This window comes from Corynebacterium sp. LaCa_205, assembly GCF_057458085.1.
Genome location: NZ_CP190931.1, coordinates 674116 through 900727 on the forward strand (window position 1 = coordinate 674116; position 226612 = coordinate 900727).

Annotated in this window: 217 protein-coding genes, 3 tRNA genes, 3 rRNA genes and 1 other RNA gene (2 of these 224 running past the window's edge); 122 read left to right on the top strand and 102 right to left on the bottom strand. The window is 58.3% G+C overall.

Features of this window, described 5'->3' with window-relative positions; genetic code table 11:
* The 5 genes in view from ACP8J1_RS03355 to ACP8J1_RS03375 are tightly spaced (at most 29 nt apart) and all read left to right on the top strand, a layout consistent with a single transcriptional unit that may run on beyond the window.
* On the top strand, window positions 1-745 hold the 3' portion of the coding sequence (locus tag ACP8J1_RS03355; RefSeq protein WP_023020815.1) for an ABC transporter substrate-binding protein. The gene continues 128 nt to the left of window position 1, outside the view; the window shows 745 of its 873 coding nt (coding positions 129-873); its start codon lies off the left edge, out of view; it ends in the stop codon at window positions 743-745.
* A 29-nt stretch (window positions 746-774) separates the two neighbouring features.
* Window positions 775-1707, top strand: coding sequence for a FecCD family ABC transporter permease (locus ACP8J1_RS03360; RefSeq protein ID WP_198010448.1), 933 nt, complete (start codon window positions 775-777; stop codon window positions 1705-1707).
* Window positions 1697-2680 (top strand): FecCD family ABC transporter permease, encoded by a 984-nt coding sequence (locus ACP8J1_RS03365; protein ID WP_023020817.1) that lies wholly within the window; start codon window positions 1697-1699, stop codon window positions 2678-2680. Before ACP8J1_RS03360 ends, ACP8J1_RS03365 begins: the two co-directional genes overlap by 11 nt.
* A gap of 2 nt (window positions 2681-2682) precedes the next feature.
* A complete protein-coding gene (locus ACP8J1_RS03370; RefSeq protein WP_023020818.1) occupies window positions 2683-3495 on the top strand; it encodes an ABC transporter ATP-binding protein in 813 nt (270 codons plus the stop codon).
* A 24-nt stretch (window positions 3496-3519) separates the two neighbouring features.
* Window positions 3520-4341 carry a hypothetical protein gene (locus tag ACP8J1_RS03375; RefSeq protein WP_023027628.1) on the top strand — a complete coding sequence of 274 codons (822 nt, stop codon included), beginning with the start codon at window positions 3520-3522 and terminating at the stop codon, window positions 4339-4341.
* A gap of 305 nt (window positions 4342-4646) precedes the next feature.
* Here the strand turns inward: ACP8J1_RS03375 and ACP8J1_RS03380 are convergent, their stop codons facing one another.
* Window positions 4647-5087, bottom strand: coding sequence for a DUF1990 domain-containing protein (locus ACP8J1_RS03380; protein WP_023020821.1), 441 nt, complete (start codon window positions 5085-5087; stop codon window positions 4647-4649).
* Between the two features lie 149 nt (window positions 5088-5236).
* On the opposite strand from ACP8J1_RS03380, the gene ACP8J1_RS03385 reads away from it, so the two are divergent.
* The 4 genes from ACP8J1_RS03385 (at window position 5237) to ACP8J1_RS03400 (ending at window position 9009) form a co-directional block, all read left to right on the top strand.
* Window positions 5237-6325, top strand: a complete 1089-nt coding sequence (locus tag ACP8J1_RS03385) for a S1 family peptidase (RefSeq protein WP_023020822.1) — start codon at window positions 5237-5239, stop codon at window positions 6323-6325.
* Between the two features lie 259 nt (window positions 6326-6584).
* Window positions 6585-6830 (top strand): FeoA domain-containing protein, encoded by a 246-nt coding sequence (locus ACP8J1_RS03390; protein WP_084279013.1) that lies wholly within the window; start codon window positions 6585-6587, stop codon window positions 6828-6830.
* Window positions 6830-8752 (top strand): ferrous iron transport protein B, encoded by a 1923-nt coding sequence (gene feoB / locus ACP8J1_RS03395; RefSeq protein ID WP_023020824.1) that lies wholly within the window; start codon window positions 6830-6832, stop codon window positions 8750-8752. The genes ACP8J1_RS03390 and feoB overlap by 1 nt, the downstream gene beginning before the upstream one ends.
* A complete protein-coding gene (locus tag ACP8J1_RS03400) occupies window positions 8749-9009 on the top strand; it encodes a hypothetical protein (protein ID WP_023020825.1) in 261 nt (86 codons plus the stop codon). Before feoB ends, ACP8J1_RS03400 begins: the two co-directional genes overlap by 4 nt.
* Here the strand turns inward: ACP8J1_RS03400 and hisN are convergent.
* Entirely contained in the window at window positions 9006-9788 is a 783-nt protein-coding gene (hisN, locus tag ACP8J1_RS03405; protein WP_023020826.1) for a histidinol-phosphatase, read from the bottom strand. The two genes, ACP8J1_RS03400 and hisN, sit on opposite strands and share 4 nt — an antisense overlap.
* Window positions 9781-10617 (bottom strand): inositol monophosphatase family protein, encoded by an 837-nt coding sequence (locus tag ACP8J1_RS03410; RefSeq protein WP_023020827.1) that lies wholly within the window; start codon window positions 10615-10617, stop codon window positions 9781-9783. The genes hisN and ACP8J1_RS03410 overlap by 8 nt, the downstream gene beginning before the upstream one ends.
* Window positions 10618-10677: 60 nt before the next feature.
* Here ACP8J1_RS03410 and prfB point away from each other — a divergent pair, with 60 nt between their 5' ends.
* Window positions 10678-11775 (top strand): peptide chain release factor 2, encoded by a 1098-nt coding sequence (gene prfB / locus ACP8J1_RS03415; RefSeq protein WP_023020828.1) that lies wholly within the window; start codon window positions 10678-10680, stop codon window positions 11773-11775.
* Between the two features lie 76 nt (window positions 11776-11851).
* Here prfB and ACP8J1_RS03420 read toward each other — a convergent pair whose 3' ends face one another.
* Complete coding sequence (locus ACP8J1_RS03420; RefSeq protein WP_023020829.1) at window positions 11852-13471, bottom strand: AbgT family transporter; 1620 nt, start codon at window positions 13469-13471, stop codon at window positions 11852-11854.
* 109 nt (window positions 13472-13580) lie between these two features.
* On the opposite strand from ACP8J1_RS03420, the gene ftsE reads away from it, so the two are divergent.
* The 12 genes from ftsE to ACP8J1_RS03480 all read left to right on the top strand — a co-directional run bounded on the left by ftsE (window position 13581) and on the right by ACP8J1_RS03480 (window position 26309).
* Complete coding sequence (ftsE, locus tag ACP8J1_RS03425; protein ID WP_034656286.1) at window positions 13581-14270, top strand: cell division ATP-binding protein FtsE; 690 nt, start codon at window positions 13581-13583, stop codon at window positions 14268-14270.
* Window positions 14267-15169 carry a permease-like cell division protein FtsX gene (gene ftsX, locus ACP8J1_RS03430; RefSeq protein ID WP_023020831.1) on the top strand — a complete coding sequence of 301 codons (903 nt, stop codon included), beginning with the start codon at window positions 14267-14269 and terminating at the stop codon, window positions 15167-15169. Before ftsE ends, ftsX begins: the two co-directional genes overlap by 4 nt.
* Window positions 15170-15213: 44 nt before the next feature.
* On the top strand, window positions 15214-15717 hold the full coding sequence (smpB, locus tag ACP8J1_RS03435) for an SsrA-binding protein SmpB (protein WP_005322310.1): 504 nt from the start codon (window positions 15214-15216) through the stop codon (window positions 15715-15717).
* Window positions 15710-16066 (top strand): DUF488 domain-containing protein, encoded by a 357-nt coding sequence (locus ACP8J1_RS03440; RefSeq protein ID WP_023020832.1) that lies wholly within the window; start codon window positions 15710-15712, stop codon window positions 16064-16066. The genes smpB and ACP8J1_RS03440 overlap by 8 nt, the downstream gene beginning before the upstream one ends.
* 62 nt (window positions 16067-16128) lie before the next feature.
* Window positions 16129-16509, top strand: a transfer-messenger RNA (tmRNA) gene (gene ssrA / locus ACP8J1_RS03445).
* 804 nt (window positions 16510-17313) lie between these two features.
* A 16S ribosomal RNA gene (locus ACP8J1_RS03450) occupies window positions 17314-18831 on the top strand.
* Window positions 18832-19299: 468 nt separating this feature from the next.
* Window positions 19300-22367 (top strand): 23S ribosomal RNA (locus tag ACP8J1_RS03455).
* 130 nt (window positions 22368-22497) lie between these two features.
* Window positions 22498-22615: ribosomal RNA gene (gene rrf / locus ACP8J1_RS03460) — 5S ribosomal RNA — on the top strand.
* The 16S, 23S and 5S rRNA genes sit together here, the layout of an rRNA operon.
* Before the next feature lie 89 nt (window positions 22616-22704).
* Window positions 22705-22932, top strand: coding sequence for a hypothetical protein (locus ACP8J1_RS03465; RefSeq protein WP_023022027.1), 228 nt, complete (start codon window positions 22705-22707; stop codon window positions 22930-22932).
* The gene (locus ACP8J1_RS03470; RefSeq protein WP_023022026.1) at window positions 22920-24059 is read left to right on the top strand and encodes a hypothetical protein; all 1140 of its coding nucleotides are present in this window, start codon (window positions 22920-22922) and stop codon (window positions 24057-24059) included. Before ACP8J1_RS03465 ends, ACP8J1_RS03470 begins: the two co-directional genes overlap by 13 nt.
* Window positions 24060-24238: 179 nt before the next feature.
* Window positions 24239-25498, top strand: a complete 1260-nt coding sequence (locus ACP8J1_RS03475; protein WP_023027826.1) for an HNH endonuclease signature motif containing protein — start codon at window positions 24239-24241, stop codon at window positions 25496-25498.
* A 127-nt stretch (window positions 25499-25625) separates the two neighbouring features.
* Entirely contained in the window at window positions 25626-26309 is a 684-nt protein-coding gene (locus ACP8J1_RS03480; RefSeq protein WP_034656462.1) for a hypothetical protein, read from the top strand.
* Here the strand turns inward: ACP8J1_RS03480 and ACP8J1_RS03485 are convergent.
* The 3 genes from ACP8J1_RS03485 to ACP8J1_RS03495 are packed head-to-tail and all read right to left on the bottom strand — an operon-like array spanning window position 26306 to window position 30563.
* Window positions 26306-26929: a DUF3239 domain-containing protein gene (locus ACP8J1_RS03485; RefSeq protein WP_023022023.1), complete on the bottom strand. Its 624-nt coding sequence runs from the start codon at window positions 26927-26929 to the stop codon at window positions 26306-26308. The two genes, ACP8J1_RS03480 and ACP8J1_RS03485, sit on opposite strands and share 4 nt — an antisense overlap.
* Window positions 26926-28551, bottom strand: a complete 1626-nt coding sequence (locus tag ACP8J1_RS03490; protein ID WP_023022022.1) for a DNA repair helicase XPB — start codon at window positions 28549-28551, stop codon at window positions 26926-26928. The genes ACP8J1_RS03485 and ACP8J1_RS03490 overlap by 4 nt, the downstream gene beginning before the upstream one ends.
* Window positions 28548-30563, bottom strand: coding sequence for a helicase-associated domain-containing protein (locus ACP8J1_RS03495; RefSeq protein ID WP_302517549.1), 2016 nt, complete (start codon window positions 30561-30563; stop codon window positions 28548-28550). Before ACP8J1_RS03495 ends, ACP8J1_RS03490 begins: the two co-directional genes overlap by 4 nt.
* 66 nt (window positions 30564-30629) lie before the next feature.
* On the opposite strand from ACP8J1_RS03495, the gene ACP8J1_RS03500 reads away from it, so the two are divergent.
* Window positions 30630-30815, top strand: coding sequence for a hypothetical protein (locus tag ACP8J1_RS03500; protein ID WP_023022020.1), 186 nt, complete (start codon window positions 30630-30632; stop codon window positions 30813-30815).
* 99 nt (window positions 30816-30914) lie between these two features.
* Here the strand turns inward: ACP8J1_RS03500 and ACP8J1_RS03505 are convergent, their stop codons facing one another.
* Complete coding sequence (locus ACP8J1_RS03505) at window positions 30915-31544, bottom strand: resuscitation-promoting factor Rpf1 domain-containing protein (RefSeq protein WP_023022019.1); 630 nt, start codon at window positions 31542-31544, stop codon at window positions 30915-30917.
* Between the two features lie 321 nt (window positions 31545-31865).
* Between ACP8J1_RS03505 and ACP8J1_RS03510 the strand changes: the two genes are divergently transcribed.
* Entirely contained in the window at window positions 31866-32246 is a 381-nt protein-coding gene (locus ACP8J1_RS03510) for a cold-shock protein (RefSeq protein ID WP_005323875.1), read from the top strand.
* On the opposite strand, the gene ACP8J1_RS03515 is transcribed toward ACP8J1_RS03510, so the two are convergent.
* Complete coding sequence (locus ACP8J1_RS03515; RefSeq protein WP_023022018.1) at window positions 32243-32821, bottom strand: DUF2771 domain-containing protein; 579 nt, start codon at window positions 32819-32821, stop codon at window positions 32243-32245. The genes ACP8J1_RS03510 and ACP8J1_RS03515 overlap by 4 nt on opposite strands.
* A gap of 6 nt (window positions 32822-32827) precedes the next feature.
* A complete protein-coding gene (locus ACP8J1_RS03520) occupies window positions 32828-33592 on the bottom strand; it encodes a glutaminyl-peptide cyclotransferase (protein WP_023022017.1) in 765 nt (254 codons plus the stop codon).
* Window positions 33593-33630: 38 nt separating this feature from the next.
* Between ACP8J1_RS03520 and ACP8J1_RS03525 the strand changes: the two genes are divergently transcribed.
* The 3 genes from ACP8J1_RS03525 to ACP8J1_RS03535 are packed head-to-tail and all read left to right on the top strand — an operon-like array spanning window position 33631 to window position 36568.
* Window positions 33631-34299 (top strand): DUF3027 domain-containing protein, encoded by a 669-nt coding sequence (locus ACP8J1_RS03525; RefSeq protein ID WP_023022016.1) that lies wholly within the window; start codon window positions 33631-33633, stop codon window positions 34297-34299.
* A 49-nt stretch (window positions 34300-34348) separates the two neighbouring features.
* Window positions 34349-35752: an NCS2 family permease gene (locus ACP8J1_RS03530; protein WP_023022015.1), complete on the top strand. Its 1404-nt coding sequence runs from the start codon at window positions 34349-34351 to the stop codon at window positions 35750-35752.
* Between the two features lie 9 nt (window positions 35753-35761).
* A complete protein-coding gene (locus tag ACP8J1_RS03535) occupies window positions 35762-36568 on the top strand; it encodes a TrmH family RNA methyltransferase (protein ID WP_023022014.1) in 807 nt (268 codons plus the stop codon).
* On the opposite strand, the gene ACP8J1_RS03540 is transcribed toward ACP8J1_RS03535, so the two are convergent.
* The 3 genes from ACP8J1_RS03540 to serC form a co-directional block, all read right to left on the bottom strand.
* On the bottom strand, window positions 36529-37359 hold the full coding sequence (locus tag ACP8J1_RS03540; RefSeq protein WP_023022013.1) for a DUF6928 family protein: 831 nt from the start codon (window positions 37357-37359) through the stop codon (window positions 36529-36531). The genes ACP8J1_RS03535 and ACP8J1_RS03540 overlap by 40 nt on opposite strands.
* A gap of 2 nt (window positions 37360-37361) precedes the next feature.
* Window positions 37362-38237 carry a septation protein SepH gene (gene sepH / locus ACP8J1_RS03545; protein WP_023022012.1) on the bottom strand — a complete coding sequence of 292 codons (876 nt, stop codon included), beginning with the start codon at window positions 38235-38237 and terminating at the stop codon, window positions 37362-37364.
* Between the two features lie 114 nt (window positions 38238-38351).
* On the bottom strand, window positions 38352-39470 hold the full coding sequence (gene serC / locus ACP8J1_RS03550; protein ID WP_023027827.1) for a phosphoserine transaminase: 1119 nt from the start codon (window positions 39468-39470) through the stop codon (window positions 38352-38354).
* A gap of 159 nt (window positions 39471-39629) precedes the next feature.
* Here serC and ACP8J1_RS03555 point away from each other — a divergent pair, with 159 nt between their 5' ends.
* The 6 genes from ACP8J1_RS03555 (at window position 39630) to ACP8J1_RS03580 (ending at window position 45705) form a co-directional block, all read left to right on the top strand.
* Window positions 39630-40922 (top strand): citrate synthase, encoded by a 1293-nt coding sequence (locus tag ACP8J1_RS03555; protein ID WP_023022010.1) that lies wholly within the window; start codon window positions 39630-39632, stop codon window positions 40920-40922.
* A 123-nt stretch (window positions 40923-41045) separates the two neighbouring features.
* Window positions 41046-41405 (top strand): FKBP-type peptidyl-prolyl cis-trans isomerase, encoded by a 360-nt coding sequence (locus tag ACP8J1_RS03560; RefSeq protein ID WP_005323855.1) that lies wholly within the window; start codon window positions 41046-41048, stop codon window positions 41403-41405.
* 69 nt (window positions 41406-41474) lie between these two features.
* Window positions 41475-42338 carry an aldo/keto reductase gene (locus tag ACP8J1_RS03565; protein ID WP_034656422.1) on the top strand — a complete coding sequence of 288 codons (864 nt, stop codon included), beginning with the start codon at window positions 41475-41477 and terminating at the stop codon, window positions 42336-42338.
* A gap of 290 nt (window positions 42339-42628) precedes the next feature.
* The gene (locus ACP8J1_RS03570; protein WP_486697092.1) at window positions 42629-42976 is read left to right on the top strand and encodes a DUF485 domain-containing protein; all 348 of its coding nucleotides are present in this window, start codon (window positions 42629-42631) and stop codon (window positions 42974-42976) included.
* Window positions 42976-44619, top strand: a complete 1644-nt coding sequence (locus ACP8J1_RS03575; RefSeq protein ID WP_023022007.1) for a solute symporter family protein — start codon at window positions 42976-42978, stop codon at window positions 44617-44619. Before ACP8J1_RS03570 ends, ACP8J1_RS03575 begins: the two co-directional genes overlap by 1 nt.
* 39 nt (window positions 44620-44658) lie before the next feature.
* Window positions 44659-45705 (top strand): hypothetical protein, encoded by a 1047-nt coding sequence (locus tag ACP8J1_RS03580; protein ID WP_023022006.1) that lies wholly within the window; start codon window positions 44659-44661, stop codon window positions 45703-45705.
* 2 nt (window positions 45706-45707) lie between these two features.
* Here ACP8J1_RS03580 and ACP8J1_RS03585 read toward each other — a convergent pair whose 3' ends face one another.
* The 5 genes from ACP8J1_RS03585 to ACP8J1_RS03605 form a co-directional block, all read right to left on the bottom strand.
* Entirely contained in the window at window positions 45708-46700 is a 993-nt protein-coding gene (locus ACP8J1_RS03585) for a DUF1906 domain-containing protein (RefSeq protein ID WP_023022005.1), read from the bottom strand.
* A 113-nt stretch (window positions 46701-46813) separates the two neighbouring features.
* On the bottom strand, window positions 46814-47242 hold the full coding sequence (locus tag ACP8J1_RS03590) for an OsmC family protein (RefSeq protein WP_023022004.1): 429 nt from the start codon (window positions 47240-47242) through the stop codon (window positions 46814-46816).
* A gap of 192 nt (window positions 47243-47434) precedes the next feature.
* A complete protein-coding gene (locus ACP8J1_RS03595) occupies window positions 47435-48463 on the bottom strand; it encodes an ABC transporter ATP-binding protein (RefSeq protein WP_023022003.1) in 1029 nt (342 codons plus the stop codon).
* A gap of 1 nt (window position 48464) precedes the next feature.
* Window positions 48465-50081, bottom strand: coding sequence for an ABC transporter permease (locus tag ACP8J1_RS03600; RefSeq protein WP_023027830.1), 1617 nt, complete (start codon window positions 50079-50081; stop codon window positions 48465-48467).
* Between the two features lie 32 nt (window positions 50082-50113).
* On the bottom strand, window positions 50114-51145 hold the full coding sequence (locus ACP8J1_RS03605) for an ABC transporter substrate-binding protein (protein ID WP_486697097.1): 1032 nt from the start codon (window positions 51143-51145) through the stop codon (window positions 50114-50116).
* 959 nt (window positions 51146-52104) lie between these two features.
* Here ACP8J1_RS03605 and ACP8J1_RS03610 point away from each other — a divergent pair.
* Together ACP8J1_RS03610 and ACP8J1_RS03615 are read left to right on the top strand one after the other, a co-directional pair.
* On the top strand, window positions 52105-52551 hold the full coding sequence (locus tag ACP8J1_RS03610) for a DUF2871 domain-containing protein (protein WP_023022000.1): 447 nt from the start codon (window positions 52105-52107) through the stop codon (window positions 52549-52551).
* 232 nt (window positions 52552-52783) lie between these two features.
* The gene (locus ACP8J1_RS03615; protein WP_023021999.1) at window positions 52784-53212 is read left to right on the top strand and encodes a hypothetical protein; all 429 of its coding nucleotides are present in this window, start codon (window positions 52784-52786) and stop codon (window positions 53210-53212) included.
* 46 nt (window positions 53213-53258) lie between these two features.
* On the opposite strand, the gene ACP8J1_RS03620 is transcribed toward ACP8J1_RS03615, so the two are convergent.
* From ACP8J1_RS03620 to ACP8J1_RS03645, 6 genes are all read right to left on the bottom strand, one after another.
* A complete protein-coding gene (locus tag ACP8J1_RS03620; RefSeq protein ID WP_023021998.1) occupies window positions 53259-53852 on the bottom strand; it encodes a Type 1 glutamine amidotransferase-like domain-containing protein in 594 nt (197 codons plus the stop codon).
* A gap of 112 nt (window positions 53853-53964) precedes the next feature.
* A tRNA-Arg gene (locus ACP8J1_RS03625) sits at window positions 53965-54037 on the bottom strand.
* A gap of 70 nt (window positions 54038-54107) precedes the next feature.
* Window positions 54108-54389 carry a glutaredoxin domain-containing protein gene (locus tag ACP8J1_RS03630; RefSeq protein WP_023021997.1) on the bottom strand — a complete coding sequence of 94 codons (282 nt, stop codon included), beginning with the start codon at window positions 54387-54389 and terminating at the stop codon, window positions 54108-54110.
* On the bottom strand, window positions 54389-54919 hold the full coding sequence (locus ACP8J1_RS03635; RefSeq protein ID WP_023021996.1) for a dihydrofolate reductase: 531 nt from the start codon (window positions 54917-54919) through the stop codon (window positions 54389-54391). Before ACP8J1_RS03635 ends, ACP8J1_RS03630 begins: the two co-directional genes overlap by 1 nt.
* Complete coding sequence (locus ACP8J1_RS03640; protein WP_023021995.1) at window positions 54919-55722, bottom strand: thymidylate synthase; 804 nt, start codon at window positions 55720-55722, stop codon at window positions 54919-54921. The genes ACP8J1_RS03635 and ACP8J1_RS03640 overlap by 1 nt, the downstream gene beginning before the upstream one ends.
* Window positions 55723-55726: 4 nt before the next feature.
* Window positions 55727-56485, bottom strand: coding sequence for a 3'(2'),5'-bisphosphate nucleotidase CysQ (locus tag ACP8J1_RS03645; RefSeq protein WP_023021994.1), 759 nt, complete (start codon window positions 56483-56485; stop codon window positions 55727-55729).
* Window positions 56486-56520: 35 nt separating this feature from the next.
* Here ACP8J1_RS03645 and ACP8J1_RS03650 point away from each other — a divergent pair, with 35 nt between their 5' ends.
* Genes ACP8J1_RS03650 through ACP8J1_RS03660 form a run of 3 tightly spaced genes read left to right on the top strand, consistent with a single transcriptional unit; the run spans window position 56521 to window position 62595 of the window.
* Window positions 56521-61320 (top strand): ATP-dependent helicase, encoded by a 4800-nt coding sequence (locus tag ACP8J1_RS03650; RefSeq protein WP_023021993.1) that lies wholly within the window; start codon window positions 56521-56523, stop codon window positions 61318-61320.
* Between the two features lie 18 nt (window positions 61321-61338).
* Complete coding sequence (locus tag ACP8J1_RS03655; protein WP_023021992.1) at window positions 61339-62157, top strand: DNA-formamidopyrimidine glycosylase family protein; 819 nt, start codon at window positions 61339-61341, stop codon at window positions 62155-62157.
* Window positions 62158-62181: 24 nt separating this feature from the next.
* Window positions 62182-62595 carry a YccF domain-containing protein gene (locus tag ACP8J1_RS03660; RefSeq protein WP_023021991.1) on the top strand — a complete coding sequence of 138 codons (414 nt, stop codon included), beginning with the start codon at window positions 62182-62184 and terminating at the stop codon, window positions 62593-62595.
* A gap of 163 nt (window positions 62596-62758) precedes the next feature.
* Here the strand turns inward: ACP8J1_RS03660 and pgi are convergent, their stop codons facing one another.
* The 3 genes from pgi to ACP8J1_RS03675 form a co-directional block, all read right to left on the bottom strand.
* Window positions 62759-64396, bottom strand: a complete 1638-nt coding sequence (gene pgi, locus ACP8J1_RS03665) for a glucose-6-phosphate isomerase (protein WP_023021990.1) — start codon at window positions 64394-64396, stop codon at window positions 62759-62761.
* An 86-nt stretch (window positions 64397-64482) separates the two neighbouring features.
* Window positions 64483-65829, bottom strand: a complete 1347-nt coding sequence (locus tag ACP8J1_RS03670) for a Na+/H+ antiporter family protein (RefSeq protein WP_023021989.1) — start codon at window positions 65827-65829, stop codon at window positions 64483-64485.
* 47 nt (window positions 65830-65876) lie between these two features.
* Entirely contained in the window at window positions 65877-66200 is a 324-nt protein-coding gene (locus ACP8J1_RS03675; RefSeq protein WP_023021988.1) for a chorismate mutase, read from the bottom strand.
* Between the two features lie 97 nt (window positions 66201-66297).
* Between ACP8J1_RS03675 and pcrA the strand changes: the two genes are divergently transcribed.
* The gene (gene pcrA, locus ACP8J1_RS03680; RefSeq protein WP_023021987.1) at window positions 66298-68811 is read left to right on the top strand and encodes a DNA helicase PcrA; all 2514 of its coding nucleotides are present in this window, start codon (window positions 66298-66300) and stop codon (window positions 68809-68811) included.
* Here the strand turns inward: pcrA and ACP8J1_RS03685 are convergent.
* The 3 genes from ACP8J1_RS03685 to ACP8J1_RS03695 all read right to left on the bottom strand — a co-directional run bounded on the left by ACP8J1_RS03685 (window position 68808) and on the right by ACP8J1_RS03695 (window position 71547).
* Entirely contained in the window at window positions 68808-69566 is a 759-nt protein-coding gene (locus tag ACP8J1_RS03685) for a M23 family metallopeptidase (protein ID WP_023021986.1), read from the bottom strand. The genes pcrA and ACP8J1_RS03685 overlap by 4 nt on opposite strands.
* A 633-nt stretch (window positions 69567-70199) precedes the next feature.
* Entirely contained in the window at window positions 70200-70949 is a 750-nt protein-coding gene (locus ACP8J1_RS03690) for a M23 family metallopeptidase (RefSeq protein WP_023021985.1), read from the bottom strand.
* Between the two features lie 373 nt (window positions 70950-71322).
* Window positions 71323-71547 carry a hypothetical protein gene (locus tag ACP8J1_RS03695; protein WP_167371308.1) on the bottom strand — a complete coding sequence of 75 codons (225 nt, stop codon included), beginning with the start codon at window positions 71545-71547 and terminating at the stop codon, window positions 71323-71325.
* A gap of 49 nt (window positions 71548-71596) precedes the next feature.
* Here ACP8J1_RS03695 and ACP8J1_RS03700 point away from each other — a divergent pair, with 49 nt between their 5' ends.
* From ACP8J1_RS03700 to ACP8J1_RS03720, 5 genes are read left to right on the top strand one after another with little or no spacing between them, the layout of a single operon-like run.
* Window positions 71597-73075: a cell division protein PerM gene (locus ACP8J1_RS03700; protein ID WP_023027763.1), complete on the top strand. Its 1479-nt coding sequence runs from the start codon at window positions 71597-71599 to the stop codon at window positions 73073-73075.
* A gap of 22 nt (window positions 73076-73097) precedes the next feature.
* A complete protein-coding gene (purN, locus tag ACP8J1_RS03705) occupies window positions 73098-73706 on the top strand; it encodes a phosphoribosylglycinamide formyltransferase (RefSeq protein ID WP_023021983.1) in 609 nt (202 codons plus the stop codon).
* Window positions 73707-73733: 27 nt separating this feature from the next.
* Window positions 73734-75266 carry a bifunctional phosphoribosylaminoimidazolecarboxamide formyltransferase/IMP cyclohydrolase gene (purH, locus tag ACP8J1_RS03710; protein ID WP_023021982.1) on the top strand — a complete coding sequence of 511 codons (1533 nt, stop codon included), beginning with the start codon at window positions 73734-73736 and terminating at the stop codon, window positions 75264-75266.
* A gap of 15 nt (window positions 75267-75281) precedes the next feature.
* Window positions 75282-76229: a hypothetical protein gene (locus tag ACP8J1_RS03715; RefSeq protein WP_023021981.1), complete on the top strand. Its 948-nt coding sequence runs from the start codon at window positions 75282-75284 to the stop codon at window positions 76227-76229.
* A 25-nt stretch (window positions 76230-76254) separates the two neighbouring features.
* Entirely contained in the window at window positions 76255-76887 is a 633-nt protein-coding gene (locus tag ACP8J1_RS03720) for a hypothetical protein (RefSeq protein WP_023021980.1), read from the top strand.
* A 7-nt stretch (window positions 76888-76894) separates the two neighbouring features.
* Here ACP8J1_RS03720 and ACP8J1_RS03725 read toward each other — a convergent pair whose 3' ends face one another.
* The 6 genes from ACP8J1_RS03725 to rpmB all read right to left on the bottom strand — a co-directional run bounded on the left by ACP8J1_RS03725 (window position 76895) and on the right by rpmB (window position 79717).
* Window positions 76895-77611: a TetR/AcrR family transcriptional regulator gene (locus ACP8J1_RS03725; RefSeq protein ID WP_023021979.1), complete on the bottom strand. Its 717-nt coding sequence runs from the start codon at window positions 77609-77611 to the stop codon at window positions 76895-76897.
* A 101-nt stretch (window positions 77612-77712) separates the two neighbouring features.
* The gene (locus ACP8J1_RS03730) at window positions 77713-78492 is read right to left on the bottom strand and encodes a putative nucleotidyltransferase substrate binding domain-containing protein (protein ID WP_023021978.1); all 780 of its coding nucleotides are present in this window, start codon (window positions 78490-78492) and stop codon (window positions 77713-77715) included.
* Between the two features lie 242 nt (window positions 78493-78734).
* Entirely contained in the window at window positions 78735-78989 is a 255-nt protein-coding gene (gene rpsR / locus ACP8J1_RS03735; protein WP_005279904.1) for a 30S ribosomal protein S18, read from the bottom strand.
* A gap of 15 nt (window positions 78990-79004) precedes the next feature.
* Complete coding sequence (gene rpsN, locus ACP8J1_RS03740) at window positions 79005-79310, bottom strand: 30S ribosomal protein S14 (RefSeq protein ID WP_005279906.1); 306 nt, start codon at window positions 79308-79310, stop codon at window positions 79005-79007.
* Between the two features lie 3 nt (window positions 79311-79313).
* Entirely contained in the window at window positions 79314-79478 is a 165-nt protein-coding gene (rpmG, locus tag ACP8J1_RS03745; protein WP_005279910.1) for a 50S ribosomal protein L33, read from the bottom strand.
* A gap of 2 nt (window positions 79479-79480) precedes the next feature.
* Window positions 79481-79717: a 50S ribosomal protein L28 gene (rpmB, locus tag ACP8J1_RS03750; protein ID WP_005279911.1), complete on the bottom strand. Its 237-nt coding sequence runs from the start codon at window positions 79715-79717 to the stop codon at window positions 79481-79483.
* 476 nt (window positions 79718-80193) lie between these two features.
* On the opposite strand from rpmB, the gene ACP8J1_RS03755 reads away from it, so the two are divergent.
* The 7 genes from ACP8J1_RS03755 to ACP8J1_RS03785 all read left to right on the top strand — a co-directional run bounded on the left by ACP8J1_RS03755 (window position 80194) and on the right by ACP8J1_RS03785 (window position 85541).
* Window positions 80194-80463, top strand: coding sequence for a type B 50S ribosomal protein L31 (locus ACP8J1_RS03755; protein WP_005323793.1), 270 nt, complete (start codon window positions 80194-80196; stop codon window positions 80461-80463).
* A gap of 15 nt (window positions 80464-80478) precedes the next feature.
* A complete protein-coding gene (gene rpmF, locus ACP8J1_RS03760) occupies window positions 80479-80652 on the top strand; it encodes a 50S ribosomal protein L32 (protein ID WP_005279913.1) in 174 nt (57 codons plus the stop codon).
* 144 nt (window positions 80653-80796) lie between these two features.
* A complete protein-coding gene (locus ACP8J1_RS03765) occupies window positions 80797-81495 on the top strand; it encodes a response regulator transcription factor (protein ID WP_023021977.1) in 699 nt (232 codons plus the stop codon).
* A complete protein-coding gene (locus tag ACP8J1_RS03770) occupies window positions 81492-83051 on the top strand; it encodes a HAMP domain-containing sensor histidine kinase (protein ID WP_023021976.1) in 1560 nt (519 codons plus the stop codon). Before ACP8J1_RS03765 ends, ACP8J1_RS03770 begins: the two co-directional genes overlap by 4 nt.
* A gap of 109 nt (window positions 83052-83160) precedes the next feature.
* On the top strand, window positions 83161-84609 hold the full coding sequence (locus ACP8J1_RS03775; protein WP_023021975.1) for a S1C family serine protease: 1449 nt from the start codon (window positions 83161-83163) through the stop codon (window positions 84607-84609).
* A gap of 85 nt (window positions 84610-84694) precedes the next feature.
* Window positions 84695-85303, top strand: coding sequence for a MogA/MoaB family molybdenum cofactor biosynthesis protein (locus tag ACP8J1_RS03780; RefSeq protein WP_023021974.1), 609 nt, complete (start codon window positions 84695-84697; stop codon window positions 85301-85303).
* Between the two features lie 16 nt (window positions 85304-85319).
* A complete protein-coding gene (locus ACP8J1_RS03785) occupies window positions 85320-85541 on the top strand; it encodes a hypothetical protein (RefSeq protein WP_023021973.1) in 222 nt (73 codons plus the stop codon).
* A 125-nt stretch (window positions 85542-85666) separates the two neighbouring features.
* Here the strand turns inward: ACP8J1_RS03785 and mscL are convergent, their stop codons facing one another.
* From mscL to ACP8J1_RS03800, 3 genes are all read right to left on the bottom strand, one after another.
* Window positions 85667-86161: a large-conductance mechanosensitive channel protein MscL gene (mscL, locus tag ACP8J1_RS03790; RefSeq protein ID WP_023021972.1), complete on the bottom strand. Its 495-nt coding sequence runs from the start codon at window positions 86159-86161 to the stop codon at window positions 85667-85669.
* 111 nt (window positions 86162-86272) lie between these two features.
* Window positions 86273-86953: an SAF domain-containing protein gene (locus tag ACP8J1_RS03795; RefSeq protein ID WP_023027832.1), complete on the bottom strand. Its 681-nt coding sequence runs from the start codon at window positions 86951-86953 to the stop codon at window positions 86273-86275.
* Between the two features lie 48 nt (window positions 86954-87001).
* Window positions 87002-87577, bottom strand: coding sequence for a 5-formyltetrahydrofolate cyclo-ligase (locus ACP8J1_RS03800; protein WP_023021970.1), 576 nt, complete (start codon window positions 87575-87577; stop codon window positions 87002-87004).
* A 67-nt stretch (window positions 87578-87644) separates the two neighbouring features.
* On the opposite strand from ACP8J1_RS03800, the gene ACP8J1_RS03805 reads away from it, so the two are divergent.
* The 4 genes from ACP8J1_RS03805 (at window position 87645) to sepX (ending at window position 92189) form a co-directional block, all read left to right on the top strand.
* Entirely contained in the window at window positions 87645-88571 is a 927-nt protein-coding gene (locus ACP8J1_RS03805; protein ID WP_034656428.1) for a UTP--glucose-1-phosphate uridylyltransferase, read from the top strand.
* Window positions 88572-88627: 56 nt separating this feature from the next.
* The gene (gene glp, locus ACP8J1_RS03810) at window positions 88628-89938 is read left to right on the top strand and encodes a molybdotransferase-like divisome protein Glp (protein WP_023021968.1); all 1311 of its coding nucleotides are present in this window, start codon (window positions 88628-88630) and stop codon (window positions 89936-89938) included.
* On the top strand, window positions 89938-90648 hold the full coding sequence (locus ACP8J1_RS03815) for a GNAT family N-acetyltransferase (protein WP_023021967.1): 711 nt from the start codon (window positions 89938-89940) through the stop codon (window positions 90646-90648). The genes glp and ACP8J1_RS03815 overlap by 1 nt, the downstream gene beginning before the upstream one ends.
* Before the next feature lie 143 nt (window positions 90649-90791).
* Window positions 90792-92189 (top strand): divisome protein SepX/GlpR, encoded by a 1398-nt coding sequence (sepX, locus tag ACP8J1_RS03820; protein ID WP_023021966.1) that lies wholly within the window; start codon window positions 90792-90794, stop codon window positions 92187-92189.
* 14 nt (window positions 92190-92203) lie between these two features.
* Here the strand turns inward: sepX and ACP8J1_RS03825 are convergent, their stop codons facing one another.
* Entirely contained in the window at window positions 92204-92920 is a 717-nt protein-coding gene (locus ACP8J1_RS03825) for a DNA-3-methyladenine glycosylase I (RefSeq protein ID WP_023021965.1), read from the bottom strand.
* Window positions 92921-93074: 154 nt separating this feature from the next.
* Here ACP8J1_RS03825 and ACP8J1_RS03830 point away from each other — a divergent pair, with 154 nt between their 5' ends.
* Entirely contained in the window at window positions 93075-93488 is a 414-nt protein-coding gene (locus ACP8J1_RS03830) for a DoxX family protein (RefSeq protein WP_023021964.1), read from the top strand.
* The gene (locus ACP8J1_RS03835) at window positions 93475-94176 is read left to right on the top strand and encodes a zf-HC2 domain-containing protein (RefSeq protein ID WP_023021963.1); all 702 of its coding nucleotides are present in this window, start codon (window positions 93475-93477) and stop codon (window positions 94174-94176) included. The genes ACP8J1_RS03830 and ACP8J1_RS03835 overlap by 14 nt, the downstream gene beginning before the upstream one ends.
* Window positions 94177-94193: 17 nt before the next feature.
* Here ACP8J1_RS03835 and ACP8J1_RS03840 read toward each other — a convergent pair whose 3' ends face one another.
* Window positions 94194-95813, bottom strand: coding sequence for a dolichyl-phosphate-mannose--protein mannosyltransferase (locus tag ACP8J1_RS03840; RefSeq protein ID WP_486697127.1), 1620 nt, complete (start codon window positions 95811-95813; stop codon window positions 94194-94196).
* 24 nt (window positions 95814-95837) lie between these two features.
* Here ACP8J1_RS03840 and rsmI point away from each other — a divergent pair, with 24 nt between their 5' ends.
* The 3 genes from rsmI to metG all read left to right on the top strand — a co-directional run bounded on the left by rsmI (window position 95838) and on the right by metG (window position 100780).
* Window positions 95838-96692, top strand: coding sequence for a 16S rRNA (cytidine(1402)-2'-O)-methyltransferase (rsmI, locus tag ACP8J1_RS03845; protein ID WP_023021961.1), 855 nt, complete (start codon window positions 95838-95840; stop codon window positions 96690-96692).
* Window positions 96693-96939: 247 nt separating this feature from the next.
* Window positions 96940-98796 carry a BCCT family transporter gene (locus ACP8J1_RS03850; protein ID WP_023021960.1) on the top strand — a complete coding sequence of 619 codons (1857 nt, stop codon included), beginning with the start codon at window positions 96940-96942 and terminating at the stop codon, window positions 98794-98796.
* Window positions 98797-98947: 151 nt separating this feature from the next.
* Window positions 98948-100780 (top strand): methionine--tRNA ligase, encoded by a 1833-nt coding sequence (gene metG, locus ACP8J1_RS03855; protein WP_084279147.1) that lies wholly within the window; start codon window positions 98948-98950, stop codon window positions 100778-100780.
* Window positions 100781-100893: 113 nt separating this feature from the next.
* Here metG and ACP8J1_RS03860 read toward each other — a convergent pair whose 3' ends face one another.
* Together ACP8J1_RS03860 and ACP8J1_RS03865 are read right to left on the bottom strand one after the other, a co-directional pair.
* Window positions 100894-101394: a GNAT family N-acetyltransferase gene (locus ACP8J1_RS03860; RefSeq protein ID WP_023021958.1), complete on the bottom strand. Its 501-nt coding sequence runs from the start codon at window positions 101392-101394 to the stop codon at window positions 100894-100896.
* 10 nt (window positions 101395-101404) lie between these two features.
* Window positions 101405-101899, bottom strand: a complete 495-nt coding sequence (locus tag ACP8J1_RS03865) for a GNAT family N-acetyltransferase (protein WP_023021957.1) — start codon at window positions 101897-101899, stop codon at window positions 101405-101407.
* A gap of 25 nt (window positions 101900-101924) precedes the next feature.
* On the opposite strand from ACP8J1_RS03865, the gene ACP8J1_RS03870 reads away from it, so the two are divergent.
* The 4 genes from ACP8J1_RS03870 (at window position 101925) to ACP8J1_RS03885 (ending at window position 106131) form a co-directional block, all read left to right on the top strand.
* Window positions 101925-102752 (top strand): TatD family hydrolase, encoded by an 828-nt coding sequence (locus ACP8J1_RS03870; protein ID WP_232212582.1) that lies wholly within the window; start codon window positions 101925-101927, stop codon window positions 102750-102752.
* Between the two features lie 285 nt (window positions 102753-103037).
* On the top strand, window positions 103038-104219 hold the full coding sequence (locus tag ACP8J1_RS03875; RefSeq protein WP_023021955.1) for a resuscitation-promoting factor: 1182 nt from the start codon (window positions 103038-103040) through the stop codon (window positions 104217-104219).
* 71 nt (window positions 104220-104290) lie between these two features.
* Window positions 104291-105151, top strand: coding sequence for a 16S rRNA (adenine(1518)-N(6)/adenine(1519)-N(6))-dimethyltransferase RsmA (gene rsmA / locus ACP8J1_RS03880; RefSeq protein WP_034656465.1), 861 nt, complete (start codon window positions 104291-104293; stop codon window positions 105149-105151).
* Window positions 105151-106131: a 4-(cytidine 5'-diphospho)-2-C-methyl-D-erythritol kinase gene (locus ACP8J1_RS03885; RefSeq protein ID WP_023021953.1), complete on the top strand. Its 981-nt coding sequence runs from the start codon at window positions 105151-105153 to the stop codon at window positions 106129-106131. The genes rsmA and ACP8J1_RS03885 overlap by 1 nt, the downstream gene beginning before the upstream one ends.
* Here the strand turns inward: ACP8J1_RS03885 and ACP8J1_RS03890 are convergent, their stop codons facing one another.
* A complete protein-coding gene (locus ACP8J1_RS03890) occupies window positions 106132-107475 on the bottom strand; it encodes a hypothetical protein (RefSeq protein WP_023021952.1) in 1344 nt (447 codons plus the stop codon).
* Window positions 107476-107567: 92 nt separating this feature from the next.
* Here ACP8J1_RS03890 and ACP8J1_RS03895 point away from each other — a divergent pair, with 92 nt between their 5' ends.
* Complete coding sequence (locus tag ACP8J1_RS03895) at window positions 107568-109376, top strand: ABC-F family ATP-binding cassette domain-containing protein (RefSeq protein WP_023021951.1); 1809 nt, start codon at window positions 107568-107570, stop codon at window positions 109374-109376.
* Complete coding sequence (locus ACP8J1_RS03900; protein ID WP_023021950.1) at window positions 109343-111076, top strand: alpha/beta-hydrolase family protein; 1734 nt, start codon at window positions 109343-109345, stop codon at window positions 111074-111076. Before ACP8J1_RS03895 ends, ACP8J1_RS03900 begins: the two co-directional genes overlap by 34 nt.
* Window positions 111077-111080: 4 nt before the next feature.
* Here ACP8J1_RS03900 and ACP8J1_RS03905 read toward each other — a convergent pair whose 3' ends face one another.
* Complete coding sequence (locus tag ACP8J1_RS03905) at window positions 111081-111995, bottom strand: AEC family transporter (protein ID WP_023021949.1); 915 nt, start codon at window positions 111993-111995, stop codon at window positions 111081-111083.
* Between the two features lie 168 nt (window positions 111996-112163).
* On the opposite strand from ACP8J1_RS03905, the gene ACP8J1_RS03910 reads away from it, so the two are divergent.
* Window positions 112164-112754, top strand: coding sequence for a hypothetical protein (locus tag ACP8J1_RS03910; protein ID WP_034656430.1), 591 nt, complete (start codon window positions 112164-112166; stop codon window positions 112752-112754).
* A gap of 86 nt (window positions 112755-112840) precedes the next feature.
* A complete protein-coding gene (locus tag ACP8J1_RS03915; protein ID WP_023021947.1) occupies window positions 112841-113164 on the top strand; it encodes a putative quinol monooxygenase in 324 nt (107 codons plus the stop codon).
* A 184-nt stretch (window positions 113165-113348) separates the two neighbouring features.
* Here the strand turns inward: ACP8J1_RS03915 and ACP8J1_RS03920 are convergent, their stop codons facing one another.
* Window positions 113349-117041 (bottom strand): acyltransferase family protein, encoded by a 3693-nt coding sequence (locus tag ACP8J1_RS03920; protein WP_023021946.1) that lies wholly within the window; start codon window positions 117039-117041, stop codon window positions 113349-113351.
* A 120-nt stretch (window positions 117042-117161) separates the two neighbouring features.
* Window positions 117162-117959: a Cof-type HAD-IIB family hydrolase gene (locus ACP8J1_RS03925; RefSeq protein ID WP_023021945.1), complete on the bottom strand. Its 798-nt coding sequence runs from the start codon at window positions 117957-117959 to the stop codon at window positions 117162-117164.
* Window positions 117960-118027: 68 nt separating this feature from the next.
* Here ACP8J1_RS03925 and ACP8J1_RS03930 point away from each other — a divergent pair, with 68 nt between their 5' ends.
* Entirely contained in the window at window positions 118028-119071 is a 1044-nt protein-coding gene (locus ACP8J1_RS03930; protein ID WP_023021944.1) for a 3-hydroxyisobutyryl-CoA hydrolase, read from the top strand.
* Here ACP8J1_RS03930 and ACP8J1_RS03935 read toward each other — a convergent pair.
* The 3 genes from ACP8J1_RS03935 to ACP8J1_RS03945 are packed head-to-tail and all read right to left on the bottom strand — an operon-like array spanning window position 119048 to window position 123236.
* A complete protein-coding gene (locus ACP8J1_RS03935; protein ID WP_023021943.1) occupies window positions 119048-120223 on the bottom strand; it encodes a DUF6882 domain-containing protein in 1176 nt (391 codons plus the stop codon). The genes ACP8J1_RS03930 and ACP8J1_RS03935 overlap by 24 nt on opposite strands.
* A gap of 42 nt (window positions 120224-120265) precedes the next feature.
* Entirely contained in the window at window positions 120266-120865 is a 600-nt protein-coding gene (locus ACP8J1_RS03940; protein WP_023021942.1) for a TetR/AcrR family transcriptional regulator, read from the bottom strand.
* Complete coding sequence (locus tag ACP8J1_RS03945) at window positions 120858-123236, bottom strand: MMPL family transporter (RefSeq protein WP_023021941.1); 2379 nt, start codon at window positions 123234-123236, stop codon at window positions 120858-120860. The genes ACP8J1_RS03940 and ACP8J1_RS03945 overlap by 8 nt, the downstream gene beginning before the upstream one ends.
* A 231-nt stretch (window positions 123237-123467) precedes the next feature.
* On the opposite strand from ACP8J1_RS03945, the gene ACP8J1_RS03950 reads away from it, so the two are divergent.
* Entirely contained in the window at window positions 123468-124121 is a 654-nt protein-coding gene (locus ACP8J1_RS03950) for a hypothetical protein (RefSeq protein ID WP_023021940.1), read from the top strand.
* On the opposite strand, the gene ACP8J1_RS03955 is transcribed toward ACP8J1_RS03950, so the two are convergent.
* Genes ACP8J1_RS03955 through ACP8J1_RS03965 form a run of 3 tightly spaced genes read right to left on the bottom strand, consistent with a single transcriptional unit; the run spans window position 124118 to window position 125408 of the window.
* Entirely contained in the window at window positions 124118-124657 is a 540-nt protein-coding gene (locus tag ACP8J1_RS03955; protein ID WP_023021939.1) for a gamma carbonic anhydrase family protein, read from the bottom strand. The genes ACP8J1_RS03950 and ACP8J1_RS03955 overlap by 4 nt on opposite strands.
* Window positions 124658-124677: 20 nt before the next feature.
* A complete protein-coding gene (locus ACP8J1_RS03960) occupies window positions 124678-125055 on the bottom strand; it encodes a hypothetical protein (protein ID WP_023021938.1) in 378 nt (125 codons plus the stop codon).
* An 11-nt stretch (window positions 125056-125066) separates the two neighbouring features.
* Window positions 125067-125408 carry a hypothetical protein gene (locus ACP8J1_RS03965; protein ID WP_023021937.1) on the bottom strand — a complete coding sequence of 114 codons (342 nt, stop codon included), beginning with the start codon at window positions 125406-125408 and terminating at the stop codon, window positions 125067-125069.
* A 25-nt stretch (window positions 125409-125433) separates the two neighbouring features.
* Between ACP8J1_RS03965 and ACP8J1_RS03970 the strand changes: the two genes are divergently transcribed.
* Window positions 125434-126303, top strand: coding sequence for a patatin-like phospholipase family protein (locus tag ACP8J1_RS03970; RefSeq protein ID WP_023021936.1), 870 nt, complete (start codon window positions 125434-125436; stop codon window positions 126301-126303).
* A 152-nt stretch (window positions 126304-126455) separates the two neighbouring features.
* Window positions 126456-128021, top strand: a complete 1566-nt coding sequence (locus ACP8J1_RS03975; RefSeq protein WP_302517513.1) for an aspartate-alanine antiporter-like transporter — start codon at window positions 126456-126458, stop codon at window positions 128019-128021.
* 82 nt (window positions 128022-128103) lie between these two features.
* Here the strand turns inward: ACP8J1_RS03975 and ACP8J1_RS03980 are convergent, their stop codons facing one another.
* Both ACP8J1_RS03980 and ACP8J1_RS03985 read right to left on the bottom strand, forming a co-directional pair.
* Entirely contained in the window at window positions 128104-129738 is a 1635-nt protein-coding gene (locus ACP8J1_RS03980) for a peptide chain release factor 3 (RefSeq protein ID WP_023021934.1), read from the bottom strand.
* Between the two features lie 24 nt (window positions 129739-129762).
* A complete protein-coding gene (locus tag ACP8J1_RS03985; protein WP_023021933.1) occupies window positions 129763-130599 on the bottom strand; it encodes an SDR family NAD(P)-dependent oxidoreductase in 837 nt (278 codons plus the stop codon).
* Between the two features lie 80 nt (window positions 130600-130679).
* Between ACP8J1_RS03985 and ACP8J1_RS03990 the strand changes: the two genes are divergently transcribed.
* Together ACP8J1_RS03990 and ACP8J1_RS03995 are read left to right on the top strand one after the other, a co-directional pair.
* Entirely contained in the window at window positions 130680-132032 is a 1353-nt protein-coding gene (locus tag ACP8J1_RS03990; RefSeq protein ID WP_023021932.1) for a TrkH family potassium uptake protein, read from the top strand.
* The gene (locus ACP8J1_RS03995) at window positions 132025-132717 is read left to right on the top strand and encodes a potassium channel family protein (RefSeq protein WP_023021931.1); all 693 of its coding nucleotides are present in this window, start codon (window positions 132025-132027) and stop codon (window positions 132715-132717) included. Before ACP8J1_RS03990 ends, ACP8J1_RS03995 begins: the two co-directional genes overlap by 8 nt.
* Here ACP8J1_RS03995 and pth (ACP8J1_RS04000) read toward each other — a convergent pair.
* On the bottom strand, window positions 132714-133361 hold the full coding sequence (gene pth, locus ACP8J1_RS04000; protein WP_023021930.1) for an aminoacyl-tRNA hydrolase: 648 nt from the start codon (window positions 133359-133361) through the stop codon (window positions 132714-132716). The two genes, ACP8J1_RS03995 and pth (ACP8J1_RS04000), sit on opposite strands and share 4 nt — an antisense overlap.
* Before the next feature lie 35 nt (window positions 133362-133396).
* Between pth (ACP8J1_RS04000) and ACP8J1_RS04005 the strand changes: the two genes are divergently transcribed.
* The gene (locus ACP8J1_RS04005) at window positions 133397-134380 is read left to right on the top strand and encodes a nitronate monooxygenase (RefSeq protein ID WP_023021929.1); all 984 of its coding nucleotides are present in this window, start codon (window positions 133397-133399) and stop codon (window positions 134378-134380) included.
* Between the two features lie 64 nt (window positions 134381-134444).
* Window positions 134445-135899 (top strand): glyceraldehyde-3-phosphate dehydrogenase, encoded by a 1455-nt coding sequence (locus ACP8J1_RS04010; RefSeq protein ID WP_023021928.1) that lies wholly within the window; start codon window positions 134445-134447, stop codon window positions 135897-135899.
* A gap of 101 nt (window positions 135900-136000) precedes the next feature.
* Here ACP8J1_RS04010 and ACP8J1_RS04015 read toward each other — a convergent pair whose 3' ends face one another.
* The 11 genes from ACP8J1_RS04015 to ACP8J1_RS04065 form a co-directional block, all read right to left on the bottom strand.
* Window positions 136001-137482, bottom strand: coding sequence for an ABC-2 family transporter permease (locus ACP8J1_RS04015; protein ID WP_023021927.1), 1482 nt, complete (start codon window positions 137480-137482; stop codon window positions 136001-136003).
* Complete coding sequence (locus tag ACP8J1_RS04020; RefSeq protein ID WP_023021926.1) at window positions 137475-138188, bottom strand: ATP-binding cassette domain-containing protein; 714 nt, start codon at window positions 138186-138188, stop codon at window positions 137475-137477. The genes ACP8J1_RS04015 and ACP8J1_RS04020 overlap by 8 nt, the downstream gene beginning before the upstream one ends.
* 87 nt (window positions 138189-138275) lie before the next feature.
* Complete coding sequence (locus tag ACP8J1_RS04025; protein WP_023021925.1) at window positions 138276-138935, bottom strand: response regulator; 660 nt, start codon at window positions 138933-138935, stop codon at window positions 138276-138278.
* Window positions 138928-140106, bottom strand: a complete 1179-nt coding sequence (locus tag ACP8J1_RS04030; RefSeq protein ID WP_023021924.1) for a sensor histidine kinase — start codon at window positions 140104-140106, stop codon at window positions 138928-138930. Before ACP8J1_RS04030 ends, ACP8J1_RS04025 begins: the two co-directional genes overlap by 8 nt.
* 29 nt (window positions 140107-140135) lie before the next feature.
* A complete protein-coding gene (gene ppk2, locus ACP8J1_RS04035; protein ID WP_023021923.1) occupies window positions 140136-141023 on the bottom strand; it encodes a polyphosphate kinase 2 in 888 nt (295 codons plus the stop codon).
* Between the two features lie 76 nt (window positions 141024-141099).
* Entirely contained in the window at window positions 141100-141960 is an 861-nt protein-coding gene (locus tag ACP8J1_RS04040; protein ID WP_023021922.1) for a fumarylacetoacetate hydrolase family protein, read from the bottom strand.
* A gap of 5 nt (window positions 141961-141965) precedes the next feature.
* On the bottom strand, window positions 141966-142496 hold the full coding sequence (gene pth / locus ACP8J1_RS04045; RefSeq protein ID WP_034656468.1) for an aminoacyl-tRNA hydrolase: 531 nt from the start codon (window positions 142494-142496) through the stop codon (window positions 141966-141968).
* Between the two features lie 92 nt (window positions 142497-142588).
* Complete coding sequence (locus ACP8J1_RS04050; protein WP_023021920.1) at window positions 142589-143242, bottom strand: 50S ribosomal protein L25/general stress protein Ctc; 654 nt, start codon at window positions 143240-143242, stop codon at window positions 142589-142591.
* A gap of 253 nt (window positions 143243-143495) precedes the next feature.
* Window positions 143496-144470, bottom strand: a complete 975-nt coding sequence (locus tag ACP8J1_RS04055) for a ribose-phosphate diphosphokinase (RefSeq protein WP_005323655.1) — start codon at window positions 144468-144470, stop codon at window positions 143496-143498.
* Between the two features lie 15 nt (window positions 144471-144485).
* Window positions 144486-145931, bottom strand: coding sequence for a bifunctional UDP-N-acetylglucosamine diphosphorylase/glucosamine-1-phosphate N-acetyltransferase GlmU (gene glmU, locus ACP8J1_RS04060; RefSeq protein ID WP_023021919.1), 1446 nt, complete (start codon window positions 145929-145931; stop codon window positions 144486-144488).
* A gap of 69 nt (window positions 145932-146000) precedes the next feature.
* Window positions 146001-147197 (bottom strand): MFS transporter, encoded by a 1197-nt coding sequence (locus tag ACP8J1_RS04065; protein ID WP_023021918.1) that lies wholly within the window; start codon window positions 147195-147197, stop codon window positions 146001-146003.
* Window positions 147198-147319: 122 nt separating this feature from the next.
* Here ACP8J1_RS04065 and ACP8J1_RS04070 point away from each other — a divergent pair, with 122 nt between their 5' ends.
* The 3 genes from ACP8J1_RS04070 (at window position 147320) to mfd (ending at window position 152443) form a co-directional block, all read left to right on the top strand.
* Window positions 147320-148036, top strand: coding sequence for a trimeric intracellular cation channel family protein (locus ACP8J1_RS04070; RefSeq protein ID WP_023021917.1), 717 nt, complete (start codon window positions 147320-147322; stop codon window positions 148034-148036).
* Window positions 148037-148195: 159 nt separating this feature from the next.
* Complete coding sequence (locus tag ACP8J1_RS04075; RefSeq protein ID WP_023021916.1) at window positions 148196-148801, top strand: TetR/AcrR family transcriptional regulator; 606 nt, start codon at window positions 148196-148198, stop codon at window positions 148799-148801.
* The gene (gene mfd, locus ACP8J1_RS04080) at window positions 148802-152443 is read left to right on the top strand and encodes a transcription-repair coupling factor (protein WP_023021915.1); all 3642 of its coding nucleotides are present in this window, start codon (window positions 148802-148804) and stop codon (window positions 152441-152443) included.
* Between the two features lie 59 nt (window positions 152444-152502).
* Here the strand turns inward: mfd and nadC are convergent, their stop codons facing one another.
* The 3 genes from nadC to ACP8J1_RS04095 form a co-directional block, all read right to left on the bottom strand.
* Window positions 152503-153438 carry a carboxylating nicotinate-nucleotide diphosphorylase gene (gene nadC / locus ACP8J1_RS04085; RefSeq protein WP_023021914.1) on the bottom strand — a complete coding sequence of 312 codons (936 nt, stop codon included), beginning with the start codon at window positions 153436-153438 and terminating at the stop codon, window positions 152503-152505.
* On the bottom strand, window positions 153439-154461 hold the full coding sequence (nadA, locus tag ACP8J1_RS04090) for a quinolinate synthase NadA (RefSeq protein WP_023021913.1): 1023 nt from the start codon (window positions 154459-154461) through the stop codon (window positions 153439-153441).
* Between the two features lie 130 nt (window positions 154462-154591).
* Window positions 154592-156067, bottom strand: coding sequence for an amino acid permease (locus tag ACP8J1_RS04095; RefSeq protein ID WP_023021912.1), 1476 nt, complete (start codon window positions 156065-156067; stop codon window positions 154592-154594).
* 57 nt (window positions 156068-156124) lie between these two features.
* Between ACP8J1_RS04095 and ACP8J1_RS04100 the strand changes: the two genes are divergently transcribed.
* The 3 genes from ACP8J1_RS04100 to eno all read left to right on the top strand — a co-directional run bounded on the left by ACP8J1_RS04100 (window position 156125) and on the right by eno (window position 158853).
* Window positions 156125-156712, top strand: a complete 588-nt coding sequence (locus tag ACP8J1_RS04100) for a MazG nucleotide pyrophosphohydrolase domain-containing protein (RefSeq protein WP_023027835.1) — start codon at window positions 156125-156127, stop codon at window positions 156710-156712.
* Window positions 156713-156723: 11 nt separating this feature from the next.
* The gene (locus ACP8J1_RS04105; protein ID WP_023021910.1) at window positions 156724-157485 is read left to right on the top strand and encodes a lytic transglycosylase domain-containing protein; all 762 of its coding nucleotides are present in this window, start codon (window positions 156724-156726) and stop codon (window positions 157483-157485) included.
* A 90-nt stretch (window positions 157486-157575) separates the two neighbouring features.
* Window positions 157576-158853 carry a phosphopyruvate hydratase gene (gene eno / locus ACP8J1_RS04110; protein WP_023021909.1) on the top strand — a complete coding sequence of 426 codons (1278 nt, stop codon included), beginning with the start codon at window positions 157576-157578 and terminating at the stop codon, window positions 158851-158853.
* Here eno and ACP8J1_RS04115 read toward each other — a convergent pair.
* From ACP8J1_RS04115 to ACP8J1_RS04125, 3 genes are all read right to left on the bottom strand, one after another.
* A complete protein-coding gene (locus tag ACP8J1_RS04115; RefSeq protein ID WP_023021908.1) occupies window positions 158843-159793 on the bottom strand; it encodes an HNH endonuclease signature motif containing protein in 951 nt (316 codons plus the stop codon). The two genes, eno and ACP8J1_RS04115, sit on opposite strands and share 11 nt — an antisense overlap.
* Window positions 159794-160068: 275 nt before the next feature.
* Complete coding sequence (locus tag ACP8J1_RS04120) at window positions 160069-160722, bottom strand: hypothetical protein (protein ID WP_023021907.1); 654 nt, start codon at window positions 160720-160722, stop codon at window positions 160069-160071.
* Between the two features lie 37 nt (window positions 160723-160759).
* Window positions 160760-161287 (bottom strand): hypothetical protein, encoded by a 528-nt coding sequence (locus ACP8J1_RS04125; RefSeq protein WP_023021906.1) that lies wholly within the window; start codon window positions 161285-161287, stop codon window positions 160760-160762.
* Window positions 161288-161385: 98 nt separating this feature from the next.
* Here ACP8J1_RS04125 and ACP8J1_RS04130 point away from each other — a divergent pair, with 98 nt between their 5' ends.
* The 7 genes from ACP8J1_RS04130 to ACP8J1_RS04160 all read left to right on the top strand — a co-directional run bounded on the left by ACP8J1_RS04130 (window position 161386) and on the right by ACP8J1_RS04160 (window position 167468).
* Window positions 161386-161946 carry a septum formation initiator family protein gene (locus tag ACP8J1_RS04130; RefSeq protein WP_023021905.1) on the top strand — a complete coding sequence of 187 codons (561 nt, stop codon included), beginning with the start codon at window positions 161386-161388 and terminating at the stop codon, window positions 161944-161946.
* 8 nt (window positions 161947-161954) lie between these two features.
* Window positions 161955-162503, top strand: a complete 549-nt coding sequence (locus tag ACP8J1_RS04135; RefSeq protein WP_023021904.1) for a DUF501 domain-containing protein — start codon at window positions 161955-161957, stop codon at window positions 162501-162503.
* 10 nt (window positions 162504-162513) lie between these two features.
* The gene (locus ACP8J1_RS04140; RefSeq protein ID WP_486697156.1) at window positions 162514-163479 is read left to right on the top strand and encodes a Ppx/GppA phosphatase family protein; all 966 of its coding nucleotides are present in this window, start codon (window positions 162514-162516) and stop codon (window positions 163477-163479) included.
* 39 nt (window positions 163480-163518) lie between these two features.
* A tRNA-Leu gene (locus ACP8J1_RS04145) sits at window positions 163519-163592 on the top strand.
* Between the two features lie 189 nt (window positions 163593-163781).
* Window positions 163782-164549: a Bax inhibitor-1/YccA family protein gene (locus ACP8J1_RS04150; protein WP_023021902.1), complete on the top strand. Its 768-nt coding sequence runs from the start codon at window positions 163782-163784 to the stop codon at window positions 164547-164549.
* A gap of 359 nt (window positions 164550-164908) precedes the next feature.
* A complete protein-coding gene (locus ACP8J1_RS04155; RefSeq protein WP_023021901.1) occupies window positions 164909-165619 on the top strand; it encodes a DUF3558 family protein in 711 nt (236 codons plus the stop codon).
* A gap of 19 nt (window positions 165620-165638) precedes the next feature.
* Window positions 165639-167468, top strand: a complete 1830-nt coding sequence (locus tag ACP8J1_RS04160) for a hypothetical protein (protein WP_023021900.1) — start codon at window positions 165639-165641, stop codon at window positions 167466-167468.
* A gap of 42 nt (window positions 167469-167510) precedes the next feature.
* On the opposite strand, the gene ACP8J1_RS04165 is transcribed toward ACP8J1_RS04160, so the two are convergent.
* The 3 genes from ACP8J1_RS04165 to ACP8J1_RS04175 all read right to left on the bottom strand — a co-directional run bounded on the left by ACP8J1_RS04165 (window position 167511) and on the right by ACP8J1_RS04175 (window position 168943).
* Window positions 167511-167789 (bottom strand): hypothetical protein, encoded by a 279-nt coding sequence (locus tag ACP8J1_RS04165; protein ID WP_023021899.1) that lies wholly within the window; start codon window positions 167787-167789, stop codon window positions 167511-167513.
* Between the two features lie 41 nt (window positions 167790-167830).
* Entirely contained in the window at window positions 167831-168352 is a 522-nt protein-coding gene (gene greA / locus ACP8J1_RS04170) for a transcription elongation factor GreA (protein ID WP_023021898.1), read from the bottom strand.
* A gap of 120 nt (window positions 168353-168472) precedes the next feature.
* Window positions 168473-168943, bottom strand: coding sequence for a DUF4307 domain-containing protein (locus ACP8J1_RS04175; RefSeq protein ID WP_023021897.1), 471 nt, complete (start codon window positions 168941-168943; stop codon window positions 168473-168475).
* 95 nt (window positions 168944-169038) lie between these two features.
* Here ACP8J1_RS04175 and mca point away from each other — a divergent pair, with 95 nt between their 5' ends.
* From mca to ACP8J1_RS04190, 3 genes are read left to right on the top strand one after another with little or no spacing between them, the layout of a single operon-like run.
* Window positions 169039-169929 carry a mycothiol conjugate amidase Mca gene (gene mca, locus ACP8J1_RS04180; RefSeq protein WP_023021896.1) on the top strand — a complete coding sequence of 297 codons (891 nt, stop codon included), beginning with the start codon at window positions 169039-169041 and terminating at the stop codon, window positions 169927-169929.
* 3 nt (window positions 169930-169932) lie between these two features.
* Window positions 169933-170244, top strand: a complete 312-nt coding sequence (locus ACP8J1_RS04185) for a hypothetical protein (RefSeq protein ID WP_023021895.1) — start codon at window positions 169933-169935, stop codon at window positions 170242-170244.
* Between the two features lie 12 nt (window positions 170245-170256).
* Window positions 170257-171033: an isoprenyl transferase gene (locus ACP8J1_RS04190; RefSeq protein WP_023021894.1), complete on the top strand. Its 777-nt coding sequence runs from the start codon at window positions 170257-170259 to the stop codon at window positions 171031-171033.
* A gap of 3 nt (window positions 171034-171036) precedes the next feature.
* Here the strand turns inward: ACP8J1_RS04190 and coaA are convergent, their stop codons facing one another.
* Window positions 171037-171963 carry a type I pantothenate kinase gene (gene coaA, locus ACP8J1_RS04195; protein ID WP_023021893.1) on the bottom strand — a complete coding sequence of 309 codons (927 nt, stop codon included), beginning with the start codon at window positions 171961-171963 and terminating at the stop codon, window positions 171037-171039.
* A gap of 117 nt (window positions 171964-172080) precedes the next feature.
* Between coaA and glyA the strand changes: the two genes are divergently transcribed.
* Entirely contained in the window at window positions 172081-173364 is a 1284-nt protein-coding gene (gene glyA, locus ACP8J1_RS04200) for a serine hydroxymethyltransferase (protein WP_023021892.1), read from the top strand.
* On the opposite strand, the gene ACP8J1_RS04205 is transcribed toward glyA, so the two are convergent.
* A complete protein-coding gene (locus ACP8J1_RS04205) occupies window positions 173361-173690 on the bottom strand; it encodes a DUF5997 family protein (protein WP_023021891.1) in 330 nt (109 codons plus the stop codon). The two genes, glyA and ACP8J1_RS04205, sit on opposite strands and share 4 nt — an antisense overlap.
* A 71-nt stretch (window positions 173691-173761) precedes the next feature.
* On the opposite strand from ACP8J1_RS04205, the gene ACP8J1_RS04210 reads away from it, so the two are divergent.
* From ACP8J1_RS04210 to ACP8J1_RS04235, 6 genes are all read left to right on the top strand, one after another.
* The gene (locus tag ACP8J1_RS04210) at window positions 173762-174436 is read left to right on the top strand and encodes a LysR family transcriptional regulator substrate-binding protein (protein ID WP_023021890.1); all 675 of its coding nucleotides are present in this window, start codon (window positions 173762-173764) and stop codon (window positions 174434-174436) included.
* A 144-nt stretch (window positions 174437-174580) separates the two neighbouring features.
* The gene (locus ACP8J1_RS04215) at window positions 174581-175207 is read left to right on the top strand and encodes an LGFP repeat-containing protein (RefSeq protein WP_023021889.1); all 627 of its coding nucleotides are present in this window, start codon (window positions 174581-174583) and stop codon (window positions 175205-175207) included.
* A 183-nt stretch (window positions 175208-175390) separates the two neighbouring features.
* Window positions 175391-176755, top strand: coding sequence for an RNA 5'-3' helicase PhoH2 (gene phoH2, locus ACP8J1_RS04220; RefSeq protein WP_023021888.1), 1365 nt, complete (start codon window positions 175391-175393; stop codon window positions 176753-176755).
* A gap of 69 nt (window positions 176756-176824) precedes the next feature.
* Window positions 176825-177403: a GNAT family N-acetyltransferase gene (locus ACP8J1_RS04225; RefSeq protein ID WP_023021887.1), complete on the top strand. Its 579-nt coding sequence runs from the start codon at window positions 176825-176827 to the stop codon at window positions 177401-177403.
* A 71-nt stretch (window positions 177404-177474) separates the two neighbouring features.
* Complete coding sequence (locus ACP8J1_RS04230) at window positions 177475-177945, top strand: hypothetical protein (RefSeq protein ID WP_023021886.1); 471 nt, start codon at window positions 177475-177477, stop codon at window positions 177943-177945.
* Complete coding sequence (locus ACP8J1_RS04235) at window positions 177926-178276, top strand: hypothetical protein (RefSeq protein ID WP_023031180.1); 351 nt, start codon at window positions 177926-177928, stop codon at window positions 178274-178276. The genes ACP8J1_RS04230 and ACP8J1_RS04235 overlap by 20 nt, the downstream gene beginning before the upstream one ends.
* Here the strand turns inward: ACP8J1_RS04235 and ACP8J1_RS04240 are convergent.
* From ACP8J1_RS04240 to glpX, 6 genes are all read right to left on the bottom strand, one after another.
* Entirely contained in the window at window positions 178273-178554 is a 282-nt protein-coding gene (locus ACP8J1_RS04240; RefSeq protein WP_232218748.1) for a hypothetical protein, read from the bottom strand. The two genes, ACP8J1_RS04235 and ACP8J1_RS04240, sit on opposite strands and share 4 nt — an antisense overlap.
* Window positions 178555-178591: 37 nt before the next feature.
* Window positions 178592-178885, bottom strand: coding sequence for a DUF2316 family protein (locus ACP8J1_RS04245; protein WP_023021885.1), 294 nt, complete (start codon window positions 178883-178885; stop codon window positions 178592-178594).
* Window positions 178885-180453, bottom strand: coding sequence for an MDR family MFS transporter (locus tag ACP8J1_RS04250; RefSeq protein ID WP_023021884.1), 1569 nt, complete (start codon window positions 180451-180453; stop codon window positions 178885-178887). Before ACP8J1_RS04250 ends, ACP8J1_RS04245 begins: the two co-directional genes overlap by 1 nt.
* Window positions 180447-181070 (bottom strand): TetR/AcrR family transcriptional regulator, encoded by a 624-nt coding sequence (locus ACP8J1_RS04255; protein ID WP_023021883.1) that lies wholly within the window; start codon window positions 181068-181070, stop codon window positions 180447-180449. The genes ACP8J1_RS04250 and ACP8J1_RS04255 overlap by 7 nt, the downstream gene beginning before the upstream one ends.
* A 174-nt stretch (window positions 181071-181244) precedes the next feature.
* Window positions 181245-182645: a class II fumarate hydratase gene (locus ACP8J1_RS04260; RefSeq protein ID WP_023021882.1), complete on the bottom strand. Its 1401-nt coding sequence runs from the start codon at window positions 182643-182645 to the stop codon at window positions 181245-181247.
* A gap of 85 nt (window positions 182646-182730) precedes the next feature.
* Complete coding sequence (gene glpX / locus ACP8J1_RS04265) at window positions 182731-183744, bottom strand: class II fructose-bisphosphatase (RefSeq protein WP_023021881.1); 1014 nt, start codon at window positions 183742-183744, stop codon at window positions 182731-182733.
* 188 nt (window positions 183745-183932) lie between these two features.
* Here glpX and ACP8J1_RS04270 point away from each other — a divergent pair, with 188 nt between their 5' ends.
* Window positions 183933-184502, top strand: a complete 570-nt coding sequence (locus ACP8J1_RS04270) for a DUF4245 domain-containing protein (protein WP_034656435.1) — start codon at window positions 183933-183935, stop codon at window positions 184500-184502.
* Here ACP8J1_RS04270 and ACP8J1_RS04275 read toward each other — a convergent pair.
* From ACP8J1_RS04275 to xseA, 3 genes are read right to left on the bottom strand one after another with little or no spacing between them, the layout of a single operon-like run.
* Complete coding sequence (locus ACP8J1_RS04275; protein ID WP_023021879.1) at window positions 184486-184854, bottom strand: hypothetical protein; 369 nt, start codon at window positions 184852-184854, stop codon at window positions 184486-184488. The two genes, ACP8J1_RS04270 and ACP8J1_RS04275, sit on opposite strands and share 17 nt — an antisense overlap.
* Window positions 184854-185123 carry an exodeoxyribonuclease VII small subunit gene (locus tag ACP8J1_RS04280; RefSeq protein ID WP_023021878.1) on the bottom strand — a complete coding sequence of 90 codons (270 nt, stop codon included), beginning with the start codon at window positions 185121-185123 and terminating at the stop codon, window positions 184854-184856. Before ACP8J1_RS04280 ends, ACP8J1_RS04275 begins: the two co-directional genes overlap by 1 nt.
* Window positions 185124-185144: 21 nt before the next feature.
* A complete protein-coding gene (gene xseA / locus ACP8J1_RS04285; protein ID WP_023021877.1) occupies window positions 185145-186386 on the bottom strand; it encodes an exodeoxyribonuclease VII large subunit in 1242 nt (413 codons plus the stop codon).
* 141 nt (window positions 186387-186527) lie between these two features.
* Between xseA and ACP8J1_RS04290 the strand changes: the two genes are divergently transcribed.
* The gene (locus ACP8J1_RS04290; protein WP_023021876.1) at window positions 186528-187478 is read left to right on the top strand and encodes a 4-hydroxy-3-methylbut-2-enyl diphosphate reductase; all 951 of its coding nucleotides are present in this window, start codon (window positions 186528-186530) and stop codon (window positions 187476-187478) included.
* Between the two features lie 59 nt (window positions 187479-187537).
* Here the strand turns inward: ACP8J1_RS04290 and ACP8J1_RS04295 are convergent, their stop codons facing one another.
* From ACP8J1_RS04295 to ACP8J1_RS04305, 3 genes are all read right to left on the bottom strand, one after another.
* Window positions 187538-188341 (bottom strand): Yip1 family protein, encoded by an 804-nt coding sequence (locus ACP8J1_RS04295; protein WP_051138352.1) that lies wholly within the window; start codon window positions 188339-188341, stop codon window positions 187538-187540.
* A 62-nt stretch (window positions 188342-188403) separates the two neighbouring features.
* Window positions 188404-189474, bottom strand: a complete 1071-nt coding sequence (locus ACP8J1_RS04300) for a DNA recombination protein RmuC (protein WP_034656472.1) — start codon at window positions 189472-189474, stop codon at window positions 188404-188406.
* A 36-nt stretch (window positions 189475-189510) separates the two neighbouring features.
* On the bottom strand, window positions 189511-190980 hold the full coding sequence (locus ACP8J1_RS04305) for an AI-2E family transporter (RefSeq protein WP_023021873.1): 1470 nt from the start codon (window positions 190978-190980) through the stop codon (window positions 189511-189513).
* A gap of 47 nt (window positions 190981-191027) precedes the next feature.
* Between ACP8J1_RS04305 and ychF the strand changes: the two genes are divergently transcribed.
* The 4 genes from ychF to ACP8J1_RS04325 all read left to right on the top strand — a co-directional run bounded on the left by ychF (window position 191028) and on the right by ACP8J1_RS04325 (window position 195355).
* Complete coding sequence (gene ychF / locus ACP8J1_RS04310) at window positions 191028-192113, top strand: redox-regulated ATPase YchF (RefSeq protein ID WP_023021872.1); 1086 nt, start codon at window positions 191028-191030, stop codon at window positions 192111-192113.
* Between the two features lie 128 nt (window positions 192114-192241).
* Complete coding sequence (locus tag ACP8J1_RS04315; RefSeq protein WP_023021871.1) at window positions 192242-192775, top strand: type 1 glutamine amidotransferase domain-containing protein; 534 nt, start codon at window positions 192242-192244, stop codon at window positions 192773-192775.
* 225 nt (window positions 192776-193000) lie between these two features.
* Entirely contained in the window at window positions 193001-193912 is a 912-nt protein-coding gene (locus ACP8J1_RS04320; RefSeq protein ID WP_023021870.1) for a cation diffusion facilitator family transporter, read from the top strand.
* A 513-nt stretch (window positions 193913-194425) separates the two neighbouring features.
* Window positions 194426-195355, top strand: a complete 930-nt coding sequence (locus ACP8J1_RS04325) for a PRC and DUF2382 domain-containing protein (protein ID WP_023021869.1) — start codon at window positions 194426-194428, stop codon at window positions 195353-195355.
* A gap of 63 nt (window positions 195356-195418) precedes the next feature.
* Here ACP8J1_RS04325 and ACP8J1_RS04330 read toward each other — a convergent pair whose 3' ends face one another.
* On the bottom strand, window positions 195419-196780 hold the full coding sequence (locus ACP8J1_RS04330) for a dicarboxylate/amino acid:cation symporter (protein ID WP_023021868.1): 1362 nt from the start codon (window positions 196778-196780) through the stop codon (window positions 195419-195421).
* Between the two features lie 469 nt (window positions 196781-197249).
* Here ACP8J1_RS04330 and ACP8J1_RS04335 point away from each other — a divergent pair, with 469 nt between their 5' ends.
* Genes ACP8J1_RS04335 through nrfD form a run of 4 tightly spaced genes read left to right on the top strand, consistent with a single transcriptional unit; the run spans window position 197250 to window position 203208 of the window.
* A complete protein-coding gene (locus ACP8J1_RS04335) occupies window positions 197250-197723 on the top strand; it encodes a pyroglutamyl-peptidase I (protein WP_023021867.1) in 474 nt (157 codons plus the stop codon).
* A gap of 47 nt (window positions 197724-197770) precedes the next feature.
* Window positions 197771-201037: a formate dehydrogenase-N subunit alpha gene (fdnG, locus tag ACP8J1_RS04340; protein WP_232212583.1), complete on the top strand. Its 3267-nt coding sequence runs from the start codon at window positions 197771-197773 to the stop codon at window positions 201035-201037.
* A complete protein-coding gene (locus tag ACP8J1_RS04345) occupies window positions 201038-202096 on the top strand; it encodes a 4Fe-4S dicluster domain-containing protein (RefSeq protein WP_023021864.1) in 1059 nt (352 codons plus the stop codon). It abuts the gene before it with no gap.
* Window positions 202093-203208 (top strand): NrfD/PsrC family molybdoenzyme membrane anchor subunit, encoded by a 1116-nt coding sequence (gene nrfD, locus ACP8J1_RS04350; RefSeq protein WP_486697178.1) that lies wholly within the window; start codon window positions 202093-202095, stop codon window positions 203206-203208. Before ACP8J1_RS04345 ends, nrfD begins: the two co-directional genes overlap by 4 nt.
* A 186-nt stretch (window positions 203209-203394) precedes the next feature.
* On the opposite strand, the gene selD is transcribed toward nrfD, so the two are convergent.
* Entirely contained in the window at window positions 203395-204378 is a 984-nt protein-coding gene (gene selD, locus ACP8J1_RS04355; protein WP_023021862.1) for a selenide, water dikinase SelD, read from the bottom strand.
* A gap of 178 nt (window positions 204379-204556) precedes the next feature.
* On the opposite strand from selD, the gene ACP8J1_RS04360 reads away from it, so the two are divergent.
* The 3 genes from ACP8J1_RS04360 (at window position 204557) to selB (ending at window position 207766) form a co-directional block, all read left to right on the top strand.
* Window positions 204557-204651, top strand: a tRNA-Sec gene (locus ACP8J1_RS04360).
* Between the two features lie 79 nt (window positions 204652-204730).
* The gene (gene selA / locus ACP8J1_RS04365) at window positions 204731-205993 is read left to right on the top strand and encodes an L-seryl-tRNA(Sec) selenium transferase (protein WP_051138347.1); all 1263 of its coding nucleotides are present in this window, start codon (window positions 204731-204733) and stop codon (window positions 205991-205993) included.
* Entirely contained in the window at window positions 205994-207766 is a 1773-nt protein-coding gene (selB, locus tag ACP8J1_RS04370) for a selenocysteine-specific translation elongation factor (RefSeq protein ID WP_023021860.1), read from the top strand.
* 26 nt (window positions 207767-207792) lie between these two features.
* Here selB and ACP8J1_RS04375 read toward each other — a convergent pair whose 3' ends face one another.
* Window positions 207793-208884: a hypothetical protein gene (locus ACP8J1_RS04375; protein ID WP_023021859.1), complete on the bottom strand. Its 1092-nt coding sequence runs from the start codon at window positions 208882-208884 to the stop codon at window positions 207793-207795.
* 191 nt (window positions 208885-209075) lie between these two features.
* On the opposite strand from ACP8J1_RS04375, the gene ACP8J1_RS04380 reads away from it, so the two are divergent.
* Complete coding sequence (locus ACP8J1_RS04380) at window positions 209076-211013, top strand: BCCT family transporter (RefSeq protein ID WP_023021858.1); 1938 nt, start codon at window positions 209076-209078, stop codon at window positions 211011-211013.
* 34 nt (window positions 211014-211047) lie between these two features.
* Window positions 211048-211845 carry a zinc transporter ZupT gene (gene zupT, locus ACP8J1_RS04385; protein ID WP_023021857.1) on the top strand — a complete coding sequence of 266 codons (798 nt, stop codon included), beginning with the start codon at window positions 211048-211050 and terminating at the stop codon, window positions 211843-211845.
* A 21-nt stretch (window positions 211846-211866) separates the two neighbouring features.
* Here the strand turns inward: zupT and ACP8J1_RS04390 are convergent, their stop codons facing one another.
* The 3 genes from ACP8J1_RS04390 to ACP8J1_RS04400 are packed head-to-tail and all read right to left on the bottom strand — an operon-like array spanning window position 211867 to window position 214131.
* Window positions 211867-212814: a DUF808 domain-containing protein gene (locus ACP8J1_RS04390; RefSeq protein ID WP_023021856.1), complete on the bottom strand. Its 948-nt coding sequence runs from the start codon at window positions 212812-212814 to the stop codon at window positions 211867-211869.
* A 3-nt stretch (window positions 212815-212817) separates the two neighbouring features.
* Window positions 212818-213354 carry a ribonuclease FAU-1 family protein gene (locus ACP8J1_RS04395; RefSeq protein WP_023021855.1) on the bottom strand — a complete coding sequence of 179 codons (537 nt, stop codon included), beginning with the start codon at window positions 213352-213354 and terminating at the stop codon, window positions 212818-212820.
* Window positions 213355-214131 carry an Rv1157c family protein gene (locus tag ACP8J1_RS04400; protein ID WP_034656437.1) on the bottom strand — a complete coding sequence of 259 codons (777 nt, stop codon included), beginning with the start codon at window positions 214129-214131 and terminating at the stop codon, window positions 213355-213357.
* 227 nt (window positions 214132-214358) lie between these two features.
* Here ACP8J1_RS04400 and typA point away from each other — a divergent pair, with 227 nt between their 5' ends.
* Window positions 214359-216269 carry a translational GTPase TypA gene (gene typA / locus ACP8J1_RS04405; protein WP_023021853.1) on the top strand — a complete coding sequence of 637 codons (1911 nt, stop codon included), beginning with the start codon at window positions 214359-214361 and terminating at the stop codon, window positions 216267-216269.
* 11 nt (window positions 216270-216280) lie between these two features.
* Here the strand turns inward: typA and ACP8J1_RS04410 are convergent, their stop codons facing one another.
* On the bottom strand, window positions 216281-216943 hold the full coding sequence (locus ACP8J1_RS04410) for a GOLPH3/VPS74 family protein (RefSeq protein WP_023021852.1): 663 nt from the start codon (window positions 216941-216943) through the stop codon (window positions 216281-216283).
* Between the two features lie 88 nt (window positions 216944-217031).
* Here ACP8J1_RS04410 and ACP8J1_RS04415 point away from each other — a divergent pair, with 88 nt between their 5' ends.
* The 7 genes from ACP8J1_RS04415 to ACP8J1_RS04445 are packed head-to-tail and all read left to right on the top strand — an operon-like array spanning window position 217032 to window position 222794.
* Entirely contained in the window at window positions 217032-218663 is a 1632-nt protein-coding gene (locus ACP8J1_RS04415; RefSeq protein ID WP_034656438.1) for an ABC transporter family substrate-binding protein, read from the top strand.
* A complete protein-coding gene (locus ACP8J1_RS04420) occupies window positions 218653-219522 on the top strand; it encodes a PIG-L family deacetylase (RefSeq protein WP_023021850.1) in 870 nt (289 codons plus the stop codon). Before ACP8J1_RS04415 ends, ACP8J1_RS04420 begins: the two co-directional genes overlap by 11 nt.
* The gene (locus ACP8J1_RS04425; RefSeq protein WP_023021849.1) at window positions 219522-219899 is read left to right on the top strand and encodes a hypothetical protein; all 378 of its coding nucleotides are present in this window, start codon (window positions 219522-219524) and stop codon (window positions 219897-219899) included. Before ACP8J1_RS04420 ends, ACP8J1_RS04425 begins: the two co-directional genes overlap by 1 nt.
* Window positions 219900-219952: 53 nt before the next feature.
* Window positions 219953-220276 carry a ferredoxin gene (gene fdxA / locus ACP8J1_RS04430; RefSeq protein ID WP_005327491.1) on the top strand — a complete coding sequence of 108 codons (324 nt, stop codon included), beginning with the start codon at window positions 219953-219955 and terminating at the stop codon, window positions 220274-220276.
* A gap of 3 nt (window positions 220277-220279) precedes the next feature.
* Window positions 220280-221368, top strand: a complete 1089-nt coding sequence (gene dapC / locus ACP8J1_RS04435; RefSeq protein ID WP_023021848.1) for a succinyldiaminopimelate transaminase — start codon at window positions 220280-220282, stop codon at window positions 221366-221368.
* Window positions 221361-222200, top strand: coding sequence for a pseudouridine synthase (locus ACP8J1_RS04440; protein ID WP_023021847.1), 840 nt, complete (start codon window positions 221361-221363; stop codon window positions 222198-222200). The genes dapC and ACP8J1_RS04440 overlap by 8 nt, the downstream gene beginning before the upstream one ends.
* 30 nt (window positions 222201-222230) lie before the next feature.
* A complete protein-coding gene (locus ACP8J1_RS04445; protein WP_302517465.1) occupies window positions 222231-222794 on the top strand; it encodes a GtrA family protein in 564 nt (187 codons plus the stop codon).
* 183 nt (window positions 222795-222977) lie between these two features.
* Here ACP8J1_RS04445 and ACP8J1_RS04450 read toward each other — a convergent pair whose 3' ends face one another.
* From ACP8J1_RS04450 to dapD, 5 genes are all read right to left on the bottom strand, one after another.
* On the bottom strand, window positions 222978-223460 hold the full coding sequence (locus ACP8J1_RS04450) for a SoxR reducing system RseC family protein (protein WP_023021846.1): 483 nt from the start codon (window positions 223458-223460) through the stop codon (window positions 222978-222980).
* Complete coding sequence (locus ACP8J1_RS04455) at window positions 223453-223662, bottom strand: helix-turn-helix transcriptional regulator (RefSeq protein WP_023021845.1); 210 nt, start codon at window positions 223660-223662, stop codon at window positions 223453-223455. The genes ACP8J1_RS04450 and ACP8J1_RS04455 overlap by 8 nt, the downstream gene beginning before the upstream one ends.
* A 69-nt stretch (window positions 223663-223731) precedes the next feature.
* Entirely contained in the window at window positions 223732-224577 is an 846-nt protein-coding gene (locus ACP8J1_RS04460) for a type IV toxin-antitoxin system AbiEi family antitoxin domain-containing protein (protein ID WP_034656439.1), read from the bottom strand.
* Between the two features lie 376 nt (window positions 224578-224953).
* The gene (locus ACP8J1_RS04465) at window positions 224954-226285 is read right to left on the bottom strand and encodes an amino acid permease (RefSeq protein WP_232212617.1); all 1332 of its coding nucleotides are present in this window, start codon (window positions 226283-226285) and stop codon (window positions 224954-224956) included.
* 99 nt (window positions 226286-226384) lie between these two features.
* Window positions 226385-226612, bottom strand: partial view of a 2,3,4,5-tetrahydropyridine-2,6-dicarboxylate N-succinyltransferase gene (gene dapD, locus ACP8J1_RS04470; RefSeq protein ID WP_023021842.1) — the final stretch only. It continues 744 nt past the right edge of the window; the window shows 228 of its 972 coding nt (coding positions 745-972); its start codon lies off the right edge, out of view; its stop codon occupies window positions 226385-226387.

Sequence of the window (226612 nt, forward strand, 5' to 3'; positions counted from 1 at the left end):
GCGAGTTGTGGCGCTCGATTGGCGCTATGAGGAAATTCTCAAGGCCCTCGATGTGGACCCAGTGGGAATCGTGGAAATCGGCAAGTCGGAGGCACCAACTACGTTGAAGGGACAGTTAGGTCAGGCGACCTCCGTGGGCCAAGCCAAGCAGCCGAACCTAGAAGTTATCCAGTCTTTGGAACCAGATCTGATTTTGGCTAGCCCTACCCGTCAAGCTGATATCATGCCGCAACTGGAAGAGATTGCGCAGACGGAATCCTACCCAGATGAAACTTACTCGGACGTGCTGGACTCGATGGATGAGATCGCGGCCAAACTCGGCAAAGAGGAAAAGGCTAAAGATGTCCGTCAGCGCATCGAGGACAAGATTGCTCAGACCAAGGACACGGTAAAGCCGGGTAGTCGTGCTGTCGTGGCTGGCTGGTCCAGCGAGATGCTCTATACCTGGGTCAACCCCTCTTTCTCTCAGTCGCTACTGAGTAAAGTGGGCTATGACTATGCCTTCGAAGGCGAGAAGTCTTCTATCGAATCTAAGACTGATGTAGCGGAACTGACCGGCGATAAGCTCCCTGGAATGAAGGCTGACCGAGTCTTTATGTACAAGGACGTCGAAGCGTTTAAAAAGACGCCCTATGCCAAGGGCAGCGGTGACATCGTAGAGGTAGACCAAGATATCTGGTCGCGCGCCCGCGGGCCATTATCTGCCGAGCATATGCTCGATGACATTATCGCCGCTGAAAAGTAGTGGCACCTCGAACTAAAGCCAGCGTCTGCTTGGTCCTTGCAACCGCTGCCGCTGCCTTTGTGTGGTGGTGGCGGCTCCGCCATGTTCAGGTGCCAGTTGATACCCCGTGGTTAGAAGAAGAGCTGCATAGCGTGGCTTTTGACCGTCTCCTTGCTACCACGGTGGTCGGTATTGCACTAGGTGTAGGTGGGTTATTGCTGCGCACGGCAACCGCGAATCCGCTCGCCGATCCGTCCATCACTGGTGTGAACTCCGGTGCGGCACTCGGTGCAGTCGCAACCGCAATGTTTTTAGGAAGCGAAACCTCGAGCGTTGACCAGCTGCCCGGTGCGCTGCTGGGTGCGGGGATTGCTGTGGGGGTGACGGTGGGCGTCGGCAAGAGCGGTGCGATCCAGCGCATGGTTCTGGTTGGCGTTGCCGTTTCCTCGCTGTGTAGCGCCTTGACCTCCATTTTCCTGGTGGTGGATGAAGCTCAACTGGCGACGGTGATGTCGTGGCTTTCTGGCCGGCTTGCCGGTGTACGCCTAAGCGATATTATGCCCGCGCTGATCGCTGTGCTGGTCGTGGTTCCCTTGACTTTAGTCGGTGCGAAAACGCTGGACTTGCTCGTAGCTGGCGATGCCGTGGCCGGTGCTGTGGGGGCGAAGCCGGAGCGCATTCGGTTGGCCGCCATTGTGGCGGCGGTAGTGCTCGTTGCTCCTTCGGTAGCCGCAACCGGGCCGATTGGATTTTTGGGGCTGATGGCCGCGACCGTAGCGTGGCGGGTGTGCGGCCCGCACCATCGCATGGGGCTATGTGTGGCTGGAATTGTAGGAGCAGCGGTGCTTCTGGTGGCCGACTCGGTTGGGCAGGCAATCTGGGCGCCAGCCGAGACCCCAGTGGGCATCGTGACTTCTTTGGCTGGCATGCCCTTAGTGCTGTGGTCCGTCCATGCGCTAGGGAGGAGGAGACATGCGGCATAAGAGAATTGTAGGGGTTCTAGTAGGACTCATCCTGGCGTTGATATTGAGCGCAGTTATCGGCATGGGCGTCGGTGCGGTGATGAAATCGCCGGGCGAGGTGACCACTGGCTTCTTTACCGGAGATCCGCTCATATGGAAGTACCGCGCACCGCGGATCTTGGTGGGTATTTGCGCGGGCAGTGCCATGGCTGTTTCTGGCTGTATATTGCAATCCGCGCTACGCAATCCCTTGGCCGCACCAGATACGGTGGGTATTACCTCCGGCGGTGGGCTCGCGGCCGTTGCGGTACTTATGGGAGCAGGCGCCCTGCCGGCCCACCTGCTGACCTTTATCGCCTTTATCGGCGCGTTGGCTGGAACTGGGTTGGTTCTCCTTCTCGCCGGACGCGGGGCAAGCGATCCGGTGCGCCTGCCCCTTACCGGGGTGGCGGTATCTTTTGGGCTGGGTGCCATCACCGAATTGCTCCTGGTGCGCGCCGCGCCAGAGGCAGGAGCGGCCATGACATGGCTGAAAGGTTCGCTTTACGCCCGCTCGCTTGGCGACGCCACTATTGTCGCCCCCTTTATCCTTCTCGCCCTAACCGCCGCGATGGTGGTGGCAAAACACCTGGATATGCTCGCACTGGATGATTCCACCATGGCCGGCATTGGAGTGAACGCCAAGATGTGGCGCCTAATAGCAATAGCTTTGGCCGTTATCCTCGGCGCAGCGGGAGTCGCCGCGGCTGGGGTCTTGGGCTTCGCCGGGCTCATCGTCCCACATGCTGCCCGCTTGATGGTTGGTTCGAACCTGCGCCGGCAAATGCCCGTGGCGGCCCTAGGCGGCGCGACCCTCGTGACTGTATGCGATACGTTCGGTCGCTGGGCCTTCGCCCCCACGGAAATCCCCGTTGGCGCGCTCATCGCGCTGATTGGCGCACCCTATTTCATTTTCCTATTGACTGGGCTAACCCGAGTGCGAAATGGAGGCTAGACATGACATTGACATGTAGCGGATTGACCGTGGGTTACGGTGGTCCCGATGTGGTCAAAGATGTAAATCTCCGCTTATCTAGCGGTCAAGTAACGGCTCTGATCGGGCCGAATGGCTGCGGCAAATCGACGCTTCTCAAAACATTGGGGCGCCAACTTACGCCCAGCGCAGGCGCGGTGTACCTCGCGGACCAAAAAATTAGTGAGTATTCCTCGCGTGCCTTTGCCCGTGAAGTTTCTTTTCTGCCACAACACCCTGCGGCTCCGGAAGGGGTACTAGTGCGCGACGTTATCGGCTACGGCCGCTATCCCTATACAGGGGCGCTAGCGACGATGCGGGCCGGAGATCATGCAGCGGTTGAGCGTGCTGCCTCGCGTGCTGGGGTGAGCGACCTTCTCGACGTCCCTGCTGCAGACCTTTCCGGCGGTCAACGCCAGCGTGTTTTCCTCGCCATGACCTTGGCCCAAGAAACACCAATTACCTTGCTTGACGAGCCGACTACTTACCTCGACCCTGCGCACCAACTGTCCATCTTGGAGCTCATCCGAGACCTCAATGGTGCCGGGACCACAGTGGTCATGGTGGTCCACGATATGGTCCATGCTGCGCGTTACGCCGATCGAATCGTAGCCATGCGTGAGGGGCACATTGTGGCCGAAGGGCCTACCGAGGAGGTGATGACCGCTGAACTCGTACGCGAAACCTTCCAAGTTGAGTGTTTAGAGATGACTGATCCAACCACCGGTAGACGCTTTCCTATCCCCATTTCCGTGCACGCTCCTGAACTTTCTGGAACCCTAGAAGGAAGAAGATAAATCTATTAAAAGGAGTAAGTAGCAATGGCAAACGATCTAGGCCACGAGGTCGACTTGGACCGTAACGAATACAAGTACTTAGCTTCTGAGGATTCTGTGTCTTCAGCTGCTAAGTCTGACAAGTCCTCCGGGGCGGCTACGGGTGTCGCTGCTGGTGCAGCTGCTGCGGGCGCCGCAGGTGCTGCCGGCCTGTCCAAGCCGGTCGGTAAGCCATCTGCGGACGGAGATGAGCCCACCGCAAGCAAGTATGAGCCGCAGAACCACGTTGTCGCTGGTGCGGAGGAAGAACATGTTGGCAAGGCCGCAGAGCAGCCGGACCTGCAGGAAGCGCTGGATGAGAACAACGCGGACTATGCACCGAGCCAGCACATCGTAGGTGAGGCAAAGGAAGAGCACATTGGTTCTGCCCCACAGCAGCCGGACCTGCAGGAAGCGCTGGATGAGAACAACGCGGACTATGCACCGAGCCAGCACATCGTAGGTGAGGCGAAGGAAGAACACATTGGTTCTGCCCCACAGCAGCCAAACATTGATCTGGAAGCCTCGGGCGAGACCCCAACCTCTGTCAATGATCTGGATGTAGATCCAGAGATGTCTGGCGATGACCGAGACGAAGCAGATGACGTCACCGGCGAGGCTGGCAATGAGCGTTTGGACCAGCTGAAGGGGAAGGCATCGGAGGCAGGTAGCGCCGTAGGTGATGCCTTCCAGCGTGCTAAGGGCTTTGTGGAAGATAAGGCTCACGAGTACCAAGAAGAGACCACGAAGAAGGGCGGATTCTTCGATCGCGTCAAGGGCGCTGTTCGTGACGCACGCGAATCCATCGAAGATAAACGCAAGAATTAGATCCACGTTTTCTTCGGATTAAAGGGCCGTCTCCTTACAGGGAGGCGGCTTTATTTGATCGAAATATACTCGGCAATCATCCGATCTTTTGTGGATACCGTAGAGGAAAAAGTTCTCTTAACGTGATGGGGGAGAAGAGGTTGCACCCTTAGTAGAGGATCCACAGGTGCTGCTTGTCAACGAACCCACGGCTGTCCTAAGCTGCTGCCGCTCCCAGCATGACCTGATGTTCAATTCCTGGTGAGCACCACAAAAAGGTAGAACGGACAGCTTAAAGGCGAGATGAATGCGGCTATCGTTGCCGCTTAGTCCAGCGCGTGGAGATATAGCCTGCTGATAAGCAGGCGCCTCGGCACGTCCACAAGGGGGCGCAGGAAGGGTAGGAAGGGCTCTGAGGCGGCGTCGATAAGCAATACCGTGCGACCATCGCGCAGACGCTCTAGGGTGAAGGTCTCTTCGCCGCGCTCGAGGTGTCCAGGGAGGGTGCCATAGGTGAATCCGCAGCGGCCATCCTCATGGAAGACATCGACTACGCGGCAGTGAAAATCCCATGGACCCAAGCCGAGGGTGACCTCCGCGCCGAGCTCCACAACCTCATGGGTCGGGCGGACACGGAAAAGGCCGCTGCGTTGTACTGACCAGCGGAAAAGTCGGTGTGCGGCGGCGTCAAAGTCAGCATCGATAACCCGCGACATATGCAGCTGTGGAAAGTCGGAGACATCAGAATAGGACAGCGGTGTGGGCATGTTCTCCATGATAGGGGAGGGGTGATCACCCCCGAAGTCTGGAAGAAATATAACGGCTTGGACACAGTCACAAGAGTTTGCTGTTTCCACAATTTTTTCGTGCCACTATCGAGTTTGCACGATGTTGACAACTGAAAGTAGGTACCTTGATGCTTCGCATTCCGCACCTCAAGAAAGTCCTAGTGGGCTCGGCTTTCGCTGGTGCGTTTTTCCTGGGTTCCCCGGCCGCAGGCGCCCAGGAATTGCCCCAACCGGATTTCGACTCCGCAGGGATTATTAACCAGGTCCGCGATAACCTAGCGGGGGTCGGCATCCAGACCCCGCAGGTGGATAAGAATGTTACCGATGCCGTGGATTCCTCTGTGCGCAACGCGCAGCAAGCCGTGCAGCAGAACCTGCAGCAAGGACAGTACGCGGAGCCGATGACTAATCCGAATCCCATCGGTCTAGCGGAGCAGGCTACCCAGCCGGAGTTTAAACCGAAGGGAACCAATCCGAACTATAAGTGGAAAAACGATGGATTTTCCAAGGTAGCCGCCGGAAAGCCACAGGCTGATTACGTCCTGCACCGTGTGCCGGGTTCCATGTTTGATGCCCCACGCATTCCAGAAGAGTCTGTTGCAGCCATGAATCAGGGTGACTCCCTCTATGGTCCAGGCACCCCGCTCTACGTCAATGACAAGACGATGTGTACTCTGACCGCGGCAGGCAACGATAATGGTGGCCGCAAGGTGGGGCTGACCGCTGGCCACTGCGGCAATGTGGGCGATTCAGTTACCTCCGCTGATTCGGAGCAAATCGGCCCGACGGGCACCGTGGTGTCTAAGAACGAGGACTTGGACTACGCCGTCATTGAGTTCGGCTCCAAGGCTAAGGTGTCCCGTTCCTACAATGGCGTAACTGTCAATGAACTAGGCGGTGGCGTCAAACCGGGCCAGCAGGTGTGCAAGCAGGGCGTTGCCACCGGCAAGACCTGCGGTATTACCTATCAGCAGGCAAAGAAGATTCAGGTAAACCAAGTCTGCGCCATGATGGGTGATTCTGGTGCGCCGTTGCTCGTCAATGGCCGCCTCATTGGTTCCATTTCCGGTGGATTCCTGCCGGTGAATTTCCCGTGCCGTACCCCATTGCAGGGGCCGGTTCATAACCCGACTGCTGCCACCAATATGGATGCGGTCTTGGCGGATATGAACCGCCGCGGTGGCGTAGGTGCCGGTTTCACGCTGCCTGAAGACTAGCTGTACTGAGGCATTCGCCCGCTCCCCAGCTCGGGGAGCGGGCTTTTTGCGTCCCTGCCCGGTGCCGATAATCACAACTAATCGGAGCTTGTGTGAAAAGCTTAGGCGGACTAAGGTTAGCCTTATCTAGTAGCTACTTAGGTGTGGCTAATATCACCGGCATGGTCCGGTCAGAGAGAACTGAGGTAACCGCGCGATGTTGCAGCTGTCCTTATTGTCCCGCACCCGGCGCAAACCGGGGTGCGAAAAATCCGAGTGTATGCGCGCCGATCAGGCACCGGTAGACGCTTTGGTGGAACTTCCTGAGTGCTGCTTGCAGCACGCCATCGACGAGCGGCCGGCGTTGGCGCTGCGCTTGCGGGAATTAGGTTTCCGCCCAGGTGTGCGCGTACAGATCGGCCGCAAGGTAGCCGGCGGCGCGCGCCTAGTTACCGTAGGCACCGCCCACTATGCGGTGGATGCGGCTACTCTTCGCCAGCTCGAAGTCATCCCGGTGGCAGCATAATGGCACGGAAAACCGCTGCGCCGAGCTGCCATTCCACCTCCTCGATGCGCATTGCGAAGGAGGGAACGCCGGTCCTCGCATTGGTCGGGGCTCCAAATTCCGGCAAATCTACCTTGTTCAATGCGCTAACCGGAGCGAAGGTGCAGACCGGAAACTGGCCAGGTACCTCCGTTGAGATAAGCCGTGGCTTGTGGAATGCGCAGCCAGAGGCCTTTGACATCATTGATCTTCCTGGTGCTTATTCATTGGATCCAATGAGCCCAGACGAGGAATTTACCCGCGATATGCTCGTGGAGGCTCCGCCGTGTGAGCGCCCCGATGTGGTTGTGGTGCTCGTGGACGCCACTGCGCCGGCGCGCGGACTGAACCTCGCTTTCCAGATTGCGGAGCACCCATACCGGGTAGTGATTGGGGTGACCAAGGAGGACATCGCCAAGCAGCAGGGCATAAGCATCGATACGTCCGCGCTTTCACACGAGGTGGGCATCCCGGTGGTCAGCGTTAACGGTCGGCGGCGTGAAAACTTGGATGCGCTCGAGCGCGAGGTTGCCCGTGCAATGCACACTGATCCGCGGACCATCCGGCCCAATGCTGACCTAGACCAGCGCTTTGTGGATTTGGACGCGGCGGAAAAAGCTGCCGTTTCACGGACGGATACTGGCGAACCGCTCAGCCACCGCGCGGACCGCCTAGTCTTGCACCCAGTGCTCGGGCCGATTCTGTTTCTGGCGGTGATGTGGGCGGTCTTCTTCATCACCACTACTGTCGCGGGTCCGCTACAGGACGGATTAGAAGCATTCATCACCGGCCCGGTCTCCGCCGCTGCGCGCAGCATCCTCCCGGATAACTGGCTGCTCACAGGCTTGTTGGTGGATGGTCTCATCGGTGGTGTAGGCATGGTGCTCACCTTCGCGCCGCTTCTTGCGCTGATGTTTTTGTGCTTGGCGGTGCTGGAGGATTCCGGCTATATGGCGCGCGCGGCCGTGGTCACTGACCGCGTGATGCGCGCCATCGGCCTGCCGGGTAAGGCTTTTATCCCCATCGTGGTGGGCTATGGCTGCAATGTACCGGCTATCTCAGCCACGCGCGTGCTTGGCGACGTCCGCCACCGCATCCTCACCTGCCTGCTTATTCCCTTTACTTCATGCTCTGCGCGTCTCATCGTATTTATGATGCTGGCACAGGTATTTTTCCCTGCTCATGCCGGTTCCGCGGTATTTGCCATGTACGTGCTGTCCATCGCTTTGGTGGTGTTGGTAGGCCTGGCGCTGCGCCGCACGGTGTGGCGGGCCATGCCGGCCGAAGCCCTCGTTATCGACCTTCCGGCCTATCAGCTGCCCACCTTTAGACTCACCATCTCAGTAATGTGGGTGCGCCTCAAGGGCTTCTTACATACCGCCGGCGGCATCATCGTGGCCACGGTGGTAGTCATCTGGCTGCTCATGTCCATCCCGGTCACCGGCGGGCACTCCTTTAACGAAGAGGCAGTGCCGCCACAGGATTCCGCCTATGGTGCCGTTGCTCAGGCAATGTCTCCCGTCTTTGCCCCGGCAGGCTTTGGTTCTTGGTCGCTGACCGGACCCTTGGTCACCGGATTCGTGGCGAAGGAAACCCTCATTTCCACGTGGGCACAGACGTACGCAGTCGAAGACGTCACTGACGATGCACCGGAAGAGCAAGCAGAATCCCCACTGGCCAGCCATATCCGCGCTGATTTTGATGCGGCCTCTGGCGGGCACGGGCTCGCGGCAGTATGGGCGTACATGGTATTCCTGCTGGCCTACACCCCGTGCGTAGCCACGGTAGCCGCGCAGCGGCGAGAAATAGGCTGGAAGTGGACACTCATCGGCTTCGCCCTACAACTCGGCTCCGCCTGGATCCTGGCGGTGGGAGTTTTCCAAGTCCTCAAGGTCTTCCTATGAGCCCCACGGAGCAGGTCAAGGAGGCCATTAAACAGGGAAAATCCAACCCGGCTGACATTGCAAAAGCTACTGGGTTAGGGCAGGGGACCGTGGAAATCATCCTCGCCCACCTCGAACGCACGGCGGAGCTGGTGCGTGAATCGCTCACTTCGTGCCCCACCGGCGGCTGCGGCAGTTGCGCGCAGGCGGGTGGTTGTTCCGCTGCAGCTACCGAGCACCGCGGTCCGGTGCTGCTCCAGCTGCGGAGAAGACCCTAGCCCTGTAGCGCGGCGAGGGCGTGCTTATGCAGCAGTCCGTTGGAGGCTACGCCGGATCCGCCATGCGGGCCGGGGTTTCCTTCAAGGTCAGTGAAGGTACCGCCGGCCTCGGTCACGATGAGCGAGGGCGCAGCGAGGTCCCACAGGGAAACCTCCGGTTCGGCGGCGATATCTACTGCGCCTTCGGCGACGAGGCAATAGGACCAGAAGTCTCCGTAGCCGCGCAGGCGCCACGTTTTATCCGTTAGCGCGAGGAATTTATCGCGCAATCCGCGCTCAGCCCATCCGGTAAGCGAGCTCATCGCCAGCGAAGAATCGGAGAGCTTTTCTACGTGGGAAACGCTCAAACGCTTCGGCTCGCCGCCGAACACGCGGAAGGCACCCGCGCCCTTGGCCGCGTACCAGCGGCGGCGCAGGGCGGGAGCGGAGACGACGGATACCACCGGTTCGCCGTCTTCCAAGAGGGAAATGAGCGTGGCCCATACGGGCACGCCACGCACGAAGTTCTTGGTGCCGTCGATGGGATCGATGACCCACTGGCGGCCTTTATAACAGGCCTCGCCGCCGTATTCCTCGCCCAGCACCTCATCGCGCGGGCGGGAGCGCTTGAGGGATTCGCGGATTTGCTTCTCACAGGTGAGGTCCGCATCCGATACGGGAGACATATCCGGCTTTTCCTTAACGGAAAGATCCGAGGCCTCGAAACGATGCATGGTTACCACATCGGCATGGCCCGCCAGCTCGAGCGCGAGGCCCAAGTCTTCTTTGAACTTACCCACGGAGCCAATCCTCCATCTGATCCACTACCAATTTATTGCCGGCGAGGCACCATTCGACACCGCCGGCTTCTACCTTGCGGGCGGCACCACCGGCTGCTTCAACGAGAGCTTTGCCGGGGAACCAATCCCAATCCGCTACCGAATGCTGCATCCATGCGCCCCACGTGCCATCGGCTACGGAGGACAGGTCAACAGAACCGGCACCGAGCATACGGACTGTAGCAAAGTTTTCCGCCACGCGCTGCCATGCCCCGCGGATATCCGCATCCATCAGCGAGGTCGGGTGCAAATAGGTAGATAGCGAAATCTGCTTGGCTGGCTGAGCCGCAAGGCGGGAAACTTCTTTGCCGTCCAGAGAAGTGGGGTAGTCGCGGCCACCGAACCACGTATAACCCATGGCGGGGCGGTGGACGGCGCCGAGGGTGATCCCGGTGGCGTCGGCAAGCGCGAGGGCAGAGCACCAATAATCGGAGCCGGAAGAGAAATTGTAGGTGCCATCGACTGGGTCAATGACCCAGGTGCGGCCGGACTGGGATTCGCGGGCGGCGCCCTCCTCACCCAGGATGCCGTCCTCCGGGCGCACGGCCTCGAGCACGCCCGCGACGAAGCGCTCGGCCGCGCGGTCTGCATCCGTGACAACGTCCGAGATGGAAGTCTTTTGCTCCACGTCAACGCCCATCTCGCGCAGGCGCCACGCCAAGCGTCCGGCGTTATAGACGAGGGCCTGCGCAAGGTGCGCATCCCCGTCATCCGCATGCGCGACAATAAAGGTCTTGATGACCGCGTCGATCATCTCCTGCAAGCTCGGCTTTTGATCCATGCCCACCATTGTCACCCTAAACGCGGCCGATGGCTAATTGTGATGGCCGGGTGGGTAGGATTGGGGCCTATGCGTCCCGAAGTAACAGCACGGCTCAAGCAACTAGAATCCACCCTGACCACCATTGAGAAGGTCATGGACCCAGAGGCTTTGGCTGCCCGCATTCGGGAACTAGAGGCCCAGGCCGGGGATCCATCCCTGTGGGACGACCCCGAACATGCCCAAAAAGTCACCTCTGAGCTTTCCGCAGCGCAGGCGAAGGTTCGCAAGCTAGAAGCGCTGCGCGGGCGTCTCGAGGACATGCCCGTCATGTACGAACTTGCGGAAGAGGAAGGGGATTCTTCCCTGGCAGACGAGGAGCTCGATTCCCTGGAGTCCGCCATCGAATCCCTAGAGGTCACCACCATGCTTTCCGGTGAGTATGACCCGCGTGAGGCGGTTATCAATATTCGTTCTGGTGCCGGCGGTGTGGATGCGGCGGACTGGGCTGAAATGCTTATGCGCATGTATACCCGCTGGGCAGAAAAGCACGGCCACAAGGTGGATGTCTATGACATCTCTTACGCGGAAGAAGCGGGCATCAAGTCAGCCACGTTCGTAGTCCATGGTGAGTACATGTACGGCCAGCTTTCCGTGGAACAAGGCGCGCATCGCTTGGTGCGCATCTCGCCTTTTGATAATCAAGGCCGACGCCAGACCTCCTTCGCCGAGGTGGAAGTCCTGCCGGTGGTGGAACAGACCGACCACATCGATATCCCGGACAATGATGTGCGCGTCGATGTTTATCGTTCTTCGGGCCCTGGCGGACAGTCCGTCAACACCACCGACTCCGCGGTGCGCCTGACCCACATTCCCACCGGAATCGTGGTCACCTGCCAGAACGAAAAATCGCAGATTCAAAATAAGGCCTCGGCTATGCGCGTGCTGCAGGCAAAGCTCTTGGAGCGCAAGCGCCAAGAGGAGCAGGCCGAGCTTGACGCGCTGGGCGCTGGTGGTAACGCCTCCTGGGGCAATCAGATGCGCTCCTATGTGTTGCACCCGTACCAGATGGTCAAAGACCTGCGCACCAACTTTGAGGTGGGTGATCCCTCCAAGGTGCTTGATGGCGATATCGATGGCTTTCTTGAATCCGGCATCCGCTGGCGCATGCAGCAAGAGCAGGACTAGTTAGGAAAACAACGAAGGCCGAACTGAGAGGATTGTCTCTGCAGTTCGGCCTTTGTCTTGAGCTCGCGGCGAAATCTTATGCGGGGAAGTGCATCGGTGCACCTGGTCCCAGCGGGAGACCGATGAGGTACCAGATGACAAAGAAGATGAACCAGCCCACCAGCATGCATAGCGAGTAAGGAAGGGCGAGCGACATCAAGGTACCCACACCCGCGTGCTTGTAGTAGCGCTGCAGGAAGGTCAACGCCAGCGCGAAGTAGGGCGACATTGGGGTGATGATATTCGTCGGTGAGTCACCGATACGGAAGAGCATCTGGGAGACCTCGGGTGAGACGCCAACATACATCATCATCGGTACGATGACCGGGGCCATAAGCGCCCATTGGGCAGAGCCGGAGGTAATGAATAGGTTGAGCAGTGCCACCATGGCGACCAGCGCGGCGAACATGAGCAACGGCGGCAGGGACCAGTGCTGGAGTAGCTCGGAGCCCTTAATAGCGGTCCATACGCCGAGGTTGGACCACTCGAACCAAGCGAGGAACTGGGCGACGGCGAAAAAGAGGACCAGCATGGGAACGAGAGTCTCGATGCCCTTGGCCATAAACGTCGGCACATCAGCAAAGGACTTCACGGTGCCAGCCGCCAAGCCATAGGCAATGCCGCATACCAAGAAGGCCAAGGCAATGGGCACCGCGATGGCGCTGATGAGCGGCGACTCCATAAAGCTGTCTTCTTGGCTCGCCAGCGGGGAACCAGGGATAAACAGCAGGGCGAAGAAGGCGGCGAGGAAGATCGCCAGGGTGACGCCGGACGCTATCAAACCACGCTGTTCATTGGGTTTGATGCGCATGGCCTCTTCATCATCCGTGAAGTCGTATTCTTCCTTTTCCCCTTCCGCGTTGGAAGGGCCGCCAGCGGCTTTGGAAAAGGAGACTTCTTCGTAATTGATGTGGTCATGGTCTACCAATTCGCGGGCCTTTTTCACCATGAGGAATTCCGTGACCGCGGTAATGATGAGCGAAAGCACCACGGCGGAAGGGATGACGAAGAAGATATTCGCCAGCGGGCTGACCTCATACTCGGCATCGACGAACTGCGCGGCTGGAGTAGAAATACCAGCCAGCAGGAGGTCGGTGATATTGAGAATCAGCGAGGCATTAAATCCGGCTGACGAGGCGGCAAAGGCCACCATTGCACCCACGATGGGGGAGCGGCCCACCGCGTGGAAGGCCATGGCTCCCAGCGGAATGAGGATGACGTAGATGGCATCGGAGGCCACAGAGCCGGTCACACCGGCCAACGCCACGACGAAGGTAAGCATCTTGGCACTGACCTTGGTGACCATGCCGCGCACCAAAGCGGAAAGCAGACCAGACTGCTCGGCCACGGCCACGCCGAGCATCACGGCAAGGATGACGCCGAGCGGTGGGAAACTGGTGAAGTTTTCCACCGCGTCCGTAACCATTCGCGAGATATTCTCGGTGGTCAGTAGCGATTGCACCTCAATGGTCTCGCCTGTCTTAGGATCCTCGGCGCTCATACCGATGAGGTGTCCCAGCCAGGAGGTCACAGCAACGATTGCCGCGAGGATGACGAAGAGCCAGAACGGATCCGGCAGCTTATTGCCAATCTTTTCTACAGTGCCCAGGAAGCCGCTTGCAGAACGTGGTTTTTCTTTAGTTTCGGTTTCGGCCATAGTATCGGCACTTTCTGTCGATTGGGTCGGAACAAATTAGTGTCTTAGACCACATTACTTAAATATAGTTCACAGCGCGGTGTCAACTTTGGTTGCTACAGTGATTCACGTGATTAGATTCGACAACGTGACTAAGGCCTACTCCGCCGAGTCCCGCCCAGCGCTCGATGGGGTGTCTTTCGAGATTGCGGATGGTGAATTCGCTTTCCTGATCGGTCCATCCGGCTCCGGTAAGTCCACCTTCTTGGAGCTTATGGTGTGCTACAGCAACGTAACTGAAGGCGATATTTACTTTGATGATTTCCACGTCAATGAGCTTTCCGGCAAGCAGATCAACGCATTGCGTCAGTCCATCGGCTACGTCTTCCAGGATTTCCGCCTGCTGCCCAAGCTGACGGTGTATCAAAACGTGGCCTTTGCACTGGAGGTCATTGGCAAGAGTAAGTACCGCATTTCCACTGCGGTCCCGCAGGTATTGGAGCTGGTGGGACTCCACGATCGCCACAACGCCTATCCGCATGAGCTCTCCGGTGGTGAGCAGCAGCGTGTGGCCATCGCCCGCGCGGTGGTTAATCGGCCGAAGCTTCTGCTTGCCGACGAACCCACGGGCAACCTCGATCCCGCCACCGCTGACGAGATCATGGACTTACTGCTGGGCATCAACCGCCGCGGCACCACCGTGGTCATGTCCACCCATAACGCCCGCGCCGTCAATAAGGCGCGCAAGCGCGTGCTGGAGCTGCGCAATGGAGTACTCGTGCGCGATGAGCACGAGGCAACCTATGAGGGGGAAGCATGAAGCTAGGATTTATTTTCCGCGAAGCCACCAAGGGGCTTGGCCGCAACCTGACTATGACCATTGCCATGATTATCACCACCGCGATTGCGGTCGGGCTCGTTGTCGCCGGCATTATGGTGACCAACCTGACCAAGGACACCAAGGATATCTACCTCGACCGCGTCGAGGTCATGGTTCAGCTCAATGAGGATATTTCTGCCGGGGATCCAGACTGCACGAGTCCGGCCTGTGCGGATATCAAGGAACAGTTGGAGGCGGATGATTCCGTCGAGTCCGTGGAATACCGCAACCGCGCAGATTCTTATGAGCGGTTCAAAGAACTTTTCCAAGACACCGACCCTGTGATGGTGGAGCAAACTTCCCCTGATGCGCTGCCGGCTGCATTCCACGTGCGGCTTGTAGACCCAGAAGACGCCTCCGCAATCGATGCGATTCGGGATAACCCAGCGGTAGAGGACGTCGTCGACCAGCAGCAAGAGGTGCGCAATGCCGCCAGCAACCTCGACTCCATCCGCAATGCCACCTTCATCCTGGCCATCGTGATGTCTGTGGCGGCCATCTTCTTGGTGGCTAATATGGTGCAAATTGCTGCGTTCCACCGCACTCGCGAAACAGAGATCATGCGCATGGTGGGCGCAAGCCGGTGGATGACGCAGGCGCCATTCGTCATGGAAGCAGTCTTGGCTTCCCTCATCGGTGTACTCCTCGGCGGGGCCGGCATCTTCTTGGGCAAGTCCCAAGTGGTAGACCCGTCCCTGCAGGGACTTTATGAATCCCAGCTGCTGGCTCCTATGAAATCCGGCGACCTCTGGATTGCCCTCCCGCTCGTCGGCCTGCTAGCGCTGGTGGTTACCGCCGTCACGGCCCATATCACCCTGCGGTCATATGTACGCAAATAGTCTGTTTGCCGGGCCAGTCAAAAGGGCACTACACTGGCATAACTATGGCTAAGAAGGGCAAGAAAAACAAGAAGGCGGCATCCGGCGAGGCTACGCTTGCGACCAACCGCCGGGCCCGGCACGACTACAAGATCCTCGAGGAATACGAGTGTGGCATCGTCCTGCTCGGCACCGAGATTAAATCACTGCGCGAGGGAAAAATCTCGCTCAACGATGCCTTCGCCACCATTGACGATGGCGAAGTGTACTTGCGGAACCTCCACATTCCGGAGTACTCCATGGGCTCGTGGACGAACCACAGCCCGAGGCGCACCCGCAAGCTTTTATTGCACCGCCGCGAGATCGACAAACTTTATGGCCAGGTGCGCAATGGCAATAAGACCCTGGTTCCGCTCAAGGTTTATCTCAAAAATGGTTACGCCAAGCTTTCGCTTGCGCTGGCCCAAGGCAAGCAGGACTATGACAAGCGAGAGGATATTAAGCGCCGCGACCAGGATCGCGAAATCTCCCGCGAGCTCGGTCGCCGCGTGAAGGGCATCAATGTTTAAGACAGCGAAAGTCCACGACGTCATCAAGGGTGAGGACACCATCGAAGGCGTCGGGGTGCTGGTGGATCGGATGTGGCCCCGGGGCGTCGCCAAGAGCGATGTGGACTACGAGAAATGGTTCAAGGAAGTCGCGCCGAGTCCGGAGCTGCGCAAATGGTGGAACCACGACGAGGATCGTTTCGACGAGTTTGCCCGCCGCTACAAGGCTGAGCTGGATGACAATGACTCCGAAGAGCTCACCCAGCTGCTTGCGCTTGCCGACGCCACCCTTCTCTTTGCCGCCGCCAACCGCAAGGTCAACCACGCAGTGGTCCTCAAAGAGTGGCTGAAGGAGCACTTGAGGAAATAAAAGTGGGTGGGGTAGTGTTATACGAACCGTAGGGAAGATGCACTATCCCGTCCCTACCGCATGGGGTTGATTTGGTTTCGACTTCGTGCACTGAGCCAGGGGAAGCGTGCCGGTGCAGGCTAACGACCACCGTATAAGCGTCGTAGCAACCAATAAACGCAGAGAAGAACTCTCAGCGTGACTACGCCCTCGCTGCCTAATTACAGCGACGCGTGTCTGTCAGCCTAGGTTTCGTTCCTGACCTAGAACCTGGCATCGACTAAGGAACTAGCCGACTGGCCGGGTCATCAGGACCAGTCGGGACTCTTACTGGTGACTGGGCCCATCATCCGGACGTGTTCGCCCGATCCGGAGGGCCGAGGAGAGATCCTGTGCGAACTGCGCACGGAGAAGCCCTGGCAAGGTGACGAAGGACCCGGGTTCAATTCCCGGCAGCTCCACCGATAGGCCCCCGAGAAATCGGGGGCCTTTTTCCATCCAAGGAGCCCGGTGGTCATCTTGCTGTTAATTGTCCGCCCTCCCCAATCCATTTTTGGGATCGCCCACCTAAAGGGGAGCGGTCCACCAGAGAGGCCTTTCAAATATGGGAGAAAGCATCTCGATTGCAGGCTTCCTTGAGGCATTAGTAGCTATGGGGCCACTTAGCCAGGTAAGACTCTGTCATAGTGCCCGTTATGCTGGGGATTTGTGTTGTTTGGTTGTGGTGGGCTAGATTAATCCAAGTCGCCGAGAGGTAGCCGGGAGGTTACTTGATGGTGACATTTTGTACGGACTTGGTTCGATGATTTGACTTTGTTCTTTGAGTTGAGTAAGTTTGTACGGGCTGCCGATGAGAGGTTAACGGGAAGTTAATTTTTTGTTGGTTGGTGGTGATGTTTGAGAACTCAATAGTGTGCCAATGTACTTTTTATTTTTTGTGTGCATGGTTGTGTGTTGATTGGTTTGTCTGCCAGCAGGCTTAGTGGTTTGTTGGTTGGTGTGTGCCGGTTGGGTATGTGGAACACGTACCTTTTTGAATGCTGTTTGGTGTTTCGGCTGCATTGAGATGGATTGGTTGGCATGTGATTGTGTTTACCTTTTTTGGTTTCCTCTTTTTGACCCCGTCGGGTTGAGGGGACTGTTTATTTTTTCTTTGTAGTAATTTTTTGGACGCCAGCATGAGCTGCATTTTGTGTGGTTTGTGGTGGTTTGTTCTTTTGTTGGGTTTCGGGCTTTTCACGGCCTGTTTCGGATTTGTTCTGAAATTTTTTGTGGAGAGTTTGATCCTGGCTCAGGACGAACGCTGGCGGCGTGCTTAACACATGCAAGTCGAACGGAAAGGCCCTGCTTGCAGGGTACTCGAGTGGCGAACGGGTGAGTAACACGTGGGTGATCTGCCCTGCACTTCGGGATAAGCCTGGGAAACTGGGTCTAATACCGGATAGGAGCCATTTTTAGTGTGATGGTTGGAAAGTTTTTTCGGTGTAGGATGAGCTCGCGGCCTATCAGCTTGTTGGTGGGGTAATGGCCTACCAAGGCGGCGACGGGTAGCCGGCCTGAGAGGGTGGACGGCCACATTGGGACTGAGATACGGCCCAGACTCCTACGGGAGGCAGCAGTGGGGAATATTGCACAATGGGCGCAAGCCTGATGCAGCGACGCCGCGTGGGGGATGACGGCCTTCGGGTTGTAAACTCCTTTCGCTAGGGACGAAGCTTTTTGTGACGGTACCTAGATAAGAAGCACCGGCTAACTACGTGCCAGCAGCCGCGGTAATACGTAGGGTGCGAGCGTTGTCCGGAATTACTGGGCGTAAAGGGCTCGTAGGTGGTTTGTCGCGTCGTCTGTGAAATTCCGGGGCTTAACTCCGGGCGTGCAGGCGATACGGGCATAACTTGAGTACTGTAGGGGTAACTGGAATTCCTGGTGTAGCGGTGAAATGCGCAGATATCAGGAGGAACACCGATGGCGAAGGCAGGTTACTGGGCAGTTACTGACGCTGAGGAGCGAAAGCATGGGTAGCGAACAGGATTAGATACCCTGGTAGTCCATGCCGTAAACGGTGGGCGCTAGGTGTGAGGGTCTTTTCACGACTTTCGTGCCGTAGCTAACGCATTAAGCGCCCCGCCTGGGGAGTACGGCCGCAAGGCTAAAACTCAAAGGAATTGACGGGGGCCCGCACAAGCGGCGGAGCATGTGGATTAATTCGATGCAACGCGAAGAACCTTACCTGGGCTTGACATACACCGGATCGGGCTAGAGATAGTCTTTCCCTTTGTGGCTGGTGTACAGGTGGTGCATGGTTGTCGTCAGCTCGTGTCGTGAGATGTTGGGTTAAGTCCCGCAACGAGCGCAACCCTTGTCTTATGTTGCCAGCATTTGGTTGGGGACTCATGAGAGACTGCCGGGGTCAACTCGGAGGAAGGTGGGGATGACGTCAAATCATCATGCCCCTTATGTCCAGGGCTTCACACATGCTACAATGGTCGGTACAACGCGCAGCGACACTGTGAGGTGGAGCGAATCGCTGAAAGCCGGCCTTAGTTCGGATTGGGGTCTGCAACTCGACCCCATGAAGTCGGAGTCGCTAGTAATCGCAGATCAGCAACGCTGCGGTGAATACGTTCCCGGGCCTTGTACACACCGCCCGTCACGTCATGAAAGTTGGTAACACCCGAAGCCGGTGGCCCAAACTTGTTAGGGAGCCGTCGAAGGTGGGATCGGCGATTGGGACGAAGTCGTAACAAGGTACCCGTACCGGAAGGTGCGGGTGGATCACCTCCTTTCTAAGGAGCTTTATTATTTGGGCACAGTTGTGCCTTGTCCTGCCACTTTGTGGTGGGTGTTGGTTGAGTGTGCGAGTGTCATGCTGCCAACGTTGTTTGTTTGAAAATTTCCGGGTGGAAGATACACCTTTAAGACAAAGACCGAGTGTTTGAATGGCGCTTTGTGACACACAGTGTCGTGCACAGTTTGAAAAAAGTATTTGTTTGTATGTTGGTGCATTGTTGGGTGTCTGGGGCATTATCCCCTTTTTGTGGTGCCTGACCATATGACTGGTGGACACAGTGTGTGTGCTGGTTTGTGGTTGGGGTGTTGTGTGAGAACTGTATAGTGGACGCGAGCATTAAACACGTATGGCAGGCTGCGCTTTTGTGTGGTGTGTTGTGTGTGTTTGTGTGATTTCTTTTTTGTGTTTATTTTGTCAAGTTCACTTGTGTGGCCGCCCGCGCTTTTTGTGTGTGGTGGTTTGTGTGTTCGTTATTAAGGGCGCATGGTGGATGCCTTGGCATGCTGAGCCGATGAAGGACGTGAAAGGCTGCGTTAAGCCTCGGGGAGTTGTCAATTAAGCGTTGATCCGAGGATGTCCGAATGGGGAAACCTGGCCCTGGTTATGTGGGGTTACCCTTCAGTGAATTCATAGCTGTTGTGGGGGTTTACGCGGGGAAGTGAAACATCTCAGTACCCGTAGGAGAAGAAAATAATAATGATTCTGCTAGTAGTGGCGAACGAACGTGGATGAGGCTAAACCGTGTGCATGTGATACCTGGTAGGGGTTGTGTGTGCGGTGTTGTGGGCCCTGATGTGCGGTGACTACCATTGCCGCGCCCTCGCATTGTTGTTAGGTGAAGTGGTTTGGAATGGCCTGCCGGAGTAGGTGAGAGTCCTGTAGCTGAAGATGATGATGTGTGGGTTGTTGGGTTGCCCGAGTAGCAGCGGGCTCGTGGAATCTGCTGTGAATCTGCCGGGACCACCCGGTAAGCCTAAATACTCAGTGTGACCGATAGTGTATGAGTACCGTGAGGGAATGGTGAAAAGTACCCCGGGAGGGGAGTGAAATAGTTCCTGAAACCATGTGCTTACAATCCGTCAGAGCACCGTGTGTGTGTGATGGCGTGCCTTTTGAAGAATGAGCCTGCGAGTCAGCGGCATGTCGCGAGGTTAACCCGTGTGGGGTAGCCGTAGGGAAACCGAATCCTAATGGGGTGTCAAGTGGCATGTCCTGGACCCGAAGCGGGGTGATCTACCCATGGCCAGTGTGAAGCAGCTGTAAGAGGTTGTGGAGGCGCGAACCCACGTAGGTTGAAAACTGCGGGGATGAGCTGTGGGTAGGGGTGAAAGGCCAATCAAACTCCGTGATAGCTGGTTCTCCCCGAAATGCATTTAGGTGCAGCGTCGTATTATAGCTTGGTGGAGGTAGAGCGACTGGTTGGTTGAGCGGGACTACAATCTTAGCAATGTCAGCCAAACTCCGAATGCCACTAATTGTGTTGTACGGCAGTGAGACTGTGGGGGATAAGCTTCATAGTCGAGAGGGAAACAGCCCAGATCGCCGGTTAAGGCCCCTAAGGGTGTACTAAGTGGAAAAGGATGTGGGATCGCGAAGACAGCCAGGAGGTTGGCTTAGAAGCAGCCATCCTTGAAAGAGTGCGTAATAGCTCACTGGTCGAGTGGTTCTGCGCCGACAATGTAGTGGGGCTCAAGTACACCGCCGAAGCCGCGGCAACAATTTTTTGTTGGGTAGGGGAGCGTCGTGCATGGGTTGAAGCGTTACCGTAAGGAGGCGTGGACTGTGTGCGAGTGAGAATGCAGGCATGAGTAACGAATTGATAGGTGAGAATCCTATCCGCCGGATGACTAAGGGTTCCTGGGTCAAGTTCGTCTTCCCAGGGTGAGTCGGGACCTAAGGCGAGGCCGACAGGCGTAGTCGATGGATAACCAGTTGATATTCTGGTACCCGTACATGCGCGCCCATGATAAAGCACTGATACTAACCACCGCGGATGCATTGCTGGTCTTCTTTGAAGTCTGGTGGTGTTGATGTCGTGGGGCCTGATGTGTGGTTCAAGTGATGGGGTGACGCAGTGAGGTAGCCACGCCACTTATTGGATTGGTGGTGTAAGCGTGCAGACCGTGTGGTAGGTAAATCCGCCGCACATTTTGGTTGAGGCGTGATGCGTAGACCCATTGGGGTTGATGGTGGTGATCCTGTACTGTCGAGAAAAGCCTCTAGCGATGTGTGTGTATGGCCCGTACCCTAAACCGACACAGGTGGTCAGGTTGAAAATACTAAGGCGTTCGGGTGAACTGTGGTTAAGGAATTCGGCAAAATGCCCCCGTAACTTCGGGAGAAGGGGGGCCCTACGATGTGAGCATCCTTGCGGTGTTAAGCGTTGTGGGGTCGCAGAGAATAGAGGGAAGCGACTGTTTATCAAAAACACAGGTCCATGCGAAGACGTTAAGTTGATGTATATGGACTGACGCCTGCCCGGTGCTGGAAGGTTAAGAGGACCGGTTAGTCAACGTTGTTGGCGAAGCTGAGAATTTAAGCCCCAGTAAACGGCGGTGGTAACTATAACCATCCTAAGGTAGCGAAATTCCTTGTCGGGTAAGTTCCGACCTGCACGAATGGCGTAACGACTTCTCTGCTGTCTCAACCACAGGCCCGGTGAAATTGCACTACGAGTAAAGATGCTCGTTACGCGCGGCAGGACGAAAAGACCCCGGGACCTTCACTATAGCTTGGTATTGGTGTTTGGTTCGGTTTGTGTAGGATAGGTGGGAGACTTGGAAGCTATCACGCTAGTGGTGGTGGAGTCGTTGTTGAAATACCACTCTGATCGGATTGAGCATCTAACCTTGGCCCATGATCTGGGTTGGGGACAGTGCCTGGTGGGTAGTTTAACTGGGGCGGTTGCCTCCCAAAATGTAACGGAGGCGCCCAAAGGTTCCCTCAGCCTGGTTGGCAATCAGGTGGTGAGTGTAAGTGCACAAGGGAGCTTGACTGTGAGACAGACATGTCGAGCAGGGACGAAAGTCGGGACTAGTGATCCGGCACCTACTTGTGGATGTGGTGTCGCTCAACGGATAAAAGGTACCCCGGGGATAACAGGCTGATCTTCCCCAAGAGTCCATATCGACGGGATGGTTTGGCACCTCGATGTCGGCTCGTCGCATCCTGGGGCTGGAGTAGGTCCCAAGGGTTGGGCTGTTCGCCCATTAAAGCGGCACGCGAGCTGGGTTCAGAACGTCGTGAGACAGTTCGGTCTCTATCCGCCGCGCGCGTTGAAACTTGAAGAAAGCTGTCCCTAGTACGAGAGGACCGGGACGGACGTACCTCTAGTGTGCCAGTTATCCCGCCAGGGGTATCGCTGGTTGGCTACGTACGGAAGGGATAACCGCTGAAAGCATCTAAGCGGGAAGCCTGTTTTAAGATGAGGTTTCGTTAAGGTCCCCTAAAGACGATAGGGTAGATAGGCCAGACCTGGACGCACTGTAAGGTGTGAAGGCTACTGGTACTAATTGACCACAACAAACACCAACACACACTATGTGTGCTGGCAAAAAACAACAAAAACAAGAAACAGTCACTGTCGTGACCGCGTCCACTATGCAGTATCTGACACAACACCCAGACACCTATTAAAGAGAGGGTATTGTTCTGAAGGTTTGTCGGTGGTCAATAGCTGCAGGGAAACGCCCGGTCCCATTCCGAACCCGGAAGCTAAGCCTGCACACGCTGATGGTACTGCAACCGGGAGGTTGTGGGAGAGTAAGTCACCGCCGACACCAAACAACAAAAACACAACAAAATACAACAAAGAAGAGGACGGTATACCACCGCCCTCTTCTTTCGTCGTTTTGCTAGTCTCAAACGCATGGACCAAAGGCAGATTTCTACTGTGGTGGAACAAGTAGAGCAAGGAATTCAAGGCTTGCAAGACATCGATAAGCTTCTGGCCTATTTAGACAGCTTGCATCCGGATGATCTGGGCGGTGTAGAGTTCCTCGTTGATCGCATGTTTGAAGACGAGCGTAACCAAATATGGGATCTGACGGAATCTCTCAAGGAATTCCTCGCGGATTTAAAGGAATGCCAGAAGTAAGGCAGACGCTTGCCGAAGCAACCATTAACTTTGTAAAGCCCACCGGACTAAACTTGGCTGACCCCGACGATTCTAGCCAGTACGCCGACCAGGTGTGGAAGGTCGGCGAGCTGCTCCAGACCGCCATGTTTGAACCTCATCTTCTAGCCGGCTATGGAATTGAGCCAATAGAGGTTCACGATATCTTCCTAGTGGCACAACGCGCAGTTGACGAAGTTCTGCAACTGTTGCCGCATATTGAGGATTTCAACGACGCCGTGCGTTGGAGTGCCGAGCGTTTGGCAGAGGAACTACCTCATGCAGCTCATCTATCAAAGATTGACGCGCTGTACTTGGCCCAGTGGCTCTTGGGCATTCTTGAGTCGCCGTATGCGGAACTAATAGATATTGACCCGTTGCAGTACGAGGAATCTTTAGGCGTAGAGGGCGTGAAGGAACTTCGCGAGCGGGTGCATGGCGCGTATGCGAGGCGTCGGCTCGCGGTGCTTTCTGGCTCTGTCGAGGACGTATATCGTACTCATACGGACGGATACGAGCAGCTGATTCGCGGCCTTTCGGAGATAGGTCAGTTTGACCTCGCCTATAGGTACTCAGAGAAGGCCATGCTGGCGTTGCCCACGGAGGATACTTTCCATATCGTTACTTTTTGGGCCGCGCTTTGCGACGCCCACTTTCCCCACCGCAGCCCCGCCGTGCACCGGATAGCCTTCGATAGTTTTCCAATGCTATCGACTGCGCGTGGGCTTTTTGCGGCCGTAGGGGACACCGCGTCAGTACTCATCCAGACTCGCCTGCGGGATAAACCATGGGACCTAGCGATGTTCCAGTACGTGTGCCTAAATGATCCGGAGCGTGCTTGGGCAACAGCCTCGGACGCCGCAATTGAATGGAGCTTGGCAGAGCAGCTTCTTCCGGACTTGCCGGACGAGACCATTCCCATTCTGATGCGAAAAGTCGAGGAGCAGTTGGAAAACAAGTACGGTTGCGACCAAGCGTATGAGTTGCTCGGGAAAATCCAAAAGGTTGCGGAACCAACTTCCTTTGAAGAATTCTTGGGTCGGCTAAAGCGGAAGTTTGCTAACTGCCCCGAAATTCGCTCCCTGCTTGCCGGCGTCGACGAACTCTAAACCTTTCCTTTTACCCCCGTTGCCCATTGGCGCTCGACTCTGGGGATCCCTGCGGGTTTAGGTCACCCTATTCGAACAAAAACACCCCCATCGCGCGCATATGTCCGGAAGCCGGGATACTATAAGACCACTGGTTAGAAACCACGTACGAACCACTGCTTCCTGTTGGAGTACACCCCGTGACTGCCACACTATCCCCACCCGAACCTGATACTGCCCTCGACTATCCCGACACCCTCCTCATTTCCAGCCACCCCGATACTGATCTTCTAGGCGAAGATGATGTACCGGAAGCGTTCTACACCACCAACGCACCCGGAAACCACATCGGTAAAGCCGGTACCTATACGCGTAAAACCTCCTGGTTCCTCTACCGCGCAATCCTGCCCCAACTAGACGACGACGTCGACTTAAGCCTCACCAGCCTGGCTAAAGACCTCGGCATCTCTTATAGCAAACTCCTCGGGTATATCCGTGCCCACTATCGCATGCGACAACTACCTCTAGTCACCGAAATACAAGGCCAGCACTGGATACTCGATCTGACCAAATTGCGCATCATCGACCGTGAACTACACCGCCTAGATAGCAACCCCGACCATCTCGAAGCTATCGACGCAGCACTCGCAGACTTCCTCACCCCCACCGCACCGAATCAAACAGTCCCCACTGATGCTGAACTACGCCGCTTCATCCGCGGCTTCATCGACACCCACTTGCGCCCCGGAGACAAAGAAGAAAAGCCGCAACCCACACTCCGCATAAACTACAACCCCGATAACACCACTACACTATCTTTGACCTGCGATAGTGCTACCGCCACAATCATCGCCCGCCATATCGATGTGTACACCAACAAGGCACACACCACCGCAGCGCAGGGCCTTATCGATCTCATCCTCGAAGACACCCACACCAGCGTGGCTATCAACACCTTTACCACCAACCCAGAAACAAACAGCGTCTATGTTCCTGGTGCCGGATGGATAAACATCAACCATGCCCCCACAGACAACACCTTCATCCGCCGGCTTAACGCCGACGAAGTAGACTCCTACATCCCTAACGCCGACATCCGCGCCTACACCCAAGGCAGAGACGCCACCTGCCGCTGGCCCGGCTGCACCATCCCCGCCACACAGTGCCAACTAGACCACCGCATTGAATACCACCAAGGCGGACCGACCAGTCCAGACAATCTAGTAAACCTGTGCCAGCATCACCACAACATCAAAACTGACCGCCGCGTCCACTACATCCTCGACCACATCACCGGCACCATCGCCTGGCTCCACCGAGACGGCACCTACCAACTAGACCACGCCACCGGGCCCCTAGCCACACACCAAACACACTGGAACCACACCTGGGCACAATACCTCGCACTACAACACCAAAGAACAAAAAGAAGAGTGCTGGAGGGCAGAGAGTCTCGTTAAAGTGGACTAATAGCGTAGCGAGGAGGCTGCACACATGAGCTCATTGGCTGATATCGTCTTGCCATCTTTTCGGAGTCGGACCCGATCCTTTCTCGATGAGGATCGGGCAGCTAGGCGCGCGCTGAAGATGCAAGATGGAATTTGCGTGCTCGATTTTGCCGTAGAGGACTCATCGGAGGACTCAGCCGAAGTATTCTCGATTGTGCAAGAGGCGCTGGAGATTGCCGTCGGTGTGATCGCTAACGCGGATGACTCACTTGGCATGCTGAGTGAGGTGGTTGAAGAGCTCATTGAGCTGCACGCTAAGAGCGCACAGCGAGCGAAGCCTGATCCGCTCGTGCTGGCGGAATGGTTTATCGCTTTCCATGAGACCACTGAGGTTGATTATTTCGAGCTCGACCCCGTTGCTTATTCAAAGGTCCTCGGAGAAGATGGACTGGCTCGGGTGCGAGCTTGGGTGGAAAGCGCAGATGCTTTCCGACGCAAGTATATGGAGAAGCGTTTTGCGGTTTTAGATCAGAACGTCGAAGCAATCGTCCGTACACACTTGGCTGAGGACGGCTACGTGGTCTTTTTCGAAGAGTTAGCTAGAGCCTTGGAAGAAATCGGTGAGTATGATGCCGCGTGGGAGTACGCGAAGCGTGGAACCGAATCTGGTTCAGACTGGCAAGCGCGGTCCTGCGGACAATACTGGGTGGATTTAGCGAGGAAATGGTATCCCGAGCGTGAGGAGGACGTCGCAAAGCAGGTGCTTAGTACGTGGCCATTCCTTGAAGCAGTGCTGTATCCAGAAAGGTTTTTGGAGCTCTAGAGAACCAGCAGGTCGAACTTAGTAGCCTTGACGTCGGAAAGGCGCTTGCGGGCGCGCTCGAGGCGCTGCCACTGGTCTTGGGGGATGGATTTGCGAGCGATGGTGACGGTCTCGGCGTCGGGGGTGCCCCAAGCGATGGGCATCGGGGTGATTTGCTGCCAGTGGTTATTGTCTGCGCGGCCGGAAACAGCCGCAACGGGAACCTTGGTGCCTACGGTCCGTTGGGTGCCGGGGATGGCGGTCACGGTGCGCAGACATGCAGCCCAGCGGGGAGGAAGGGAAGGATCCACATTGGTATTCACCAATGCGAGCAAGACCATATCGCGTTCATTTACTTCAGCGATGACGGCCGGCGCAAGGGGATAGGAATCATAGAGTTGCTGGGCGGTGCCAACTTTACGAGCGGCGGCAAAGCCGACGATGGCCACCATGATTCCGAATAGAATCATGCCCAGGCCGATAGTGATGCCCCAGGAAAATCCCCACCAGATGGCCGCGCCGCCGATGATGAGCAGGATGCCCAGTACGAGGCCGGAAAGGCGAAGGCGGTTGGAATCGCGCAAGAGCTCGTTATTGGCCTTGGCAAAGGACTCGTCTACGTCGAACTTGAAGATTTTCATTGTTCTAAGTCTAGTGCGTCGATAAGCCGGTAGGCATATCCTTGTTCGGCGAGGAAACGCTGGCGGTGCACGGCGTAGTCAGCATCGAGGCTATCGCGGGTGACCAGCGAATAAAAGAGCGCCTCTTCTTCCTTGGGGCGGAGTAGCCGGCCAAGGCGCTGAGCCTCTTCCTGGCGGGAACCGAAGGTGCCGGAGACCTGGATGGCTAGGGCGGCCTCGGGGAGATCGATGGAGAAATTGGCGACCTTGGACACCACCAGAACGGGAAGGCTGCCATCCCGGAATTGCTGGAAGAGGCGTTCGCGCTTAGCAGTGGAGGTGGAGCCATCGATTACGGGGGCGTCGAGATGCGCGCCGAGTTCTTTGAGCTGGTCGACGTAGCCGCCGATGATAAGCGCCTGCTGCGGGTGGCGGGCCAAGATTTTGTCGACCGCGCGGAGCTTGGCGGCAGCCTGGGCAGCGATGCGGTAGCGGTCGCGAGGTTGGGCGGTGGCATAGAGCATGCGCTCCTCGGCGTCCATGTCTACGCGGACTTCGATGCACTCGGCGGTGGCGATATAGCCGGCCATCTCGAGCTCTTTCCACGGGGCGTCGTAGCGCTTGGGCCCGATGAGGGAAAAGACGTCGCCCTCGCGGCCGTCCTCGCGCACGAGGGTGGCGGTGAGCCCTAGCCGACGCCGCGACTGAAGATCCGAAGTCATACGGAATACCGGCGCGGGCAGGAGGTGGACCTCGTCGTAGATGATGAGGCCCCAATCGCGGGAATCGAAGAGCTCGAGGGCGCGGTATTCGCCTTTGGTTTTACGCGTGACCACCTGGTAGGTGGCAATGGTGATGGGCTTGATTTCCTTCTTCTCGCCGGAGTATTCGCCGATTTCATTTTCCGTCAGCGTGGTGCGGCGCAGGAGTTCGTCCCGCCATTGGCGGCCGGCGACGGTATTGGTGACCAAGATGAGCGTGGTGGATTCTGCTTTGGCCATGGCTGCCGCACCGACGATGGTTTTGCCAGCACCGCACGGCAGCACCACGACGCCAGAGCCGCCGGACCAAAAGGCCTCGGTGGCGTACTGCTGATAATCGCGCAGCTGCCATCCATCATGATTGAGGGCGATGGGGTGGGACTCGCCATCGACATAACCTGCGAGATCTTCTGCCGGCCAGCTCGCCTTGAGGAGGGCTTGCTTGAGGCGGCCGCGCTCGGAGGGCGGGACGGCGATGGAATGCTCGTCGATGCGAGCGCCAAGGAGCTTTCCGGTTGCGCCACGGGAGAGTTCTTCCAGGATAGGTGGCTCTTCGGACTCGAGAATGAGGCCGTGGGCTGGGTGGGCGTGCAGGCGGACGCGGCCGTAGCGGGACATGGTTTCGGCGACGTCGATAAGCAGGGCTTGGGGGACCGGAAAGCGCGAGTAGTTTTCGAGGACGTCGACGACCTGCTCGGCGTCGTGTCCGGCCGCGCGGGCATTCCACAGCGCGAGCGGAGTAATGCGGTAGGTGTGCACGTGCTCGGGAGCGCGCTCCAGCTCCGCAAAGGGAGCGAGCGCGGCGCGGGCCTCTGCGGCCTGGGCGTGATCCACCTCGAGCAAGACGGTCTTATCCGACTGCACAATTAATGGTCCATTCATGGCTCCAGCGTAACGGAGGTGATCCGGTGCAAGGGAAATCGGATAGTGGAGCCGTCGGAAGAGCGGGCGTCGATTTGCCCACCCGCGACCGTCAGCGGGGTAACGGTGCGGTGCTTTTCGTTGCCGTTCTTATCCGCATAGCCAATGGTGATCGGCCGGGCTGTGCGTGCGGCTGCGTGGACTATATCGAGGCTGGGAGTGGAAGGCGCGGAGTCATCGCGCAGATTGCGCATGGCCTTCGCAATGTCCGGGAAAGCGGTAGCCCGACGCGCGGTGGGGGTCGGTAGCGTTGCAGGTTCGGGTGCAACCGTGAGGCTCGCGCCGTTGTGGTCCTCGGCCGCGGGAGAAAGACCGTGATCGCGCAGCCGCTCCAGCAGGTCGTGTACCGGCAGTTGAGAAATAGCGACGGTGGGAGCAAGCAGACGCAAAGGCGCGGCCTTGAGCGCAATCTGGAGGAGGGCTGGGTCCTCGCTGCGCAGGTAGGACAGTGCCGGGCCGGAGCGCAGGGTGCCGTGGCGCTTGGCGACGTCCCCGATATGGAACTCCAGCGTCTGCGGCACCTCCCCGTGGGCTGCGAAAAAGGCGTGGATTTCCTCCCCAGTCATTCCGCGATCAAGGCCGCGGCGAAGGGAAGCGTCCGAGATGCGGTAGACACTGGCCAAGCCGGGGGATTCAAGGTCCGCGACGGATTCGAGCCGTTGGTGTGTTTCTGGATCGAGCGGTCCGGGAACCAATACGGTCATATCTGCCTGAATTAGAAAGTAGTCAACCGTATCTGGGGTCAGGCGGGCGGCGGCCTCGGGGCCCTCGATAAGCACGCTGGTGGGGCGCTCGAGGGCGATTGCGCCGATCCACTCGGCTTCCGCACGGAGCTCGGCGATAGTCTCGTCCGCGGTATGCGTGGCAAAGAGTGGGAAGTGGAAGCGGAGGGCTTCTTCGAAGGAGGGTTTCGCCCCACGCAGATAGACCTGCAGGACCTTATCCCTAAAGCTCGGCAGGCGGTCATTGGTGTGCGCTAGAGTACGGTCTTCGCTGGTCCACGTGGAGGTTGTCCATGATTCGAACAGGAGCTGCCACTTTTCGGCGAGGCTTGCATCGAGCCAGGTTTGGGCGAGCTCCGTTGGGGCGAGGAAATTGCCCTCCATGTTTTTCGGCTCGCCGCGGCTTAGTAGGCGGGCACTCATGCCGAGTTCGATGAGGCGGCGCAACTCCTCCTCGCCAATGTTAAGGGTCTTGCTTAATCCGGTGAGCTGGCGAACGCCGACGGTCTTGTCTTTGAGGAGTTCTATCGGCCGAGCGCCTAGGGAGTCAATGACACGCTGCATGCCGCGCACGACGGATAACCCGGCTGCAGTGCCAGCATCATCGGCCTTGGAATCGGGGGAGGGGGATTCAGTTATTCCCTCCACAGGGATAGGCGCGGTGGTTTTGCCGTTCAGCGCAAGGTGCACGGCGCGTGGCAGGCGGACGGTGGTTGAGTCAACGCGGTGGAGCAGCTGCTTGGCGATGAGCCGCGGGATTGGTCGGGCCGGATCCGCATCAACGGCTGCGTCCCGCGTGGTACCGAGGCCATTGGACCGGGACAGGGTCTCGAGGACCTTGCGCTCTTCAGCTGGCAGCTCGGCAATATCTTCTGGGCCGATTCGCAGCTGTTCGAGCAGAGACCAGCCCGTGGGCAAAGCAGGCATGACCTCAGGCGGAATAAGGACGTTGCCGTACGCTAGTCCGCGCTCCTTGAGCTGGCGGGTGGTCTCCGGATGCAGATCTTCTACCTCCTCGAGCTCTCCGCCACGGCGCGCGATGTCCTCGATTTCCGCGAGCAGCTCCGCGGAGCAGTCCATAAGGGCTCGTGCGATAGAGGTGCGCAGCAGGAGCCGAGTGGCGAGCGCGGCGATACTTGGGGGTAGTGGATTGAGCACATCTGGCCGGTTGCGGAGGACTGTTGCCAGCTCTTCTTCGTCAAGGGAGGCAAGCCACGTGCGGAAATGCGGAAGATGGGAAGACTGAGTCATGATGACTTCCCAGTTTAGCTATCGATTGAGTTACGTTTTTGCGCAAGGTTTGAAATAATAGGGACTATGTCGAATGAGAAGAAGGGTCACGTTTCCCCGGCTTGGCCGAAGAACGAAAATCGCGAGCACGCAATCACGGAAATCTCTGCGCCTTTTGCTGGTGCATCCAGCCCCTACGGCGATGATCTGATTTTGCCGATGCCGGCAGAGAAGCTGAACTACGTTCACCCTTATACTCGCATCAACCGCTAAAGCATTCCCCCGCCTCGGTGTGGGGGAAGATTTGTATCTAGCGTTCCCTCACGCAGAAAAGGCCCCCTGCATGAGCAAGGGGCCTTTCTTCGCTGTGTCTTAGCGGGTGATGTTCTCAATCATCTGCGCAATCGGGTCGATGACGTTGCGGTTGGCAGAGTAGAAGTTGTTGAAGTCGTGGCGGTTAGCCTTGTACAGCTCGGTGAACTGTGGAGGCAGAGCCAGGCCGTAGGAGTTAGCGGCATCCTTGATGGTGTTGTACAGGGCATCAACGGCCAGCTCATCGGACTTCTGGGCAGCAGCCTGCTTAACCGGAGCCGGTGCCTGGGCCGGAGCCTTAGGTGCAGCGGACGGAGCGGTGCGCTGGGTAGGAGCGGAGTTCAGGCCAAGGGAAGCGGAGCAAGCCGGCCATGCGCCCCAGCCCTGGGAAGCAAGTACGCGCTCAGCAACAACGATCTGCTGCTCGCGGGAAGCCTGGTCAGCGGTAGCTGCGAACTCGCCGCCGCCATTAGCCTGCCAGGTCTGCTGGTTGAACTGCAGTCCGCCGTAGAAGCCGTTGCCGGTGTTGATGTGCCAGTTGCCGCCGGCCTCGCACTGTGCCAGGCGGTCCCAGTCGGAATCTGGGGCAGCAGATGCGGTTGGTGCCATGATGGCAGCAGCGGCGCCGAAGGCGACGGTGCCGGCGGTGAACTTAGCGGCCATACGGTTCTTAGCGGAGTGGCGTCCCATGTAGTTAGTCCTCTCTGTGTGCCCGCATTAAGTGCAAAGAATATGTACCAAAAAGAAAGGGCGGGCGAGGGCAACTTTCTTAACGGCTCTTAAATGTCTGGGGGACAGCGTAGCGGTTTATAACGAAAGTGTCACGTTATGGACACTAAATGGGAAAGGAATGGGGCGAATGTGGCGCGTGCGAGGACATTTGTGCAGGTGAATGGCAATATGTGATCTGTGACACATAGTAGAGGTGTGTCGCGTTAGCGTGCGCGACTTCTGTTGTTTTGACCAGGCAGCTAAAATAAAGATTTTCCCCTAGAGAAGAGGTGGGTACCTATGCCTATTGGCAAAGTGAAGTGGTATGACGCCGAGAAAGGTTTCGGTTTCGTCAGCAACCCGGGCGATGAAGACGTCTATGTCGGCCGCAACGTGTTGCCTAAGGGAGTAGAGGAGCTGTTCCCAGGCCAGCGCATCGATTTCGATTTCGCGGCTGGCCGCCGTGGTCCGCAGGCGCTGCGGGTCAAGGTATTGGATAAGCCGCGTCGCCGCACGCCGGCCCGCAAGCCCGAGGAACTCGGCAGCATGGTCTCTGATGTAATGACTTTGCTGGAGTCACAGATTCAGCCGGTGCTCAATTCCGGCCGCTACCCGGAGCGCAAGACCGGCCGCCAGGTAGCAGAAATCCTTCGCGCAATTGCGAAGGATTTGGATAGCTAATCAGAAGCCTTCGTGGATTCCTCCGCGGAGGCTTCTCGTTCTTTATCGGTCATCGTGGTGAGCGACCACACGGTGGCCAAGGGGGTTTCGTCACCGTTGTCATCGGTGCCGATCATCATGGAGGAAATCTCTACCACCTTGAGGCGGGGGCGTTTGCCGGTGGAGGCCTTGATGGGCTCTACCGATCCGGGGATTGATACTTCAGTAGTCTCGTTCGCGCCGTGCGCGGTTTCATCATTGGCGGCGGGGTCATCGTAGATGGAGAGAATCTTCCATTCATGATCAGAAATCTCTTCGGGGATTTCCAGCTTGAGGGTGTCGTCTTCCCCTACGGTGAGGTTCGGGACCTCGCCCTCCGGGCAATCGGCGCCGGGCTCGCACGCGATATAAGGGGCGAAGTCGATGGAATTATCGCCCACGGAGGCGGTCACTTTGATTTCGCGCGGATCGGGACCCGGCCGCTGGTTCCACCAGTTCTGGAAGATCACTACGGCGGCGACGATGACTGCCACGACCACGATGAGGGCCAAGATCTGCAGCAGCGACTTTTTCCTTGCTTCCTTACGGGTTGCCATGGGCCTTTACCTTACTCGAACGTGGAAGAGTTCTTTCCACCGCTTGCCGGTAAGCCAGAACTCATCGTCTTTGATGTGCGCGATGCCGTTGAGGACGTCATCGGGGTCGGTATAGCGGGATTTATCTATGGCGTCGGTGGAAATGACGGCGGTCACGCGGCCGGTGGAAGGATCGATGCGGTAGATATTGTCATCCATCCACACATTGGCATAAACGGAATCGCCCACGCACTCCAGCTCATTGATGTCCTCGAGGGGTTTTCCTTCCAGGCTGACGTCGGTGGTCGAGCGCTCCGCAAAAGTTTCCGGATCCATATGCCGCAGGGTAGCGGAGCCATCGGACATGAGAAGATCTTCGCCGTTATTACACAGCCCCCACCCTTCACCGGTGTAGGAGGCGGTATCGACCTGGCGCAGGTCCTGGTCGTATTTCAGGGTCTGGCCGGATTTCCAGGTCAACTGCCAGATGGAATCTCCGGCCTGGGTGATGCCTTCGCCAAAGTAGCGGTTATCCAGGTGCGTTTCGGCTAAGGTTTCGCCGGTTTCGGGGGAGAAGCGCTCTAGGCGGGATTCGCCCCATTGGCCGGTGCCAAGGAGCAGGTTGCCGTCCGGATCGGTTTCGAGGCCTTGAGTAAAGGAATTGGCCGGCAGGGAAGCGGTGCCTAAGACCTCCACGGAGAGGTGCTCAACTTCGGGTTCTGCATGGGTAGAGGAACAGGCAACGAGGGTGCAGGGCAGGAGAATGCAGGCGGCGCGGGAAAGAAACGACATGCACCATATGTACCACCGTGTACGCCCCATAATGAATAATGAGGGGCGTGAGTAAGCGAAAAGCAAATCCGTTGATCGATTCCCGCGCCGTGCGCATTGCGCGCGAGGCGCTGGATGAGGTGGGGGAAGGGGGCGTCGGCAAGCATATCGGCGTCGCTGGGATAGGCCGAAACGTTGCTACCCACCGATTTGAAGCAGAGATGCCTGGCTACCCCGGCTGGGAATGGCAGGCGGTGCTCGCCTGTGCGGAGGGATCGCGCTACGTCACCGTCAATGAAGTGGCGCTGGTGCCAGGCGGGGAGGCTCTGCAGCCGCCGGAATGGGTGCCCTATGAGGATCGCGTGCGGCCGGGCGACCTTGGGCCGGGTGATTTGATGCCACCGGCCGTAGATGATTCCCGCCTGGACGGCGACAAACTTTCCAAGTCCGGCTTGGACGACGCCAAGAAGCGCTGGCGCACCGAGCGTGGCCCGAATACGGATATGGCGGCCAAGGCGCGCCTGCAATGCCGCACCTGTGCGTTTTATGTAGAGCTGATGGAAAACTACGGCGTCTGTGCCAATGAGTATTCCGCGGACGGACGGGTAGTGCACTCGCGTTATGGTTGTGGCGCGCATTCCCAGACACGGGTGCGGGAAGAAAAGAACCCCGAAGTTGCCTTCGATGATGAAAAACCCATCTTCCAGGATTTTGATTTCGAGGACTAAGACAGCACACTTATGGCGTAAGACTCGCTGTACGTGAAAGGCGCAGGCGTTGAAAGCCACTCTCGATCGCTACTTCCATATCTCTGAACGTGGTTCCTCCATTGGAACCGAGCTACGCGCGGGAACGGTCTCGTTCTTCGCCATGGCCTATATCATTCTCTTGAATCCGCTGATCCTCGGCACCACCGAAGATGCAGACGGCTACGCGCTGGGCGTGCCGCAGGTTGCTGCCGCCACCGCGCTGGTCGCGGGCGTAATGTCTATCCTCTTCGGCGCTATTGCCAAATACCCCTTCGCCATGGCCGCCGGCCTGGGCATGAATACCTTCGTGGGCGTGAGCATGGTTGCCACCAGTGGGCTGACCTGGCAGGAATCGATGGGTCTGGTGGTTATCGAGGGCATCATCATCGTTCTGCTGGCCATTTCCGGTTTCCGCACCGCCGTCTTCGACGCCATCCCGCAGTCCATGAAGGCGGCGATGGGCGTAGGCATCGGCATGTTCATCGCCATGATCGGCCTTGTGGACGGTGGTTTTGTCACCCGCGTGCCGGACGCTGCGCATACCACCGTGCCGGTGGGCTTGGGCATTAATGGATCGATTTCCACTTGGCCGGCGCTGGTCTTTGTCATCGGCCTTATTATCTGTTCCTTCATGGTTATCCGGAATGTGCCGGGCGGGCTTTTTATCGCCATCGTGCTCACCACCATCATCGCTTTTATCGTGCAGGCATTTACCGGCTCCGAGGACTGGGGCATGGCCGCGCCCGTCAAACCAGAAGCGCTGGGCGGGATTCCGGACTTGTCCATTGTGGGCGATGTGAACCTGGTAGGCGCCTTTACCAAGATCGGCGTGGTTTCCACCGTCTTGCTCATTTTCACCCTGTTGCTTACCAACTTCTTTGATGCGATGGGCACCATGACCGGCTTGGGCAAGCAAGGCAAGCTTGTCGACGCCGACGGCAACCTCCCCGATATGAAAAAGGCCCTCGTCGTAGAAGGCTTTGGCGCAGTGGCCGGTGGCCTGGGCTCTGCTTCTTCCAATACCGTCTTCGCGGATTCCTCCGCCGGCATTGCCGATGGCGCCCGCACCGGCCTGGCCAACCTCATGACCGGTGTTCTGTTCCTCGCCGCGATGTTTTTGACCCCGCTTTATGAAATCGTGCCCATCGAGGCCGCCTCCCCAGTGCTGGTCATCGTCGGCGTGATGATGGCCGCGCAGCTGACCGAGATCCGCTGGACCAAGATGGAAATCGCCATCCCCGCCTTCTTGACCATTGTGACCATGCCCTTTACCTATTCCATTGCCAACGGTATTGGCGTAGGCTTTATCTCCTTCGCGCTCATGTCCACCTTTGCCGGTAAGGCCAAGGAAGTGCACTGGATCATGTGGCTCTTGGCCGGCCTCTTCGTGATTTTCTTTGGCATGGATCCGATATCCAATGCCATCGGCTAGCCTAAAGGCATGCTGATTACTGACCCCGCAGACCCTCGCCTGGACGATATTCGGAATCTCAACAAATCCGATAAATCCGGCGAGGGTCTCGTCATTGCAGAGGGCCCGCTGGTGGTCTCCCGGCTGGCCGAATCCCGGTTCCCCATGCGTTGCTTGGTGGGCTTTCCTAAGAAGCTGGAAGCATACGTTTCCGAGTATGGCGAGCCTGAGTGCCCCATCTACGAGGTCTCCCGCGAGACCCTCGCAGAGGTAGCGGGCTTTGATATGCACCGCGGGCTTGTCGCCGCCGCGGACCGCGCCCCAGAGCCGGATCTGGGAGAGATTTTGAAGACCGCGAAAACCGTCGCAGTGCTTGAGGGCGTGGGCGATCACGAGAATATTGGCGCAATCTTCCGCCACGCCGCCGGCATGGGGGTGGACGCGGTGCTGCTCGGCTCAGGGGCGGCGGATCCGCTCTATCGACGCTCGGTGCGCGTATCCATGGGGCACGTGCTGCGCTTGCCCTTTGCCCATTTGGAAGGCGGGTTCACCACGTGGCAGCGTTCCTTGCAGGCGCTTGCCGACGCCTCCTTCACCCTCATTTCCTTAACCCCCAACCCCCAAGCGGTGCATTTGGCCGAGGCCATGCATGGCTTGGATAAGGTGGCCATGCTCGTCGGTGCGGAAGGCCCTGGCCTTACCGAACACGCAATGAAGGCCACCGACGTGCGCGCACGCATACCGATGGCCCCTGGTACGGATTCCCTCAATGTGGCGACGGCCGCCGCCATTTCCTTTTATGAACGCCAGCGCTCCTTGAGCGACCTAAACGTCTGAGCGCCCCAATTGCCGATGAGGGAACCCAGATGCTTCGCAGTGGAGATGATCTCCTCGCCCGTGGATTCCGGCTCGGCGCTGTGGTCCTCGTAGTCATCATAATCGTTCAGACCCAGCTTATTGGCCGACTGCGCAGCTAACTCGCCTACGGTCCGCTTCGGCTTCGGCGGGTCGATCTTCGGCTCTGGGCGGCCGTCAACCGCGTAGCCCACGACGTCCAGATCCGGGCCATCGTGTCCTACCTCGATGCCGAGCCAGTACTCCTGGGCCGCCTCCATGATGCCCTGCGGCTCGAAGGGCAGGGAAATGCCACCGATCGGTTCGTACTTTTCTCCTGCCCAGTAGGGCGCCTCGAAAGGCTCTGGCAGGCCGGTGTCTTCATAAAGGTGCTCGCGCGTAGCGCACAGGCAGCGCTTGAGCTGGCCGCCCTCCCACAGGGCGAAGCCGGCATAGCCTTCCTTTTCATTACTCGCCAGCGCAATGACGCGCTGGGCGGGGACCGCATTGAGTAGGGTTTCCGGCAGCTGAGAGAGGAGGACGGAGTCACCTTCGCACACCGTCTGTACCACGGTGATGCCGGGGTAGCCGCCGATATAGTACTCATGTGGATCCGTCTGCGCGGAGCGGTTAAGCGGGAATTGCCCAATCGGGGTGACCGGGAAGGTTGGGTCTAATTGGGCGAGGAATTTTCGCCCAAAGCCGCGATCCGCCTTGGGCTCGGTCTTTAGCACCTCTTCTGCGTTGGGCTTAGAGATGTACCAGAGAGTGAGTACTGCGTGAGAGATGTCCACGATTAGTCCCTAGGGCGCTTGGTATTGGAGCGAACGCCGAGGAGTACGTCCTCCCAATGCGGAGTGACGGCCTTGCGGCGGCGCTTGGCGGGCTTTTCTTCCGGGGAGGGGTTCTGTAGGAACTCCTCTTCCTCGGGCTCTTCCGGCGGGGTGGTTGGCGCAGTGAGGTCAGTGACGTTGCTGGGCTGATCGCCGTCGATAGCTTCGTCGTAGCGGCCACTGCCCAACGAGGTCAGCGAGCGCACCGGCTGTACGAAGTCCGGGTCCGTTAGGTCTGCGGCCACCGAGTTGCGGGCCTCCACCGTGGCGGGCGAGGACATGGACTGCTTGAAGTACCACTCGGCTTCGTTCTCGGACAGGCCGGCCTTCCACGTCACGCGCACGATCCAGGCCTCGCCCTGGTGGCGGTAGGCGTCCCAGGTGGACTCGGACAGTGAGTGTCCGCGAGCGGCAAAGGCGGTAGCAAGAACCTCCCACAGGGTGAGCTTGGCTGGGCCGTCCTCGCGTACCGGGTGAGCCTGCTTGGCAATCTCCGCGATGCGGTTGCGCTCCAGCATGACCGGGTAGGCGAAGGGTTCAATGCGGGACTCGGGCACGCCCATTTCTTCCGCCACTTCCGCCGCGGAGGCACCGGCGCGGATACGGTTTTGAATCTCCGCCGGGCGAATCTTTGCCTCTTCAACCGGCTCCGGTTTGGCGGGCTTGGCAAGGCTGATGGCGGGAGCCGCCGGCTCTTCTTCCGGGGTTTCCTGCTGCTCACCCTGCAGGACCTCGCGCAGTTCATCGGTGATGGAGAGGAAAAACTCTTCGCCGTCTTCGGTGCGCAGCACCAAAGAGGTTTCAGTCGATTCGCTGTCAACTGGGAACAGCTCGCGCATAATAGGGCGCTCCTTTTGCCTATCGACGGCGGACAATTCTGTGATGCATTCAACTATAACGTGAAAAAGCCCCACAGCCTGCGAGGTGGTGGGGCATGTTGAGAGAGTGATGCGTTACTTTGCATCCAAGACGTAGTCAATACACTGGGTGAGCCTAGCGATATCCTCCGGATCAATGGCCGGGAACATACCGATGCGCAGTTGGTTGCGGCCCAGCTTGCGGTACGGTTCCACGTCCACGATGCCGTTGGCGCGCAGGGTGGCGGCGAGCGCTGCGGCATCGACGGAGTCTGCAAAGTCGATAGTGCCCACCACGAGCGAACGAGAAGCAGGATGTGCGACGAATGGAGTGGCCTCCGGGCGAGATTCGGCCCAGCGATACAGGGTGGTAGAGGATTGCGTGGTGCGCTTTACCATGTCGTCCAAGCCTCCGTTCTCATTCATCCACTGGATTTGGTTATCCAGCATGAGCAGGGTGGCAATCGCCGGGGTGTTATAAGTCTGGTTCTTGCGCGAGTTATCCACTGCTGTTTGAAGGTTGAGGAAGTTAGGGATATAGCGCTCAGAGGCGTTGATCCTTTCAATCCGCTCTAGGGCGGCGGGGGACATGGCGGCTAGCCACAGGCCGCCGTCAGAGGCAAAGCATTTCTGCGGCGAGAAGTAGTAGACGTCCGTGTCGGCGATATTTACGGGCAGGCCGCCTGCACCAGAGGTGGCGTCTACAACCACTAATTGTTGGTCGTTGCGCGGGTGTGGGCGGGTGACCTCTGCCATCGCACCGGTGGAGGTCTCATTATGCGCCCAAGCAACCACGTCCGCCTCCGCGGAGAGATCGCCTACGTCGGGCACGGTGCCCGCGGGAGCCTCCACGATGGACGGGGCATCAAGCCAAGGGGCACCCGCGGCAGACTTTGCAAACTTAGTGGAAAACTCGCCAAAGGTAAGGTGCGCGGAGTGGCGTTCAATGAGTCCGAAAGTGGCGGCATCCCAGAAAGCGGTGGCGCCGCCCACAGAGAGGACAATTTCGTAGCCTTCTGGCAACGAGAAGAGAGCGCTTAATCCTTCCCGTACCGAACCTACGAGGTTTTTGACCGCAGGCTTGCGATGGGAGGTGCCCATAACCTCGGGGTCTATGGCCGCAAGTTGGTCGGGACGAATCTTGGAGGGGCCGCAACCAAAGCGGCCGTCGGCAGGCAGGAGATGGGCGGGCAGCGAAAGTTCTGGAGTGCTCATGAGTGTCAGTGTAGGACAGTTCCGGTCGAACGGCAGTTATTTTAGTCGACCGAAACTTGTAGGCGGCGTCACAAAGTTTGCTAAACTGTGAAGAGCTATCCAACTAGCTTCTTTAAGTTAGTGCCTAATAATGACTCTCACAAAGAGAAAGGAACTTCCGTGGCTTCTGAAGACAACAAAGTAGTGCTCCAGTACCCAGGCGGCGAGTACGAGATGGACATCAAGCAGTCCACCGAGGGTGACTCCGGCTTTGACATCTCCAAGCTCCGTAACGAAACCGGACTTGTTACCTTCGACCCTGGTTACACCTCCACCGGTTCCACCGAGTCCAAGATCACCTTCATTAATGGTGAAGAGGGCATCCTGCGCCACCGTGGCTACGACATTGCAGACCTTGCAGAAAATGCTTCCTTCAACGAAGTTTCTTACCTCCTGATCAAGGGTCACCTGCCCAACGAGGAAGAGCTCAGCCACTTTAATAAGGAAATTCGCCACCACACCCTGCTGGATGAGGATTTCAAGGCCGCGTTCAACATCTTCCCGCGCAACGCACACCCGATGGCGGTGCTAGCTTCCTCCCTTAACATTCTCTCCGCTTACTACCAGGACCAGCTCAACCCGCTGGACCCAGAGCAGCTGGATAAGGCAACCGTTCGCCTGCTGGCTAAGGTGCCAATGCTGGCCGCCTATGCCTACCGAGCTTCCCAGGGTAAGCCTTATATGTACCCGGATAATAGCCTGAACGCCCGCGAGAACTTCTTGCGCATGATGTTTGGCTACCCAACCGAGGAATACGAGGTTGACCCGGTCGTAGCTAAGGCCCTGGATAAGCTACTCATTCTGCACGCTGACCACGAGCAGAACTGCTCTACTTCCACCGTGCGCATGATTGGTTCCGCGCAGGCGAACATGTTCGTCTCTATTGCTGGCGGCATTAACGCTCTGTCCGGCCCACTGCACGGTGGTGCAAACCAAGCCGTTCTGGAGATGTTGGAAGATATCCAGAACAACCACGATGGTGACGCTACCGACTTCATGAACCGCGTGAAGAATAAGGAAAAGGGCGTTCGCCTCATGGGCTTCGGCCACCGCGTGTACAAGAACTACGACCCACGCGCTGCCATCGTCAAGGAGACCGCACACGAGATCATCGATCACTTGGGTGGCGACCCGATGCTGGATCTGGCCATGAAGCTGGAAGAGATTGCGCTGAACGATGACTACTTTGTCTCCCGCAAGCTCTACCCGAACGTGGACTTCTACACCGGCCTGATCTACCGCGCCATGGGCTTCCCGACGGACTTCTTCACCGTCCTCTTTGCTATCGGCCGCCTGCCGGGCTGGATTGCTCAGTACCGCGAGCAGCTGGAGATCAACACCAAGATCAACCGTCCGCGCCAGATCTACACCGGCGAGTCCCTGCGTAAGGTTACCCCACGTAACGAGCGCTAAAGCGCCCCGCGGGTTCGCCGAATTAAGCCGAATCGGGTGGTAGCACCTATAATAGGTGCAGCTCGGTTCGGTTTTTAATGCGACCGCACGAACAAACTAGATTTCCCAAGGAGAATAATCCCCATGGATAAGCCTGTTATTGAAGCCCAGTCTGGCCCAGCGCCGACGGACCTTGTCGTAGAAGACATCGTCGTCGGCGACGGTGCTGAGGCACAGCCTGGTGCCGTAGTGGAGGTCCACTACGTCGGCGCTGAATACGAGACCAACCAAGAATTCGATTCCTCGTGGGACCGTGGCCAGTCCATCGAGTTCCCGCTGACCGGTCTCATCGCCGGCTGGCAGGAGGGCATTCCGGGAATGAAGGTGGGCGGACGCCGCAAGCTCATTATTCCGCCGGAAAAGGCCTATGGTCCTGCCGGCGGTGCGCACCCGCTATCCGGCCGCACCTTGGTCTTTATCATTGACCTCATTCGCGCCGACTAGAAGCGCTCAACCCCAGGGTTTGCCCTGGGGTTTCGTCGTTTTCAGCGCGGCTTTAAAAACTGCGGCACAATGGAGGCCATGACTGTGCCAACCGTAACTTTCAATGATGACCGCGAAATGCCCCAGCTGGGCCTAGGTACGTACAAGCTCTATGACGAGGAATGCATCCGCGTTATCCGTGAGGCCATCGATTTAGGCTACCGCCACTTCGATACCGCTACGCTGTACAAAAACGAAGAGGCGGTAGGCACCGCCCTCAAACAGGCGATGGACGCTGGCGACGTCACCCGTGATGAGCTTTTCGTTACTTCCAAGGTCTGGCATTCCCACCACGGTGCGCATAAGGTAGAAGAGGCATTCCAGCAGTCGCTAAAGGATCTGCAGCTGGACTACCTTGACCTGTATCTCATCCACTGGCCGTGGCCGCAGGGTGGCCTATACAACGAGACCTTTGAGGCTATCGCTCGCTTGCAAGGTATGGGCCAGATTGCGTCTATCGGCGTGGCCAACTTCTACGAGGACGTGCTCAAGGACTTGATTTCCACCACCGGTATTTCTCCGGTGCTTAACCAGGTGGAGATTCACCCGGGCTTTACTCAGTCCGGTTTGCGCGCTTTCCATCACGATAATGACATCGTCACCGAGGCATGGGCCCCGTTGGCACGCGGGGTAGTGCTCAATAACCCAGTGATTGAGCAAGTTGCCGCTGACCACGAGGCCACCGAGGGCCAGGTAGTTCTGTCCTACCTCATGTCCAAGGGTATGTCCGTGATTCCGAAGTCCGCGCGCACCGAGCGGCTGAAGGAAAACCTCGCCGCCACCGAGCTGGAGCTTACGGCGGAGGAAGTATCCGCCATCGATGCTCTGGAAGGCCAGGAGGGCTTTGGTCGCATGTTTAATGACCCGCGCGAGTTCCCTGGCAACGAAGAGTAATCTCACCCGCAGTTTAAGCCCCCTCACCGGGGGCTTTTCTTTTGTCAAGCGACTGTTAACAATCTTCGCAAAAGGGGGTTGTTTCCACCGATGGGGGTAGTTGGCTAAAGACGTTGATCCAGCTCGGCGGAACCTATGAGCTTGAAAGGGTGGAGAGGTGAGGTGTTTTCTTGGCGGAGTTCACAACCTTGCAGAAAATGTTCGGTAACTTACACGACAACATGGATAGTGATTAATGACACATTATCTCGTGTGACCTAAGTTCCTCTCACCCAAGGAGACGAAGCTCTATGAGTGACGTAGCTGCAACTCCTGTCTCGCGCCGCGAACCCACCGGTAGCGAGTTCATCGCGATGCGCGACTCCGCCGAATTCGGCGAGCTGCGCCGTACCTACCGGAGTTTTACTTTTCCCATGACCGTGGCCTTCTTTGTGTGGTACGTGGTCTACGTTCTAGCTGCCGTGTTTGCCCCTGGCTTTATGGCAATCGAGCTTGGTGGCGGCTGGAATATCGGACTGGGTTTCGGCCTAGCCCAGTTCCTCACCACCTTCATTATCACGTGGATCTACGTGAAGTATGCCAATAAGAATATCGAGCCTAAGTCGGCCGCCATCCGTGAAGAGCTGGAGGGCATGTAATGATTACCACCACCCTCGCCGCCGAATCTTCCGCTGGCAATCCCATCTTGAATATCTCCATTTTCGGCATCTTCCTTTTCATCACCATGGCGGTGGTGCTGCGCGCCGGAAAGACCACGAAGAAAGCCTCGGACTTTTATACCGGCGGCGGCACCTTCTCCGGCCGACAAAACGGCCTAGCCATCTCTGGTGACTACCTTTCCGCGGCATCGTTCCTGGGCATCGTTGGTGCTGTGGCGCTCAATGGCTACGACGGCTTTTTGTACTCAGTCGGCTTCTTTGTTGCCTGGCTGGTAGCACTCATGCTCGTCGCTGAGCCCATGCGTAACGTGGGCCGCTTCACCATGGCGGATGTCTTGTCTTTCCGTTTGAAGCAGAAGCCCGTGCGCGTAGCGGCGTCCATCGCCACCCTCTTTGTCACGCTCTTCTATCTCATCGCACAGATGGCAGGCGCTGGTTCTCTAGTGGCCGTGCTGCTGGATATCCACGATTTTAAGTGGCAGGCGGTCGTCGTGGGCATCGTTGGTGTGCTCATGATTGTCTATGTATTGGTCGGTGGCATGAAAGGCACCACCTACGTTCAGATGATCAAGGCTGTGCTCCTAGTAGCCGGCGTAGTCATCATGTGCTTCTTGGTATTCATTGCACTGCGCGGTGGATTTAGCGCGCTGTTTAACAACGCCATTGATATGCACGCCGCCTCTGAACAGATTAAGGAGAAGGGCTATGAAGCTAAAGACATCATGGCCCCTGGCCTGAAATACGGCGCCACCACCGCCACCAAGCTGGATTTCATCTCCTTGGGCATTTCGCTGGTGCTTGGTGTGGGCGGCCTGCCGCACGTGTTGATGCGCTTCTACACCGTGCCTACCGCTACTGAAGCCCGCCGTTCTGTTACCTGGGCGATTGTCATCATCGGCGCCTTCTATCTGATGACCTTGGTCCTGGGATACGGCGCCGCCGCCTTGGTCGGTCCGGACCGCATCCTCGCCGCGCCGGGCGGGGCTAATGCCGCGGCACCACTGCTTGCGCTGGAGATTGGCGGCTCTATCTTCATGGCGGTTATTTCCGCAGTGGCCTTCGCCACCGTGCTTGCCGTGGTTGCTGGCCTGGCCATTACCGCCTCGGCATCCATCGCGCACGATATTTACCATGCGGTCATCCGCAATGGTAAGTCCACAGAAGCCGAGCAAGTTCGCGTTTCCCAGGCCACCGTGGTGGTCCTTGGCATCGTGGCTATCATCTTGGGCATTCTGGCCATGACCCAGAACGTGGCGTTTTTGGTCTCCTTGGCTTTCGCGGTTGCGGCTTCTGCCAACCTGCCGACTATCTTGTACTCCCTGTACTGGCGTCGCTTCAATACCGCAGGCGCGGTGGCCTCCATGTATACCGGCGTGGTGTCCTGCTTGGTGCTCATCTTCTTCTCCCCAGCAGTCTCCGGTTCTGAGACCTCCATGTTCTCGGGCGCGGACTGGGCTATCTTCTCGCTCTCCTCGCCGGGGCTGGTATCCATTCCGCTGTCCTTCTTTGTCGGCTGGTTGGTCTCCATCATGACCAAGCCAGACGACTTGGAGGAGCTTTCTGCAGAAATGGAAGTCCGCTCGCTTACCGGCGTAGGGGTGGAGGCACCCGTCCAGCATTAATTGCCTAGATAGTGCACTCAACCGGTAACATGTATCGACGTGTTTAGAACGTCGTTGACTCGCAAGGCGGCATCAGCCAAGGCTGGTGCCGCTTTAGCCGTATGTATGCTCGCCTTGACCGCCACCGCGTGCAGTAACAGCGAGAGTGATAGCGGCGCGCTTGCCGACGCCCCTTCGGGATTAACAGACACCAACCGCGACGTCCCACCAGAAATCAATGAGTTTCTAGAAGGCGATGAGGGGCGCTCTGTTACCTATATTCGGCTGCATGATGGCATGCATATGGGTTCTGCCTCGGAGCACGAGGCTCGCCCGGCGCTCAGCCTCATCAAGCTCTATATCGCCACCTACGTCATGGAAAAGGGCGAGTACGAAGATAAGTATGAGGCGCTGGATATGATCGCTAGCTCCTCCGATAAGTCTGCCGAAGACCTCTTTGAAAAATACCCAGAGTCCATCGACACCATTGCCGATGAATTCAAGTTGGAATCTACCAAAGCCGGCGAGAAATGGGGTTACTCGCAGACCTCTACGTATGACGTTGCCAGCTTCATTTCGCAGCTCATCGAGCGCGATGAAACCCACCCAGTGCTCGTAGCCATGGCTCATGCCGATCCCATCTCTGAGGATGGCTACCGCCAGGACTATGGCACCGCAAAGCTCTCTAACGTGGTGGGAAGCAAGTGGGGCTGGTCCAATGATAAGTCCATCAACTCTTCCGTCTCTTTTGGTGAGAACTTTGTAGCCGCTGCCTCGATCAATGGCTCGTCCGATGAGCTTACTGACTATGTAAAAGATGAGGTCACCGGAAAGAGCCTGGGCAAGGCCACCGAGCGCTTCCTCAAGTACAAAGACGGCGAGGACGTCCCACCGATTGAAACCACTACCTCGGAGACCTCCACGACTTCGTCTAGCAAGAAGGATAAGGACGAAAAACCCAGCACAGGGAAGAAGGATAAATCCGCGTCGAAGGAACCTACCAGCGAGTCCACCAAGTCCGAGAAGAAAGATAAAGGCAGCTCCGATAAGAAGTCCACAGATAAAAAGAAAGGCTCAGAGAAAACCTCCGAGCCCTTTAAAAAGTAGTACTACCTCGCCTTAGCAACCGTTTCTGCGACGATCTTCGCTAGCTGACGAATCTGGTCGTTGCTCAACGTTTTGCCATTGAAAGTTACGCCATCCGCAGTTACCTGCGGTAGCTCTGGCAGCTCTGGGTGCTTGCTCTGTAGCTGCGAGCTCAACTGATTTACCAGGTCGGACGAGCCATTGCTCGGCGCCGTGGCCTGCGGCTGAGTCTTTGGCTGTGGTTTCTTAGTGGCTGGCTTTTTCGCCGGTGCAGGTGCTGCGGACTTGCCCGGTGTCCACTGTCCCCAGTCATCGGCGTAGACCTCGTTAACGTCTACGATGACGCCGCCGATGGTCTGCTGTTTGCCGTGCGGCAGCTGGTGAATAGTGGTGCGCGGGTGAATCTTTCCGTTAGAGCCCCAGTCATGCATCCAGAAATACTTGCCGATGTCATCCTGGATTGCCCACTCGATGGTGTTGTAATTGCCGTAGACACCTGTCTGGTAGCCGGCCAGCTCCAGCGTCTTGGAAAACGCCTGCAGGTATGGGCGGATTTGGCGGGTGTACTGCTCGCGGGTGGGGTTATCGTCGATAGCAATGTAGATAGGGCGGTTGGTTGGGCCGCCTGCCTTCTTGTGCAGCGCAATCGCCTTCGGTGCGTGAATTGCAGCACCTGCTGCGCCCTGCTTCCAATCCGCGGTCTCCGCGCGGCCAAACTGGTAAACGGAAGCGGTAGGCAGGCCTGCTGCCGCATTGGCCTTGGTCTCTTTCAGGGTTACCGGCTTGCCGGCCATCCACGCTGCGTCTGGGCGTTTGTCGGAGACGTACCGAATCGCACCCATATGGCCGGCCTTTTTAATCGCCTGCGGGGAAGGGACACCGGCAGAGTAATCGATGATGGTGCCGCGTATCGGTCCGAGCGCCGCCGCATTAGGAACGGCAGCGCCGATAGCGCCCGCGGTCAAGGCGAGGGCACCGACCTTAAAGAGGCCGCGACGGGAGAAAGATGGTGACATGTTGAGCTCCTGCAGTAATCACATTTGTCACAGTAGTTAACAACTGCACCATAGCAGGAGGTCTAAAGCCCCAGAGGCAGCGAAAGCGCATGTCGCGCATTTACTTCGTAGTGCTATTTCGAGTCATTGCCAAACAACACTCGTGTGGGATTCTCAACCGTGCGCGACACCGTGCAGTCCTTCTCATGGGAGATGCGAATCAGATTGTCCACCAGCTCGCGTGCTTGGTTACCCTCGGACGTATCTGGGAAAGAAAGATTGAACCCCACGCGAACCTCCGACAGGCGCGATGCGCCATCCTCGTTTACGCGGTCGCCTTCTACATGCACATCAAAAGACTCCGGCTCAGCGCGCCGGGAGGTCACCACGTCCACGTCTACTGCGGAGCACCCCGCAACGGCCGCAAGCAAGAGTTCAACAGGGGAGAGGAGCCCCTCGCCACTGCCAAACTCAATGCTTGCTCCCGCGGAATTGGTAGCTCGGTATAGGGCGGTGTCGAGGCGGGTGAGGTCTACGGCGTAGTGTTTAGTACTTTCACTCATGACTTAGAGCTTAAGCAAGAAGCGAGAAACGCAGAAGGAAATGGCGGTGAGGATCGTTCGATGGTCAACGGTCCTCGCTTCTTGTGGTCAATATGAGCATAGGATCTTGTTCCAGAAAGCGGGGCAGCTGTCATGGAAAACGAGATCACAGTGAAACCGCCGAGTTGTTAAAAGTTCGCGGAACGTGACGAATTAAAAAATCAAGGGCGGCGAAAAGTGAATCCAAACCGATTGTCCCAATGCGGGTTTGTGGTCCGCAGTGGTGCGGAATATGGTTCCAGATTCATGAGTGGCGGTAACGGAGTAGTGGTCGCCTTCGAAAATTGCGGAGTCCACTATTGCTGGAACCGTGGTGCCTAGATAGTCTTCGTCCACAATCTTTGCGTGGTGCGGCAAGATAGCGGCTTTAGTACCTTCCTCTCGCACGGTTACTTGGCTCAGAGGCCATGAAACACCAAGCGTGGGACACTCGACGCAGCATCCTGTAGTGGTGGTTTGAACAATTGTCGCGTCCGAAATAAACGCCGCGACCGCCGGGCTAGCAGGATTTTCCAGCAGCTGTTGCGGGGTAGCGATTTGTTGGATTTCGCCGCCGTCTAGGACCACGACTCTATCTGCAATTGCCAGCGCTTCGGCGCGATCGTGGGTCACGTGCACCGTGGTTAGACGTTGTTTTTCCGTCAGCGCCACTAGTTCGCGACGCAAATTATCGCGCAATGGTTCGTCAAGAGCTGAAAGAGCCTCATCCAGTAACAAAAGTTTGGGACTTGCGACGATCGCTCTGGCAAGAGCCACGCGCTGGCGCTGTCCGCCAGAAAGACTGTTCGGAGACCGGTCTTCGAATCCCGGCAGCCCTACGAGGGCCAAAGTTTTAGAAATGTGCTCTTCGCGTTTAGTCTTAGATACTTTCGCTCGGCGTAGCGGATAGCCAACATTCTCTTTAACAGACATGTGTGGCCAAATCGCGTGCTGTTGGAAAACCATACCAATGCCGCGCTCTTCGGGAGGAGTTGAAGTCATCTGTCTGCCATCGATGTCGAGCTCGCCCGATGATGGGGAAATAAAACCAGCGATGGTGCGAAGGAGGGTGGATTTACCGGAGCCTGACGGTCCTACAAGTGCGATGAGTTCTCCTGGCTCGATGGAGAGGTTGATATCGCGTAGGCCAGTGGTGCCGTCCGGAAAAGTGACCGAGAGGTGTGAAGTTGCAATTTTCGCCATTTTAAGTCCTTACCTTAGGGGACTGAATAGTCAGCGCGAGGGCAACGATGCCGACGATCGCGAAGAGTAGGGATAGAGCCGATGCCTGGTTATAATTTCCCGCCTGCTGAAGATTGAACACTTGGACGCCCAGCGTTGTCGTCCCGGGAGCGACAAGTAGTACGGAAATAGTTAGCTCTCGAATCGCAGTCACCGCCACTAGAACTGCGCCGGAAATCGCCGCTGGAATGCTCATTGCACCGACGGTTGAAAAGAGCGCCTTGAGGGGCGTGGCACCAGAAATGCGCGCTGCTTCTTCTATTGTGGTCGGGGTACTTATTAAAGGAGCACGCACGGATTGAACAACGAGTGCGGTAAATGCGCAGACGTAGGCAATAAGTATTATCCAAATCGTGTTATACAACCCCGTATAACGTCCGGCGATAAGCCAGGCTACACCGATGATGAGTCCTGGCAGGGCGCTCGGTAACAGCGTAGAAAGCATTAGAAGCGTATTTCCCCGTGCATGGGTCCGGGAAACTAATATTCCGATGACCCAGCCAAGAATGCCGCAGATTAACGCTGCGGTTATTGAGAGAAGTGCGGAATTGGTTAGCCCGTCGATGACGCGCGGGTTGGACAAAGCATTGGTGAAGTTCGCCAGCGAAATGGTTTCTAATGTAAACGGAATCCCAGGGGCTGGTAGCAATGCGCGGTAGGCCAAACCGAGGATTGGGCCAATGGAAATGACTAGTCCGCACACCCACATGATGATTGTGACCGGCCAACGCGCTGAATGCAGCGAAAAGCGCGCCGGGCTACCGGAGTCATGGGAAGAAGGTGAGTTTCTTAATGAGGTGAGATAGTCCATGATGACGGCGCCGATTCCCAAGAACAAGAGAACAACTCCGATGGTGGAGACTACCTGCAGGGGGTTGGATACGGTGCCAGAATCGATGAACCGGTAAATCATCGTTGCCAGGGTTTCGAACCTAGCTGGCGAGCCGATAATCGCGGGAATCCCGAAATCGGCAAGATTAGCAATTGCCGTGAGGGTAAACGCTGACAACAACGCAGGGCGAAGGAGGGGAAGGGTGACCGTACGCAGAACCGTTATTACGGAAGCTCCTGATACACGGGCGGCGAGTTCAAAATCTGGTGAGATTGAGCGCAGGCCCGATGAAATGATTACGTATGCTGTGGGAAAAGAGTGGATAGTCATCAGCGCAATGACCCCATCTGCGCCGTAGATATTCCAAAGTTCGAACCCAATGAGTCTATTTAAACCTTGATTCGGACCGAAGAGCTGAGTCCAGGCAATCGCTCCGATAAAAGGGGGAACCAAGAGGGGCGAAAGTAGGAAGAGCCGCAGTACCGAAGAGCCATAGATATCTGTGCGGTCTATTGCGATGGCAATAACGGTTCCAATGATGACGGCAGCAAGCGCCGAAAGCGCCGTGGTGAAAAGCGAATTCCATGTAGCAATGCTGAGCCCTTGTTCCAGAAGGGTGGGAATTTGGTTTCCTCCCAGTGCGAGGGAGACAACCAGGACCAAAGGCGTAATGAACAGACCAACAGCGATGAACCACACACCAACGCGCAGCGCGGATACGGAGGGATTTTTCAACAAGTGAGCCATCAAGAACTAGGAGGGATTAGAACAGACGGGGACTAGGAAGAAACTGCTTTTTGAAAAGCTTCGACGGCGGCGTTTTTATCCTTGGTAATTTTCTCTAGGTCTTGGTCCATGAGTTCAATGTCTTCAAGTTCTGGGGTGGCTGCTGGAGTTCCCACGTCCTTGCGCACTGGAAGATACGACTGCTCGACTGCGATTTTTTGTGCCTTTTTCGAAAGTAGGAAGTTGATGTACTTTTGTGCTGCTTCTTGTTTTTTGGAATCTTTGAATACACCCGCAGGTTCAGAAATATACGGTGCTCCCTCGGAAGGGTAGGAAAGAGCGACAGGGGAACCCTTGTCCGCTAGGTCTCGCACTAGATAATCGACGACTACACCTACGGGCCGTGACCCGGAGGCGATTTCTTGGGAAGTGGGACCATTGGACTCTGCGATCATCGGGGAGTTCTGGCCGAGATCTTCGAGCCAAGTTTCGCCGAGATCTGAATTGTTCTTCCACGCCGAGGCATTGAATGCCGCCGCGCCAGAGACCGCCGGGTTCGGCATGATGAGTTTGTCCTTATATTTCGGATCAGTTAGATCTGCCCACGACCTCGGGGCTTCGCCTTCTGCAAGTTCGTCGGTGTTATAGGCAATTACCGTAGGGATAATGCGCGTACCGACATAAAAATTCTCGTCGTCCTTGGCTTCGTCGATGATGTTGTTGGAATCAACATCGTCAAGCTGGATGAGGTCACCATCGTCGGCATAGTTTTCAAAGGTAGGTGCATCGGCTGCCCAGAAAACATCCGCTTGGATGTCACCAGATTTTTTCTCTGAAGATATGCGTGCGTTCAAATCTCCGGTGCCCGCGCGGTACACCTTGACCTCGATATCAGGAAACTCTTCATTGAAGGCCGCATTGATCTCATCGACCTTTTCTTCCGGCTCTGAGGTGTAGACGGTGATCGAAGTTGAACCGCTTTCTGCCTGCGTATCTTCATTCTTGGATGTAGGCTCACCGCACGAGGTAAGAAGTACAGTTGAAGCAAGAACTACAGCAGTAAGAGAAGAGTGCCTAGGCTTCATTTGGGGAATTTCCTCCAGAGAGAGTAGTGATCAGGAGTCTTTATCTAACTGTTCCGAAGTTAAGGAAACTTGGGATCGACGTGAATTCGCAGTTAATTTTTGACTCCCTGAGCGGGTGATTTGGAGGGCGGCGCGGTTAAAAATCCTCATACAAGACTGAATGAAACTACTTTCGCGTTTTGATCCTGTAAATATGAGCATCACGGCGAATGGATTGGTGCACTTTCGGCACACGCGGTTGCGTCTGGAATCCACGCTGTACCGTCCAACGGCGCCGTTTTGAGGACAACTAGCAGTGCCGACGTTGGTACTGACGACCCCAGGGAATACCAGATCTCAGCAGTGGACCAAGCGCGAGCTGATGACCACAACCGTTCCGCGTTCACTTCGCTAATGCTGTGGGGCTTGGCGGCCCCCTTTAGATCGGCATGCTTCTCGCCGAGCTTTTCACCGTGGTATGGGATAGTGCGCTCTGAGGGCTACTCCCAAGTCAGTTATGGAGCAATTCCATTCAGAGGCGGGCAAGCGTTTGCTATTCCGCAGGTGTGATTGGAGAGCCATGGAGTTTAAAAGCTCTGCCAGAAGATTAAGGATTCAAAGAACTCGTTCAACTTTTTCCACGGGTCGTTTTGTCTGTAGACATTCTGAAATCGTCAATGTATTGCAGGCAATTGAAAAAGGCACGGTGCGTGGAGGTGGGTTTCGATAAAACTTATAACGGGAAAATCCCGAAACGATCTCTGTTCGAGGGTAAATTTGGCTTATTTGTTAATACTGGGCTTGGCGAGGGACTGGGGAATGCTTTCGTTTTCATTTGCGTCTGTGGTCAACCAACTGGTTGATTGCAGTTTCAACCAGCCCTGCGATTCAAAGCCGGAACAGATGTAGAAAGATGAGTCCTTGGAGTATTTGATTCGTCGCTAATCCGGCCGTGGCAGCGGTTGGGAAGGAGAATGACCATGAAAGCTTTGTATTGGGCATCTATTTTCTACCTTGTCTTGGGATTGGGGGCCGGGGTCTTCTACCGCGAATTCACGCGTGCCAATGACTTCCCCGAGGGTGAGTTCACTCAGCTGAGCGTGGCGCATACTCACTTGCTGGCGCTCGGTTTCATGATGAGCCTTATCTTCTTGCTATTGGAGAAGGTCTTTGGTCTGTCACGCAATCGTGGTCAGTTCAATGCGTTCTTTTGGCTGTATAACGTCGGCGTGGTCGTCACCGTCGGCGTCATGATCTGGCACGGGTGCTTGACCGTATTGGGGGAGGAGTCCACTGCAATGATCTCCGGGATTGCTGGTCTTGGTCATATCCTCATTACGATTGGCCTGATTGCATTCATTGCAGCACTAGGCAATGCCATCAACGAGGCTCAAGAGGCTGAGGCCCAACCCGTAGCAGGTGACTAATGATGAGCGAGATGGCTACTGAATAGGCACAGTGCCTCCACGGCGAGACTGAACCTAACTCATGCGCACTGGGGTAATAGTTTGTATGCGGTCCTGTATGCAGCGCTGTTGTGGGCCACAGGAATGATTGCCGATAGCTGGGGTCGCAAGCGTTCATTTCTGGCGTGGCTGCGGTTGGATCATTGACTTGCCATTGACGCTCTACGGCTTGGGCTTTGTGCCTGTGTAGTTGATGGGTACGCTGCTCAGCGAGATTCCGGTGAATAGTTTCGGTCAGGCTTCGGCTACCCAGAGTACGGTCCGCCAAGTCGGTTCCGCGCTGGGCACTGCGGTTTCTGGGTCGGTATTTTCCATGGCACTTGGGCTAACGCTGCCCAAGACGCTGGAGGCGGCCGGCATCATGGGGCCGGGTGCCGCTGGCATAGCAGAAGCAACGCGCCAATCAGCTGGTTCCGCTATTGCAGAACTGCGCGTTCAAGGCGGGCATAGTCCCTTTAGCGAGCAGACCAGCGTTGTGGTGCAGGCGCTTAGCTACGGCATGACCGGCGCCGCCCGCTACTCCCTTCTTGCTGCAACGGCATTCCTGGCGCTGGGCTTTGTTAGTGCGATGCGGGTTCGCCGTGCCGCGAACGAAAGCAGTTCCATGGAGCAATCGAACTGATTTATTGCCAGAAAGTTAGTGTAAGTCTGTTGTTTTCCTGGGCGGATTAGATGAGCAAAGTTTTTCTGCCTTCAACTAAGAGGGCTTGCCCATCCCTCAGCAGTAGGAGATTCCAATCTTGTCCGTACTGCGCAACAGTTTCACTGATGACGTTTATAGAATAAGGACCAGTCGTTCCTTGGGCGTGGGGAATAATGACATACGGAGTGAGATTTAGTCCTGTGCGGTCGGTGAGCTGCGGTGCCGTCCGCGGATCGTCCATGATTGATGCCGGTTCGATTGAAGGTCCTGCAACCATTGCGCCGGCAGAACTTCCAGCGTAAAGCGTGCCGTTCTGGACCGCTTCAACTAGCAGGTGGTCGGTACCAGTGAGTCTCAGCGCATCAAGGAGACGGAATGCCTCGCCGCTCGCAACATAGATACAGTCGGCTAAGTTGATTTCATTGCGTATGTCGCTCGGTTGCGCCTGCGCCACGGTTAAGGGGATTAGTTCCTCTGCCGCATTGCGAATGGTTGTCAACTCTGTTTGGGCGAACGGGGCTTGGCTCATTCCCGCGGCAGCATCATCGATGTACAGCACTCGACCCGAAATGTATTTGCTGATTTCTGGGTGTAGGTATGAGGCGAGGAGTAAGTGCATAGGCTTAGTCTACGTGAGCGCCTTATATGCTTGGGGCAGCTAGATCGGAGTATTGAATAATCGGAAAAGTCTCGAGACGCCGATCGGAACGATGTCTCGAGACTTCACATTGTGCCCCAGAGTGGATTCGAACCACCGACACCGGCTTTAGGAGAGCCGTGCTCTATCCCCTGAGCTACTGGGGCGGGGTTGCGTGTGCAACTTGGCTAATCATAGCAGTGGGGCAGGGGTGCCCCGAAATGGCTGGGGCTTGGCTTAGCTCTCGGCCAATTCCTTTTGCTTATTGCGCACAGAGGAGGCTGGTGGGTTGGTTTCGTGGGTGCCGTCGGAGTAGAGGACGGTGGGGATGATGCGGTTGCCGTCGTTGACGGATTCGATCCAGGCGTTGATGTCTTCGGTGTTGTCGGCCTCGACGTCGACAAGCTCGTACGGGGTTTCGGTGCGGTCCAGGTTTTTAATGAGCTTGGCGCAGAAGGGGCACCAGTCGGCGTAGAAGATGGTGACGTCGGAGTTAGTTTCTGGGGTAGTAACAGACATTAGGCTGCATCCTTTCGGTCGTAGGTTAAAAAGCGGTATTTCATGGGGAGATCGCTGGCGGATTGCTCCGGGAGCTCTAGGTGGCCCTTGTCGGAGGTGAGCCAGTCGGTGCTGTGGGCGAGGCCGAATTCCTCGGGGATTTCGGGGGCGTAGATGGATTTATCGCCGTAGGTGCTACCGATATTGACGCCCATGAGGGTGACCTCAATTCGGTCGACCTGATCCAAGGTGGCGGTATAAATTTGGCCGCCGCCGATAACCCAGGCGTCGGAAAGCGGGGGCATAGCGGTGATGACCTGGGCGCCGGCGGACCACTGGCCGGGTGTGCGGGAGGAGAGCACGTAATTCTCCCGGCCGGGAAGGGGGCGGAATTTAGGGTTGAGTGACTCCCAGGTTTTTCGGCCCATGATGACCGGCGCGCCCATGGTCACGTCCTTAAAGTGCTTGAGGTCTTCCGGCACGTGCCAGGGCATTTGCTCGCCATCGCCAATGATTCCGTCCAGGGACTGTGCCCAGATTGCGCCCAACATTAAACGGATACCTGTGCCTTGATGGTGGGGTGGGGGTCGTAGCCCTCAATCTCAAAGTCGGCGAAGTCATAGGAGAACATGTCTTCCGCCTTGTGTAGGTTGAGCTGCGGGTACGGGCGCGGTTCGCGGGAAAGCTGCTCTTTGACCTGCTCCACGTGGTCGTTATAGATATGGCAATCGCCGCCGGTCCAGATGAGCTCGCCCACCTTGAGGCCGGCCTGCTGCGCAAACATGTGGGTCAGCGCCGCGTAAGAGGCGATATTGAAGGGCACGCCGAGGAACATATCGGCCGAGCGCTGGTAGACCTGCATGGACAAGGTGCCATCGGCCACGTAGAGCTGGAAGAGCAGGTGGCAGGGCATCAGCGCCATTTGGTCTAGCTCCGCGACGTTCCACGCGGAGACCAGGTTGCGGCGCGAGTCCGGGTTGTTCTTGAGGGTATCCAGCGCCTGCTGGATCTGGTCGATGTGCTGGCCGTCCGGGGTAGGCCAGGAGCGCCACTGCACGCCGTAGACCGGCCCTAGCTCGCCATTGTCATCCGCCCACTCATTCCAGATGCGGACCTTGTTGTCCTGCAGGAACTTGATATTGGACTCGCCTTTGAGGAACCACAAAAGCTCGCCCAATACCGCGTGGAAATAGACCTTCTTGGTGGTCAGCAGCGGGAAGGACTCGGCCAGGTTATAGCGCAGCTGCGCACCAAAAATGGAGCGCGTGCCGGTGCCGGTGCGGTCGCCTTTGGGCGTGCCGGTCTCTAGGACCTTTTTCAGCAGATCCTCGTACGGGGTCTCAATCATGGGCATTAGTTTAGAAGCCGCCGTTCTCCTCGGCAAAGGCCTGGGCGTGCTCCAAGATTTCATCCTTGAGCTCGGGGCGGCAGATAAGGATATCCGGGATGAAGGTGTCCTCATTATTGAACCGGATTTCGGAGCCGTCGAGGCGGCAGCAGTGCAGACCGGAAGCTTGTGCGACGCCCACCGGGGCGGCCTGATCCCACTCGTACTGGCCACCGGCGTGGATATAACCGTCATAATCGCCGAGCAGCACGTGCATGGCCTTGGCACCCGCGGAGCCGACGCCCACGACTTCATAGCCCATTTTCTCCGCAATGTAGTCGGCTACCTTGGGCGGGCGATTGCGGGAGACGACGAACTTCTTAGACAGCGGGCCGGTGACCGCTCGAACGTCCGAGGACTTGAAGGTAACACCGAGATCCGGCAGGCCCACCGCCGCGTGGATAGGAATGCCGTTCTCTACCAGGGCGATGTGCACGGCCCAGTCCTGGCGGCCGGTGGCAAATTCCTTGGTGCCGTCGAGCGGATCCACGATCCACACGCGGTCCTTCTTCAAGCGGGCAAGGTCATCGGAGGCTTCCTCCGAGAGCATGCCGTCCTGGGGGCGGTGCTGTTCAAGCACGCGAGCGATCCATTCTTGGGCGGCTTCATCGCCGGCGTCGCCAAGCGAAAGGCCCCGTAGCAGGCCCCCGTTGCGCACGCCCTTAAGGATCTCACCGCAGCCCTGGGCGAGGGAATTGGTCAGGCGGGAATCAGAAATCTCGACGGTCATGGTGCCCACATTACAACGCGGACTAGAGTGTGGGCATGCCAGAAAACATCCTCGACCGCTTCCGGCCTCAAGTAGCGCAGTGGTTTCGGGATGTATTTGCCGCCCCCACCGCCGTGCAGGCGCAGGCCTGGGAGAAGATTTCCCGCGGTGAGCATGCCCTTGTGGTAGCTCCTACCGGTTCGGGTAAGACGCTCGCCGCGTTCTTGTGGGCGCTGAATAATTTGGTCGAGCGCGAAGGTCAGCTGGCGCTGCCGGTGGGCTCTGGCGCCTCGGGATCCGCCGCTGGGGCGAAGGTGCTGTATATCTCGCCGCTCAAGGCACTGGGGGTGGACGTGGAAAATAACCTGCGCGCCCCGCTGACCGGAATTGCCCGCACCGCAGAGAACCTTGGGCTCGATGTACCGGATATCTCGGTAGGCGTGCGCTCGGGCGATACGCCCTCCGTGGAGCGTGCGCGGCAGGTGCGCAAGCCGCCGGATATCTTGATTACCACCCCGGAGTCAGCCTATTTGATGCTGACCTCTAAGGCAGCGGGGATTTTAAAGACGGTGGATACCGTCATTATCGATGAGATTCATGCCCTGGCTGGCACCAAGCGCGGCGTGCACCTGGCGCTGACCTTGGAGCGCCTGCAGCAGGTGGCAGGAGACTTCCAGCGCATTGGGCTTTCTGCGACCGTGCGGCCGCTGTCTGCGGTATCGAATTTCTTAGGCGGCAACCGCCCAGTAGAAATTGTGGCACCGGCCGCGGAGAAGAAGTGGCAGCTGGACGTGCATGTGCCGGTAGAGGATATGTCCGATTTGCCCACACCGGAGCAAGGCTCCACCATCGGGGAGATGACGGTGGATGATGCGATTGGCATCAGCTCTCCTTCCGTGGATGAGTCCGCGCTGCCCACGGCCAAGTCCATCTGGCCGTTTATTGAAGATGACCTCTATGCGGAAATCATGGCGCATCGCTCCACACTGGTATTTGTCAACTCTCGGCGCACGGCCGAGCGGCTGACCAGCCGGCTCAATGAGCTCTATGCGCAAGAGCATGATCCGGATTCGCTGTCGCCCGAAACCCGCCGGGACCCAGCCCAGCTGATGAAGCAGGTCGACGTCGCCGGCAAGGCCCCGGCGGTTATCGCCCGCGCCCACCATGGCTCGGTGTCTAAGGATGAGCGCGCGATGACTGAAACCATGCTGAAAGAAGGAACGCTCAAGGCCGTGGTGGCCACAAGCTCGTTGGAGCTGGGCATCGACATGGGTGCAGTGGAGCTAGTCGTACAGGTGGAATCGCCGCCCTCCGTGGCCTCCGGCCTGCAGCGCGTGGGCCGCGCCGGCCACTTTGTGGGCGCGGTCTCGCATGGCTCCTTTTACCCCAAGCACCGCGCGGATCTAGTGCAGTCCACGCTGACGGTATCGCGCATGCGCGCCGGGCTCATTGAAGAGATGCATACCCCGCGCAACCCGTTGGATGTGCTGGCGCAGCAGACGGTGGCGGCGGTGTCCGCGGCTGGTGAGGACGGGCTTGATGCCGATGAGTGGTACGAGATGGTCCGCCGGGCCTGGCCCTACCGCGATCTGGCGCGCGAGGTCTATGACTCCGTGCTGGACCTGGTAAGCGGCGTCTACCCGTCCACGGACTTTGCAGAGCTTAAACCCCGCGTGGTCTATGACCGTGTGGCGGGAGTGATGACCGCGCGGCCTGGTGCCCAGCGGGTAGCTGTCACCAGCGGTGGCACGATTCCGGATCGGGGCATGTTTGGAGTATTCCTCTATACCGGCTCGGGCGAGGGCTCCGGTGGCGCTCCGCGCCGGGTGGGCGAGCTGGATGAGGAGATGGTTTATGAGTCCCGGGTGGGCGATGTATTCACCTTGGGCGCTACCAGTTGGCGCATCGAGGACATCACGCGCGACCAGGTGTTGGTCACACCCGCGCCGGGGCATACCGGCCGCCTGCCGTTTTGGAATGGCGATGGCGCGGGCCGCCCCTATGAGTTGGGCAAGGCGCTAGGTGAGTATCGCCGCGAGGTCTTTTCCTCGCCGGAGACAATCGCGGACGCCGACGATAATGCGCGCTCCAATATCGTGGCTTACCTGCAGGAACAGAACGAGGCCACGGGTGTCATCCCGGATGAAAAGACGTTGGTGCTGGAACGCTTCCGCGATGAGCTAGGCGATTGGCGGGTGGTGCTGCATACCCCGTTTGGCCGGCCGGTCAACTCCGCATGGGCGTTGGCGGTGGGGGCCAGGGTAGGCGAGCGCACCGGCATGGATCCGCAGGCAGTAGCCGGCGATGACGGCATCGTGCTGCGCCTGCCGGAAGCAGAATCCGAACCTGATGGGTCCATCTTCGCCTTCGACGCCGATGAGATTGCCGATATCGTGGCCGAGCAAGTGGGCAATTCCGCGCTCTTTGCCTCCCGCTTCCGCGAATGCGCGGCCCGCGCGCTGCTCTTGCCTCGCCGCAACCCGGGCAAGCGCGCGCCGTTGTGGCAGCAACGCCAGCGCGCCGAGCAGCTTTTGGACGTTGCCCGCAAGTACCCGTCCTTCCCCATCATCTTGGAGACGGTGCGCGAGTGCGTCCAGGACGTCTACGATGTCCCCGCGCTTACGGAAGTCATACGGGAGCTGGGCCACCGCCGCATCCGCATTGCGGAGGTCACCACCGAACAGCCCTCGCCTTTTGCCTCTTCGTTGCTGTTTAATTACACCGGCGCGTTTATGTACGAGGGCGATTCCCCGTTAGCAGAAAAGCGCGCGGCCGCCCTGGCCCTTGACCCTGCGCTTTTGGCCAAATTGCTCGGCACGGTGGAGCTGCGCGAGTTGCTCGATCCCGAGATTATCGCCGAGGTCCACGCCCAGCTCCAACGCACCGATCCCTCGCGCCGGGCCCGCACCACCGAGGAGGTAGCGGACCTGCTGCGCGTGCTCGGGCCGATTCCCACAGACGAGCTAGGCGAGCACACCGACGTGCCGCTTTCCGCCCTGGACCAGTTGGGCACGCGGATCATGCGCGTGCGGATCGGCGGACGCGAGCACTTAGCCCAGGCCCCGGATGCACCCCTGCTTCGCGACGCCCTCGGCATCCCCATTCCTCCCGGCATCCCCGCCCAAGTGGCCACCATTTCTGATGCCTTGCCGCAGCTGGTCTCGCGCTGGGCGCGCACCCGCGGGCCCTTCGTGCTGCGCGATCTCACCGCGGCTTTCGGCATTTCCGTCTCTGCCGCGCATACCGTCCTCGGCGCGCTTGATGGGGTAGTAGAAGGCCGCTACCGCCAGGGCGTCGATGAGCACGAATACTGCGCCGCAGCGGTGCTCAAGACTATCCGCTCGCGTTCGCTCGCCGCTGCGCGTGCCGCTACCGAGCCGGTTTCGGGTGCCACTTTTGCCCGCTTTTTGCCGGAGTGGCATAGCATCGCACCGGCCGGAAAGCGCCCGGCCCTGCGCGGGGCCGATGGCGTCTTTTCCGTCATCGAGCAGCTAGCCGGGGTGCGCCTGCCGGCCTCTGCGTGGGAATCGCTCATCTTGCCCGCGCGGGTGGGAGATTATTCGCCCACCATGCTCGATGAGCTCACTTCTAATGGCGAAGTGCTCATCTTCGGTGCCGGCAAGGCCGGTGCGGCAGACCCTTGGATCATGCTGTTGCCCTCGGACTATGCTGCTCAACTCGCCCCGGAAACGGACGCCGAGGGCGTGAGCATGCTGCAACGCGCCATCCTCGATGTTCTGGGCCGCGGCGGCGGCTTCCTCTTTGCCGATATCGCTGCCGAGGTCCCCGGCACTACCGAGGAGACCCGCGAGGCCCTCTGGGGTTTGGTGGAGATGGGCTTGGTAAGCCCCGATTCCTTCGCGCCGTTGCGTACCCGGTTGTCTTCCGGCGGTTCGCGCTCAGGCCGCACCGCGCACCGTTCGAAGCGGCGGCCCACCCGCTCTCGCCTGCGCATGGGGCGTACCTCCTTCGCCCAAGCTCAGAACGCCGCGGCCGCGCAGACCCCGCCCGATGTGATGGGCAGGTGGTCGCTGGCTGTGTCTGCCGCTACCGATGCCACCTCGCGGTCTGTGGCACACGGCGAGGCCTGGCTCGACCGCTACGGCGTGCTCACCCGCGGCTCCGTCGTGGCCGAAGACGTGCTCGGTGGCTTTGCGCTGGCCTATAAGGTGCTCTCCGGCTTCGAAGCATCCGGCAAGGCCATGCGCGGCTATGTCATCGATGGGCTGGGCGCCGCCCAATTTTCTACCCCCGCCATCATCGACCGCCTGCGCGGCCTGGCCGATTCCCCGGATGTTACCGGCTGGCCGTCTGGAACCACCGAGCCCGAAACCTTTGTCCTCGCCGCCTGCGACCCGGCCAATCCCTACGGTGCGGCCCTGCCGTGGCCGCAGCGCGACGATGCCGACGGCAAAGCCACCGGCGGGCACACCCGTTCGGCCGGCGCGCTGGTAGTGCTTATCGACGGACTACCCATCGCCCACCTCACCCGCGGCGGGAAAACCCTCACCACCTTCCTGGAATCGCTGCCGGGAGGCATCGACCCGGCGGAGGTATATCCCCGCCTGGTAGGCGCGCTCACGGATATGGTGGCAAGGGGAGTGCTGTCCCCGTTGGTTATCGAAAAATGCAATGGCAGCCCCATTCATAAGACGGATACCGCCGCCCACCTGCGCGAAGCTGGCGCCGGGATTACTCCCAAGGGAGTGCGCATCTCCGCGAGCGCCGCTGCTCCGCGCACCCCACGTGCAGGACGCCGCGCCAGCGAGGCCATCGAAGAACTCAGCTTTGATGACGCACCGCCTGCACCGCGCAATAATGGTGGCTTCCGCCCGCGCAGCGGGTACCGTCGCTAAAGATCCACTGGAGGTGTTATGCCCGAAGGCGATTCCGTCCTGCAGCTATCCAACCGCCTGCAGTTCATGGCCGGACGCGAGGTCACCGGCTGTTCCGTGCGCGTGCCGCGCTACGCCACCGTGCATCTAGACGGCATGGTATGCGAGCGCGTCTGGCCCTATGGCAAGCACCTCTTCATGCAATTCGACCAGACCATCGTGCACACTCACCTCAAGATGGAAGGTACCTGGGCCATCCATTACGCAGGCGACCGCTGGCGCAAGCCCGGACATACCGCGCGCATCGTCCTGCAGCTAGCCAACGCCCCGCGCGATATTGAGGTCGTTGGTCACCAGCTAGGCTTCGTGGAGATCTATCCCGCCGACCAGTACCATCAGCGCATCGCCCACCTCGGACCGGATATTCTCGATCCTGACTGGGATCGCGAAGAAGCCCTGCGGCGGCTAAATAACCGTCCCCAACGCGCCATCGGCGCGGCGCTGCTCGACCAAAAGGTCGTCGCCGGCATCGGCAATGAATACCGCGCCGAGGCCTGTTTCCTAGCAGGGGTGCACCCGGCCACACCAGTATCCGAGGTGGATACCGCCCGCATCCTCGACATCTCTCGGCGCATCATGTGGGCTAATCGCACCTCCCCGGTACGCGTGACCACCGGCGTGCGCCGCGCCGGGGAGACGACCTATGTCTTCGGGCGCAATCGCAAGCGCTGCCGCCGCTGCGGCACCTTCATTACCAAGGGCGCGCTCGGCGGTGTGGATGCCGGCGGCGATGAAGGCGAACTCGAGCGCATCATCTGGTGGTGCCCTCATTGCCAGCCGCTTCACCCCGCGAAATAAGATTCCCGCGCTAGTGTGGGGGACATGCGTACCTTTCTTAACATCGTTTGGTTTATCACCGGCGGGTTCCTCCTAGCCCTTGCCTATTTCCTCTTTGGCATCATTGCCTGCATCTTCATCGTTACTATCCCAGCGGGCGTGGCGTCGTTCCGCATGGCTAATTTCGCCCTGTGGCCATTTGGCCGCTCGGTAGTGCAGCCAGTCAAGGGTAGTGGCTCCATGTCCACCTTCTCCAATGTCGTCTGGTTCGTCGTCGCCGGCCTGTGGCTGGCCATTGGTCACGTAACCACCGCGGCGGCACAGGTAGTGACCATCGTGGGCATCCCAGCCGCGCTGGCCAACCTGAAGATGATCCCGGTTACCTGCTTCCCGTTTGGCCGCCGAATTGTGAACTCGGAAGAGATTCCCTTCGGCTGGGAGCCGATGGTCAAACTTTAAGCGCCGGACCGCAGACAAAACAAGCACGTTCTGCCCAATTTCGTGCTGATTATGGGCAGAACGTGCTTGTTTTATAACGCCTTGGGGAGAAAGACCATAAAGCAGCCGCGCTATCCGCCCGCGGAAGGTTCGAAAGCGGGTTAACGCGGCTAAAAGTGGGCGTTTAGCGGTTGGAGCGGTACCAACCGATGAGCTCGTCGGTGGATTGGTCGCCGGATGCGGCCTCCTCCTTACCGGAGACAGCCGGCGCCAGGTCATTAGCCTGCTGCTTGCCCAGCTCCACGCCCCACTGGTCGAAGGAGTTGATATCCCAGATAACGCCCTGGGTGAACACGATGTGCTCGTAGAGCGCGATGAGCGCGCCGAGGGTCTGCGGGGTGAGTTCCTCGGCCAGGATGGTGGTGGTCGGGCGGTTGCCTGGCATGACCTTGTGCGGCACGACGTCTGCGTCAACGCCTTCGGCGGCGATTTCTTCTGCGGTCTTGCCAAAGGCCAGGACCTTGGTCTGGGCAAAGAAATTGCCCATGAGCAGATCATGCATGGAGCCGGAGCCATCGGCGGTGGGGAAGTCCTGCTTCGGGCGGGCAAACCCAATAAAGTCCGCCGGGATGAGGCGGGTGCCTTGGTGCATGAGCTGGAAGAAAGCGTGCTGGCCGTTGGTGCCTGGCTCGCCCCAGTAGATTTCGCCGGTGGACGGGACGGTGACCGCGGTGCCGTCGCGACGCACGGACTTACCGTTGGATTCCATGGTCAGCTGTTGCAGGTAGGCCGGGAAGCGGCCGAGGTCCTGCGAATAGGGCAGAACGGCGTGAGTCTGGGCGCCGAAGAAGTTGGTGTACCAGACACCAAGGAGGCCCATGAGTGCGGGGACGTTTTCTTCCAGCGGGGCGGTGCGGAAGTGCTCGTCCATGGCGTGGAAGCCTTCGAGGAAGCGCATGAAGTCCATCGGTCCAATGGTGCACATAAGAGACAGGCCGATGGCACAATCCACGGAGTAGCGGCCGCCAACCCAATTCCAAAACGGGAACATATTCTCGGTATCGATGCCGAATTCGGCTACCTTTTCCGCATTGGTAGATACGGCGACAAAGTGCTTGGCCACGGCGGATTCATCGCCATCGAATTGCTCGATGAGCCAGCGGCGCGCGGCGTGTGCGTTGGTCAGCGTCTCTTGGGTGGTGAAGGTCTTGGAGGCGATGATAAATAGGGTGGATTCGGCATCCAGGCCATCGAGGGTGGCGGCCATATCGGCGGGGTCGATGTTGGAAACGAACTCTGCGGAGATGCCAGCGACCTCGTAGGAGCGCAATGCCTTAGCTGCCATGGCCGGACCAAGGTCGGAGCCGCCGATGCCGATATTGACTACCTTTTTGATGGTGTGGCCGGTGTGTCCCAGCCAGGAGCCGGAGCGCAGCGCGGTGGCGAAGTCACGCATGCGGCCTAAGACCTCGTGGACATCGGCGGCAACGTCCTGGCCGTCAACAGTCAAGTCATCTTCGACCGGGACGCGCAGCGCGGTATGCAGCACTGCGCGATCCTCGGTGTTATTGATGTGCTCGCCGGCGAACATGGCATCGCGGCGGGACTCTAGATCGGCAGCCTTGGCTACTTCCACCAGCTGCTTGATGACGTCCCCGTCGATCAAATTCTTCGATAGATCGACGTGCAAACCGGCGGCGTCGAAAGTGAAGTTGCGGGCGCGGTCTGCATCGGCGGCAAAAAGCTCGCGGAGGTTGAGATCCTTTTTGGTCTCATATGCCTTCGCGAGATCGCTCCACTGGGCAGATGCGGTGATATCCATGATGGTTGGCCTTTCTGGCAACTAGCGCATTGGCAACATTTACCTCTCCCACCGTAGTCCAGAAAGGGCAACCGCGTCGGGCCCTTCTAGAGGATGAGTGCGCCTGCCCAACCGGCGATGAGCAGCGGAATATTGAAGTGGATAAAGGTGGGAATGACCGAGTCGCGGATGTGGTCGTGCTGGCCATCCGCACCCAAGCCGGCAGTGGGGCCGAGGGTGGAATCGGAGGCGGGAGAGCCGGCGTCGCCAAGCGCGCCTGCAGTGCCAATGAGCGCAACGGTGGCCGCGGGGCTAAAGCCTAGCGACATGCACAGCGGCACGTAGATAACGGAAATGATGGGCAAGGTGGAAAAAGACGAGCCGATGCCCATGGTGACTACCAAGCCCACCACCAGCATGGCACCGGCGGAAAGGACCTTATTGGTGCCAAAGAGGTTAGCGGTGGCATCCACCAGTGGGCCGACCTCGTTGGTGGCCGTCATGACCGAGGCAAAGCCCTGGGCGGTGATCATGATGAAGCCGATGAGCGCCATCATCTTCATGCCATTGGTGAAAACGTCATCGGCATGCTTCCAATCCACCGCGCCGGTCAGCAGCAAAATACCCAGGCCGGTCAGTGCGCCGACCATGAGGCCATCGGATTCGAAGTCGAGCGCCTGCATGATAATCTGCACCGCAAAGGTGGCAATGATGGCCACGACGGAGACCCAGATCTTATAGGTAGAAGGGGTCTCTTGGTGCTCCTCAGCGGTGATGGGGAGGTCCTTATAATCACGCGGCTTGCGGTAGCTAAAGAAAATAGCGATGAGCAGGCCTGCGAGCATGCCGAGCGCCGGAACACCCATAACCTGCATGATATTTATATCCGAGGTATCCAACCCCGCCTGCTGGATATTAAATAACAGGATGTCGTTTAAGTAGATGGAGCCAAAGCCCACCGGGATGAACATGTAGGTGGTAATAAGGCCAAAGGTCAGGCAGGTGGTAATGAGCCGGCGGTCTAAGCGCAGCTTATTCATCACCTTAAGCAGCGGGGGAACGATTAGTGGAATGAAAGCAATGTGAACCGGGATGAGGTTTTGGCTCATCACGGACATGGCAATGAGCCCGAGGATGAGCATCCATTTAGTGGCCAGGGCCGCCTTGGGATTTGCTTCGCCGCTGCCGCCGAGCTTGCGGATGAGGAAATTAGCCAGGACCTGGGGCAGCCCGGCCGAGGCCACGCCCATCGCAAAAGCGCCCAAGAGGGCATAGCTCAGCGCAATCTTGGCGCCGCCGCCCAAGCCATCTTGGAAGGCAACCATGGTGGCATCGAGTCCCATGCCGGACATGAGCCCGCCGACGATGGCACCCAAGAAGAGAGCCACCACCACATGCACGCGCAAAAGGGCGAGCACGAGCATGACTATGACGGCGATGAGAACTGCATTCATGCTTAGCCAGGATACTGCATAGTATCGGCTGGCCAGTAATTATTCGGCTAGCCCAACCGGCCGCGGCCCATGCGCAGCAGCGCAGAGGCGATGGTGGGGCCTTCTTCGCCGAGTTCATCGCGGAACTGATTCAAAATTGCGATCTCGCGCGTGTGGACGAGGCGGGTGCCGCCGGAGCTCATGCGGGTGCGGCCAATAGCCTGAGAGACTTCCGTGCGGCGCTTGGCAGCATCCAGGATGATGCGGTCCATGCGGTTGATTTCTTCGCGATACTGCTGGATCTCCGCATCAGATAGGGGATCATCCGTGCCCGAAGGCGTGCGGATGTCCAGGCCGTTATCGACGATGTCCTTGTTATCTTCTGCGGTCATAAGACCATATTGTGCCACCCGCCCACGCAAAAGGAAATAGCAGCTCGCACGGCGGATACGGGGCGTGTCCGGTGGGGCTAGTAGGTTGGAAGGCACTATGAACGAAAACTCTCCTTTTAGTCCTTCCCCGTCTACCGGCGGCGCACCCACACCAAGCCCCTTTGGCGGCTTCGGCGCACCGCGCGCAGCGAGCCCGCAATCCGAATCCCCCGATGCCTTGACCGAGGGCCTCAACCCACAGCAGCTAGAGGCCGTTACCCACTCGGGCAGCCCGCTGCTCATTGTCGCCGGCGCTGGTTCCGGTAAGACCGCCGTGCTTACCCGGCGTATTGCTTATCTCATGCGCCATCGCGGGGTAAATCCGTGGGAGATCCTCGCCATTACCTTTACTAATAAGGCCGCCGCGGAAATGAAGGAGCGCGTGGGCGGGCTAGTTGGCCCTGTGGCCGAGCGCATGTGGGTATCTACCTTCCACTCCATCTGCGTGCGCATCCTGCGTCAAAATGCGCAGCTCGTGCCGGGGCTTAATACCAATTTCACCATTTATGATGGCGATGATGCCCGCCGGCTATTGTCCATGATTGCTAAAGATATGCAGCTGGATCTGAAGAAGTACACCCCGCGCGTGCTGGCTAATCAGATTTCTAATCACAAAAATGAGCTCATCGGCCCCGAATCCGCACTGGAAAAGGCGCAGCAGACCAAAAACCCGTTTGAGACCACCGTGGCCCAGGTCTATGCCGAATACCAGCGCCGCTTGCGCGCGGCCAATGCCGTGGACTTTGATGATCTCATCGGTGAGGTGGTGCGGATCTTCACCCAGCACCAGCAGGTGGTGGAATTTTATCGGCGGCGCTTTAAGCACGTGCTTATTGACGAGTACCAGGACACCAACCACGCCCAGTATGCGCTGGTTGCTGCGCTCGTGGGCAGGGGAGAGCTCGGCCCTGACGCGCCCGAGCTGTGCGTGGTGGGCGACTCCGACCAGTCCATTTATGCCTTCCGTGGTGCGACCATCCGCAATATCCAGGAATTCGAGCGCGACTACCCGCAAGCACATACCATCCTGTTGGAGCAGAATTATCGCTCTACCCAGACCATTCTCAATGCGGCCAACGCCGTTATTGCTAAAAATGAGAACCGACGCGAGAAGAACCTGTGGACGGCCCACGGTGAAGGCGAGCAGATCGTGGGCTACGTTGCCGATAACGAGCACGATGAGGCGCGGTTCATCGCCTCCGAGATTGATTCCTTGGCGGATAAGGAGCGCAGCTATTCCGATATCGCGGTCATGTACCGCACCAATAATGCCTCCCGTGCGCTGGAAGATATCTTCATCCGCTCCGGAATTCCCTACAAGGTGGTCGGTGGAACGCGCTTTTATGAGCGGCGTGAAATCCGCGATATGGTGGCCTACCTGCGCATCCTGGATAACCCGGACGATACGGTGAGCCTGCGCCGCATTATCAATGTGCCCAAGCGCGCCATTGGGGATAAAGCACAAGGGCACATTGCCCTCCATGCAGAAAACCACGGCATTAGCTTTGGCAAGGCGCTTGCCGATGTCCCTCGTGGCGAAGTGCCTGGCCTAGCCACCCGGGCCATTAACGCGGTCACCAAATTCAACGAGATGATGGAGGGCATCCGCAATCAGATCCCTTCCATGCGCGATGAGGTTACTGGCCAGCCGGATTTGGGTGAGCTGCTCACCGCCATTTTGGATGCCACGGGATACAAGGCGGAATTGGAAAACTCGAACGATCCGCAAGATGGCGCGCGCCTCGATAACTTGAATGAGTTGGTATCGGTGGCACGCGAATTTACCTCAGAGGCCGCGAACCAGCTGGCTGCTTCGGGTGCAGATGCAGTGGATCCTTCCGAGTTAGTGGAGGAGGGTGAGGCCGCGCCGGGCTCGCTGCAGGCCTTCTTGGAAAAGGTGTCGCTGGTGGCTGATGCTGATCAGATTCCTGACTCGGAGACTGGCGTGGTCACCATGATGACTCTGCACACCGCAAAGGGCCTCGAGTTCCCCGTGGTCTTTTTGACCGGCTGGGAGGATGGCCAATTCCCGCATATGCGCTCTCTCGGTGACCCGAAGGAGTTGAGCGAGGAGCGCCGCTTAGCCTATGTGGGCATTACTCGTGCCCGTGAACAGTTGTATCTCACCCGTGCCATCTTGCGCTCGGCTTGGGGCAACCCGGTGACTAATCCTGCCAGCCGCTTCCTCGGCGAGGTCCCTGCAGACCTCATCAACTGGCAGCGCGAAGACTCCGATAGTTCCCTAACCGGTGCGTGGGGTGAGGACGATTACCAATATGGTCGTTCCTACGGCCGCGACTGGTCTGGGTGGGGCAGAGGTGGGGCCCGCGGTGGCCAGTGCGCTGCGTCTTCCCCATCGCAACGCACTAGCAAGCCGGCGGCAACCTCAATGCCTAAGAACAATAACTTCAACCTGGCCGTGGGTGACCGTGTCAATCACGCTAAGTACGGGCTCGGTACCGTTATTGAGACGTCGGGCTCCGGTAAGCGTGCCACGGTCACCGTGGACTTTGGTTCTTCCGGTAAGGTCCGGCTGATGCTCATCGGCGGAGTGCCGATGGAAAAGCTCTAGACCGAAATGCCGCGCTCGTTGAACCAGGAGACTGGGTCAACGGGTGCTCCACCACCTGGGTGAATCTCAAAGTGGAGGTGCGGGCCCGTGGAGTGGCCCTCGTTGCCAATGCCGGCGATCTCTTGACCCGCGGTCACGTGGTCGCCCACATTTACCTTGAGCTGGTCTGCCGACATGTGGCCGTAGACGGAGATGGTGCCGTCATCGTGCTGGATGCGGATCCAGTTGCCAAAGCCCTGTGCTGGCCCGGAGTTGATGACGGTGCCGTCCATGACCGCCACAATCGGGGTGCCCACGGAGTTTGCTACGTCGATGCCGTTGTGCATGGTGCCCCAGCGCTGGCCGAAGCCGGAGGTAAGGGTGCCGGAGGTAGGAAAGACCACTGTATTGCCCGCGGAGTCCTTGCCGCGCTTCGTGGTGAGTCCAGAGTGATTTCCCTGGGGAGCGAATGCTTCTTTCAATCCCGGTACAGAACCCGGATCCAAGACGATATTTACTCCGCCGGATTCGTTTCCATCTACCTGCGGGGTAGCCTCGCCGTTGAGAACGCCTACGGTAGTGGTGGCCAAGCCCACGAGGGCGTCGACCACACCGGCGTCATCTACGTTCGTAGCGGTGGGCTCGGAAGAGCCGTCCGATACGTCCACGCTAGCCACTGGCTCTGCAGCAAAAGCGGTGGTGCCGGTAGCAAGTACGGTACCGAGCGTAACGATGCTCAGCGCCACGTTCTTGCGTGCGCGGTTCATGCGCTTCATATCTTAAGTCCTTTTCATGGCTTGCATGGTCTCGGGACGCTTGCGCCCTAGTGAGGGCGGCGTCTTGCAACTGCCAACCGCGACACGCCGAAAGCTGAAATGCTTGCGTTCGAAATCGCTCGTGGCAACGAGTTAAAAGTTAGCCCGCCTGAACGGCCCGCGCAATCTTAAAAAACGCTGGTAGCGGCGGAAAAAATTCGAAATTATTCGAACATGCCAGCTTGTTGCGCGTGTTACGAATGTGACTAGAGTGGCGTGTGTGAAGTGTTGGTTTAGGGACTGGGGGTAGACTTTGGGGGTGGGTATGCCGCTCTGGAAATGGCGTGTTGCGTTCAAACCCAGTGATTAGCGGAAAATGTGTATTTACCTGCGACAAGGCTGAGCGCTGGACTTGCCTGTGCGGCGCAATTTGTGTCTAGGTCCGGTGGTGGAGCGCTTGTCTCGACGGGGCTTGCCATTTGTTGGAGGCGCAATGGGAAGGCTGCGACGCACTTGAGTCGTCTTGGGGAAGGTTGGCTGCAGCCGCGGTGGTCGGGAGCCGGCGCTGGTGTCTTTAGGGGCAATTGTGGACATGAAAAAGCGCCGCAGGAAAGCCACTGCGGCGCTTAACAAGAAGGTGTTTGGGTGGGAGCCTTAGAGGTCGATGCCTCGCTCAGCCAGCCAAGGCTGCGGATCGATTGCCTCGCCACCGTTCGGGTGAACTTCGAAGTGGAGGTGGGAGCCGGTGGAAAAGCCCATCGAGCCCATGCCGGCGATCTTCTGGCCGGCATGCACGTGCTCGCCAACGGCCACGTCAAGGGTCTGCATGTGACCATAAACGGTCATGGTGCCGTCGTCGTGCATGATGCGGATCCACTGGCCAAAGCCGGAAGCTGGACCGGAGTCGATGACCGTACCATCCATGACGGCAAGGATGGGGGTGCCGGGAGAGTTGGCGATGTCGACGCCCTTGTGGAAGGTGCCCCAGCGCATAGCGAATGGGGATGTGAATGCACCCTCGGCTGGGCGGGCTACGGACGGTGCGCGAGCGGCTTCGTCAGCGGCGGCGCGCTCCTCGGAAGCCTGGATGGCCTTGTTGAGCTGATCGGATAGATCTGCAACCGGCTTTGCTTCAGCTACATTGAGGATCTGCGGAGTGGTATCAACGGGGGCCTCAGCAGCGTCCTCAACCTGGGTGGAATCAGAAGCGAGCTCGAAGTCAACGGACTGCGTCTTGGTAGTGGCCGCGTCATCAGACTGGATGTTTGCAGCGGCTGCGCCACCTACGCCGGCGGTGGATACGGCACCTGCCGCAACCGTCATTACGGCGATGCGGCCCTTCGCGGTCTGCGAGGTGACAATCTTGCGATGGCGACCGGCGCCACGCTGAACTTTGCTTCGCATTAGGTCTTCTTTCGTCTTTTTCACAATCTGCGCAATCTGAGTGTTACGTCCCCACCGAGTTAGTTACGAGATTGTGACCTTCTTGTTACCAACGAGATGTAACAGTAGCGTCTCGAAAAGATAACAGCAACCCAAATTAAGAAATTTTTAGGCGTTGCTCGAGGGAATTGCCCACGAGCAGGCAACATAATCCGAATGGCATATTATTACTGCGACCAAGATCCCACTCGGGCTGCGTGTGGGTCGTATAAAACCGATAACTTTCCATTCATGTTACTGTAGCCAGAGTTAAAGGTGTGAAACCGGGGTAGATTTTATACTCCTAATATATATGTGTGGTCAAGGTGCAGGGGTGTCGCCGGTGATTTTATGGCTACCTCGTCGCGCCACCCCAGATCTGCTGCCGGAAAGTGGCAAAGTGGACGCCGATGAACAAAAACACCAGCCCCCATTCTCGGTCAACGCCCCGCCCGCGTAGCCAGGCGCGGGGCAGGACGGTGCGCACGGAGCGCACCCCACGCGCGCCCCATCCCAGCGGGGCCCGCCAGCCCTCTGGATCGGCGCAACGTGTCGCCCGAAAGGCCGGATCTAAAGCCAAAGCGCGCCGTACTCCTGCGCCGCTGACTAGGGCCGGCCGCATCCGACGCATGCTTATCACGGCGGCAGTGCCCAACGTGGTCATTGTCCTTATCATTATGGCCATTGCCCTCGGTGGTCTTATGCTGGCCGGCTCACCCATGGCGTGGTGGTACACCATCGTGGCGGAGTCATGGATGGTCTTTAACCTCGCGCCAGTCTCGGCGGCCGAAGTGCACATGTCTTTCTTGCCCGCCTTACCCGCGCTCATCTTGGCTGCGGTCGTGGCAGTCCGCGTGCGTAACGCGGTTAAGCACAAGGTCAGCGTCAAAGACTTGCTTATTCTTCTTAGCTGCGTCCTTGGCGTGCCAGTGGTATTTACCATCATCGCCTGGCTGATGCTGTGGGACGCGGGCAAGGTCTATGATGTCTCCCCGCCAAACCTGGCACAGGCTTTGCTGCGGGTTATTGTTCTACATCTTGCTGCTATGGCAGCCGGCATGGGCTCGCGCTTGTGGCGGGCATTGGCCAAGCGTTATGGGGTGCCGCGCCAGATTGTCGACGCCACTCAGATCGCCCTTCGCTACCTCGGCTACCTAGCCATTGGTGCCGCCGTAGTCTTTGCGGTGGTTTTCCTCCTCAATATTTCTCGCCAGGGCGAGATGATGGATGAATATCCCACGGTCTCCGGTCTAGGTGTGGCCGGACTAGTGCTAGTGAGCCTGCTATACATTCCCAATGCCATCGTCAGCACCGCTGCGGTGGTGGTGGGCTCAGAGTTTTCCATCGGCGAAGGTTCGGTCAGCCTCTTTAGTGCCCACCTCGTGCCGTTGCCACCGCTGCCGATTACCGGTGGAATCCCGGCCTCCGCGCCTAGCTGGGCCGTAGTGCTTCTAGTTGTCCCGCTCGGCGCCGCAATCTACGCCCTATATAAAAAGCGGCCAAGCTTCCAGGACGTACTAGTAGCTACGGTGGCCTCCGCGGTAGTGATGTTTATTGCCTGCTACCTTGTCAGCGGCGACCTTGGCTACTACGGCGCCACCGGTCCGATTCTGTGGACCGCCGCAGGCCTAACCGCCCTGTGGATGGCCGTTGTCGGCAGCGCCGTTGCCGCAGGTTTTGCCTTTGTGGCATGGCGCGCGGCGCGCACGGCACGTGTCACGGCCCCTGATACTCCCGATTCGGATGCCGCTGAAGACGACGCCCCTGAGGCCGCCGCTGAAACCGACGAGACCCCAGTTGAACCGGAGCGCGAGCCCATCACCGATCCAGAGATCGTTGACGCCGAAGTAGTTGAGAACGAGCCCGATGACTCCGCCCCTGACGCAGCCGCGGATGGGGAAGAAGGCACCCCAGCTGAGGATGCGGCGAAGCAGCAGGAGGAACCGGAGGAATCTGAGAAACACGAGGAATCGGACGAACCTGAGGACGCTGAGGAGAAGAAAAGGGGCGTCGCCAAGCCGGTTAGCCAACAGCTCAAGGACCAAATGGGGGAGAGCGAGCAGGCTTCCTCGAGCGAAAATTCCTCCGCGGAAGGGGAGAGAGACTAGGCTATAGCGCGTGACTTCACCGATGCCTCCGCGCTATACCGCTGACCCTGAACGCCTCCGAGTGGTGGTGCTCGTTTCTGGAACGGGTTCACTGCTGCAAGCCATCGTGGATGCCCAAGCAGGGCACTACCAAGTGGTGAAGGTGGTGGCGGATAAGGAATGCCACGGTATTTCGCGCGCACAGGACCACGGGATCGATACCGAGGTCGTGGCGCTAGGTGCCGATCGCGCCGAATGGAATCAACGTCTGGTTGACGCAGTAGATGCTGCGCAGCCAGACGTTGTTGTTTCTGCGGGCTTTATGAAGATCCTGGGAAAGGAATTTCTTGACCGCTTCGAAGGCCGCACCATCAATACCCACCCGGCGCTGCTGCCAGCTTTCAAGGGAGCGCACGCCGTGCGCGACGCCCTAGACTATGGCGTGAAGATCACCGGCTCTACCGTCCATTTTGTGGATTCGGGAGTGGATACCGGACCCATCATCGCGCAGCGATCCGTAGCCATCATGGCGGACGATGATGAGTCCACTCTCCACGAGCGCATCAAACAAGTAGAGCGCGATCTCATCGTGGAGGTGCTGCGCGCAGCAGACGTCCACAATGAGGAACTTATTATTCAACTCGCAGACTAAGACTTTTCGAAAGGCTTAATCCTCCTCATGAGCGAAGACCGCAAGCAGGTAAAGCGCGCTCTTATCAGCGTGTACGACAAGACCGGGCTGGAGGATCTGGCCCGCGCCCTCGATAAGGCAGGCGTAGAAATCGTCTCCACCGGCTCCACCGCGAAGAAGATCGCGGACCTAGGCATCGAGGTCACTCCGGTAGAAAAGCTCACCGGCTTCCCAGAGTGCTTGGAAGGCCGCGTCAAGACGCTGCACCCGCGCGTTCACGCCGGCATCCTGGCCGATACCCGCAAGGAAGAACACCTCAACCAGCTCGCCGAGCTCGAGGTAGAGCCTTTCCAGCTCGTCGTGGTCAACCTGTACCCCTTCCGCGAGACCGTCGCTTCTGGCGCGGACTTCGATGGCTGCGTGGAACAGATCGATATCGGCGGCCCGTCTATGGTGCGCGCGGCCGCTAAGAATCACCCGTCTGTTGCCGTGGTAGTAGATCCCTCCCGTTATGACGAGGCTGTGGAGGCCATCAACAACGGGGGCTTTACTCTAGAGCAGCGCCGCGGCTTGGCCCGCGACGCCTTCCTGCATACCGCGGATTATGATGCGGCCGTCTCCGCCTGGTTTGTGGACCAGCTGAGCGAGGAAGGCCAAACCACCCCGCTGCGCTATGGCGAAAACTCCCACCAAAAGGCCACCATCACCCGCATCGGTTCTACGGGCCTTGCCAATGCCACCCAGTTCAACGGCAAGGAGATGAGCTACAACAACTACCAGGATGCGGATGCCGCCTGGCGCGCCGCTTGGGACCACGAGCGCCCCTGCGTTGCAATTATTAAGCACACCAATCCTTGTGGCATTGCCGTTTCTGAAGAGTCCATCGCCGCCGCCCACCGCGCGGCGCATGCGTGTGACCCGATGTCCGCCTTCGGCGGCGTCATCGCCGTCAACCGCGAGGTCACCGTGGAGATGGCCGAGCAGGTCAAGGAAATCTTTACCGAGGTCATCGTCGCTCCTTCCTACGAGGACGGCGCCATCGAAGTCCTCAAGGCCAAGAAGAACCTGCGCGTGCTGCAAGCAGAACACGAAGACCAGCACGAAGAGCGCAAGTACATCTCCGGCGGCGTGCTCACTCAAGAGCCAGATACCTACCAGGCCGAGGGCGATGACCCAGCAAACTGGACCCTGGCCGCAGGTGAGGCCCTCAACGAGTCCGATATGGCTGAGCTCGAGTTCGCCTGGCGCGCCGTGCGCGCGGTGAAATCTAATGCGATTTTGCTGGCTAAGGACAATGCCACTGTGGGCGTGGGCATGGGCCAGGTCAACCGCGTTGACTCTGCCAAGCTCGCCGTCGAGCGCGCCAATACCCTGGCCGATGGCGCCAACCGCACCAAGGGCTCTTTCGCAGCTTCCGACGCCTTCTTCCCATTCGCCGATGGCTTGCAGGTGCTTCTCGACGCCGGCGTGAAGGCCGTAGTCCAGCCCGGCGGCTCCATCCGTGACGAGGAAGTCATTGCAGCGGCCAAGGAAGCCGGCGTTACGCTGTACCTGACTGGCACCCGCCACTTCGCCCACTAGCCTAAGCTAGTTTTCATGACGTTCCCTATCCGCCGGGCCTGGGGCCCGGCAGCTGCCCTCAGCGCCTGCGCACTCTCCCTGGGCGCGTGCGCAAGCGCTGAGGATGCAGCGGATAATTCCCCTACTTTTGTCAATACCGAGGCACGCGGCACGGCCGATCCCTTGTACGGAGAGACCACGTCTGCAACGACTGCGTCCTCATCCGCAGCCCCTGCTGCCGAGCGCGCCCCGTCCGACTCCACGGAACCTCCGGTCGCAGCCCCTGCCGATGACGTTCAAGCCGTACTTGATCGCATTGTGGCAGAACACGGAAATGTGGGCATTGCGGTCTCCGATGGCACCTCTACCGTCGAGGCTGGGCGCACCGCTCCCGAAGCCGCGTGGTCAACCTCCAAGGTGCCCGTGCTTATTGCGGCGCATCGTACGGGTGTTGCCGATAGCCAGCTGGTGTCCTCTGCAATTACTTACTCCGATAACGAGGCCGCCAAGGCCGCGTGGGCAGCATTAGGGGAGCCGACCGTGGCCGCACACGCCGCCCAAAGCGTTATTGCGGAGGCAGGCGATACCGCCACCCAAGTCCAATCCCAGGTCACCCGCCCTGAATTTACGGCCTTTGGTCAAACCATGTGGAGCGTGGGCAACCAGGCTAAGTTTATGGCTGGGTTGCGCTGCGTGGACGGAGCTCAGCCGATTATAGACGCCATGGGAGTCGCCGATCCTGCACAAAGCTATGGCCTACGCACCCAGCCGGGCGCCTTGATGAAGGGCGGCTGGGGGCCGAACCCCGCTGGTGCTTACGATGTGCGCCAGATGGGTATCGTCCGGTTGGGCGGGCACGATGTCGCCGTAGCATTAATTGCCTCGTCTCCTGATGGGCAGTACGCCTCCACCCAGGCGGTCCTTACATCCATTGCCGAAGACCTCGCTCAAGCCAATACGCAGTGGCCCAGCTCGGCCTGCTAAGTCCTAGCACTAGAAAGGAAAGCTAATGTCTTATCGCTCTCGCCTCCGCCCGCTTATCGCCGCGGGGTTCGTCCCACTCGTGGCCGCCAGCCTCGCGCTCAGCGGCTGCAGCAACGCCAAGGATGAAGCTGCCCCTAGCTTTAAAGGCCAGGGTAGTGGAATGACCACGGTCGACAACGCCGATAAAGAAGAGAAGAGTGGCGAGGAAACCACGGCTGCGCAAGAGACCGCAACGAAAGATGAGGAAACCCCCGAGGAGCCACCGGTAGTTACGGTCACGCAGACAGAAAAGCAGGAGTTACCTTCCTCTTCCGGCGGGGGTCAGAAGAGTGGTGTGGGTAACTACATTTCCAACTTCAACGAGTACGGATGGCTGGATGGCGGCTACGCCGACTGTCAGCGCTTTGAGCGTGCCTTGTTCGCCGGCTCTGGTCCCGACGGCAGGGTCATCATTTGTGAAACCGGCGGTGGAGTCAAATTCTATCGCTCGTCGATGTTTGATGGTCAGTTCCAAACGGACGACGTTACCCAAGACGGGAATAACTACTACGTCAATGCGGATCCCTCGATTATCGTGGTGACCCCGAGCGGCGTCAGCGTGCGCGAGGGAGGCGGATTGGCTGCCACGGGAGAGTTCACGGAGTCGTGGCAGCGCTAGTGAGGGGTTAGCGCGACTTCTTCTTGCGGTCGGCTGCTGCGGCGGCGGCCGCAGAGATGGAGTCGTTGCGATTCTTCAATAGCTCGAGGGTGGTTTCCTCGGCGTTATCGGGAACGGAGGCGCCGAGGACGGCTAAGGCGGCGTCGGCAAGCATGGCTGCAGTCTCTGGTACCGACTGGGAAGCATCGAACGGAGGGGTGCCGTTATTGGGGCGCATTTCGATGACGGATAGCGCAATGTGGAAGGGAAGCTCCACTCGGGGATCCTCCTCGCCCACAATGGCGGCGGCGGTAGAGCGGAAATGATTCTGCAGGCGGTCGCGCGATTCGTGGTATTCGGAAAACTCCGGAGAATTAGCCACCGGCAGTTGATATAGGCGTCCCACGTTCCAGCCGCTGGTGAGCAGTAGACGTGATTCCGCGGCGACCAAAGACCACAGGCGTTGAGCCGGATCGGCATCAGTGCCGGCCAACTCATCGGCCAACTCCAAGGATGGTTCGATGGTGGAATTGAGCAGCGTAAGGAAAATCTCCGTCTTGGACGGGAAATGGTAATACAGCGAGGCCTGGCGGATGCCAACCGCATCTGCAATCTGGTGCGTGGATGTAGTAGCAAACCCTTGAGTAGTGAAAAGCTCGGAGGAGGCGTCCAAGATCTCCTCTCGGGCGCTGTTTCCCCTGCGCCGCGGGCTGTGTTTACGCGGCCTACCGACAGTGCCTGCCATGCGGTGGGACGCCTCCTTTCACAAGAAGAAATTGCTTTTAATTACCAACTGTACAATCTTATGCCCGACTAGGTACTGCTTCCGAATCCGCACCTTAGGGACTATTTATATTCTTCTGTCTGCTGGGTAATGGACTCAAATACGGCCGAGACAATACGGCACGCCGAGCCATAAGCAGTGCGGTCCAACGGCGGAAGATCCCGCAGCGTGGCTGGGCGGTCACTGACGCGCTCGTACCAACGGCGCAACTCTAATGCATAGCCGGTACGCCACGCTAGATCCAAAGACTCTGCGTCGGTGGCGGTGAGGACAGCGCGCTCAACGCCAATCGCCAGGCGATCTACCGTCGGGCGAGGCCCCGGCGCTGCCCAGCGAGCGATAGCTGCAATGGGGGAGAGCAGTGTCGCCTTGATGTCCACAGCTGCATCTCGGTCCGGCAGGCCGTCCACCATTTTCAGAGTAGGCGGGCGCTTGGTCAAAGCTTCTTCCAGGAGTGCTTGTTCGCCGCCGTTTCCTAGGGGGAGGCCGGCATCGACGCGCGAGGCAATCGAATCGGCGGCCTCGTGAGCCTGGAGGCCGACATCAGAAAAGACTTCCTGGAGATCGGAGTCCTGGCCAATCCACTCCACAGGCATAGATGGCAGCTGGTCGCCCCGAGCGGCAGCACCGGTAAGGCGTACCGGTGAGTTGACCCCAGGGGAGCGAACGATATCTACCAACAAGTGGGAATACCAGTGAGCCAATTCAATCTCATTATCTTGGTGAGCGACCGCATTGCGCAAGATATCTTGGGCCTCTGCGAGCAGCCCGCGGGCCGTAGCGCGGGACTGGCAGTGCGGGGCAAGCTCGGAGAGATCGAGTAGGGATTGGTGTAGGGCCATTGCTCACTGCCTTTCACTAGTGCGAAGCCGGTGCTTCCCCCAGCGGCTGCGGGGCGCACGAATGCTTTAAATCTAACACCTTGGCCGCGTGGGCTGAATATCTGGGTGCAAAGGCGGGAGTAAGAGGGAGAAAACGACTATCGCCGCCTGCCCTCGAGGAGGGAGGCGGCGATAGTCTATGGATCTTTTACCGTGTCACACTTGCCAGCGGCAAAAGTGCGCTGTTGATACCCAGCTACTGTTTAGCGGGTGGTGAACGGCAGGAGAGCCATTTCGCGTGCGTTCTTGACTGCGGTAGCAACCTGACGCTGCTGCTGCGGGGTCAGACCGGTGACGCGACGGGAACGAATCTTGTGACGATCCGAGATGAACAGACGCAGAGTCTTGGTGTCCTTGTAGTCCACCTTCTCGATGCCCTCAGCCTTCAAAGGGTTCTTCTTCGGGCGACGGCTCTGCTCCATACGGAACTTCTTTTGGTTATTGCGCTTATTAGCCATTGTGCAATTACCCCTTTACCAGCTGGACTTACGAACGCCCGGCAGCTCACCACGGTGAGCCATGCCGCGCATACGGACACGGGACAGGCCGAACTTGCGGAGGTAACCGCGTGGGCGGCCATCGGCAGCGTCACGGTTACGTACGCGGGCTGGGGAAGCGTCACGAGGCTGGCGGTTCAGCTCGAACTGAGCCTCCAGGCGCTCCTCATCCGGGGTGTTCGGGTTCTTGATGATCTTCTTGAGCTCAGCGCGACGCTCCGCATAGCGGGCGACGATTTCCTTGCGCTGCTCGTTCTTAGCGATCTTGGACTTCTTAGCCATTGATTATCGCTCCTCGCGGAATTCGACGTGCTTGCGGGCAATCGGATCGAACTTCTTCAAGGTGATGCGATCCGGGTTGTTGCGCTTGTTCTTACGGGTCACGTAGGTGTAACCGGTGCCCGCAGTGGACTTCAGCTTAATGATTGGGCGGATATCGTTACGTGCCATACTTAAATCTTCTCCCCACGTGCGCGAATCTTAGCCACAACGGACTCGATGCCATCGCGGTCGATGATCTTCATGCCCTTGGTGGAAACATTCAGGGTGATGGTACGGCCCTCAGAGGGCAGGTAGTAGCGACGACGCTGCACGTTGGGGTTCCAACGGCGCGAAGTGCGGCGGTGCGAGTGCGAGACCTGCTTGCCGAATTCCGGCTTGCGGCCCGTTACCTGGCAAATAGCCGACATGGGTCTTCTTTCTCCTAGCCGCCCACATCATGGCTATGGACAATGAAACGCCGACTGCCGAGTGAGGGTGGCAGTGCTCAAAAGTGAGGTGTGAGCGGGTGCGGCGCCATCGTCGAACGCCAGTAGACGGGGCGTAAAACGTATATTTTGACAACAGCAAGGGAAAATCTTACAGCCTTGGGCGCGAATTACCTAATCGCTACCTTGCTGTGGTTAGTGGGGCTGTTTGTGGTTTTGGGGTGGCATTTGGCTGTGGCGTGCCGCCATGCGTAATACAAGAAACTGGTGTGAAATGAGTGGTCGGAGCGGGAAGGGGATTTCGCATCTGGGGTAGTTGACTGTAGGATAATTCAGGTTGTTGACCCGTGCCGCACGGCACGCGGTTAGCAGAGTGAAATTTGTACGTCCCAACTCGGGCACGATCCGCTCCATAAGTGGGTGGAACCGACCTGTAGTCCAACCCTGAGGGAATATATATGAAGAAAGATATTCACCCGGATTACCACCCGGTAGTCTTCCGTGATGCTGGTACCGGTCACTCCTTTTTGACTAAGTCCACCGCTTCCTCCGACCGCACCGTGGAGTGGGAAGATGGCAACGAGTACCCACTGATCGTTGTTGACGTTACCGCTGAGTCCCACCCGTTCTGGACTGGTGCACAGCGCGTTATGGATACCGCCGGCCGCGTCGAGCGCTTCAACCAGCGCTTCGGTGGCATGGCTCGCCGTAAGAAGAAGAACGCGTAAGGAGGAGAATAGAAAATGGCAACTCCTAAGTTTAAGAAGTCCCGTGCGAACACCCACGCACGTCGTTCCCAGTGGAAGGCTGACAACGTGGCCCTCCAGGAAGTCACCATCGACGGACAGACCGTCCGCATCCCGCGCCGCTTGGTCAAGGCTGCCAAGCTGGGCCTGGTTGACGTAGAGCAGTTCTAAGCTCGTTTCGCACTTTCCCCGTTCGCTCTCTGTAGGAGGGTTGAGCGGGGATTTTTGCTACCTTAAGTATTATTTGGGGGGCTATGGGGGTAAATATTTCTCATAACTTCATGAAGTTGCGTTTCATCAGTAATAATTAGGATCATGAAAATCCTTGTGGTGGATGATGAACAACCCGTCCGTGAATCGCTACGCCGTTCCCTACGTTTCAACGGCTACGATGTGCTGACTGCTAGCGACGGCTTAGAGGCAGTGGAGGCGGTGCGCTCTGAGAATCCAGAATTGCTGATTCTGGACGTCATGATGCCAAACATGGATGGACTTGAGGTGTGCCGCACCCTGCGTAGCGAAGGCTGGGACCGTCCGATTCTCGTGCTGACCGCGCGCGATGGCGTATCGGACCGCGTAGCTGGTCTCGATGCTGGCGCCGATGATTACTTGCCAAAGCCATTCGCACTGGAAGAGCTCTTGGCGCGCGTGCGTTCCTTGGTTCGCCGCGCTTCCGCAGATTCCATCGCTGCTGAGGCTCCGGTGGAGAGCAAGCTTAGCTTCGAAGACCTAGAACTCGACGCTGATACTCGTGAAGTAAGCCGCGGTGGCCGCTCAATTTCTTTGACGCGTACCGAATTTTCCCTACTGCAGCTCCTTATGGAAAATCCCCGCAAGGTGCTTTCTCGTAGCAAGATTCTGGAGGAGGTATGGGGCTATGATTTCCCTACCTCTGGCAATGCGCTCGAGGTCTATATTGGCTACCTACGTAAGAAGACGGAGGGAGACGGCGACTCGCGTCTTATCCACACTGTCCGTGGCGTTGGTTATGTCTTGAGGGAGTCTCATCCGTGATCTTAAGGAAGCCCGCTTCCCCTGCAGTGGCTTCCGGGAAAGCACAGCCCACACCTCTTACTGAGTTCTCTGAAAGTCAAGGGAGCTGGGCTTCACGGGCGCCACTGCGGTGGCGCCTTGCTACTGTTACTGGCCTTGTGGTGGCCGTAGCCGTTGCCGTAATGACCTTGGCAACGTACTGGGTAGTATCTATGTCCCTGACTGCCTCCGTAGATGACCGCTTGGAGGCCAAAGCGGATGCCTTGTTGCGCAAGAGCCAGGACCCGCGGTTTATCGACAACGTGGATCAGGAAATTGAAGAATTTAAGTCCTATAACCCTGATACGCGCGTTTCCTTATCGCCGCCCTCAACGAGCTTGTCCTATGGCGATACTATTCCCCTCGGTGGAGACTTCCATCGGACGGAAGACTATACAGACACCTCCGTGCGTACGGTCGGCGGCGAACGTGTTCTGGCCAAACGCCACGATCTAGGCTCTACCGTTATCGTTGCGCAATCTCTGGCTCCGACCCAAGAATTCATCGCCATCCTCGGCACAGTTTTGCTGATTATTGTTGCGCTTGGCATTTTGCTCGCCATCTTTGCTGGTCTCATCGTGTCCAAAACCGGCATGCAACCCATTGCGCGCTTGAAACGCGCAGTGGATTACGTGACGCAGACCAATGATCTGCGCCCCATCGAAGTATCCAATAATGACGAGATGGCTCAGCTGACCACATCCTTTAACCAGATGCTGGAAGCTCTGCAAGAGTCTCGGTCGCAGCAGGCCCAGTTCGTCGCCGATGCCGGGCACGAGCTGAAGACGCCGTTGACCTCAATGCGTACCAATATTGAGCTTTTGATGATGCTTAATCGCGCCGGTGGCGGCTTTGGCATGAGCGATGAGGACCGCAAGGACCTTGAAGATGACGTCATGTCCCAGATGAACGAACTCTCCACCTTGATTGGTGACCTCGTTGACTTGGCGCGTGAGGATGGCAACGAACGAGAACCGGAACCGGTGGACCTGTGCGAGGTCATGATGTCTTCCTTAGAGCGTGCCCGTCGCCGCCGCCCGGACGTGGAATTTCTGGTGCGCTTTATCCCGTGGGAGCTGGATGGTGACCCCTTCGCATTGGGCCGCGCTACGTTGAATCTGATGGACAATGCGGCTAAGTGGTCGCCGGCTACTGGCACGGTACGCGTGTCCATGGAACAGCTATCTTCCCACGAGGTGCGCTTGCGCTTTGATGACTCCGGTCCGGGCATTGCGCCGGAGGAGCGGGAGAAGGTTTTCGAGCGCTTCTACCGTTCGGCAGAGGCGCGTTCTATGCCTGGCTCTGGTTTGGGCCTGGCTATCGTGAAATCGGTGATTGAGCGCCACGACGGCACGATTAAGATCCGTGAGTCTAATGATGGTGGCACGCGCATGGAAGTAGTCCTGCCGGGCAAGCCCGTGTCCGGAGAAATCTTTGTCGATGGTTTGGCAGAACCGCATGAGGGGCAGCCGGGCGGCAATGAAGATTCCAGCGATCGCGGTGAAATCTTTGCTCAACGCTGGTTTAACCAAGGGTAGGCTGCGGCCTTTTATACTGGTGATCGCATACAGCTACCTTTCAGGAATTCCTAGTAGGTTGGCAGATCAGTAACAGTCTTGACTAAGCGAAGTGAGGCATAGTTTTCTCATGAACATGAGGAATGACGATTACCGCGGCTTTGATGGTTCCTTCCCGGAGGGAGCGTCCCAAGAAGGGCCGGGTAAGGCCGAGCCGGTACACGGTGGTCCGAACTTTGGAGACATCGGGCAGCCAAACCCAAACGCTGGCACCGCCGGCCCCTATAGCAGCGACGCCGACGCGCAGGAATATGGGACTGGCTCGTATTCACAAGGCTGGAATCAACCACGCGGCGGTGCAGAAGGAGCTGATCCCAGCGCGCTAGGTTCACAGGCGCCGTACCCGCAGGGCCCGCAGACCCAAAGCTTTAATACTCAGGGCCAGGAAGGTCCGATGGTCGCCCCGCTGCCCCCGCAACCGGAACAAAAGAAAAAGATTGGCCTCGGCGCCGCAACTGCCTTGGCTGCCGTAGCCGCAATCGCCGCGGGTTCAATCGCTGGAGCCGTGGTCGGTATGAATTCTGGGGGAGGCAACAACGATACGTCAGTGGTCAATGAGGCGCTCAAGGCCCAGCCGGCCAATAACAGCACCGGCAAAGAACCAGAAAAGGGCTCCGTTGAAGAGGTAGCCTCCAAGGTTTTGCCGGCGGTGGTTTCTATCCAGACGATGACCCGGACGGGCGGGGCAGAAGGCTCCGGTTCCGTTATCTCCCCGGACGGCTACGTGCTGACCAATTACCACGTGGTTGCAGGCGCTGAGCACGGCGGCATGATGCAGGTGACCATGAACGACGGCAGCAAGCATGATGCTGACGTGGTGGCTTCCGATGCGAATACTGACGTGGCCATTGTGAAGATAAAGGATGTCAAAGACCTGCCGTTCTTGCAGTTCGGTGATTCTGATTCCGTCGCCGTGGGACAGGAGGTTGTGGCCGTGGGCTCTCCTCTGGGCCTTAATGCGACCGTGACTTCCGGTATCGTTTCTGCCAAAAACCGCCCAGTGCGCGCCTCCCAAGAAGGCGGCGAGTCTTCCTTGATTGACGCCATTCAGACTGATGCCGCGGTCAACCCGGGCAACTCCGGCGGTCCACTGGTGGACCGGGACGGAAATATCGTGGGCATGAACTCCATGATTGCTTCGCTGTCCAGTAATTCCACCGGGGAGGGCGGATCCATCGGACTGGGCTTCGCCATCCCGTCGAACTTTGCCAAGCGCATGGCGGACGAGCTCATTAATGATGGCAAGGTCACTCACCCGACCCTAGGCGTGAAGGTGCTGGCGCGTGACGACGGCAATGGTGCCCGTATCGCCGGGGTTGAGCCAGGTGGCCCAGCAGATAAGGCGGGCCTGAAGGAAGGTGACATCGTCACCCGCGTCAATGATCGCTTGATCGAGAATGCCGATGCCCTGATTGCGGCGGCGCGGTCGCAAGATTTTGGCGCGACAGTGACCTTGGAGGTTACACGCGAAGACTCGGATGAGTCTCGTCAGGTAGAGGTAACCCTCTCAGGCGAGTAAATTACTGTGCAAGACCTCATTAGGTGCTGAATGCACCGTACCTCACACCGCCGAAAGGCCCTACTGCCTTAAATTAAGGAGAATAATGCCAGATTTGCAGCAGGACTTGACCGACTCCGCGCAACCGGAAGGCGAAGGCAAGCACGATTCCTTGATGGATGTTGCCGAACCCGATGATGCCTTCCTGCTAGCGAGCGAGCAGGAGGATAGCCTAGCCGCGCCACGCCGTGCTCTCATCGTTATTGTCACTGATCACCCTGGGGAGCAATCCGATAGCACCTCTCAGTTGGTCAGTGAGTTGCTCGCGGAAGCTAACTTCCGTGTCGATGGCGCCATCGTGGTGCGTTCCAAGAAGTCCAAGATTCGCCAGGCCATTGAGACCGCCGTGGTCGGTGGCGTGGATTTGGTGCTGACCGTAGGCGGCACCGGTGTAGGCCCGCGCGACAAGACCCCGGAGGCTACCCGCTCCGTCATTGACAAGATGGTTCCGGGCGTGGCCCAGGCGCTGCGTTCTTCCGGTCAAGCCTGTGGCGCGGTGGATGCTTGCACGTCCCGCGGCTTGTCGGGCGTTTCTGGTTCGACTGTAGTGGTCAACCTTGCCTCGTCGCGCGCTGCGGTTCGCGATGGCATGGCTACCTTGGCACCGCTGGTGCACCACCTCATTGAGCAGCTGCAACAATCCAGCGTTCAGTAATCACAAGGCATAGTCTATGACGTTCCGGAAAAATCGTCGGAGAGTCTTCCGTCAATCGGAAGCTGCCGATTATGACCGTAGTGCTGATAAGCCCGGCACATCGGCTGCCCACGGGGTCGATGAGGATCGAATTGTTAACGTTGATGACGCGGAATCGGCCACCGCAGCAGAAGGGGAGTCTGGTCAGCGCGATGAGCAGTTCTACCGCGAGAACCAGCCCCCACACTATGGCGGCTAGTGCGAAGGAGAAGAGTGCAATCACGCACTCAGTAAAGGGATAGATAAAAGCCCGCGGTTCCTACTTCCTCGGAAGCGAAACCGCGGGCTTTGTGCTGCGAACAGCGACAGGCGTATAGCGAAAGGCTACTTGGCCTGGTGGCGGCCGCCGCCGGTGGAACCGTAGTCTGCGTCCTCTGCGGCGTGGGAGGAACGGCTAGTGCCGGTTCCCGGGATGTCCGTATCGGAGACATTCTGGGCTTCGAGCAGATCGCGGATTTCTGCCAGGAGCTCCTCGGAGGTTGGGGCGGGAGCCTCAGGGTCGACACCGTGGCGGCGCTTAGCGGCCTCGGTGAGCTTATTAATCGGCATCACGATGAGGAAGTAGACTACTGCGGCGATAATGAGGAAGTTGATCGCCGCGGAGATGACGGCGCCGAAGTCCACAAAGGTGTTTTTCGCCTCCGTGATCTGGAAGCCAACGGCCCCAACCTCGGCGGAGCCGAGGGAGTTAATGATCGGCTGGATAATAGAATCCGTAATGGATTTGACGATTGCGGTAAAGGCAGAACCGATGATGACTGCGGTGGCAAGTTCGATGACGTTGCCACGCATGATGAAGTCTTTGAAGCCCTTGAGCATGGTGATAAGCACCAACCTTTCTGGGAATAACTAACGGTAGGTAAAAACCATGGACACTGCGAAACCTTAATGGAGCCGGTAACCGACCACAACTGTTGTGGCTGAAAAGGTCTAGTGTTGCTGCGGGTGAGCGCGATCACCAACTATGACCACCGTGAGCGGCTGGCTTAACGACGCCGCGGCAACATCATTAGCGTGATCTTGGGGCAATGCGAGTAAAACGGTCGACGAGGAAGCCTCGCCTTCCGGGCTGGAGGTAGACACCACGCGTCCGCCTGAGGCGATAACGCGTGCGGTAGGGGTTGCGGCGGCCGCCCCCGCCTCAACTGCGGTCACCACGTCCACGGTGTCGCCGTGATGCAAATGGGGGATGATATCGGGCTCGGCAAGTTTGACCGGAATCATCCGCCCGGCCTCGGCCCCTGTGCCACCCACCAAGCTGGAGACAAGATCTTCTCCTAGAAGGCGAGCACCGGTAATCACTTCGCCCTTGTTGGCGGCGGCGGTAATAACGCGGCCACTTAGTTCTTCTGGCTTTTCCGTTAGCGTAGAATCGGGGATAGAGGAGGCAGGAAGCCGGGCTAGGTCGACGTCGGCAAGCGCAAGCTCTGCTCCCGCCGGCAGATCGCGGCTAAAAACGGGAACGCGCGGTAGCTCCTTGGCCGCCGAAAGGGCCGAGGCTAGCGCGGCAATAAGGAGGGCCACCGCAATGGCGCGGCGCACTAGTACGCCGCGGCGGTGGCCAGGGGTGCGGAGGGTATCAACGAGGCGGGGAAAATGAGAAGTGGGCATACTTTTTTAGACTGTCCAAAACCGCTCATGGTTCCCGTACCCCGGAAACTAGAAGCGAGTGATGCCGTGGGCGGTGACGACGGCATCGACCTTGCGGTCGTGGTCCTCGGTAGGTAGCTCATCTAGCAGCTCGGTGGGGTAGACCATGGCGAAGACCGGTGGCTTGCCGTGGGGAAGTGGCTCTAGTGCGCGGTCATAGTATCCGCCGCCTTTGCCCATGCGGTTGCCCTTGGCGTCTACGGCCATGGCTGGGGCGAGTACCAGATCGCACTCGGCCAGGACGCTGCTATCAAAGCTTGGGCCTTGGGGCTCATTCAAACCCATCGCGCTTTCGTGCATTGCTTCTTTGCCGCGGTATTCAGCAAAGGTCAACGTGCCATTCTCGCCGGAAATTGGCAAGAGGACGCGGGAGACATGCTCCTTGAGCCACGGCACAAAATCGGCGCCGCCCGGCTCCGAACCCAAAGGCCAGTAGGCAGCCACGGTCATGGACTCGGTGAGTTCGGACTCGAGATGCTTACGCACGCCAGCAGTAAAGGCGTCGTGGTCTTCGGCGGAAAGTTCGCGGCGGGCCTGGACCAAGCGGGCCCGCAGCTCGTTTTTAGCAGTCATGGAAGAGGTCATAAATTAATCATAACCCCGCGGCGTAGCGGTGCACGGGAAAATAATGTGGCGTTGTACGCTATTACGCATGGCTATAGAACGCGAAGATTCCGCCCGCGGAATCACCACGGTTGTAGTTCCAGCGGCAGGTATGGGCACCCGATTTTTGCCCGCCACCAAGACGGTTCCCAAAGAACTGCTTCCCGTTGTTGATACTCCCGGCATTGAACTCATCGCAGAGGAGGCGGCCTCTGTAGGCGCCCGCCGCCTTGCGGTGATTACCGCGCCCGATAAGCAAGAAGTCATGCGCCACTTCGAAGCTTTCCCAGAACTGGTAGACACCCTTGAATCCCGCGGCAAGGACGAGCAGGTTGCCAAGGTTAAGCGCGCTAATCAGCTCATTCACCCTGTTGCGGTGGAGCAGGAAAAGCCACTGGGCTTGGGCCACGCGGTGGGCCTGGCAGAAGAGGTACTCGGCGAAGATGAGGATTCTTTTGCCGTCATGCTTCCAGATGACATCGTGCTGCCTGCCACCGTCATGGCAGACATGGCTCGCGTGCGCGCGGCTTTGGGCGGTAGCGTGCTGTGCGCCTTCGAGGTCCCGCGCGAGCAGACCTATAACTACGGCGTCTTCGACGTAGAAGATACCAATGCCCCCGGCGTTAAGAAGGTCGTGGGCATGGTGGAAAAGCCGGCGGTGGAAGATGCCCCGTCTAATCTCGTGGCCACCGGTCGCTACCTATTGGATCGCAAGATTTTTGATGCCCTCCGCCGTATTAAGCCAGGCAAGGGCGGCGAGCTGCAGCTTACCGACGCCATCGAGCTCCTCATCGAGGAAGGCGAGCCCGTGCACGTGGTAGTCCACCAAGGAAAGCGTCATGATTTGGGAAATCCCGGTGGGTATATCCCCGCCAATGTGGATTTTGGTCTGCGCGATGAAAAGTATGGCCCCACGCTGTATAAAGCGATTAAGCAGATTGTGGCCGAGTATGAGGATGAGCACGGCCTAAACTAGGGAGATTTCCCAAGGGCAGAGGACATGAAAGCGAAGAAAGGGCTGGCATAGACCTTATGCGTTCAGTTGATGACCAGTTGGCGCTGGTAACGGATGCGGCGAACACGCCGGAGCCGGTGCGCATCGGTATTTCCAACGCGTTGGGGTTAATGTGCGCCGAGGAGGTGCAAGCAAACCAGCCCCTGCCGGGCTTTCCGCAGGCAGCCATCGACGGCTATGCGGTGCGCGCCGTTGATATTGGAGGCGAGCGCGGCCTAAGGCTCCGCCGTCCCAAGGAGCAGGAGGAGCAGGCTGCGGAGGGGGAAGAAGAGAAGGCACCCCAGCAACCGGAGGTCGAGCGTTCCTTGCCTGTGGTGGGCGAGGTTCCGGCCGGCTCCAAGCAGCCGTTGCGCCTGCAGCCCAAGCAAGCCGTGCGTGTGTATACGGGTGCGCCTTTGCCCACGCTTGCCGACGCCGTCCTTCCCCTCGAGTGGACCGACCGCGGCCGCAAGCGCGTCACCGCCCATCGCCCGGTGCGCTCCGGTGACTTTGTTCGCCGGGTAGGCGACGATATCCAACCTGGCGATGTGGCTGTATCTTCCGGCACGGTTTTGGGCCCCGCCCAGATCGGCCTGCTGGCCGCAGTTGGCCGCTCTAAGGTATTGGTCTATCCGCGCCCGCGCATCACCATCATCTCCTTTGGCCGCGAACTGGTTGATTTGGACCAAGAACCGGCACTGGGCCAAGTCTTTGACGTCAACTCTTATTCCCTCGCCGCCGCGGCTCGCGAGGCTGGGGCAGAGGTGCATCGCGTTGGCATTGCCGAGGGGGAGCCGCGCCGCATCCGCGAAGCGCTGGAAAAGCACATCGCTCGCAGCGAGGTCCTGGTCATCTCCGGTGCGGTTGGTGGAGCCGGCGCCGAGGCCATCCGTGAGATTCTTGATGACCTCGGTGATATCGATACCTCTCGTGTTGCCATGCATCCCGGCTCCGTCCAGGGGTTTGGTCTGGTGGGCGAGGAACGCATTCCTACCTTCTTGCTGCCGTCTAATCCAGTATCCGCGCTCGTGGTCTTCGAGGTATATATCCGCCCGCTCATTCGCTTGGCACTGGGTAAACGCAATGCGCACCGCCGTGTGGTGCGTGCCCGCGCGCTGAACCACATCGATTCCCGCCCCGGCCGGCGCGGCTTCATCCGCGCTCGTTTGATGCGCGATGCGGAAACCGCGGATTATCTGGTGGAAGGGCTGGGCGGTGCCGCGGGTGCCCCAGCGCACCTATTGGCCGGTCTTTCGGAGGCCAATGCCATGATTCGCGTGCCGGAAGAGGTAACGGAAATCCGCCCGGGCGATGTGGTCGATGTGTTGTTTTTGACCCAGCGTAGCTAATGCTCGATCCCTTCGGCACTGCGGCGGATAGGTTCCGCCTTCCCGCTACCGGCCCCACGGATGACATGCATCCGGGATGGCCGGAATCTACTCCTTTTGTTAGGCTTCCCGCTTCCGCTGTCTTCCCTTCGGGGGCGCGGATGCGCCTGCGGCCGCTGCTGCGATCTGATGGGCATGAGTGGCGGCGCCAACGTATCGAAGATGAAAGCTTCCTCCGCTCGGTCGAGCCGACCCAAGCGGCACCTTGGGCGGCGGCGCATAGCCAGCAGGCGTGGTGGAATCATCTGATGTACCTGCGTACCGCCGCCCGTGAGGCACTGGTGGTCCCACTTGTCATTGAAGTGGAGGGCCAATTCGTAGGCCAAATCACCTTGGGGAATATTCAGCATGGCAGCATTCGCGATTGCTGGATTGGTTACTGGGTTTATTCCGCTATCCACGGCGCCGGGGTGGCTACGGCTGCCACCGCCTTAGGCGTGGACCACGCCTTTGGACGGGTGGGCCTACACCGGGTGACCGCTACCTATCTAGAGAGCAATCCTGCCTCTGGTCGCGTCTTAGCCGCCAATGGCTTTCGACACGAGGGATACTTGCGTCGCAATTTGCATATAGACGGTGCCTGGCAGGACCACCATTACGTGGCTTTAGTTAAAGAAGACTATGCCTCCACGGCTGTCGAGCGCCTGCGCCAGGCTGGCCGGTTGGCGTGAAATAGCTCCACAGTTGCTGGGATTTCGACCTCAATTTTCACAGAAGTCACAACATTGTAATTTGTGGGAATTTGGGGTGCTATGGTGCGGTTTCACCGTTTAGAGTGGAGTAATCATCTGTATTCAAGGGGAAGGTCCTTTTCGTGTCGACAGCTGTGCCGGTTATCGCGATCATCGTGGTGTGGCTCTTCGTCCTCGCACCATGGATTCTGGGTAGGAATAACCGCCCAATGAGCCATACTGGTGAGGCCTTTGAAGATACTCGCGTCCTTTTTGAAGGAGATTCTGGCAAGGTCGCTGGCCGCCGGCGTCCACGCCTGCGTGCCGATGATGTGCACCGCCGCGAGGACCAGGACGAGGCGGACTATGAAGTAGTAGAGGCCGCAGACACCGGCGTGGATGAGTCGGATGCCGAGGCTACTAAGCCCTCTTCGCGCTCCGTGACTATTGCCGGTGCTGCCCGCCGCGCTAAGTCCCAGCCTTTCGGTACCGGCAGCCGTGCGTTTTCTGCGGCGTCTTCCTCCGCAGCTGGTGAGGACACTCAGCCAGAAGCAGATACTATCGACGGCGAACTGGTCGAGGAAGCGACTGTAGAAGGCGACGATTCTGCAGTTCAGCCCCAAGCAGTCGCGGTCCCAGCCTCCCAGCAGGCTGATACGGCGGCAGTTGGTGACGACACCGAATTCGATGATGCCGATGACGTACTTCTTGAGGACGAGGAAGACGCCGCAGACCAGGCCGCAAAAGATGACTCTACCGATATTGCTGCCGCCGAGTCAGAGGTCTTTAGCGCTCCCGCAGTCTCTACCGTGGCGAGTGATGCCTATGACTACGACGAGACTTATACCTCGCCGGTGGACCTTATGTACCCCGGTGCCGTAGATAAGGCCGAGGTCGCTGAGAAGGATTCTGCCGATTCGGAAGGCACGGCTGACGCTGAGCCGGTATCCGTGGACAAGGCAGAGGCCGAGGACTCTGGGGAACTCATGGAAACCGCTGCAGCAGACGACGCCGGTATGGATACCAACCTGTCCGAGGATGAGGTGGAATTCGCGCAGCGTCGCATGGGCCGTGGCGGCTGGGACCCGGTAGCAGAAAAGGAAAAGTCTGTTACTCGTTACCAGCGCCGTCAGCGCACCCTGCTGGGCCTAGCCGTGGCCGTGGTACTCACGGTGGCCCTGGGGATCGTGGCCGGCGGCTGGACCTGGTGGTTGGCTGCGGTGGCCGGTGCGCTCACCGTTGTCTATCTGATGGCTCTTCGCGCTCAGGTCCGTCAGGAGCGAGCCCTGATGCGCCGCCGTGTGCGCCACTTGCGCCGCGCCCGTTTGGGCGTGCGCAACGCAGAGGATGAAGCTTTGAAGATTCCGCGCAACTTGCGCCGCCCAGGCGCTGTGATCGTGGAGATCGATGACGAAAGCCCTGACTTTGTGCACCTTCCGCTGCGCTATAACGATGGGGAAGACGGCGATTTTGATGGCCCCCACGCCGGGCCCGACGGCTATAGCCGGCGCGATGACCTAGCAGCCCGTCGCGCTGGATAGGAACTGGTGCCGACTTAGCAGGCCGCGTTCCGGAGTTCAGTGGAAGGCGCTGACCGCGGGTTCGTGAGCGCGTTGTATTCCTGCGCTAGGCCATAATGCGGCACACCGCTGTCGTGCCATACCCCGGAGGTTCCGCGGCGGTGAGAGCCGATGAGATGGGTATCAATCATGCCGATCGCCTCCATGAGTGCGAAACAGGTGACGGGGCCGACAAAGCGGAAGCCCTTCTTCTTGAGTTCGCGTGACATCAACTTGGATTCGTAGCTCTTTTTCGGAATATCTTCCATTGCGGTGGGGTAGAGGTTCTCCGGCGGTTGGAAGGACCAAATGAACTCCGCCAGCCCGCCCTCTTCGCGTAGGGCGATGGTGGCTTTGGCGTTTGTGATGGCGGCGCGGATTTTGGTCTCGTTGCGAATAATGGAGGCGTCGCCAAGCAATCGCTCAACATCCGGTTCGGTAAATTGAGCGACTTTTTCAGGATCGAAGTCGCAAAAAGCCGCACGGAAGGCCTCGCGCTTTTTCAAAACCACCGCCCAGGAAAGCCCGGACTGGAAAGACTCGAGGCTCAAACGCTCGTAAAGAGCTGCTTCATCAAAAATAGGCAGGCCCCATTCGGTGTCGTAATACTCCTTCAACATCGGCGAGGACATTGCCCAAGGCGGGCGGCCAAGTCCATCATCGTCATAGACTAAGGCGGTGCGCTCTGCGGACTGCGTAGCTGGTTTGCTCATGGTGTTCTCCTTTAATCTTTCTGCCTGGTTCCCATTGAAACAGTCCGCGTGACTATATGCCGTTCCTTCCCCGGCAAAGGGCGAAATTCCCAGCAGTATGGGCGTAGGCCATTGCCTTCGCATCGGGTGAGGGGTTCAGGGTAATCTGTTCAGCATGAATAGACCTGCCGTACGCGATGCCGCTTTGCTTATTTTTCGAGCGGTCCTCGGATTAATCTTTATCGCACACGGCGTGGACAAGATGTTTATGACCGGCATGGACGAAACCGTGGGGCAATTTTCCGCCCTTGGGGTGCCGCAGCCACAGCTTTCCGGCTATATCGCCGCCATCGGGGAGATGGTTGGGGGCGCCTTCCTCGTCGTCGGTTTGCTCACCACTTTTGTGGCCGGCGCGCTTGCCCTGCTGATGGGGTGCGCACTGTACTTTGTGCATTTGGGACATGGTCTTTTTGCTGCCGAAGGCGGAATCGAATACCCACTGGTATTGCTGATGTCCTTATTGATGATCGTGATTTTTGGCTCCGGTCGAGCCAGCATGGACGGGGTGCTCAGCAATGTTGACGCATAGCCAAGTCCAAGCGGCGATTTCTGCGCAGCTGGACGGTGAGCACTCAGATCTGGCAGAGGACGTAATCGATGCACACTTGGAAAGCTGCGCCGAATGCCGCGCCTTTCGCGATAAGGCGGCCGCGCTTTCGCGATCATTGCGTTTTGTGGAGCCTGCGGAATCCGGTATGGCGCCGCCAACGGATCTCTCCGAAGTCATTTTGGCCGGTGTGGAGCCGGAATGGCGGCGCACCTCGAGCGCTCGCCAGGCCAACCTGACGGTTGCGCGTGCCGCCATGGTGCTCATGGGCGCCATCTTTGCACTCTGGGCAGTAGCGCTCATCGTCCATTCCTCCGGGCTCGTACCGTTGGGTGAGGAAGGAAAGGTTTTAGATCCCACGGCGGATCCGGAACGAGCCAACCTGTTGATGGAAGGCGCAGCCGTACGCTTTGGCATGGCCTGTGGCCTATTTTTTAGTGCCTGGCGCCCCGCAGCGCTTACCGGCCTGCTCCCGGTCTCGGCCACGATGTTTGCTTTCCTCTTCGGGTTCGGCATGCGCGATATTGCGCTGGGCACCGTAACCATCGAACAGGTATATTTTCTTATCGCTACCGCGCTGGCGACCTTCAGCTTGGCGTGGGCTTGGGCGGCAGAAAAGGGCTACTTGGTGCGCGCCTGGTGGAAGTCCCTCAACGCACAACCTCAATAAGCCCCGCTTTCGTGCGGCTAGGTCCAGCTAGGCAGCCACATCATGGAGTGGTACCAAGAATCTGGAATCTTGTAGCCGTACAAAATGGGAGAGAAATAGAAGAACATCGCCACTACCAGGGCTAGGTAGAACACGGCGGCGATTGTTCCCCAGCGTACAGGGCCGCCTGCCAAACTCTTGAGCCATCCCCACTGCACTGGCCTGCCATGGCCGATGAGCTGGCCGAGTGCTAAGGCAATGAGCACGATGACAAAGGGGATAAACGCAGTGGCATAAAAGAAGTACATCTGGCGGTCAAAGGCTGCAAGCCAGGGCAAGAAACCTGCCCCAAAGCCCACCAAGGGGATGAGGAAGCTGCGATTGCGACGAATGATAAGTGACCACAGTCCCCACAGGACGGCCGGGATGACCAGCCACCAGATAGCCGGCGTGCCAAAAAGGTAGAGCATCTTGCGGCACTCGTTGCTGCCATCACCGCATTGCAGGTCGGTGGAGGAGTAGTACAAGATGGGGCGGGCGGCTACCAGCCACGCCCAAGGCTTAGAATCCCACGGGTGGTGGTGGCCACCGGAGGAAGTCAGGCTGGCGTGGAATTCTAGGACAGAGGAATGGTAGTAGAACCAGCCTGCCAGGGATTCAGGCAGGTGCATCAGCCACGATCCATCCTCGATCGTTCCATCTACTTTGGCGTGGCGGTACACGGCGGTTTCGGAGGAAAACCACGCTCGCCAGGTCCAGGCGTAGAGCAGCACCGGCACCAGTACGAGGGAGGCTAGGGCAGCAGGAGTATCGCGCACGAGGGTGCCCACTATGTAGCGGCGTACGCCATAGCGCTTGCGCAGGGCAAGATCGCTAAAGACGGACATGAGGCCAAAGAACATGATGAAGTACAGGCCGGACCACTTCACCCCCAGGGAAAGGCCAAGACAGACGCCCGCGAGGAGTCGCCACCAGCGGAATCCAAAGCGTGGTCCGAAGGCGGAGGAGCCCAAACGATTTTTAAGGAAAGCGCTGTGGAGGCGCTCGCGCATCTGATTATGATCGCGAGCAAGTGCCCAGGCGGCCGAGACAACAAAGAAGACCTGGAAAATGTCCAACATGCCGAACTTGGAAGAGACCAAAAGCACACCATCAAAGACGGCGATGAGGCCAGCCAGGGTTGCTACCTGCCAGGATAAAGAGACGCGGCGGGCCAGGGACATCGTCAAGAGCACGGTGGCTGCGCCGAAGAGGGCAGTCATAAAACGCCAGCCCAGTGGGGAATAGCCAGCGACCCATTCGGACAGCGCCACAATCTGCTTGCCCAGCGGTGGGTGAACCACCAGGCCATAACCGGGGTTGGATTCTATACCTCCGATGAAGAGGTTATCCCAGCTTCGCACCATGTCCCAGGCTTGCGGAACGTAGTGCTTTTCATCAAAGACAGGAGTGCCCTTTGATACGGGCGCGGTCAATCCGGCAAAGCGGGTAATGAGCGCGAGTACGCCAACGACGCTAGTGCTTATCCAGTCAGCCTTGCCCCACTGATAGGCGCGGGGCGCTGGCGGGGCCACAGTGTCGTGCGTGGTGCGCGATGGGGCAGCGGTAGCAATAGTCACTTGGTTGAGTCTAGGCGACAAGGCACCGCGCCCGCGCATTAGAGAGTATGGAATGCTAGAGATATGTCTGTTTCAGGTCTGGATCCACTACCGCGCGGGGTCATCCTCGCCGCCACGCCGCTGGGAAACGTGGGAGATGCCTCCGCGCGTTTAATGCATGCCTTGCAGCATGCGGACGTCATTGCGGCCGAGGATACGCGGCGCGTGCGGAACTTGGCGCAAGCTTTGGGCATCGAGATTTCCGGGCGGGTGGTGTCCAATTTTGATCACAATGAAAAGGACCGAGCCCAGCAGCTTATCGACGCCGCCGCAGCCGGCACCGTCCTCGTCGTTACGGATGCCGGCATGCCCATCATTTCTGATCCAGGACTGTCTATTGTGGCTGCAGCAGCTGACCGGGATATTCCCGTGACTTGTTTTCCTGGCCCTTCTGCCGTCCCAACGGCCTTGGCGCTGTCCGGCCTCGGCGTGGGTCACTTCCTCTTCGACGCCTTTCCTCCCCGCAAGCCCGGACCTCGCAAGGCCTGGTTAGAGTCACTGCGTAACGAAAAGCGCGCCATCGTCTTTTTTGAATCCCCACACCGGGTAGCCGAAACTCTAGCCGAGGCCGCGGATATCCTCGGCGCCCAGCGCCCGGCAGCGGTGTGCAGGGAGCTTACTAAAACCTATGAGGAAGTCCGGCGCGGCAGTTTGGAAGAGTTGGCCGAGTGGGCGGCTGAAGGGGCACGGGGAGAAATCACTGTGGTGATCGAGGGCGGAACCGCCGCGGCCGCTACCGCCGCAGATTTGGTTCCCCAGGCGATGGAATTGGCGGCGGCGGGGATGCGGCTAAAGGATGCTTGTAAGCAGGTAGCGAAAGACACCGAGGTTTCCAACCGCGAGCTTTATGACGCCGCTTTAGCAGCTCGCAAGGACTAGCCCCTATCGACGTGCTGATTAAGTCACAACTTTTGGTACCCGCAGATGGCTTCACTAAAGCAAACTTTGTAACTGAATTGTTATAGTGCTCGGGCGTGTGGGTGGCTTAAAGCGCTATTTACATGGGGAAATGAAGCGTAAAAACTGTTCAAATTAGCGTGGAAAATTCCTGGGAAATGGCGCTGAGCAGCGAAGTTTCTTACTGCTTCGTTTGATAATTGAGTAGTTCCGCACCACTGTATAGTTCATGACAAACTCGGAAAATATGGGCACAGGCGTGCCAGAAGAAGGAAAGGAACCGGTCGGCGCACATGCGCAGCCGGCTTCGGCTTCTTCGAGCGAGCAGCCTATTGAGAATTATCAGACTGTAGACGAACAGCTGGACGCACAATCTGCCACCGGCCAGCTGCAGGATATGATTCACTCCGACGGTTTCCACCCGGAGCGCTACGACGATCCTGAGGTAGAAATTGCGGCCGATCGTGACAATATGCCAATCGATTGGTCCATCGTCGGCATCGCCGGCGTGCTTGTTGCCGCGATCGTCGTCTGGGGTTTGGCTGCCCCGGATAACTTTGCCAACTTCTCCGCTTCGGCCCTGACCTGGGTAGTCGACAACTTTGGTTGGGCATACATTCTCTTCGGCACCGTCTTTGTGGTGTTCGTTGTCTTCATTGCCGCCTCCAAGTTCGGCTCCATCAAGCTGGGCCGCATTAATGAGGAGCCGGAATTTTCCACGCCCTCATGGATCGCCATGATGTTTGCCGCCGGTATGGGCATCGGCCTGATGTTCTATGGTGCCTCCGAGCCGCTAGCTAACTACCGTGACGGCACCCCAGGTGAGGGCACCGGCAACGTTGGATCTTCCATGGCCTATGCAATGTTCCACTGGACGCTGCACCCTTGGGCGGTCTATGCCATCGTTGGCTTGGCCATTGCATACTCCACCTTCCGCATCGGCCGTAAGCAGTTGTTGAGCCAGGCTTTCGTGCCGCTGATTGGCGAGCGTAATGCTAATGGTGCAGTGGGCAAGCTCATTGACATCCTGTCTATCTTCGCCACCGTCTTCGGCACCGCCTGCTCCCTGGGCCTGGGTGCCCTGCAGATTCAGGCCGGACTGAAGGCATCCGGAATCATCGATAATCCCACCAACTCCGTGGTTATCGGCATTGTGTTGGTTCTGACCCTCGCGTTCATCCTGTCTGCGATGTCCGGCGTGGGCAAGGGCATTCAGTATATCTCCAATGCGAATATGGTCCTCGCCGCAGTGTTGGCGATCTTCGTGTTCATCTTGGGCCCGACCGTTACCATCCTGAACCAGATTCCTGGCTCCATTGGTAACTACCTCAACTACTTCACCGAGATGATCGGCCGCACCGCCGAGTCCGAAAACGGCGCCGCCGCTGAGTGGCTTTCCGGTTACACGATCTTCTACTGGGCTTGGTGGGTTTCCTGGTCCCCGTTCGTGGGCATGTTCCTGGCTCGTATTTCCCGCGGCCGTTCCGTCCGCGAATTCTGCTTGGGCGTCCTGCTCATCCCAGCCGGCGTATCCACCCTGTGGTTCGCTATCTTCGGTGGCACCGCCATCCACATGGAGCAAAACGGCGAATCCATCACCGGCGAATCTGCCGAGGAAGAGCTGTTTAACCTCCTGCAGTCCATGCCTGGCGGTTTCGTTGCCGGCATCGTTGCAGCAATCCTGTTGGCTACCTTCTTCGTTACCTCGGCAGACTCCGCGTCCACGGTGATGGGCTCCATGTCCCAAAATGGTGCCGCTACTGCTAAGCCGTGGCTTTCCGCCGCGTGGGGTGGATTGACTGCCTTGGTAGGCCTGACCCTGCTCTTGGCCAATGAGGATGCACTGTCTAACCTGCAGAACGTCACCATCGTTGCTGCACTGCCATTCCTGTTCATCGTGGTTGGACTGATGTTCGCCATCTACAAGGCGTTGAGCGAGGATGTTATCTACCTCGAATACCGCGAGGCACAGCAGTTCCAGCGCAAGATGGCCCGCGAGCGCCGCCTGCACCGCGAGTACCAGCGCACGCAGGTTCTGAAGAAGCGCCGCAACGAACGCCTGAAGCACCCGATGAAGCGGAAGTAAATCGCTTTCTTCGCGGCTGCTCTAAAGCGCCCATTGTTTCCTTAGTGGTAGGGAAGCGGTGGGCGCTTTCTGCTGAAAATGCAGTTCACCTGCGGGAGAAATGTCTGCCCTAATCGTGTGTATAGGAGTCGGCTTCGATAAAGTAGAACCCATGACTGAGTCTGTAGTAGTTAATGTTGCTTGGCCCTACGCCAACGGCCCGCGCCACATCGGACACGTGGCCGGTTTTGGTGTTCCTTCCGACGTCTTTGCACGTTTCCAGCGAATGCGTGGCCGCAACGTACTCATGGTCTCGGGTACGGATGAGCACGGCACTCCGCTATTGGTACAGGCGGATAAAGAGGGCGTTTCCGTTCGTGAGCTCGCAGACCGCTATAACCGTCAGATCGTTACTGACTTGTCCAACCTTGGCCTGTCCTATGATCTCTTTACTCGCACCACCACCCGTAACCACTACTCCGTGGTGCAGGAGCTGTTCAAAGGCCTGTATGCCAACGGTTACATGCTCAAAGAGACCACCAAGGGCGCTATTTCGCCGTCTACCGGACGTACCCTGCCGGACCGCTATATCGAGGGCACCTGCCCAATTTGCGGTGCGGATGGCGCCCGCGGTGACCAATGCGATGAGTGCGGCAATCAGCTCGACCCCGTGGACCTTATCAACCCCGTATCTAAGATCAACGGTGAGACCCCGAAATTCATCGAAACCGAACACTTCCTACTGGATCTGCCAGCCATCAAGGATGAGCTGCAAAAGTGGCTTTCTACCCGCGAAGATTGGCGCCCGAACGTACTGAAGTTTTCCCTGAACCTGCTTGAAGATATGCGCCCGCGCACCATGACGCGCGATATTGACTGGGGAATTCCTATCCCCGTCGAGGGCTGGCAGGACAATAACGCCAAGAAACTCTACGTGTGGTTCGATGCGGTCATCGGCTATCTGTCTTCCTCCATCGAATGGGCGTACCGCACCGGTCAGCCCGAGGCCTGGAAGGACTTTTGGCAGAACCCAGACGCCCGCCACTATTACTTCCAAGGCAAGGACAATATCACCTTCCACTCCCAGATCTGGCCGGCCGAGCTATTGGGCTATGCCGGTAAGGGCAACAAGGGCGGGGAACTCCACAAGTACGGCGAGCTCAACTTGCCTACGGAAATCGTCTCCTCCGAGTACTTGACCATGTCTGGATCCAAGTTCTCCTCGTCCAAGGGTGTTGTCATCTATGTCAAGGACTTCTTGGCGGAGTTCGGCCCTGACGCCCTGCGCTACTTCATTGCCGTGGCTGGCCCTGAAAACAATGACACGGACTTTACCTGGGATGAGTTCGTTCGCCGTATCAATAATGAGCTGGCAAATGGCTGGGGTAACTTGGTCAACCGCACCGTATCTATGGCCTTTAAGAACTTCGGAGAGGTTCCCGCACCAGCAGCATTAGAAGAAAAGGACAAAGAAATCCTGCAGCTGGCGGAGGAGACCTTCGACACTGCCGGTGGTTTGCTGGAGCAGTCCAAATTTAAGCAGGCGATTACCGCTATCATGCACGTCGTCGGCGAGGCCAATGCCTATATTGCAGACCAGGAGCCATGGAAACTAGCCAAGGATGAGTCTCAGCGCGAGCGTCTAGCCACCGTGCTGTGGACCGCCCTCCAAGTCGTTTCTGACTGCAATGTCATGCTCACGCCCTACCTGCCGTTTACCGCGCAGAAGGTGCACGAAACCTTGGGCCGCAGCGGCGTGTGGGCCGCCCAGCCGGAGGTACACGACGTCAAGGACGATATTCCGGTAGAACTCGTGGGCGCTGGTTTACCGCCAGAGGGCCACGAATATCCGATTATCATGGGTGACTACACCCAGCAGCAGGCGAAGTGGGAGCGCATCCAAGTAGAGCCGGGCACCGCTTTGACAAAGCCTAAGCCGCTCGTCTCCAAGCTGGACCCAGAGCTGGGTGAAACCGGTCCAGAGTGGGCGCCTGTCTCCAAGTAACACCATATAAATAGCCGCGTTATCGCCCGATTTTTAGGAAGTTAAGGGCATAACGCGGCTATTTGTGTGCTCCAGTGCTGAGGGGCGCGGAGCGGCGGGGAAAAACCTGGCGGTTAGCGCTGGAAATCGCGCTGGAGGTGTACCAGGCCGAGGCGGACGCCGTCTTTGGTATGGATATTCGGCATACGGCCGGTCTCGGTAAAGCCGAACTTTTTATGCAAGGCGATAGAGCCTTCGTTGGTATCGACGATATAGGTGATCATCGTCTGTACGTAGCTGTCATCAGCGGCGTAGTCCATGAGGGCGTCGAGAAGCTCGGAGCCTACGCCCTTGCCCTGGGCGGAGGGAGCAATGTAGACGGAATCTTCGACGGTGCCGTAATAGATGGCAGGGGTCACGAACTGGAAATAGGCGGCCCAACCAATGATTTCATCATCGTGTACGGCTACGAAGACCGGGGAGCCGGCCTCAAACATCTCCTTGAGCCACTTTTCACGGTCAGCCACATCTTCTTGCCAGGTGACCAAGTTGGCGGCGGGTTTCGCTGCGGAGCCGGCGTTGTAGATGGCGGTGAGCGCGGGGGCGTCGGCAAGCTCGGCAGGGCGGATATGCATAGAAATTCCTTTACACCAGAAGTTGTAGGTGGGTGAGGCTCAGCCAACGATCGAACTTGTAGCAAACCTCTTTAAGAATACCCACGTTTTCAAACCCAAACTTTTCATGCAACTTAAGTGATGCCGCATTGGTGGAGACGATGAGGGCGAGCAGCGAATGAACCTTTTTATCGGCGCGCGCCGCCTTTACCAAGGCGCCAAGTAAAGCAGTGCCTACGCCTTGGCCCTGAGCGGTGGGGGAAAGATAGATGGTGGTTTCATAACAGCCTGTCCATACCTGCGGATCGCGGTAGGGGTGGTAGAGCGCCCACCCCAGGTAGTCGCCAGAATCGGACTCCGCGACGAGGCATGGGCAGTCCTTTTCCCACAGCTCGCGTAGGTAGTCTTCGCGCTCTGCGATGCTGGCCGGGGTAGCGCGGAAGATGGCGTCGGTGTGTGCGATGGCCCAGTTGAGGGTTTCGGTCATGGCGGGCACATCCGCAAGGCCGGCGGGTCTGATCAACATGGCAGCCAATATTACAATTGCGTGCATGGCTAAAAAGAAGCGACGACCCACTCCCGTTCCGGCACCGGGCCTCAGTGGCCTTATTGATGCGCACACGCATCTTTTCTCGCACAAGGACACCGATGAAGTGCTGGTGAATCGCGCACGCACCGCCGGTATCAGCCGCATGGTGACGGTTGGTGATGACCGCCGCGAATCGGCAGCGGCTCTGGCGACTGCACATGCCTTCCCGGATGTTTATGCTGCCTGTGCCATCCACCCAGTGCGCGCTAATGAGTTGGATGCGCCGACCAAGGCAGCGCTGGAAGAGATGGTGGCGGATCCGCGCTGCGTCGCGGTGGGGGAGACCGGACTGGATGCGTACTGGGTGCAGCATGAGCCAGAGACCACCGCGACCATGGCCCAGCAAGAGGAATCCCTGCGGTGGCATATTGACCTTGCAGTGCGCCATGGCAAGACGCTGATGATCCACAACCGCGAAGCGGATGCGGACTTGCTGCGCATCCTTGCCGACGCCCCCGCTCCCCACACCGTCATGCTGCACTGCTTCTCCTCGCCGCTGAAGGTAGCAGAGGAGGCCTTGGAGCGCGGCTACGTGTTGTCCTTTGCCGGCAACGTAACCTTTAAGCGCAACGCCGAGCTGCGGCGGGCGGCTGCCAAGGCGCCGGCCGGCCAGCTGCTGGTGGAAACTGATGCACCGTATATGACGCCAGAACCCTTCCGCGGCCAACGCAATGAACCGGCTCTTATCGGGCACACATATGAATGCATCGCCCGTGTACGCCACCAGACGGTGCAGGCGCTAGCGGCGGAGGTTAACGAAACCTTTGACCGCGTCTACGGCCTGGGCTAACTCCTGGGTGATGGTTTTCACAATTTCAAAACCCGCTGGCCAGGGGTGGCGTGGGTGTTTGGTGTGGCGGTTGTGTGCTCAGTGAGGCATGTGGCGGATTGGTTCTCGACTTTATGTTGCTGTTATCGTATTGTTATTAATCGTTCGTTTAGGTTTTAGGGATCCGCAGCGCCGCCCACGGTGCGGCAGCAGCAGATCTGAGCAATGCAATTGCCTGCGCGGAAATTCTTGCTGGCCTAAACTCTAATAATTGTTGAAACCTGCACTATCGGAGATTCATTCGGCATGTCACCTCATCAAATCAAGCGCATCAATAACTCCCGCTCGCTGCCACTGCGCCTGGCAACGGGTGGCGTCTTGGGCACCTTGGCCGTGGGCGGCGTCGTTGCCGTTGCGGCACAAAAGGATGTCACCGTCGACGTTAACGGCGACAAGGTGGAACTGGCTACCTTTGCCAAAGACGTTGACGGCGCGCTGGAGGCAGCTGGCGTTCAGGTGAGCGAGGAAGACATCGTCTACCCGGCACCGTCCGAGTCTGTGGGCGATGGCGATGAGATCTCCGTTCGCACCGCCAAGCCGGTGGCCGTGACTATCGACGGCGTGCAGCAGCAGTTGTCCACCACCGACCTCACCGTTTCTGACCTATTGGGTAACTTGAGCGGCGTGGCCAAGGGCGCTTCCGTCAAGTCCGGTGACGCTGACGTGGACCAGGATGCCCAGCTGGAAGAGGGCATGGACCTAGAGGTCGTTTCCCCGAAGATCGTCAAGATTAATGATGGTGGCAAGGTAACTTATACCAAGATTGCTGCTAAGACCGTCGAGGACGTTCTTAAGGCGCGCAATATCGACGTTGATGACGATGATCGTGTCTTCCCGTCCAAGGACACCAAGGTTACCGATGGCATGTCCATCAAGGTGGATCAGGTTTCCACTACGACCTATGACTCTGAGGAAGAGTTCGAAGCCGAGCCTAACTTTGTTGATGACCCGGAGCTGGAAGAGGGCACCGAAGAGGTCCGCGAGGAAGGCGTTAAGGGCAAGCGCGTTATCACTCGCAAGCTGGTGATGAAGGACGGCGCCAAGGAATCTAATGACGTCATCAAAGAAAAGGTGACCGTAGAGCCTAAGGCTGCCACCATCGCCCGCGGCACCAAGAAGGCCGAAGAAGAAAAGCCAGAGGAGGGCGGTAACTCTGGTGCTGCTGCTCCGGCTGTCGCCGATGGCTCCGTCTGGGATTCCATCGCACAGTGCGAGGCTACCGGTAACTGGGCTATCAATACCGGCAATGGCTTCTCCGGTGGCCTGCAGTTCACTCCATCCACTTGGGCCGCATTCGGTGGCACCGAGTACGCACCGGAGGCATGGCAGGCTTCCCGCGAGCAACAGATTGCCGTGGCACAGAAGGTGCAGGCGGCGCAGGGTTGGGGCGCTTGGCCGGCATGTACTTCCAAGCTGGGCCTGCGCTAGACTGAAGCGCTTTATCGCCGCACACCTAAGTGGTGTGCGGCTTTTTCATCTCTTCTACTAAGTTAGAAGGCATGACTGATTCCACCGGCGCCGCGCTTTTGGGCCCCGTAGAGATCCGCGCCCTCGCGGAGAAGCTCAACATTGTGCCCACGAAGAAGCTAGGGCAGAACTTTCTGCATGATCCGAATACCATTCGGCGCATCGTCGCTGCGGCCGAGTTGGATCCCGCAGACCGCGTCCTCGAGGTGGGGCCGGGCTTGGGCTCGCTAACCCTCGGCCTGGTAGAGGCTGTGGAAGAAGTTACCGCGGTAGAAATCGACTCGCGCCTGGCTGCACAGCTGCCCGATACCGTGGCTGAGCGCGCCCCGGAATATGCCCAGCGTCTTCAGGTGGTGGAAAAGGACGCACTGCGGGTAACAGAAGCTGACGTCACTGAGCCGACCGCTCTGGTAGCCAACTTGCCGTATAACGTGGCCGTCCCGGTGCTGCTGCACCTATTGGAGACTTTTCCTTCCATTCGTCGCGTGCTGGTTATGGTCCAGCTAGAGGTGGCGGACCGCCTAGCTGCGCAGCCGGGCAGCAAGGTGTACGGCGTGCCTTCGGTCAAAGCGGGATTTTATGGCAAGGTCTCCAAGGCGGGCACGATTGGTAAGAACGTCTTTTGGCCCGCGCCCAATATTGAGTCTGGGTTGGTGCGTATTGACGTCTTCGACTCTGCTCCGTGGCCCGTTACTGACGAGTCGCGTGCTAAGGTCTGGCCGGTTATCGACGCCGCCTTTGCCCAACGCCGCAAGACCCTGCGTGCGGCATTGTCGGGTCACTTTGGTTCGGGAGCAGCCGCCGAGGAAGCATTGCGAGCTGCGGACATCGATCCGAAGCAACGCGGCGAAAAGCTCGCCGTGGAGGACTTCGTACGATTGGCAGGAATCTAATGACCGCCCCCATCGATAACGAACCATTCGTCTACACGGCGCGGGCTCACTCCAAGGTCAATATTCACCTGGGAGTGGAGGAACCGCGAGAGGATGGGTTTCATGAGCTTGCCAGTGTTTTTCAGTCCTTAGAGCTACATGACACAGTAACGCTGACTGACTTGGGGAACCCCGAGGTAGATAAGCCACGCATTCAGGGCCTGAAGGTTACAGGCCCTCACGCGCAGGGCGTGCCAGAAGACTATACGAACCTAGCGTGGACCGCGGTAAACCGTATCATGCAGTACCTGTACAGCACCCATGGGCCGAAGGCGCTGCCGGAGGTAGCGCTGGAAATCCACAAAGTCATTCCTACCGCCGGTGGCATGGCAGGTGGTTCGGCGGATGCGGCGGCCGCGCTGCGATTGGCCGAGCGCTGCTATGGCGGCTATTACGGCATCGATTCGGTGGGGGAGCCAATCCTAGACGCGCTGGGCGCGGCATTGGGCTCGGATGTTCCCTTCACCTTGCTGGGAGGCACCGCGCTCGGCACGGGGCGCGGCGAGCAGCTGACCCCGATGATGACGCGCGGTACCTACGATTGGGCGCTCATCGCCTCGGACCGTGGGCTTTCTACCCCGCAGGTCTTTCATAAGCTCGATGAGATGCGGGAAAAGGGCCGCGGAGGTGAGCCACACCTGGACACCGCAGCGGTATCGCAGGCGCTCATCTCGGGCGATCCGCACCGAGTGGCGCAGCACTTGCATAACGATTTGCAGCCGGCAGCGCTGTCGTTGCGCCCAGACCTGCGCAAGACCCTGGAGGCCGGTGTGGCCGCCGGAGCCCTAGCAGGGATTGTCTCCGGCAGTGGTCCGACCTGTGCCTTCCTTTGCGCTGGGGCAGAAGAAGCTCAGGAAGTAGTGTCCCAAGTGACGGTGGAGATTCCCGGAACCAAGGGAGTGGCTACCAAGGGGCCAGCTAGCGGCGCCGTGGTGCTGTAGCTAGAGCACCGTCATTTCGGTGGGCTCGATGTCGAGGTCGAAGCGGTTGACTTCCTTTTCCTGCAGGAGGTCAATGACTACGAGCTGCTTCTTCTGGGCGTCAGTGATAAAGGCATAGCCATCGGCAGCCTGAAGGATAGGTCCTGGTTGCTGCCATTCCTTGTTTTCCTTCCACTGGGAGATGGCATCAATCTGCTTGGTGATTTCACCGGAATCTGGGTCGATGACGTTGAGTTTGCCGTCGGTGGTCAGCACAAGTGCCTCGCCCAGCGGGCCGCGGGCTAGGGAGCGGAACCAATAAGAAGCATCGAGGTCTACCTTCTTGGCCGAAAAATCCTTGGTATCTACCAAGGTTACGGAGGTAGGGCGTTCGAGCTCTGCGTCTTTGTCGGTCTTATTATCGGCCAGGATGACATCGGATTCTTCCGAACCGGCGGCATTGCCAGAGCGCTGGTAGCCGCCTGCACCGGCATAAGCAGAGGCGTCTACCTTGTGGAACTCCTTGCCATCAAAGACCACCGGGCCGTCCTCGCAGCCAAAGAAAATATTGCCGTTTCCAGCGGCAGCCTCGCCGTGGACACCAGGGCATTTGGTGGTCTCAGTAAGAACTTTGCCCTCCTTATCCAGATGCTGGATGGTGTGGCGCTCGTCCTCGGTGCCCTTAGTGATGACCACCGAGCCATCCTTCAGCGGTACGGCCACGCCGTGGTGTGCGGCCCCGGTGTCAACGGTATTGACTGGCTGGGCGTCCTTTTTGCCAATGTCTTCGGTCTTATAATTCTTTGCCACGCCATCACCATCGGAAAATAGTGCGGTAAAGCCATCGTGGTGGACCACGTGGCCGGCATGCGGTGCCTTAATGGGGGCGTCGCCAAGCGCGGGCTCAGCGGTGTAGTAGTGGTTGTGATCGCCATGGCCCTTGGTGATGCGCCCAGTGTCGTAGGTGAGGAAGCTATCGCCCTTAGTCACCATGACGTGGCGATTATCGCCGGCATCGCTGAGACGAAGGAAGGCATTCATCTTGTCCTCGCCGATTACTTTGCCCGTTTTGGCGTCATAGGCGGTTAGACCATCCGCATGGGAGATAACGATGCGGGTGGGCAGCTGGGCTACCTCGGTTTCTCCCTCTTCGGCTTCAAAGCCTTCGTGTGAGTGTCCGGCGTGGTCATGACCGTGCTCGTGGTCATGGTCATGGTCGTGTTCATGGGCATGCTCGGCCTCGCTATGTGCGTGGTCGCGGGAGTGCAGTGAGTCCTTTTCTTCCTCGGTGGGGGCAGAGCAGGAAGCGATGGCTATCGCCGCAGTGGAAAGCACGGCGCAGAGAGAAAGTGTGTAGTGTTTCATACATTGGCAGAGTATTGGACTTGAAAATCAATAGCAATAGGTTGCAGAAATGCGGGGGTACAGGCAGGGAGGTATTAAGATGGACACTCGTTATGGCAAACCTGATTAACCTCGAGCAAGTCAGCAAAACTTATGGATTAAAAACCCTTTTAGACGGGGTGTCCCTAGGTGTGCAAAGCGGCGATCGCATCGGCATCGTCGGCGTTAATGGCGGTGGCAAAACCACCTTGCTGGAGGTACTTACCGGCATCGAACCACCCGATGCCGGCCGCGTATCCCATACCTCTGATCTACGCATGGCCGTGGTCACCCAGCGCTTCGATCTACCCGATGAACTGACCATCGCCCAAGTCATTATCGAACCCCTCGAACTGGAAACCTATGAGTGGGCATCAAATGCCAAGGTGCGCGATGTCTTGGGCGGCCTGGGCATTGTGGATTTGGGATTGGATACCCCAGTTGGCTCACTCTCCGGTGGCGAGCGCCGCCGCGTGAACCTAGCCGCCGCGCTGGTACAGGACTTGGATCTCGTGGTGCTCGATGAGCCCACCAACCACCTTGACGTGGAGGGAGTGCAGTGGCTCGCAGATCACCTCCTTAAGCGCAACTTGGCCGTAGTCGTGGTCACCCACGATCGCTGGTTCCTCGACACCGTAGCCACGTGGACCTGGGAAGTCCACGATGGCGTGGTTGATACCTACGAGGGCGGCTACAACGATTGGACCTTCGCCCGCGCCGAGCGCGCCCGCCAGGCCGATGCCATGGAACAGCGACGCAAGAACCTCGCCCGCAAAGAGCTGGCATGGTTGCGTCGTGGCGCGCCTGCCCGCACGTCCAAGCCGCGCTACCGGATTGAAGCTGCCGAGGCGCTCATCGCAGACGTGCCGGAGCCGCGCAATAAGGTCGAGCTCATGGCCTTTTCTAAGCAGCGCCAAGGCCGCGTGGTCATCGAGCTTGAGGATGCCACCGTGAAGTCCCCAGACGGTCGCACCTTGGCGGATCACCTTACCTGGCGCCTAGCCCCCGGCGAGCGCATTGGTTTGGTAGGCGTCAATGGCTCCGGCAAGACCACGCTGCTGCGCACCCTGGCCGGCGAATACGAGCTGGCGGCCGGCAAGCGCATCGAGGGCCAAACCGTGCGCCTTGGCTGGTTGCGCCAAGAGCTCGATGACTTGGATCCGCAGCGTCGGCTTATCGACGCCGTCGAGGACGTTGCCACCTATGTCCAGCTCGGCAAAAAGGAACTTTCTGCCTCCCAACTTGCTGAGCGCCTAGGGTTTTCCGCCAAGCGCCAGCGCACCCCGGTGGGGGATCTCTCCGGCGGCGAGCGCCGCCGCTTGCAGCTCACCCGCGTACTGATGGCCGAGCCCAATGTGCTGTTGCTCGATGAGCCCACCAACGACCTCGACATCGATACCCTACAGGAACTGGAGTCTCTCCTTGACTCTTGGCCGGGCACGATGGTGGTTATCTCGCACGATCGCTACCTCATTGAGCGCATCGCGGACAATACCTATGCGCTCTTTGGCGATGGCAAACTCACCAACCTTCCCGGCGGCATCGATGAGTACCTGCGCAAGCGCGCCGCACTTGAGGCGCAACACAACTCCGGCGTGCTCAACTTGGGCGAAAAGAAGCCAGACAGCTCTGCTCCTAAGCCGGAAAAGAAGCTCTCTTCCCAGCAAGAGCGCGAAATCACCAAGAAAATGAACGCGCTGGAGCGCAAGATGCACAAGCTCGAGAAGGCGGCCGCGCAGATTAATGAGAAGATGGCGACTGCCGCGGAAAAGGTCGACACTCAAGCCTTGACCGAGCTAGACGGAGAACTCAAGGACAACCGTAGCGCCTACGAGGAACTGGAGATGGAATGGCTAGAGTTGGGGGAGAAGCTCGAAGGGTAGAAGCCCGCATCGCCGATATCGTCGGTCACCTTGACCTGTGGGGCATTATCGGCGCTGCGGCGCTTTTTACCCTAGGCCTTACCCCATCCCTCCTGCCGCGTGACTGGCTCTACCAAGGGCTGGTCTCCGGCATTGCCGCAGGACTTGGTTATACGCTGGGTATTGCCCTCAAACACGTGTGGTACCGGCTCGTGGTGCGTTATGCGGCACCACGGTATTCCTGGCTCGATGCCACCACGTGGCCGCCCCGGCGCTACCGCCTTGCTTCTCGCATCGCCTCCGGAGTTTTTGTGCTGTGGATGGTGGGCTTTGCGGTCTTTGCCGTGCGCTGGCAGCGTCAACTTGCAGAGGCCCTAGCCGCCCCAGCGCCGACCATTGCCAGCTATATTCTTGTGGTTCCGCTCGCTCTTGCAGTATTCACTGCTTTCCTTTTCATTCTGCGCGTGCTGCGCTTTTGCGTGCGTTGGCTCTCCAGCCACTTTCCCCACCGCTTCCGCGCCGCCTATCGCGTCGTGGGCGCGGTGCTCATCGTAGCCCTCGTGGGCACCTACACCGTGGAAAACCTCATCCCCGGCGCCATCGTTGGTGTGGGCGAGAGGATCTTTACCGCCCAAAACGCCGACCCCGATCCCGCCATGCAGCGACCCATGTCCGCAGAGCGCAGTGGTTCCCCGCAGTCCCGTGTGGACTGGAACGGCGTGGGCCTGCAGGGCTCGCGTTTCCTTTCTTCCGGTGCGCACCGCGCGGAATTGGAGAAGGTAAGCGGAAAGCCTGCCAAAGAACCCATCCGTGCTTATGCCGGATTGGGCAATCGTGACTCGAATGAGGAGCGAGCGCAGCTGCTCATCGAGGAACTCGAGCGCACCCACGCCCAAGACCGCAAAGCCCTGCTTCTCATTATGACCACCGGTACGGGCTGGGTGTCTTCCTATTCTGCTCAAGCCTTCGAACTACTCTACGGTGGCGATACCGCCATTGCAGCCGCCCAATACTCCGCTATGCCTTCCGCCCTGCACTTCCTATCGGGCGGTGGCCAGGTAGAGCGCGCCGGGGAAGAGTTCATCAACCCCATCGTGGACTGGTGGAACGGGCTGCCGGAGGACAAGCGACCGAAGCTCTACCTTTATGGTGAATCCCTGGGCACCACCGGTATTGAAGCGGCTTTTTCTGGGGTGCGCGACATCGCCAACTCCGTTGACGGCATTCTGCTGACCGGCCCGCCGCACTTTAATCGCCTGCGCACGCAATTTGTGGAAAGGCGTGATCCCGGATCCTCCGAAATTTCCCCCGAATACGCCGGGGGCCTCGTGGTGCGTTTTGCTAACGATGACGCGCAGGTACGCCAGTGGGGACCGGTGCCGGAAGAAGAGTGGGGACGCACCCGCATGCTCTATATCCAACATCCCTCGGACCCAGTGGCCTGGTGGTCTCCACAGATGGCTTTCAAGGAGCCGGATTGGATGCGCGAACGGACGCCGTATTCTGCCGAGCGCGTGATGCGATGGATGCCCATCATCTCCTCTCTCCAAGTGGCGGCCGATTTGCCCGGTGCAAAAGATGTTTCCGATGGGCACGGTCACAACTATGGAGCATCGGTACTTGATGGCTTTGCCGCCATCGCAGGTCCAGACGTGGCAGGAGCCATCGACCCCGATGAGTTACAGCGCGAATTCGCCGCGCTCGACGTCGGCGTTTACTAGGTGTTTAGCCAAACAGGGCCGCGATGGCCAGCATCGCCGGCAGCGAGAGGAAGGTAGTGAGAAAAACCGTATCCCGGGCTACGGTTTCTCCTACCTCATAGGTGGCGGCATAGTTATACACGTTCTGCGCCGTGGGCAAGGCAGCCAGAATTAACGCAGCATACAACTCCGCGCCGTCAAGACCTAGTGCTGCACCAACCGCCAGCGCGATAGCGGGCATTCCCACCAACTTCAATACCGTCGCGGTAATGGTGGGCAGGCGGTCTTCTTCCAGCAGCGCGTCGCCCTTTAAAGAGGCACCAAAGCTCATGAGAATCATGGGGATAGAGGCGCCGCCCAGAATCTCCAGTGGCTTCATTATTACTTCCGGTACCTGCCATTTTGCTGCGGAGACGATGAATCCCGCCACCGCTGCCAACACTACGGGCGCGGTAACCCCTGAGACTACGGAGCGCCATATAGATTGCATGCTTGTACCCTGCGCATTGAGCCCCGCGATGATAAACGGAGAAAGCACCGCCATTTGCAGAACTAAGGCCGGGATAGCGTACGTGGCATCACCAATGACATAGGTAGCGATGGGCAGACCGATATTGACTGAGTTGTAATAGCTTGCCGCTGCGGCACCGGCCATGGTTTCGGCACCGCTGCGGGAAAAGAATAGCTGGCTACACAGCCAATACAACGCCATGGTGGCGATGGATGCAGCAGCTATAACAGCCACCACTGGGGACACGAAGGCAGAGGTATCGGATTTAGCCACGCTGGAGAAAATGAGTGCCGGCGTGGCCGCCCAAAAGGCCGTTCGATTGAATTGCAATCGTGCCTCGCCTTTGCCAATAACGCCCCTGTGCGCCAGCACAAATCCCACACCGATGACTACGAAAATGATTGCAAAACCGGTCAATACGTCCAGCAACAGTCAACAACCTTTCGCAGTACTAAAGAAAAATTCGCTGTGGGCAATTGTCCCATTATCTCTGTCGGTCATAAGACACGGGGGGACCATAACAAAGTTGTATCGAAATGCCTGAGCACCACGGAAACGCCTTCCACACTGCTTGTGCTTTATGGCACGGTGGAGGGCATGAAGCTTTCTCACCGCGCAATCGTAGCCACCGTATCCACCGCTCTCGCCGTCACCGGTACTTCCACCGTGGCCTCTGCTCAGCCGGCCTTGCCGCCACAGATCCAGCAGGCTTCTTCGCAGGCTCAGCAGCTTTCTTCTGATCCTTTCGCCGCTTTAGAAGATTTCCGCCTCACCCTGCCGCCGCAAGCCTATGAGCTGGCTGAGAAGTACAATATCCCGCTGCCAGAATTCCTCGCCAAACCGGTGGGCCAGGCGCCCAAGGTTGCCGGCCAGCTAGGCGCCGCCACCACCGCCCACCTCGAAAAGGCTGGGCACCATAAAGATGCGCGTGCAGCGGCTATCGCCCAGGAATGGGCCAATCAAGGTGCTGCCGGCAAGCTTGAGTACAAGGGCGGCATTGCTCACGGTTTGAATCACAAGGACGAGGGCCAGGGCACAGTTCGTCGCCTTAGCGAACAGCAGGCGCAAGATCGCCTGAACTGGTTCAACCGCGATGTCCCGGTCAACGCTGCTCCCCAGCACGGCTTTGGCGTGGCAACCGCCTACGACGGGACCTACATCTATGTTGCGGAGTTCTTCCTCAACTAAACTTTTCCCCAAGCCTCGATTCCGCCGCGTTCTTAGCATTCATCTGAAACGATGACGAAGCCGCACGGCGCCGGTAGAATCGGGGCATGATTTTGATCAACGTACAGTTCCACGTCAAGCCCGAATACGCAGAGACCTTCCTCGATGAAATCAACTGGTACACCGAGGCCTGCAATGCAGAGCCGGGCTGCATCGACTTCAAGTGGTTCCGCGATCCAGAAGATCGTCAGCGTTTCTTGCTTCTGGAGTCCTACGCCGACGGCAAGGATGTCGAGCACGTCCAGAGCGAGCACTTCCAACGCTCGACCGAGGAGTTCCCGAAGTACCTCGTGGAAACCCCAGACATCATTAACGTCCATATTGACGGCCGCACCGGCTGGGACAAGATGGGCGAATTTTCCGTCGACTAATCCCAAAGAGAAAAGGCTCGTCCTCTACCACGTGGTAGAAGACGAGCCTTTTCCTTTAGCTCACTACCCTTCGCGCTCACTGTGGTCGTTGCTATCAGTGGAGCACGAGCCCTCCGTGAGCGCGAAGGGCGGGGGAGGGGCTAGGCGCTTGCCGACGCCGTTACCTCCCCATATTGCCTTTGCCTTACTGCGGCACGCACTGCGAGGACACGGTCTTGTCGTATTTCGAGTACTGCTGCAGAGCATCGTAGAATGCGTCCGAGTACTCGCCGGTGCGCTCTGGCATTGGGTGAACACCATCGGAATAGAGGATTGCGGGGTCGCTCTGAGCGTGTCCGCACCAGTCAGCGACGTATACATTGTCGTATTCTTTGGCTGCGTCGAGGACATCCTGCTGGGACTGGGACATCCATTCACGGTCACCATAGGGTACAGCCATGACAACGGTGCGGTCTTTGCCGATGATATCGAGAGCTTCCTTGATCTGATCCGGGAAGGCAGGGCCATTGGTACCGAACCCGAGGAAGACGGTATTGCGCAGCTTTCCGGAATCCTTGAGTTGCTGCAGAATCTGAATGCCTGCAGTGTAGTGGCGGGATACGTCTGCGTCGACGTAAATCTGCGGGAAGCGTTGTTTGAGGGCGCCGCTAGAAGCCAGCATCACTGAGTCACCGATGGCGGTAATGTCCTTGCCCTGCGGCATGGGGCGGGTCTTCGTATTCTTCGAGTCATCCTTGTCGGCGTCGCCCGCGACAGGCGGTTGCGGGGCAGCATCATTAGGTTGAGCCGGAGCATTGTTGCTGCTCTGGTTCTGCTGCTGAAGCTGCTCTAATTGCTGCTCCAACTCGGTCTTATCGCTGGAGTTAATTACGCCGTAGACTACCCCGGCCACCGAGGCAATGACGAGGAACGGGACTACCGGCCACATGGTCTTGCCAAATCCGTCGCGCAATTCGCTAAAACCTGGGCGGGACGACCAGTAAGTGTTCCATGTCTTCTTATAGCCGCCGCGGCGGAAAGGATTCTCAATGAACTGGTAGGAAATCTCGGACAGTAGCAGCGAAATAGGTACGGCCACCAGGCCCAGAATCCACGATTTATCGGAATTCTGGTTGCCCTCGAAAAGCGCCTTGAGCATCATGATGACCGGCCAATGCCAGAGATATAGCGAGAAGGAGCGCTGACCAAACCAGCGCATGACCTTGGTCCTAAATAGCGGGGTCATAGGACCGTATTCGCGGACCACGCCCCACACCATAAGGACACCGAGCACGCTGGTGAGGAAGAGCCCACCGCGGTAGGTGAACTCCGCGTCATCTGGCATGAGGAATAGCTGCGCACCGTAGCCGATGAGAGCCAAAGTGCCGATGACTCCAGCGATGCGGGACTCAGCCTTGCCCGCTGCGGCCCAAGAATCGGCCTGTGGATTCGATTGGGTAGAAGTCATCAGGAGAGACAGCACGGCGCCAGTGAGCAGGCCAAAAGCGTGGGTGTCTGTGCCGTAGTAGACACGCGTCGGGTCCTCACCGGGCACGAAGATAAGCGCCATGGCCACGGCGGATCCGAGGGCTAAAAGCGTGGACACGAGGATAGGAAGTCGGCGCGGCTTATGGCGAGAAATGAGGAAAATGCCCGTGATAAGGAGCGGCCAAATTACATAGAACTGCTCTTCCACGGCCAGCGACCAATAGTGGGCAAAGACCTGAATCTCATTGTCCGCGAAGTAGGACTGGGAGGTCGCAATCTGTGTCCAGTTATTGACAAAGAACAAAGTGCCCAAGAACTGTTGGCGCAAGCCCACCGCTAAGTCCCCGCCGATCCATGCCACCAGTGCGGTGCACATGACGAGAACTGATACTGCGGCTGGGAGGATACGCCGGAATCGTCGCACCCAGAAGTCCTTCAAGCTAATCCTGCCGGAGGTACGGAATTCACGCACCAGCAACGAGGTGATGAGGAATCCGGAAAGGACGAAAAAGAGGTCAACGCCCAAGTAACCTCCGGGAAGGAGGGCAGGGAAGAAGTGATAGAGCACCACGGCAATGACCGCGAGGCCGCGCAGTCCGTCAAGCCCCTTGACCTGGCGGAGGCGGGCATGGCGCTTCTTCTTGACTACCTTGCTCTCCGGCGGTGTCGCCAGCGCCTCAGGGTCCTTGGTCTGTTTTTGAAGCGGATATTTGGACTTGCCTTCTGACTGCCCAGCCGGAGCCTTCTGAGGTGCAGGTTTATTCGCAGCCGCTGGTGCCTGCGTCGCCACAGCTTGGGCCTTTTTCTTATCGGACGCTGGTTGCTGTGACTGGGGCGACTGCGCGTTTTCGCGCTTCTTCTCTGCGGCGGTAGCGGCTACCGCACCCGAGCCCGCGATGGCGCCCTCAGCCGCGGACTTGCTTGCCTTGGCAGATGCTCCCTTAGAAGCAGCTTGGGGCTTTACCTGCTTCGGCTGAGGCTGTTCAGGCTGTTGCTTATCCTTTGACTTCTGGGCAGCGCGTGTTGGATTTTGCTGAGCCGGGGTGGGAGCGCCTACCTGTTGTGACTTTCGGGCCAATCCGCGGCTGATATCGGTTGGCTTTACCTGTGGACGCAGCTTTGTAGCCTTCTTGGCCTTGCTCTGTGGCATAGACTCCTTGGGCCGTGGCTGCTGGCCCTGCGGCTGCTGCTTGTGGAGGTTGGTTTGTGAAGGGCCGCCTTGCTGAGGCTTTGCTGGCGCTACCTTCTCCTTCTTGGCGGCGGATTTATTCTGAGCCGGCTTAGTTTGCTTTTGGGGAGCGTTCGCTGCGCCCTTTGGGGTGTTTTCCTGTGGCTTTGGGGCAGTGGTGCCCTTCTTCGGCGCTGGGGCGTTCGATGATGCTGCTGGGGCAGACTTCTGCTGTGGTGCCGTAGGCGTGCGCGATGAGCCTTTGCCCTGAGATGGCTGGGAACGATTAGAAGGCTGAGCCTTCTTCTTAGGTGATGATGGCTGTGGCTTGGACTGCTCCTTTGTCGGGTGTGCCTGTACGCGTTTCTGTGGGCCTGGCTTGTGCGTTTGCTGTTTACTTGGGGACGGTTTGGTGGTGGCAGGCTTGGGTTGTTGGGGCTGGGATTTTTGTTGTGCGGCCGGTTTAGAAACCGTCTTTGCTTCAGTTGCGGACGAGCGCGGTGCCGCCGCTTTCTGGGAAGCCTTTTTTGCGCTAGGCGGAGTGGATGGCTTGGGAGGCTGCGCTGGCTTTTGCGTGGCAGGCCGAGCCTGCTGTGAGGGCCTTCCGGTCTCTTGCCGAGAAGGCTTTGCGGCAGGTTTAGGGGAAGCACCACGGGCAGAGTCGTCTTTTGAGGCGGCCCGGGATGGCGGGGTACTAAAATTCGCACCGCGGCGTGGACGCTGAACCGGCTCATGTGCGTTGCGCTGTGGCTTCTTTTCCGGCGCGCGCGATTCTGCCTGCTTCTTTGTAGCTGCTTTAGGAGAAACCCCTGGCGCGTCTTGCTTGGCGCCGGCAGGCTTAGGCGCAGACTTTTGAGTGGCAGGCTTGGCCTTTGGCTCCTTGGCTGCAGGTGTCTGCGCGGACCGCTTAACCTGTTGCGGTTGAGCGGAATTGGTCTGAGAAGCGTGCGGTTTCGCGGTGCTGGGGCGGGGGGTGCCCTCAGCCGCGGGTTTGGCCTCGGGGGCCTTTGTAGGCTTCTCCTTGGCTTGGTCCTTGGACTTGCCTTGCGGCGTCGTGGGCTTTGCACCGGTGGTGGACTCGGTGTTGTCTGATTTTTGGGGCGCGGAGGCCTTGTTCTCAGAAGGGCGAGATGTACTGGTGGAGCCAGCTTTGGGCTTTACTGCCTGATAGACCGATGGGCGTGGTTCATCTGAACGCCCAGGTTTCTTCTTGCCCAGCAGTGAGCGCAAAATCTGCTTCACAAAAACTCCCAAAGCACTACGTATATTTTCTAAACGGACTATTTTAGCCTGCGTACGAGGTTTTCTCCCATGAGGGTGAAGTAAAGAAGCGGCACGCGGGCCGGAGACGAAAATTCGATTCTAGGACTCTTCGCTGTCAAAAAGCTGACGCAGGACTGTCATGACACCAAATTCGGTATTGGGTGGGGCTATGAGATCGGCGATTTCTTTCAATTTTGGGTGCGCATTTTCCATTGCGATAGCAGTGCCGGCCTCGCGGAGGAGCTCGTAGTCATTCAGGAAATCGCCGAAGGCGGCGGTGCGAGACATGGGAACCGCGAGGAGCTCGGCCATGGTGTGTAGCGCTTCGCCTTTATTGACGCCCGCGGCCATGACGTCGAGCCAGACGGCGCCGGAAATGGCGATATTGTGCTCCGGAACGGCCGCGAGGAGAGGCTGGTGGAGGTGCTTTTCGCTGCCGTCGGCGCAGTAAGCCGCGATTTTGATGATGTCCGCGTCGAGAAGGGCACCGAGGTCATCTACCCATTCCACTGACCTGTAGTACTTGGAAATTTCTGCGCGGGCCTGCTCATCGGCGCCCTTGTGGACAAAAGCGGTATCTGGGGTACACAGCACGACGGTATGCGCGGCGTCGACAGTGCGGAGAGCGGCAACGGCAGCGCGGACTGCCGCGGTGGGCAGGGTAGTAGCGCTAATGACCCGATTATCGTGCACGACGACGGAGCCATTTTCTGCAATGAAGGTATCTTCATGCGGAAACATTTCTTGCAGGGTGGCAAGCTGGCGGCCCGAGGCAGGGACAAGGGTGACGCCGAGCTGGCGGGCGCGGGTGCTGATCGCGGAAAAATCTGGTGGAAGTTGGCCGTTGCCGTCCAGTAGGGTGCCGTCCATATCCAGGGCGATGAGCTGTGGGAGCAAAATCCGAACCTATCTGTGAATCAATCAATGGTGGCTAAGGGGGTGAGCTGTGTGTCACACTAGGGGGTATGACCAACGCTTCACCCATCGTGTCCTCAATCCGTAACCATACCGGAGTGATTGAACTCAACCGTCCCAAGGCTCTCAATTCCCTCACCCCGGAGATGGTAGAACTCATCGCGGCGTCGCTAGCGCAGTGGCGTGAAAACGATGAGGTGGAGCAGGTGCTTTTTCTCTCGGCCAGCCCAAAGGCATATTGCGCCGGTGGTGACGTCCGCTATGCCCGCGAAAGGGTCCTGGAAGGAAAATTAGGCGAAGTCGACACGTTCTTTGCGGATGAATACACCTTAAACGGCGATATCGCGGAGTATCCCAAGCCAGTTATCGCGCTCATCGATGGCATCGCTATGGGAGGTGGCCTGGGTATCTCCGCCCATGGATCCCATCGAGTAGTTACGGATAAGACCTTTGCTTCTATGCCAGAGATGAATATCGGCTACGTCACCGACGTAGGCATGGCCTATGCCGCCCAGCGCGCGGTGGGAACGCGCGGAAAGGCCTCGCCCGAGCTAGCGAAGTTCTGGGGTATTACCGGGTATCGCATGTACGCCGCAGACCTCCTGTGGAGTGGGTTGGCCACTCACTACGTGGCAGACGCAGAGGCTTTTGCTCACGCGGTAATTGAGCAGGGCATGGCCGCAGCGCTAACCCAGCACGCCACCGAACCCGCGGGTGAGCCCGCTTTGATTGAGCTTATTGATTCCATCGAAGACGCCTTCTCCCACGAGACCTGGCAGGATATCACCGCGGCCTTGGATAGTCACCCAGAGCTCAAGCAGCTGGTAGGGGAGCTGACTGCGCAGGCCTGCCCCACCTCTATCGTCGCAGCCATGGAGCTATTCCGCGCCGAGCAGGAGTGCAGCAGCGTGCGGGAGGCGCTGGACATGGAAACCAATCTGGGCGCCTTTATGTATCGGCGGGCGGACTTCGCCGAGGGAGTGCGTGCGGTTTTGGTAGACAAAACCAACGATGCAGCGTTTGAGCCAGCTGCGCTTGACGACGTCGACGTGGACGCCATCCGCAGCGCCCTACACGTCCACCCCGCGAAATGACGCGTAGGCGGCGCGGGCACGATCTGCATCGAGCCAATCGGGAGGGCTAACTTCTAACGTTGCCGCTGTGGCGGTGGGCGTAGGCTTGGGCAAGTGCAGCTCCGGCGCATCGAGGAGGACGAGGCCCACGCGGCCGTCGGAAAGCGTAGTGCCAGCCAGCGTCCAGATGCCAAGGATAGGCAAAGCCAGGTGGGGCAGTTGTTGCCTGCGCGCCAGCTGGAGCGGAAGGTGTGGGCGAACCAACTCGGGGACGACCTCGTTCATGCCAAAGCGTGCCAAACTGCCTGCCCACCGGGCGGCCGCAGAGTCCTTAAGCGAAGGATCGGCCCAAGCCCAGGTGAATTCCTCAGCGGATATGGTGGCTATAAGCACCGCCTTCGCCGCAAACTGCCCACCGCGATAGGACACGGTAGCGGTGGCCTTGTCTACATCGAGGTCAATTGTGGCGGCGGGGAAACGGCCCTGGAAATAGAGTTGGTTCTCCACACCGAGATAAAAGGCATCCTCGAGGATGCTGGTGGCGCTAAAACCCGGGGTGATGCTGGAAATCTTGTGCACGCCGTGGTCGGCTGGTTCGAAACACACCGTGGTGCCATCGGAAAAATGCACGTACGGCTCTTCCTCGGTGGAGTCCATGTCCAAGTAACGAGCAAGGGTGAGGGTAGGGGCCTTTTCATCCTCGTCCGCTCTGCTGTGCCGCAGGCCGTGCAGCAGGGCCTGGCGAAACTCCAGGCGAGGGTGAAAATCTACCGCAACGATAGCCACGTGCTCACCCTGCTGGGCCCGAAGTATCGGCATATTGCCCACGATGAGGGAAGCTAAAGCAATCATGCTTTCAGGGTCTCTCGTCATCGAGATACTCTGTGGCAAATCAGCACAATTCTCGGTGGCCGTGGTGGTCCAGTGCCAGGTGTCGGCAGAAATGACGGCTAGCCGCACGCCACGGAAATCAGAAACCTGCCGCGTGGAACTTATCCTCGCCTCCACTAGCTGATCGGTGACAAAATCGCCTTTACCATCCGTGGAGGGGCCGAGGAAATTAAATTCCACGTCGGTCGCCTTCCCAATGCGGTCTTGAAATGCGGCATTAACGCCCGCCTGAATGAAGCGGGCGTTATGCGCGGTGCTCGATATAGGGGCTTTCTTATCCATAACTACTGCCGAGCATACGGATTAAAGCGCCCATTAGGCTAGCTAGTCGATGGCGCGCACGGCAGCAAAGGCCGTGCGTACTATCTCATGCTTGGCGTGAGCACTCAGTGATTCTTCGGCCTGGGAGCGGCGGTGGATTTCTTTCATGCTCACCGCGGCGGCGCCCGCACAGGCCTGGAGGATGACCGCGACCTCAAAGCGCGATTTATCCGGAACGCGTTGGTGGAAAGCTTCCAAAACCTGCTCGGATACGACCTGGAATTGTTGGCGCTCTTCGGTGGTATGGCTCAAGTTTTCTAAAGCCTCGCCGATAGTGAAAAGAGAGGTGATGGAATGCAACTCTTTTCCTTCATTTTCGGTGGCATCGAGCGTTACCTGTTCGAAGAATTCAGAAATGGATGAGTTAGGAAAGACGGTGGGCACTTCCTTAGAAAACTCGGCAAGCACATTGGTGCCAAAGGACAACAGCGCATCAGAAACCGAGGAGAAGTAGTTATGGAAGGTGCGCGGGGAAACCCCGACGGCGGCAGTTATGCCTGAAGCCGTGGCAGCTTCAGCGCCACCGTCGAGGACGAGGCGCGCTGCCGCATCGGCCATGGCCTGACGAGTAGCTCGCTTCTTTTCTTCGCGCAGACTAGTCACGGTGTGTTTCGCCTACCTTTTCTCGTTGGGTGCGCAAGAGCTCCTCGCGCTCTGAGTGCAAAGCCTCTCCCTCAATATCCATGTTTGGGGTGATCTTATCCAACCAACGCGGGAACCACCATGCCTTCTTATCCAGCACGAACATGGTGGCTGGGATGATCATCATGCGGACCACGAAGGCGTCGATAAGCACGCCAGCAGCCAGGGCAAAGCCCATGGTCTTAATAAACGGCTCGTCCATCAAAATGAAGGCGGCGAAGACCGAAATCATAATCAGGGCCGCAGCGGTTACCACGCGGGCGCCGTGCTTAAAGCCATTGGAGGTAGCGTTGCCAGCCGTTTTGCCATTGACAAATCCCTCGCGCATGCGGGTGACCAAGAAAACCTGATAGTCCATGGCCAGGCCGAAGGTAAGGCCGATGAGCATGATGGGCAGGAAGGAAAGAAGCGGCTGCGGGTCATCGACGATGCCGAACATACCCTCCTGCCAAATGGCTACGGTGATGCCGAAGGTCGCGGCCATCGACAAAGCGAAGCCGGCTGCGGCGATAAGCGGTACCCAGATGGAGCGGAAGACCAGCATCAAGACGATGAAGGCCAAGCCCAGCACGATGGCTACATAAGGAATGAGCACGTTATTGAGGCGCTCAGAAATGTCATCGAAGATGGGGGTGATGCCGGTGATGCCATAAGAGCCGCCGGTCTTTTCAAACTCACCCTGGTAATCGCGCAGGTGGTTGAGGGTCTCGGTGGTTTCTTCATCGGTGGCGCCAGTGGTTGGCGTGATCATGATCTGTGCAGCATCACCGTTGTCAGTGGTCTGCACGATCTGGGCGTTTTCTACACCCGAAGTGCTATTGAATTCCTGCAGCAGGTTTTGGAACGCCGGCATGCGATCCTGTTCGGACACGTTAGCTACGTCAACGAAGGCGATCATTGGCGCATTGCGGCCTGGGCCAAAGGCATCTGCCGTAATCTCATCGGCCTCGCGCTGCGGGGTACCCGGCTTCGCGGTGCCATCGGTGGGCATGGCCAAGCGCAGCTGGGCGAATGGTACAGCCAGGATGCCCAGCAAGACGACGCCGGCGATAAGATGCAGCCACGGATGGGCGCGCACACGGCGCACCCAACGCAGACCCATGGTGGGCTTTTCGTCCTCTGGGTCCGGCACCTTGGGGCCGGGGACGCGGCCGGCAAAAATCTTGGTGCCCAAAAGTCCCAGCAGGGCAGGGATAAAGGTATTGGCAACGAGCACTGCGATGATGACCGTTGCTGCCGCGGCGATCGCCATGGTGCCCAGGAACGGAATGCCGATGATGGTCAGAGCGGCCAAGGCAATGACCACGGTGGTGCCGGCGAAGACGACGGAACCGCCCGCGGTACCCAGCGCCATGCCCATGGCGTGAGCACGGGTGGCCTTATCCATCTTCTTGAGCTCTGCGGCTAGTTCCTTAGGCGAAAGATCATTGAGGCCAGAAGAGGTAATGAGCTCATTGCGGAAACGGTTAACAATAAATAGTGCGTAATCGATGCCGACCGCCAAGCCGATCATAGAGGCCAAGGTCGGGGTCATATCGGAAATGGTATCCGTGAATACGGTGGAAACCTGCACGCCAAGGATGCCGATGCCCACACCGATGATGGCGGAAATAAGCGGCATGCCGGCGGCGACGAAGGAACCGAAGGTAATCAGCAGCACGATTGCGGCAACGATAAGGCCGATAATTTCGGCGCTGCCACCCATCTCTTGACCAGCGGAGTTAAAAGCATTGCCCTGGTACTTGACCGTGAGCTCGCCCTCGTCGTACTTGTTCAACACATCCGTTACCGCAGTCATATCCTCTTCCGGGATGTCCATGACAGCATCGGCGTCGAAGGTAATAGTGACGGTACCGGTAGTTTTATCCTCGCTGAGAGGGGAGAGCTGTTGCAGGTTCTTCTTCACCTGCTCCTCCGGCATGTGCTGGGCCTTCATTTTTTCGCCCATTTGCTTTTCCATGCCAGCGGCGGCCATAACCGGGCTGACCAGCTTGTCTTGGTCCTTGAGCGCACCGGTGTCCTTGAGGTCACCGAGGAGGTTATCCACCTCGCCGGCCACCTGCTTATCGGTGAGGTCTTTGCCCTCCGGTGCTTGGATAACCACTGTGCCCTCGGGAGCGCTCATGGCGTCGGTGTCTTGGCCAAAGCGCTCCATCATCTTGTCTTGGGTGGTGGTCGAATCCATCTCCGGCATGGAGAAGTTGGGGTTCGGCGACTTGGCAAAGCCGGCGGTTAGGCCCACCATGGCCACCAAGACGATAAGCCAAAAGGCCAGGAAGGGCCATACCTTGCGGTATGACCAACTTCCTAGTCGGTAGAGAAATTTAGACATATGCGTGCTTTCTAGTCGAGTGAACGGGCAATGTTATGCGCGCGGATAAGCGCGGATATGCGATCCGCGAGCAAAGATTGCATTTCATAAGAAACATTGCACAGTCTATGCAAAATTACTGGGTGTACGCAAAGGTACGTGTGGTGCATCATAAATTGACGCTATCGAGAGATAAAACATTCAATCTCTGCAGCGTCGGAGATTTCGGCGTGGAGCGGTAGACTATCCGGCATGCTCCATGCCGTTAGTTTCGCCCTTTTGGATTCCGTTAATGCCTTGCTTATTGGCATCCTTGTGGCCATCGGCATCATCTTGCCCCGCGGTAAGTACCGGCGCATCGCCGCATTGGTGGTGGTAGGAGATTGGGTCGGGGTGCTCGTTGCAGCGGCCGTGGTCATGTTTTTTCTGCTTGGAGTAAAAGATCAAATTGAGGCCATTTTGAGCTCGCCCATTGCCGGCTGGGTGTTGGTCGCAGTCGGCATCGCCGTCGCTATCGGCTCGTGGCGCTCCAAAGGGCAACCCAACGCCTTGGTCAACCGGCTACTAGAACCATTGCGCACGCCGTCGCTGATTACTGCACTCATCGGCTTTGTGATGGGCGTGGTGCAATCACTAACCTCGGTGCCTTTTTATTACGGGCTCATGCACTTGGCCACAGAAGATATCTCTCCGGCAGTACAATATGGAGGCCTAGTGTGGTATGCCAGCCTAGCGCTATCCTTGCCTACCATCTGTGGCCTATTTATCGCTGTGGTGCGCGCGCATCCCGAGTCGGCGGCGGGCAGGCTTTTTGCCGCTGCCCGTGCCAATAGCACTCAAGTGGCTCTCTTTGGTGGTTACCTCGTGGCGATCTTTCTTATCCTGATGGGCGTAGTGTCGCTTTAATCAAAGAGGACTTCATCCAGGCTTAATGCCTCACTAGATTGGCGCTGGGCGCACTCCACGTAGCGCGCCGCATGTGGGATGAAAGCTTCCGACTCCTCTGGGCTGAGTTCGCGGCGGACCTTGGTCGGCACGCCGGCGGCAAGGCTGCGCGGCGGAATTTTTGTGCCTTCTAGTACCACGGCACCGGCGGCGATAAGCGAGCCCGCACCGATCGTGCAGCGAGAAAGTAATGAGGAGGACATGTCCACTAAAGAACCTGACTCCACGTGTGCGGCGTGGACCATCGCCATGTGTCCCACCGTGACATCATTTTCCAGTACGCAGGGGGTATCTTCTTCCACGTGGAAGACACAATTGTCCTGAATATTGCACCGCGCGCCAATCCGAATTGCCCCTACATCGCCGCGCAGTACGCTGCCATAAAATACGGAGGATTTTGGGCCGATTTCTACGTCTCCAATGATGGTGGCATTAGGCGCAATCCACGCGCTGCGATGGATGCGTGGCTTCTTTCCAGCAAAGGGCAACAGGAGCATGTGCGGATTCCTTTCAAAAGTTATTCGACTACTAAAGCCAAGGCAGGGGAGAGCTCATATTCGCCGGGGCGGGGAAGGTGGTCTAAGAGGGCGTCGGCAAGCGCGGGCGTAAGCGGAATAACCCAGCCGCGCCGGGGATCCTTGATGGGCAGGGCATCCTTCTTCGCAGCCGGGAAATGAACCGTTGCGGTGGGAGAAACCAGGGTGGCCGACTCGCGGGAGCGTGCTATCTCGCGCAGAAACTCCGCGCCGGGCTGATTTGTGACCACGATGATCAATGACCCGGCGGTGTGGATTTCCAGCCTTTCCACCTGGGCAGTGGGGGCAGTGGAATCGGGGTGCGCTAAGCGAGGGGTCTGCGTGCCGGTGAGCCGAGAAAGTGCATTTTTTAATCCCATAAGTCTCTAGCCTAGTGAGCGCGCACGGTAACGGTGTGGCCGCGCTCTAGATCAAAGTAGGTGCGCTGCCCCGTAGCGGCAGCGTGCTCGCGAGCGAGAGATTCGTCTTGGGTAACCGCCGTGGCAAAAAATACTAGAGGGCCGCCTGGGTGGCGCCAGGTACTGAAATAGCGTGCGCCCTCTCGCCTGGCTCGTGCGAGGGCTGTGCGTATCGCGTCCGGAGTGGGCTCATCTGCTTTCAGTAGCGCCGTTGCGGTAGGGGCGTAGGCAAACCCGGTGCGGGGTTGCTGGCCGGTTTCGATATCGAAGGTGCCTTCCTCGTCCGCGAGTAATTGCCGGAAAATGCGCTTCATTGGGTCCAGCGTAGTATGGGGCATCATGATTGACGCTAAGAACACCGCACTCGTTATCGAAGGCGGCGGCATGCGCAATTCCTATACCGCCGCCTGCATGGTTAAGCTCATCGAAGAAGGCGTGGACTTTGGTTGGGTAGGCGGTGTTTCAGCCGGGTCATCCCACACCGTTAATTATTTATCGCGCGATGCTCGGCGTGCGGAAGAGTCGTTTACGGACTTTGCCAAGAATCCTAGTTTTGGCGGTGTGGGGTCGCTGGTGCGTGGAACGGGCTATTTTAATGCGGAATATATCTACGAGCGCGCTGCGGATAAGGATTTGCCCTTTGATTGGAAGGCTTACCGCGAGCACCCAGCCGATATGGTGCTGGCGGCAGCGCGTGCGGATACCGGCGAGTCCGTTTATTGGACGCGCGAGGATGTTCACACCCCGGAGGATCTTTTTGTGCGGGTGCGAGCCTCGTCCACATTGCCACTGATTATGCCGATGCGCTTTATCGACGGTGCACCATATGTAGATGGCGCATTGGGCTCTTCCGGCGGCATCACCATCGCGCAAGCGGAGGAGGCCGGCTACGAGAAGTTCCTTTTCATCGGTACTAAGCCGCGTGGGTATGTACGTCCTGAGGTGGCGCGCCCGGCCTTAATCCGCCGCATCTTCCGCAGGTACCCCGCTATTGCCGACGCCCTTATATCCCGCCCCGCTATCTACAATGCCGCCAAGGACCGCCTTGTGGAATTGGAACGCCAAGGTAAAGCCCAACTATTTTTTCCGGAGGACATGCAAGTGGCCTCTACCGAGCGCAATGTGCACAAGCTGAGCGCGAATTATCAGGCGGGTAAAGCCCAGACCTATACGGAGTGGCCGCGGTGGAAGGAATTCCTCCTCGACTAGTTCACTTTGGATAGTTGCTGTGAGATGTACCGCTGCTGGGGGTGGTCGGTCGACGGTGAAACTGGTCTAAGCAGTAGCGATGCCGAGTGCAGGCTTTGAAGAAAGTGTCTTTCACGTGGCACTTTGCTGGAAAATGCCTAAACTATTCCAGCGTGTTAGCAATTTTTGATGGAAATATATGGCTGAGCATCTTTTTCATAGTGCTGCTCGGCACGTTATTTGGCATGATTCCTTTCGGGCCGCTGCGCTTTGGCGCGGCCGGCACGCTTTTTGTGGGTTTGGCCTTCGGCTCGTTTATTGACCTGGACAAAGACATCCTAAGCTCCCTGCAAGAGCTGGGCTTGGGACTCTTTATTTATATGCAGGGGCTCTCCGCTGGTGAGCGCTTCTTCAAGGGCTTTTCCAAGCAGATGAAGCACATGCTCACGGCGGCCATTGCGATTGTGGTGGCTGCGGGCGCAGCCCTCCTCTTTGGTGGCATGCTGGGGCTGGATACCTTGGCTTCCGTTGGTGTATTTGCCGGCGCCACGACCTCGACGCCGTCGCTGGCAGTTGCCCAGCAACAAACCGGTGAAGAGCTACCCGCCGTGGGCTACTCGCTGGGCTATCCCGTGGGCGTGGCGGTGGCCATTTTGGTCGTGGCATTCCTGCTCAAGCAGAATTGGCCCGCCAAGCACGATAAGGACAATTCTGCCTCCAAGATCTTCCGTTCCCGCACCATTCGCGTTACCAAAGACGTGAACTACGATGATTTGGAAGAACAGTTCAAGGATCACTTTGTTATCGCTACCATTCGCCGCGGTAATAAGGTCCGGGTTGCCGGCGATCGCCCCGAATTGCACAAGGGCGATATCCTGCGCGTGATGGTCACCAAGGCTAAGGCCCGTGAGCTCACCCAAATGCTGGGCAAGCGCCAGCCGCAGACTCCGTTCGTGGATAAGCGCCTGGTCATCGAAACCGTGGCTGTATCTAACCAGGATATTGCTGGTCGCACCGTAGAGGAGTTGAACCTGTTTTCTCGCTATGGCGGCCGCATCGTGCGCGTACAGCGTGGCGACGAGGAGTTCCTAGCCAATAATGAAACCCACTTGGCCTCTGGCGATACGCTGGAGCTCATCGTGAAGTTTGACCGTTTGGGCGATATCCGGGATTACTTCGGTGACTCCGTTAAGTCCTACTCCGAGTTGAACTGGGTGGCACTAGGCGGCGGTCTTTTCTTGGGCTACCTGCTCGGCCAGGTCGTAGTACCGATGCCGGGAGGCGCTTCCTTCGAACTGGGCTTTGCACTCGGACCGCTGATTACCGGCCTGATCCTCGGCGCGCTGCACCGCATCCGCCGCATCCCGTGGCAGGTTCCGGCCTCCATTAATACCGCCTTCCAGCAGTGGGGCCTCGTCATCTTCTTGGCATCCGTGGGCCTATCTTCTGGTGAGGCATTCCTGTCCACCGCATTCTCCTGGATGGGGCTGAAGTGCATGATCCTTGCTGCCATTGTTACCTCGGTGGCTGCTGTGTTGTTCGCCGTGGCGAATCGCTTCATGGGGCAATCTGAAACTCGCACCGTCGGCGGACTCTCCGGCATTTTTGCCCAGCCAGCCGTAGTCAATTACGCCACGGGGCTTAGCTCCGACTCACGTATTATGATCGGCTACGCCGCCACGATTGTGGTGGCACAGGTGGTCAAAATCGCCGTTGTCCCAGTGATGTTGATGCTTTAACCGGGCAACCGAAAAAGGCCGCTTCCCAAGAATGGGAAGCGGCCTTTTGCTTGTCTTGTAGAGAAAAGAAAGCAGTGCTGCTTTAATCCGCCACCAGCGTTTCCATGGTCAGCTCTGGGTGTTCTTTCTCAATGAAGGCGAGCTTCCACTTATCACCAAAGAGCGCGATGAGCTCGCCATCTTGGCGAGTAAAGATCTCCACTCCGCGCTGACGGCCTAGTTCCGGGGCGGATTCAGCATCGGTGCGCCGGGCCACGGAATAGGGGATGGGTTCGGTGACGGTTTCTACGTTGTATTCGAATTCCATGCGGGCCTGCATGACCTCGAACTGCATGGGGCCAACCGCCGCCATGACCGGCGAGGCATCGCCACGGGCCTCGTTCTTGAGAATCTGAACCACGCCCTCGGCTGCTAGCTGATCCAGGCCCTTGCGGAAGGCCTTGTACTTGCCCAGCGACTTCGCGCGCAGAATCTGGAAAGCCTCAGGGGCGAACTGAGGCATCGGCTTGAATTGGACCTTTTTGCCGGAGTAGATGGTGTCACCAGGCGCGAGTGAGCCGGCGTTGACCAAACCTACGATATCGCCCGGATAGGCGGTATCCACGGTATCGCGCGTGCGGCCGAAGACGGTCAGCGCATACTTGGTGGAAAAGCTGCGGCCAGACTGGGCGTGGTGCACCTGCATGCCGCGCTCAAATTCGCCGGAGACCACGCGCATGAAGGCCAAGTTATCGCGATGCTTTTGGTCCATGCCTGCCTGAACCTTAAAGACGACGCCGGAGAATTCATCGCCTACTTCGCGGACCTCGTCGATAGCACTGGTGGCAGCCTCAACCGCCTTAGGATCAGATTCGCGCGAGTGCGGGGCCGGGGCAATGGCACACAGCGTATCCAGGATTTGGTGCACACCAAAGTTCAGCATCGCAGAGGCAAAAATGAGTGGGGAGGTCACGCATTGCTCAAAAAGCTCCTGATCATGCAGGGCACCATCGGCGGCGAGGAGCTCGGCCTCTTCGACCGCGGTTTCCCACACATCTTCTTCCTTCTCACCGGCGGAATCCGGGTCGAAGTGTTCCTCTGGAGCAATGGTGGAACCGCCAGCGGTGCGGATGAAGTGGATATACTCATCGGCCTCGCCATCCTCGTTGATGTGTGCCAGGCCGCGGAAGTCGCCGGCTATGCCCACCGGCCAGTACAGCGGGGTGGGCTGCAGCTGGATTTCGTTGACGATCTCATCAACGAGCTCCAAGGGCTCGCGGCCCACGCGGTCCCACTTATTGATCACAGTGACGATGGGCAAGCCGCGGGCCTTGCAGACGCGGAAGAGCTTGAGGGTCTGGGGCTCGAGGCCCTTGGCGGCGTCGATAAGCATGACTGCCGCATCTACCGCGGTGAGCACGCGGTAGGTGTCTTCCGAAAAGTCCGCGTGGCCTGGGGTATCAACCAGGTTGATCATGTAGGGCTCGCCCTCGTGTCCCTCGGGCGCATACTCGAACTGCAGCGCTGAGGAAGCCACGGAAATACCGCGGTCCTTCTCCATGTCCATCCAGTCAGACACGGTGGACTTGCGGTTGCCCTTGCCGTGGACCGCGCCGGCCTCGTTAATAACGTGTGCGTGTAGCGCCAGCGCCTCCGTCAGCGTGGACTTACCAGCATCCGGGTGGGCGATGACGGCAAACGTGCGGCGGCGCGAGGCCTCAGAAACGACAGAACTCATGCGGCATAGTCTAGTGGGTTTGCGCTACCACTCCACATTGAGGCGGCGCCCCAAATCATCAAAGACGCGGCGGGCCACCGATAGCTTCTTCGCAATGGGGCGCTGCAGCCCGGGTTTGCGCTTGTCGTTGTAGTATTCGCCGGACTCAAAATGGATTCCCTCAGTGCCGGTCAGGTAGTAGGCGAGGTTATCGCCGCCTTCGGCAGGCTTGCCAAAGGTTTTGCCTAGAATCCCTGAATAAATCTTGGACATCATGCCCGTCGAGGACTTGGAAAAGTCCGTGGCCAGCACGCCCGGGTGGAAAGAGACTGCATTAAGCCCGTGGGCATCGAAATAGCGGGTAAGCAGGATATCTCCCAACTTGGCGTTGCCATAAGCACGCTCGGGGCTAAAGTGCTCCACGGTATTGGGATCGTCTGGGGCAAAGTTGGACATGAGAAAATTGGCCAGCGAAGCGGTCTGGACCACGTTCGCGTTATCCTCGCGCAGTTTGTCCCGAAGCAGGGAAGTCAGCAGAAAGGGCGCAACCACGTTGACTTGCCAGGTGCGCTCAAATCCATCAGCAGTGGTGGAGGGGCCATCGAAAATGCCGCCAGCATTATTGCCTAGCGCATGGATATGCTCCAGCTCGCTCAACTCTCCAGCCAGGCGGCGCACCTGCCCCAAAGACTCGAAATCGGCAAGGAAGTACTGGCCGCCCACTTCCTGTGCCACCGCGCGAGTCTTTTCCGGGTTGCGGCCAATAATAACCAGGTTGTCTTGCGGGCGGGTGCGGTGCAACTGGCGTGCGGCCGCGGCGCCCAGCCCGCCCGATGCGCCCGTAATCACAATCGTCTTGGCAGTGCTATGTGGCGAAGTCATAGCCCCAATCTTAACTTCGCGGCGGGGGTGGTGCCTGCTAGCAGTTTCCTTGCACCCCAAGCAGGTCTATACTTCCGCTCGTGAAACATCTGCTTTCCATACGGCAGTGGGGACCGGCGCGCTTAACCGCCGCCGGCTTTCTTTTGCTCATTTTGCTGGGAACGGTTTTGCTCATGCTACCGTTCGCCGAGGCCGGCACCGCCCGCGCTTCTTTTCTGTCTGCGCTTTTTACCGCTACGTCTGCGGTATCGCTAACCGGACTTATCGTGGTGGATACCGGTAGTTTTTGGAGCCCAGCCGGCCAAGTGATCATCTTGGCACTCATCCAACTGGGTGGCTTGGGCATCATGTCCCTGGCCTCGCTATCCGGTCTGCTTTTTACCGGCCGGATTAGCTTCAAAGCACGCAAAACGGGCGCCTATGAGGGGCGCCCCATTGCTCCTGGCGGAATTCGCAAGACGCTGATTTTTACCTTTGCCTTTACCGCCGTGGCAGAGATCATCATCGCTCTCATCGTGGCTGCGCGGTTGATGATTGGCTATGGTCATTCCTTTCCGCGCGCGGTATGGGAAGGCATCTTTCACGCCATTTCTGCATTCAATAACGCGGGATTTAGCACCAATAGCGATAATCTAGTGCCCTTTGTTGCCGATGCCTGGATTCTGCTGCCCTTAGCCGCCGCGCTTATCGGTGGCGGCTTGGGATTTCCGGTATGGGCGGAGCTGGTGCGCCTCGTGCGCCGCAACCGTTACGTGGTCCACCGCATCTCCATTACCGCGCGCATGACTCTGGTTGCTACGACCGTGCTCTTGGTAGCGGGTGCGGTCTTTTTCGCCTGCATGGAATGGACCGGACTGTTGTCGTCCATGTCGCTGGGAGAAAAACTGCTCAACTCTTTCTTTGCCAGTGCATCTCCGCGCACGGCCGGCTTTAATGCCATCGATTACGGGCAGGCTCACCCCATTACCCTGATGGGCACCGATATTTTGATGTTTATCGGCGGCGGGTCTGCCGGTACCGCCGGCGGCATCAAGGTCACCACCGCGTGCGTGCTCTTGGCGGCGATGGCGGCTGAGTTCACTGGGCGCGAAACCACGACCATCGGGCACCGCAGCCTTCCGCGCTCGGTAACCCGCCAGGCCCTGGCCTTGAGCTTTGCCGGAGTCATGGTGGTCACACTCGGCGTGGCGGCCCTGCGCTTTTTTGATCCGGAATTCAGTGGTGACCAAGTCTCTTTCGAAGTGCTCTCCGCATTCGCTACGGTGGGTTTGTCCACCGGAATTACCGCCAGCCTATCTGCACCCTCGCAGATAGTGCTGTGCCTCATCATGTACCTGGGCCGTGTTGGCCCAACCACCTTGGTAGCGGCGCTGGCGGCAAAAACCGTAAGTCGGCGTTTTAGCTATCCCGAAGAAAGGCCGTTCCTTGGCTAATATTCTCAAGGCGCTGGGCCGCACCCGCGCCGGCATCGATATTCCACCCGTCGTCGTCATCGGCTTGGGACGCTTTGGCTCCTCGCTAGCCCATGAGCTGATGGCCAATGGCGTTGAGGTCCTTGGCATTGACTCCAGCGAAAAGCGCGTGCGCGAAGAAGCGCCTTACCTCACTGAGACCATTGCGGCAGATACTACTGACCCGGAAGCCTTACGTCAGCTGGGCGTGGAGGAAGTCGAGCGCGTCATCGTCGCTATCGGCTCCCACCTAGAAGACTCCATTCTTACCGCGTCTAATCTGGTGGAGTTGGGGGTGAAAGATATCTGGGCCAAGGCAGATTCGGAGGCGCATGCGCGCATTTTGAGCCAGATTGGCACCCACCACGTCATCCGGCCAGAGCGAGATACGGGTCGCCGCGTCGCCTACCTTTTGGGCGGGCGCTTTCGTGATTTCGCAGAAATCGCTACCGATTACGGCGTGACCCAAATGGCCGTTCCTAGCTCATTGGTGGGCCGACCGCTCGACCTTTCCGCCATCTGGCGCACCCACCGCGTGCAATTGGTTTCGGTGCGTTGTGCGGAAGGGCAGTGGGCCCCACTTGCCGACGCCACCGAACTTGCCCCCACCGATTTCATCGTCGCCGCCGGCAGCCCGCAGGCCCTAGAGAAATTCTCCCAGTGCTAGCGCGAGTGAATCTGGTTTTGGGCTTTGCTTAGCCCTTCGGTCACGATGAGCCGAGCCGCCTTAGCTGCAGTGGCAATGGCGTCGTCAAAGTCCGCGCCGGTATCCACCGGGCCTAATACATAGTCTGGAATCGACGAGCCCTTGGGCGGCCGTGCAATGCCAATTCGTACACGCAAGTAGTCGCGCGTGCCTAAGCGCTCGGTGAGGGACTTGAGTCCGTTGTGCCCGTTTTCATTGCCACCCTGCTTGAGCCGGACCTTATTGGCCGGCAGATCGAGCTCATCGTGGAGGACAATCACATGGTCTGGAGCGATACCTAATTGCTGCGCTAGCGGTGCCACAGGATCCCCCGACAGGTTCATAAAGGTGCCCGAACGCACGGCAAGTACTTTATGGCCCTCCCAATTAAGCGGAGCTGCCTGGACATCCATCCCGCGCACCGGTTCGAGGACATCTCCACCGGCTGCGAGGAGATCATCGATGGCCATATAGCCCACATTGTGGCGGGTAGCGGCATACTTCGCGCCGGGGTTGCCCAAGCCCACGATAAGCCAGTCTGCCTCCAGATCATTCGGATTGAGCCCCGGTTGCGTCTTTTTTCCTGCGCCAAAGATCCGCGCGAAAAAATCTCCTAAATCTGCCACTGCGCTAGCTTCCTCTCTCGGTAGGGTGGGGTGGTATGAGTCAGGTTATTAGCTCCCTTTCCCGTAGCGTAATTCCCGCGCCCATGGCCGGCGGTCCCACCACCCCGGAACTAGTGCACGCAGCCTATGCGGCTGGGTCTTTCGGCACCCTAGGTTTGGGCTCTGCCAGCATCGACTCTGCTCGCACACAGATAGAACAGTGCGCCGGAATTCCGTTCGGGGTGAACCTCTTTTGCCCTCAAGATCCACTTACCGAGCCGTACTTGGCAGCTGCACGCGAGCTGGCTCAAGCAGAAAACCAGTCGCTACCCGAGCCCGACTATGCCTTTGGCTATGAAGAAAAGCTGGAGCTAGCCCTGCGCGGCGGCGCCCGGGTGGTGTGGTCCATGTTTGGAACCTTTAACGCTGGTCACCTAGAGCAAATTCATGCCGCAGGAGCAGAGGCATGGACCACCGTTACCACCCCTACGGAGGCAATTGCGGCCGCACGTGGCGGCGTTGACGTGCTGTGCGTCCAAGGTCCGGCCGCTGGTGGACACCGCGGAACCTGGGAGCTTTTCGCAACCCCGGATTCCCGGGGCTTAGAAGAGCTAGTAGCCGATGTGCGCGCCGCTTCTCCAGAACTTCCCCTTATCGCAGCCGGTGGCCTGCGCACCGCGGCTGATGTAGCCAACGCTATGTCCTGGAGCGGAGTTGCCGCCTGCTCTTGCGGGTCCGCCTTTTTGCTCGCTGCCGAGGCTGGCACGAGCGACTATAACCGGCAGCTTCTTCGCCGTGGTGGGAAAACCGTTTCCACCCGTGCATTCTCAGGCCGCTTCGCCCGCGGTTTGGAGACCGAGTACACCCGGAGACACCCTGACTTGCCCCCGGTCTACCCACTTTTGAATCCGGTCCTAAAGAAACGCCGTGCGCAGCACGATGATGCCGTATCCTACTGCCTCGTAGGTACAGAGGTAGGCAAAATAAACGGGGGTACTGTGGCCGACATCCTTAACCGACTATGCCAAAACCCACACTAGTAGGCGCTAATATTTAGGTTTGAAGATTTAATGCCACCCCCGTGACAGAAAAGGAATGAATTTCGTGACTGCGAACGCACATGTTGGCCATGATGATTGGAACGAGCGCCTCGAGCTGGCGCAGCAGATGATTCCACTCATCCACCAGCTGCACCGCAACAATAACGTTGTCACCACCATCTTCGGCCGCCCGCTGGTGGGGCAGACCGATATCGACATCATCAAGTCTCACCGTTACGGTCGCCGCATTGCGCAGCGCCACCTGTCCACGGCGGAGACCTTGCCAATCCTGGTGGAATTGGCGGACATGAACCTAGGCGCCGCCAGCGTGGATCTAGGCCGCTTGGTTCTGGGCTGGGAGGAGTCCAACGAGGAAAACCTCCGCATGTACCTGGAAGGCGAGCTGTGCGAGATCGTCGGTGCTGGCGTTGACCTAGAAACCACCGATGTCGTTCTCTACGGATTCGGCCGCATTGGCCGCCTGCTCGCCCGCCTGCTCGTCGCCCGCGAGGCAGCTTATGGTGGAGTTCGCCTGCGCGGCATTGTCCTGCGTAAGAAGGGCGATGGAGACATCCTCAAGCGCGCCTCCTTGCTGCGCCGCGATTCCGTCCACGGCGCCTTCAACGGCACCATCTCCGTGGATGAGGAAAATGAGGTCATCTGGGCCAATGGCACCAAGATCCAGATGATCTACGCTAACGATCCGTCCGAGATTGACTACACCTCTTATGGCATCAACAACGCCATCTTGGTAGATAACACCGGCGCGTGGCGCGACCGCGAGGGCTTGTCTCAGCACCTCAAGGCCAAGGGTATCTCTCGTGTGCTTTTGACTGCACCGGGCAAGGGCGATATCAAGAACATCGTCTACGGCATCAATAACGAAAAGATTACCGATGAGGACCAGATCCTCTCCGCTGCATCTTGCACCACCAACGGCATCACCCCGGTACTCAAGGTCATCAATGACCGCTACGGCGTAACCCACGGCCACGTGGAGACCGCGCACTCGTTTACCAATGACCAGAACCTCATTGATAACTACCACAAGGGCGATCGCCGAGGCCGCGCTGCGGGCCTGAACATGGTGCTTACCGCTACCGGTGCTGCTAAGGCTGTGTCTAAGGCCCTGCCGGAATTTGAGGGTAAGCTCACCGGCAACGCCATCCGCGTTCCTACCCCGGACGTGTCCATGGCCGTGCTTAACCTTGAACTGGAAAAGGAAGTAGACCGCGAAGAGGTCAACGACTTCCTACGCAACGTTTCGCTGCACTCTGACCTGCGCCAGCAGATTTCCTACATTGCCTCCCCAGAGGTTGTTTCCTCTGACTTCATCGGCAATACCCACGCTGGCATTGTCGATGGTGTTGCCACCATTGCCTCCGGCAAGCACCTCGTGCTCTATGTCTGGTACGACAACGAGTTCGGTTACTCCAACCAGGTAGTACGCATCGTAGAAGAGCTGGCGGGTACCCGCCCGGTTGTTCTGCCGAAGCGCGTATCTCCTGCTGAGCTATAAAGCTCAATGAACTATAGCCCGCGGTTACCCGCGGGCTATAGTCGTTTTCCGGGGCATTTTCAGCAAGGCGTAAAAGGTTTGAGCACCGAGCACCACTCGGCTTAGTTTGCCGGTCGCAGCGCTTTAGTCTTAAGCAGCCGGATGACCATCCATGTACCAGCCGTGGCGAAGATTCCTGTCAGCACCGTCGCAAGAATATAGCGGGCAGGGGAATCTGCGTTCATGGGCCATGCGGGGAAGGCGATCAACCACAGCGGGGTTCTAGCGAGGACGTCGCCACCCAAGGTAACGGAAACGATAGTGCAGACGATGCACAGTGCCAGGCCACTCATCATGCCCAGACGAAGCACGATGAGAAGAGAGAATACCGAAATCACATATCCCACCCCAATGGCTAGGGGCAGTTGGATGGCCGTCGCCGAAGCCGAGCTGCCAGAAGCACTAAGTGCGAGCGAAGCGCCCACGCATACTGTGGATACTATCCCGAAAAGCCACCAGAAGAGCGCGCTGGAACAATGGCGGGATTCCATGTGGCTGAGCGGCCATACCGGCGCGAGTAATGGCCACACCACAACCGGTAGCACACCTGCCCCTACAGGGAGAAGCAGAAAAACAAAGAAGCCCTGGACGTAAGTCGGAGGATAGAAAAGGGCAAGAGATAGCAATGCCCAGGCACTTAACACCAAGCAGGCGATAACCGCTGGGCTACACGCCGCCCGGTGGAGACCAACTAGCGCGCCTGCAAAGCGGGGGCGGGCGGTGGCACGCGGTGCTGTGGCCGGGCGCCACGTGGCAGTGGCGCCGCTAAAGGCAGGGGTCGTCTGGCCGCGGCGAGGTAAGGCGAGGCGGCGCAGGCGGCGCGAAGTGACGATGGCCGCATATATGCCTACTGCTGCGAGAAGTAGCGTCAGAGCGAGGGCCGGCAGCGGACTTTCTTGCAGGAGTGGATCGCCTGGATCCAAGGGCACGGAATTTTGATGAATGTGCAGTGAATGAAGCAGTAGCCGCATGAGCCAAGCTGGTGGAAAAGCCCACCACGTAGGGCCTTCGACGACCTTGCAAGTCACGCTTAAAACCTGCCAGATAACGCTGAGTATTAGTGTCGCGCCAAGGCCATAGCGTCGCGAGCAGGCAGAGGCAAGGCCAGCAATGCCAATAGCACCGAGGAAAGAATATAGCCCGGCGAGTGCCACGAGGTGGTGCTGTTCGCGGCCTTGTGCGAACACTACTGCCCAGGACACCCCAAAGTTGAGGAGGTGGAACGCGCCCAAGCTGGCGAGCACTACCACCAAGCGTGCAGTGTGTTCGTAGCGAGTAGTGAGGCGGCGCCACCAGGTGCCGCCGCCATGGGCAAGAACCTCACGGCGCTCTGTAACCGCGGCAAATACCGCAACGAGCGGCGCGTACATGCCGGTGACAAACATAGATTGCCAGCCGAGAACACCGGTAGCATCCTTAGCCGGGGAAGCGATAGCAGAAAAGACTATGGTCATTAGCGCAAGCGGTAAGGCGAGAAGAGGTAGCCACTGCACAGCGCTGCCACGGCTGCGCAGCAACTCTGCCGAAAGGTAGCGCTTAAACATCGGCCTCACCACCCAGGGAGGTGAGGCGGAAGAACTCGGACTCCAATTGGCCGCTGGGGGCAAGCTCCTGCAAGGACCCGGAATAGCGAATGGTGCCCTGAGACAAAATGGTGATGTCGTCGGCCAAATGAAGGACCTCGCCAAGCTGATGAGAACTGACCACAACTGTATGTCCGGCTGCTGCCAAGTCTCGCAGCAAAGTACGCAGCTCCACTATGCCTTGTGGATCAAGACCATTTTGAGGTTCATCCAGCAGCAAAATTTCCGGATCCCCTAATAAAGCCTGCGCCAATGCCAAGCGGGCCTTCATACCGGTGGAAAAGGATTTGGCTTTCTTAGAACCGACCTCGGCGAGTCCCGCAATGGCTAAAACACGCTCTACCTCAGACTCCGGCAGGCCTAGCAAGCGGGTATGTACGCGCAGGTTGGCAGCGGCGGAAAGATGCCCGTAGAAGGCGGGCCCGTTCACGGATGCCCCCACGTGGTCGAGTACTTCACGTGACCAAGGAGCACCAGCCACGCGTACTATTCCGGAATCTGCCGGCAGCAGGCCAAGGAAGATGGAAAAGAGGGTGGATTTTCCGGCCCCGTTGCGTCCAAGAAGGGCGTGGACTCGGCCAGGGGTGATACGAAAATCCACATCCCGCAGTACCGCGTGGGAGCCAAAGGATTTGCTGACGCGTTCAAAGGAGATCTCAAAACTCATACCGCCTAGTCTCGCGGCACAGCGCCGCAATCACCTCCGCCTAGGCTATGGACCTTAGCGCGAAGTTCTCCTACCACGGTAGGAGGCTTAGGCGATGCCAGCCTTTTGCGCCAAGAGCACTAGAGCTACGCGGTCGCGTGCAGCCAGTTTGGAAAGCAGAGAGGAAATATGTGTCTTGACAGTCGTATCCGCGATGACCATTTCACGGGCAATTTCCGCGTTGGTGGCACCGCGGGCGATGAGGGCTAGGACTTCTCGCTCGCGACGGGTGACAAGGCTTAAGCCCTGGCGCTCTTGCGCGCTCAGCTGCCCGCGCGCAATTGCGGCGCGGTAGGTCTGCAAGACTGGGCCGGTTACCTTAGCGGCTAGGACCGATTCGCCCTTGGCGACGTCGCGCACCGCTCCCACCAGTACATCCGGGTCGGCGTCTTTGAGGAGAAACCCATGCGCGCCAGCGGCGATAGATTGAGCCACCAAATCATCTTCATTAAACGTAGTGAGCATGATGATTCGGCAGTCAGGCACCCGAGAAAGGATGGCTTGAGCCGCGGCAATGCCGTCCATTCCGGGCATTCGGATATCTAGGATGGCGACGTCAATGCGGTGGCTTATCGCGGCGGTAACGGCTTCGTTGCCGGTGTGCGCGGTGGTAACGACCTCAATATCATCCTGAGCATTGAGGATCGTGGACAAAGCGGCGGCGAGCAGCGCTTGGTCATCGGCAAGCAGTACACGAATCTTAGACACGGTTTTCCCTCTGCAACGGAAGTTCGGCGAGCAGGGTGAATTTTGTGGCATCGCCCCAGCTCTCTAGCTTTCCACCCAATGCGTTGGCACGTTCTTCCACACCGATCAGGCCCACGCCGCTACCTGGGACTTCGCTGGGAGTCGGGGAGGGCGTGGAAGAAATTAGGGTGAGTCGGGCGACGTCGGCAAGCGCAAGCTCCACATCCACCTGGGTTCCTGGGCCCTGGTGGCGCAACGCGTTGGTCAAACCCTCAGAAATGATGCGCACCAACGCCAATTGCGTAAGTGCTGGAGCCTCGTAGGCCTCAGGTATATGCGCGTTAATGTCCAAGCCTGCCGCTCGGAAGCCATCGATAATGCCCTCGATGTGCTCTAGCTGCGTGGTGGGCTCCAGTGAGGTAGGTCCGGTGCTTCGCAGTGCAGTGACGATGCCGCGGACCTCTTCCAAAGCAGAATCCGCGCCATCACGAATACTGGCCAGCGCATCGTGGGCAGCCTCAGTGTTTGCACGAGCGGCAATGATCCCGGCGTTTGCCTGAACCTTGATCAACGTGAGGGAATGAGCGAGTACATCATGCAGCTCCCGTGCGATGAGCAGGCGTTCTTCTTCTTGGGCTTGGCGAAATCGCTCTTGCGCTAGCTGCTCGCGCTGGCGTGCTAAATCGAAGTAGCGCGCAGCTATAAAATATGTGCTGCCTAGAACCGCCCAGTGCACGACCAACATGGCCAAGTAGCGGCGGTCCAGTTGGTAATGCAAAAAGAAAGACTCCGGATCTATGCGCCACATGAATGGCGAAATGAAGGAGCCAAGAATCGTTAGAGCCAGTACCGTGCGGGGAATGGCGCGGCGCGTGACATAGCGGGAGGTGGCATACACCGCCATGGGTGCAGTAAGCGCCCACGGGGTAATTCCCAGGTTAGTGGGAAGCTGGCTCATCCAAGCCATCGCCCAAGCCGCGAGAAGCACGATAAAGCCCGTGGCGCTGAGCACGGGACGGCTCCGCCAGACCCACATAAATGGCAGGAATAGTAACGATAGACCTGCCTGAATAATCTCAATTATGCTGGGATTCTTCGCGGCAGAAATGACATAAAATAGCGCAATGAGCACCGCCACCGCAGTGAGGATTTTATCTCCTAAACGCGCTTCCGCGACGGTGTCAGTGCTCATGATTGAAGATAGTAATACGGCCGGTGCTGCTACTTCTTCTTATCGTTCTTCTTGCCCTTCTTTGAGGTTTTCTTCGCCGTCTTCTGCTCGGACTTGCGCTCCAGCTTGGCTGCTACATCAGGCACATAGCGGAACTCTTCGCGGGCGGGGCGCTCGTAGGTCTCGCCATCAGATTCAGGGCGCTGCGGGATTTCAGGCATCTTGCGCTCGATCTTCTCGTAGGGAATGGTGCTGAGAAGGTGCGAGATGACATTGATACGCGAGCGCTTCTTGTCTTCCGATTCCACGGTGTACCACGGGGCGGTTGGGGTATCGGTGTGAATGAACATGGCATCCTTCGCGCGGGAATAGTCCTCCCAGCGGGTAATGGATTGCAGGTCCATAGGGGAGAGCTTCCAGCGGCGTAGCGGATCATTGCGGCGGGACTCAAAGCGCTTAATCTGCTCCTCATCGGAGACAGAGAACCAGTACTTGCGCAGCATGATGCCGTCTTCTACCAGCATCTGCTCAAAGGTAGGTGCCTGGTGGAGGAAGCGGACGTATTCCTGATCGGTGCAAAAGCCCATGACGCGTTCGACGCCGGCGCGGTTGTACCAGGAGCGGTCAAAGATGACAATTTCGCCCTTCGTTGGCAGCTTTTCCACATAGCGCTGGAAGTACCACTGGCCCTGCTCACGGGAGTTCGGGGCGGGCAGCGCCTCGACGCGGCACGTACGTGGGTTGAGGTACTGGGTGATGCGCTTGATAGCAGAGCCTTTGCCGGCGGCGTCGCGGCCTTCCATGATGATGACGACGCGGGCCCCGGTTTCAACGACCCACTGCTGCATGTCCACGAGTTCTGCCTGAAGGCGCTCGAGTTCCTTCTCGTAGGCCTTCTTGTTGAGTTTCTTAGGGGCTTTACTGCTCTTTGTGCTCATTGTCTCAGCTTAACCGCCGTTGATAGCAGGGGAGAAAACTGCACCGCCCTCGTTGGAGTGAGAATCTGGGCACAGTCTAAGAGCAGGTACAGCCTGGACCGCAGCCTGGTTCGCCGAAAAAAGTTGTATTGGAAATATGCCCCAAGCCCTCAATAGCAATGGTGACATTTTGACCATCTTGAATAAACTGCTGCGGCTCCCGTGCAAATCCAACGCCCTCTGGGGTACCGGTAACGATGACGTCTCCCGGATTGAGCGGGTAAAGCTGCGAGCAAAACTCGATCAGCTCAGCAACTGAAAAGATAAGGTCATCGGTGTTATCGCGCTGCCTTTCTTCGCCGCCCACGGTAGTAGTAAGTAAAGCACCAGAACCAGGTGCCCATTCCTCCGCGGTGGTGAGCCACGGGCCGAAGCCTGCGGTGCGATAGAAGGACTTACCGGCATGGAACTGGCTCGTCTGACGCTGGAAATCGCGCAGCGTGTAGTCATTCATGATGGCATAGCCGGCGACATAGTCGAGCGCCTCATTCCGGTTCACGCGGTGGGCGCGCTCGCCGATGATGACCGCCAGCTCGCCTTCATAATCCAGCTTCTGTGTGGCAAATTCTGGAATGAAGACATCATCATAGGGGCCGGTGAGGGCATCGGCGAACTTGATGAACAAGGTGGGGTGTTCGGGGAATTCCCGGCCCATTTCGCGGATGTGTTTGGCGTAATTAAGCCCGACGCAGATAATTTTGCCGGGATTCGGGACTACGGCCTCCAAGTCGGCGTGGTCGAAGACCACGGGTTCGCCGGAAAGCTGTGCGGCTTTTCGCCAGTCCTCGCTGCGTAGCAGCTGGCCCACATCCTCATAATCCAATTCGACACCCACGTTATCGCCGTCGATGCGGATAGCGGAAGTGCCAAAGCCGGTGCGTAGGGTAGCCAGTTTCATGGCGACTATCCTACGCGCAGGATCTCATCCACCGCGTTCGCGCAGATAATGGGGATCTCCACCTTTTCTTGCTTTGTCCAAGGCTTGAGCACAAACGATGCTGGATCCATGCGGCCCGGTGGGCGTCCGATTCCTATAGAAAGGCGTTGATAGTCCTTTGTTCCCAGGGACTTGGTGGTGGATCGCAAACCATTATGGCCGTGGTCGCCGCCACCGTCACGGAGTTTAATGGTGCCAAAATCGAGTTCCAGTTCATCGTGGACGACGATGATATTGGCGGCGGAGAGATGAAAATATTGTGCTAGGGCTTTGATCGGCCCGCCGGAAAGGTTCATAAAAGACCGCGGCTTCGCACAAATAATTTTACGGCCACCTGTCATGCCCTCGGCGACCTCGGTATTGGTCTTCTTGTGCACCGAAAAGCTGCTCATGAGCTCGCCAGCGAGTTCTTCAGCTACAGCGAAGCCGATATTGTGGCGGGTTCCTGCGTACCTGGGGCCAGGGTTACCAAGGCCTACTACGAGAAGTGGAGTCACGCGCTCAATTGTCTCATACAGCGAAAGGAAAACGGCGAAACCGCCGCGAGGTGTATTTCTCACGGCGGTTTACGTACAGGAAGGGGAAGGGATTACTCCTCTTCAGAGTCAGAGGACTTTTCGTCCTCATCTGCGGACTCGGCACCAGCGTCAGCGCCGCCTTCCTCAGCAGCCTCGGCTGCTTCCTCGAGCTCCTCATCAACCTCAGGCAGGGAGATGGATACGATGACGGTGTCTTCTTCTGCCACCAAGGTGGTGTCTTCCGGCATGGTGACATCGGCAGCGGTGATAACCGCGCCGTCCTCGAGGCCCTCGATGGAAACCTCGAGCTCCTCCGGAATGTTCAGTACGTCTGCCTCAACCAGCAGTACGTCAGCATCCTGGATGTGCATAGTGCCTGGGGCCGGCTCGCCGGTCAAGGTAACCGGAACCTCAACCTCAACCTTCTCGCCACGCTTAATAGCAAGCAGGTCAACGTGGTCGATATCGAAGGTCAGGACGTTCTGATCAACGTGCTTAACCATGGTCAGGTATTGCTCACCGTCGATCTCCAGCTCCAAAACGGCGTTGACACCGTTGTTGCGGACGAGGGACTGGATGTCCAGCAGCGGAACTGCGAAGTGAACCGGCTCCTGGTGGGCACCGTAGATGACGCCTGGGACCTTCCAGTCGCGGCGCAGGCGGCGTGCGACACCCTTGCCAAACTCGGTACGTGCTTCAGCCTTGATTACTGGGCGCTGTGCCATGCTTCATTCTCCTTAGTCAAAGTAGTGCGGCGCGGCCAACGCGATAAAACGACGAAAGCCTGCCGATGGACGTCTTGGACGAGTCATCGCAGGCGTATATAAAAGCAACGTGCTCTAACTTCAATCGCGTCGATAACGGCTTCCTCATCCTGAGGTCGCCCTCGCCGAGACTGGGTTAGATTAGCACGCGTACCGTTAGCAAATCAAAAGCCGCCGAAGTAAATTCTCGGCGGCTAGTGATAGTAGATCATGTTTAGGCGCGGTCAAACAAGGTGGTGACAGAACCATTCTCGAAGATCTCGTGGATGGTCTGTGCCAAAAGCGGTGCGATGGACAGCACCGTGAGGTTAGACCAGCCCTCGGTGGACTGCGGCAGGGTATCGGTGGTGATAACTTCCTCCGCACCGCATTCAGACAGACGCTCGCGGGCGGGATCAGAAAAGACGCCGTGGGTGCAGGCAATGATGACCTTCTTGGCGCCGGCGTCCTTCAGCACGCGCACGGCGCCAGCAATGGTGCCGCCGGTATCAATCATGTCGTCGAGAAGCACGCAGTCCTTGCCCTCAACATCGCCTACTACGCGGTTGGATACCGTCTTATTGGCCTCGGTATTGGAGCGGGTCTTGTGCACGAAGGCCAGCGGGGCATCGCCCAAGTCATGGGCCCACTTTTCCGCAACCTTTACGCGGCCGGCATCCGGGGAGACAACCGTGATGTTATCGGTGGCGTACTTGGACTTGATGTAATCGGTCAGGATGGGCTGAGCATGCATGTGATCAACCGGGCCATCGAAGAAGCCCTGAATCTGATCGGTGTGCAGGTCCACGGAGACGATGCGGTCCGCGCCGGCTGCCTGCAGTAGGTCTGCCACTAGGCGAGCGGAAATCGGCTCGCGGCCCAAGTGCTTCTTATCCTGGCGTGCATATGGGTAGAAGGGCAGGATGGCAGTGATGCGCTTCGCGGAGCCGCGCTTGAGAGCGTCAATCATGATGAGCTGCTCCACCAGCCACTTATTGAGCGGCTGAGTGTGCGACTGCATTACGAAACAGTCTGCACCACGCACGGACTCTTCAAAGCGGATGAAGATTTCGCCGTTAGCGAAATCGCGGGCGGTAGTAGGAACCAGATCCGTCTTCAGCTCCTTAGCCACAGCCTCCGCCAGCTCTGGGTGTGCACGCCCAGAGAAGAGCTTCATGTTTTTGCTGCTACCAGTTACCTTGCCAGTCATGGGAGAATATGCCCCTTACTTTTCGTTGTCTTGCGCACGGGCTGCGGCCTCAGCCGCGGGAGTACCCGGACGCTTCTTTTGAACCCAGCCCTCGATGTTGCGCTGTTTGCCACCGGAGACTGCGAGTGCTCCCGCAGGAACATCGTCCTTAATTACTGTACCCGCACCGGAGTACGCGCCATCACCGACATTGACCGGAGCGATAAACATTGTGTCAGAACCGGTGCGCACGTGGCTGCCGATGGTGGTGTGGTGCTTGTTTACTCCGTCGTAGTTTACAAAGACGGAAGAGGCGCCAATATTGGACTGCTCGCCCACGGTGGCATCGCCGATATAGGTCAGGTGCGGCACCTTGGAGCCGCGACCAATTTGCGCATTCTTTGCCTCTACGAAGCCGCCGAGCTTTCCGTCCTCGCCCACCACGGTCTTCGGGCGGATATAGGTAAACGGGCCGACCTTAGCGTTGGTGCCGATGACAGAATCGCTGCCATGAGTGCGCACGACGGAAGCACCTTCGCCCACTTGCATATTGGTCAGGGTGGTATCGGGGCCAATCTCGGCATTATCGGCGATGCTGGTCGCTCCCCACAGCTGGGTGCCGGGGTGAATGATGACATCGGAGCCCACGGTGACATTGACACCAATCCAGGTGGTCTCCGGATCTACGATGGTGGCTCCGCCGCGCATCGCCTTTTCCACCATGCGTCGGTTGAGCTCGCGGCCGGCAGCGGCGAGCTGCACGCGGTCATTGACGCCCGCCAGTTCGGCCGGATCCGCTGCCACATGCGCGCCGACGCCGTGTCCAGCGGTGCGGGCGATCTCGAGCACATCGGTGATGTATAGCTCGCCTTGGGCGTTATTGGAGTCGAGCTTCTGGAGGGCGTCGGCAAGCACGCGGCCGTCAAAAGCGAAGACGCCGGAGTTGACCTCATCGACTCGGCGCTGCTCTTCGGAGGCGTCCTTTTGCTCGACAATGGCGGACACGCTGCCGTCCTCAGCGCGGATGATACGGCCGTAGCCGGTGGGATCCTCTAAGCGCATGGATAGCACCGTTACCGCATTGCCCTGCTCGGTGTGGGTAGCGCGCAGGCCCTCGATGGTCTCTGGGGTAAGTAGCGGTACGTCGCCATTAGTGACGATGATGGTGCCCTCAAACTCCGGAATCGGCTCCAAGCCGCAGGCCACTGCGTGGCCGGTGCCCAGCTGTTCTTCCTGTACTGCCTGCAGCACCTCGCAGTCCAGCTCCTGGGAGATGGCATCCACAGCGGGGGAGACCTGGTCGCGTTGGTGGCCTACCACCGTGACAATGCGTTCCGGATTAATCCCGGCCGCGGCATGCAGAGCGTGGCCGAGCAAGCTGCGCCCGCCAATCTCGTGCAAGGTCTTTTGCTTGGTGGATTTCATGCGGGTGCCGGCACCAGCCGCAAGGACGACTACGGCACACGGGGTTGTTGCTACCACGGGTTATTGAGCTCCTGGGGGGTCGAGTCTGATTCTTATCCGGACTACATCCTATAGCCCGAGTGCGATTTATGTGTGAGAAACCTCTTTCAGGCCGCGGGCGCGCCACACCCCGAGAAAGCCGATGAGGGCGAGGAATAGCAGGGCCGCCTCTGGCCCGGCCAGCGCCACCACGGAGGAAATACCACCGACGATGAGCAAGATGATGCCCATCATCGTATTGGCGGCACCTACATACTGGGTGCGCTTATCGCCACCGGCCATATCCACCACGTAGGTCTTTCGCGCCACTCGAATGGCCGTGTGCGCCAGATTCACGGCGAAGAAACCAATCGGCATGACCCAGGCATTGACCCCATCTGGGGCCCAATGTGAGCTGGCGACCAAGAGCACCAGCACGATGGAAGCCACGGCCGCTCCTACAGCCATGGTGTTTTTGGAGGATTTATCCGAATACACACCGGAGATCCGTCCGCCCACCAACGAGGCCAGGCCCGAGGCAAGCACGAATCCGTACAGCCCGGAAAGGTTGCTGCTGAGCAGCACGATAAAAGAAGTTGAAAGCGCCGACACCAAAAGAAGCGCGCGGACGATGACGAAGTTACGAAATTGTCCGTCGCTAGTAAAAAGCTGCCAGGTATCTTTCCACCACTGCTTATCGATGCCCCCTTCGGTTTCCTCTGGCACCGGCTCATCCACGCCCGAAAATACCCACGCGGCAATGGCCCACGTGGCCGCGCCAACGCCGAGGACCGTGCCCATCATGGGGATACTGAGCTCACCCAAAAAATAGAGGATAATTCCGGTAAGCAGGGTGGCGCCGCCTCCGAGTGCTGCCGCGCTGCCGGTTACTCGGCCACGCGCGCCTTTGGAAATCGTGCGCGCCTGTACGTCCTTGCCCGCAATCGAGCACAGTGCGCGGAAAAGCGAAAGCGCCGCTAGGGCGACCAGTGTTACTACTCCCAGTGCCGTCCCACGAAGGAAGAATGCTGCTAGCGCAATGACCGCGGCGGATATCGCTTGGCCCAGCGAACCGATAATCCACAGGCGCTTACGGGCCCTATGCGTAGTCACCCACGGGGTCAGCGCCGCCTGCGGCAGCATAGAACCAGATTCGCGAATAGGGGTGAGCAAACCGGTAAAGAACGCAGGCACGCCGGCTGCACTAAAAAGCGCTGGCAGCACCGTCTTGGCCGCCACAATCTGATCGCCCAAATTTTGCAGGCCATTGGACCAGATGAAATACCGGGCATTGGATTGAGACATGAGAAATTCGATCTTTCAGAGAAATGAGTTGGTTAAATTAAAGCCATGCTGACACGCCGGAGACTAAAACACGGCCGCAGTCACGCCGAAATTCTACCCGCGCGGCAGGAGGCCTAAGAATCATGCATGATGTTGATCCCCTCATCAATTCCCTCTATCAAGCCTTTGACCTCCTTGGCGTGGTGCTGAACGGCATCATTGGTGGCACCATTGCCCGCCGACGCGAATTCGACATCGTGGGTTTTGTATTCCTCGCCCTCTTTTCTGGGCTGGCCGGTGGCATGATTCGTGACATGCTCATCGCAGATGGGGCAGCGGCTGCGATTTCAGATCCGTGGTACCTCGGACTCGCCTGTGGAGGAGCCCTCGTTGCGTTTCTTATCGATCTTAAGGGCAAGGCATGGGAGCTTTTCCGCGAACATGGTGATGCCATCATCCTCGGCGTCTGGTCCACTACCGGTTGCGTCAAAGCACTCACGCACGGCATGCCACTTATTCCCTGCGTTTTCCTTGGCGTGCTTACCGCGGTGGGCGGCGGAATGGTTCGCGACGTAGCTTCTGGGCAAATCCCCTCTATCTTCGGCGGCAGCCCTCTTTATGCCGTGCCGTCCATCCTGACCGGCATCGTTATGGTGACCTTCGCCCACAACGGGCAATTTGCCCTCGGCATGATCATTTCCCCCATCGTCGGAAGCGGCATGGCCATCTTGTCCTATTGGCGCGGCTGGGTGTTGCCCCGCGCTGGTGTAGCCCCCGTTAATTACACCGCGGCCCAGGTGGCTGCGATTGCGAAGAAAGCCGAGCTCAAAGGCTTTCGACGCGGCAGGAAGAAAAACTAAAAAGCTTCCCCACCAGGACTCGAACCTAGAATGACGGTACCAAAAACCGTAGTGTTGCCGATTACACCATGGGGAAACACAGCAAAGCGCTGTAGGCATAGCGTACCTGACGCACCCGGGTAAATCACAAATTGCGGGGCGAGGGATAGGGTAGAAGGTATGGCTCGACAAAGGATGACCGGCCGAGAACGGCGCGAACAACTCATTTCCATCGGACGCACCGCATTTGCGGAACTAGGGTTTGAAGGGGCCAGTGTCGAAGAGATCGCGGCTCGCGCCGGGGTATCCAAGCCCGTTGTCTATGAGCACTTTGGGGGTAAGGAAGGCCTCTATGCAGTCGTCGTTGACCGCGAGATGTTGGCACTGGAAAAGGTCATTACTGATTCTTTGGAAAATGGCAGCTGGCGCGAGCGCATCGAGCAGGCCGTGATGGCCATCTTGACCTATGTTGAGGAAGAAACCGATGGATTCCTCATTCTGGTGCGCGATGCCAAGCCAGGCGATGAACGCAGTTTCTCCACGCTGTTAAATTCCGCGGTAGGCCAGGTGTCTTATATTTTGCGAGAAGCGTTTGAACACCGTGGTATCCAGCCGGATTTGGCGGATATTTATGGCCAAGCGCTGGTAGGAATGGTATCTACCACGGCGCAATGGTGGTTAGATGAGCGCAACCCGGACAAGGAAGTCGTCGCCACGCATATTGTCAATCTATGCTGGAATGGTTTGTCCGGTATGGAAATAAAGCCCAAGCTAGGAGGCAAATAGATGGCGACCCCAATGCTGGCCGGCCTGCTCAAGGTAGCAGCCTCGGACCCCAAGCTTAAGGGCATGATTTCTCATGTGGGGGAAGACCTCCACATCACAGGTTTGGATCAGTCTCGGCCGTGGGCCTTGGGAACTTTGGCCCATCACGCCCCGGTGCTGGTGGTGACCGCCACCAGCCGCGAAGCGGAAGACCTTAGCGCAGAGCTTACGGCGATGCTGGGGGAAAAGGTGGCCATGTTTCCGGCATGGGAGACACTGCCGCACGAGCGTTTGAGCCCTGGCGTCGACATCATCGGCCGCCGCGCCCAGGTTTTGCACAACTTGGACAATGTGCAGGTCATCGTCACCGCTGCCCGCGGGCTGTCCCAGCCTATCCTCAAGGAAGTGGAAGGTCGTGCTCCCATTCACCTCGAACAAGACCATGAGTATGACTTCGACGAGGTAGTCCGTGAGCTCGAGTTCCGCGCCTATAAACACGTAGACATGGTGGCCAAGCGCGGCGAGTACGCCACCCGAGGTGGCATTATCGATATTTTCCCCACCACGCTGGACTATCCGGTCCGCGTTGAGTTTTGGGGCGATGAGATTACCGATATTCGCCAATTTTCCGTAGCTGACCAGCGCACCATCCCGGAAATCGAGGTCGGCCGCGTAGATATTTTCCCTGCCCGCGAGCTTCCTATTACCGATGCCGTTGCCAAGCGTGCGGCCGATCTCGCCGTCAAGCACCCCGGTAATCCCGCCTTGGTGGAGCTTTTGACCAAGGTGAGCGAGCACATTCCGGCCGAAGGCATGGAGGCGCTTTTGCCCGTGCTTTCCGACGCCCCCATGATCACCCTCCCCGAATTCCTCCGCCCCACCACTCACGTGGTGATGGTCGGCCCGGAGAAGATTCGCCGCCGCGTCGCGGATTTAGAAAAGACCGATGCTGAGTTCCTCGCCGCTGGCTGGGAAGCCGCGGCTATGGGTGCTGATGGCCCATTGGCCACCGAAGGCCTCGATACCGAGGCCTCGAGCTACCGCTCCTATGAATCGCTCGAGGTTTCCATCGGCGAGTCCGACCTGCCGCTGTGGACTTTTTCCCCACCGGGAATGCTTGCCGCCCCAGAAGAGGAGACCCTCCCACTCGAATTCGAGCCAGGGCCCACCCCGCGCGGCAATATCGAAGAAATCGATGCCATGATGGCCCAACTCCTCGCGCATACCAACGCCGGGGGCCGTGCGGCCTTCATCGCTCCGGCACAGGGCGCTATCAAGCGCATGGTGGATCGCTTCGCGGAAAAGGGCATCCGCACTAAGGTTGCTACCCCTGGCTGGGAGCCCACCGCCGGAGAAGTCACCCTCTATCAGGCGCTAAGCCATGCTGGATTGGTGTTCCCCAAGGTGAAAAAGCCCAAGGACGCCGAGGCCCTCCCGCTGGTCGTCGTCACCGAAACCGATCTGACCGGCAACCGCGTAGGCGATATCGCCGAAGCGAAGCGGCGCCCCGCCAAGCGCCGCAATAAGGTCGATCCGCTTGCCCTAAAACAGGGCGATTTTGTGGTGCACGAAACCCACGGCATTGGCAAATTCTTAAAGATGGCCGAACGCACCATCCAGTCCGGCGATGAGACCAGCCGCCGCGAATATATCGTGCTCGAATACGCACCCTCGAAACGTGGCCAGCCCGCCGACCAGCTCTGGGTCCCCATGGACTCTCTGGATTTGCTGAGCAAGTACACCGGCGGCGAATCGCCCCACCTGTCTAAGATGGGCGGCTCCGATTGGAAGAACACCAAGAAGAAGGCGCGCGCCGCAGTACGCGAAATTGCGGGCGAACTCGTTGAGCTTTATGCCAAGCGACAAGCAGCACCCGGCCACCAATTCGCCCCTGACAATCCGTGGCAGGCGGAGATGGAGGATAATTTCCCCTTCGTCGAAACCGAAGACCAGATGCTTGCAATCGACGCCGTCAAACAGGACATGGAATCTACGGTGCCGATGGACCGCGTCGTCGTCGGCGATGTGGGCTATGGCAAGACCGAGGTGGCCATCCGCGCTGCTTTCAAGGCCGTACAAGACGGCATGCAGGTGGCCGTTTTGGTGCCTACCACGCTGTTGGCGCAGCAGCACTTTGATACTTTCAGCGAGCGCATGACCGGCTTCCCTGTCAAGATCGAGGTGCTCTCGCGCTTTACCTCGAAGAAAGAAGCCAAAGACATCTTTAAGGGATTGGCCGATGGCAGCGTCGATATCGTCGTTGGCACGCATCGCCTCCTGCAGACCGGTGTGCACTGGAAGAACCTTGGTCTCATCGTCGTAGACGAGGAGCAGCGCTTTGGTGTGGAGCACAAGGAACATATCAAGGCTCTTAAAGCCAGCGTGGATGTGCTCACCATGTCCGCTACACCTATTCCGCGCACCTTGGAGATGTCCATGGCGGGCATTCGCGAGATGTCTACCATCCTTACCCCGCCGGAAGACCGCCACCCCGTGCTGACCTACGTCGGTGCCTATGAAGACAAGCAGGTCGCCGCGGCCATCCGCCGCGAGCTGCTGCGCGATGGTCAAACCTTCTTCATCCACAATAAGGTCTCTGATATTGAAAAGAAGGCCCGCGAGCTGCGTGACTTGGTACCTGAGGCTCGCGTCGTCGTCGCGCACGGCCAGATGAACGAGGAGGTGCTGGAGCAGACCGTCCAGGGCTTTTGGGACCGCGAGTATGACGTTCTGGTGTGTACCACCATCGTGGAAACCGGCTTGGATATCGCCAACGCCAATACCCTCATTGTGGAAAACGCCCACCATATGGGACTGTCTCAGCTACACCAGTTGCGTGGGCGCGTGGGTCGTTCCCGTGAGCGCGGCTATGCCTACTTCCTGTATCCGAAGGGCGCTACGCTTACGGAAACCTCTTATGACCGCCTAGCCACCATCGCCCAGAACAACGACCTTGGCGCAGGCATGGCCGTAGCCATGAAGGATTTGGAGATGCGCGGTGCCGGAAACGTACTCGGTGCACAGCAGTCCGGCCACATTGCCGGCGTTGGCTTCGACCTTTACGTCCGCCTTGTTGGCGAGGCGGTAGAAACCTTCAAATCTCTCGCTCGCGGCGAAGCTCCTACCGTGACGGATGAGGGGCCAAAAGAAATCCGTATCGATCTCCCCGTGGACGCGCATATCCCGGAGGCTTATATCGATTCCGAGCGCCTGCGCCTGGAGGTCTACCGCAAGCTTGCAGCCTCGCAAGATGACGATGATCTCAAGGCGGTTATTGAGGAAATGGAAGACCGCTTTGGCCCGCTGCCACAGGAGGTCTTACGCTTACTGTCCGTCGCTCGCCTGCGTCACCAAGCGCGCCGCGCCGGGGTATCGGATATTACTGTGCAGGGCACTCGTATCAAGTTCCACCCAGTGGAGCTGCCGGATTCCAAGCAGGTGCGCCTCAAGCGTTTGTATCCAGGATCCAGCTTCCGCGCGGCGGCGAAGGCCATCAACGTGCCATTCCCCAAGGCGGGGCGCAATGTCACCTCGCCCAAGCTGCGCGACACGGAGCTTATTCAGTGGGCGGCGGACTTTTTGAGCGCGCTTTTCGATGTCGAATCGATCACCGTCACCGGCGAGAAATCCGCCGCAGGTAGCGTCATCAGCGTAGGGGAATAGCCACTACACCGTCGACTAGGAGCGCGCCGACGAGGACGTCGGCGCCCTTGTCGGCGCGCTTAGGAAAAATCGAGCCCGATGTCTAGCACGCGTACCGAGTGGGTAAGCGCGCCCACCGCAATATAGTCCACGCCGGAGGTTCCGTACTCGTCGGCTTGGTCGAGGGTTAATCCGCCGGAGGCCTCCAGGGCCGTGGATGGGCTGCGCGCGTCGCGGCGGTGGACGGCGGTGAGGACATCGGCAAGCGCGAAGTTATCCAGCAGCACCATATCCGGGTGCAGCGGGAGCACCTCTTCGAGCTGGTCCAAGGTATCGACCTCGACCTCGCAGGCAATGTCAGGGGTATGCTCGCGCACGCGGCGCAGGGCCGTTGCCACGCTGCCACCCACGGCGAGCACATGATTGTCCTTAATCATGGCGGCGTCGCCCAAGCCCATGCGGTGGTTCGCCCCGCCGCCGGCGCGCACGGCGTATTTCTGCAGCGCGCGCAGGCCAGGCAGGGTCTTGCGGGTATCGCGCACCTGGGCTTGCTTAACGCTATTCGGGGTCCCTGTGTCCGCTGCTGCTGCGATGGCATCGACCCAACGCCGGGTCTGCGTAGCGATGCCGCTTACGTGCGAGACCATATTGAGCATGGTGCGCTCAGCGGCCAGCACGAGGAGGGTAGGCGCCTGCACCGTGGCGATGACCTGGCCTGGGGCAACGCGGTCGCCGTCGGTGGAGTGGAGGGTGATGGTAGGGGCTGGGGCATCGGCAAGCGCGGAGCCCGCGGTATCCACGCCCCACTGGGCTAAGCGCTGGGCGGTGGCCTCAAGGACCTCTTCGATAAGGCCCAAGCCTGCGATGGTGCCGGCCTCGCGCGCGGTGAACTCCGCCGTGCAGCGGGCTTCACCCGGCACCGTGGCAAGCGAGGTGTAATCCGGCCCAAAGGCGAAATCCTCCTCCAGGGCCGTGGCAATGAGCGCGGAGCAGTCCGGCAGCAGCAGGCGCTCCATCTACTCGCCCCCGCCGGGGTTGCCAATGGAAATCATGGCCTCGAGGGACTTGCGTGCCGCATTCGCGATATCTTCAGGCACAGTGACCTCATCGGTCTCTTCTACCAGGCAGCGCTCAAGGGCCGCTGGGGTGATCATCTTCATGTACTTGCACTCGGCGTGGTCATTGACGGCCTGAAAATCGATGTCCGGCGCGGCCTGGCGCAGCTGGTGGAGCATGCCGGTCTCGGTAGCAACAAGCACCTTATTCTGCGGCTGCTTCTGGGACTGGGTGATCATCTGCCCGGTAGAAAGCATGTGCACGCGATCTTGTGCCACCAAGCCTTCGTTGGCCAGGTACAACGCGGAATTGGAGCACCCGCACTCCGGGTGGATATACAGGTCCGCGTCCGGGTTATTTTGGGTCTGTTGGGTTAGCTGCTGGGCGCTAATGCCGGCGTGTACGTGGCATTCGCCGGCCCAAATGCGGATATTTTCCCGGCCGGTCTTGCGTTTTACGTAGGCACCCAAGAACTGGTCGGGGCAGAAGAGGATTTCTTTATCCGCCGGCAGTGAGTTGACCACATCGACGGCATTGGAGGACGTACAGCAGACATCGGTGAGCGCCTTGACCTCTGCGGTGGTGTTGACGTAGCTGACTACCAGGGCATCGGGGTGCTCGGCCTTCCACTCGCGCAGCTCCTCGGCCGTGATGGAATCCGCCAGGGAACACCCCGCGCGCTCATCGGGGATGAGGACCTTCTTATGTGGCGACAGGATCTTGGCGGATTCCGCCATGAAGTGCACGCCGCAAAAGACGATGATATCTGCATCGGTTTCCGCCGCCTTGCGGGACAGCGCCAGGGAATCGCCGGTGTGGTGGGCAACGTCTTGAATCTCCGGGATCTGGTAATTATGCGCCAGAATCACCGCATTGCGTTGCTCCGCTAACTCTTTGATCCGCTCCGCCCAGGCCTTTCCTGCCGCGGGGTCCGAACCGGTATGAGTAGCAGATGGCATGACGCTAGCATTGGTTTGAGTCACAAGTGCTCCAAAGAAGTGATAGTCACAGGAATTAGTGGGGTGTTATAACCGTACTAAACTGTCTGTGCGCAAGACCACTTGCGATGGCGGGGTGAGGGTATCGACCTGGCCCGGCTGGCGGGGCAGGTGATTAGAGCTCCAGCGATCCTTGGGCGAGGCCGACCGCGGCGACGGTGGCGGCCACCAGCACCACGATGACGATTGACCACTCAAATCCATTAAAAAGCTTCTCGCGGCGCGATAGGCGGGTGAGCACGTACGGGATAATTCCCGGCACGACGGCGAGGGCGCCAAAGAGAATATAAACCGGGTCGGCGGCATAAATGAGCCACAGCGAGTACACGAAGGCCACCAGCGCGATGCCAAAGTGGCGCCGGTTTTCGCGTCTGGGAATATCCGGCCCAGAGAGATCGAACCGCGTTCCGGCGTGCGGGTGGGTCACACCCTTGCCCCGTATCGCTAGCAGCAGCAGATACAGCGAAGAGAAGATATAGGGCAGGAGGTACATGATGGTGGCGAGCTGCACCATCGCGGCATAAGAAGCCTCGTTGACGTAGAAGACGACGATGAAGATCTGGATGGCAGAGGTGGAAATCAGCTGGGCTACCCACGGGGCGCCGGCCACATTGATGGTGCCGATACGGCGGGGGATAAGGCCATCGATGGCCATCATGACGATGGGCTCAGCGCACAGCATTTGCCAGGAAACGTAGGCGCCGAGGACCGAGAGGCACAGGCCGATGGAAATCAGCGCGCCGCCCCAAGGGCCGACGACCTCTGTGAGCACCGAGGCCATGGAATTATCCGGCAGCGCGGCCAACTCCTCCTTCGTCATTACGCCAAAGCTCAACGTGGAAACCGAGACCAAGAGCGCCAGCACGGAGACGAAGCCAATGACGGTGGCGCGGCCAACATCGGTGCGCTTAGCGGCCTGCTTGGAATAGACGGAGGCGCCCTCAACACCGATAAAGACCCAGACTGTAAAGAGCATGATGCCTTGGACCTGCTCAAAGACGCTGGCCTCGGAAGCGCGTCCCCAGAAATCCACGGTGAATTTATCCCAGCTGAACCCGAGGAAAGCAATGAGCACCACGAAGGCCAGGATGGGCACGATCTTGGCAATCGTGGTGATGAGGTTCATGAAGGCGGCCTGCTTGATGCCGCGGGCGAGTACCGCGAAAATTCCCCACGACAAAAGGGAGACGGCGATGGCGGAGGACCAGTAATGGTCGGCGTCGAAAAGCGGCAGGTAATGGCCCAGCGTATTGAAAAAGAGGGTGGCATACCCCACCTGCGCCATAACGGAGCCCAGCCAGTAACCCCAGCCCGAGGTAAAACCAATAAAATCGCCGAGGCCGGCGCGCACATAGGAATAGACGCCAGAATCAAGGTGCGGCTTGCGGCGGGCCAAAATCTGGAACACAAAAGCCACGGAGAGCATGCCGACGCCCGCTACCAGCCAGCCAATGAGCATCGCGCCTGGGCCGGCAACGGAGGCAATGTTTTGCGGCAGCGAGAAAATACCCGCGCCAACGGTGGAACCGATAATGAGCGCGACGAGGGTCCACAACGTCACGGAGTGGGATTTATTCTGGCTGGAGGTCATTGGCCTAAAATACCTTGAATAGCCCCATAATGGGAACTCGGGCTAGACTTTGTGCACATGACTGTGCTGTTGCTCGATGAACGTTGGCCCACGATGATCCCCATGCAAGCACACGGGAAGCTACGCGGCCCCGTTTACTTCACCGGTGAAGTTCCCGTTTCCGTGCGGTGGAATTTTTCCGATCTCCTCGTAGGGGAAGATTCCATCGGAACCTTAGTCAGCACCGACGAATGTGATCCTGAAACCCGCGCTCGCATAGCTACTGGGGAGTCGGTCATTCGGGCCGAATCCCTCGCGGATCCTGTCATGCAGGCGCGCCAGACTATGGCCACTGCGCGGCGCATTGGTGAATGGGAGCGTGAACAAACCCATGCCTCCCTTTTGCCCTACCTTGAGGAAGAGTCCGCCGAATTCGCCGCGGCCGTACGCAACCGTGAGCCGGAAAGCGAGATTCTCAAGGAGCTGGGCGATATCTTCCTGCAGGTCCTTTTCCATGCGGAAATCTCTGCCTTTTCGCTTGATGACGTCGCCCAGAGCTTCGTCACCAAAATGCGCGCCCGCGCCCCGTACCTATTTGATGGCACGACTGAGATAGTCGATGTTGACACACAAGAGCGGCTGTGGCGCGCAGGCAAGGAGATGTAGGATAGCTTCCCATGAAGAGGCTGCTGCAGATATTCGGGGGCTGCGGGGTAGCCGTAGTCGTGATCATCGCGCTAGTAGCATGGCTATTGACTGGGCACGGTACCTCTCAGCAGCCCGTACCTGAAGACATCCCGCCTGTTGAAGGCAAAGAGGTCGCGCACATTGACGTCAATGCGCCCGGACGCACCGCAGATAAACTCACCTACTGGGCCTCTGACTTAGCTGATCGCACTGGCATCCCGCCGGCCGCCCTGCGTGCCTATGGCAATGCTGAGCTCATTGCTCAGCAAAAGTGGCCCAATTGCCACCTGCGTTGGAATACCCTTGCCGGCTTGGGCTATGTAGAAACACGCCACGGTACCTATAACGGCAATTGGTTTAAGCACTCCAAGCTTGACGACGCCGGCTACCCCCAACCCCCCATCAACGGCATCGCCCTCGATGGCCTGAACAACACGGCCCACACCCCAGACACCGATAACGGCGAAATCGATGGAGACTCCGAATACGATCGCGCCGTAGGCCCAATGCAATTTATCCCCACCACGTGGGAAGCGGTGGGCGCTGATGCCAATGGTGATGGGAAGGCTGATCCCAACCAAATCGATGACGCCGCTGTTGGGGCGGCCGGACTTTTGTGCTTCGGTGACAGAGATCTCTCTAACCCAGATCAGTGGAAGGAAGCAATCCTAAATTACAATCAGTCCAGCGACTATTTGCATAAGGTTGCGCACGCCGCCAATGCTTACTCAGTTCCACAAAGTGCCAAGTAGTGTCACACGGCTACGTTTTCTGCAACAATTGAGAACGTGGCTGGGCCGGCTGGTCCAGAGCGAACATTTTGATGAGGAGTGAAGAACAGCATGGCTGATATCATCCACACTTTCGCCCGCGAGATTCTCGATTCCCGTGGCAACCCAACCGTTGAGGCAGAAGTATTCCTTGACGATGGCGCCCGCGGCGTAGCAGGCGTTCCTTCCGGTGCCTCTACCGGCGTGCACGAGGCCCACGAGCTGCGCGACGGCGGCGAGCGCTACCTGGGCAAGGGTGTTTTGAAGGCTGTTGAGAATATCAATGAGAAGATTTCCGATGAGATTGCTGGCTTCGAAGCTGACGATCAGCGCCTCATTGACCAAGCATTGATTAGGCTGGACGGTACCGATAACAAGTCTGAGCTGGGCGCTAACGCTATCCTGGGCGTTTCCATCGCCGTAGCCAAGGCCGCCGCAGAGTCCGCTGCACTGCCGCTGTACCGCTACATCGGAGGCCCCAATGCTCACGTACTGCCAGTGCCGATGATGAATATCCTCAACGGTGGCGCACACGCTGACTCCGGCGTTGACGTCCAGGAATTCATGATTGCCCCGATTGGTGCTGAGTCCTTCGCTGAAGCTCTGCGCATGGGTGCCGAGGTCTACCACGCACTGAAGGCAGTGCTGAAGGACAAGGGCCTGTCTACTGGTCTGGGTGACGAGGGTGGCTTCGCTCCTTCCGTTGATTCCACCAAGGCTGCTCTGGACGTCATCGTTGACGCCATTAAGAAGGCTGGCTACGAGCCGGGCAAGGACGTAGCCCTCGCGCTCGATGTTGCTTCCTCCGAGTTCTTCAAGGACGGTAAGTACCACTTCGAAGGCGGCGAGCATACCGCTGAAGAAATGTCCAAGGTTTATGAGGAACTCATCGATGAGTACCCGATTGTCTCCATCGAGGATCCTCTGCAAGAAGACGATTGGGACGGCTACACCGCTCTTACCGCCGCCATTGGCGAAAAGGTACAGATTGTTGGCGATGACTTCTTCGTTACCAACCCTGCCCGTCTGCAGGAAGGTATTGAGAAGAAGGCTGCTAACGCACTGCTGGTGAAGGTAAACCAGATCGGTACCCTGACCGAGACCTTTGATGCTGTCGAGCTGGCTCACCGCAATGGCTACCGCACCATGATGTCCCACCGCTCCGGTGAAACCGAGGACACCACCATCGCTGATCTGGCTGTCGCACTGAATTGTGGTCAGATTAAGACCGGTGCTCCAGCCCGCTCCGAGCGCGTAGCTAAGTACAACCAGCTGCTGCGCATCGAGCAGGAGCTGGGCGACGGTGCAGTCTACGCTGGCCGCTCCGCATTCCCACGCTTTAAGGCTTAATCGCCTCCTTGTGTAGCGCCCTCGTATTACTGCGGGGGCGCTTTCGCATGTCCAGATATTGTTGCCAAGTTTGCTTCCAGTTCACGGTGCGCGGTGCCAAAGGTCCTTGGGCGCGGTCAATCTCGAAGGTGCCGTCCGAAAAGAGCCAGACGACGTCCCCAGTGATCGGATCCATGATGTACTGCGCTCTTCCATCGGTCTTCACGTTGTGGTGGTGCTGACACAGCGTTACCAAATTATCGACGCCCGTCGGTCCGCCGTCGGCATACTCCACTCGATGATCGAGCTGGCAATAACGCGCTGGCATTGAGCACCCCGGCCATCGACATGTGGCATCGCGACCGTGGACCCATGTTCTGATTTGTTCGGTGGGAACGTAAGAAGAAGTTTCTTGCGGGCATAGCTCGCGAGTCATGGAGTAACTATTTAATTGCTCCGTAAGTACGCACCACCCCGCCGAAGGGATATACACCCGAGAAGCATCATCGCCAGATGCGTAAGTATTAATTACTACCTTTGTCTGGGTTCGGTTAAAGATTAACGCCTCCAAAGCCTCTGGTTTGGTGATGTTTTTCTTTCGCGCTGCTTTGTCGATATGGCGGGATATAGCGCTGGCGGTGGCTTTATCCGTTTTTAATGTGATGGTGGCTTGGCCTTTGGAATAGGAGATGGAAACGGATCGCTCGATTTCCTTTTCAATATCTGGCGTGAGTATCCCGTCGATATAGTCACGCAAGAACCTCCGGATTTCGGATTCTGTGGGGACATGCTGAGCAGGTTCCTTTGGGGTAAGGAAGTCCGCGAGGGCGGCATCGACTAGTTGGATGCTTTCTGCGTCGTCGCCAAGCGGGGCAAGTTCGGCATCAATTACGTGCAGCCGCGGGAGGTCTAGGATCCAATGTTCGGTTTGCACCGCTGTGGTCAATGGCAATTCCTGCATGCGTAGGTGGGAGCGGAGCGCGGATAGAACTCGCCAGTAACTCAGACCCACACGCTTAGATAGAGCAGCGGTGGTGCATTCGACATCGTCCTCTAATCGTGGAAGCACAGATTGGTACAACTGCCAAGATTGAATGCGCTGGAGCAAGGCCAGGAGGCAGACGGTGTCGTCGAGGTTATTGGTGGAAAAAATAGGCCTTCTTTGACGGTGTGTCGGTAGCTGTCACAAAATAGTCCCCCTGAAATAAATCGCACACCTAATCGAATTTACGTCCCTTAGTCTAAAACACTCATTCGAGTCCTGCAAGGCCAAAAGCGAAATTGTGTGCGAAATTGCAGGGGAGGGCTAGAGGCTGAAGATAGCGTCAGCGACTGCTTCGAGTTCTTTATCGGTGTATTTATCACCGCATGTTGCCAGAGAGCCAACACTGGCCATGTATAGGCTGAATAGCCTGTCTTCAGGAGGGGCATCGGCTGATATATCAAGCGCTTCGTAGACGGGGCGTATTTCTGATCAAACTCTTCGGGCTTGGCGGCGAGCTCCGCAAGTGCACCTTTGCCATGGGTTAGCAAATACTTGGCGTCGTCCAGGATCTGATCATTGTTGCAAGCAACAGCACCCGCCTTCTTCAGGGTCGTGGCATTGACCTCGTAGCTGGTGGGGCCTTCTTCGGCCTCGGGAGCTCCGGAGGCGAACACATTCAAATAGTAGTCCGGAATCGTCCCATGCTCTTTGATGTGGTAGATGAAGCCGCTCTTGGTATTGAGATCGTAGCTTCTGCTTGTGGTGGTGGGAACCTCGCTGCTGGTAGTGCTGTTGGGTGTGGAGGATTTAGTCTGGGCGGTAGATTCTTCCTCTTGGTCGGAAATGCTGCAGGCGCTCAGTAGAGTGCCGACGGCTACTAGTAGAAGAAGGCGCTTGAGGGGCATGACTATTCCTTAAGTGAGGGGAATATGATTCGAGCCTTTAGCTCGTGTGCATGGACGCCGCGACCTTTTCCAGTTCTTCATCGCTGAACTCATCGCCACAGGACATAACAGCCCCCAGCGGGGTCATCGCTGCGGCCATATACTTGTCATTATCAGGTGCGTCATCGGGGATGTCGAGGGCCTCAAAAACGTCACCATATTTTTCATCGGGTCCGCCTGCTGACGTTACAGCTTTACCTAGCTTGTCCGTATCGCCTTGGAAGAAGTCCTTTGCGATTTGCAGCAGTTCGTCATTCTTACAGGTAACTTCGCCGGCCTTCTTGACGGACGCTGCGTTGGCTTCAAAGCTCTCCGGCTTATCGTTCCCGTCTAGCTCCTTAGCATCGTGGTCGATGTAATCATCTGGCAGGGTCTTATATTCCTTGAGGTAGTCGGCCATGCCGTCTTGGGTGCTTAGATCGTAATCGTCGCCGTAGACGGGATACTCACCGTCTTGGGCAGAGGGACTGCAGCTGGCGAGAAATAGGCTTGCGGTAAGTACGGGTAGGAGGCGCTTGAGGGACATAAAAATTCCTTACTGGGAGGGAGAATTTCTTTTAGTGTACCCAAAATGCGCGTGCCAAGTCTCTGTTACAGGAGTGACGACGCTAGGATTGGAAACCTATGGCACGCGAAAGAAAGATGCAGCGAAACCGGAGCCGCACTAGGGTTCCGGTAGCCTCGCGTGCTGCAGATGTCCGTAAAGCTCAGCGCGCACAACTAAAGCAGAAGCAAAAGCCAGACCGGATGAGTATCGCCGGAGTAGGCGTGATCGTGGCTATCGTGCTGGTTGTATTGCTGGTTATCGCTGTTCCCCTGCGCAATTACTATCATGGCCGGTCCGAAATTGCCCGCTTGAATGAGTCAATCGCTGCCAAGCAAGATGAAAAAGCTGCTTTGCTGGAAAAGATTGATAAATATAAATCCGATGAGTATATCAAGCAGGAGGCGCGGCGCCGATTCGGGGTTGTTGATGAGGGCGAAACTGCCTATCGCATCATTGACCCGCAGATTAAGCCGGAAGACCAGCTCACCACAGACGGACAGAAGGAAGAAGATTCCCGCGACTGGTATGAGGTCTTGTGGGATTCCGTGGCTGAACCCCCTAAAGAAGAAGCGCCATCCGAGCAGGTAAATCATCTTCCGATTGAGCCGGCACCGGAAGAGAAAGCGGATGTGCGATAATTGTCCGCATGACCGTCACTGATGCAGACATCGCTGTAGTAACTGAGCAATTGGGCCGCACTCCGCGCGGAGTACTGGAGATTTCTTATCGCACGCCAGATGGCCAGCCTGCGGTGATTAAGACAGCGCCCAAGCTTGCCGACGGCACTCCATTCCCCACCCTCTATTACCTCACCGACCCACGGCTTACGGCCGAAGCTTCACGCTTGGAAGTTGCCCACGTCATGAAGTGGATGGAATCCCGACTGCGTGAGGATGAGGACTTGGCTGCTGATTACCAGCGTGCACATGAATACTTTTTGTCCAAGCGCAATGACATCGAAGATCTCGGCACCGATTTCTCCGGTGGAGGTATGCCGGATCGCGTGAAGTGCCTGCACGTGCTCATTGCCTACGCCCTGGCTGAGGGGCCGCAGCATTTCCGGTTGGGAACTGAAGCGGTAGCTATGGCCGCCGACCATGGCAAGCTTCGAGGAAGCGCTATCCCCCAGGATTGGCCCACGGTAGAAGATTTGGGAATTGACCTAGCGCAGTTCGATTTTTCTAACGCGGAATAGGAGGAATGCTATGACTCGCGTTGCTGCGATTGATTGCGGAACAAATTCGATTCGCCTGCTCATCTCTGAAGTTCAAGATGATGGCAAGGTCCGCGATATTACTCGTACGATGGAAATCATCCGTCTGGGAGAGGGCGTGGATGCCACAGGTGAAATCGCCCCTGCGGCTCTTGACCGTGCACGCGTGGCCCTGGAGGGCTATGTTCGCCAAATGAAGTTTGAAAAGGTCTCCCGGGTGCGGATGGTCGCTACCTCTGCTACTCGCGATGCCAAGAATCAGCAGGAATTCTTCGATATGACCGCTGAGCTGCTCGGCCAAATCCAGCCAGGTGCTCAGGCAGAAGTTGTTTCGGGCGAGGAAGAGGCCCTGTTGTCCTTTAATGGCGCTGTGGCCGATTTAGAGCCGGACCGCGGTCCATTTTGCGTGATTGATCTGGGTGGCGGCTCGACTGAGTTCGTTGTAGGAACGGCGGATGGCGAAATCTTGGGTACTCATTCGGCGCGCATGGGGTGCGTCAGGCTGACCGAGCGCATCATGCGCACCGATCCACCTACCGAATCGGAGATCGAGATCGCTTCGGAGTACGTCGGTGAGCGAACAGCCGAGGTCGAGGACATAGTACCTATTTCTAAGGCTCGTACCATCGTCGGCTGTGCGGGCACTTTCACCACACTGTCCGCACTGGCGCAAGGCCTCGAGCGTTACGATGCCGATGCCATTCACGGCTCTGAGTTCCGTTTCGGTGCCCTGCGCGTGCTCTTGCAGCAGCTTATTGCCCTGCCTTCCGACGTCCGCGCCCTCAACCCCGTCATTCACCCCGGCCGTGCCGATGTCATCGGCGGTGGGGCAGTAGCCGTGGAAGGTATCATGCAACTAATCGAGCGAAATTGCGCTGCGCGTAGTTTCTTCATTAGTGAAAAGGACATTCTCGACGGCATTATTGCAGGTCTCGCTGCAGAGGGTACCCCTCGTTAACTCTTGCGGGGGAAGGTAGCCTAAAATATTCCTTGCCTTGCCCCCATAGCCCAATCGGCAGAGGCAGTCGACTTAAAATCGATTCAGTGTGGGTTCGAGTCCCACTGGGGGCACCGTGTGAAGTCTCGAGACATCGTTCCTATGGTGTCTCGAGATTTTGTTTTGGTAAGTCTCCACAGCCTTTATGCGGAAACTGTTCGCAAAACTTTTAGCTACATGGAAAGACTGCGGAACTTTATAGGGCGGTGTCTCGTTGAACAGGATGAGATAGCTAAATTGCACCTCTCTTAGAAAGGACAACCGTGCGTTCAAGCAATCCGGTAATGAGTTCTCTGACCGAAAATAGTACCCGCCAAAATTCTGGATACGGGGACGAAGCTGCTCGTCCAATGACCGTGGATGACGTCGTCACCAAGACAGGCATCACCCTCGGCGTCATCATCGTCGCCGCAGCCATCAATTTTGGGCTGGGAATGGTAAATCCAGGTATTGCCATGGCATTGACTCTGGTCGGTGGCATCGGTGGCTTCATTACTGTGCTGGTTGCTTCTTTTGGCAAGAAGTGGGGTTCTGCTGCGGTCACACTGATTTACGCCGTATTTGAGGGACTATTCGTTGGTGGCTTCTCCTTCATGTTTGCCAATGTGAACTTCCAAGGTGAAGGCGGAATGGCAATCATCGGCCAGGCAATCGTTGGAACCATTGGTGTATTCATCGGCATGTTGATCGTGTACAAGACCGGTGCAGTTAAGGTGACCCCGAAATTCACCAAGATCCTCTTCGGCTTGGTCGCCGGAGTTGCTGTCATGGCGTTGGTTAACTTCTTGGGCGCAATCTTCTTCGACTTCAACCCTTTGCGTGATGGCGGCCCGATTGCCATTATCTTTTCACTTGTTTGCATCGTTCTTGGTGCGCTGTCCTTCCTGACTGACTTTGATCAGGCTGACCGTATGATCCGTGCCGGCGCTCCCGCTAGCAATGCTTGGGGCGTAGCTCTCGGCCTCGCTGTGACCTTGGTCTGGCTCTACACTGAGATTCTTCGTCTCTTGAGCTATTTCCAGCGAGACTAATCAGCTTTTCACGTAGGCCCGCACTGAGATGCGGGCCTTTTTGCTGCCATAAAACGCTTACAAGCGTGTAATTAGTGGGGTAGTTCGGGGGATAAAGTGAGGGTTTAGGCTTTATTTGGTCTAGAAGGGTGGTCTCAGGAGTAGTACAGCTAATAAGCAGGAAACTTCGCCTTTTAGGCGTTATGGATGTGACATATGGGGCGAATAATTTTGTTAAATCGCCGTTAACCTTCTTGGTTGCGTAGAAAATTCGTGGAGTTCCGTGCATGCTGTGTACCGGAACAGGAAAACGAAGTGAAGAGTTCTCTTCTTCACTATCTTGTTCCTCTCGTCAGAAAGTGAGTGCGCGAAGGATTGTTGTGAAGCGTCAGGTAACCGTAGCAACGTTGATGGTCAGTAGCTCCGTTGTGCTGGGTAGCTGCGTTGCGGACATCGGTACGAGGAGCGCGTCAGAGGAAACCACGAATGTGGACGAAACTGGCGGCATTAGTTCGGCCGACGGTGCAGGGGGAACCAACGGGGACCTGGGGGATGACGCGGACAGCAATCGGGGGGAATCGGCACGCACCGACGGTGAGAAAAATGTGAAAGGCGCCGGCCAATCGGGGGAGGCCGGCGCCACGGGGTCGGGGGAATCTTCCGGCGTCCTACCGCCACTGGGGGAATTCGACCCGACTCAGCCAGGGTTCCAAGTGTTCGATCCATGTGTAGAGATTTCGGAAGCCAAATTGCAAGAGCTTGGGCTGGAACGCTATGAGGACCCGGATATTGCGGAGTCTGGTCATAAGGGGTGTAGCTACAAAGCAATTTCTGAGGAGACAGTTCTTTCCATCAGTTCTACTTACGAACCATTTGATGATTCGAAAGTAAATCCAAATTTGGTGGTAGAAACTACAGATAGCGAATTGTCTGGAGTTGTAATTCAGCGGGGAGAAATTTTCCCGGAGCTCGCGTGCAGTGCAACGCTATCTACTGTGCGAGGAGTGGTTACGGTTTCAGCGAATAGCTTTGGAAACACCGAAAGTAGCGCTTGCGAAAAAGCTGGAAAAGTGACGAAAGATTTAATTTAACTGAAATTCGGGGGAATAAATGAAAATTAATGTTGCTAATGTAAGCAGAAATATAAATCAAATTGAGCGGTTGAATCAAGGCATTGCTGGCAACAATATTGCTGCTGAAAGCCCTCTAACCGGCAGCTTTTCTTCGGTGACTGGAATCGATCATGTTGGTGCAATTCATGAGCGAGTTTTGAGTTCGGATCCTGGATCTGCTCGGAATTCCATTTCCAGCTTTGTTAAACAGCTTGATTGGCTTTCTGATTCTTTGGGGAGGGAAGCACGTGGCTTTCAGGCGCAGGAGGACGCGAATAGCAGGGGAATGGAGATTGCGGATGCGGGTGGGGACATAGGCATTGAGTCTATGCCGATTATGAACCAGCCGGAGCCAGGGTACAGTCCCTTCGGGTTTTCTATGCCGGTGGTGAATGTGGGTACAGACATCGTGAAGCTTGCGACGGACCTGATGTCGACACAGATTTGGAATGTGTCGGAGGCAAATGCGCGGTGGAGCTCATTGGCGTCGGAAGTCGACGATATTGTCAGCGGGTTAGAAGAAGCAGCCGGGTCTTTGGAAAGCGAGAATGATAGCGAGGCTACGTCGAGGGCTGCGGCGAAGATTCGGGAGGTGGCGGCGTCGGGAAGCCATTTTGTGGCAAATGCAAAGGTCATGGGGGAGAAGCTAACCGGATTCCATGCCAAGCTCATGGGGATGCAGCCGGCGGCGATGGCTATGGCTATGGAAGTGATGGCAATCCCAGAACCGGTGGAGCGTGAAATTGCGGAAAAGGCCGCATTGGCCATGCTGCAACCAGACCTGCAGCGGTTCGCCATAGAGGCCATGCCTTACCAGCATGCATTGATGGAGCGATCGCCGGCGTCGGGAGGCGGAGGCGTCGATGCGGGACTCGTCGGAGTAGAAGGTGATGGTCAGCGCTACACTACCGAAGCAGTGGTGTGGCCGAAAAAGATTGCTGAGGCGATTGCGCGAGGCGATTTGGGCCCCGGAAACTTTGACGTTGTCAATGGAAACGTGAACGGGTTGGATGCTGTGGGGATGAGCCCGCAGGAAATCAGCGATTTTCACCAGCAGATGCATACTAGTGGCAGAAATGCGCTGGAAGGGCTGGGGCTGGGAGAACAAGTAACCATTGGGGGCAACGAAGTATCCACCCAAGGGGCATCGATGCCGGGGGCTGTCGCAGCGAATGGGGTGATGGGGCAGGTTCCTAGTGGCACAGCACATCCCGTTGGTGCTGGACTGAGTACGGGGGCGCTCAACGGTAGCGGCCCGGTTGCGCCACCAGCTAATGCGCATTCCGCGAGCGGGAGTATGGCACCGATGATGGCATCCGGAAGGCCTGCAGATGCCGGTCGCGGTGCTCTTGGTAAGCAACAGCCACTGCGTGGTGGGTTCGGAGCCGGCCCGGGAATCTTAAGCAGTAGCGCCGATATAAGGCATGCCGGAAGAGGTGCGCAACTGGGCCAAAGCCTTGGACGCGGAACTGGCGCGGCAATTTCCTACGCTGGAGTTGGTTCGCGCGCAGGTCTTGGCGCCAGTACAGGAACCGTAGGAGGACCCGGTATGCGTGCCGGTGCGGGCGGCAGCCTTGGTATTGGAACCGGAAGCGGCGAAAACAGCGCGGCAACGCGCGGGGGCAATGCCGGTCGTTCTACTGGCGGGGCGCGGGCTTATGGCCCGATGATGGGGATGCGCGGTAAGGATAGTGAGAAAAAGCGCGTAAAGTCCGTGACTACGCAGGTCGAAAGGGACCCCAATAAACGCGACCTATTAGGCGAGCCGCCCGCTGTAGTGCCCGGCGTAATCGGGGACTGGGTGCGGGAAGTAAACGTGGAAAAATAACATGAAAAAGGGCCGAGGAAACCCTCGGCCCTTCCGTCTTTTTTACTGCTGCGGCAGCTCGGTGGCGGTACCATTCAGGTGCGGCTGTGCTGGCTCCTCAGGGACACCGGACTCAACTACAGGCTGCTGCTCTTGAACAACGGACTCAGGTGCGGAAGAGCTGGTGTCAGCGTCCTTTTGCATTGGGGCCTCACCAGTGAAGGTAGAAGCATTTTCTACCTTGGAATCAGAGTCCTGCTGGTTGGGCGGGTGGCAAGCAGCGAGGGAGAGGCCGGCGGTGAAGACGAGACCAGCGGCAGCGTAACGGGAGAACTTCTTCATGGGGATATGCTCTTTCTCCAAAGTGGTAATTGGCTTAAAGTTTAGGACTCGCGCGGAGTAGCGGCCTTAGCAGAATCATACGGCGCAGCGGATTCGATGGTGACCGAAATGGTCTTGCCATTCGGAGCGGTGTACTCGCGGGTCTCACCTTCCTGCGCGCCGAGGATGGCAGCGCCCAGTGGCGACTGCTCCGAATAGGTTTCCAAATCCTTGTTGTCAGAAGCAGCGGCGCGGGTACCGATGAGGAAGGTCTCCTTATCGTCCTTGTCACCGTTGTAGTAAACGTGAACTACGGAACCAGTGTGGGCTACACCCTCCTGAACAGCACCGCGCTCGGTGGTGGCATTCGCGAGAACCTCAGAGATCTGCTTGATGCGGGCCTCTTCCTGGTCCTGCATTTCACGAGCAGCATCGTAACCGGCGTTCTCCTTGAGGTCGCCTTCCTCACGGCGCTCGTTGATCTCAGCCGCGACTACTGGGCGATGATCGATAAGCTCCTGCAGCTCGGCCTCGAGCTTCGCCTTGGTTTCTGGGGTGATGTACTGCTTTTGCTGCTCAGCCATTCTGCAACCTTCCGTAGATAGGAATTGTGGTCAAAGCCCCTAGTTGTCCCTGGGGCCATAAGTAAAAGTGGAACTAGGCAAATGCCCAGTTCTAGGCGCTACAAATCCTAGCACACGCGGCTAGCGGCTTTCCGCGTAGTCAGGGTTATCCATATCCAAGTATTCGGGGATATTGCCAGAGCAACCATAAGCGCCGCCTGCGACGGCGCGGGCGTTGGTCGGGACGTCAACAGCGATACGCTGGGTTTCATTTCCGCCAGCGGGAACAGGAAACTCGCGTCGGCCTACTTCGGACTTGGAATAATCAAAGGCTTGGACAATGCAATAAGCCTCCTCATCGGTGTGGTTGCGGGTGACGTCGACCCAGACGCGGGTGGTGTCATCGCTCAATACCTCTTGGGTCACGATGGAAACCTGCGCGTTCACGCGCTCCTTTTGTTGAAAGTACCGGAAGCCAAAGAAGATGAGCGCGATAAAAATGGCGATAAAGATCAGCACCAGCGCCTTATTAGTCCAGCTACCTGAGTTCTTTTCAGAAGGCCCCCGAGAGCCATAGCGGGCGGCTGAGCGAGATTTTCCGGCGGAAGTCATGCTTCCCACTCTAGCCGAGGACCACTGTTTTCCAATTATCTACTAGGATAATCATCTGTTCAAAGAACCTAGATTTATAAGGGGATGGATTTTCAGTGAGCGATTTTCGCCTACTAGCTATCCACGCGCACCCGGACGATGAGTCTTCCAAGGGGGCTGCAACCACCGCGCGCTATGCCGCAGAAGGCAACGAGGTTTTGGTGCTGACCTGTACCGGCGGCGAGCGCGGCGATGTGATTAACCCCGCCATGGACCGCCCTGGGATCAAGGAACATATGGGCGAGGTTCGTCGGGAAGAAATGGCTAAAGCTGCGCGTGCGCTAGGCGTGCACCATCGCTGGCTGGGCTACGTCGACTCCGGTTTGCCGGATCCGGTTGAAGGCAAGTCTATGGAAGAGCTGCTACCGGAGGGCTGCTTCGCGTTGCAGGGAGACGACACCGTTGCGCAGGAATTTGTCCAGGTGATCCGCGAGTTTCGCCCACACGTCATCATCACCTATGACGAAAATGGCGGGTATCCGCACCCAGATCATTTGATGGTGCATAGGGCCTCGATGATTGCGTGGGAAAAGGCCGACGATGCCGAGTATCACCCAGAGTTGGGTGAGGCGTGGACGCCGCTAAAGCTGTACTACTCGCATGGCTTCGTCTATCAGCGCATGAAGATGTTCCATGATTTGCTCTTGGAGGAGGGCAAAACTAGCCCCTATGGGCCGATGCTGGCGCGCTGGGACACCGCGTTTGGAGATATCATGGCGCGTGTAACGACCCAGGTGGAATGCGCAGACTATTTCAGCAATCGCGAAGAGGCTCTGCGTGCGCATGCCACGCAGATTGATCCGGCTGGTGCTTTCTTGGCGACGTCGGTGGAGGTACAGCAACGCCTGTGGCCCACCGAGGAGTTTGAGCTGGCGAAAACCCGCGTTTCTACCTCCTTGCCAGAAAACAACCTTTTTGCAGGCATCGAAGAAAAAGAGGAGGCTTAAGACATGAGCGTGTATGGCTCTTTCGTTCTAGCCGCAAATGATGCATTTGTACTTGCTCAAGGCACCCAGGGCGCCGAAGGCGGTCCAATGGGTCCTGAATTTGGCAAAGCTTCGCCCATCGGCTTGCTGATCTTGGCCCTAATGGGAGTTGCAGTGTTAATCGCGGGATGGAATTTTCACCGCCGTTACTCACGCTTCCGCCGCCGCATGATGTTTGCGGAAGACCACGGTATCGATCCATTTGATGAGGAAGCCGTGGATGAGGCGATGAAAGAAGCTGGCATTTACGATAACCGCAAAAAGTCCATTTTCTAGGCGGATAGACTAATGAGCGTGAGTTCTCTCAAACAGCTGGCTTACCCGGTTTATGAAGCCCGTCTGGCGCGCCTTATTAAAGGCAAGCCGCAGCCCAAACACATTGCCATCATGGCCGATGGCAATCGCCGGTGGGCGCGCGAGGCTGGTTTTACCGATATCAGCCACGGTCACCGCCAAGGCGCGAAGAAAATTGGAGAGATGATCTCATGGTGCAGCGATACCGATATCGAAGTAGTCACCATCTATTTGCTGTCCACGGAGAATCTAAAGCGCAGCGAACAAGAAGTAGAGCTGCTCTTTGACATCATCTCGGATGTGGTTACGCACCTATCCCACAGCGATGTCGGTTGCCAAGTCCGCCTTGTCGGCCACCTTGATCTGCTCCCGGATGATATTCGCCAGCGCATGGTGGCGGCGGCAGCGGAAACTAAGGACAATACCGGAGTCATCGTCAATGTGGCAGTGGGATATGGCGGACGCCAAGAAATCGTAGACGCAGTGCAGAACTTGGTGCGCGCGGAAGCCGAGAAGGGAACCTCTGCTGCGGAGATGGCGGATCGCGTTACCGCGGATTCCATTGGCGAGCACCTGTACACTAAGGGGCTTCCGGACCCAGACCTGGTTATCCGTACCTCTGGTGAACAACGACTTTCGGGCTTTCTCCTATGGCAGGCCGCGTACTCGGAGATCTGGTTTACAGATACCTACTGGCCGGCATTCCGCAAGGTGGATTTTCTCCGTGCCCTGCGGGACTATTCCCAACGTTCGCGCCGCTTTGGTAAATAAGCGCTAGAGCTTGCGCATCCGCACTTGTTCCACCAAGTGATGCGAGCCCTTTTTGAGTACGAGGGAGGCTCGTATGCGGGTGGGCAGGATATTTTCTACGAGGTTGGGCAGGTTGATGGACTGCCAAATTTCACGGGCTTGGGCGCGCGCTTCCTCATCGTCCATATCTGCAAAGGCAGAGAAGTGGGCATTAGGTTCGCGGAAAGCGGTGTGGCGCAGGGTGAGGAAGCGATTAATATACCACTGCTCGATATCATCGGTGCGGGCATCAACGTAGACTGAAAAGTCAAAGAGATCCGCCACGGTGAGCGTAGGGCTTGTTTGCAACACATTGAGACCCTCTAGGATCAGGATGTCAGGTTGATGGACTTCCTGGTATTTTCCGTCCACGATGTCATAGCTGATATGCGAATACAGTGGAGCCTTGACCAGTGGCTTTCCTGATTTTACGTCGGTGACAAAGCGGAGCAATGCGCGCCGGTCATAGGATTCCGGAAATCCCTTGCGCTGCATGAGACCGCGTTCTTTTAAGGTCTTGGTGGGGAAGAGGAAGCCGTCGGTAGTAACGAGCGCGACCTCGGGGTGAGAATCCCAACGCTGCAGCAGCACCTGTAGGAGACGGGCAGTGGTGGATTTTCCTACCGCCACCGAACCTGCCACGCCGATGACAAACGGAACGTGCGTTGGAGGATTTCCTAAGAAGGATTCAGTAGCTGAGGTGAGCTGCTGGCGCGCTGTGACCTGCATGTGGATAAGGCGGGAGAGAGGGAGGTAGACATCAGCCACCTCATCTAGGTCAATGCGGTCTCCTAGGCCGCGAAGTTTTTCAACCTCGGTCTCCGTGAGCACCTGGGGCATGGATTTACGCAAACCACGCCAGGTCTCGCGGTCAAAATCTAGGTAGGGACTCGAATCCAATGTGCGCGCCATGGCTCTATTGTCGCACTTGCCTAATCCATGGGTAAAAGTATGCCCCCTTCGGGTGCTGGGCACGATAAGATATGCAGCAGCCCATACCGCTTGATATTGAGAAGGGGACCACACTTTATGGCTTCTTTTACCTCTGACCTCCGCGACCTTGACCCGGACGTATTCGGCGCTATCCAGGGAGAGATTTCCCGCCAGCGCGAAACTCTGGAAATGATCGCTTCTGAGAACTTTGTGCCTCGCGCCGTGCTCCAGGCGCAGGGCTCCGTGCTCACCAATAAGTACGCTGAAGGCTACCCAGGCCGCCGCTACTACGGAGGCTGCGAGCATGTCGACGTCGTGGAGGACCTGGCTCGTAACCGCGCGAAGGAGCTTTTTGGCGCGGAATTCGCCAATGTTCAGCCACACTCCGGTGCGCAGGCGAACGCTGCGGTGCTGTCCACCATTGCTGAGCCAGGAGACAAGATTTTGGGCTTGTCCCTCGCTCACGGCGGTCACCTGACTCACGGCATGAAGTTGAACTTCTCCGGCAAGCTTTATGATGTTGCCGCCTACGAGGTGGACCCAGAGACCATGCGCGTGGACATGGATAAGCTGCGGGAGCAAGCGCTGAAAGAGAAGCCAAAGGTTATTATTGGTGGCTGGTCTGCTTACCCGCGCACCATGGATTTTGCGGCCTTCCGTGAAATTGCTGATGAGGTCGGCGCTTACCTATGGGTAGATATGGCTCACTTCGCTGGCCTCGTGGCCGCCGGCCTGCACCCGAGCCCGGTGCCGCACGCTGATATCGTGTCCACCACCGTGCACAAAACCCTGGGTGGCCCACGCTCCGGCATGATTTTGGCCAAGCAGGAGTATGCCAAGAAGATCAATTCCAACGTCTTCCCAGGGCAGCAGGGCGGACCGCTGATGCACGTAGTCGCTGCGAAGGCCATTGCCATGAAGATTGCCGCGACCGAGGAGTTTAAGGAGCGCCAAGAGCGCACCTTGGAGGGTGCTCGCATTCTGGCGGAGCGCCTTACCGCGGAGGATGCTAAGGCGGCTGGCGTGGACGTGCTCACCGGCGGCACCGACGTGCACTTGGTCTTGGCTGACCTGCGAAATTCCGAGTTGGATGGCCAGCAGGCAGAGGATCTGCTGCATGAAGTAGGCATCACTGTTAACCGCAATGCCGTCCCGAATGACCCTCGTCCGCCGATGGTCACGTCTGGCCTGCGCATTGGTACCTCTGCGCTGGCAACCCGCGGTTTGGATGCTGAGGCCTTTACCGAGGTCGCAGATATCATCGGCACCGCCTTGGTACAGGGCAAGAACGCCGATGTGGAGGCCCTCCGCGCACGCGTGGACAAGATTGCCCAGCACTACCCGCTGTATGAGGGCCTCGAGGACTGGAAGCTGGTCTAGTCCTTTACCTCATGTCCACGGGCCTGCGCCATGGTGGCGCGGGCCTGCTGGAGCCATTCTGGTTGCTCTTGGAGGAGCTGATTGATTTCCGCTGTGGTTAGCGGCTTATCCATATCGTTTTTCTTGAGCGCGGTAACGGAGATGCCCAGCTTATGGGCGACTTCCGGGCGGGGGTGAGGACCCTCGCGACGCAAGGTTTGCAGCCACTCGGGCGGGTTATGCTGCAATTCGCGCAGCTCTTCGTGGCTAATGGCACTATTTTGAAACTCGTCCGGCGCAGCGGGCAGGTAGATGCCAAGCTTCTTCGCTGCGGTCTGGGCACGCATGGCGGTGCCGGATGGTTGCTTATGTTCTTCAGTCACGTAATTACCGTAGCACTTTCAGTAGACTGTCCTCTATGCTGCGCTTAGCTTTTGCCACCGGTACGGAGCCTGGAAAGTGGTTCCGCCGATTCGAAGAAAATACTGCTCATGGTGGTTTATACACCGTTGATGCAGACGATGCGCTAGCTCCGCTGCTAGGTGGAGAGGTGGATGTGGCCCTCGCGCGTCTGCCGGATGCCCGCGTGGATGACTCCTTTCATGTGGTGCGCCTTTATAAAGAGGCTCCAGGAATTGCGGTTCCGAAGGACTCGGTCTATGCCGAAGTAGGCGAGGAACTCACGCTTGCCGACGTCGCAGATGAACACCTCAACTACCGCCTCGCCGATTCCGGGCTCGTTGATGTCCCCGCGGTCCGCGATGCCCTCCAAGTGGTGGCAGCCAATGTGGGAATCGCGATTGCACCGCGCCCCCTGCTCAAGGTGCTCAGCAAGAAACAGGTGGTGCCACTCGGGCTAAAGGATGAGTCCGTGCCGGTGACGGAGATTGCGCTGGTATGGCGCAAGGAGGATGACGGAGAGGCAATTCAGGACTTCGTGGGCGTCGCCAAGGGCCGCACCGCACGGTCCTCACGGCAGGAGAAACCGAAGCGAAGCGCCAGGGAAAAGGCGAGGGCTAAGCAAGCGCGAAGAAACGTTAACAATTCGTTACAAAATAAAAAGAAGGCTTTTAAGCAGCGCAAACGGAGGTAGTACTTTAGTATTTGCTGTCTGCTTCCTGTCCGTGTGGGTGGCGCCCGCTGGGTGGTGTCATTATGGTGGGCTTCGTTCGTCATGAAGGGCGATTTAATAAAAATTAGAATTAACTTACTTTCTTGATGAAAGGATGATGCAGAAATGCAGAAGATGACTCGTCGTATCGTAGGTGGCTTTGCTGCCGCAACCCTGTCCGTTGCTCTCGTAGCTTGCTCCGATGCCGAGGATGCAGCTAACGACGCTAAGGACACCGCCGGTTCCGTAGCAGCTGATGCTTCCGACGCTGCTGGCTCCGCCGTTGATGAAGCTACCTCCGAAAAGGATAAGGACGCGGAATCCTCCGAGTCTGAGGATGCTGATGGTTCCGAGTCTGAGGATGCTGATTCCAAGGACGGCGACACCAAGACCGTCTCCACCGCCAATGGCGACCAGGAGGTTCCGGCAGCTCTGGCGTCTGCCATCGAGGAGAAGAAGGCTGAGTGGGGCGACGTACAGAGCGTAGAGTCCTCCGATAAGGGTTCTTTGGCAACCTTCGATGGCGGCAACCTGCTGGCTATGGCTAAGGATGGCGATGAGGCTCAGCCAATCGTCGGCAAGATCGCTGAAACCTGGAAGGAGCAGGGCGGTCTGGACGCAGAGGTAGGCCTGCCTAAGGCTGCCGAGGAGAAGGCTACTGAGGGCAAGGGCTGGACCCAGCAGTTCGACAATGGCGTTATCTCCTGGCTCCAGGATGAGAGCGGCAAGTTCACCTCTTCCGTAGAGAAGTAAAAAGCTCTTTTTGAGGTAATCCCTTCGCAGCATCTGCTGCGGAGGGATTTTTCGTTTTCTTAAAGTTCATCTTGCACCCATGTAATTTCAACCTTCGGTGCCTACGTTGGGTGGCAACCCCGGAATTTGGGGCTATACGGAAGAAGTTTGATCTACCGCATTTCAAGGGAGAACCCTGCCACCATGACTCGTCCCTCTGTACTTTCTACTCCGCTTGCCACAACCGATAACACCGTCGCTACCAAGACTTATGTAGTGGATACCTCGGTCTTGCTTTCTGACCCTTGGGCTCTGCGCAAATTCGCAGAGCACGATGTGGTCCTTCCCGTTGTGGTTATCTCTGAACTGGAAGGAAAACGTCATCACCCAGAGCTTGGCTGGTTCGCCCGCCAAGCTCTTCGCTTTTTGGAGGAACTGCGCGCTACCTATGAGGCGCTAGACCAGCCGGTCCCCGTGAACGTAGATGGCGGCACCCTGCGCGTGGAATTGAACCATCAAGACCAATCCTTGTTGCCCCCTGCCTTCCGTGGCCCAGAGGGGGACCACCGTATCCTGGCCTGCGCCCTCAACCTTGCACACGAAGGTAAAGATACCGTGCTAGTCACCAAGGACGTGCCACTGCGCGTGAAAGCCGGCGCAGTGGGTGTACAGGCGGATGAGTACCACGCCCAGGATGTGGTTCTGACCGGCTATACCGGAATGGCAACCGTGCAAACCAGCTCGGATGTCATCGACGCCCTCTACCGTGATGGGGAAGTCATGCTAGACGGCATTCACACTGAAAAGGGCACTGCCGTGGAGGAGCTACCAGTCCATTGCGGACTTACCCTAGTAGCGGGAGCGCAGTCCGCGCTGGGGCGCATCACCGCGGAAGGTGTGGTGGAGCTCGTGCGCGGCGATAGCAATGCCTTCGGCCTGCAAGGACGCTCCGCGGAGCAGCGCATAGCTTTGGACTTGCTGATGGATCCAAATATCGGAATCGTCTCCATTGGCGGACGCGCCGGCACTGGTAAATCGGCACTCGCCCTGTGCGCCGGATTGGAAGCTGTACTCGAGCGCGGCGAACACCGCCGTATCGTAGTCTTCCGCCCGATGTATGCGGTAGGTGGGCAGTCGTTGGGCTACCTTCCGGGCACCGAATCGGACAAGATGAACCCATGGGCGCAGGCAGTCTATGACACTTTGGAAGGCTTGGTGTCTGAAAATGTAATGGATGAAGTACATGAGCGCGGCCTGATTGAGGTCTTGCCCTTGACGCATATTCGCGGCCGCTCCCTGCATGATGCCTTCGTTATTGTGGACGAGGCACAGTCCTTGGAGCGCAATGTTTTGCTGACCGTGCTTTCTCGGCTAGGCAAGGGCTCGCGGGTGGTGCTCACCCATGACGTAGCGCAGCGCGACAACCTGCGCGTGGGCCGCCACGATGGCGTCCAGGCAGTGATTGAAAAGCTCAAGGGGCACGAGCTATTTGCGCATATTACGCTCCAGCGCTCTGAGCGTTCCGCCATTGCGGAGCTCGTCACCGACCTGCTGGAAGGTGGCGATTAGGCCAGACATGTTCGCGTATGGCGATCGTGATGTGTACAGCGTGGCGAAGCTGGGCATTGCCCAGTAATAATGTTGAATATGAGCGAGAACGCCAAGCAGACGTCTTCGGACGAAAAGAAGAAGGATTTCCGCATCCGCCCCTTTACCGCGGCGGACTATCCCCAGATGCGAGAGATCTATGAACAGGGACTCAATACTGGGCACGCCACCTACGAGACCCGTTCCCTGACCTTTGAAGAATTCAAAGCCGGCAAAATCATGCCCTCGGTGCATGTGGCTGTTGAAGCCGATGATGATTCGAAGGTCTTGGGATGGGTGTCTGCGGCGCCGGTATCTACCCGCACCGTCTTCCACGGAGTAGTGGAGGATTCTATTTACTTGGGCTCCGAGGCGCAGGGCCGCGGCATCGGCGGCGCACTTTTGGATCGCTTGATTGAGGTATGTAAGGACCTGCACAAGTGGGCTATCCACTCGTGGATCTTCCCTGAAAACGCCGGTTCTGCGGGGCTGCATAAGTCCCGTGGATTCGTGAAGGTGGGCACTTACTCTCACATGGCGAAGATGACCTACGGCGAGCTTGCGGGCCAGTGGCGAGATACCGATGTGTACGAGCTGCTTTTGCCCAAGCCGGAGGAAAAGAAGCGTTAGCTTTTCCCAGCGCACAGGAATAAAGTTAAGAGAGTATTCGTACGCTATCTCTCTAAGGCTTTTAAACGTCTGTGCGTACTCGTGCCCTTGCTTTGTCCACCGTTGCGGCTATGACGGCAGGGGCGCTTTCTGTTCCTACAGCGGGAGCCGTGTCCTATCCCTCCGCAGGCTCGGTGCCTGTTGCCCAGTTGGACATCACCCAGGTTGATGGTGGTGTGGCCTATGTGTTTGCCACTCCTGAGCTACAGTCCCATATCGAGACGGTGACCCGCCAGTTGCATGAGTTGCGCGCCAAGTCCTGGGATGCCAATCTTCCGTTTGCTGGTGCTAGGCTTCGCGACGTCGCACCGGACCGCACCGCATATATCAACGGCATATCCTGGAGCAGGGGATTGGAACACTCCGCGATGCAGCGCGCTGCGGAGGAAAACTACGATTTTGATCATCGCCGTGGAGACGGGGAGGAGCCGTGGACGGTAAAGTCCGGCGCCTTTTTTCGCAGAAAACCTCACCACTTCACCGATGGAACGCGCCATTGCTAACTGGTCTACTGATGGCGGTTCTGGCAGCGAGTGGAATCAGCTCATTCGCTCTAACGGTTCCTATTCTGACGGTGCGGGGCATATTTACAGCCTGCTTAACCCAGCCAACCACTATTTTGCCCAGGCACAGGTTGGCAGCACGACGGCCGGCCAATTATTCCGAGCACGCGGTGTCGGGCGCCCCAGAGCGCCTCGAAGGACGGCACGCATTTCCCATTGCGGTACCGGAAGCCGCACGGGCAAGCGCGGCTACGTTTTAGCGGCGGTACCCATGTGGGCGATTCCGGCAGCATTGGTCTCAGCATTGCGGGATGGGACGGTGCCCGGTTAGGGGGTGCCGGGGTCATCGCTAACCTCGTCCGATCCGGAGGTTCTGGCGGTGCATTCTGACGGCACATATGAGGCTTTGCAGGAAGGCACGGCCGAGGTGCGTATTACTCCATACCTGCTGCGCAACGGGGAAACTCGCCCGGCTGGAGAAGCACTGAACCAGACGGTAGCGGCAGTGGCGGAGGATCGAGCGCCGGCGCGGCTATCGGCATCATTGCCGCCATCGTTGCCATTTTGGGAATTGGGTCCCAAGTTCTGCGGCAGATGGGTTTCTGGCAATAAAAAATACCCCGCCGAGAGCGGGGCGTGTGGGGCGCTACATCGTAGGAACGTCCCAGGGGCCGAACCAGCGCTGCGCCGATGAGCGCATGTTATCGCTCAAGCGGCTAAAGCGCGGGATCGGGATACCGTGTGCGCGGGCTAAGGAAACTAGATAGTCCCTAGTGCGCCATACCTCGATGGGGTTGGCATGAACATCCAATGCCGCCTGCAGGCCGCCAGGAGCATAGCCGAGGGCGGATTCAATGGGGGCGTCGGCAAGTGGGAGTGCATCGCGCAAGGCATGCAGCTCTTGGCTTGTAGCCTCAGTTTCTGCAGGTGTGAGCGACATTAGTCAATGGTTTCCTTCAGTCGCTCCTCGCGCAGAGGCAGGAGGAGAAGGAGCGCGACGATGACCAACGGAACCATCAGAGCGATAACCGGGGTCAGGCCGTCATTATAGGAATTGAGGATTGCTTCCTCGATTGGCTTGGGGAAGGACGCGACCAAATCTGGGGTGAGGCTATTGGCACCGCCGTCGGCATTGCCAAACTTTTCTGCATAGGCGGCGCCCTCAGGGCCCATCTTTTGGAAGGCTTCTGGCATGCGGGTGGCCATCTCATCCTTCATATTGTGGATGAACATGGAGCCAACCAGGGAAGCACCCAGTGCGGAACCGATTTGGCGGAAGAAGTTATTCGCCGCGGTAGCGGTACCCACCTGGGACAGTGGGAAGGAGTTCTGGACGATGAGCACGAGGACCTGGATAACCATGCCCAGGCCGATGCCGAAGACCAAGAACTCGCAGCCCAGCTGCTTCAGGGAAGTCTCTACGGTCAGGTGAGACATCCAGAACAATGCACCAGCGGTAATGGCTAGGCCGATGATGGGGTAGACCTTGTAGTGGCCGGTGCGGGCAATGATGAAGCCCACGCCAGTGGAGGTGCCGATAAGGCCCACCATCATCGGGATCATCATCAGACCCGCCTTGGTTGGGGTCAGGGTGTGCACCATCTGCAAGTAAGTAGGCATGTAGCCCAGAACACCGAACATTGCCAGGCCCAGCACCACGCCGGACAGAGTAGTAAGGGCCATGTTGCGGTTCTTGAACAGGCGAACTGGAATGAGCGGTTCCTTGGCGCGCAGCTCCACCAGGATGGTGATGATGGCGCCAATGATGGTGATGGCACCTAAGGTGAGGATCATGGACGAGCCCCACTCGTACTCGGTGCCGCCCCAGGTGGTCATGAGGATAAGGGACGCGGTGGTGATGGCGATGAAGGTTGCGCCGAGCCAGTCGAAGCGCTTCATGTCGGCTTCACCGACGCGCAGGTGCAGCACCAAGGTGCACACGATGATGGCGAGGATGCCAAGCGGGATGTTCATCCACATGCCCCAGCGCCACCCCGGACCGTCGGTGAACCAGCCGCCGAGGACGGGGCCGAGGACGGAAGACAGGCCAAAGACGCCGCCCATGATGCCCATGAACTTGCCGCGCTCACGGGAGGAGGTGACCTCGGCGATGATGGATTGCGAAGAGATCATCATGAATCCAGCGCCAAAGCCTTGCACGGCGCGGGCGATAATCAGCAGCGACATGGAGTTGGCAAAGCCACCGAGGGTGGATCCCACGACGAAGGTGGCGATACCCCCAATGTAGAGCCACTTGCGGCCCAACATGTCACCCAGCTTGCCGGAGATAGGCATGGCGATGGTCATGGTGACAAGGAAGGCGGAGATGACCCAACTCATGTGGTCGACGCCGCCGAGCTCACCAACGATGGTTGGAAGAGCAGAAGAGAAGATCATTTGGCCCAAGGAGCTCATCAGCATGGTGAGCATTAGGGCCGAGAAAATAAGCCCGAGGTTATCGGCGCGGGACTGGCCCTGTGAGGGGGCCTTAGCAGCCGTATCTACCATCGCATTCCTTTCATAAAGTCTGTTATTAGCGTGAGGGAAGTATCGAGACGCGCGCCGAGGTCTAGGCTGCAATCTGCATCCGGGGATGCCATCGCCAACCACAGTGCCTCACGGACGAGGCCGGCGATGAGCATCGCCTCGGTGCTAGAAGAGCAGCTGTCAAGGACGCGAAGCTCCGGCTCTTTGTTAAGGCGCTCTTCAATGAGATCGATGAGCTCAATGGATTTTGCTCGCTTCCGGCTTATTGCCGCCGCAGCTGCATCTGGATCATTGGAGATGCGTTTGCGGCGATCCCGGATAGTCGGGTTGATGTGGTGGCCTTCCATATGCCGTCTGACCAACTGGAGGACGAGGTCTACCATGCTGGTCGTTGGCTCATTAAGGAAGAGTTCCCGCATCTCTTCCGTAAACTCGGTGCTTGGAGCGCCCAAAACGGCGGATTCCTTGGAATCGAAGTAATTGAAGAAGGTGCGCCGAGAAATACCGGCTACTTCGCAGATCCGCTCAATGGTGACTGCGCTAAAGGACTGTTCATCCACCAGTTTTGTGGCGGCATCCTCTATGCGCAGGCGCGTCTCGAGACGTTTCTGCTCGCGTAGTGATAGTTCTTCTTGCACGTCATGCAACGTTACACTCGGTGCAAACTTGCACCAAGTGCAAAAAGGGTGATTTTAGAGGTGCATCCTTCTTTATGTGAGATGTGCCATTGCTCTTGCCGACGTCCCCCTTACCCCAGGCATGCGAAACCCCGCCCGGGTCCTGCCCGGGCGGGGTAGCGGTGCGGCGGATACTTAGAAGTTATCGCGGTCGCGGTTAGTCATGCTCAGCACATCGAGGCGCTTATCCAGCTCTTCCTCGGTGAGGTTTTCGCCATCGACAAAGCCCAAATCAATGACGGCCTGGCGAACAGTGATCTTCTCATGCAAGGCATGCTTGGCGGCCTTGGCCGCGTTCTCGTAACCAATAGCAGAGTTGAGCGGGGTCACGATGGAAGTGGAAGACTCCGCAAAGTGCTTCATGCGCTCCTCGTTGGCCTCGATGTGATCGATGCACTTATCGGCGAAGACGCGGGAGGCATTGGATAGCAGGCGAGCGGACTCGAGCACGTTGCGCGCCATCATCGGGATGAAAACGTTTAGCTCGAAGTGGCCCTGGGCGCCGCCGAAGGCAACTGCGGCGTCATTGCCCACCACCTGGCCGGATACCATGGTGACGGCCTCCGGAATGACCGGGTTGACCTTACCCGGCATGATGGAAGAACCTGGCTGCAGGTCCTTCAGGTGAATCTCTGCCAGTCCGGTCAGTGGGCCAGAGCCCATCATGCGGAGGTCATTAGCAATCTTATTAAGGGACACAGCAACCGCGCGCATGGCGCCGGAGAACTCTACCAAGCCATCGCGGGCGGCCTGTGCCTCAAAGTGGTTCTCTGCTTCCTTTAGTTCCGCAACACCGGTGAGCTTCTTGAGCTCTTCGGTGACCTTAGCGCCAAAGGCCGCAGAGGTATTCAGGCCGGTGCCGGTGGCGGTACCGCCGATGGCCAGCTCGCCCAAGCGTGGCAGGGTGGCCTCGATGCGCTCGATGGCCAGCTCGATCTGGCGTGCGTAGCCACCGAATTCTTGACCGAGGGTAACCGGGGTGGCGTCCATCAAGTGGGTACGGCCCGCCTTGACCACGTCGGCGAATTCCTTGGCCTTCTTGCTCAGGGACTCGTGCAGAACCTTCAAGCCCGGAATGAGGTCATTAACGGCGGCCTCAGTAGCGGCAACGTGGGTGGCGGTGGGGAAAGTGTCATTAGAGGACTGGCCCATATTCACGTGGTCATTCGGGTGAATCTCCACGCCATTCTGGTGTGCCAAGGAGGCGATAACCTCATTGGTATTCATATTGGACGAGGTGCCCGAACCAGTCTGGAAAACGTCGATAGGGAAAGCATCATTGTGCTTGCCCTCGGCGATTTCAGTAGCGGCGGCGATAATGGCATCGGCCTTGTCCGCGTCCAACTTGCCGGAATCCTTATTTACCTGAGCACAAGCTGCCTTAAGGAGGCCAAGTGCGCGAATCTGCGCATTTTCGAGGCCACGGCCGGAGATAGGGAAGTTGTCCACTGCGCGCTGGGTCTGTGCGCGCCACAGGGCATCTGCAGGAACCTTTACTTCGCCCATGGTGTCATGTTCGATGCGGTATTCAGTCATGTGAAGATCACCTCAGTTAATTGGGTAGTGTGTGCTTTCCAGTATGGCGGAGATCTACCAGGAGGGCCGCCTTCGGGGGTGCCCCCTAGTTTTTGGTCGGGGTGGTGTAATCCACTACGGAATATTCCTGCAGCTTGGATAGCTTATGGATGGAGTCGATGTAGCGGATGGTGCCGGACTTGGAACGCATAACCAGTGAGCGGGTAGTAGCGCCGGAATTGCGGTAGGAAACACCGCGCAGCATGTCACCATTGGTCACGCCGGTGGCAGCGAAGTAGCAGTTTTCGGAGGAGACCAAGTCAGTGGTCTTAAGGACGCGGTCCAAATCGTGGCCTGCTGCGCGGGCCTTTTCTGCTTCCTCTTCATCCTTTGGCCACAGCTTGCCCTGGATTTCGCCGCCCATGCAGCGCATAGCGCAGGCGGTGATGATGCCTTCTGGGGTGCCGCCGATGCCCATCATCATGTCGATGGAATTGGAATCCTGGCAGGTGGCGATGGCGCCTGCAACGTCGCCATCCATAATGAGGCGCACCTTTGCGCCGGCGGCGCGAATTTCAGAGATGAGCTGCTCGTGGCGCGGGCGGTCAAGGACCACGACGGTCAGATCTTCCGGGCGGATATTCTTCGCCTTGGCCACGGAGTTGATGTTCCACTCCACTGACTCGTTGATGTCGATAGCGCCGACTGCTTCTGGGCCAACAGCAATCTTTTCCATGTAGAAGACTGCGGAAGGGTCATACATGGTTCCGCGCTCTGCGGCCGCGATGACGGAGATAGCGTTGGGGCGGCCTTCTGCCATCAAACGAGTTCCGTCAACGGGGTCCACGGCGATATCCATGGCGGCGCCCTCGCCGGTGCCTACCTCTTCGCCGTTAAATAGCATAGGGGCCTCATCTTTTTCGCCCTCACCAATGACAACGACGCCGTTCATTGCAACGGAGTTGATGAGCTTACGCATGGCGTCGACCGCCGCGCCATCGCCCTCATTCTTCTGGCCGCGGCCTACCCAACGGCCGGATGCGAGCGCTGCTGCCTCAGTGACACGGACCAGTTCCATCGCCAGGTTGCGGTCAGGAAGATAAGACGTATTTTCGGACATGTGTAGTGGTTGCCTTCCATAGTTTTCTCATCGAGGGGTGTTCCCCTTGATGCTCTACCTTTCCATTCTCGCACTTTTTTGCTCTAATGGGTCTGATTTTGCGCCCCATTTGTGGGGGATTCATCAAACTTTCGGGGGAGAATGGGCCGTGTGGCTTTTTGGAAGCACACCGTGCGATACTAAGGCGCGTGGCTGCAGAAGAAAGACCAAAGATTTTTGAAGGCGCGAAGGATATCTCCCTGTCCCTCGCCGTCGTGGTGATCATGATGCTGCTGGCCGTAGGAGCGACCGGCCTATGCTCGATCAATTCCGAAACTCAACAGGGAGCGGTGCAGGAAGTGGATGAACAAACCTTCCTTGAAACCCAAGCTCGCGCAGGAATTGGCGCTATTCGCAATCCTGATATGCCAGAGGGCTGGGAGGCTAATGCTGCCCGCCGCGTTGATATGGGAGGAGAAAACGCCACCGTGGTCAGCTGGGTGACCGCTGACCAAGGGTTTGTGGAGTCTACTCAGACACAGGTGGCGGCCGATGATGCGGGTAAGGAATACGACGCCAACTACCGCGGCATCGAATCTGCCCGTGAGGTCAAAGGGCACCAAGTGCGGGTACTAGAAAGTGATGACGACTCCGTGCGCCGCCTGTGGGTGACAGATTTGGGCGACGCCCGCCTCATTATCTCCGGTGCCGCAGACGATAGCGATTTTGAGGCTGCTACCGCTGCGTTTATCGACGCCGCACCTATAGCCGAAAAATAACCTCGCCCAATCCTTCTGCCGCAGCGGTGGCGCTAAGACCGTCGCCGGCCTGGGCAATGACCTCTGCGAGGGATTCCTCATCTAAGCCGCTAAGGCGCGTCTTTCCTACAAAAACATCGATGCGCTCACGCTGGGAACGCTGCGGATAAATAGCGATTTCGCGTACCTTATCGCCTGTAAAGCGCAGCACCACGGATTGGGAGAAATAGCTCACCTCGTCATCATCGCGGGTATGTGCTGGGCCAAAGAATTCCTCTACGAATTCCCGGGAGTCTCCCGCCATGATGGAACCGGCGGCCGCAGACCTCGACACAAAATCCACCCGCTCACCTGGATACCCATAAATCTGCACTACTCGTCTCCTTCTGCGTCTGCTTTTTCGGCCCTCTCGAGCGCTGCTTCAACGCGCTTTGCTGCGCCGTCGAGATGTGCCTCGCACGTTCGGGCAAGGGCCTCGCCGCGCTCCCAATACTTCAATGACTCATCCAAGCCCATCTGCCCGAGCTCTAAGATCTTTACGGTTTCAATGAGCTCGTCTCGGGCTTGCTCATAACTCAATTTTTCTACTGGGGTAAAAGCATCCTGGCCTGGTTGACCGGTGCCAATGGTGTCCTCTGACATTGTTTTCTCCTTGTTCGGTGATTAATCGGCGGCCTGGGAGGCCATAGAAACAGCGGTAATAGACCCATCGCCCACGCGGATGCGCAGTTGCGCGCCGGGAGGGGATTGCTCATAAGAGGTGACAACTTCGGGGCCGGAGCCATCTTTGGGTACCACTTGGACGATGGAATACCCGCGGGCGAGAGTAGCTGAAGGTCCCAAAGCTGAAACGCGAGCACGCAGCGACTCCACGTGGCGGGTCTCGCGTTCTACCATGACCTCAATTTCCCGGCGCATGGTGGCACGAGTCCGCTCTATTTCCTCGCGGCGCGTACGAATGGGGGTCATGGGGTCTGCCATGACGGGCCGGGAACGAATATTGTCCAGGCCGCGTCGCTCCCTTTCCACCCAGCCGCGCAAGGCGGCAGCCATCCGGGAGCGTGCCTCTGCGATAACGGCACGCTCCTCGGCCACGGAGGGGACGACGCGCTTTGCGGCGTCGGTAGGCGTGGCAGCGCGCAGATCCGCGACGTTATCGAGCACCGGGCTATCCGGCTCATGGCCGATGGCGGAGACCACCGGAGTGCCAGCAGCCGCGACCGCGCGTTGCAGCGCTTCTTCTGAGAAGGGAAGCAGGTCTTCTACAGAGCCACCACCGCGGGCGATGATGATGACGTCTACCTCTGGATCCGCATCTAGCTGCTGGAGGGCATCGATAACCTCTGGAACGGTATTCGCACCTTGAACCGCGGTATTGAGAACTCGGAATTGTACCGCTGGCCAGCGATCATGAGCTACCGCCATCACATCTCGCTCCGCGGCCGAACCGCGGCCGGTAATCAGCCCGATTTTGTGCGGTAGGTAAGGCAGTGGCCGCTTGCGAGCAGGATCAAAAAGTCCCTCTGCCGAAAGCTGCTGGCGCAATTTCTCAATGCGCGCGAGTAGATCACCTATGCCCACATGACGAATCTCCGTGGTCCACAGTGAAAAAGAACCGCGGCCGGCATAAAAAGCCGGCTTGCCATGGACAATGACGCGGTCGCCGTCTTTTAGCGGTGCTGACAATGACTGCAACATTGATGATGGGCAGGTCAGCTGCACGGACTTTTCCTGCTGTACATCACGCAGCGTGAGATAGGACAGCTTCCAGGTGGGTTTGAAATTAATTTGGGTTAATTGACCCTCTACCCACAGGTAGCCCAGGCGCTCGATCCAGCCCTTGACTTGGTCGTTGACTTTACCAACGGGCCAGGGAGTATCCGGAGTATTTGCCGGTTGATTCACACAGCCTCCCTTTCTTCAGTCTGCCGTATTCTTCCGCCTAGTTTAGGGGCCAGCGCAGATGATTGCCCCGCTCGGGGTAGCCGGAATGGTGGCGGTGGGCCCCACTATTGTTTTGGGTGCTGTTTCGATACTCTGGGAGCCATGACTGAAGGTAAAAATGTTCTCCTCGCGGCGCCGCGCGGATACTGCGCAGGCGTAGATCGCGCGGTTGAAACCGTAGAAAAGGCGCTGGAAAAGTACGGCGCGCCCATTTATGTACGCAAGCAAATCGTGCACAACCGCTACGTCGTAGAGTCTTTGGCAGAACGCGGCGTCATCTTTGTTGACGAGGCCTCTGAAGCCCCAGAAGGTGCCCACCTAGTCTTTTCCGCCCATGGTATTTCCCCGGCCGTTCGGGCAGAGGCAACGCAGCGCAAGCAACTAACGTTGGACGCCACGTGCCCATTGGTAACCAAGGTGCATAAGGAAGCCCAGCGCTTCCAGCGCGATGGCTATCACATCCTCTTGGTTGGCCACGAAGGACATGAGGAAGTGGAAGGAACCGCCGGCGAAGCACCGGAGGTTACCCACCTTGTGGATGGCGTCGAGGGCGTTGCTAAGCTGCCGGATTTCCTGCAGGACGAGAAGCTTATTTGGCTGTCCCAAACCACGCTCTCGGTGGATGAGACGATCACCATCGTCAATAAACTGCGCGAGCGTTTCCCGCATCTGGAAAATCCGCCTTCAGACGATATTTGCTACGCCACCCAAAACCGCCAAGAATCCGTCAAAGCCATTGCCCCCAAGTGCGACCTGATGATTGTGGTGGGGTCTAAAAACTCCTCTAACTCGGTGCGCCTGGTCGAAGTCGCGCTCGAGGCTGGTGCTAAGGCTTCCCACCTCGTAGATTTTGCCAAGGAGATCGACGATGCCTGGCTGGAAGGCGTGCGCACCGTCGGAGTCACCTGTGGTGCATCTGTACCAGAATTGCTGGTACGCGAGGTATTGGAATTTCTCGATGCGCGTGGCTATAGCGACGTAGAACAGGTAACTACCTCTACGGAGACGATTACCTTCGCCCTGCCGCGCGACCTGCGCCCAGCACGCACTTAAACAGGCGCGCGCTTAAACTACATCTAAAAAAAGGCCCGTTTCCGGGCCTTTCTTTTGTTTTAGTCCTCGTCATAGAGGTTATCGTCCCAACCTTGCTTGGGCGCTTGCTTGTGCTCCTTAGACGCCGGTACCGAATCGCCGGCGCGCCGGGTTGGATCCGGGCGCATTGGATTTGCGCGTTCCTCTTGCTGGAGGCGGCGGCGTTCCTCTCGGTCGCGCCCACGCAGGCGATCTTTGGGCGTGGGGCGGGACTTCCTTAACGTGTGAGAAGCGCGGGCGCGCTGCGGAGTGGCTGGAGTTTTAGTAGGTTCCTTTGCCAGCCTATCGCGCGCCATCAAGTCAGCGACCGATAAACGCTCAGCGCGATTGCGGCGGTCTTGCTCAGCATCGGAACGGCGGGAGGAAGTTTCCATTTTAGCGGTGCGACGTGCCGTCTTACGGTAGCGGACCCATCGCAACCAGCCGATGATTCCTGCGCCTACTAAAGCGATGAGGAGCCAGAGAAAGCTTTGGACAAGGGGGAAAGCTGCGGTTACGGTAGCCGTCTTGGAAAACGGTGATGCTCCCTCTGGCAAGTTGGCCTTGGTAATAAAGAATCCGGCCAGTACCACCGTGATGGCATACAAGATGGGGATGGAAGCCACCGTGAGGAAGAGGCCGCGTTCTTCTACGATGAGCGCCACCAGCAGCGAGCCGATGACGAGGAAGGCGAGGTAAGCCCACCCGATGGTACCCATCAGGATGGAAATCAACGCGCCGGTGAGCAAAATTGCCGCGAGCAGCCCAAGGCCCGTGCCCAGCGTGATGCTGGGGAGTCCAGAGCTTTGGGCGGCGGAAGACTTTCTTTGCTTGGCTTGTGACACGTCGGAAGATCCTACCGGTTCGTGCCTGCCCATGGCTATTTCCACGCACTAAGTCGCCGGATTTATAGTGGCGAATGCCCGCGCGGCCACGTATCGATGGCTATGGGCTCCCGTGGCGTGCGGTCCGTGCGGCCTGGGATATCCATCTCGTGCAATTTGCGGGCGGTGACGCCGACACGGGAATCTAGCGAGGACAGTGTGGCATTGTAGGCTTCGACTGCCTTTTCCAAGTTGTGGCCCACCCTGCCATAGTGATCAGAAAGTGTATTCAGGCGCGTGTACAGTTCGCGCCCTAGGCGCTGAACCTCCTTTGCCTTGGCTGAGATGTCTTCTTGGTGCCACCCCATAGCCACCGTGCGCAGGAGGGCAAAAAGCGAGCTGGGGGTGGCAATTACTACATTGCGTTCAAAGGCATACTCGATGAGTTCTGGGTCCACTGACAATGCAGCATCGAGGAAAGGATCTGCAGGGACAAACAGGATGACGAATTCGGGTGTAGGTTGAAACGCTTCAATATAGTCTTTGTGCGATAGTGCTTGGACGTGGCCACGCATCAAGTGTGCGTGGCGGCGCAAGAAGCCGGCGTGTTCTTCTGGGTCATCGGTCTCCAGCGCGTCGAGGTAAGAAGTAAAAGGCACCTTGGCATCGACAATGATATGGCGGCCACCAGCCAACTTGATAACCATGTCTGGGCGAACGATGCGACCACCCAGCGGAGCAGAAACCTGGCAGTCAAAGTCCACATGTTTGGTCATGCCGCCTATTTCAACCACCCGCTCCAATTGCACCTCGCCCCAACGACCGCGGGTATTGGGCGAGCGCAAGGCACTAACAAGTTTGTCAGTGCGTTCAGTCAGACGAGAGGAGGTACGGGTTACCGCCTGGACCTGGCTAGAAAGGGAAGCGAGCAGCGCGGTGCGGTCTTCCTCAATTTCTTGGAGCTGAAACCCCAAGCGGTCCATGGCCTTTTCCAGCGGCTGGAGCTCAGCTTGGCGACGCTGCGATTCTTGCAGCGCGCGGTGTTCGGCACTTGGCGCCGAACGAGCAGCGGAGTAGGAATGGGCCAACCAACCCATTACCGCGCCGAGGGTGAGGCCGATAAAAAGTAGCAGCACGGGCAATGTGGAAGTCATGGAACCCAGCATGGCACGTACAGCCGACACAGCCCACTATTTTTTCGAATCTCCGTTCAAAAGGCCCTCGAAGGCATCGCGGGCACGGCGCAGGTTGGAGCGCACGCCGGGCTTCTCATGCTCTTTCGGGGTGGATTCCACGTTGAGGGCAGCGTCGAGGGAATTGGAGTTGCCGTCCGCGGCTACGTCCGCCACTGCGCCTTCTGGGGCTGCGTAGTCCGGCATTTTAAGCCACGCCTCGCGCTTATAGCGCCCTTGTTCCTCCGTATAACGGCCGATGAGGTAGCCAGCTACGGTGGAAAAGTCCAGCTCCGCGGCGGTCTTTTCTCCCGACTGGAGCTTCATCATATCTTGGCTGTAGCGATAGGCCACCGCGAACATCGCGGCTGCCGGAACCGCGAGGAAACCTCCCACCAGGCCAAATAGCGCAGAGCCTACCGTCACAGAAACCAAGACGATGACGGGGTGCAGGTCCATGGCCTTGGACTGCAGCCAAGGGGAAAGGACATTTCCCTCCAGCTGTTGGACCAGCAAGACCAGTCCAAGAACGAGCAAGGCCTTGGTAATACCAAGGGACACCAGTGCGATGGTGACGGAAAGGGCACCGGCCACAATTGCACCGACGAAGGGGATAAAGCCGGCGATGAAGGTGATGATTGCCAAAGCCATGGCCAGGGGGACGCCGATGAGGGCGAGGCCGATGCCGATAAAGACGGCGTCGACAAGCGAGACAACTGCCTGCGCACGAATAAAGCCTCCAAGCGTGGTCCATGCGCGGGTGAGTAGCTCAGTAAGGTGCCAGCCGGCGCGTTTGCCGGTGGCATCGCGCAGCCAGGGGAGGAACTTGGCGCCGTCCTTGAGGAAGAAGAAGGTCAGCACCAACACAATGAAGAGGGTGACCAAGATGGAGGTAGCGGTGCCGATACCGGTAAAGACGGAACCCGCGATGGCGCCAGCGCGCTGCTGCAGCCAGGAAGCCGCTTCATCGATGTAGCTGCTCATATCCTCGCTATCGAGGTTAAGGGGTGGGCCCTGTGCCCAGAGCTGCAGGCTTTGGATGCCGGAGACCGTCTGCAAGTACAAAGAGCGGGATTGGCGCATGAAGTCCGGGGCAACGAAGGAAATGAGTCCACCCACTGCCGTGAAAGAAACCAAAATGGTTACGGCAGCCGCCAACGCGGCGGGGAGGCCAATGCTGCGCAACTTCTTAGCCACTGGGGCTAGGACGGTGCAGATGATGAGGGCCAAAAGCACTGGCAAGATGCCCTGCCAGAAATTGCCGAGCAAGCGGTAGAGGGCGTAGAGGAAAACGCAGATGATGAGCAGGCGGACCGCCCATAGGGACGCAGACTTAACTACCTCGCCGGCAATGACAGAGCGATCTACCTGATCGCCCGGCGGATGTGGCGATACATCCTCCAGCTTGCTGGTATCGAAGCTTTCATCAAACTTATCGCCCAGGCCCGTCTTGGGAGCCTCGGGCAGCGGTTGGTTATCAGAACTCACCCCACCATCTTGCCTTAAAAGAAGGTGGGTGAGTTAGGATTGGCCCCGTGAGTCTTACACTAGGAATCGTCGGCCTGCCCAACGTGGGCAAGTCCACATTGTTTAATGCCCTGACCCGTTCCGAGATCCTGGCGGCGAACTACCCGTTTGCCACCATCGAGCCCAACGTGGGCCTGGTGGAGCTGCCGGACTCCCGCCTGACCCACCTGGCGGAAATGTTTAACTCGGAGCGTATCCTGCCCGCCACTGTGTCCTTCGTGGATATTGCCGGTATCGTCTCTGGCGCTTCGCAGGGTGAAGGCATGGGCAACGCCTTCCTAGCCAATATCCGTGAGGCAGATGCTATCTGCCAGGTCGTGCGCGCTTTTTCCGATGACAATGTCATCCACGTCGATGGCAAAGTTGACCCGCGCAATGACATCTCCGTTATTAATACCGAGCTCATCCTCGCGGACCTCCAAACCATTGAAAAGGCTCTGCCGCGCCTTGAAAAAGATGCGCGCAAGAATAAGGACCTGGCTGCTGAGGTGGAAGCCACCAAGAAGGCGCAGGAGATTCTAGAAGATGACCGCACCCTCTTCGCAGCAGCTAAGGAGGGCGAGATTGACCTCTCGCTCGTGCGCGATCTGCACCTGATGACGGCAAAGCCTTTCCTCTATGTCTTTAACTCGGACGAGGCCGTGCTTACCGACGACGCAAAGAAGGAAGAGCTTCGCCAGCTCGTCGCCCCGGCCGAATCCGTGTTCCTTGACGCCCAGACAGAAACTGAGCTGCTTGAGCTGGAAGAAGACGAAGCGCGCGAATTGCTTGAGTCCGTGGGCCAAGATGAGCCGGGGTTGGCTACTTTGGCCAAGGCGGGTTTTGCCACGCTGGGGCTGCAGACTTATCTCACCGCCGGTGAGAAGGAAGCCCGCGCGTGGACCATCAAGCAGGGCTCTGCCGCCCCGCAAGCCGCCGGCGTTATCCACACTGACTTTGAAAAGAAGTTCATCAAGGCCGAAATCGTTTCCTACGATGACCTAGTAGCCGCCGGCTCTATGGCCGAAGCTCGCGCGCACGGTAAGGTCCGCCAAGAAGGCAAGGACTACATCATGCAAGACGGCGACGTGTGCGACTTTAAGATCGGCGGTTAATTCCGCGTCTTCTAAGTCATGGGCCTCCTAACGGAGAAGGCACTGCCCGCGCAGGCGGAGAAATTGTAGCGATTGAGAATCTTCCGCGTTATTGTGGGCGAGGTACCCAAACAATAGGAGGTCACATTATGGCTGAACTAGACAACAAGACCATTGCAATCATCGCTACCGATGGTTTCGAAGACTCTGAGCTGACTTCCCCCTTGGAGGCTGTGAAGAACGCTGGTGCTACCGTGCGCGTCATCGCCCCTAAGGCCGGCACTATTACCGGCAAGAAGGGAACGGAGATTTCCGTTGACGCCGCTACCGCTGACTCCACCGGCGAGTCTTTCGATGGCATCATCTTGCCCGGCGGTACCGACAATGCCGACCTGCTGCGCTTGGACAAGGCCGCAGTAGAAATCGTGCGCAACCACATGAGCAAGGATCTCCCGCTTGGTGCTATCTGCCACGGTGCATGGATCTTGGCCGATGCTGAAGCTCTTAAGGGTCGTACCTTGACGTCCTTCCCCTCCTTGCAGACCGACCTGCGCAATGCGGGCGCCACGTGGGTAGATGAGGAAGTTCACTGTGACCAGGGCTTGGTCTCCTCCCGCACTCCAGATGACCTGCCAGCCTTTAACGCCAAGCTGGTAGAAGAGTTTGCAGAGGGCCAGCACTAAGGCTCCACAATTTAAGCCACGGGAGTTTCCCGTGGCTTTTTCGATCTTGCGCCGGTGTCACATGCCCTATAAAGTTAGGATTTCTTGAAGGGGAGTAGTTCCCTCGGTTAATTCCGAGATGACTGGTCGACATACTGGCGTTTAGCCCGGCCAGCCAGCGCCCGCAGTGCCCGCGGCCGTGAACGAGACCTTCGGTCCGCAACCGAACCGAAGGGAGAAGTGACTATGTCCTCCATGGGCTCAGAGCAGCGCATTCTTGAGCGCTTCATGCAGCTATCCATCGCCGCCGCTGTGGCTACCATCATCCTTAAGGCCTTGGCCGCGTGGTTTACCGGCTCGGTGGGCTTCCTCTCCGATGCCTTCGAATCCATCGTGAATCTCGTCGCGGCCATCGCCGGCTTTTATGCCCTCCGGATTGCCTCTAAGCCGGCCGATGATAACCACCAGTTTGGCCATGGCAAAGCGGAGTACGTCTCCGCCTTGGTAGAGGGCGCAATGATTTTTATTGCAGCCGGCATGATCGTGTACACGGCGATCCAGCGCTTCTTTGTTCCGCAGCCGATTGAAGAGCCGGGCTGGGGCTTGGCGTTGTCAACGCTTTCGTCGGTGCTCAACGCCGCGGTAGGCATCGCGCTCATCCGTGCAGGTAAGCGCTACCGATCCGCTACCTTGGATGCGGATGGGCACCATTTGCTTACCGACGTCTGGACTTCCGTCGGCGTCCTTGTCGGTATCGCCGCCGTTTATTTAACTGGCTGGATGTGGCTAGACCCTGTAGTAGCCCTCGCTGTGGGTATCAATATCTTGTGGACTGGTTACACCCTCCTGCGCGATTCCGTGAGCAGTTTGCTTTCTGAAGCACTTCCCGCGGATGAGCGCCAGCAGATTCGCCAGCTGCTGGCCCGGTTGGAAAAGGAGCAATCGGTTACCTTCACAGACCGGCGTACTGTCGCTTCCGGCCGTCAGCGCTTGGTCTACCTGACCATGGAGGTGCCAGGAGAGTGGAGCGTTATGCATTCCCACGAGGTTGCTGACGTCGTGGAAATCGCCCTAGATGAGCTGTATCCAGGCTGCAGTGCGTTCATTCACGTGGAGCCGGCGGGCGTGGAAAACCGCCGCCCGTACCTATTTCGCTAGGCCTTAATTTTCTAAGTTTTCGGGCGGTCACTGTGGCTGATTTTTTAGACCGACATGTGTGTAGACCCGTTCGAGTGAATAGGGCCTGTACATAACCTGTGCTTTTCCGCAGAAAGCATACACCCTTCTGAAAGGACTCTGTGGGTTTAGTGGCACCGCCTTTTGGGGGTGGGGTAAGTCTTGAATGATTTGGAGAAAGTGGAGGGTGTTGACTACGGCGCTGCGGGGTCGTGAAACGACATCTATTTTTTAGATTCGGGCCATTTATGGTGCAGAATTCTTAACGTTATGAAAATGTTATTGATTGCTCTGAGCTGCATGAAGTCTTCTCTGGGTGAATAAAACGGCAAAAATTTCTTGCTGGCGGTCGAAAAATTTTGAATTCTCCGTATGGTGGTTGTCACACCAAGCAAATAGCGATTCTCACCCCCGCATTCCACATGTGGGGGCAAGAATATGTCCTTTTGATTGGCTGAAGAGAGCTATACCAATAGCAGAAAGGATTTACTGACAATGGGTAAGAACATTAAGGATCTGTTTAACGCAACCGCATACGACAAGGACGGCGAGAAGCTGGGCAACGTTAACGAGGTATTCGTTGATGACCAGTCCGGCCAGCCTACCTTCGTTGAGGTTAACCACGGCCTGTTCGGTATGAACTCCAGCCTCGTTCCGCTGCGCGGTCACGACTTCTCCGGCGATGACCTGAAGCTGGGCTTCTCCAAGGACCGCATCAAGGACGCCCCAGACTTCGATTCCGATAAGCCGCTGACCCCAGAGGCACAGTCCGATATCTTCAAGCACTACGGCCTGGATAATGCACAGGACGTTACCGATTACAAGGACTCCAACCTGGACTCCAAGCGCGACGTTCAGGCTGGCGCTGACAAGGACCACAACTTGGCCGCAGGTGCCGGCGTTGCTGGCGCTGGTGCAGGCGCTGCTGGTGCACACGCTAACGAGAAGAAGGAAGCTACCCACACCACTGATGCGGCTGCTGCTGAGCGTAAGGCTGGCGTTGCCGATAACGCTGCTTCCAAGAACACCGCAGCTGCGCACACCAACAATGACGGCGAGCTCATCCGTTCTGAGGAGCAGATGAACGTCAATAAGGAGCGTGTGGCTACCGGCGAGGCTCGCCTGCGCAAGTACGTTGTAACCGACACCGAGACCGTTGAGGTTCCGGTTGAGCGCGAAGAGGTCAGCGTTGAGCGCACTCCGATCAGCGCTGAAGATGCCAAGAACTACAACGGCACCATCTCCGGTGACACTGAGGAAGCTTCCGTCACCCTGCACGAGGAGCAGGTTAACGTGAACAAGGAAACCGTTCCGGTTGAGAAGATCAACCTGAAGAAGGACACCGTTCGCGACACCGAGACTCACACCGAGGAGCTGCGCAAGGAGCAGATCGACACCGATGGTGTTGATGGCCTCAAGAAGTAAAAGCGCATAGCTAAACGCCCGCAAGGTTTTCCTTGCGGGCGTTTCTTATGTTTGAAGGCTTATTTAAGCCTTGGCACCGATGGCTGCGGCCGAGTCAGAATCCATAATGTCTTTGACGCCGCTTTCTGCTGCGTCCCAGGTTGCCCTGTCTTGGATGCCGGCACGTTTTGCAACGACGGTGGCGCACAGTACCTGTCCGGTGACGTTGAGTGCAGTGCGTCCCATGTCAATAATCGGCTCAATGGCCAGCAGGAGACCGACACCAGCCAGCGGAAGGCCAAGTGTAGATAGCGTCAGCGTGAGCATAACCGTTGCGCCCGTGGTGCCTGCGGTAGCAGCGGAACCAATGACGGAAACAAAGATGATGAGCAGGTATTGGGTGAAGTCGAGGTTAATGTCGTAGAACTGGGCAACAAAGATGGCTGCGATGGCCGGGTATACGGAGGCGCAGCCGTCCATCTTGGTGGTTGCTCCTAGCGGAACGGCAAAGGAAGCGTATTCAGAAGGAACACCCATGGCCTTTTCGCTAAAGCGCTCGGTAGCTGGCATGACACCCATGGAAGAACGGGTAACAAAGCCCAGCGAGGTGACCGGCCAAACGCGCTTATAAAAGCCCATGACTGGAATCTTGTTGAACTTCAGTACGGCGGGGTAGACCACGACAAAAACCAGACCAAGGCCCACGTACATGGCCAGCACAAACTTGCCCAGCGAGCCCAAGGCGTCCCAGCCGTAGGTTGCTACTGCCTTACCGATAAGGGCGGCGGTGCCAATCGGTGCAAGGCGGATGATCCACCACAAGATGACCTGGATGACCTTGAGGAAGGACTCGGTAAAGTGCAGGAATGGCTCGGCGGACTTGCCGGTCTTGACCGCGGCGATACCAATGGCCAGGGAAATGACAAGCAGTTGTAACGCGCCGAAGCTGAGGGATACTTCGCCGTCGGAAAGCGAGGCAGAAAGTCCTACGAAGTTCTGTGGCAGAAGCTGCTCAAAGAACGCGGTCCACGAGCCGACGTGGGAAGGATCCTGCGCAGTGGCGGCATCGACGCTCGTGCCGACGCCCGGCTTCATAATGACGGCAACGAAAATGCCCATCAAGACAGAGAAGAATGCGGTAATGGCGAACCACACCAGTGTGGAAATCGCCAGGGAAGCCGCGTTAGCCACCTTGCGCAAATTGGCGACAGAGGTAACAACAGCGGCGAAGATCAGCGGCGGGATCATCACCTTGAGCAGCTGGACGTAGGCGCTACCGACTCCCGTGAGCAGGGTGGTCAACCAACCGGGATTGTCTGGGTCGGTATCCATGCCGGAGGCGATGAAACCCAAGATGAGGCCGATGATAAGGCCGGCAATAACTTGCGCGCCGAATCCTGTGGCCCAGCCTGGGAGCCTAGAGCGCGGAGATTCCTGTTGAGACATAAAGGTTCCTTTGAAAATAAAAATGGACAGATCGGACTAGTTTTCAGATACTGTCCTGTTCAACTTCAACTTCGCTCAGTTTATTCCTTCGACGTCTTTAGGCACAAGACGTGGGGATTCTCCCGTGGCTGCGACCTCATCCTTCGCGCTCACCGGGTGGCTTCTTAATACCTGGGGTTCTTTTCCCACTGAGCGCGAGGGGGAGGAGGAATTGCGGTGTGCGCCCTCGGCGCTCACCAGAGCGGGGTGGAAGCATCACCTTTACGCTGCTGGTGAGCGCGAAGGGCGGAGGGGGGGAAGGGCGGAGCGCGAGGTGCAGAGCGAGGAGGGGCTGCGATTTCTGGAATACTGGCGGCATGAAAATCCTCGTGACTGCATTTGACGCCTTCGGCGGAGAAAGCATTAACCCTACAGAACAAGCGCTGGAGCTATTACCAGAGGAGGTTGGGGAGCGGAGCTTGTCAAGACGGTGATTCCGACCAAGTTTGGGGAATCCCTGCGCCGAGTAATTGCACTCGCAGAGGAATCATCAGTCGATGCAATTGTGTGCTTGGGACAGGCAGGCGGCCGGAAACATATCACCCCGGAGCGAGTCGCCATTAATGTGATGGATGCCGAGATTCCTGATAACGCGGGTTATCAGCCAGTGGATGTACCGGTCGTGGAGGGTGGCCCAGCGGCGTATTTTTCCACGCTACCGGTAAAGGAAATGGTCGCGGCGATGGATGATTGTCCGGCGCGGGTGTCGAATACGGCGGGGACTTTCGTGTGCAATCAGCTCCTGTATGGTCTCCTGCATCACTTCGCAGGGACGGAGGTGCGCGCGGGATTTGTACATGTTCCCTATATTGAGGAGCAGAACAAAGCGGATAAGCCCATGATGGCGCTAGCTGAGGTAGTCGAGGGGATAAAGCGGGCACTCTGGGCGGTGCAGGCTAGTTAGGGTAGCCTTTGTGGCTTTTTGAACCAGCGAAATATAGATTTATGGATATGTCTCGCTTTAGCCCTCTCAACTGGCCGGTTGTGCGCCAGCTGCGCAGCGGCGATCCCTTTGGCAGGGACGTCAATACGCAGTCTCAAAAGAGCAAGGATAAACATGGACGCACCGTGGAAGCGGACCGCGTGGTGCAGTCAGTGTGCCCGTACTGCGCGGTCGGTTGCTCGCAGCGCGTGTATGTCAAAGATGACCGTGTCATCCAGGTAGAGGGTGATCCGGATTCGCCCATTTCTCGTGGGCGATTGTGCCCGAAGGGATCTGCGTCGGAGCAGCTCATTAACTCCGCTACGCGCCTGACCAAGATTAAATATCGCGCGCCTTATTCTTCGCAGTGGCAGGACCTTGATGAAGATACCGCGATGGAGATGATTGCGGATCGTTTCTTGGAGGCGCGTCGCAACGGTTGGCAGGATGTCGACGATGAGGGCCGCACCCTCAATCGCACGATGGGCATCGCCGGTTTGGGCGGTGCGACCTTGGATAATGAGGAAAATTACCTCATTAAGAAGCTGTTTACCGCGGCCGGTGCGATACAGCTTGAGAACCAGGCGCGCATATGACACTCCGCCACCGTTCCTAGTCTAGGAACTTCGTTTGGCCGCGGCGGCGCAACCCAACCGCTGCAGGATATGGCGAATGCGGACTGCATCGTCATTGAGGGTTCTAATATGGCCGAGTGCCACCCAGTGGGATTCCAGTGGGTAGTAGAGGCCAAAAAGCGTGGGGCACGCATCATTCACGTGGATCCGCGCTATACGCGTACGTCCGCGTTTGCGAATCGCCATATTGGTATTCGCGGCGGCACGGATGTAGTGCTATTGGGTGCAGTGATTAATTATCTGCTGGAAAATGAGCTGTACTTCCATGACTATGTGGTGGCGTATACCAATGCGCCGATGATTATCTCGGAGGACTACCAAGACACCGAGGATCTAGATGGTTTGTTCTCTGGCTATGACCCAGAGACCGGAAAATACGTCACGGATTCGTGGCAGTACGTGCAGAAGCCCGAGGGTGCGTCGTGGAATGTGGAACGCGATGAATCGCTGGAGCATCCCAATTCGGTTTTCCAGATTCTCAAGCGCCATTACGCACGCTATACGCCTGAGATAGTGGAGGAGACCTGCGGTATTGCGCAAGAGGACTTTTACTACCTTGCGGAGTCGATTGCGCAGAATTCTACGCCGGATCGCACCACGTGCTTTGCTTATGCTTTGGGCTTTACTCAGCACACTCTGGGTGCGCAGTTCATTCGTACCGCGGCAATTTTGCAGCTGCTGACCGGTAATGTGGGCCGACCAGGCTCGGGCATTATGGCGTTGCGTGGACACGCGTCTATTCAGGGGTCTACCGATATTCCGACGCTGTTCCATTCGCTGCCGGGGTATTTGCCTATGCCGGGCGTCGACAAGCAAAGCTGGCCTGAGTATGTAGATGGCATCCGCAATGAGTCGCAGAAGGGCTTCTGGCAGATCGGAGAGAACTATGCGGTCTCGCTGATGAAGTCCTACTGGGGCGATGCAGCGACCAAGGAAAACGGGTGGGGTTATGACCTCATGCCGCGTATTTCTGGTGCGCATTCGACCTATGAAACGCTCATGGCAATGCTGGATGAGCAGGTGGAAGGCTATTTTGTCTTCGGCCAGAATCCGGCAGTGGCGCAGTCTAATGGCGGCATGCAGCGCCGTGGTTTGGCGGCGCTAAAGTGGCTGGTTGTGCGCGATTTCCAGGAGATTGAGACTGCCTCGTTCTGGAAGGATTCGCCGGAGATTAAAAACGGCGAGCTCAAGACCGAAGATATCGGTACCGAGGTTTTCTTGATGCCGGCGGCAACCCACGTGGAAAAGGCCGGTACCTTCACCCAAACCCAGCGCATGTTGCAATGGCGTTTCCAGGCGGCACCGCCGCCAGGTGATGCCAAGAGTGACCTGTGGTTCTTCTACCAGTTGGGCAAGAAGGTTAAGGAGCGTCTGCGCGATTCCACTGATCCGCGAGATCTGCCTTTGCAGAAGGTCACGTGGGATTATGTGGAAACCGAGGAAGGTGAGCCGAATTCTGAGGACGTCCTCAAGGAGATCAATGGTTATTACCTTGAGGGCCCGAAGAAGGGCGAGCTTTTGCCTGCCTTCGTGGAGATGAAAAATGATGGCAGCACCTCGGGTGGCTGCTGGATCTACACTGGCGTGTTTAAGGATGGTATTAATCAGTCCGCCCGCAAGGTTCCTGGTTCGGAGCAAAATGAGGTTGCTCCGGAGTGGGGCTGGGTGTGGCCGGCAAACCGCCGCCTGCTCTACAACCGCGCTTCGGCGAAGCCGGATGGCACTCCGTGGTCGGAGCGCAAGAAGTATGTGTGGTGGGATGCTGACAAAGGAAAGTGGGTTGGCGATGACGTGCCGGACTTCCCGGTTACTAAGGCCCCTGACTACAAGGCTCCGGTCGACGCCGTGGGGCCGGACGCCCTCGATGGCACCGATGCCTTCATCATGCAGGCTGATGGCCGCGGTTGGCTCTTTGCACCGACCGGGCTTTCCGACGGCCCTTTGCCCACCCACTATGAGCCGCACGAGTCCCCGGTACACAATGTGCTGTACAAGCAGCAGCAGTCGCCGACGCGTCTGACTATTAAGCGTCCAGATAACCTGTCGCGTCCAGAGCCGGGCGAGCCGGGCGCGGAGGTTTTCCCGTTCGTCTTTTCTACGTATCGCCTCACGGAGATGTATACCTCGGGTGCGATGTCACGCCGTTTGCCGTATCTGGCGGAACTGCAGCCAGGCCTATTCTGCGAGGTTGATAAGGCCTTGGCAGAAAAGCGTGGGCTAGAAAATGGTCAGTGGGCCACGATCGTCTCGCCTCGCGGCGTGATTGAGGCGCAAGTCTTGGTCACTGACCGCATGCAGATGATGAAGATCAATGGTGAGGAGTTCCACCAAATCGGTTTGCCGTATCACTATGGCGAGTCCGATTCCACAGCCGTAGCTGGCGATGGTGCCAATGATTTGCTGGGCCTCACGCTGGAGCCGAACGTATTCATTCAGAATTCCAAGATTGGCGCCTGCGATATCCAGCCGGGGCGTCGTCCTCGTGGTGAGGCCCGTGTGGAGATGCTCAAGGAGTACCAGAAGCGTGCGCACCTGAATCTGGATTCCGGTAATGATCTGCTCACTGTGGATGATTCCTTCACTTATAACCCAGAGCCGCAGCAGCCCGTGGATGCGGACACGCCCGGCGAGAAGGGCGAGGAAAGCGAAGAAGGTAAGTAAATGACAAATCTACTGACCGAGAACGCGAGCCGGCACGGCTACGATAAGTACCGCCGCATGGCCTTTTTTACCGATACCTCCATTTGTATTGGTTGTAAGGCCTGCGAGGTGGCGTGCAAGGAGTGGAACCGCAATCCGGTAGAAGGCTATGACGTCACCGGTGATTCCTATGACAACACCGGTGCGCTGGGCGCTAATACTTGGCGGCACGTGGCCTTCGTGGAACAAAATAATGACCGTATCGAGCACGCCCGCGAGGAGGGAAAGAAGCTCATTTCTTTGGGCATGCCTTCGGTCGGGGCGCAGCCGCAAGAAGTTGATACCACTCCGCCAGATACCGATACCTTCCGGTGGCTGATGTCCTCGGATGTCTGCAAGCACTGCACGCATGCAGGTTGCCTTGATGTCTGTCCTACCGGCGCACTGTTTCGCACCGAATTTGGCACTGTGGTAGTGCAAGATGACGTGTGCAATGGCTGCGGGACATGCGTAGCCGGTTGCCCGTTCGGTGTCATTGAACGCCGCGATGATGGCGGTGTGGCGCTGAAATATGACAAGACCGCCACGGTGGATTACGTCGATAATTCCCATGCTGGCGTCAACGTGTTGAAAAAGCTCAAGCAGCTTGCCCCGCAAGGCCCGGACCATACACCGGGCGAGGCGATGCCGATCAAGAACTTGGGCGTGGCCCAGAAGTGCACTATGTGCTATGACCGCTTGAAGCAGGGCGAGCAGCCAGCGTGTTCTAAGACCTGCCCGACCGATTCCATCCAGTTTGGCCCTTATGAGGAGATGGTGGCAGCCGCCAAGGAACGCGTGCGGGTACTGCACGAGCAGGGGATTACCGAGGCCCGGCTTTATGGTGCTAATCAAGACGATGGTGTCGGTGGAACCGGATCCATCTTCTTGCTTTTGGATTCGCCAGAGGTCTATGGGCTTCCGCCTGATCCACGCGTGCCGACGGCGGATTTGCCGCAGATGTATAAGACCGCAGTGAAGGCTATCGGCGGTATGGCGCTGGCCGTGGCCGGTTCCTTCCTGATTGGGGGACGTAAATGAGCAACTTTGATGAGTACCGCCCGCCGCAGCCGGAGCGTCGTAACCGCTACCGGAAATTTGATGGCACCAAGCCTAAAAAGAAGCGCAAGCGCCCAGGCGCGGGCGCGCAGGATGGTTCCAAAGAAGAGCGCATGGCGCAGGATTTCGAGTTCTCGTCCTACTACGGCCGGCCAGTGGTTAAGGCGCCGCCGTGGGAATGGCCAATCGGTGCGTATCTCTTCTTGGGCGGCGTCAGTGGCGGATCAGGGCTTTTGGCCGCCGGCGCACAGGCCGTGGGCAATGCACCGCTGCGTCGTACCACCCGCCTTTCTGCCTTTGGCGCGGCGGCCGCGGGATCAGTCTTTTTGATTCTGGATTTGGGCCGCTCGGAGCGCGCGCTGAATATGTTCCGCGTCTTCAAGGTGACCTCGCCGATGTCTCTGGGATCGTGGATCCTGTCGGGCTTCGCGAGCGCGGCCGCGCTGCCGGCCGCAGCGGAAGTGGATGCAGCGACTGGACATAAGCTGCCCCTGCCTAAGTTCGTGCGCACGGCGCTGCAGAAAGCTGCTGGACCGGCAGGCGCAGTCGCGGGAGTGCTCGGCGGTCCGCTGGCGGGATATACCGCGGTATTGCTGTCGAATACCTCGAATCCGGTGTGGAATGACATGAAAAAGCACCTGCCGTATGTCTTTGTTTCCTCGGCAGCGGCGGCGTCATCAGGAATGGCTATGGTGACCACCCCGGTCGAGCACGCAGGTCCTGCCCGCGTGTCGGGCATGGCCGCCGCGGCCAGCGATCTAGCGGCGACCAAGGTCTTGGAAGAAGGCATGGAGCCGGAGCCGCGCCAGGCTCTGCACGAGGGAAAGCCGGGCACGCTGATGAAGGCTTCGGAATACCTCATTGCGGCCGGTGGCGTGGGAAGCATGCTGGCTGCGGCCACAAAGTCCCGCGCGGTATCGGTGGCCGCGGGGCTATCGCTATTGGCAGGATCGGCGTGCACCCGCTTTGGTGTGCTCAACGCCGGCCTAGAAGCAGTGAAAAATCCGGAGACTACCATCGGCCCGCAAAAGCGCCGGGCGGAAAAGCGCCGGCGCGAGCAGGGTCTCGACCACGATGTGGTGAGCTCGGACTAGTCCACCTCCTGTAGGGCGGGAGCGAGTTCCGCGCCGATATCTTCCCTGCGTTGTTGCTCGGCTGCGGAGCAATAAAAGTGCCGGTCGGTGGACCCGAAGGGGAGGGGAGCATGCGCTTGGCGATGCCCCCTCGGTTGCACACCCCATCAACCCCAGCGCGGCTAGGGGCGCTGGGGAGGAGAAAATTTAGGCCTTGATATAAGCATCGCCCGTGCGCTCGGTGGTGTGGCCGATGACGGGGTAGCCGGGGACCTCGCCGATGAGGAGGAGTCCGCCGGAAGTTTGGGCGTCGGCAAGCAGCACCAGCTCTTCCTCGCTCAAGGAGGTTTCCAGGTGTGGGCGTACCCAGTCGAGGTTGCGGCGGGAGCCACCGGGGATGAATCCTTCCGCCAAGGCCTCCTTCGCGCCGTCGATGGTGGGCACGGCGGAAAAGTCGAGCTCCGCGGCGATGCCAGAGGCGCGGCACATCTTATAAAGGTGGCCGAGCAGGCCGAAGCCGGTGACATCGGTGGCCGCACGCACGCCTGCCTCCACCGCGGCACGGGCGGCCTCGCGATTCAAGGTGGTCATGGAATCGACTGCGGCTTGGGATACCTCGCCGGTGGCCTTGTGTTTATTGTTGAGGATGCCTACGCCGATGGGCTTGGTGAGGGTAATGGGCAGGCCGGGCTCGGCGGCGTCGTTGCGCATGAGCTTTTCGGGCGCGACGATACCGGTGGCGGCCATGCCATAGAGTGGTTCAGGGGCGGTAATGGAATGGCCGCCGGTAACAGAGATGCCGGCTTCGGTGGCTACGTCCATGCCGCCGCGCAGGACCTCGCGTAGTACGTCCAGTCCGAGCTTTTCATTGGGCCAGCCTACGAGGTTGATGGCGGTAACGGGGGTGCCGCCCATGGCATAGACATCAGAAAGCGCGTTGGCCGCAGCCACTCGCCCCCAATCGTAGGGGTCATTGAGCATCGGGGTGAAAAAATCCGCGGTGGAAATAACTGCTAGACCATCCTGGATTTTGACTGCCGCAGCATCATCGCCATCATCTAGGCCCACCAGTACATTAGGGTCGGCCTTGCCTATCAGGCCCTCGACGGCAGACTCAAGCTGGCCAGCGGGAATCTTGCAGGCGCAACCGCCGCCTGCGGCGAAAGAGGTGAGCTTAATTTCTTCGGTCATAGCGCCATTTTACTCATCTCCAGAGAGTATCTGGCTGCAAAGCTAGGGCGGGAACCCGCTTGCGGCGGCGTGTGGCGATAGGACAGAGGGCGCCGAGGTTTCGCCTTCGAGGGGCTTGGTGGACGTAGGGATGACAGGTGTATTGGCGCCGGGGAATGCGCGTGTAAGGTGAGCACACGGAGGCGTACGTGTCCTGGTGGGCGCCCCGGTCTTCAAAACCGGTGAGGCCGAGCATCTCGGTCTGGCAGGTTCGATTCCTGTCCGTCTCCGCCATTCGCGCGCAAGGAGGAATGCCACAGTGCCCACGCCCACCCCTGCAGCCAGCCCCGATCCCCGTCGGAATATTCCCCGCATGGATGAGCTGCTCCAGCTGCCAGAAGTAGAAACCGCGCGACAGCGCCTTGCCGAGCACACCATTCGTGCAATTGTTCAGCGCACAGTTGCCCAAGCACGCCGCGGCGAGCTGCCTATCAACGATATCCCCACAGAAATTGCGCAACGCCTGGGGCAGCAGAGGGTGCATTCCCTGCGGCCGGTCATCAACGCCTCCGGCGTCATCATCCATACCAACTTAGGGCGCGCCCCTCTTCCGGGAGCCGCAGTAGAGGCCCTTCATGACGCCGCCTCTTATACCGACGTGGAAATGGACCTTGATTCTGGCAAGCGCTCGAAAAACCGCGGAGCTGGCGCCACGGCTGCGCTGCTTGCGGCCTGTCCCGGTGCAGAAGATGCCCTCGTGGTCAATAACGGCGCCAGTGCCTTGCTCTTGGCCACTGCCGCACTCGCCCCGGGCAAAGACGTCATCATTTCGCGCGGCGAACTTATTGAGATCGGTGCGGGCTTTCGTTTGCCGGAGCTCATCGAGTCTACGGCCACGCGCCTCAAGGAAGTCGGCGCGACTAATCGCACGCATCTGGCCGATTATGAGCGCGCGCTGGGGGAAAATACCGGCGCCATTTTGAAGGTGCACCCTTCTAACTTCCGCATTGAGGGCTTTACCTCCGCAGTCGGCGTGGATGAGCTGCACCGCCTAGCAGCGCAGCACCATACGCGGCTCATTGTGGACCTGGGTTCTGGTTTACTAAATCATGATCCCGCGCTGCCAGAGGAACCAGATATTCAGGCCCAGCTGCGCGCCGGCGCCGATATCGTCATTGCCTCCGGCGATAAGCTACTCGGCGGCCCGCAGGCAGGAATTTTGCTCGGTACCAAGGAGGCGATTGCTGCGGTGAAAAAGCACCCACTTGCGCGCGCCGTGCGTATAGACAAGCTGCGCCTCAACGCCTTGGAGGCTGCCATTTCCACGCCTTCGAATGCGGTGCAAGATGCACTGCATCTGGACAGGGAGACCCATCGCGCGCGCACGGAAGCGATAGCGGAGGCAGTCGGTGCGCGCGTAGTGCCCCACGATGGCCGCGTAGGCGGTGGCGGGGCGCCCGAATACCCGCTACCCGGTTATGCGGTTAGCCTGCCAGAACACTTTGCGGACGCGCTTCGCCACCACGAACCACCGGTGGTAGCCCGGGTGCATCAGGGCAACTGCCTAGTGGATATACGCTGCGTTCCCGCAGACCAAGACGCCGTGGTCATTGCCGCGATTAAGGCGGTGGGCTAGGTGTACGTCGTTGCTACCGCCGGCCATGTAGACCATGGCAAGTCCACCTTGGTGCGCGCACTTACGGAGATGGACCCGGACCGGTGGGAAGAAGAGAAGCGCCGCGGGCTCACCATTGACCTAGGATTTGCCTGGACCACCTTGCCCTCTGGTGCAGATGTGGCTTTCGTGGACGTGCCCGGCCATGAAAAATTCTTGGGCAATATGCTTGCCGGCGTGGGCCCAGCCCCAGTGGTCCTTTTCGTGGTGGCAGCTGATGAGGGGTGGCAAGCCCAGTCCACCGATCATCGCGATGCCTTGCGCGCCCTGGGCGTAGAGCATGGAATTATCGCACTTACCCGCAGCGACCGCGCCACCGTAGATCGCACCGCCGAGATCCGTGCGGAGTTGGCAGATACCCCGCTTGCCGACGCCCCCATTATCCCCGTCTCCGCCCCCACCGGCGAAGGCATTGCAGAGCTGCGGCGGGCGCTGGATGATGTGCTTGCTGAAGTACCTGCTCCCGGTCCGACAGCCCCAGTGCGCCTGTGGGTCGACCGGGCGTTTAGCGTGAAGGGAGCGGGCACCGTGGTCACCGGAACACTCGCCGCGGGCAGCTTGCGCGTAGGCGATAGCCTGCAGGTGGTGACAGCTGAGGGCGAAAAGACGGTGGAAATTCGGGGACTGCACAGCGAAAATAGCGCACAGGAATCCCTTGGCCCTGTCACCCGCGCTGCCGTCAACCTGCGGGGAGTAGATGCCGCCGAGATACACCGCGGCGACGTAGTGCTGAGCCCAGGCGCATGGCGACTAGTGGAGCACCTCGATATTCGCCGCACCTTTGGCGCCGAGCTCGATGGGCTGCCAGATAACCTCGTCGTCCACACCGGTACCGCCGGGGTAGAGGGCCACTTGCGGCCCCTTTCGCCCGATTTCGCGCGCCTTAGCTTGGCTCATCCGCTGCCCCTTCAGCTCCTCGACCGCTTCGTCGTCCGCAGCCCCGGCGGTCGCCACGTCGTCGCCGGGGTAGAAGCAGTAGATCTCCGCCCGCCGGAGCTTAACCGTCGCGGTGCCGCTCCCCGTCGCGCAGAAGAACTCAGCGCGCAGGAGTCATTTAGGGATCCTGCATCCTATCTGTGGCGCGTCGGCTACGCCCGCTTGGATGACCTCGCCCGCGATGGCTTCGATACTGCCGCGCCACCCGCAGGCATCATCGCCTTCCGCGAGTGGTGGATAGCCGCTTCCCAGGTAACACGGTGGAAGGAAGCACTCAACGATGCTCTGCATGCCCACGCTGCCGCACATCCCTTGGCGCCGGGAATGCCTCGCAAGGCGGCCATGGATGCCCTCGGCATGCGCGACGAAGGATTGCTAGGGCTTGCGATCGCCGCTGCGAAGGCAGAAAGCAGTGAGGGAGTGCTTCGTCTGCCTGGGCAACGGGTGGATCTCGGCGCGGCTGAGCAGGGCATTGCTGTTATCGAGAAGAGACTTAAAGCGTCACCCTTTGCGGCACCAGAGGCAGATGATTTAGCGGAGCTGGGTCTGGGTACCAAGGAGCTTGCTGCCGCTGAGCGCGCCGGGCGCCTGTTGCGTCTTCAGCACAGCATCGTGCTTTTGCCCTCGGCACCAGAGGAAGCGCGTCGGTACTTGGCCGAGCTGGAACAGCCCTTCACGCTTTCTGCTGCCCGCCGGGCCTTGGGGACGACGCGACGGGTAGCCATTCCGCTCCTGGAATATTTAGATGCCCAGCGGATTACTCGCCGCGGGGAGGGAGGCTGCAGAACCTTGCGCTAGCAAGGACACTTTGGCGGGGCCGGTAGCTATTTGCGGTGGTTTCCTCCGCGGTGGTGGGAAGTCTCGCGTGCTACGCGCCGAGCCCGCACGCGCGCGGATTCGGAAGAATAACGGCCTGGTTCCTCGGCTACCGGGAGCACGCGCCAACTAAAACTCTGCTCGCCTGGGACAGAGGAGACCAATTCTGCAAGCTTGGCGCTGGCTTTAGGCGGCGTGGCCGAGTGAGCAGTTTGTTGTGGCGAAGCCGTCTGGGAAGGCGCAGCGGGTGCGGCTGGCTGCGCGTGCGGTCCTTGCGGACGACGCGAGCCCGTGGGAAGTGCAGTGACGATGGTCTCGCCGGATACTGTGTGATCCCAGACTTCGGGCGGCGTGGGCATGGATGCGGGCGCGGCGGCAGGAATCGCAGGTTGGGGAGCAGGCACGCGCAATGGTGGGACGGCGGGGGAGAAGATTTCCTCGGTGGTGGCCGTATCAGCGGGGATATCGACTGCAAGCATGCCATGGCTCGTGTAGGCACGGGCGGACAGCCCCGCTCCGGAGGCACTAGCAGCCTCGAATGCGGCACGCAGACCAGGCAGCGAGGCGATATCGCCGCAGGGGCCGAGAACCATATCGTCGCAGGTAGCTACAGCCGTGCCGGAAAGGTCTTCCAGGGTAACGAAGAATTGTTGCGTACCCATGCGTTGCAGCTGGGGGGAGGAAAGGTCGCCAGCGGCGACGTCGATAAGCACGCCTCGTCCACCGGCTAGCAGCGCGGTTCCTTGGGGCTGGTCATTGACCGGAACCATCCACGGCCACAAGCCAAGGGACACGGCAACCTCCACCTCGCCGTCAACTACTTCCACTGTGGCAATAGTCTGTGGCTGGGCAAACGAGTTTTTCAAACGCTCTAGGGCGGGATATTCCGCGGCTTCGACCTCGTCCAAAAAACCTAGGAAGCCGAAGTCTGAGCGGATGCGCCAGCCGTTGGTGTAGGTATCGGGTTCTAGGGAGACATCGACAAGCGCTGCGTGCTCGGACACGCCGGGGATACTCAACGCGGTGCCCAGCACGGGGTGCTCAAGGACTGCGACATGCTCCACGCCGAAGTAACTAGTCGCGAGCGGGTAAAGCGCCATAGAAAGTCACTCCCAAGGTTAAAGGCCGGTAAACAATGCTGAGCCCATTTTACGCATATGGGGGTAAGGCTGATGCCAGCTTTATATCCAGCGAGTTTTTATTAATGTGTAGACAGCTCTTTCAAAGTGACGCCTGAAAATAGAATAGGAGTAGAACCATCTCTTCTTCACCGTCTTCTTCATCCCGCCCTGTGCGCGGGGTAAATAGCTCGGAAGAAAGTAAAAAACGCACCCGTAACGCCAAGCGCATTCTCAAAGACATTATGTACCCGCATAATATCCACCCTGCGCTGGTGCCGGGCGTTTCCATTGAGGATCAGAAGGTTAAATATGGAGTGGATAAGCCGATCCTTGTGGCGGTCGGCGGCCTGGTCATGGCCTTCGTCATTTGGGGTGTGGTTGCGCCCGAGCAAGTCTTTGATGCCTCTTCGGCCGCGCTGGATTGGGTAATGCGCAACTTGGGTTGGATTTTTACTGCCTTGGCTACGTTCCTGATGTTTTTGCTCCTCATCTTGGCCTTTTCCAAGTACGGCAAGATTCCACTGGGGCTCGATGGGGAGAAGCCAGAGTTTTCCACGGTGAGCTGGGCTGCGATGCTCTTTGGTGCTGGCATTGGTATCGGCATTATTTTCTTCGGCCCCTTCGAACCGCTGAGCTACTACCTTTCGCCGCGCCCGGGCGCGTACGAGGCGGCTAGCGATGAAGCCGTGCTTGGGGCAATGGCTCAGGCCGCAATGCACTGGGGATTTAATGCTTGGGCAATCTATGCCATCGTGGGCTTGTGCGTGGCCTATGTGTCTTTCCGCCGCGGCCGCGTTCCCCTGATGAGTTCCATTTTGATGCCGCTTTTTGGCAATCGTTCTACGGATTCCCTGCCGGCGCGCATCATCGACGGCCTGGCCATTATTGCCACGCTCTTTGGTACCGCCGCGACCTTGGGCATTGGTGCGCTGCAGATCGGCCGCGGCGTGGAATTGGTTAGCGGCTGGTCCACCACCGGCAATACTGCGGCGCTGGTCATTATCGTGGTGCTGTCTATCGGCACGATTTTTTCGGCCGTTTCGGGCGTGGCTAAGGGCATTCGTTGGCTCTCAAATATCAACCTGGTGCTAGCGCTTGCGCTGGCGCTGTTCTTCTTCGTGGTAGGTCCCACCGCTTTCTTGATCAACATGTTGCCGGCAGTGGTGATTGAGTATCTTGATGAGATGCCGCAGATGCTCTCTGCCAATATGGGCGAAGGCGAAGATATGGTGGCATTCCTCTCCTCATGGACCACCTTCTACTGGGCTTGGTGGGTATCGTGGTCACCGTTTGTGGGTGTTTTCGTAGCCAAGATTTCGCGCGGGCGTACCATCCGCCAGTTCGTGCTTGGCGTGCTGCTTATTCCATCGGCCATCATTGTTGCTGCCTTTACCATTCTTGGTGGCACCACCATTTGGCTGCAGCGCCGCGATGGCGATATCGCCCCGGACGGCACTATTGACTCTATGCCGGCGGCAGAAGATATCTTCTTTAAGGTCCTGGACCATTTCCCAGGTGCGGAGTGGATGGCACCCATTGTCATTCTCATGCTGGTTGTCTTCTTCATTACCACGGCGGACTCCGCATCCATTGTGAACTCGCAGCTCACGCAGCGGGGTAACCCCAAGCCAAACCCTATTGTTACCGTCTTTTGGGTGGTGTGCATGGCCGGCATCGCCGTGGTCATTTTGCTCGCTGGCGGACGCAATGCGCTGCAGGGCCTGCAGAATCTTATTACGATTACCTCTCTGCCATTTGCGGTCATCATTGTGCTTATGTGTATCGCGCTGGTGCGCGAGCTGCGCCATGATCCAATCTCTATCCGTCACTTCTACGAGGATGAGGCGGTTTCTAATGCGATTGTGCGTGGCGTGCGCGATTATGGCGATAATTTTGCCTTGTCCATTGAACCGACGGAGGGGGACTATGCAACGGGCGCGCACTTTAACTCCACTGCAGCAGAGGTGACCGATTGGTACGCGCGCACGGACGAGGAAGGCCACGCTGTGGGCTATGACTACGAGACAGGCGAGTACGTGGATAATGATCCTTCTATCAAGAATGGCGAATTTATCTCTCCTGTGCCTGAGGACAAAGATGAGGGTTAATACCTGATAATTATTATCAGGTAGGGTGCCAGCTATGACTCTTAGTACCTTTGTTTTCGCCTTCGCCTTGGTGCTGCTTTCGGGGCTATCGACCTCGATTGGCGGAGCCTTGGCGGTGGGAAAGCGCCAGCCGGGCCCGGCTTTCATGGCTGCAGCTCTAGGTCTTTCGGCCGGTGTGATGCTCTACGTCTCCTTCATGGAGATTCTCCCCGAAGGCATATCCCAGCTTTCCGACGCCCTCGGGGGAGAAACCGCTGGCACCTGGGCCGCCGTCGGTGCCTTCTTTGCTGGCATTGCCGTCATTGCCATCATTGACCGGCTCGTGCCGGAAGAGATCAATCCCCATGAGCCGGCTACAACGGCCGAAGAGGCCCGCCGCAAAAAGCTGATGAAAACTGGCGTATTTACCGCCTGCGCGCTGGGGCTGCACAATTTTCCGGAAGGATTCGCTACCTTCTTATCCGGCCTAGAGTCTAAGGAAATCGCGGTGCCGGTGGCGGTGGCAATCGCCATTCACAATATCCCGGAAGGCATCGCGGTGGCCGTCCCGCTGCGGGAGGCAACCGGATCACGCACGAAGGCCTTCTGGTGGGCCACCTTGTCTGGACTGGCGGAGCCGATTGGCGCACTCATTGGTTTCGGCCTTCTCATGCCGGTTATTGGGCCGGCCACGATGGGAATCAGCTTCGCCGCCATCGCCGGCATCATGGTCTTTATCTCGTTGGATGAGCTTTTGCCCACCGCCGAAGAAACCGGCGAGCATCACCACGCCATTTATGGCCTGATCGCCGGCATGGCCGTAATGGCGGTTTCGCTGATGCTATTTATGTAGCAGGCCTACTGTGCTTGAAGCCTAAGCCTCTGCCGGCGTGGAAGAGGTGCTCGAGGACTTGCCAAAGGAAGCTTTGACTGCCATGACGATGGTGGCGATGACCGTGCCGAGAACCAGGCCGCAAACCATAGACATGCCGGTCTCTGCCAACCAAGCCAGGGCGCCATTAGAAATCTTTTCGGTCACGGAAACGATGAATTCGTGCGGCTGATTCATGCCGAATTCGTGCAGGCCCTTGACCACGATATGGCCGCCGACCCATAGCATCGCGGCGGTGCCGATGACGCCGATAATATCGAGCACAATGGGCATGCCCTTGACAAGTGCGTTGCCCACCGTGGATTTGCCGTTGTGGCGCTCATTTAAGGCCATGCCAATATCGTCCATCTTGACCAATAGGCCCACGGCGCCGTAGACACCCAAGGTCAATATGATGCCGACGAAAATGAGGGCTCCGAGGCGCATCCAGAACGGCTGGTCGATGACCTCGTTCAAGGAAATGACCATGATTTCAGACGACAAGATGAGGTCAGTGGTAATCGCGGACTTGACCAAGCTGTCTTCGGCGTCGGCACCCTTTTCCTGGACTGATTCGGTTTCTTTTTCTCGGTGGGGAAGAAGGTGGTGCAAGATCTTCTCGGCACCCTCGAAGCAAAGGTAGGTACCGCCGCACATCAAGATAGGCGTGAGTGCCCACGGCGCGATCCAGGAGAGGATCATCGCGATGGGCAAGATGATAACGAGCTTATTGATAAGCGAGCCCTTGGTGATGCGCCAAATCATCGGCAGCTCGCGCTGCGGCTTAATACCTTCCACGTATTGCGGGGTTACCGCGGTATCATCGACTACGACGCCAGCGGCTTTCACCGAGGTCTTGCCCGCGAGTGCGGCCACATCGTCGACGCTGGAAGCTGCGGAGCGGGCGATCAAGGCAACGTCGTCAAGCAGTGCAAATAGGCCACCGGCCATAAATTATCCTTCTGGGGCTAGGGTAATGTCATTGGACCACGTCAAGTTTATCCCTTGATGTGCCAACCAAGCCATCGCATCGTCACCACTGCGAGTAATGCCTTCTACGGCGGTTAGGGTGGTGTCGATCGCTTTTTCTGCCTCCTCGGCAGTAATCAAACCAGCGGAGGTGGCGGCAGAGAGCTCATCGATGTCGAGCACGGAAATGGGCTCGTCGCGCGTTGCGACCAGGTCCACATAAAGATCGCGGGTGGTCCAGAGCGCACCATCGCGCTGGATTTCGGCAACGTCGATATAAAAATCTTGGTGGACGTCTACGCCCGGACGGAAGTGAAAGATATTGGCACGCAGGTTAAGGCCGGGGAGCAGCCACGATTCTAGGTAACCAAAGCGTGGGTGATCGGCACCGCGCGCCATGTACAGACCAAACTCGGTTTCGGTGTAGGTATCGACCTCGCGCAGGAAACCTTTGGGGTCGGTATTGGTGTAATCGGCGGTATTAAAGGTCTCGCGCTTGACCGGATGGAGGTCCGCCGCCATCTACTTCACCTCAAGGAAAGCGGCAGTGGGGGCGAATTTGCAGTGGGACTCTTGGGTATTAACGCCGCCGGATAGCAGCGCGATAACGGTGCCTTTGCCGGTCTGGGCGGTGCCGGACAAGGTAGTGGGGCCATCCTGGTTGATGCCGTTGTTATTCAGCGGGGTGATGCCGCTGCGCAGGTTATCCAGGTTGAACCACTGCACATTCATTCCGCCCTGCTCGCGCGCGGCCGGAGGGGTACCAAGAGCAGTAAAGAGGAAGACGGTTTCGCCCGGTTTTGCGCCGGGTGCCGGCATTTCCGTGGGGCCAGGTACGGCAATGGCCGAGCCCATGGCATCGCTGGTGCCGCCTATGCAATGCGCGGAGACCGTGGGCCAATAAAACTGCCGGAAATTCGGGTTATTGCCTTCCGGCATAGCCACGCCGCCCTTGCCATCGCCGCCGCCGGCGAAGAATGCGAGGCCGGATAGGATGGCGTTGCGGGCATCCTCTGGAATCCACGGTTGAGCCGCGAAGGCGCGGATGCGATCTTGGGTTTCCTGATTGGGGCGGCCTAGCTCGTCCAGCGGGCTATGGGAAGAAGCCTGCTGCACCAGGGAAGAAAGGTCTGGTGCAGATGCTTGCGCTGGGGCGACGAGTGGGGAGGCGAGGCCGATGAGCGCGGCCGTGGCGGCGGAAATATAACCGATGCGGCCGGATAGGCGCCAGGTGGTGCGGGCGTTGCTCACGTTATCAATTCCTTGGGTGCGGTCTCGGTCAGGGCATTCAAACCCCATTAGTCACAATCGTAACAATAGTACCTAAAGTAACGATAGTGATAGCTAGGGAGGTGTCAAGTGTGTTTGCGATCTATAAGAATCTTCGCTCGCCCTATACGGCGCGTTACCGGGTAAAGCCAACCCCAATGCTGCACTTGGCCCTTTAAGGGGGTATCGTGGGAGCTCGTTCAAGATCAATTTCGCGCGCGTAAGCGCTGTAGATCCTCCGAAGGAGAACCCCACTAGTGAGTAATACCGAGTTCCGTAATGTTGCCATCGTCGCGCACGTTGACCATGGCAAGACCACCCTGGTCAACGGCATGCTGGAGCAGTCCGGCGCCTTTGGTGACCACGGTGAACACACGGACCGCGTCATGGACTCCAATGATCAGGAGCGCGAGCGCGGCATTACCATTCTGGCCAAGAACACGGCCATTCACCGCAAGGGCCTAGGCAAGGACGGCCAGGACCTGATTATTAACGTCATCGACACCCCAGGCCACGCCGACTTCGGTGGCGAGGTCGAGCGCGGTATTTCCATGGTGGATGGCGTCGTCTTGCTCGTCGATGCCTCCGAGGGACCGCTGCCGCAGACCCGCTTCGTGCTCACCAAGGCACTGGAAGCCAAGCTGCCGGTTATCATCTGCGTGAACAAGACTGACCGCCCGGATGCCCGCATCGACGAGGTTGTCTCCGAGTCCCAGGACCTCCTGCTGGAAATCGCCGCCGGCCTGGAGGATGAGGAAGCTGCAGCCGCCGCCGAGGAGCTGCTGGACCTCCCGGTTCTCTACGCTTCCGGCCGCGCCGGCGTTGCCTCCACCGAGAACCCAGGCGATGGCAACGTCCCTGCGGGCGAGGATCTGCAGCCGCTTTTCGACGTCATCTATAACGTCCTCCCAGAGCCTTCCGCTACCGTCGACGCCCCACTGCAGGCGCACGTGACCAACCTGGACGCCTCCGACTTCCTAGGCCGTATCGCGCTGCTGCGTATCTACGCCGGCCGCATTAAGAAGGGCCAGCAGGTGGCCTGGATCCACTACGACGAGGATGGCAACCAGCACACCAAGACCGTGAAGGTCGCCGAGCTGCTGCGCACCGTCGGCTTCGAGCGTCAGCCGGCCGAGGAAGCCATCGCCGGTGACATCGTGGCTATCTCCGGCATTTCTGACGTCATGATTGGTGACACCATCGCCGATCCGGAGCACCCTGAGGCTTTGCCGCGCATCACCGTAGACGAGCCGGCCATCTCCATGACCATCGGCGTGAACACCTCCCCGATGGCAGGCCAGGGCGGCGGCGATAAGCTCACCGCGCGTATGGTCAAGGCCCGCTTGGAGCAAGAGCTCATCGGTAACGTTTCCCTGCGCGTGCTGCCCACCGAGCGCCCCGACGCTTGGGAGGTACAGGGCCGTGGCGAGATGGCGCTGTCCGTGCTGATTGAGTCCATGCGCCGCGAAGGCTTCGAGCTGACCATTGGTAAGCCGCAGGTTGTTACCAAGGAAATCGATGGCAAGACCTACGAGCCGTACGAAATCCTCACCATTGACTCTCCCTCCGAGCACCAGGGCGCTATCACCCAGCTGCTAGCATCCCGCAAGGGTCAGATGCAGGCTATGGATGTCCGCGAGGGCGACTGGGTACGCATGATCTTCCGCGTTCCCGCCCGTGGTCTCATTGGCTTCCGCACCCAGTTTATGACCGAGACCCGCGGTGCCGGTATCGCTAACTCCATCTCTGACGGCCTGGATGTCTGGGCCGGCGATATCAAGTCCCGCCCGACCGGTTCCCTGGTGGCTGACCGCACCGGCCAGATCACCCAGTACGCGCTGACGCAGTTGGCTGACCGCGGCAACTTCTTCGTCGAGCCGGGCGCCGAGGCTTATGAGGGCATGGTCGTTGGCGCCAATAACCGTGATGAGGATATTGACATCAACATCACCAAGGAAAAGAAGCTGACCAATATGCGCTCCGCTACTGCGGAGGCCACGGTCACCCTGGCCAAGGCACACACCCTTTCCTTGGAAGAAGCACTGGAATTCTGTGGCAACGACGAGTGCGTCGAGGTCGCCCCGGACGTCCTGCGCGTGCGCAAGGTAGAGCTTTCCGCTACCGACCGCAAGCGTGCGGCTGCTCGCGCGAAGCAGATGAATAAGTAGTGAGCACCGCCTTAGGTGGTAGTGATTGCCGCTGAAGTGGCAACCACTGCCGCTACTGCTGCCGCCTCCTCTACTACGGCCTTAACCGCTGAGGAGGCGGTTTTGTCATATGTCACCTCCTTTTTGATCTCCTGAATGCGTGCCCGCATTTCCCGTCGCTTCATACCCTCCGCATCATTTTTGAGCAGAGTATAGGCACCGGAGACTTCGCGGAGGATATCGAGGATGATGACGTCATTAACCTCGGCTGGACGTTGTGCTTCCAGCACCGCGACCAGCCGCTCGCGCAGTTGGTGCTCTAATTCCAAGTCCGTCATGATGTAGCGGTCGCCGCCCCATTGCCACCACTTGGCTTTTTCTATGTCGAGCTGGCCATTCGCGTGGAAATCCAAGGCGATGATTTCCCGTGGGGTAAACCAAGAAGCTTCCAAGAGCTCCTTCGTACTGGCGGTCTTGCGCTGCTGTAACTCCTCCCAGGCCCAGGCCAAAACTGGGTTCTTCGGGCGCTGGGTGGTAGTTACTACCTTTTTCTTTTCCGCAAGTTCGACGTGCCCGCCCAGCAGTAGGTCCGCGAGGACGGTAGCGCGTAGGGCGGCCTCATTATTGGACACCCAGTCTTCTTTCTTGCCATTGTCTTTAGTTAATAGCAGGAACATTTCTTGGCAAATCAGCATGGTGCCTCCCTCAAAGTTGCGGTCTGAGCCTGAGTCTAGCGCCGAATATCTTCGTTCCGGCGGGGTAAAGGGACTAAAGTAGTCCGCGATGAAAAAGAATCCGGCTTCAACAAGGCGCGCGGCGTCGGCAATGGCGGCGGTGCTGAGCGCCGCTAGCCTTGTTTTCTTAAGCGCTTGCGCGGCTAACCCTGGCCCTCCACCGGTGGTGGAGGATAATGCCTCCGCGCTGCAAGAGGATCAGGCCACCACCACTGCAAAACAGCAAGAAGAGCCACCCCAAGACACCGATTCCGCCAAGCGTCCTACTATCTCAGTGGGCGTAGATCCCTTGCGCGCGGGATTAAACCCGCACTTGGTGGCCAATAATTCCGAGCTGGTGGACCAGATTGCGGAACTGGTGTTGCCTTCAACCTTCCACGGCGGTCAGAGGGACGCCGATATCCTGGAATCCGCCGCCGAGGTAAATGCCCCCAAGGGGGTAGCGCAGCGAGTGCGCTACGTTATTGCTTCACCTGCGCAGTGGTCAGATGGTACGCCTATCTCTGGCGCGGACTTTAGCTACTTGTGGAAGCAGATGACCACGACCGCCGGTGTACGAGATCCCGCTGGCTACCACGCCATCTCGGCCGTGAATACCTCTGATGGTGGTCGCGTAGTCACGGTGGATTTTTCCCAGAAGGTTAAGGACTGGCACCTGCTCTTCCATAACCTACTGCCTTCGCACTTATTGCAAGATGATAATTTCGGCTCCGCATTAGCGGATAAGATTCCGGCATCGGCCGGACGCTTCCTTGTCGATAGCGTGGACCGCGGCCGCGGAGTCATTACCTTGAACCGAAATGATCGGTTCTGGGGCGCTAATCCGGCCCAAGTGGATGTCATCCAGCTCAGTGAGGTGCGCGATAGCACCCAAGCGCTGAATATGCTGCGCTCCGGACAGATCGGATTCGCGGACTTTACTCCGGACCAAACCTCAGAGGAGGCGTTGGGTCTTTTAGGACATGTCTCTGAAAAAGCACTTACTCGCCCACGCCAATTGCGCCTGCATATGTCTACTGCAGAAGGCGCATTGGAAGAAAGGGCAGAGCGCCGCGGATTAGCCTCACTGATTGATACGGATCAGGTCGCCCGCTTGGCCACCGGCCGCGCTTCCAATCTGGAGCCCGGACATAACCCTATAAGCAAAGACACGGATCTTACTGCGTTGCGCGCACGCGCCAGCAAAAAACCGATTCGCTTTGCGGTAGATCCTACTAGCCCCACTGCCTTGGCCGCGGCAAATACCCTCTACGATGTTCTGGAAGCCCACGGGATAGATGCCGAGGTGGTTTCCGAGCGCCTGACCACAATAACCTCCAAGCTTTTGCCAGAAGGCGATGTGGATGCCGTGGTTACTTGGGAAGATATCTCCTTGAACTCGTTGGCCGCGGCAAATATCTTTAGCTGCGATAATAAACAACCACTGGCAGGCGATTTGTCCGGAATCTGTCCGGAGAATGCGGACGAGATTCGCGAGGAAATCTTGTCCGGGACCATGAGCCCGAAGGAGGCGCTCGGCCGCATTCGAGAAGTGAACTCTAAAGAAGCGCTCTACGTGCCGTTGATGGATGAGACGCGTATCCACGCGCTCGGGAAGGGTATTGTAGGCCCCGGCCAAAGCATTGATGATTGGGACGGGGGTCTTATCACCGCGCCCCGCTGGAGGATAGATGAAGACTAAGGATTTAACCGGCTATCGCGTGGTGGCAGTCCACGCCCACCCGGATGATGAAACCCTTTTTATGGGCGGTACCCTGGCGAGCCTCGCCGCACGCGGCGCCGAGGTCACCGTTATTACGCTCACCTTGGGCGAGGACGGCGAGGTTATTGGTGAGCCCTACCAGGGCCTGGCCGACCATGATCAGCTCGGCGGCTTTCGCGCTCGCGAATTGGCTAACGCACTGGAGGCTCTTGGAGTAAAGGGAATCCAGCTCGGCGGCTTCGGTCACTTCCGTGACTCCGGCATGGCGGGCTCACCCTCCCACGAAGATTCGCGCGCGCTGGTCAATCGCATCGAGGAGGCGGCTGATTTCCTGAGCGACGAGCTCGAGACGATTAAGCCCCACGTCATCTTGACCTACGGGCCTGATGGCGGTTACGGCCACCCGGACCACATTGCGGTGCATAAGGCGGTGATGAAGGCGGCGTCGCCAAGCACACGCATTTGGTACGGCATTTTTGAACGCGCCGCTAACTACGGCGGCCTGGAAACCCTCGATGCCCCAGCTGGATGGACCAAGCCCAGCCAGGAGTACTTGGACAATTTCACCAACGAGGGTACTGATGTCACTGTCGCTCTTTCTGACGCCGCCTTGGACGCCAAGCGCCGCGCCATGCGCGCTCACGCCTCCCAAATTTGGTTGGCCGATGGCTCCACCACCCGCACCAATCCCGCGTCCGCTGTGGCCGCGCTCCATGAACCTGAGCGCGTGCCCGGCGCCTTTGGCCTGTCCAATCTGCTAGTTATGCCGCTGCTGCCTGCCGAATACTTCCAACTGGGTCAAGGCGAGCCGGCCGATGATTTGCTCGGTGGGCTGTGATGCGCACGGATTTTAGCCGCGGCGAGCAGGTAACCGGCCTGGTGTGGTTGGCTATCGGCGCGCTGCTTTCGGTATTTCTCGAGGTCATTTATCTCACCGCCCGCATCCCGCTATCCAATGGGGCGAGCGTAGCCTTTCCCATTACGATTGTGATCGCGTGGTGGTTCAACTCCGTGCTTACCCGCACCGCCCGCTTGTGGAGCCGCACGCCGGTAGTCAGCGCCATCCCGCTCATCGTATGGTGCTTAGGATTTTTCGCCTTCATGTTGATGGTGCCAATGACTGGAGACACGCTCTTGGCCAATAATATTCTCAGTCTGCTCCTGCTTTTGGCGGGGATAGGCGGCGGCGTTTGGCCATTTTTTAAGCAGAAGTGACATACTATTAATCACCCCAAATCCTAGACATCAGGAAGTTTCAAGGAATCTCCATGACTTATACGATCGCACAGCCTTGCGTTGACGTAATGGACCGCGGCTGCGTTGAGGAATGCCCTGTTGATTGCATCTACGAGGGCAAGCGCATGCTCTACATCCACCCGGATGAGTGCGTGGACTGCGGCGCCTGCGAGCCGGCTTGCCCGGTCGAGGCCATCTTCTACGAGGATGACGTTCCCGATGAGTGGCTGGACTATAACGACGCTAATGCAGCCTTCTTCGATGACCTGGGCTCCCCAGGCGGCGCTGCGGCCCTCGGCCCGCAGGACTTTGACGTCCCGATGATTGCCGCGCTTCCGCCACAGAATCAGGAGTAAGACATGGCTCGCACACCGCTAGGAAAGACGCTTCCAGACTTCCCCTGGGATTCACTGGCCGGCGCCAAGAAGAAGGCCCAGGCCCACCCGGGTGGAATCGTTGACCTCTCGGTGGGCAACCCCGTTGACCCAGTAGCCCCAGGCGTGCAGCTTGCGTTGACCACAGCCGCGCAGGCCTCCGGCTACCCGCAGACCGCCGGCACCCCGGAGCTGCGCGAGGCCATCGCCGCCGCGCTGACCCGCCGCTACAACATGCAGGTAGATCGCGTACTGCCGGTAGTTGGCACCAAGGAGGCCATCGCCTGGCTGCCTACGCTCTTGGGCATGCGCGGCGAGACCGTTGCCTTCCCCTCGGTGGCCTATCCCACCTACGAGGTAGGCGCACTACTCGCCGGAGCCACTCCGCTGCGTGCGGATTCCGATTTCCAAGACGCCTCTTTAGTCTTTTTGAATTCGCCTTCCAATCCCACGGGCCGTGTGCTCGGGGTAGAGGAGCTGCGCCGCATCGTGGCGTGGGCGCGCGAGAACGACGCCATCATTGCCTCCGATGAGTGCTATATGAGCTTGGGCTGGAATGACGATAATCCGCCGGTGTCCATCCTCGATCCGCGCGTGACCGATGGCGATAACACCGGGCTCATTGCCATGCATTCGCTATCCAAGACCGCGAATATGGCTTCCTACCGCGCTGGCTTCTTCGCGGGCGATAACGACCTCATCGACGAGCTGCTGCTGCTGCGCAAGCACGCCGGCCTCATCGTTCCAGGGCCCATTCAAGCCGCCATGGTCGCCGCGCTTAACGACGACGACACCGAGACGCTTCAGCGCAACCGCTACGCCTCCCGTCGCGCGGTGCTCATGCACGCGCTTGTCGACGCCGGCTTTACCATCGACCACTCCGATGCCGGCATGTATCTTTGGGCCACCCGCGGCGAGAACTGCCGGGAGACCATCGACTGGCTTGCCGAGCGTGGTATCCTCGCCGCCCCCGGCGACTTCTATGGCCCAGCAGGCGAGAAGCACGTGCGCATTGGTCTCAACGGCACCGATGAACGCATCGATGCTGCAGTAGACCGCCTCGCCGGTGCCTAATTCCGGCAGGCCTCCCGCACGCGAGGGCATATCCCCGCGCAAGACGGTCCTGCGCGGCTACGTGCCCGAAAAAGGGGAGTACTTCGCCGCTCGCGCCGGCGATTCTCCCTATCCGCCTGGGACTCTGCTGCCGGCTGGGGCCGAGCTGCCGCGTCCCGTGCCCGCCTGGTATCACCTCACTGTGCCTGCCGAGCGCCCCATTCCTTTCGACTACTCAGTCATCTACGCCGACCGCGACCTCATCGTGGCCGATAAGCCGCACTTTCTGCCCACGACCACCAATGGCCGATTACAACGCGAAACTCTGCAAACCCGGCTGCGCGTGGACTTCGGTGAAGACGATATTGTGCCTCTCCATCGTCTAGACCGTCTGACCGCCGGCCTTGTGCTTTGTTCTCGCAATCCCGCCACTCGCGCCGCTTACCAGCGCATCTTTGGGGAGGGGAGTGCGGTGAAGAGGTATCGGGGCGTCGTCAAGCGGCCGCTTTATGTGGACCGGGAAATCACCCTGCACATGCACAAGCCCCGCGGCTCGCGCCAGGTGCTCGTTGCTTCCGATGGCACACCCACCTCTACGTATGTGCGCGCCGCCGGCCGAGAGGTGACCATGTGGCCGCGCACCGGCCATACGCACCAACTGCGCGTGCTACTCAATCATCTGGGGCACCCGCTTCTCGGGGACGACACGTACCCCGCCCCGCGCAAGCTCGACCTCTATGATTTTCGCGCCCCGCTCGCCCTACTCCATGAGGCTATCTCTTTTATAGATCCTCTATCACAATCCGAGCGTCAATTTTTCAGTTCGCAGGACTTAAGAACTACAATCGAGTAGTTATTAAATCACTGGCTAGAAAGGCGGCCCATGGCAGACCTCAGCGTCGCGCGCTTTGTGTCCAATTTTGGGCAGTTTCTCAAATTCGGCATTGTTGGCGGCTCCGGTACCGCGGTTAATCTCTTTGTGGTCTATTTGTGCAGAAAGATTACTTGGTGGTCTGGCGGCATCGAGGCGGATGATCCCTTCATCAATCTCTTCGGCTCTGTTTTCCATATCCGTTGGTACCATGTGTTTTTGACCATTGCGTTTTTGGTCGCCAACACTTGGAACTACCAGCTGAATCGCATGTGGACTTTCCGATCGGTGGCGAAGGTGTCTTGGCTGCGCGGTTTCTTCCCATTCCTTCTCGCTGGAATTGGAGCTTTTATCGTAAGTCAAGTTGTGGCGACACTGTTAATGAATCCGACTTCGCCGCTGCATTTGCCCTCAGACATTCTGGATGATTCGACCGGTTTGCGTACAAAGGTGTACTGGGCATCGGCCATTTCTATCATTGTCGCTATGCCGATTAACTTTATCTTGAACAAGCTGTGGACCTTCCGCTCGCAGCCGAAGACGCGGCAACTTGTCGAGGAAACCGAGCCGGCCTAGCTAGGTCCCGTATTTTCTTCCTCTCCGCCCCCGCGCTCACCAGCGCAGGTTGGCGGGGATTTTTCTTTCTCCCCGTGAGCGCGAAGGAGACAGTACCTCCCGCCGCGCTCACGGGGAACGAAAACAAAGAAAACCCGCCGTCCGCGGTGAGCGCGAAGGGCGGGGTGAGGTGCCGGAGTGAAACTAGTCTTCTAACTCGGCATCGAGGCGAGCTTGGTCGCGACGGTGCTGGCGGCGACGAAAGAAGGGGGTGAGGGCGAGCACGGCAATGGCGCCGACTGCGGTACCGATGAGGTAGGAGACGGGGTCGTGGCCGTCGGCAGGCGCGTAGGCGTTAAAGGCAATGCCGGCGAACATGACTATAAGAGGGATGAGGTAGACAGCGATAGCCGTCCAATTGCGGCTAACAATTGGGGTGGCCACGCGCTTGCGCATCCAAGCAGAACCGATGAAGTTGCCCACGATGGACGGCACGAGCGCGAGGAAGCACAGCATGGACATTTGGCCAGGAAGGACCCAGGCGAGAATTGCGGCGACGACGAGTTCGAGGAACGAGATTGGGGTCATTCCGATTACGCAGGCCTTATAAAGCGTGTCGCGTTCGAACTCATCGCGAGTCGCGCGATCGATTTCCTTGAGGGAGTAATTGGCGATGGCGTTAATCATGTTGTTCAGCTCCAAAAATTTCTTCGACGGTTTTTCCTAGTTCGTGGCAAATATCCAGCGCGAGGTGCACGGAGGGCGAGTAGTTGCCGCGTTCGATATTGGCGATGGTTTGGCGGGAGACGCCAACTCTTCTGGCGAGTTCAGCTTGTGATAATTCGAGCCAGCGGCGCCATTTGCGGACCATGTTGGGGTGCTCGGCCATCTGGTCTCCTTTACGGGGTGTCGTTCTTGCATTACCGAGTGTAAAGGAAAGTTGTCACTAAGGCAAGGTTTATACGCACAGATGCCACCGCCAATAGGGCACAGTGGCTGAAGTGGGGAGCTGCGGATTCCCACCTTTTAGCACCTCCAAAGTGGCCTTGACGAGCAAAACGGCCTGGCTGAGGTGGTGGATGATGTCATCGGCAGTAAAACGCAAAACGGTATAACCGTGGGCCACGGCCGCGTTCTGCTTGGTACGGTCAGCTTGAAAGGTCACACTGTGCTTGTGGTATTTCCAGCCGTCAACTTCCACCAGCAACCTGCCAATCTTCAGGTCAAAGCGGTAGCCGGCGATGAGAACATTGTGCTTGGGGTAGATTCCTTCTGCGCGCAGCTGCCTGCTTAGCGTGCGTTCCGGTGAGCTATCCGCGCCTATAGCAGCGTGTCGTATAGCCTCTTTAAGAGGCGTCGGGACGCGCCGCATTCGCCGACGGTCCTCTTCTAGGCGGTTGGGGCCGTGCTTTCCTTGGTAGTAGTCTTCCAATAAAGGCCTACATGCGCGCGAAATTCTGCGTGCAGCCCATAGCGGTTGCACCACCGGTAGGCCGTTGACCTTGTGTGTGGCCCGGAGACGCGAGTGCGAAACTCGGAAGCATTTTCCCTTCAATGTACGAGGTCCCTCTGCTTCCAACGGAAAGGTTAGCTGCCGGCCGAGATAAATCTCTTGTGCAGTCTTTCCGGTGAAATGGATTCGGCTGAGCCCATGCGCCAAGGTCCGCGCCACCGCCAGGGGCGTCCACGAATCGGTATAAATCCCCCGATGCACGCGGTACAGCTTGCCCTCACGCACCTTGCGGCGAATCGCCTCTTTACTTAAACCCTGCTCACGCAGTTCCGCGGTTGTCCATTCCCCCATGGAAATAAACGTAAACGGCCGCAGTGCGTGATGGCTACGCTTCCCGCTGCAACCTGTGGATAACTCAGGGACGGGGCTCGATTTTCCGCCGCGTGGCCTGGAACGCTGTGGATAACCGCCCCACGCGCTCACCGGCAGCCGCCCTTTGGCAGCGACCCGTGTTCACGGTGAGCGCGAGGGGAGCGGTGGAAAGCCCACGACCTTTGCGCTCACCGGCAGAGCTTTCCGACGTCCCCATTCGCTCCCCGTGAGCGCGGCGGGCGGAGCGTTGGGCACCTCACCCCCTCGCGCTCACTGGGAGACGAAAAGAGACGTCCATTCTCGCGCCGGTGAGCGCGAAGGGCAGAGGGAGGAGGGACAGCGGGGAGGGGAGGGGCTAAGTCAACGGCAGGGTGGAGGTGGGGTCAATGCCGCGAACCTTGGAGTTGATGACACCGGCGACGGCGAGCACCGCGAACATAGCGGCGGCGGAGAGGAGTTGGCTGCGGGCGGTGGCGTCGGTAAGCATGAGCACCGCGATGGCCGCAAAGAGCGCGAGGGCGAACCAAGTCAGGTAGGGGAAGGCCCACATGCGGATGGGAAGGGGATGGAGTGCTTCGAGCTGACGGCGCAGGCGCAGCTGGCTGACGGCGATGAATACCCACACGATGAGCAGGGAGGCACCGGCGGCATTGAGCATGAAGGTAAGAAGCCAACCTGTATCGGCGTAGTTGAGCACCACTATGACGGCCGAGAGTAGGACGGACAGGGCAATAGCGGTGGTGGGTACGCCGTCTTTATTGGTGGTGGTGAAGATGCGTGGAGCCTCGCCACGGGAGGCCAGCGAGTGCATCATGCGAGAGGAGGCGTAGATCTGCGAATTGAAAGCGGAAAGCAACGCAAGGACGATGACAACCTCCATGATGCCGGCCGCACCCGGGATGCCGGCGCGCTCGAGGACCATGGTGAAGGGCGATTCTGCGGCCGTGGAGGCACCTCCCAAGATGGAATAAGGCAGAAGGAACGTGATGACGAGAACGGAGCCCAAGTAGAACACGGAGATGCGCAAGATGGTGGAGCGCACGGCGTTGACCAGGGATTTTTCGGGGTCCTCGGATTCGGCAGAGGCGATGGCGACGACTTCGATGCCGCCGAAGGCGAAGGCTACGGCCAAAAGGCCGGCCGCGACGCCGCCGAGGCCATTGGGCATGAAGCCGTCCTCGAGGAAGACGGAGGTGCCGATGAAAGAATGGCCAGGCAGGAGGCCCAGGATGAGCAGCACGCCGATGATGAGGAAGGCCACGATGACGACGACCTTGATAAGCGCGAACCAATACTCGAATTCGCCGAAACTACGCACGCGCAGCAGGTTGATGACGCCGAAGAGGACCACGCAGATAGCTGCGGGGATCCACGGCGAGACGTCGAACCAGGAGCCAATGAATCCGGCCGCGCCGGTGATTTCGGCGCCGAGTACGGCGACGGTGGCTAGCCAATAAATCCAGCCCTGGGTAAAGCCCGCCCAGCGGCCGATGCCATGTTCGGCATATTCGGAAAAAGAGCCGGAGGCGGGGATAACAGTGCCCATCTCGCCCAGCATCTGCATCACCAAAATGGCCAGGAAGCCGGCGATGATATAGGCGAGGAGCACGGCGGGCCCAGCGGCGGAGATACCGACGCCGGTGCCGAGGAATAGCCCGGCACCGATGGTGGAGCCAAGCCCCATCATGGTTAGGTGGCGGACCTTCAGGCCAGAACCGAGGGTGGAGGAGTTATCAGTCACCCCTCCATCTTATTTTGCCCGATAAGGCTATAGGAATCGGGGGTATTAATTCTTGTGCAGCTCGTCGTTCAACGCGACGGCCTCGGATTTCCATTCCACAGCCTCAACCGCACCGGAGACGGAGTTGCGGCGCAGCAGCATACCGGAGGCACCGGAGAGCTGGGAGCCCTTGACGTTCTCGCCATTATCAACGCCCAGTGCTTCCGCGACCTTGCCAAAGACGGTCACCTTGGTGCCGGCGGTGACGTAGAGGCCGGCTTCGACTACGGCGTC

Excerpts from the sequence above, each read along its gene's own strand:
- ACP8J1_RS03365 (WP_023020817.1), top strand. The coding sequence starts at position 1,697 with ATGCGGCATAAGAGAATTGTAGGGGTTCTAGTAGGACTCATCCTGGCG.
- ACP8J1_RS03370 (WP_023020818.1), top strand. The coding sequence starts at position 2,683 with ATGACATTGACATGTAGCGGATTGACCGTGGGTTACGGTGGTCCCGAT.
- ACP8J1_RS03375 (WP_023027628.1), top strand. The coding sequence starts at position 3,520 with ATGGCAAACGATCTAGGCCACGAGGTCGACTTGGACCGTAACGAATAC.
- ACP8J1_RS03380 (WP_023020821.1), bottom strand. The coding sequence starts at position 5,087 with ATGCCCACACCGCTGTCCTATTCTGATGTCTCCGACTTTCCACAGCTG.
- ACP8J1_RS03385 (WP_023020822.1), top strand. The coding sequence starts at position 5,237 with ATGCTTCGCATTCCGCACCTCAAGAAAGTCCTAGTGGGCTCGGCTTTC.
- ACP8J1_RS03390 (WP_084279013.1), top strand. The coding sequence starts at position 6,585 with ATGCGCGCCGATCAGGCACCGGTAGACGCTTTGGTGGAACTTCCTGAG.
- feoB (WP_023020824.1), top strand. The coding sequence starts at position 6,830 with ATGGCACGGAAAACCGCTGCGCCGAGCTGCCATTCCACCTCCTCGATG.
- ACP8J1_RS03400 (WP_023020825.1), top strand. The coding sequence starts at position 8,749 with ATGAGCCCCACGGAGCAGGTCAAGGAGGCCATTAAACAGGGAAAATCC.
- ACP8J1_RS03410 (WP_023020827.1), bottom strand. The coding sequence starts at position 10,617 with ATGGTGGGCATGGATCAAAAGCCGAGCTTGCAGGAGATGATCGACGCG.
- prfB (WP_023020828.1), top strand. The coding sequence starts at position 10,678 with ATGCGTCCCGAAGTAACAGCACGGCTCAAGCAACTAGAATCCACCCTG.
- ACP8J1_RS03420 (WP_023020829.1), bottom strand. The coding sequence starts at position 13,471 with ATGGCCGAAACCGAAACTAAAGAAAAACCACGTTCTGCAAGCGGCTTC.
- ftsX (WP_023020831.1), top strand. The coding sequence starts at position 14,267 with ATGAAGCTAGGATTTATTTTCCGCGAAGCCACCAAGGGGCTTGGCCGC.
- smpB (WP_005322310.1), top strand. The coding sequence starts at position 15,214 with ATGGCTAAGAAGGGCAAGAAAAACAAGAAGGCGGCATCCGGCGAGGCT.
- ACP8J1_RS03440 (WP_023020832.1), top strand. The coding sequence starts at position 15,710 with ATGTTTAAGACAGCGAAAGTCCACGACGTCATCAAGGGTGAGGACACC.
- ACP8J1_RS03465 (WP_023022027.1), top strand. The coding sequence starts at position 22,705 with ATGGACCAAAGGCAGATTTCTACTGTGGTGGAACAAGTAGAGCAAGGA.
- ACP8J1_RS03470 (WP_023022026.1), top strand. The coding sequence starts at position 22,920 with ATGCCAGAAGTAAGGCAGACGCTTGCCGAAGCAACCATTAACTTTGTA.
- ACP8J1_RS03480 (WP_034656462.1), top strand. The coding sequence starts at position 25,626 with ATGCAAGATGGAATTTGCGTGCTCGATTTTGCCGTAGAGGACTCATCG.
- ACP8J1_RS03485 (WP_023022023.1), bottom strand. The coding sequence starts at position 26,929 with ATGAAAATCTTCAAGTTCGACGTAGACGAGTCCTTTGCCAAGGCCAAT.
- ACP8J1_RS03490 (WP_023022022.1), bottom strand. The coding sequence starts at position 28,551 with ATGAATGGACCATTAATTGTGCAGTCGGATAAGACCGTCTTGCTCGAG.
- ACP8J1_RS03495 (WP_302517549.1), bottom strand. The coding sequence starts at position 30,563 with ATGACTCAGTCTTCCCATCTTCCGCATTTCCGCACGTGGCTTGCCTCC.
- ACP8J1_RS03500 (WP_023022020.1), top strand. The coding sequence starts at position 30,630 with ATGTCGAATGAGAAGAAGGGTCACGTTTCCCCGGCTTGGCCGAAGAAC.
- ACP8J1_RS03505 (WP_023022019.1), bottom strand. The coding sequence starts at position 31,544 with ATGGGACGCCACTCCGCTAAGAACCGTATGGCCGCTAAGTTCACCGCC.
- ACP8J1_RS03510 (WP_005323875.1), top strand. The coding sequence starts at position 31,866 with ATGCCTATTGGCAAAGTGAAGTGGTATGACGCCGAGAAAGGTTTCGGT.
- ACP8J1_RS03515 (WP_023022018.1), bottom strand. The coding sequence starts at position 32,821 with ATGGCAACCCGTAAGGAAGCAAGGAAAAAGTCGCTGCTGCAGATCTTG.
- ACP8J1_RS03520 (WP_023022017.1), bottom strand. The coding sequence starts at position 33,592 with ATGTCGTTTCTTTCCCGCGCCGCCTGCATTCTCCTGCCCTGCACCCTC.
- ACP8J1_RS03525 (WP_023022016.1), top strand. The coding sequence starts at position 33,631 with ATGAGGGGCGTGAGTAAGCGAAAAGCAAATCCGTTGATCGATTCCCGC.
- ACP8J1_RS03535 (WP_023022014.1), top strand. The coding sequence starts at position 35,762 with ATGCTGATTACTGACCCCGCAGACCCTCGCCTGGACGATATTCGGAAT.
- sepH (WP_023022012.1), bottom strand. The coding sequence starts at position 38,237 with ATGCGCGAGCTGTTCCCAGTTGACAGCGAATCGACTGAAACCTCTTTG.
- serC (WP_023027827.1), bottom strand. The coding sequence starts at position 39,470 with ATGAGCACTCCAGAACTTTCGCTGCCCGCCCATCTCCTGCCTGCCGAC.
- ACP8J1_RS03560 (WP_005323855.1), top strand. The coding sequence starts at position 41,046 with ATGGATAAGCCTGTTATTGAAGCCCAGTCTGGCCCAGCGCCGACGGAC.
- ACP8J1_RS03565 (WP_034656422.1), top strand. The coding sequence starts at position 41,475 with ATGGAGGCCATGACTGTGCCAACCGTAACTTTCAATGATGACCGCGAA.
- ACP8J1_RS03570 (WP_486697092.1), top strand. The coding sequence starts at position 42,629 with ATGAGTGACGTAGCTGCAACTCCTGTCTCGCGCCGCGAACCCACCGGT.
- ACP8J1_RS03575 (WP_023022007.1), top strand. The coding sequence starts at position 42,976 with ATGATTACCACCACCCTCGCCGCCGAATCTTCCGCTGGCAATCCCATC.
- ACP8J1_RS03585 (WP_023022005.1), bottom strand. The coding sequence starts at position 46,700 with ATGTCACCATCTTTCTCCCGTCGCGGCCTCTTTAAGGTCGGTGCCCTC.
- ACP8J1_RS03590 (WP_023022004.1), bottom strand. The coding sequence starts at position 47,242 with ATGAGTGAAAGTACTAAACACTACGCCGTAGACCTCACCCGCCTCGAC.
- ACP8J1_RS03595 (WP_023022003.1), bottom strand. The coding sequence starts at position 48,463 with ATGGCGAAAATTGCAACTTCACACCTCTCGGTCACTTTTCCGGACGGC.
- ACP8J1_RS03600 (WP_023027830.1), bottom strand. The coding sequence starts at position 50,081 with ATGGCTCACTTGTTGAAAAATCCCTCCGTATCCGCGCTGCGCGTTGGT.
- ACP8J1_RS03605 (WP_486697097.1), bottom strand. The coding sequence starts at position 51,145 with ATGAAGCCTAGGCACTCTTCTCTTACTGCTGTAGTTCTTGCTTCAACT.
- ACP8J1_RS03610 (WP_023022000.1), top strand. The coding sequence starts at position 52,105 with ATGAAAGCTTTGTATTGGGCATCTATTTTCTACCTTGTCTTGGGATTG.
- ACP8J1_RS03615 (WP_023021999.1), top strand. The coding sequence starts at position 52,784 with ATGGGTACGCTGCTCAGCGAGATTCCGGTGAATAGTTTCGGTCAGGCT.
- ACP8J1_RS03620 (WP_023021998.1), bottom strand. The coding sequence starts at position 53,852 with ATGCACTTACTCCTCGCCTCATACCTACACCCAGAAATCAGCAAATAC.
- ACP8J1_RS03630 (WP_023021997.1), bottom strand. The coding sequence starts at position 54,389 with ATGTCTGTTACTACCCCAGAAACTAACTCCGACGTCACCATCTTCTAC.
- ACP8J1_RS03635 (WP_023021996.1), bottom strand. The coding sequence starts at position 54,919 with ATGTTGGGCGCAATCTGGGCACAGTCCCTGGACGGAATCATTGGCGAT.
- ACP8J1_RS03640 (WP_023021995.1), bottom strand. The coding sequence starts at position 55,722 with ATGCCCATGATTGAGACCCCGTACGAGGATCTGCTGAAAAAGGTCCTA.
- ACP8J1_RS03645 (WP_023021994.1), bottom strand. The coding sequence starts at position 56,485 with ATGACCGTCGAGATTTCTGATTCCCGCCTGACCAATTCCCTCGCCCAG.
- ACP8J1_RS03650 (WP_023021993.1), top strand. The coding sequence starts at position 56,521 with ATGCCAGAAAACATCCTCGACCGCTTCCGGCCTCAAGTAGCGCAGTGG.
- ACP8J1_RS03655 (WP_023021992.1), top strand. The coding sequence starts at position 61,339 with ATGCCCGAAGGCGATTCCGTCCTGCAGCTATCCAACCGCCTGCAGTTC.
- ACP8J1_RS03660 (WP_023021991.1), top strand. The coding sequence starts at position 62,182 with ATGCGTACCTTTCTTAACATCGTTTGGTTTATCACCGGCGGGTTCCTC.
- pgi (WP_023021990.1), bottom strand. The coding sequence starts at position 64,396 with ATGGATATCACCGCATCTGCCCAGTGGAGCGATCTCGCGAAGGCATAT.
- ACP8J1_RS03670 (WP_023021989.1), bottom strand. The coding sequence starts at position 65,829 with ATGAATGCAGTTCTCATCGCCGTCATAGTCATGCTCGTGCTCGCCCTT.
- ACP8J1_RS03675 (WP_023021988.1), bottom strand. The coding sequence starts at position 66,200 with ATGACCGCAGAAGATAACAAGGACATCGTCGATAACGGCCTGGACATC.
- pcrA (WP_023021987.1), top strand. The coding sequence starts at position 66,298 with ATGAACGAAAACTCTCCTTTTAGTCCTTCCCCGTCTACCGGCGGCGCA.
- ACP8J1_RS03685 (WP_023021986.1), bottom strand. The coding sequence starts at position 69,566 with ATGAAGCGCATGAACCGCGCACGCAAGAACGTGGCGCTGAGCATCGTT.
- ACP8J1_RS03690 (WP_023021985.1), bottom strand. The coding sequence starts at position 70,949 with ATGCGAAGCAAAGTTCAGCGTGGCGCCGGTCGCCATCGCAAGATTGTC.
- ACP8J1_RS03700 (WP_023027763.1), top strand. The coding sequence starts at position 71,597 with ATGCTTATCACGGCGGCAGTGCCCAACGTGGTCATTGTCCTTATCATT.
- purN (WP_023021983.1), top strand. The coding sequence starts at position 73,098 with ATGCCTCCGCGCTATACCGCTGACCCTGAACGCCTCCGAGTGGTGGTG.
- purH (WP_023021982.1), top strand. The coding sequence starts at position 73,734 with ATGAGCGAAGACCGCAAGCAGGTAAAGCGCGCTCTTATCAGCGTGTAC.
- ACP8J1_RS03715 (WP_023021981.1), top strand. The coding sequence starts at position 75,282 with ATGACGTTCCCTATCCGCCGGGCCTGGGGCCCGGCAGCTGCCCTCAGC.
- ACP8J1_RS03720 (WP_023021980.1), top strand. The coding sequence starts at position 76,255 with ATGTCTTATCGCTCTCGCCTCCGCCCGCTTATCGCCGCGGGGTTCGTC.
- ACP8J1_RS03725 (WP_023021979.1), bottom strand. The coding sequence starts at position 77,611 with ATGGCAGGCACTGTCGGTAGGCCGCGTAAACACAGCCCGCGGCGCAGG.
- ACP8J1_RS03730 (WP_023021978.1), bottom strand. The coding sequence starts at position 78,492 with ATGGCCCTACACCAATCCCTACTCGATCTCTCCGAGCTTGCCCCGCAC.
- rpsR (WP_005279904.1), bottom strand. The coding sequence starts at position 78,989 with ATGGCTAATAAGCGCAATAACCAAAAGAAGTTCCGTATGGAGCAGAGC.
- rpsN (WP_005279906.1), bottom strand. The coding sequence starts at position 79,310 with ATGGCTAAGAAGTCCAAGATCGCTAAGAACGAGCAGCGCAAGGAAATC.
- rpmG (WP_005279910.1), bottom strand. The coding sequence starts at position 79,478 with ATGGCACGTAACGATATCCGCCCAATCATTAAGCTGAAGTCCACTGCG.
- rpmB (WP_005279911.1), bottom strand. The coding sequence starts at position 79,717 with ATGTCGGCTATTTGCCAGGTAACGGGCCGCAAGCCGGAATTCGGCAAG.
- ACP8J1_RS03755 (WP_005323793.1), top strand. The coding sequence starts at position 80,194 with ATGAAGAAAGATATTCACCCGGATTACCACCCGGTAGTCTTCCGTGAT.
- rpmF (WP_005279913.1), top strand. The coding sequence starts at position 80,479 with ATGGCAACTCCTAAGTTTAAGAAGTCCCGTGCGAACACCCACGCACGT.
- ACP8J1_RS03765 (WP_023021977.1), top strand. The coding sequence starts at position 80,797 with ATGAAAATCCTTGTGGTGGATGATGAACAACCCGTCCGTGAATCGCTA.
- ACP8J1_RS03775 (WP_023021975.1), top strand. The coding sequence starts at position 83,161 with ATGAACATGAGGAATGACGATTACCGCGGCTTTGATGGTTCCTTCCCG.
- ACP8J1_RS03780 (WP_023021974.1), top strand. The coding sequence starts at position 84,695 with ATGCCAGATTTGCAGCAGGACTTGACCGACTCCGCGCAACCGGAAGGC.
- ACP8J1_RS03785 (WP_023021973.1), top strand. The coding sequence starts at position 85,320 with ATGACGTTCCGGAAAAATCGTCGGAGAGTCTTCCGTCAATCGGAAGCT.
- mscL (WP_023021972.1), bottom strand. The coding sequence starts at position 86,161 with ATGCTCAAGGGCTTCAAAGACTTCATCATGCGTGGCAACGTCATCGAA.
- ACP8J1_RS03795 (WP_023027832.1), bottom strand. The coding sequence starts at position 86,953 with ATGCCCACTTCTCATTTTCCCCGCCTCGTTGATACCCTCCGCACCCCT.
- ACP8J1_RS03800 (WP_023021970.1), bottom strand. The coding sequence starts at position 87,577 with ATGACCTCTTCCATGACTGCTAAAAACGAGCTGCGGGCCCGCTTGGTC.
- ACP8J1_RS03805 (WP_034656428.1), top strand. The coding sequence starts at position 87,645 with ATGGCTATAGAACGCGAAGATTCCGCCCGCGGAATCACCACGGTTGTA.
- glp (WP_023021968.1), top strand. The coding sequence starts at position 88,628 with ATGCGTTCAGTTGATGACCAGTTGGCGCTGGTAACGGATGCGGCGAAC.
- ACP8J1_RS03815 (WP_023021967.1), top strand. The coding sequence starts at position 89,938 with ATGCTCGATCCCTTCGGCACTGCGGCGGATAGGTTCCGCCTTCCCGCT.
- ACP8J1_RS03825 (WP_023021965.1), bottom strand. The coding sequence starts at position 92,920 with ATGAGCAAACCAGCTACGCAGTCCGCAGAGCGCACCGCCTTAGTCTAT.
- ACP8J1_RS03830 (WP_023021964.1), top strand. The coding sequence starts at position 93,075 with ATGAATAGACCTGCCGTACGCGATGCCGCTTTGCTTATTTTTCGAGCG.
- ACP8J1_RS03835 (WP_023021963.1), top strand. The coding sequence starts at position 93,475 with ATGTTGACGCATAGCCAAGTCCAAGCGGCGATTTCTGCGCAGCTGGAC.
- ACP8J1_RS03840 (WP_486697127.1), bottom strand. The coding sequence starts at position 95,813 with ATGCGCGGGCGCGGTGCCTTGTCGCCTAGACTCAACCAAGTGACTATT.
- rsmI (WP_023021961.1), top strand. The coding sequence starts at position 95,838 with ATGTCTGTTTCAGGTCTGGATCCACTACCGCGCGGGGTCATCCTCGCC.
- ACP8J1_RS03850 (WP_023021960.1), top strand. The coding sequence starts at position 96,940 with ATGACAAACTCGGAAAATATGGGCACAGGCGTGCCAGAAGAAGGAAAG.
- metG (WP_084279147.1), top strand. The coding sequence starts at position 98,948 with ATGACTGAGTCTGTAGTAGTTAATGTTGCTTGGCCCTACGCCAACGGC.
- ACP8J1_RS03860 (WP_023021958.1), bottom strand. The coding sequence starts at position 101,394 with ATGCATATCCGCCCTGCCGAGCTTGCCGACGCCCCCGCGCTCACCGCC.
- ACP8J1_RS03865 (WP_023021957.1), bottom strand. The coding sequence starts at position 101,899 with ATGTTGATCAGACCCGCCGGCCTTGCGGATGTGCCCGCCATGACCGAA.
- ACP8J1_RS03870 (WP_232212582.1), top strand. The coding sequence starts at position 101,925 with ATGGCTAAAAAGAAGCGACGACCCACTCCCGTTCCGGCACCGGGCCTC.
- ACP8J1_RS03875 (WP_023021955.1), top strand. The coding sequence starts at position 103,038 with ATGTCACCTCATCAAATCAAGCGCATCAATAACTCCCGCTCGCTGCCA.
- rsmA (WP_034656465.1), top strand. The coding sequence starts at position 104,291 with ATGACTGATTCCACCGGCGCCGCGCTTTTGGGCCCCGTAGAGATCCGC.
- ACP8J1_RS03885 (WP_023021953.1), top strand. The coding sequence starts at position 105,151 with ATGACCGCCCCCATCGATAACGAACCATTCGTCTACACGGCGCGGGCT.
- ACP8J1_RS03890 (WP_023021952.1), bottom strand. The coding sequence starts at position 107,475 with ATGAAACACTACACACTTTCTCTCTGCGCCGTGCTTTCCACTGCGGCG.
- ACP8J1_RS03895 (WP_023021951.1), top strand. The coding sequence starts at position 107,568 with ATGGCAAACCTGATTAACCTCGAGCAAGTCAGCAAAACTTATGGATTA.
- ACP8J1_RS03900 (WP_023021950.1), top strand. The coding sequence starts at position 109,343 with ATGGCTAGAGTTGGGGGAGAAGCTCGAAGGGTAGAAGCCCGCATCGCC.
- ACP8J1_RS03910 (WP_034656430.1), top strand. The coding sequence starts at position 112,164 with ATGAAGCTTTCTCACCGCGCAATCGTAGCCACCGTATCCACCGCTCTC.
- ACP8J1_RS03915 (WP_023021947.1), top strand. The coding sequence starts at position 112,841 with ATGATTTTGATCAACGTACAGTTCCACGTCAAGCCCGAATACGCAGAG.
- ACP8J1_RS03930 (WP_023021944.1), top strand. The coding sequence starts at position 118,028 with ATGACCAACGCTTCACCCATCGTGTCCTCAATCCGTAACCATACCGGA.
- ACP8J1_RS03935 (WP_023021943.1), bottom strand. The coding sequence starts at position 120,223 with ATGGATAAGAAAGCCCCTATATCGAGCACCGCGCATAACGCCCGCTTC.
- ACP8J1_RS03945 (WP_023021941.1), bottom strand. The coding sequence starts at position 123,236 with ATGTCTAAATTTCTCTACCGACTAGGAAGTTGGTCATACCGCAAGGTA.
- ACP8J1_RS03950 (WP_023021940.1), top strand. The coding sequence starts at position 123,468 with ATGCTCCATGCCGTTAGTTTCGCCCTTTTGGATTCCGTTAATGCCTTG.
- ACP8J1_RS03955 (WP_023021939.1), bottom strand. The coding sequence starts at position 124,657 with ATGCTCCTGTTGCCCTTTGCTGGAAAGAAGCCACGCATCCATCGCAGC.
- ACP8J1_RS03960 (WP_023021938.1), bottom strand. The coding sequence starts at position 125,055 with ATGGGATTAAAAAATGCACTTTCTCGGCTCACCGGCACGCAGACCCCT.
- ACP8J1_RS03965 (WP_023021937.1), bottom strand. The coding sequence starts at position 125,408 with ATGAAGCGCATTTTCCGGCAATTACTCGCGGACGAGGAAGGCACCTTC.
- ACP8J1_RS03970 (WP_023021936.1), top strand. The coding sequence starts at position 125,434 with ATGATTGACGCTAAGAACACCGCACTCGTTATCGAAGGCGGCGGCATG.
- ACP8J1_RS03980 (WP_023021934.1), bottom strand. The coding sequence starts at position 129,738 with ATGAGTTCTGTCGTTTCTGAGGCCTCGCGCCGCCGCACGTTTGCCGTC.
- ACP8J1_RS03985 (WP_023021933.1), bottom strand. The coding sequence starts at position 130,599 with ATGACTTCGCCACATAGCACTGCCAAGACGATTGTGATTACGGGCGCA.
- ACP8J1_RS04005 (WP_023021929.1), top strand. The coding sequence starts at position 133,397 with ATGAGTCAGGTTATTAGCTCCCTTTCCCGTAGCGTAATTCCCGCGCCC.
- ACP8J1_RS04015 (WP_023021927.1), bottom strand. The coding sequence starts at position 137,482 with ATGTTTAAGCGCTACCTTTCGGCAGAGTTGCTGCGCAGCCGTGGCAGC.
- ACP8J1_RS04020 (WP_023021926.1), bottom strand. The coding sequence starts at position 138,188 with ATGAGTTTTGAGATCTCCTTTGAACGCGTCAGCAAATCCTTTGGCTCC.
- ACP8J1_RS04030 (WP_023021924.1), bottom strand. The coding sequence starts at position 140,106 with ATGAGCACTGACACCGTCGCGGAAGCGCGTTTAGGAGATAAAATCCTC.
- ppk2 (WP_023021923.1), bottom strand. The coding sequence starts at position 141,023 with ATGAGCACAAAGAGCAGTAAAGCCCCTAAGAAACTCAACAAGAAGGCC.
- ACP8J1_RS04040 (WP_023021922.1), bottom strand. The coding sequence starts at position 141,960 with ATGAAACTGGCTACCCTACGCACCGGCTTTGGCACTTCCGCTATCCGC.
- ACP8J1_RS04050 (WP_023021920.1), bottom strand. The coding sequence starts at position 143,242 with ATGGCACAGCGCCCAGTAATCAAGGCTGAAGCACGTACCGAGTTTGGC.
- ACP8J1_RS04055 (WP_005323655.1), bottom strand. The coding sequence starts at position 144,470 with ATGACTGGCAAGGTAACTGGTAGCAGCAAAAACATGAAGCTCTTCTCT.
- ACP8J1_RS04065 (WP_023021918.1), bottom strand. The coding sequence starts at position 147,197 with ATGTCTCAATCCAATGCCCGGTATTTCATCTGGTCCAATGGCCTGCAA.
- ACP8J1_RS04070 (WP_023021917.1), top strand. The coding sequence starts at position 147,320 with ATGCATGATGTTGATCCCCTCATCAATTCCCTCTATCAAGCCTTTGAC.
- ACP8J1_RS04075 (WP_023021916.1), top strand. The coding sequence starts at position 148,196 with ATGGCTCGACAAAGGATGACCGGCCGAGAACGGCGCGAACAACTCATT.
- mfd (WP_023021915.1), top strand. The coding sequence starts at position 148,802 with ATGGCGACCCCAATGCTGGCCGGCCTGCTCAAGGTAGCAGCCTCGGAC.
- nadC (WP_023021914.1), bottom strand. The coding sequence starts at position 153,438 with ATGGAGCGCCTGCTGCTGCCGGACTGCTCCGCGCTCATTGCCACGGCC.
- ACP8J1_RS04095 (WP_023021912.1), bottom strand. The coding sequence starts at position 156,067 with ATGACCTCCAGCCAGAATAAATCCCACTCCGTGACGTTGTGGACCCTC.
- ACP8J1_RS04100 (WP_023027835.1), top strand. The coding sequence starts at position 156,125 with ATGACTGTGCTGTTGCTCGATGAACGTTGGCCCACGATGATCCCCATG.
- ACP8J1_RS04105 (WP_023021910.1), top strand. The coding sequence starts at position 156,724 with ATGAAGAGGCTGCTGCAGATATTCGGGGGCTGCGGGGTAGCCGTAGTC.
- eno (WP_023021909.1), top strand. The coding sequence starts at position 157,576 with ATGGCTGATATCATCCACACTTTCGCCCGCGAGATTCTCGATTCCCGT.
- ACP8J1_RS04115 (WP_023021908.1), bottom strand. The coding sequence starts at position 159,793 with ATGCAGGAATTGCCATTGACCACAGCGGTGCAAACCGAACATTGGATC.
- ACP8J1_RS04120 (WP_023021907.1), bottom strand. The coding sequence starts at position 160,722 with ATGCCCCTCAAGCGCCTTCTTCTACTAGTAGCCGTCGGCACTCTACTG.
- ACP8J1_RS04125 (WP_023021906.1), bottom strand. The coding sequence starts at position 161,287 with ATGTCCCTCAAGCGCCTCCTACCCGTACTTACCGCAAGCCTATTTCTC.
- ACP8J1_RS04130 (WP_023021905.1), top strand. The coding sequence starts at position 161,386 with ATGGCACGCGAAAGAAAGATGCAGCGAAACCGGAGCCGCACTAGGGTT.
- ACP8J1_RS04135 (WP_023021904.1), top strand. The coding sequence starts at position 161,955 with ATGACCGTCACTGATGCAGACATCGCTGTAGTAACTGAGCAATTGGGC.
- ACP8J1_RS04140 (WP_486697156.1), top strand. The coding sequence starts at position 162,514 with ATGACTCGCGTTGCTGCGATTGATTGCGGAACAAATTCGATTCGCCTG.
- ACP8J1_RS04160 (WP_023021900.1), top strand. The coding sequence starts at position 165,639 with ATGAAAATTAATGTTGCTAATGTAAGCAGAAATATAAATCAAATTGAG.
- ACP8J1_RS04165 (WP_023021899.1), bottom strand. The coding sequence starts at position 167,789 with ATGAAGAAGTTCTCCCGTTACGCTGCCGCTGGTCTCGTCTTCACCGCC.
- greA (WP_023021898.1), bottom strand. The coding sequence starts at position 168,352 with ATGGCTGAGCAGCAAAAGCAGTACATCACCCCAGAAACCAAGGCGAAG.
- ACP8J1_RS04175 (WP_023021897.1), bottom strand. The coding sequence starts at position 168,943 with ATGACTTCCGCCGGAAAATCTCGCTCAGCCGCCCGCTATGGCTCTCGG.
- ACP8J1_RS04185 (WP_023021895.1), top strand. The coding sequence starts at position 169,933 with ATGAGCGTGTATGGCTCTTTCGTTCTAGCCGCAAATGATGCATTTGTA.
- ACP8J1_RS04190 (WP_023021894.1), top strand. The coding sequence starts at position 170,257 with ATGAGCGTGAGTTCTCTCAAACAGCTGGCTTACCCGGTTTATGAAGCC.
- coaA (WP_023021893.1), bottom strand. The coding sequence starts at position 171,963 with ATGGCGCGCACATTGGATTCGAGTCCCTACCTAGATTTTGACCGCGAG.
- glyA (WP_023021892.1), top strand. The coding sequence starts at position 172,081 with ATGGCTTCTTTTACCTCTGACCTCCGCGACCTTGACCCGGACGTATTC.
- ACP8J1_RS04205 (WP_023021891.1), bottom strand. The coding sequence starts at position 173,690 with ATGCGTGCCCAGACCGCAGCGAAGAAGCTTGGCATCTACCTGCCCGCT.
- ACP8J1_RS04210 (WP_023021890.1), top strand. The coding sequence starts at position 173,762 with ATGCTGCGCTTAGCTTTTGCCACCGGTACGGAGCCTGGAAAGTGGTTC.
- ACP8J1_RS04215 (WP_023021889.1), top strand. The coding sequence starts at position 174,581 with ATGCAGAAGATGACTCGTCGTATCGTAGGTGGCTTTGCTGCCGCAACC.
- phoH2 (WP_023021888.1), top strand. The coding sequence starts at position 175,391 with ATGACTCGTCCCTCTGTACTTTCTACTCCGCTTGCCACAACCGATAAC.
- ACP8J1_RS04225 (WP_023021887.1), top strand. The coding sequence starts at position 176,825 with ATGTTGAATATGAGCGAGAACGCCAAGCAGACGTCTTCGGACGAAAAG.
- ACP8J1_RS04235 (WP_023031180.1), top strand. The coding sequence starts at position 177,926 with ATGGAACGCGCCATTGCTAACTGGTCTACTGATGGCGGTTCTGGCAGC.
- ACP8J1_RS04245 (WP_023021885.1), bottom strand. The coding sequence starts at position 178,885 with ATGTCGCTCACACCTGCAGAAACTGAGGCTACAAGCCAAGAGCTGCAT.
- ACP8J1_RS04250 (WP_023021884.1), bottom strand. The coding sequence starts at position 180,453 with ATGGTAGATACGGCTGCTAAGGCCCCCTCACAGGGCCAGTCCCGCGCC.
- ACP8J1_RS04260 (WP_023021882.1), bottom strand. The coding sequence starts at position 182,645 with ATGACTGAATACCGCATCGAACATGACACCATGGGCGAAGTAAAGGTT.
- glpX (WP_023021881.1), bottom strand. The coding sequence starts at position 183,744 with ATGTCCGAAAATACGTCTTATCTTCCTGACCGCAACCTGGCGATGGAA.
- ACP8J1_RS04280 (WP_023021878.1), bottom strand. The coding sequence starts at position 185,123 with ATGTCAGAGGACACCATTGGCACCGGTCAACCAGGCCAGGATGCTTTT.
- ACP8J1_RS04290 (WP_023021876.1), top strand. The coding sequence starts at position 186,528 with ATGACTGAAGGTAAAAATGTTCTCCTCGCGGCGCCGCGCGGATACTGC.
- ACP8J1_RS04300 (WP_034656472.1), bottom strand. The coding sequence starts at position 189,474 with ATGACTTCCACATTGCCCGTGCTGCTACTTTTTATCGGCCTCACCCTC.
- ACP8J1_RS04315 (WP_023021871.1), top strand. The coding sequence starts at position 192,242 with ATGGCTGAACTAGACAACAAGACCATTGCAATCATCGCTACCGATGGT.
- ACP8J1_RS04320 (WP_023021870.1), top strand. The coding sequence starts at position 193,001 with ATGTCCTCCATGGGCTCAGAGCAGCGCATTCTTGAGCGCTTCATGCAG.
- ACP8J1_RS04325 (WP_023021869.1), top strand. The coding sequence starts at position 194,426 with ATGGGTAAGAACATTAAGGATCTGTTTAACGCAACCGCATACGACAAG.
- ACP8J1_RS04330 (WP_023021868.1), bottom strand. The coding sequence starts at position 196,780 with ATGTCTCAACAGGAATCTCCGCGCTCTAGGCTCCCAGGCTGGGCCACA.
- ACP8J1_RS04345 (WP_023021864.1), top strand. The coding sequence starts at position 201,038 with ATGACAAATCTACTGACCGAGAACGCGAGCCGGCACGGCTACGATAAG.
- nrfD (WP_486697178.1), top strand. The coding sequence starts at position 202,093 with ATGAGCAACTTTGATGAGTACCGCCCGCCGCAGCCGGAGCGTCGTAAC.
- selD (WP_023021862.1), bottom strand. The coding sequence starts at position 204,378 with ATGACCGAAGAAATTAAGCTCACCTCTTTCGCCGCAGGCGGCGGTTGC.
- selA (WP_051138347.1), top strand. The coding sequence starts at position 204,731 with ATGGATGAGCTGCTCCAGCTGCCAGAAGTAGAAACCGCGCGACAGCGC.
- ACP8J1_RS04375 (WP_023021859.1), bottom strand. The coding sequence starts at position 208,884 with ATGGCGCTTTACCCGCTCGCGACTAGTTACTTCGGCGTGGAGCATGTC.
- zupT (WP_023021857.1), top strand. The coding sequence starts at position 211,048 with ATGACTCTTAGTACCTTTGTTTTCGCCTTCGCCTTGGTGCTGCTTTCG.
- ACP8J1_RS04390 (WP_023021856.1), bottom strand. The coding sequence starts at position 212,814 with ATGGCCGGTGGCCTATTTGCACTGCTTGACGACGTTGCCTTGATCGCC.
- ACP8J1_RS04395 (WP_023021855.1), bottom strand. The coding sequence starts at position 213,354 with ATGGCGGCGGACCTCCATCCGGTCAAGCGCGAGACCTTTAATACCGCC.
- ACP8J1_RS04400 (WP_034656437.1), bottom strand. The coding sequence starts at position 214,131 with ATGGGGTTTGAATGCCCTGACCGAGACCGCACCCAAGGAATTGATAAC.
- ACP8J1_RS04410 (WP_023021852.1), bottom strand. The coding sequence starts at position 216,943 with ATGCTGATTTGCCAAGAAATGTTCCTGCTATTAACTAAAGACAATGGC.
- ACP8J1_RS04415 (WP_034656438.1), top strand. The coding sequence starts at position 217,032 with ATGAAAAAGAATCCGGCTTCAACAAGGCGCGCGGCGTCGGCAATGGCG.
- ACP8J1_RS04420 (WP_023021850.1), top strand. The coding sequence starts at position 218,653 with ATGAAGACTAAGGATTTAACCGGCTATCGCGTGGTGGCAGTCCACGCC.
- ACP8J1_RS04425 (WP_023021849.1), top strand. The coding sequence starts at position 219,522 with ATGCGCACGGATTTTAGCCGCGGCGAGCAGGTAACCGGCCTGGTGTGG.
- fdxA (WP_005327491.1), top strand. The coding sequence starts at position 219,953 with ATGACTTATACGATCGCACAGCCTTGCGTTGACGTAATGGACCGCGGC.
- dapC (WP_023021848.1), top strand. The coding sequence starts at position 220,280 with ATGGCTCGCACACCGCTAGGAAAGACGCTTCCAGACTTCCCCTGGGAT.
- ACP8J1_RS04445 (WP_302517465.1), top strand. The coding sequence starts at position 222,231 with ATGGCAGACCTCAGCGTCGCGCGCTTTGTGTCCAATTTTGGGCAGTTT.
- ACP8J1_RS04450 (WP_023021846.1), bottom strand. The coding sequence starts at position 223,460 with ATGATTAACGCCATCGCCAATTACTCCCTCAAGGAAATCGATCGCGCG.
- ACP8J1_RS04455 (WP_023021845.1), bottom strand. The coding sequence starts at position 223,662 with ATGGCCGAGCACCCCAACATGGTCCGCAAATGGCGCCGCTGGCTCGAA.
- ACP8J1_RS04460 (WP_034656439.1), bottom strand. The coding sequence starts at position 224,577 with ATGGGGGAATGGACAACCGCGGAACTGCGTGAGCAGGGTTTAAGTAAA.
- ACP8J1_RS04465 (WP_232212617.1), bottom strand. The coding sequence starts at position 226,285 with ATGATGGGGCTTGGCTCCACCATCGGTGCCGGGCTATTCCTCGGCACC.